The organism is Streptomyces sp. NBC_01471, from assembly GCF_041438865.1.
GTDB lineage: Bacteria > Actinomycetota > Actinomycetes > Streptomycetales > Streptomycetaceae > Streptomyces.
Genome location: NZ_CP109450.1, coordinates 4,793,082 through 4,957,500, shown reverse-complemented (window position 1 = coordinate 4,957,500; position 164,419 = coordinate 4,793,082). Strand labels below are relative to the sequence as shown.

General features: G+C 70.8%; 145 protein-coding genes, 2 tRNA genes, 1 pseudogene and 1 riboswitch (1 of these 149 running past the window's edge). Of the genes and pseudogenes, 69 read left to right on the top strand and 79 right to left on the bottom strand.

The annotated features are described in order from the left end of the window. Positions 1-8: 8 nt before the first annotated feature. The 8 genes from ahcY to OG285_RS22155 all read right to left on the bottom strand — a co-directional run bounded on the left by ahcY (position 9) and on the right by OG285_RS22155 (position 9,271). A complete protein-coding gene (ahcY, locus tag OG285_RS22190; protein WP_356834648.1) occupies positions 9-1,466 on the bottom strand; it encodes an adenosylhomocysteinase in 1,458 nt (485 codons plus the stop codon). A 291-nt stretch (positions 1,467-1,757) separates the two neighbouring features. After that, complete coding sequence (locus OG285_RS22185; protein ID WP_356834650.1) at positions 1,758-2,735, bottom strand: cation diffusion facilitator family transporter; 978 nt, start codon at positions 2,733-2,735, stop codon at positions 1,758-1,760. 66 nt (positions 2,736-2,801) lie between these two features. Continuing rightward, the gene (gene manA, locus OG285_RS22180) at positions 2,802-3,965 is read right to left on the bottom strand and encodes a mannose-6-phosphate isomerase, class I (RefSeq protein WP_371791991.1); all 1,164 of its coding nucleotides are present in this window, start codon (positions 3,963-3,965) and stop codon (positions 2,802-2,804) included. A gap of 107 nt (positions 3,966-4,072) precedes the next feature. After that, entirely contained in the window at positions 4,073-5,203 is a 1,131-nt protein-coding gene (locus tag OG285_RS22175) for an SIS domain-containing protein (RefSeq protein ID WP_356834654.1), read from the bottom strand. Between the two features lie 115 nt (positions 5,204-5,318). Beyond that, complete coding sequence (locus OG285_RS22170; RefSeq protein ID WP_164267341.1) at positions 5,319-5,504, bottom strand: Trm112 family protein; 186 nt, start codon at positions 5,502-5,504, stop codon at positions 5,319-5,321. Positions 5,505-5,664: 160 nt separating this feature from the next. Beyond that, positions 5,665-7,038, bottom strand: a complete 1,374-nt coding sequence (locus OG285_RS22165; protein WP_356834657.1) for a phosphomannomutase/phosphoglucomutase — start codon at positions 7,036-7,038, stop codon at positions 5,665-5,667. Positions 7,039-7,162: 124 nt separating this feature from the next. Beyond that, complete coding sequence (locus tag OG285_RS22160) at positions 7,163-8,779, bottom strand: L-lactate permease (RefSeq protein ID WP_371791990.1); 1,617 nt, start codon at positions 8,777-8,779, stop codon at positions 7,163-7,165. A 114-nt stretch (positions 8,780-8,893) separates the two neighbouring features. Further along, positions 8,894-9,271, bottom strand: a complete 378-nt coding sequence (locus OG285_RS22155) for a DUF3499 domain-containing protein (protein ID WP_356834661.1) — start codon at positions 9,269-9,271, stop codon at positions 8,894-8,896. Positions 9,272-9,591: 320 nt separating this feature from the next. On the opposite strand from OG285_RS22155, the gene OG285_RS22150 reads away from it, so the two are divergent. Beyond that, positions 9,592-10,050: a metallopeptidase family protein gene (locus tag OG285_RS22150; protein ID WP_356834663.1), complete on the top strand. Its 459-nt coding sequence runs from the start codon at positions 9,592-9,594 to the stop codon at positions 10,048-10,050. A gap of 111 nt (positions 10,051-10,161) precedes the next feature. Here OG285_RS22150 and OG285_RS22145 read toward each other — a convergent pair whose 3' ends face one another. From OG285_RS22145 to OG285_RS22135, 3 genes are all read right to left on the bottom strand, one after another. After that, positions 10,162-11,670, bottom strand: coding sequence for a DUF5719 family protein (locus tag OG285_RS22145; protein WP_371791989.1), 1,509 nt, complete (start codon positions 11,668-11,670; stop codon positions 10,162-10,164). Further along, positions 11,667-15,512 carry a glycosyltransferase gene (locus OG285_RS22140; protein WP_371791988.1) on the bottom strand — a complete coding sequence of 1,282 codons (3,846 nt, stop codon included), beginning with the start codon at positions 15,510-15,512 and terminating at the stop codon, positions 11,667-11,669. The genes OG285_RS22145 and OG285_RS22140 overlap by 4 nt, the downstream gene beginning before the upstream one ends. A 289-nt stretch (positions 15,513-15,801) precedes the next feature. Continuing rightward, entirely contained in the window at positions 15,802-16,065 is a 264-nt protein-coding gene (locus tag OG285_RS22135) for a WhiB family transcriptional regulator (protein ID WP_164266780.1), read from the bottom strand. 652 nt (positions 16,066-16,717) lie between these two features. Here OG285_RS22135 and OG285_RS22130 point away from each other — a divergent pair. The 3 genes from OG285_RS22130 to OG285_RS22120 all read left to right on the top strand — a co-directional run bounded on the left by OG285_RS22130 (position 16,718) and on the right by OG285_RS22120 (position 19,626). Next, positions 16,718-17,260: a cysteine dioxygenase family protein gene (locus OG285_RS22130; protein ID WP_356834669.1), complete on the top strand. Its 543-nt coding sequence runs from the start codon at positions 16,718-16,720 to the stop codon at positions 17,258-17,260. Between the two features lie 90 nt (positions 17,261-17,350). Continuing rightward, positions 17,351-18,307, top strand: a complete 957-nt coding sequence (cofD, locus tag OG285_RS22125; RefSeq protein ID WP_356834671.1) for a 2-phospho-L-lactate transferase — start codon at positions 17,351-17,353, stop codon at positions 18,305-18,307. After that, positions 18,304-19,626: a coenzyme F420-0:L-glutamate ligase gene (locus OG285_RS22120; protein WP_356834673.1), complete on the top strand. Its 1,323-nt coding sequence runs from the start codon at positions 18,304-18,306 to the stop codon at positions 19,624-19,626. Before cofD ends, OG285_RS22120 begins: the two co-directional genes overlap by 4 nt. 87 nt (positions 19,627-19,713) lie before the next feature. On the opposite strand, the gene OG285_RS22115 is transcribed toward OG285_RS22120, so the two are convergent. The 3 genes from OG285_RS22115 to OG285_RS22105 form a co-directional block, all read right to left on the bottom strand. Further along, a complete protein-coding gene (locus OG285_RS22115) occupies positions 19,714-20,619 on the bottom strand; it encodes a DNA-3-methyladenine glycosylase 2 family protein (RefSeq protein ID WP_356834675.1) in 906 nt (301 codons plus the stop codon). A gap of 10 nt (positions 20,620-20,629) precedes the next feature. Next, positions 20,630-21,712, bottom strand: a complete 1,083-nt coding sequence (locus OG285_RS22110; protein WP_356834677.1) for an NDP-sugar synthase — start codon at positions 21,710-21,712, stop codon at positions 20,630-20,632. A 102-nt stretch (positions 21,713-21,814) separates the two neighbouring features. After that, positions 21,815-23,188 (bottom strand): N-acetylmuramoyl-L-alanine amidase, encoded by a 1,374-nt coding sequence (locus tag OG285_RS22105; RefSeq protein ID WP_371791987.1) that lies wholly within the window; start codon positions 23,186-23,188, stop codon positions 21,815-21,817. Positions 23,189-23,337: 149 nt separating this feature from the next. Here OG285_RS22105 and OG285_RS22100 point away from each other — a divergent pair, with 149 nt between their 5' ends. From OG285_RS22100 to OG285_RS22085, 4 genes are all read left to right on the top strand, one after another. After that, a complete protein-coding gene (locus OG285_RS22100; protein WP_371791986.1) occupies positions 23,338-24,093 on the top strand; it encodes a TIGR03089 family protein in 756 nt (251 codons plus the stop codon). Between the two features lie 160 nt (positions 24,094-24,253). Then, the gene (locus OG285_RS22095; protein ID WP_371791985.1) at positions 24,254-25,480 is read left to right on the top strand and encodes an LCP family protein; all 1,227 of its coding nucleotides are present in this window, start codon (positions 24,254-24,256) and stop codon (positions 25,478-25,480) included. Between the two features lie 220 nt (positions 25,481-25,700). Then, the gene (locus OG285_RS22090; protein WP_371791984.1) at positions 25,701-27,479 is read left to right on the top strand and encodes an LCP family protein; all 1,779 of its coding nucleotides are present in this window, start codon (positions 25,701-25,703) and stop codon (positions 27,477-27,479) included. 48 nt (positions 27,480-27,527) lie between these two features. Then, the gene (locus OG285_RS22085; RefSeq protein ID WP_371791983.1) at positions 27,528-29,201 is read left to right on the top strand and encodes an LCP family protein; all 1,674 of its coding nucleotides are present in this window, start codon (positions 27,528-27,530) and stop codon (positions 29,199-29,201) included. A 69-nt stretch (positions 29,202-29,270) separates the two neighbouring features. On the opposite strand, the gene OG285_RS22080 is transcribed toward OG285_RS22085, so the two are convergent. Further along, a complete protein-coding gene (locus OG285_RS22080; RefSeq protein ID WP_356834689.1) occupies positions 29,271-30,293 on the bottom strand; it encodes a glycosyltransferase family 2 protein in 1,023 nt (340 codons plus the stop codon). Between the two features lie 193 nt (positions 30,294-30,486). Between OG285_RS22080 and OG285_RS22075 the strand changes: the two genes are divergently transcribed. Next, complete coding sequence (locus tag OG285_RS22075; RefSeq protein ID WP_371791982.1) at positions 30,487-31,857, top strand: LCP family protein; 1,371 nt, start codon at positions 30,487-30,489, stop codon at positions 31,855-31,857. Between the two features lie 36 nt (positions 31,858-31,893). On the opposite strand, the gene OG285_RS22070 is transcribed toward OG285_RS22075, so the two are convergent. Next, the gene (locus OG285_RS22070; RefSeq protein ID WP_356834693.1) at positions 31,894-32,418 is read right to left on the bottom strand and encodes an acyl-CoA thioesterase; all 525 of its coding nucleotides are present in this window, start codon (positions 32,416-32,418) and stop codon (positions 31,894-31,896) included. A 118-nt stretch (positions 32,419-32,536) separates the two neighbouring features. On the opposite strand from OG285_RS22070, the gene OG285_RS22065 reads away from it, so the two are divergent. Then, positions 32,537-33,793, top strand: coding sequence for an LCP family protein (locus OG285_RS22065; protein WP_356834695.1), 1,257 nt, complete (start codon positions 32,537-32,539; stop codon positions 33,791-33,793). A 156-nt stretch (positions 33,794-33,949) separates the two neighbouring features. Here OG285_RS22065 and OG285_RS22060 read toward each other — a convergent pair whose 3' ends face one another. Next, positions 33,950-34,972 (bottom strand): DUF5954 family protein, encoded by a 1,023-nt coding sequence (locus tag OG285_RS22060; protein ID WP_356834697.1) that lies wholly within the window; start codon positions 34,970-34,972, stop codon positions 33,950-33,952. A gap of 310 nt (positions 34,973-35,282) precedes the next feature. Between OG285_RS22060 and OG285_RS22055 the strand changes: the two genes are divergently transcribed. The 5 genes from OG285_RS22055 to OG285_RS22035 all read left to right on the top strand — a co-directional run bounded on the left by OG285_RS22055 (position 35,283) and on the right by OG285_RS22035 (position 38,428). Further along, positions 35,283-35,513, top strand: coding sequence for a hypothetical protein (locus OG285_RS22055; RefSeq protein WP_371791981.1), 231 nt, complete (start codon positions 35,283-35,285; stop codon positions 35,511-35,513). Beyond that, positions 35,494-36,021 carry a DUF6879 family protein gene (locus tag OG285_RS22050; RefSeq protein ID WP_356834699.1) on the top strand — a complete coding sequence of 176 codons (528 nt, stop codon included), beginning with the start codon at positions 35,494-35,496 and terminating at the stop codon, positions 36,019-36,021. Before OG285_RS22055 ends, OG285_RS22050 begins: the two co-directional genes overlap by 20 nt. A gap of 18 nt (positions 36,022-36,039) precedes the next feature. Continuing rightward, on the top strand, positions 36,040-36,879 hold the full coding sequence (locus tag OG285_RS22045) for a DUF5753 domain-containing protein (protein WP_356834701.1): 840 nt from the start codon (positions 36,040-36,042) through the stop codon (positions 36,877-36,879). 330 nt (positions 36,880-37,209) lie between these two features. Then, positions 37,210-37,692 carry a hypothetical protein gene (locus OG285_RS22040; protein ID WP_356834703.1) on the top strand — a complete coding sequence of 161 codons (483 nt, stop codon included), beginning with the start codon at positions 37,210-37,212 and terminating at the stop codon, positions 37,690-37,692. A gap of 73 nt (positions 37,693-37,765) precedes the next feature. Further along, the gene (locus OG285_RS22035; RefSeq protein WP_356834705.1) at positions 37,766-38,428 is read left to right on the top strand and encodes a class I SAM-dependent methyltransferase; all 663 of its coding nucleotides are present in this window, start codon (positions 37,766-37,768) and stop codon (positions 38,426-38,428) included. A 361-nt stretch (positions 38,429-38,789) separates the two neighbouring features. Here OG285_RS22035 and OG285_RS22030 read toward each other — a convergent pair whose 3' ends face one another. Further along, positions 38,790-38,957, bottom strand: a complete 168-nt coding sequence (locus tag OG285_RS22030; protein ID WP_356834707.1) for a hypothetical protein — start codon at positions 38,955-38,957, stop codon at positions 38,790-38,792. A 290-nt stretch (positions 38,958-39,247) separates the two neighbouring features. Further along, complete coding sequence (locus OG285_RS22025) at positions 39,248-40,405, bottom strand: acyl-CoA dehydrogenase family protein (protein ID WP_371791980.1); 1,158 nt, start codon at positions 40,403-40,405, stop codon at positions 39,248-39,250. A gap of 165 nt (positions 40,406-40,570) precedes the next feature. Here OG285_RS22025 and OG285_RS22020 point away from each other — a divergent pair, with 165 nt between their 5' ends. Then, positions 40,571-41,914 (top strand): UDP-glucose/GDP-mannose dehydrogenase family protein, encoded by a 1,344-nt coding sequence (locus tag OG285_RS22020; RefSeq protein ID WP_371791979.1) that lies wholly within the window; start codon positions 40,571-40,573, stop codon positions 41,912-41,914. Positions 41,915-41,993: 79 nt separating this feature from the next. On the opposite strand, the gene OG285_RS22015 is transcribed toward OG285_RS22020, so the two are convergent. The 3 genes from OG285_RS22015 to OG285_RS22005 are packed head-to-tail and all read right to left on the bottom strand — an operon-like array spanning position 41,994 to position 44,886. Next, on the bottom strand, positions 41,994-43,181 hold the full coding sequence (locus OG285_RS22015; protein ID WP_356834713.1) for a dipeptidase: 1,188 nt from the start codon (positions 43,179-43,181) through the stop codon (positions 41,994-41,996). 8 nt (positions 43,182-43,189) lie between these two features. Then, entirely contained in the window at positions 43,190-43,738 is a 549-nt protein-coding gene (gene purE, locus OG285_RS22010; RefSeq protein WP_356834715.1) for a 5-(carboxyamino)imidazole ribonucleotide mutase, read from the bottom strand. Beyond that, positions 43,735-44,886 (bottom strand): 5-(carboxyamino)imidazole ribonucleotide synthase, encoded by a 1,152-nt coding sequence (locus OG285_RS22005; RefSeq protein WP_356834717.1) that lies wholly within the window; start codon positions 44,884-44,886, stop codon positions 43,735-43,737. The genes purE and OG285_RS22005 overlap by 4 nt, the downstream gene beginning before the upstream one ends. A 128-nt stretch (positions 44,887-45,014) precedes the next feature. Between OG285_RS22005 and OG285_RS22000 the strand changes: the two genes are divergently transcribed. After that, positions 45,015-45,506 carry a GtrA family protein gene (locus OG285_RS22000; protein ID WP_356834719.1) on the top strand — a complete coding sequence of 164 codons (492 nt, stop codon included), beginning with the start codon at positions 45,015-45,017 and terminating at the stop codon, positions 45,504-45,506. A 23-nt stretch (positions 45,507-45,529) separates the two neighbouring features. Here the strand turns inward: OG285_RS22000 and OG285_RS21995 are convergent, their stop codons facing one another. Then, a complete protein-coding gene (locus tag OG285_RS21995) occupies positions 45,530-46,822 on the bottom strand; it encodes an ATP-binding protein (RefSeq protein WP_371791978.1) in 1,293 nt (430 codons plus the stop codon). Between the two features lie 133 nt (positions 46,823-46,955). After that, positions 46,956-47,633 carry a response regulator transcription factor gene (locus OG285_RS21990; RefSeq protein WP_328317821.1) on the bottom strand — a complete coding sequence of 226 codons (678 nt, stop codon included), beginning with the start codon at positions 47,631-47,633 and terminating at the stop codon, positions 46,956-46,958. A 463-nt stretch (positions 47,634-48,096) separates the two neighbouring features. Here OG285_RS21990 and OG285_RS21985 point away from each other — a divergent pair, with 463 nt between their 5' ends. Further along, positions 48,097-49,578, top strand: coding sequence for a peptide MFS transporter (locus OG285_RS21985; RefSeq protein ID WP_371791977.1), 1,482 nt, complete (start codon positions 48,097-48,099; stop codon positions 49,576-49,578). Positions 49,579-49,687: 109 nt separating this feature from the next. On the opposite strand, the gene OG285_RS21980 is transcribed toward OG285_RS21985, so the two are convergent. The 6 genes from OG285_RS21980 to OG285_RS21955 form a co-directional block, all read right to left on the bottom strand. After that, the gene (locus OG285_RS21980; RefSeq protein ID WP_371791976.1) at positions 49,688-51,076 is read right to left on the bottom strand and encodes a hypothetical protein; all 1,389 of its coding nucleotides are present in this window, start codon (positions 51,074-51,076) and stop codon (positions 49,688-49,690) included. A gap of 14 nt (positions 51,077-51,090) precedes the next feature. Continuing rightward, positions 51,091-52,245 carry a hypothetical protein gene (locus tag OG285_RS21975; RefSeq protein WP_371791975.1) on the bottom strand — a complete coding sequence of 385 codons (1,155 nt, stop codon included), beginning with the start codon at positions 52,243-52,245 and terminating at the stop codon, positions 51,091-51,093. Beyond that, entirely contained in the window at positions 52,242-53,315 is a 1,074-nt protein-coding gene (locus OG285_RS21970; protein ID WP_371791974.1) for a hypothetical protein, read from the bottom strand. Before OG285_RS21970 ends, OG285_RS21975 begins: the two co-directional genes overlap by 4 nt. Positions 53,316-53,361: 46 nt before the next feature. Further along, positions 53,362-54,096 carry a peptidase gene (locus tag OG285_RS21965; RefSeq protein WP_371791973.1) on the bottom strand — a complete coding sequence of 245 codons (735 nt, stop codon included), beginning with the start codon at positions 54,094-54,096 and terminating at the stop codon, positions 53,362-53,364. A 252-nt stretch (positions 54,097-54,348) separates the two neighbouring features. Further along, positions 54,349-54,840, bottom strand: a complete 492-nt coding sequence (locus OG285_RS21960) for an ATP-binding protein (protein ID WP_371791972.1) — start codon at positions 54,838-54,840, stop codon at positions 54,349-54,351. A gap of 116 nt (positions 54,841-54,956) precedes the next feature. Next, complete coding sequence (locus tag OG285_RS21955; protein WP_371791971.1) at positions 54,957-55,325, bottom strand: STAS domain-containing protein; 369 nt, start codon at positions 55,323-55,325, stop codon at positions 54,957-54,959. Between the two features lie 247 nt (positions 55,326-55,572). Here OG285_RS21955 and OG285_RS21950 point away from each other — a divergent pair, with 247 nt between their 5' ends. Further along, on the top strand, positions 55,573-56,454 hold the full coding sequence (locus OG285_RS21950; protein WP_371793584.1) for an RNA polymerase sigma factor SigF: 882 nt from the start codon (positions 55,573-55,575) through the stop codon (positions 56,452-56,454). A gap of 246 nt (positions 56,455-56,700) precedes the next feature. On the opposite strand, the gene hutI is transcribed toward OG285_RS21950, so the two are convergent. From hutI to hutU, 4 genes are read right to left on the bottom strand one after another with little or no spacing between them, the layout of a single operon-like run. Then, positions 56,701-57,879, bottom strand: a complete 1,179-nt coding sequence (gene hutI, locus OG285_RS21945; RefSeq protein WP_356834739.1) for an imidazolonepropionase — start codon at positions 57,877-57,879, stop codon at positions 56,701-56,703. Positions 57,880-57,911: 32 nt separating this feature from the next. After that, on the bottom strand, positions 57,912-59,261 hold the full coding sequence (locus tag OG285_RS21940; RefSeq protein WP_356834741.1) for a formimidoylglutamate deiminase: 1,350 nt from the start codon (positions 59,259-59,261) through the stop codon (positions 57,912-57,914). Continuing rightward, positions 59,252-60,451 (bottom strand): allantoate amidohydrolase, encoded by a 1,200-nt coding sequence (locus tag OG285_RS21935; RefSeq protein ID WP_356834844.1) that lies wholly within the window; start codon positions 60,449-60,451, stop codon positions 59,252-59,254. Before OG285_RS21935 ends, OG285_RS21940 begins: the two co-directional genes overlap by 10 nt. 17 nt (positions 60,452-60,468) lie before the next feature. Continuing rightward, the gene (hutU, locus tag OG285_RS21930; protein WP_356834744.1) at positions 60,469-62,133 is read right to left on the bottom strand and encodes a urocanate hydratase; all 1,665 of its coding nucleotides are present in this window, start codon (positions 62,131-62,133) and stop codon (positions 60,469-60,471) included. A gap of 120 nt (positions 62,134-62,253) precedes the next feature. On the opposite strand from hutU, the gene OG285_RS21925 reads away from it, so the two are divergent. From OG285_RS21925 to OG285_RS21905, 5 genes are all read left to right on the top strand, one after another. Continuing rightward, positions 62,254-63,645, top strand: coding sequence for a diaminopimelate decarboxylase (locus OG285_RS21925; protein WP_371791970.1), 1,392 nt, complete (start codon positions 62,254-62,256; stop codon positions 63,643-63,645). A 194-nt stretch (positions 63,646-63,839) separates the two neighbouring features. Further along, a complete protein-coding gene (locus tag OG285_RS21920) occupies positions 63,840-64,304 on the top strand; it encodes a hypothetical protein (RefSeq protein WP_356834748.1) in 465 nt (154 codons plus the stop codon). After that, a complete protein-coding gene (locus tag OG285_RS21915) occupies positions 64,304-65,092 on the top strand; it encodes a transcriptional regulator (protein ID WP_356834750.1) in 789 nt (262 codons plus the stop codon). The genes OG285_RS21920 and OG285_RS21915 overlap by 1 nt, the downstream gene beginning before the upstream one ends. 38 nt (positions 65,093-65,130) lie before the next feature. Then, positions 65,131-65,568 carry a roadblock/LC7 domain-containing protein gene (locus OG285_RS21910; RefSeq protein ID WP_371791969.1) on the top strand — a complete coding sequence of 146 codons (438 nt, stop codon included), beginning with the start codon at positions 65,131-65,133 and terminating at the stop codon, positions 65,566-65,568. A 146-nt stretch (positions 65,569-65,714) separates the two neighbouring features. Then, entirely contained in the window at positions 65,715-66,089 is a 375-nt protein-coding gene (locus OG285_RS21905; protein ID WP_356834846.1) for a hypothetical protein, read from the top strand. A 20-nt stretch (positions 66,090-66,109) separates the two neighbouring features. On the opposite strand, the gene OG285_RS21900 is transcribed toward OG285_RS21905, so the two are convergent. The 3 genes from OG285_RS21900 to OG285_RS21890 form a co-directional block, all read right to left on the bottom strand. After that, on the bottom strand, positions 66,110-66,649 hold the full coding sequence (locus OG285_RS21900; RefSeq protein ID WP_371793583.1) for a hypothetical protein: 540 nt from the start codon (positions 66,647-66,649) through the stop codon (positions 66,110-66,112). A 237-nt stretch (positions 66,650-66,886) separates the two neighbouring features. Continuing rightward, positions 66,887-67,723, bottom strand: a complete 837-nt coding sequence (locus tag OG285_RS21895; protein ID WP_356834756.1) for a MurR/RpiR family transcriptional regulator — start codon at positions 67,721-67,723, stop codon at positions 66,887-66,889. A gap of 162 nt (positions 67,724-67,885) precedes the next feature. Further along, complete coding sequence (locus tag OG285_RS21890) at positions 67,886-69,400, bottom strand: aromatic amino acid ammonia-lyase (RefSeq protein ID WP_371793582.1); 1,515 nt, start codon at positions 69,398-69,400, stop codon at positions 67,886-67,888. 140 nt (positions 69,401-69,540) lie between these two features. Between OG285_RS21890 and OG285_RS21885 the strand changes: the two genes are divergently transcribed. From OG285_RS21885 to OG285_RS21870, 4 genes are read left to right on the top strand one after another with little or no spacing between them, the layout of a single operon-like run. Next, positions 69,541-70,671 (top strand): ABC transporter ATP-binding protein, encoded by a 1,131-nt coding sequence (locus OG285_RS21885; protein ID WP_356834761.1) that lies wholly within the window; start codon positions 69,541-69,543, stop codon positions 70,669-70,671. Beyond that, the gene (locus OG285_RS21880; RefSeq protein WP_356834763.1) at positions 70,668-71,327 is read left to right on the top strand and encodes an ABC transporter permease; all 660 of its coding nucleotides are present in this window, start codon (positions 70,668-70,670) and stop codon (positions 71,325-71,327) included. Before OG285_RS21885 ends, OG285_RS21880 begins: the two co-directional genes overlap by 4 nt. Before the next feature lie 3 nt (positions 71,328-71,330). Beyond that, the gene (locus OG285_RS21875) at positions 71,331-72,002 is read left to right on the top strand and encodes an ABC transporter permease (protein ID WP_356834765.1); all 672 of its coding nucleotides are present in this window, start codon (positions 71,331-71,333) and stop codon (positions 72,000-72,002) included. A 17-nt stretch (positions 72,003-72,019) separates the two neighbouring features. Continuing rightward, entirely contained in the window at positions 72,020-72,949 is a 930-nt protein-coding gene (locus OG285_RS21870; RefSeq protein ID WP_371791968.1) for an ABC transporter substrate-binding protein, read from the top strand. Between the two features lie 99 nt (positions 72,950-73,048). Here OG285_RS21870 and OG285_RS21865 read toward each other — a convergent pair whose 3' ends face one another. Continuing rightward, complete coding sequence (locus tag OG285_RS21865) at positions 73,049-74,086, bottom strand: LacI family DNA-binding transcriptional regulator (RefSeq protein ID WP_371791967.1); 1,038 nt, start codon at positions 74,084-74,086, stop codon at positions 73,049-73,051. A 237-nt stretch (positions 74,087-74,323) separates the two neighbouring features. On the opposite strand from OG285_RS21865, the gene OG285_RS21860 reads away from it, so the two are divergent. The 4 genes from OG285_RS21860 (at position 74,324) to OG285_RS21845 (ending at position 77,812) form a co-directional block, all read left to right on the top strand. Next, positions 74,324-75,220 carry an amidohydrolase gene (locus OG285_RS21860; RefSeq protein WP_371791966.1) on the top strand — a complete coding sequence of 299 codons (897 nt, stop codon included), beginning with the start codon at positions 74,324-74,326 and terminating at the stop codon, positions 75,218-75,220. Then, positions 75,217-75,720: a cysteine dioxygenase family protein gene (locus OG285_RS21855; RefSeq protein WP_356834773.1), complete on the top strand. Its 504-nt coding sequence runs from the start codon at positions 75,217-75,219 to the stop codon at positions 75,718-75,720. Before OG285_RS21860 ends, OG285_RS21855 begins: the two co-directional genes overlap by 4 nt. A 132-nt stretch (positions 75,721-75,852) precedes the next feature. Beyond that, the gene (locus OG285_RS21850; RefSeq protein WP_371791965.1) at positions 75,853-77,274 is read left to right on the top strand and encodes a cytosine permease; all 1,422 of its coding nucleotides are present in this window, start codon (positions 75,853-75,855) and stop codon (positions 77,272-77,274) included. 103 nt (positions 77,275-77,377) lie between these two features. Continuing rightward, the gene (locus tag OG285_RS21845) at positions 77,378-77,812 is read left to right on the top strand and encodes a hypothetical protein (protein WP_356834777.1); all 435 of its coding nucleotides are present in this window, start codon (positions 77,378-77,380) and stop codon (positions 77,810-77,812) included. A 371-nt stretch (positions 77,813-78,183) separates the two neighbouring features. Here OG285_RS21845 and OG285_RS21840 read toward each other — a convergent pair whose 3' ends face one another. After that, complete coding sequence (locus OG285_RS21840) at positions 78,184-79,080, bottom strand: SDR family oxidoreductase (RefSeq protein WP_356834779.1); 897 nt, start codon at positions 79,078-79,080, stop codon at positions 78,184-78,186. 122 nt (positions 79,081-79,202) lie between these two features. On the opposite strand from OG285_RS21840, the gene OG285_RS21835 reads away from it, so the two are divergent. After that, the gene (locus OG285_RS21835) at positions 79,203-79,769 is read left to right on the top strand and encodes a TetR/AcrR family transcriptional regulator (protein ID WP_371791964.1); all 567 of its coding nucleotides are present in this window, start codon (positions 79,203-79,205) and stop codon (positions 79,767-79,769) included. A gap of 161 nt (positions 79,770-79,930) precedes the next feature. Here the strand turns inward: OG285_RS21835 and OG285_RS21830 are convergent, their stop codons facing one another. Further along, on the bottom strand, positions 79,931-81,322 hold the full coding sequence (locus OG285_RS21830; RefSeq protein ID WP_371793581.1) for a cystathionine beta-synthase: 1,392 nt from the start codon (positions 81,320-81,322) through the stop codon (positions 79,931-79,933). Between the two features lie 166 nt (positions 81,323-81,488). On the opposite strand from OG285_RS21830, the pseudogene OG285_RS21825 reads away from it, so the two are divergent. The 3 genes and pseudogenes from OG285_RS21825 to OG285_RS21815 all read left to right on the top strand — a co-directional run. Further along, a pseudogene (locus OG285_RS21825) lies at positions 81,489-82,490 on the top strand (SGNH/GDSL hydrolase family protein); the annotation flags it as partial. A gap of 367 nt (positions 82,491-82,857) precedes the next feature. Continuing rightward, entirely contained in the window at positions 82,858-84,078 is a 1,221-nt protein-coding gene (locus OG285_RS21820; RefSeq protein ID WP_371791963.1) for an acetyl-CoA C-acetyltransferase, read from the top strand. 447 nt (positions 84,079-84,525) lie between these two features. Beyond that, complete coding sequence (locus OG285_RS21815) at positions 84,526-85,353, top strand: hypothetical protein (RefSeq protein ID WP_371793580.1); 828 nt, start codon at positions 84,526-84,528, stop codon at positions 85,351-85,353. A 70-nt stretch (positions 85,354-85,423) separates the two neighbouring features. On the opposite strand, the gene OG285_RS21810 is transcribed toward OG285_RS21815, so the two are convergent. Next, the gene (locus OG285_RS21810; RefSeq protein ID WP_371791962.1) at positions 85,424-85,741 is read right to left on the bottom strand and encodes a hypothetical protein; all 318 of its coding nucleotides are present in this window, start codon (positions 85,739-85,741) and stop codon (positions 85,424-85,426) included. Between the two features lie 111 nt (positions 85,742-85,852). Between OG285_RS21810 and OG285_RS21805 the strand changes: the two genes are divergently transcribed. Further along, complete coding sequence (locus OG285_RS21805; RefSeq protein ID WP_356834789.1) at positions 85,853-86,083, top strand: DUF4287 domain-containing protein; 231 nt, start codon at positions 85,853-85,855, stop codon at positions 86,081-86,083. 94 nt (positions 86,084-86,177) lie between these two features. On the opposite strand, the gene OG285_RS21800 is transcribed toward OG285_RS21805, so the two are convergent. Then, on the bottom strand, positions 86,178-87,077 hold the full coding sequence (locus OG285_RS21800) for a Bax inhibitor-1/YccA family protein (protein ID WP_356834791.1): 900 nt from the start codon (positions 87,075-87,077) through the stop codon (positions 86,178-86,180). A gap of 129 nt (positions 87,078-87,206) precedes the next feature. Further along, positions 87,207-87,289: transfer RNA gene (locus tag OG285_RS21795), tRNA-Leu, on the bottom strand. 399 nt (positions 87,290-87,688) lie between these two features. On the opposite strand from OG285_RS21795, the gene OG285_RS21790 reads away from it, so the two are divergent. Both OG285_RS21790 and OG285_RS21785 read left to right on the top strand, forming a co-directional pair. Further along, the gene (locus OG285_RS21790; RefSeq protein WP_371791961.1) at positions 87,689-88,459 is read left to right on the top strand and encodes an ABC transporter ATP-binding protein; all 771 of its coding nucleotides are present in this window, start codon (positions 87,689-87,691) and stop codon (positions 88,457-88,459) included. A gap of 79 nt (positions 88,460-88,538) precedes the next feature. Beyond that, positions 88,539-91,058, top strand: coding sequence for an ABC transporter permease (locus OG285_RS21785; protein WP_371791960.1), 2,520 nt, complete (start codon positions 88,539-88,541; stop codon positions 91,056-91,058). 86 nt (positions 91,059-91,144) lie between these two features. Here the strand turns inward: OG285_RS21785 and OG285_RS21780 are convergent, their stop codons facing one another. Together OG285_RS21780 and OG285_RS21775 are read right to left on the bottom strand one after the other, a co-directional pair. Further along, on the bottom strand, positions 91,145-92,440 hold the full coding sequence (locus tag OG285_RS21780; RefSeq protein WP_356834799.1) for a cyclopropane-fatty-acyl-phospholipid synthase family protein: 1,296 nt from the start codon (positions 92,438-92,440) through the stop codon (positions 91,145-91,147). A 202-nt stretch (positions 92,441-92,642) separates the two neighbouring features. Further along, on the bottom strand, positions 92,643-94,058 hold the full coding sequence (locus OG285_RS21775; RefSeq protein ID WP_356834802.1) for an NAD(P)/FAD-dependent oxidoreductase: 1,416 nt from the start codon (positions 94,056-94,058) through the stop codon (positions 92,643-92,645). Positions 94,059-94,611: 553 nt separating this feature from the next. On the opposite strand from OG285_RS21775, the gene OG285_RS21770 reads away from it, so the two are divergent. Together OG285_RS21770 and OG285_RS21765 are read left to right on the top strand one after the other, a co-directional pair. After that, on the top strand, positions 94,612-94,884 hold the full coding sequence (locus OG285_RS21770; RefSeq protein WP_371791959.1) for a type II toxin-antitoxin system Phd/YefM family antitoxin: 273 nt from the start codon (positions 94,612-94,614) through the stop codon (positions 94,882-94,884). After that, positions 94,881-95,150, top strand: coding sequence for a type II toxin-antitoxin system RelE/ParE family toxin (locus tag OG285_RS21765; RefSeq protein WP_371791958.1), 270 nt, complete (start codon positions 94,881-94,883; stop codon positions 95,148-95,150). Before OG285_RS21770 ends, OG285_RS21765 begins: the two co-directional genes overlap by 4 nt. A 50-nt stretch (positions 95,151-95,200) precedes the next feature. On the opposite strand, the gene OG285_RS21760 is transcribed toward OG285_RS21765, so the two are convergent. From OG285_RS21760 to OG285_RS21715, 10 genes are all read right to left on the bottom strand, one after another. Next, complete coding sequence (locus OG285_RS21760; RefSeq protein WP_356834806.1) at positions 95,201-96,130, bottom strand: Ppx/GppA phosphatase family protein; 930 nt, start codon at positions 96,128-96,130, stop codon at positions 95,201-95,203. Between the two features lie 55 nt (positions 96,131-96,185). Next, the gene (locus tag OG285_RS21755) at positions 96,186-96,734 is read right to left on the bottom strand and encodes a DUF501 domain-containing protein (RefSeq protein ID WP_371791957.1); all 549 of its coding nucleotides are present in this window, start codon (positions 96,732-96,734) and stop codon (positions 96,186-96,188) included. Between the two features lie 108 nt (positions 96,735-96,842). Further along, positions 96,843-97,319: a septum formation initiator family protein gene (locus OG285_RS21750; protein ID WP_356834810.1), complete on the bottom strand. Its 477-nt coding sequence runs from the start codon at positions 97,317-97,319 to the stop codon at positions 96,843-96,845. A gap of 191 nt (positions 97,320-97,510) precedes the next feature. After that, positions 97,511-98,800 carry a phosphopyruvate hydratase gene (gene eno, locus OG285_RS21745; protein ID WP_356834812.1) on the bottom strand — a complete coding sequence of 430 codons (1,290 nt, stop codon included), beginning with the start codon at positions 98,798-98,800 and terminating at the stop codon, positions 97,511-97,513. A 295-nt stretch (positions 98,801-99,095) separates the two neighbouring features. Further along, on the bottom strand, positions 99,096-99,794 hold the full coding sequence (locus OG285_RS21740) for a transglycosylase family protein (RefSeq protein WP_356834814.1): 699 nt from the start codon (positions 99,792-99,794) through the stop codon (positions 99,096-99,098). Positions 99,795-99,797: 3 nt separating this feature from the next. Further along, positions 99,798-99,986, bottom strand: a riboswitch (cyclic di-AMP (ydaO/yuaA leader). 257 nt (positions 99,987-100,243) lie between these two features. Next, complete coding sequence (locus OG285_RS21735; RefSeq protein ID WP_371791956.1) at positions 100,244-101,320, bottom strand: transglycosylase family protein; 1,077 nt, start codon at positions 101,318-101,320, stop codon at positions 100,244-100,246. Positions 101,321-101,456: 136 nt separating this feature from the next. Continuing rightward, positions 101,457-102,722, bottom strand: coding sequence for a cytochrome P450 (locus tag OG285_RS21730; protein ID WP_371791955.1), 1,266 nt, complete (start codon positions 102,720-102,722; stop codon positions 101,457-101,459). After that, on the bottom strand, positions 102,719-103,771 hold the full coding sequence (locus OG285_RS21725) for a nucleoside triphosphate pyrophosphohydrolase (RefSeq protein WP_356834820.1): 1,053 nt from the start codon (positions 103,769-103,771) through the stop codon (positions 102,719-102,721). Before OG285_RS21725 ends, OG285_RS21730 begins: the two co-directional genes overlap by 4 nt. 51 nt (positions 103,772-103,822) lie before the next feature. Then, positions 103,823-104,482, bottom strand: coding sequence for a SurA N-terminal domain-containing protein (locus tag OG285_RS21720; protein ID WP_356834822.1), 660 nt, complete (start codon positions 104,480-104,482; stop codon positions 103,823-103,825). Between the two features lie 58 nt (positions 104,483-104,540). Next, positions 104,541-104,993 (bottom strand): GtrA family protein, encoded by a 453-nt coding sequence (locus tag OG285_RS21715; RefSeq protein ID WP_356834824.1) that lies wholly within the window; start codon positions 104,991-104,993, stop codon positions 104,541-104,543. A 184-nt stretch (positions 104,994-105,177) separates the two neighbouring features. Between OG285_RS21715 and OG285_RS21710 the strand changes: the two genes are divergently transcribed. Together OG285_RS21710 and OG285_RS21705 are read left to right on the top strand one after the other, a co-directional pair. Then, entirely contained in the window at positions 105,178-107,739 is a 2,562-nt protein-coding gene (locus OG285_RS21710; protein ID WP_371791954.1) for a YfhO family protein, read from the top strand. 90 nt (positions 107,740-107,829) lie between these two features. Beyond that, on the top strand, positions 107,830-108,786 hold the full coding sequence (locus OG285_RS21705) for a class I SAM-dependent methyltransferase (protein ID WP_356834828.1): 957 nt from the start codon (positions 107,830-107,832) through the stop codon (positions 108,784-108,786). Positions 108,787-108,820: 34 nt separating this feature from the next. Here OG285_RS21705 and OG285_RS21700 read toward each other — a convergent pair whose 3' ends face one another. The 7 genes from OG285_RS21700 to OG285_RS21670 all read right to left on the bottom strand — a co-directional run bounded on the left by OG285_RS21700 (position 108,821) and on the right by OG285_RS21670 (position 114,507). Next, positions 108,821-109,291, bottom strand: a complete 471-nt coding sequence (locus tag OG285_RS21700; protein WP_356834830.1) for a response regulator transcription factor — start codon at positions 109,289-109,291, stop codon at positions 108,821-108,823. A 571-nt stretch (positions 109,292-109,862) separates the two neighbouring features. After that, a complete protein-coding gene (locus OG285_RS21695) occupies positions 109,863-110,372 on the bottom strand; it encodes an NADAR family protein (RefSeq protein ID WP_371791953.1) in 510 nt (169 codons plus the stop codon). A gap of 102 nt (positions 110,373-110,474) precedes the next feature. Continuing rightward, the gene (locus OG285_RS21690; RefSeq protein ID WP_356834835.1) at positions 110,475-111,635 is read right to left on the bottom strand and encodes a serine hydrolase domain-containing protein; all 1,161 of its coding nucleotides are present in this window, start codon (positions 111,633-111,635) and stop codon (positions 110,475-110,477) included. Continuing rightward, positions 111,632-112,603: a hypothetical protein gene (locus OG285_RS21685; RefSeq protein ID WP_356834837.1), complete on the bottom strand. Its 972-nt coding sequence runs from the start codon at positions 112,601-112,603 to the stop codon at positions 111,632-111,634. The genes OG285_RS21690 and OG285_RS21685 overlap by 4 nt, the downstream gene beginning before the upstream one ends. Next, positions 112,600-113,625 carry a hypothetical protein gene (locus OG285_RS21680; RefSeq protein ID WP_371791952.1) on the bottom strand — a complete coding sequence of 342 codons (1,026 nt, stop codon included), beginning with the start codon at positions 113,623-113,625 and terminating at the stop codon, positions 112,600-112,602. The genes OG285_RS21685 and OG285_RS21680 overlap by 4 nt, the downstream gene beginning before the upstream one ends. Beyond that, positions 113,622-114,308, bottom strand: coding sequence for a hypothetical protein (locus OG285_RS21675; protein ID WP_371791951.1), 687 nt, complete (start codon positions 114,306-114,308; stop codon positions 113,622-113,624). Before OG285_RS21675 ends, OG285_RS21680 begins: the two co-directional genes overlap by 4 nt. 10 nt (positions 114,309-114,318) lie before the next feature. Next, on the bottom strand, positions 114,319-114,507 hold the full coding sequence (locus OG285_RS21670; RefSeq protein ID WP_356834184.1) for a hypothetical protein: 189 nt from the start codon (positions 114,505-114,507) through the stop codon (positions 114,319-114,321). A 256-nt stretch (positions 114,508-114,763) separates the two neighbouring features. Between OG285_RS21670 and OG285_RS21665 the strand changes: the two genes are divergently transcribed. From OG285_RS21665 to OG285_RS21630, 8 genes are all read left to right on the top strand, one after another. Then, positions 114,764-116,347: an FMN-binding glutamate synthase family protein gene (locus OG285_RS21665; RefSeq protein WP_371791950.1), complete on the top strand. Its 1,584-nt coding sequence runs from the start codon at positions 114,764-114,766 to the stop codon at positions 116,345-116,347. A gap of 53 nt (positions 116,348-116,400) precedes the next feature. Beyond that, on the top strand, positions 116,401-118,137 hold the full coding sequence (locus tag OG285_RS21660) for a thiamine pyrophosphate-dependent enzyme (RefSeq protein WP_371791949.1): 1,737 nt from the start codon (positions 116,401-116,403) through the stop codon (positions 118,135-118,137). A 309-nt stretch (positions 118,138-118,446) separates the two neighbouring features. Then, complete coding sequence (locus OG285_RS21655) at positions 118,447-119,949, top strand: glycoside hydrolase family 3 protein (protein WP_371791948.1); 1,503 nt, start codon at positions 118,447-118,449, stop codon at positions 119,947-119,949. 338 nt (positions 119,950-120,287) lie between these two features. After that, complete coding sequence (locus OG285_RS21650; RefSeq protein WP_356834178.1) at positions 120,288-121,355, top strand: phytanoyl-CoA dioxygenase family protein; 1,068 nt, start codon at positions 120,288-120,290, stop codon at positions 121,353-121,355. Then, the gene (locus OG285_RS21645; protein ID WP_371791947.1) at positions 121,337-122,644 is read left to right on the top strand and encodes a DUF6271 family protein; all 1,308 of its coding nucleotides are present in this window, start codon (positions 121,337-121,339) and stop codon (positions 122,642-122,644) included. The genes OG285_RS21650 and OG285_RS21645 overlap by 19 nt, the downstream gene beginning before the upstream one ends. Next, positions 122,634-123,863: a type III PLP-dependent enzyme gene (locus tag OG285_RS21640; RefSeq protein ID WP_371791946.1), complete on the top strand. Its 1,230-nt coding sequence runs from the start codon at positions 122,634-122,636 to the stop codon at positions 123,861-123,863. Before OG285_RS21645 ends, OG285_RS21640 begins: the two co-directional genes overlap by 11 nt. Then, positions 123,863-124,357: a GNAT family N-acetyltransferase gene (locus tag OG285_RS21635; RefSeq protein ID WP_356834171.1), complete on the top strand. Its 495-nt coding sequence runs from the start codon at positions 123,863-123,865 to the stop codon at positions 124,355-124,357. The genes OG285_RS21640 and OG285_RS21635 overlap by 1 nt, the downstream gene beginning before the upstream one ends. Before the next feature lies 1 nt (position 124,358). Continuing rightward, complete coding sequence (locus OG285_RS21630; RefSeq protein WP_371791945.1) at positions 124,359-125,558, top strand: MFS transporter; 1,200 nt, start codon at positions 124,359-124,361, stop codon at positions 125,556-125,558. Between the two features lie 121 nt (positions 125,559-125,679). Here OG285_RS21630 and OG285_RS21625 read toward each other — a convergent pair whose 3' ends face one another. Together OG285_RS21625 and mfd are read right to left on the bottom strand one after the other, a co-directional pair. Next, complete coding sequence (locus OG285_RS21625; RefSeq protein WP_371791944.1) at positions 125,680-126,381, bottom strand: HNH endonuclease family protein; 702 nt, start codon at positions 126,379-126,381, stop codon at positions 125,680-125,682. 187 nt (positions 126,382-126,568) lie between these two features. Next, complete coding sequence (gene mfd / locus OG285_RS21620) at positions 126,569-130,108, bottom strand: transcription-repair coupling factor (protein ID WP_356834166.1); 3,540 nt, start codon at positions 130,106-130,108, stop codon at positions 126,569-126,571. Positions 130,109-130,362: 254 nt separating this feature from the next. Between mfd and OG285_RS21615 the strand changes: the two genes are divergently transcribed. Continuing rightward, positions 130,363-130,854 (top strand): SigE family RNA polymerase sigma factor, encoded by a 492-nt coding sequence (locus OG285_RS21615; protein WP_356834164.1) that lies wholly within the window; start codon positions 130,363-130,365, stop codon positions 130,852-130,854. Then, a complete protein-coding gene (locus tag OG285_RS21610) occupies positions 130,847-131,296 on the top strand; it encodes a hypothetical protein (RefSeq protein WP_356834162.1) in 450 nt (149 codons plus the stop codon). The genes OG285_RS21615 and OG285_RS21610 overlap by 8 nt, the downstream gene beginning before the upstream one ends. Before the next feature lie 174 nt (positions 131,297-131,470). On the opposite strand, the gene OG285_RS21605 is transcribed toward OG285_RS21610, so the two are convergent. Beyond that, positions 131,471-134,044: an FtsX-like permease family protein gene (locus tag OG285_RS21605; RefSeq protein WP_356834160.1), complete on the bottom strand. Its 2,574-nt coding sequence runs from the start codon at positions 134,042-134,044 to the stop codon at positions 131,471-131,473. Beyond that, entirely contained in the window at positions 134,041-134,829 is a 789-nt protein-coding gene (locus tag OG285_RS21600) for an ABC transporter ATP-binding protein (RefSeq protein ID WP_356834158.1), read from the bottom strand. The genes OG285_RS21605 and OG285_RS21600 overlap by 4 nt, the downstream gene beginning before the upstream one ends. A gap of 539 nt (positions 134,830-135,368) precedes the next feature. Here OG285_RS21600 and OG285_RS21595 point away from each other — a divergent pair. Beyond that, a complete protein-coding gene (locus OG285_RS21595) occupies positions 135,369-135,695 on the top strand; it encodes a hypothetical protein (protein WP_371791943.1) in 327 nt (108 codons plus the stop codon). Between the two features lie 89 nt (positions 135,696-135,784). Here the strand turns inward: OG285_RS21595 and OG285_RS21590 are convergent, their stop codons facing one another. The 3 genes from OG285_RS21590 to OG285_RS21580 form a co-directional block, all read right to left on the bottom strand. Then, a complete protein-coding gene (locus tag OG285_RS21590; protein ID WP_371791942.1) occupies positions 135,785-136,681 on the bottom strand; it encodes a cellulose-binding protein in 897 nt (298 codons plus the stop codon). A gap of 303 nt (positions 136,682-136,984) precedes the next feature. Continuing rightward, positions 136,985-139,609, bottom strand: a complete 2,625-nt coding sequence (locus OG285_RS21585) for an SUKH-4 family immunity protein (RefSeq protein WP_371791941.1) — start codon at positions 139,607-139,609, stop codon at positions 136,985-136,987. A 7-nt stretch (positions 139,610-139,616) separates the two neighbouring features. Further along, on the bottom strand, positions 139,617-140,600 hold the full coding sequence (locus OG285_RS21580) for an SMI1/KNR4 family protein (protein ID WP_356834150.1): 984 nt from the start codon (positions 140,598-140,600) through the stop codon (positions 139,617-139,619). A 261-nt stretch (positions 140,601-140,861) separates the two neighbouring features. Between OG285_RS21580 and OG285_RS21575 the strand changes: the two genes are divergently transcribed. Beyond that, positions 140,862-141,455, top strand: a complete 594-nt coding sequence (locus tag OG285_RS21575; protein WP_371791940.1) for a YwqJ-related putative deaminase — start codon at positions 140,862-140,864, stop codon at positions 141,453-141,455. A 10-nt stretch (positions 141,456-141,465) separates the two neighbouring features. Then, on the top strand, positions 141,466-141,984 hold the full coding sequence (locus tag OG285_RS21570) for an SUKH-3 domain-containing protein (RefSeq protein ID WP_371791939.1): 519 nt from the start codon (positions 141,466-141,468) through the stop codon (positions 141,982-141,984). Between the two features lie 24 nt (positions 141,985-142,008). Here OG285_RS21570 and OG285_RS21565 read toward each other — a convergent pair whose 3' ends face one another. Beyond that, a complete protein-coding gene (locus OG285_RS21565) occupies positions 142,009-143,328 on the bottom strand; it encodes a histidine kinase (protein ID WP_356834145.1) in 1,320 nt (439 codons plus the stop codon). Between the two features lie 142 nt (positions 143,329-143,470). On the opposite strand from OG285_RS21565, the gene OG285_RS21560 reads away from it, so the two are divergent. From OG285_RS21560 to OG285_RS21530, 7 genes are all read left to right on the top strand, one after another. After that, the gene (locus tag OG285_RS21560; RefSeq protein ID WP_371791938.1) at positions 143,471-144,361 is read left to right on the top strand and encodes a hypothetical protein; all 891 of its coding nucleotides are present in this window, start codon (positions 143,471-143,473) and stop codon (positions 144,359-144,361) included. A 7-nt stretch (positions 144,362-144,368) separates the two neighbouring features. After that, positions 144,369-144,441: transfer RNA gene (locus tag OG285_RS21555), tRNA-Gln, on the top strand. Positions 144,442-144,609: 168 nt separating this feature from the next. Continuing rightward, on the top strand, positions 144,610-146,046 hold the full coding sequence (gene glmU / locus OG285_RS21550; protein WP_356834141.1) for a bifunctional UDP-N-acetylglucosamine diphosphorylase/glucosamine-1-phosphate N-acetyltransferase GlmU: 1,437 nt from the start codon (positions 144,610-144,612) through the stop codon (positions 146,044-146,046). Between the two features lie 139 nt (positions 146,047-146,185). Continuing rightward, positions 146,186-147,163, top strand: coding sequence for a ribose-phosphate diphosphokinase (locus OG285_RS21545; protein ID WP_356834139.1), 978 nt, complete (start codon positions 146,186-146,188; stop codon positions 147,161-147,163). A 179-nt stretch (positions 147,164-147,342) separates the two neighbouring features. Beyond that, positions 147,343-147,933, top strand: coding sequence for a 50S ribosomal protein L25/general stress protein Ctc (locus OG285_RS21540; protein ID WP_356834137.1), 591 nt, complete (start codon positions 147,343-147,345; stop codon positions 147,931-147,933). A gap of 171 nt (positions 147,934-148,104) precedes the next feature. Beyond that, positions 148,105-148,701 (top strand): aminoacyl-tRNA hydrolase, encoded by a 597-nt coding sequence (gene pth / locus OG285_RS21535; protein WP_356834135.1) that lies wholly within the window; start codon positions 148,105-148,107, stop codon positions 148,699-148,701. 66 nt (positions 148,702-148,767) lie between these two features. Further along, the gene (locus tag OG285_RS21530) at positions 148,768-149,232 is read left to right on the top strand and encodes a hypothetical protein (protein WP_356834133.1); all 465 of its coding nucleotides are present in this window, start codon (positions 148,768-148,770) and stop codon (positions 149,230-149,232) included. Positions 149,233-149,341: 109 nt separating this feature from the next. Here OG285_RS21530 and ppc read toward each other — a convergent pair whose 3' ends face one another. Continuing rightward, positions 149,342-152,080, bottom strand: a complete 2,739-nt coding sequence (gene ppc / locus OG285_RS21525; protein WP_371791937.1) for a phosphoenolpyruvate carboxylase — start codon at positions 152,078-152,080, stop codon at positions 149,342-149,344. A gap of 237 nt (positions 152,081-152,317) precedes the next feature. Between ppc and OG285_RS21520 the strand changes: the two genes are divergently transcribed. The 3 genes from OG285_RS21520 (at position 152,318) to OG285_RS21510 (ending at position 154,774) form a co-directional block, all read left to right on the top strand. Then, positions 152,318-153,301, top strand: coding sequence for a fatty acid desaturase (locus tag OG285_RS21520; RefSeq protein ID WP_356834128.1), 984 nt, complete (start codon positions 152,318-152,320; stop codon positions 153,299-153,301). Further along, on the top strand, positions 153,301-153,987 hold the full coding sequence (locus OG285_RS21515; RefSeq protein ID WP_371793579.1) for a TetR family transcriptional regulator: 687 nt from the start codon (positions 153,301-153,303) through the stop codon (positions 153,985-153,987). The genes OG285_RS21520 and OG285_RS21515 overlap by 1 nt, the downstream gene beginning before the upstream one ends. Before the next feature lie 184 nt (positions 153,988-154,171). Then, positions 154,172-154,774 carry a Uma2 family endonuclease gene (locus tag OG285_RS21510; protein WP_356834124.1) on the top strand — a complete coding sequence of 201 codons (603 nt, stop codon included), beginning with the start codon at positions 154,172-154,174 and terminating at the stop codon, positions 154,772-154,774. On the opposite strand, the gene OG285_RS21505 is transcribed toward OG285_RS21510, so the two are convergent. Both OG285_RS21505 and OG285_RS21500 read right to left on the bottom strand, forming a co-directional pair. Beyond that, positions 154,761-155,129 carry a VOC family protein gene (locus OG285_RS21505; protein ID WP_356834122.1) on the bottom strand — a complete coding sequence of 123 codons (369 nt, stop codon included), beginning with the start codon at positions 155,127-155,129 and terminating at the stop codon, positions 154,761-154,763. The two genes, OG285_RS21510 and OG285_RS21505, sit on opposite strands and share 14 nt — an antisense overlap. Continuing rightward, the gene (locus OG285_RS21500) at positions 155,129-155,914 is read right to left on the bottom strand and encodes a trans-aconitate 2-methyltransferase (protein WP_371791936.1); all 786 of its coding nucleotides are present in this window, start codon (positions 155,912-155,914) and stop codon (positions 155,129-155,131) included. The genes OG285_RS21505 and OG285_RS21500 overlap by 1 nt, the downstream gene beginning before the upstream one ends. A gap of 103 nt (positions 155,915-156,017) precedes the next feature. Between OG285_RS21500 and OG285_RS21495 the strand changes: the two genes are divergently transcribed. Next, the gene (locus tag OG285_RS21495; protein WP_371791935.1) at positions 156,018-156,512 is read left to right on the top strand and encodes a MarR family winged helix-turn-helix transcriptional regulator; all 495 of its coding nucleotides are present in this window, start codon (positions 156,018-156,020) and stop codon (positions 156,510-156,512) included. Here OG285_RS21495 and OG285_RS21490 read toward each other — a convergent pair. The 4 genes from OG285_RS21490 to galT form a co-directional block, all read right to left on the bottom strand. Beyond that, the gene (locus OG285_RS21490) at positions 156,474-157,247 is read right to left on the bottom strand and encodes a response regulator transcription factor (RefSeq protein ID WP_356834118.1); all 774 of its coding nucleotides are present in this window, start codon (positions 157,245-157,247) and stop codon (positions 156,474-156,476) included. The genes OG285_RS21495 and OG285_RS21490 overlap by 39 nt on opposite strands. A 148-nt stretch (positions 157,248-157,395) precedes the next feature. Further along, entirely contained in the window at positions 157,396-158,526 is a 1,131-nt protein-coding gene (gene galK / locus OG285_RS21485; protein ID WP_356834116.1) for a galactokinase, read from the bottom strand. A 3-nt stretch (positions 158,527-158,529) separates the two neighbouring features. After that, positions 158,530-159,519, bottom strand: coding sequence for a UDP-glucose 4-epimerase GalE (gene galE / locus OG285_RS21480; RefSeq protein ID WP_356834114.1), 990 nt, complete (start codon positions 159,517-159,519; stop codon positions 158,530-158,532). Then, positions 159,516-160,601, bottom strand: coding sequence for a galactose-1-phosphate uridylyltransferase (gene galT / locus OG285_RS21475; RefSeq protein ID WP_371791934.1), 1,086 nt, complete (start codon positions 160,599-160,601; stop codon positions 159,516-159,518). The genes galE and galT overlap by 4 nt, the downstream gene beginning before the upstream one ends. Positions 160,602-160,830: 229 nt before the next feature. On the opposite strand from galT, the gene OG285_RS21470 reads away from it, so the two are divergent. Then, positions 160,831-162,501, top strand: coding sequence for a sodium:solute symporter family protein (locus tag OG285_RS21470; protein WP_356834110.1), 1,671 nt, complete (start codon positions 160,831-160,833; stop codon positions 162,499-162,501). 15 nt (positions 162,502-162,516) lie between these two features. Beyond that, the gene (locus OG285_RS21465; RefSeq protein WP_356834108.1) at positions 162,517-162,813 is read left to right on the top strand and encodes a hypothetical protein; all 297 of its coding nucleotides are present in this window, start codon (positions 162,517-162,519) and stop codon (positions 162,811-162,813) included. Between the two features lie 37 nt (positions 162,814-162,850). Here OG285_RS21465 and OG285_RS21460 read toward each other — a convergent pair whose 3' ends face one another. After that, entirely contained in the window at positions 162,851-163,567 is a 717-nt protein-coding gene (locus OG285_RS21460; RefSeq protein ID WP_356834106.1) for a response regulator transcription factor, read from the bottom strand. Between the two features lie 209 nt (positions 163,568-163,776). After that, positions 163,777-164,419, bottom strand: partial view of a PQQ-binding-like beta-propeller repeat protein gene (locus OG285_RS21455; protein WP_356834104.1) — the end only. The gene runs 1,301 nt beyond the window's last position; 643 of the gene's 1,944 nt are visible here — the last part of the coding sequence; the start codon falls outside the window, past its right edge; the stop codon is at positions 163,777-163,779.

The window sequence follows — 164,419 nt, the reverse complement described above, 5'->3', positions numbered from 1 at the left end:
TGGGTGCATCAGTAGCGGTAGTGGTCCGCCTTGTACGGGCCTTCGACCTCGACGCCGATGTAGGCGGCCTGCTCGGGACGGAGCGTCGTGAGCTTGACGCCGAGGGCGTCGAGGTGGAGGCGGGCGACCTTCTCGTCCAGGTGCTTGGGCAGCACGTACACGTCGGTCGGGTACTCGGCGGGCTTGGTGAAGAGCTCGATCTGGGCCAGGGTCTGGTCCGCGAACGAGTTGGACATCACGAACGACGGGTGCCCGGTGGCGTTGCCCAGGTTCAGCAGGCGGCCCTCGGAGAGGACGATGAGGACCTTGCCGTCGGCGAACGTCCAGGTGTGGACCTGCGGCTTGACCTCGTCCCGCACGATGCCGGGGATCTGGGCCAGGCCGGCCATGTCGATCTCGTTGTCGAAGTGGCCGATGTTCCCGACGATGGCCTGGTGCTTCATCTTGGCCATGTCGGCGGCCATGATGATGTCCTTGTTGCCCGTCGTGGTCACGAAGATGTCCGCGATCGAGACGACGTCGTCCAGGGTCGAGACCTGGAAGCCGTCCATCGCCGCCTGCAGCGCGCAGATCGGGTCGATCTCGGTGATGATCACGCGGGCGCCCTGGCCGCGCAGCGACTCCGCGCAGCCCTTGCCGACATCGCCGTAACCGCAGACGACCGCGACCTTTCCGCCGATCAGGACGTCGGTGGCGCGGTTGATGCCGTCGATCAGCGAGTGGCGGCATCCGTACTTGTTGTCGAACTTCGACTTCGTCACCGCGTCGTTGACGTTGATCGCCGGGAAGAGGAGCTGCCCGTCACGCTGCATCTCGTACAACCGGTGCACACCGGTCGTGGTCTCCTCCGTGACACCGCGGATCTCGGACGACAGCTGCGTCCACTTCTGCGGGTTCTCGCCCAGGGTGCGGTTGAGGAGCTTGAGGATGTAGCTGTACTCCTCGCTGTCGGCGGTCGCCGGGTCCGGGGCCGCGCCGGCCTTCTCGAACTCGACACCCTTGTGCACCAGGAGAGTGGCGTCGCCACCGTCGTCGAGGATCATGTTCGGGCCGCCGGTCGGGGTGTTCGGCCAGGTCAGCGCCTGCTCCGTGCACCACCAGTACTCCTCCAGGCTCTCGCCCTTCCACGCGAACACCGGCACGCCCGCAGGCGCTTCCGGGGTGCCGTTCGGGCCGACCGCGATGGCCGCGGCCGCGTGGTCCTGGGTGGAGAAGATGTTGCACGAGGCCCAGCGCACCTCGGCGCCGAGCGCGACCAGGGTCTCAATCAGCACGGCCGTCTGCACCGTCATGTGCAGGGAGCCGGTGACGCGCGCGCCGGCCAGCGGCTGCGTCGCGGCGTACTCCTCGCGGATCGACATCAGACCCGGCATCTCGTGCTCGGCGAGAGTGATCTCTTTGCGCCCGAAGGCGGCCAGCGAAAGATCCGCGACCTTGAAGTCCTGGGTGATGGCGTCGGTCGTCATACGAGCTGCTCCTCGGAAGGTTGGTCGAGGGTGTATGGGCTGGATGCTGCGGCGACGGGCGGAAAGGCACACGAATGCCCGAGCGCTCGCGGCGCAGTCCGTCGGAGGCCCTCTCTCCCTCGGCCGACCCGCAGAACGGACCGCCCGACCGCCATCAGCAGCGACGTCTGGCTCCGGTCGAATCTACACCGATCGGCCCAGCGACCCCCAGCCCACCGGGTGTACCGGCCGAAATCCGTACCGTGGAGCGTTCCCGTGGCCGGGCGGCAGGGGTGCGGCTCGCGGTCCTCGTCAGTGCTGCGGTACGGGTGACGGGCCGCCGGGAGTCGCCTTCGGGTCCGCGCCCGCAGCGGCCTCGGCCTCGCTGTAGATGTCCGGTTCGAGGTAGATGACCCGGGCGATGGGGACGGCTTCGCGGATACGGGTCTCCGCGGCGTTGATCGCGCGGGCCACTTCCGCCGCCGTGTCGTCGTGCTGGACCGCGATCTTGGCGGCCACCAGGAGTTCCTCGGGGCCGAGGTGCAGCGTCCGCATGTGGATCACGGCGGTGACGGTGTCGTGGTCGACGATGGCTTCCTTGATCTTGTCGACCTCCTCGGTGCCCGCCGACTCACCGAGCAGCAGGGACTTCGTCTCCGCTGCCAGGACGATCGCGATCAGGATGAGCAGGGTGCCGATGCAGAGGGTGCCGATGCCGTCCCAGACGCCGTTGTCCGTCGCCACGGCCAGTCCGACGCCGGCCAGCGCGAGGACCAGACCGATCAGTGCGCCGAAGTCCTCCAGCAATACCACCGGAAGCTCGGGGGCCTTGGCCCGGCGGATGAACTGCGCCCAGGAGAGGGTGCCGCGCGTGTGGTTGGACTCCTTGATCGCCGTACGGAAGGAGTAGCCCTCCGCGATGAGCGCGAAGACGAGGACGCCGACCGGCCAGTACCAGTTGTCCAGGGAGTGGGGGTGCTTGACCTTCTCGTAGCCCTCGTAGACCGCGAACATCCCGCCGACCGAGAACAGCACGATCGAGACGAGGAAGGCGTAGATGTAGCGCTCGCGGCCGTAGCCGAAGGGGTGCTGCGGGGTCGCCTCGCGCTGGGCCTTCTTGCCGCCGAGGAGCAGCAGGCCCTGGTTGCCCGAGTCGGCGAGTGAGTGGACGCTCTCTGCGAGCATCGACGACGAGCCACTGAAGAGGAACGCCACGAACTTCGCTACCGCGATCGAGAGGTTGGCGCCGAGCGCCGCCACGATCGCCTTGGTTCCACCTGACGCACTCATGGGTGGACGTGTTCCCTTCGTCGGTGCCGCGGCATGGGTGCCGCTATTCGGCCGCACATTGTTGCATCAGGCCACGACGGTGGCGCGGAAGACCGTCCCCGTACCGGTCAGCGTGACGGTCTCGCCCGCCGGGACGAAGACCGACTGGCCCGGTACCAGGGCGAGTTCACCCACGCGCGGAGTGCCCGCCGTGCACAGCAGGATCTGCGCGGTGGCCGCGGGCAGCGCGAGGGGCGGGGCGTCCTCGGGGCGTACGTAGCGCGAGAGCCGGAACTCGTCGATGGGGGTCTCGTACAGCTCCTCGCCGTCCGGGGCCGCTTCCGGGCGCAGGATGCCGGGGTCGGCCGCCTCGAAGCGGACCACACGGAGCAGCTCGGGGACGTCGACGTGTTTCGGGGTGAGACCGCAGCGGAGCACATTGTCCGAGTTCGCCATGATTTCGACGCCGAGGCCGCTGAGGTACGCGTGCGGGATGCCCGCACCGAGGAAGAGCGCTTCGCCGGGCTGGAGTTGGACGTGGTTGAGCAGCATCGCGGCGAGGACGCCCGGGTCGCCCGGGTAGTGGTGGGCGAGTGACGCGTACGCGGCGTAGGCGCCGCCGAGGCGTTCGGCCGCGGCGGCTGCCTCGGTGACCGTGGTCTTCATCCCGGCCGGGTCCGCGGAGAGGACGGCCGTCAGGACCTCGCGCAGCGCCGCCTCCTCGGGGTGCGCGCGCAGGATGTCCACGTACGGCTTGAGCGAGTCCACGTCGAGGGCGGCGAGCAGATCGGCCGACTCGGCCGGTGCGCGGAAGCCGCAGAGGCCGTCGAAGGGCGTGAGCGCGCAGATGAGTTCGGGCTTGTGGTTGGCGTCCTTGTAGTTGCGGTGCGGGGCATCGACCGGGACGCCGCGGCGCTCCTCGTCCTCATACCCCTCCTTCGCCTGGGCGAGGTCGGGGTGGACCTGGAGGGAGAGCGGGGCTCCGGCCGCGAGGATCTTGAGCAGGAAGGGCAGGCGCGGGCCGAACTTCGCCACCGCCCGCGCGCCCAGCTCGGCCTCCGGGGCCGCTTCGATGACGGCCGAGAGCGCCTGGTCACCGGTACCGCGGTCGATGTGGGACGGGGCTCCGGGGTGGGCGCCCAGCCACATCTCGGCCTGCGGCTCCCCGGTGGGCTCGGTGCCGGTGAGGGCCGGGAGGGCAGTGGTCGAGCCCCAGGCGTAGGGGCGCACGGTGTTGGTGAGGCGGTCCATGAGGCTACTTTCCGGGCTGCTCGGGCGGCGGTGCGGGCGGAGTGGTGTGCGGGACGGCTCTCGTACCGGGGCGCGCGCGGGTGCGGGAGCCCGGGCGCCGTTCGCGTTCAGGCCGTGGCAAGGGCGGTGTAGGCGGCGGCGAAGTCGGTGACCGCGAGGAGCTCGGCGAGGCATTCCAGCTCGCTGCCCGCCTCCGGTTCGAGCTCGCTGATCGGGGTGTCCTGGGCGAGAGCGATCTCGCGGGCGGCCGGGGCCGCGGTGAGGCCGCCCGCCGGGCGGTCGCGCAGGAGCACCACCCGGGCGTGCAGCGCCTGCGGGTCGTCCACCCGGTCACGGAAGAAGTCGTCCGGGTCGGCGTCGCCCGCGAAGGGGCCGACGAGCAGCGCGCCGTGCGCGGGCAGGGCCTCGGGCAGTTCGGCGGCGAGGGCGGGGCGGCCCGCCAGCTCGGTCAGTACGGCGGCGAAGCGGCGGCCGACGGGAGCCGCCGCGACGCCTTCGGTCCAGATGAGCGGGAGGGAGTCGGCGAGCTCCGACGCCAGGGTCTTGGCCGGGTTCGTGTACGTGGCGATGGCCGGGCCGCAGCGTTCCGCCGTGCTGTCCAGACGGTCGGCCACGCGCTGAAGGGTCTCGGGCGGCGCGGTGACCAGGCCGACCCGGTCGAGCAGGACCAGCAGCGGAGTGAGCAGGGCCCACAGCGCTCCGGGGCCGACCCCGGTGAACGGCACCTCGGTGTCCTCCTCGTACGGCGCCTCGGCCATCGGCACGACGAGACCGTGCGCACCGTCGACCGCCTCGGTCAGCGGGGAGCGGCGCGGGGCGACACCGACGACCGTGCAGCCGCGCCGGTATGCCTGTTCCGCGAGGAGTGCGAGGCCCGGCTCCGTGCCGTCGGCGGTGGCGATGAGCAGCAGGTCCACGGACCCGGCCCAGCCGGGCAGCGCCCAGCGCAGTGCGCCCGCGGCAGGGGCGACCCCCGTCGGGTGCAGCCTGGTGACCGGGGCCGCCGCGCCCGCCAGGGCGGTGAGCAGGTCGGCCACGCCGGTCGCGGCGGCGCCGGAACCGGCGACGAGTACGGCGCGGGGCCGCCCTTCCGGTTTCAGCTCGGCGAGGCCGGCCTCGGCCGCGTTCCGGGCGGCGGTACGGACACGGGCTCCGGCCTCGGCTGCGCCGCGGAGGAGTCCGCGGCGGTCGGCTCGGGCCAGGGCCTCCGGGGCGTCGAGCAACGACTCGTCGAGCATCGGGGGCTGCCTCCGATTTGCCTTGCGTGTACGGGTGCGTGCAGGGGGGCGCGGGGTGTGACGGTGAGCTGCGGCTGACGCGCGGGGCTGCACGGGGCACCGCGCGCCACTGCCGTTATGCGGGTCGGCGGGCCTCGTCGACGAGCAGGACCGGGATGCCGTCGCGGACGGGGTAGGCGAGGCCGCACTCCTTACCGGTACAGATCAGCTCCGGGTTCTCCTCGGCTGCCGACTGGTCGTCGAGCGGGGAGTGGCAGACCGGGCAGGCGAGGATCTCCAGGAGACCGGCTTCGAGCGGCATGGGGTGGTCCCTTCGAACATACGGTTTGGGCCAGGTCAGCGTACCGCCGGGGCGGGACGGGTGCGGGGGTTCGGGGCGGTTCGGGTGGGACGGGTGCGGCCCGTGGGGGCGCGGGCGACAGGTCTGCGGCGGGTGGCGCCGCTCCCGCCGGCCCGTGCCGTCAGCCGGTCCCGCGCACCAGGCGGAGGACCTCGTCGCGGACCCCGGCCATCGTCGGCTCGTCCCGTGCCTCCACGTTCAGCCTCAGCAGCGGCTCGGTGTTGGACGGGCGGAGGTTGAACCACCAGTCGGTGGACGTCACCGTCAGACCGTCCAGGCCGTCCGTCGTGATGCCGTCACGGTGTTCGTACGCCTCCCGTACCAGCGCCGTGCTGGCCGCCTGGTCGGTGACCTCGGAGTTGATCTCGCCCGAGCCGGTGTAGCGGTCGTACGGGGCGACCAGTTGCGAGAGCGTGCCGGGCTGGTTGCCCAGGGCGGCCAGGACGTGGAGGGCCGCGAGCATGCCGGTGTCGGCGTTCCAGAACTCGCGGAAGTAGTAGTGCGCCGAGTGCTCGCCGCCGAAGATCGCCCCGGTCGTGGCCATCTCCTGCTTGATGAAGGAGTGCCCCACCCGGGTGCGGACCGGGGTGCCGCCGTGCTCCCGTACGACCTCGGGGACCGACCAGGAGGTGATCAGGTTGTGGATGACGGTGCCGCCCGGGTGCGCCGCCAGTTCGCGGGCGGCCACCAGCGCGGTGATGGCGGACGGCGAGACGCCCTCGCCGCGCTCGTCGATGACGAAGCAGCGGTCCGCGTCGCCGTCGAAGGCCAGGCCCAGGTCCGCGCCGGTCTCGCGGACCTTCGCCTGGAGGTCGACGAGGTTCGCCGGGTCCAGCGGGTTGGCCTCGTGGTTGGGGAACGTCCCGTCCAGCTCGAAGTAGAGGGGCACCACGTCGAGCGGGAGCGGGGCCAGCACCGTGGGGACCGTGTGGCCGCCCATGCCGTTCCCCGCGTCCACGACGACCTTCAGCGGGCGGATCGCCGACAGGTCGACCAGGGAGAGGAGATGGGCCGCGTACTCCTTCAACGTGTCACGCTCGGTGACGGTTCCCGGAGTCGGCGCGGCCTCCGGGGCGCCGGTCGCCGACCAGGTCTCGACGAGCGTACGGATCTCCGCGAGGCCGGTGTCCTGGCCGACCGGCGAGGCCCCGGCCCGGCACATCTTGATGCCGTTGTAGCGGGCCGGGTTGTGCGAGGCCGTGAACATCGCCCCCGGCAGGTCGAATTGCCCGGACGCGAAGTACAACTGGTCGGTCGAGCAGAGGCCGATGAGGGTGACGTCCGCGCCGCGCGCCGCCGCGCCGCGCGCGAAGGCTCCGGACAGACCGGGTGACGAGGGGCGCATGTCATGGCCGACGACGATCGCCGACGCGTCCGTCACGTGTACGAAGGCGGCCCCGAACAGCTCGGCGAGCGACTCGTCCCACTGGTCGGGTACGACACCTCGCACGTCGTACGCCTTCACGACCTGCGACAAATCGACAGCACCAGCCACGTCGGTCCTCCTGATATCCGCTCTGTCCGCTATGGGCCCAGCACCCATCAAACTACCTGGGAGAACCGTGACCCCCCGCACACCGGAGCGGGCAGCGGGGCGCGCGCCGTGCGGGGCCGCACCGTCACGGCAGCATCCAGTCCAGGAGCGCCGTGCTCTGCGCCATGACGATCAGGCACATCACAAGGAGCAGTCCCAGACTCCACGGCAGCACCCTGCGCAGCAGGTCCCCCTCCTGTCCCTTGAGACCCACTGCCGCGCAGGCGATCGTCAGGTTCTGCGGGGAGATCATCTTGCCCAGGACCCCGCCCGAGCTGTTGGCGGCCGCCAGCAGCTGCGGGGAGAGCCCCGACTCGTGGGCGGCGGAGACCTGGAGTGCGCCGAAGAGGGCGTTGGACGAGGTGTCGGATCCGGAGACGGCGACCCCGAACCAGCCGAGCACGGGTGAGAGGAAGGCGAGTCCGGCGCCCGCCGCAGCGACGAAGTGGCCGATGGTCGCGGCCTGTCCGGAGAGGTTCATGACGTAGGCGAGAGCCAGGACGGAGGTGACGGTGAGGATCGCGTACCGCAGTTCGCGCACCGTCGCCGCCCACTCCCTGAGCGCGGCCCCGGCCCCCACTCCGATGACCGCGGCTGTCAGCACCCCGGCGAACAGGACCAGTGTGCCGCCGGTCGAGATGAGCGGGAGCGAGAAGACGTTGGCCGATACGGGTGTGCCGCCGGGGCCCGCGACGTCGAGGAACGGCCAGTCGAAGACCCGCGTCGCACTGTCGAACAGCCGCTTCACGGGCGGGATCTGGCCGAGCGAGAAGATCACGACGATCAGTCCGTACGGGGCGTAGGCGCGCACCACTTCGCGCCGCGGGTCCGCCTCGTCCAGGTCCTCGCTGCGTTCACCGGTGAGCACGGCGGCCCGTACCGGTTCCGTGACCGGCCTGCGGGCGCCCGGCACCGCCATCAGGGCGGCGGCGCCGACCAGCGCGGCCAGGATGTCGGCGAGCTGGACGGAGACGAAGTTCGACGCGGTGAACTGGGCTGCCGCGAAGGCGACTCCGCAGACGAGCGCGGGCGCCCAGGTCTCGCGGAGCCCGCGCCTGCCGTCCACGATCACCACCAGCAGCAGCGGTACGACGAGGGCGAGCAACGGGGTCTGCCGGCCGACGACCGAGGCGACCGTGTCCAGCGGCAAGCCGCTGACCTGTGCGAGCGTCACCACGGGTGTGCCCATGGCGCCGAAGGCGACGGGTGCGGTGTTGGCGACGAGGGCAACGACCGCCGCACGCACGGGATCGAAGCCGAGCGCCACCAGCATCACCGCGCAGATCGCCACCGGGGCCCCGAATCCGGCGAGCGCCTCAAGCAGCGCACCGAAGCAGAAGCCGATGACGAGGGCCTGGATACGGGGGTCGTCGGAGAACCGGCCGAAGGAGCGCCGCAGGATGTCGAAGTGCCGGGTGCGGACCGTCATCCGGTACACCCAGAGGGCGTTGACGACGATCCACAGGATCGGGAAGAGACCGAAGAGCGCTCCCTGAGCGCCCGAGGACAGTGTCTGCCCCAGCGGCATGCCGTACGCGGACAGGGCGACCAGGACGGCGACGGCCAGCCCGATCAGGCCCGCCCAGTGGGCTTTCATCCGTACGGCGCCGAGCAGCACCAGGACGGTGAGCAGCGGCAGAGCGGCGGTGAGTGCGGACAGAGCGAGCGAATCGGCTACGGGTTCCAGCGGCTGCACAAACACAGGGCCTCGATCCTCACGGGTGGAGGAATGCTCATGTCCATGGCAACCGGAAGTCAATGATCCGGACGAGGCCGAAGGCGGGAGCCCGGCCTGATCCGGACGGAGGACCCTGGGTCAGGACTCCGGAGAGCGCAGTACGCGGAGGTGGCCCCGGCGCCCGCTCTCGGCCGGACCGGTCTGGCGTGTACCGCCACCACCGGGTTCGGGTGCGCGCTCGTGCGGTCTGGCGGCTTCCCGTACGGCGTTGGCGAGCGCTTCGAGATCGTCACCGCTGGGCCTGGCGGGGGCCGAGCCGTCGGTGAGACGGACGACCTCCCAGCCGCGCGGGGCGGTCAACCGCTCGCCGTGCTCGGCGCACAGGTCGTAGCAGTGGGGCTCAGCGTAAGTCGCGAGCGGACCGAGAACCGCGGTCGAGTCGGCGTAGACGTACGTCAGCGTCGCGACGGCGGGGCGGCCGCACGCAGTGCGAGAACAGCGACGTACAGGGCTCACGGTATGGGACGGTACCGCACTCTTGAGCGGGCCGCGACGACTCGCCCCGGCGTCACTCCACCGTGTCGTGGCACCAGCCCTGCCCCGTCCGGGCCGGTGGCAACTCGCTTGACCTGCACGGGTACAGACGCATACAGCGAGTGACGATTCGAATCCGGTCATTCCCCCGTCGATATCCAGTCAGACGACGCGGAATCACCGATCGAAAGCAGCCGGGCCGCCGATCGTGGACCTGCCCGGAATGCTCATTCCGCGACATGCCGGCTGCACTGCGGCCGTCGGCCTCGCCGCGTCGCACGGAGAGCTACCCTGCGTCAGTGATGGACAGCTCACTACCGCCCCAGCCCGCCGAGCCCAGGCCGCGCCGCCGCGACCGGCACGGCCGGGGGATGCGCGGGCCCGTGGCACCGCCGCAGGTTCCGCTCTCGACCAGCCGGGGGGACTCCTTCCGCGATCTTGTGGCGGACTCCGTGGAGCGCCTGGAACGGCGCTGGCCCCAACTCTCCGAAGTCGACTTCCTGGTGCTCGACGTCCCGCGCGTCGAGGGCGCGGAGAACACCGACGAGTGGCCGGGCGAGTCATCCGTGCCGCTCGGCAGCGCGATCGCCGCGGAGAAGGACCGGCCCGCGCAGATCGTCGTCTACCGGCGCCCGGTCGAGATCCGCACCAAGAACCGCGACGAGCGGGCGCTGCTGGTGCACGAGGTCGTCGTGGAGCAGGTCGCCGAACTGCTCGGCCTGGCACCGGAGTCGGTCGATCCGCGGTACGGGCAGGACTGAGCCCGGCCGGTCCGCGCCCGTTGCCGGGGCGGGCCGGCCGGTACCGCGGGACGAACGGCCCGCAGGCCGGGCCGACATCCCCAGCCGGTCGTCCCGGCCACCCGCTTCCGGTCAGTCGTCCAGCAGGGACAGATCCTGCCGGGCACGCGGTACCGAGACCGTCCCCCGGTCGTCGGGGAGCGTCTGCACCGTGAACATCGGGACCCCGTCCTGCGGGAGTTCGAGCATGCGCGACGCGTAGACCTGGCCGCCGCCCGCCTCCGGCTCGACCGTCAGCGCGTACGAGCCCTTGAGCCCGGGCGGCGGGGTCGGCTTGACCGCGAGCGTCGTACCGCCCTTGACCGTGTACTCCTTGACGGCCTGGGAACCCCCGCCGCTGCCCGGCGAGGAGGTCACCTTCACCTTGGCCGTGGCGCCCGGAGCGGCCAGCGACAGCACCGAGCCCTTGGAGCGGTTGTCGGCCACTGATGCCCGTTCGCCCACCGGTGCGGTCGCCGGGATGAAGGCGACCTCCTGCTTGCTGCCCTTGCCGCGCACCACGCGCAGGGCGGCCACCACCGGCGTCCTGCCGCCGCCCGATGGGGAGAGCACCAGCGACCCCGCCGCGCCCCTGGTCACGTCGCCCAGGTCGGCGGACGAGGTCATGCCCCCCTTGAGGTGCAGCGTCTCGTGGCCCGCCGGGGTGATCGTGCCGTCGGCGCCGGCCAGCTGGACCTTGAGGTCCACGTCGTCCGAGCCCGGGGCGAGGGCCACCAGCCGTACGGAGGTGGCGTCCGCCGGGATCCCGGGCAGGACCAGCTTGTCGGCCGGGGCGGTGGAGGCGGGCAGCCAGTCGCTGCCGAGCTTGTCGTCCATGGACTGCACCACGGCGCCGACCCGGCCGGTACGGGTGCTGACATGGACGGTGAGGTTCTCGGCGGGATCGGGTGTCAGCGTCGAGAGCAGGACCGGAACCGTCGACCTCGCGGGGACCGTGATCCCCTCCCCCACCTCGGACTTGACGGCGCCGTCCTTCCCGTACAGCTCGATGTCGGCGACCGCCGCGCTGTCGTCCGGGTTGGTGAGGTGCACGTAGTCCTGGCGGGACGCCGCCGTGCTGGCGCCGGGGAACCAGAAGTCGGTGTCCGGCGCCGTGCAGTTGGTGCCGAGCACCCCGCGTGAGCCACCTGCGTCGACCGTCGTGGTCTGCTGGACGGTCCAGCCGGGGGCCAGCGGGCCGTCGGCCGAACCGATCAGAGCCGGTGTGTCGCCGCCGGACTCCTTGTCGACGACGGGCTTTCCGGGCTGCTTGAGCGACACCACCGGCTTCCCCTGGTCCGTCGCACCGCCCTTGCCCTTGCCCTTCTTCGCGTCCGTCCCGGGACCGGTGACCGACGGCAGCAACTGGGCGCTGCCGGCCGGCCCGCCGCCCTTCCCGGCCGGGGTGAAGGCCGTGTACGACGTCTCGGCGAGGTCGGACGTGCTGGGCGCCGGGCAGACCAGGCTGGAGCGTTCGACGGGCAGCCGGGCCGCGGCCTGCGGCGTGGTGGCCGCGTCCGACGGTGCGGCGACCACGGCGAAACCGGTGACGGCCGCGAGGGCTGCGACGGCCGCCGCGAGGGCGATGGCGGTGCGGTTCACTGGTTGCTCCCGTCGGGGCGGTGCTCGTTCTCGTCGGGGTAGGGCCGCTGCTGCGGCCGGCCGTAGCCGTACGGGTCGTACTGGCCGTCGGGCTGCTGCTGGTACGGGTCGTACTGCTGCTGTCCCTCGGGGTACTGGCCCTGCTGGCCGCCTCCGCCCCGGCCGTCGTCGGCGTACTGCCCTTCGCCGCCGTACTGCCCCTCACTGCCGTACTGGGCGTCCTGGCCGTACTGGCCGGGGACGTAGGTGCCGTCGTTTCCGTAGTGCCCTTCGCTGCCGTACTGCCCGGCCGGGTACTGGCTGTAGTCGCCCGTCGCGTACGCGGACTGCTCCCACTCGCCGTAGGCGGGCTGCTGCGGGATCTCCGACCCGTACTGCGGGGCGAAGCCGTCGTCGGCGGCGGGGTGCGCGGGGGCGGCCTGGGGCGCTCCCGCGGGGTCTCCGGCAGGGGCGTACGGGTCCTGTTCGCCGGGTTCACCGGCGGGGCCGTCCTCCGTGGCTCCGGTGGTGTCCGGGCCGCCCGCCGGGTCCGGTCCGTCCGTGCTCCCGGCGGCCTCGGCCTGGGCGGCGGCGCGCAGTCTGCGGGCCCTGCGGCCCTCGCCCGCCACCGGCTCGGCGGGTACGGGGAGTTCCTCCTCGGGGAGGTCGTCGTCGATCCGCTTCCGGCGGCCGGGAAGGGCGAGCACCAGCAGCACGACCGCGAGCAGCACCTGTGCCCAGACCCAGAGGGTGTGGGTGAGGGGCTCGTCGTAGCTGACATCGAGCTTCCCGCCCTGCGCGGGGAGTTCGAACCCCTGGGCCCAGCCGTCGACGGTCGTCCTGGTCAGCGAGCGGCCGTCCAGGGTGGCCTGCCAGCCGGGGGCGGCGGCGTCCGCGAGCCGCAGCACGCGGCCGGACGCGCCGGCCGGGACGGTGGTGTGGATGTCCACCGGGCCCGCGGCGACGGACTGCGGTTCGGAGCTCGCGTCCTGCGACGTGCCGGAGACGATCGTGGCCCGCGCGACCTGCCGGTCGACGCGCCAGAGCTCGCTGCCGTCCAGCTGGCTGAGCCGGCTCAGCCCCGGGGTGGCGTCGAGCACCCGGCTCATCTCGCGCGGCGCGCCGTCCCTGACCAGCAGATAGCGGATGGCGTACCCGCTGAGCTGGCTGGACTGGTCGGCGCCGGAGCCCGCGACCAGATTGGAGACGACCTTGTCGAGCCGGGGGCTGCTGCCGCCCGCGCGGGCCAGCTCCGCGTCGCCGAGCCTGCCGCCCGATCCGCGCACCAGCGTGTACGAGACCTCCGCGGGCGATGTCCCGCCGAGGATCAGGGTGCGGGCCTGGTCGCGGGTGCCGCTCTCCTCGGCGACGAACGCCGGGACCTGCACCGGGTCGCGCCGCTCCAGCGGCCCGTCCGCGCCGCTGACCATCCAGCTGAAGGCGGCGATCACCGGCGCGAGCAGCGCGGCGACGGCGATCAGCCCGGCGACCGGCTGCCGCCAGCCGAAGCTCTGCGTGGCCACGCGCCCGCGGGCGCCCTCCGCGCCGAGCACGGCGGCGGCCAGCAGCGCGAGCCCGTAGACGAGCGTGGTGGGACCGGCCCAGCCCGACCTGTTGGCCGGCACCGAGAAGACCAGACCCAGCAGCGCCACCGCCCAGGCACCGCGGATGGCGAACTGCCGCTCCCCGCGCAGCAGGGCGGCCAGCGCGGCGAGCACCACTGCGATGAGCAGCACACCGCCCGCGGTCTTCGGACCGCCGGGGCTCATGCCCAGCAGGTCGAGCGCGGAGGCCGAGCCCGTGCCGAACTCCATGCCCGCCTCGCGGAAGGAGCCCGAAGGGCCGGCGAGCAGCGAGAGCGACCAGGGCGCCAGCAGCACGAGAGGTGTACCGGCGACCGCGAGGAGGCGCAGCCCGTACGCGGTGATCTCGTCGCGGTGCAGCACCAGGACGGCGATCCCGACGACCACGGCGAGCGGCCACACGACGGGCGTGAAGGCCATGGTGAGGGTGAGCAGGAACGCGTAGGCCCAGACGGCCCGCCAGCTTCCGCGCTCCCCGCGCACTCCGGCGGCGGATACGGCGCAGCGGGCGATCAGCGGCAGCAGGACGGCGAGTACGGCGGTGCCGAGCCGCCCGGAGGCCAGGGCGCCGGTCGCGGCGGGCAGGAAGGCGTACGCGATGCTTCCCCAGGCCCGCAGCAGCCGCGATCCGGTGAGCGGGCGGGAGGCGAAGTACGCGGTGAGACCGGCCAGCGGGACCGAGCAGACCAGCAGCAGGGTGAGCGCGAGTCCGGTGTGCCCCAGCAGGACGGTGGAGAACACGGCGACGATGCCGAGGTACGGCGGGGCGGTCTGGGTGCCGCCGGTGCTGAGGGGGTGCCACACGTCGGCGTAGCGGTTCCACAGCTCCGATACGTGATCGGGCGCGGGGAGCAGGGCGCCGCCCGCGAGGGCGCCTCCGCCCAGCAGCGCCCGGCAGGCGATGAGCGACACCAGCAGGAGTACGGCGAACAGCACGGGGGCCGGTTTGCGGGCTATCCGCTTCAGCCGGGCGAACTGCTCGATCTCCAGGAAGTCGGCGTCGTCACCGCCCGGACCGGATTCGACGGCGCCGTGCCGCGAACCGGCCTCTACGTCGGAGCTACCGCCGAAATGGCCGACCACCTGCTCGGCGGTGGCCTTGACGGTGGCTCCGGGCGGCGGGAAGAGCGGCCGCAGCTCGCCCGCGTCGACCGAGCCCGCCCCCCGGGTGCGCCGTGCGGCGAGGATCCGTTCGGGGCGCAGCAGGGTGCCGACGAGCCCGGCGACCTCGTCGAGCGCCTGTCCCGGCGCCTTGCCGACCAGATAGGCGATCACTCTCAGCAGCGTGCCGAAGACCAGCCGGAGCAGGACGTACGGCAGTCCGCGGCCACGGGTGTTGACGAGCAGGGTGTAGACGGCGCCCGCTTTGTCGACGCGGTGCGGGCTGGCCACGGAGCGGCCCACGCAGTCGATGGGCCTGCGCTCGCGGGCCGATGCCTCCGCGTGCCGCAGGACGGCGTCGGGTGCGACGACGACGCTGTGGCCGGCGGCGTGTGCCCGCCAGCACAGGTCGACGTCGTCCCGCATCAGCGGCAGTCTGCGGTCGAAGCCGCCCAGTTCCTCCCAGACGTCCCGTCTGATGAGCATTCCGGCGGTCGAGACGGACAGGACGGAGCGGACCTGGTCGTGCTGGCCCTGGTCCTGTTCACGGCGGTCGAGGCCGGTCCAGCGGCGACCGCTGTTGGCGATCGAGACGCCGACTTCGAGCAGTTGCTTGCGGTCGTACCAGCCGCGCAGTTTGGGTCCGACGATGACGGCGTGCGGGTCGTTGTCGACCACGCGCAGCAGCTCGGTGAGCGCGTCGGGGTCGGGGGCGCAGTCGTCGTGGAGGAGCCAGAGCCACTGCACCGGTTCGCCGTGCGGCAGTTCGGGCATGTCATAGGTCTCGTCGCGCCAGCTGCGGCTCACCGGGTCCCAGCCGCTGGGCCGCTTCAGGTACGGCAGTTCCTCGGGGGTGAGGACTCCGGCGGTGCGGGCCGCCTCGTCGACGGCGGCACCGAAGCCGGTACGGCGGGCGAGGTGCAACACCCGCTCGGCGCCGAGCGCTTCGGTGACCAGGCTCGCGGACGCGTCGGCGCTGCCGGTGTCGGCCGCGACGACGTTCTGGACGGGCCGCTCCTGGCCGAGCAGCCCGGCGAGCGCGTCGGGCAGCCAGCGGGCGCCGTCGTGGGTGACGAGCACCGCGGTGACGACGTGCTGCGGGAATTCGGGTGGGTGTGCGGGAGCGAACGCAGGCGTTGCGGCCTCGTAAGGGGCCGTCGATTGGCTGTGCACGGACATCGAGGTACGGGCCCCTCCGGCCGGAGTCCGGGTGGCGTGGCCCCCCGGAAGGCTGGTGTGCGGATGCGGTGGACGCACGCGCCCCGTGGGGGCGTTGGTGCATCGCGGACGGGGCCCCACACTAACGGCTGGCTCGGACAGCGGTCCGCCGCCCGCCCCAGGGGGCGGGCGGCGGACCGGATGCGGTGCGTGGGCTGGTGCCGGTAACCCGGCCGGGCGGCCGGAGAGCGCGGCCGGTGACGTGCCCGCACAGTGGCCGCACAGTGGCTGGACAGCGACCGGACGGGGCCTAGACAGCGGCCTTTTTCAGCCGTCGCCGCTCACGCTCGGAGAGACCGCCCCAGATGCCGAACCGCTCGTCGTTGGCGAGGGCGTACTCAAGACATTCGGAGCGCACCTCGCAGGCGAGGCAGACCTTCTTGGCCTCGCGGGTGGACCCGCCCTTCTCGGGGAAGAAGGACTCGGGGTCGGTCTGGGCGCACAGCGCGCGCTCCTGCCAGCCGAATTCCTCGTCCGCGTCCTCGACCAGCAGTTGCTGGAACAGCTCGGTCATGTGCGCCCCTTGTCCGTCTTTGCGTCCCCGTGTTGCTGTCGCTACCGATTTCGGCCGAACGACACGAGTGAAATTACAAGTGTGTGGATCCGGGCCAGTCAAGCCGAGATCTGCTATTGGGCCCCTTATTCACTCTGCGGAACCAAGGCTATGCGGAAAGTGTTCAAATCACTAAAAACCTGACACATGCCACTGGCCCATACCTGCGCCTTCCCCGTCCGGGAGGGGTGACGCCCTCCTGGACTGAGACTCCGCCGAAGCCGGTCCCGTTCGCGCTCCGCCCACCGAAGCGATCAAGATCACAGTCCGGTCACGAGATCCCTGCGACGTTTGCGGTGGGGCTTGCTGCGCCACATCTCCGCGGCGACACACGAACAAACCTCTCTCCGGACGGAGTAACCGGATGAGGTGAAAGATTACGCCCAAATCGGGCATTGAGTTGACAGGGGGAACGAGAGCCGTTCTTCTAGTTCTCATGCCAGCGACCGCAGCGTTCTCCGTGACCCACGCCCGTGGGTTCCGCAGCGCTGTCCAGGCGTGCTGTTGCTGTTCCAGCTGTTGATGCCACCGAGCTCCAGCGTCTTTCCGCAGCCCTGACTGCACCTCTTTCTGCGACACCCCAGCACTTTCACTGCCGAGGAACCCCCGCACCATGAACAGCGACAGCGACCTCCAGATCGCCGGCGACATCCTCGCCGTCCAGCACCTGCTCCAGCCCGCCCGCGAGCACCCGGCCACCGTGGCCGAGTTCGCCGGGCTCGCCCGCTCCATCGCCGCGGACCGCAGCCAGTGGGCCCACCTCGTCGAGTACGACGCGGTCACCCGCTGGTACCACCGGCTCCGCACCGTTCCCCAGGCTCTCGGGCGCGCTCACGCAGGGGAGACCCCACTCGGATACGAGATCTGGCTGCTCAGCTGGGTTCCGGGGCAGGGCAGCGGGCCGCACGACCACGGGCGTTCGTCCGGTGTGCTGACCGTCCTCGACGGCAGGCTGACCGAGCGGACCGAACGCGGCGGGCAGGTACTGGAGGCGGGCGCCCAGCGCGTCTTCGCGCCGGGGTACGCCCACGAGGTCGTCAACGACTCACTGGAACCGGCCGTCAGCCTGCACGTCTACTACCCGGGCCTGACCGAGATGCCGATGCACAGCCCGCAGTGCGCGGTCCCGGCCGCACAGGACGCCGTACCCGCCTGACAGTCCAGCCCTCCCCCGGCTACCGCTGGGTGGTGCCGTGCCCGGCCACCACCGCTCATGGGATCAGGCTTCGCCTGACAGACTGTCCGCATGCGCATTGTGGTTCTGGCCGGCGGTATCGGTGGTGCCCGATTCCTGCGTGGCCTCAAGCAGGCCGCGCCTGACGCGGACATCACCGTCATCGGCAACACCGGTGACGACATCCATCTGTTCGGGCTGAAGGTCTGCCCCGACCTCGACACGGTGATGTACACCCTCGGCGGTGGCATCAACGAGGAGCAGGGCTGGGGGCGTACCGACGAGTCCTTCACCGTGAAGGAGGAGCTCGCCGCGTACGGCGTGGGACCCGAGTGGTTCGGGCTCGGCGACCGTGACTTCGCGACGCACATCGTCCGTACCCAGATGCTCGGCGCGGGCTATCCGCTGAGCGCTGTCACCGAGGCCCTGTGCGAGCGGTGGCAGCCGGGTGTGCGGCTCATCCCGATGTCGGACGACCGCATCGAGACACATGTGGCCGTAGACATCGACGGCGAGCGCAAGGCCATTCACTTCCAGGAGTACTGGGTGCGGCTGCGCGCGTCCGTCGAGGCCGCGGCCGTCGTGCCGGTCGGCGCCGACCGGGCGAAGCCCGCGCCGGGCGTGCTCGACGCCATCGCGGCGGCCGACGTCGTCATCTTCCCGCCGTCCAACCCGGTGGTCTCGGTCGGCACCATCCTCGCCGTGCCCGGTATCCGGGAGGCCATCGCCGACGCGGGTGTGCCGGTCGTCGGGCTCTCGCCCATCGTCGGGGACGCCCCGGTGCGCGGGATGGCCGACAAGGTTCTCGCCGCCGTCGGCGTCGAGTCGACGGCGGCCGCGGTGGCCGAACACTACGGTTCCGGCCTGCTGGACGGCTGGCTGGTCGACACCGTCGACGCCGCGTCCGTGGCCCGGATCGAGGAGGCGGGCATCCGCTGCCGGGCCGTGCCGCTGATGATGACCGACCTGGACGCGACCGCGGTGATGGCCCGCGAGGCGCTCACCCTGGCCGAAGAGGTCAGGGCGTGACGTCCTTCCGGGTCTGGGCCGTGCCCGGACTGCCCGAGGTGGGCCAGGGCGACGACCTCGCCAAGCTGATCGCGACCGCGTCGCCCGACCTCGCGGACGGCGATGTCGTCCTCGTCACCTCCAAGATCGTCTCCAAGTCCGAGGGCCGGATCGTCCAGGCCGAGGACCGCGAGGCGGCCATCGACGCGGAGACGGTACGGGTGGTGGCGCGGCGCGGCACGCTCCGTATCGTCGAGAACCGGCAGGGCCTGGTGATGGCCGCCGCCGGGGTCGACGCCTCCAACACCCCTTCCGGGACAGTGCTGTTGCTCCCCGAGGACTCCGACAGGTCGGCGCGGGCCATTCGCGAGGGCCTGCGGGACGCGCTGGGCGTGACGGTGGGCGTGATCGTCACGGACACCTTCGGACGGCCGTGGCGCAGTGGCCTCACCGATGTGGCGATCGGGGCCTCCGGGGTGCGGGTCCTCGACGATCTGCGCGGCGGCACCGACGCGCACGGCAACCCGCTGAGCGCCACGGTCGTCGCCACCGCCGACGAACTGGCCGCCGCGGGCGACCTGGTGAAGGGCAAGGCGGCGGGGCTGCCGGTCGCGGTGGTCCGCGGTCTGCCGCACGTCGTCACGGCACCGGCTTCCGCGTCCGGCGCAGACGACGACGCTTCCGGGGGCGCCCGTGCCCTGGTGCGCGTCGCCGCCGACGACATGTTCCGGCTCGGTACGTCCGAGGCGGTACGGGAAGCGGTCACCCAGCGGCGTACGGTCCGCGACTTCGCCGACGATCCGGTGGACCCGGGCGCGGTGCGCCGCGCGGTCGCGGCGGCGGTCACCGCGCCGGCCCCGCACCACACGACGCCGTGGCGTTTCGTCCTGCTGGAGTCGGCGGCGGCGCGCACCCGGTTGCTGGACGCGATGCGGGACGCGTGGATCGCGGATCTGCGGCGCGACGGCAAGTCGGACGAGTCCATCGCCAAACGGGTGCGGCGCGGTGAAGTGCTGCGGCGGGCGCCGTACTTGGCGGTGCCCTGCATGGTGCTCGACGGCGCGCACACGTACGGCGATGCCCGGCGGGACGCGGCGGAGCGCGAGATGTTCAGCGTCGCGACCGGTGCGGGTGTGCAGAACTTCCTGGTGGCGCTCGCGGGCGAGCGGCTGGGGTCGGCCTGGGTCTCCTCGACGATGTTCTGCCGGGACGTGGTGCGGGAGGTGCTGGCGCTGCCCGCGGAGTGGGAGCCGATGGGGGCCGTGGCGATCGGCCGCCCGGCCGCGCCCGCGGCGCCACGTGCGGCGCGCGAGGTGGAGGCGTTCATCACGGTGCGGTGAGGGGGCCGGCGGGGTGCGGTGCGGCTGCGCCGCCTTTCGGGACTCCGCCCCGGACCCCGCTCCTCAATCGCCGGAGGGGCTGGGGTGTCACAGCCGGGCGATGTCCGTGCGGGGCATCTTCGGGACTCGGCGCTGCGGCACCCGACCCGTCAGCAGGATCAGCCGGACCGCGCGGTGGCGCTGGCCCGCGTACGGTTCCAGGAGTTCCAGCATCCCGTCGTCGTCGACGCCCCGGCGGCCCGTCAGCGCGTAACCGACGATGCCCGGCAGGTGCAGGTCGCCGACCGTGACCGCGTCCGGTGCTCCGACGGCACGCTGGAGCGTCTCCGCCGAGGTCCAGGGGCCGATGCCGGGAATCAGCTCCAGCCTGCGGGCCGCGTCGGCGGGCTCCATCCCCACCGCCTCCTCCAGCCGGCGGGCCACCCGTACCGCGCGCAGGATCGTGGACGCGCGCTTGTTGTCGACGCCCGCGCGGTGCCACTCCCAGGACGGGATGAGCGACCAGCCGCGCGGATCGGGCATGACGTACATGTGCTCGGGGGCGGGACCCGGCGCCGGTGTGCCGGACGCGCGGAGCAGCCTGCGCCAGCCGCGGTACGCCTCGTCCGCCGTGACCTTCTGCTCCAGGACCGAGGGGATCAGCGACTCCAGGACCAGACCGGTGCGGCAGAGCCTGAGGTGGGGGCGGCGGCGGTGCGCGTCGGCGACCACCCGGTGGCGCGGTACGAATTCCGACGGGTCGTCCAGCTCGCCCAGCAGCCCGGGAAGCCCGGCGAGCAGCCAGCCGGCGCCGGGGCCCCATGCCTCCGCCCCGTCCGGCGTGATCCGGAGTGTGCCCGGTCCCTCCGGTGTGCGGCTGGCCCGCCACACCGCCCCGTCGGGCGTCGCCCGGTACGTGGGATCCCAGGGGCCACGGCGCAGCACCCCGAGGACCAGACCGAGGTCGACGGGGCTGTACTGACCCGGGGCCCGGGCTGTGAAACGTCCTGCCACCCCGTAGAGGCTACTGGTCCGACGAGAAGCGCACGGAACCGTCCGGCAGCGCGGCCCCGCACCAGATCCGTATGCCGGCGCGCAGCTCGTTGTCCGCGCCCACCTGCGCGCCGTCTCCGATCACCGCGCCGGTCAGCACCGAGCGGGCCCCGATCCGGGCACCGGCCCCGATCAGCGAGTCGGTGACCACCGCGCCCGGCTCGATGACCGCGTGGTCGAGAACGGTGCTGCCCTCGATCCTGGCGCCCTGACCGACGACCGCGCCCGCGCCGATCACCGTGCCGCCGGTCACCTTGGCGTCGGCGGCCACGGTGGCGGTGTCGAGGATCAGCCGGTCGCCGCAGCGGCCCGGGACGGCCGGCGACGGGGCGTGCCCGAGCACGAGGTCGGCGGAGCCCCGTACGAAAGCCTGCGGGGTGCCCAGGTCGAGCCAGTAGGTGGAGTCGACCATGCCCTGGAGGTGGGCGCCCGAGCCGAGCAGGCCGGGGAAGGTCTCCCGTTCCACCGAGACCGGGCGCCCGGCCGGGATGGTGTCGATGACCGAGCGCGTGAAGACGTACGCGCCCGCGTTGATCTGGTCGGTGACGATCTCCTCGGGCGTCTGCGGCTTCTCCAGGAAGGCCGTCACCCGGCCGGTGGCGTCCGTGGGCACGAGCCCGAAGGCGCGCGGGTCGTCCACCCGCGTGAGGTGGAGGGAGACGTCCGCGCCGGAGGCCTCGTGGGTGGTCACGAGGGCCTCGATGTCCAGGCCCGTGAGGATGTCCCCGTTGAAGATGAGGACCGGCTCGTCCGGCCCCGAGCGCAGACGTTCCGCGACGTTGCGGATGGCGCCGCCCGTGCCCAGCGGCTCCTCCTCGGTGACGTACTCCAGGTGCAGACCCAGGGCTGACCCGTCGCCGAAGTACGGCTCGAAGACCTCCGCGAGGTACGACGTGGCGAGCACGATGTGGTCGACCCCGGCGGCCCGCGCGCGGACCAGCTGGTGGGTGAGGAACGGGACTCCCGCCGCCGGGACCATCGGTTTGGGTGTGTTGACCGTGAGCGGCCGCAGCCGCGTGCCCTTGCCGCCGACCAGGAGAATCGCTTCTGTCACCTTGACGTCTCTGCTTCCTGCTGGGGCGGTCCTTGAACGGCTGGCCAGTGTATGCAGACGGTGGGGTACGGGTGCGGGCAGGCCGTGAGGAGCTGCCGGGACTCAGCGGCCCTGGTCCCGGGCGGCTGCGCTGCGGATCGCGCCGAGCTTGGCGTAGAGGCGGGCTCCGGGGCACTCGGTGGAGAACCCGTCACGGTGTCCGGAGATCACGTTCAGCGTCACGTCGGTGCCCTCCTGGTAGCGGTTGCCGCCGCCCGACACCAGGGTGGTCTTCCCGGCCGGGTCGGCGCCGGTCAGCCCGAGCTTCCACGCCGAGAAGCGGGACAGCGCGGTGATGACGGCGGCGGGCGGGTTGGTCGAGGTGAAGGTGCCGAGTACGGCGACGCCGGTGCTGTCGGAGTTGAACCCGAGGGTGTGGGCGCCCTGGACGGGCTTGGTCACCCCGCCCGCGCGGCCCTCGTAGATGGTGCCGCACTTGTCGATGACGAAGTTGTAGCCGATGTCCCGCCAGCCGAGGCTCTTCACGTGGTACCGGTAGATGCCGCGCAGCAGCGAGGGGGCCTCCGCGCACGTGTAGTTGTTGCCCGTCGCGGTGTGGTGGACGAAGGCGGCCTTCACGGTGTCCGTGTAGAGGACGGCCGGCTCGCGGACGCTCTCGTCGGCGCCCCAGCCCTTGCGGGTGACGATGCGCGGCCGGGGCGCGACGTAAGGGCCGGCCTTGGTCCCCGTGGACTGCTCCAGCTCGGCCACGGTGGCGTCCTTGCTGAGGGCGGGCAGTTCGGTGGGCTCGGCCTGCCCGGCGGACTCGGAACCGCCGGTGTTCGGGTCGGCTGCCGTGGGATCGGCCGTTGTCGGGTCGGCTGCCGTGGGGTCAGCCGCGGTCGGGTCGGCAGCCGTCGGGTCAGCCGCGGTCGGGTCGGACGGTTGTGGGTCCGGGTCCGGGCCGGGGTCGACGAGGTCCAGCCGCAGCCCCTTCGGGAGCGAGGCGGCCGCGGCGCGGGTGGAACCGGTGGGGGCCTTCGCGCGTACGCGGACCTGGACGGCGTCCGAGTCGCCCACCCAGAGCGGGGCGGTGGATCCGCGCACGGCGGACGACTCGGCCTCCGCCGTGCCGGGGTCGGGCGCGTGGTCGTCGTTCCGGGTCTCGACCGACTGCCAGCCGGTCCACGCCGCGGAACCCACCGGCCGGGTCCGTACCTGGACGGTGCCGTCCAGGTGCGCCTTCTTGTCGTTCCAGACCACCCCGACCAGCGAGAACGGCTTGACCTTCCGCCTGGAGAGCCCGGCGGCGGCCGAGTGGTCCGTGGAGCGGTCGGCGGAGAGCTGGTTGAGCCGCAGCGACTGGGTGGAGCCGGGGAACGGCGTGGCCGGTGAGCCGGCGCGGGGCGTGGTCGCACCGGCCGGTGCGGCGAAGGGGAGGGTGAGCGCGGCGGCACACGCCACGGCGATCGAGGCGGAGAGCGCAGAGGCAGTCATAGGAGCACGCATAGCTACGATTTGGACATACCCCCCGGTCTCTGTCCATCGCAGAACTGACGCCGTATCGGCTGACCGGCGCGGCCGGCCGGCCGCCGAATCCGCGGCGGCAGCCGTCCCCGGCACACCCCCCGACGTACGCTTCGCGCATGACTGCCAGCGACCACACCCCCGCCGACCTGCTGCGATCCGCGCTCGCTCTGGAACCGGCACGTCCTCTTGTCACGTTCTACGACGATGCGACCGGCGAACGCGTCGAACTTTCCGTGGCGACCTTCGCCAATTGGGTGGCCAAGACCGCGAATCTGCTCCAGGGCGAGCTGTCGGCGGAGCCGGGCGACCGGCTCGCCCTGCTGCTCCCGGCGCACTGGCAGAGCGCCGTGTGGCTGCTCGCCTGCTCGTCCGTGGGCGTGGTCGCCGACGTCGGCGGCGATCCGGCCACGGCCGACCTGGTGGTCAGCGGCCCCGACACCCTCGAACAGGCGCGTTCCTGCGGCGGGGAGCGCGTGGCACTGGCGCTGCGCCCGCTCGGCGGTCGCTTCCCCCAGCCGCCGGCCGGCTTCGCCGACTACGCGGTCGAGGTCCCCAGCCAGGGCGACCGCTTCGTGCCGTACGCCCCGGTCGACCCGGACGCGCCCGCGCTCGTGGTCGGCGGGACCGAGCTGTCCGGCGCGCAGGTGGTGGACCGGGCGATGCACGACGCGGCGGGCGTCGGACTCGCCCCGGGCGCACGGCTGCTGTCGGGGCGGCCGTACGACAGCTGGGACGGTCTCTCGACCGGGCTGTACGCCCCGCTCGCGGCGGGCGCCTCGGTGGTGCTCTGCCGCAACCTCGGCCGGCTGGCCGACGGCGCTCTCGAAAAGCGCGTCGAGAGCGAGCGGGTCACGCACTCCGTCGCGCACTGACGGGCCACTCGTCTGGCCCACCCCAGGACGAGCCCCCGGGAACACGCGCGGTCCGCGGTACATGATCAGGAGAGAGCACAACCAAGCGCGCGGTTCAGTCGTCTATCCGTTCGATCGGCGGCCCAGCGCGTCGCCGACTCCGTGAAGGATGGACGCAGACGTGACGGACAGTGCTGGCACGCCCGACGACGAGCCGCAGACGGACGCCCAGGACACGGAGTCGCCACACGCCGCCCCGGAGCCGCCGCCCCGGCACAAGCGGCACTGGCTGCGCTGGACCGCTCTCGGGGTCTCGTTCGTCGTGCTCGTCGCCGCGGGTGTCGGCTGGTGGTTCTACAACAAGCTCGACCACAACATCAAGACGGACAACACCGCGACCGCCGAGCTGCGCGCGTACGAGAAGGAGCGCCCCGCGGCCGGCGCGGCCGGTGCCGAGAACATCCTGCTCATCGGGTCCGACTCGCGCGCCGGCGACAACAGGAAGTACGGGCGGGACGAGGGGTCGCAGCGTTCCGACACCACGATCCTGCTGCATCTGGCCGCGGACAGGAAGAGCGCGACGGCGGTGTCGCTGCCGCGCGACCTGATGTCGCACGTGCCGAGCTGCATCAAGGCGGACAAGACCCATACGAAGAAGCAGTTCGTGCAGTTCAACTGGGCGTTCGAGTTCGGCGGCACCGCCTGCACCGTCCGTACCGTGGAGAACATGACCGGGGTCCGGGTCGACCACTACATGGTGGTCGACTTCAACGGCTTCAAGGGCATGGTGAACGCGGTCGACGGCGTCGAGGTCTGCCTCAAGAAGCCGGTGGACGACAAGGACGCCCACCTCAAGCTGCCCGCGGGCCGCCAGACGCTCAACGGCGAGCAGGCGCTGGGATACGTACGCGTCCGGCACTCCATCGGCAACGGCAGCGACACCGAACGCATGCAGCGCCAGCAGGAGTTCCTCGGTTCGCTGGTGAAGAAGGTGCAGAGCAACGGCGTTCTGCTGAACCCGACGCGGCTCTACCCGGTGCTGGACGCGGCGACCAAGTCGGTGACCACGGACCCCGGTCTGGACACCCTCAGGGATCTGTACGACCTGACGCGGCGGATGCGCGACATCCCCACCGACAAGATCCAGTTCCTGACGGTGCCGCGCGAGCCGTACGTCAACAACCGCAACCGCGACCAGCTCGTACAGCCGGACGCCGACCGGCTCTTCAAACGGCTCCGTGACGACGCCCCGGTGACCGTGACCAAGGGCAGCACCGGAACCCCCGCGGGGACGCCGGGAGCGGCGAGCGCCGGAGGCGCGTCGGACACCGGCGGGAAGGGCAAGTCGTCGCCTTCTCCGCAGGACACTTTCCCGGGGACAAACGCGGCTGCCGCGGCCTGCGGGTAAAACAATTCTCAAACCCGCATCCGCAGGGCATGTGGATTGGGTGGTATGCCCAGTTGTAAGCGCCAAGGAATGTGTCCCGCACGTCGCTGGACATTGATCCGGGCAGATAGTGTGACGCGATCCGGTGCATCCGGCCATGTGGTCGCGCACTGCAGGACGAAAGACCGAGCGCCCGGGGGGAGGGCGCCTCGCGTGGCACCGACGGAGGACACAGGCAACCGTGGACGCGCATAGCCGTGGGCGGGACGATATCGACCCCGCAGACCAGTGGGTGCTCAACCCGGAAACCGGCAATTACGAACTGCGACTGAACCCCTCCGGACCGCAGTCGGGGGACAGATCGCGGCCGGACACCGACTCTGCCTCCGGCCGCACACGGCGCAGGGATTCGCTGCCGGAGCAGTCCTCCCGCAGGCGCTCGCAGCAGCAGTCCCCGCCCCAGTCGCCGCGCCGCGACGTGCCCGGTCAGCGCAGCCGCAGGGCGTCGGGCGGCGGGCAGGACGGCGGTCCCGGGAGCGGGCCGCAGACGGCGGCGGGCCGCCGCAAGCGCAAACAGCAGAAGTCGCGCAGGAAGAAGGCGCTGATGTGGACCGGTGGCGTGACCGCCATCGTCCTCGTCGCCGGCTCCACCGGCGCGTACCTGCTGTACGAGCACTTCAACAACAACATCAACAAGATCGACGTGGTCGGCGGCACCTCGGGCTCCGCCAAGGACCGGGCCGTCAACATCCTGCTGATCGGTACGGACAAGCGCACCGGCAAGGGCAACGAGGGCTACGGTGACAAGGGGAGTGTCGGCCACGCCGACACCAACATCCTCTTCCACGTCTCCAAGGACCGGACGAACGCGACCGCGCTCTCCATCCCCCGCGACCTGATCACCGACATCCCGGACTGCCAGATCAAGCAGCCCGACGGATCGACCAAGACGATTCCCGGCACGTCGCAGGTCCGCTTCAACACCAGCCTGGGGCAGGACGACCGCGACCCCGGCTGCACCATGAAGACGGTCAAGGCGATCACCGGTCTGACGGTCGATCACTTCATGATGGCCGACTTCAACGCCATCAAGACGCTCAGTACCGCGGTGGGCGGTGTCGACGTCTGTGTGGCGCACCCCGTGGACGACGCGGAGTCGCATCTCAAGCTCCCGGCGGGGAAGTCCAAGGTCGAGGGCGAGCAGGCGCTGGCCTTCGTCAGGACCCGGCACAGCTTCGGCAACCACGGCGACCTGGACCGGATCCAGGTGCAGCAGCAGTTCCTGGCCTCGCTGATACGCAAGATGACGTCGGGTGACACGCTCACCAGCCCCACCAAGCTCTACAGCCTGGCGAACGCGGCGACCAAGGCGCTCACCGTCGACAGCGGCATCGGGAGCATCGACCACCTCAAGAGCCTGGCGCTGGACCTGAAGTCGGTGAACCCGAAGAACGTCACCTTCACCACGCTGCCGGTCGTCGACAACCCGGCGGAGACGAAGGTGCACCTCACCGTCGTCGTGAACCACGCCCAGGCGGACCCGCTGTTCTCGATGATGCGCGGCGACGTCTCGCTCACCGAGGTCAAGAAGGAGAAGAAGGCCGCCGCGAGCAAGCAGGAGGCGCTCCTCAAGGGGTCGCAGGCCAACGCGTCCGACGTCCGGGTCAAGGTACTCAACGGCGGGGCCCAGCCCGGATCGGCGCAGACCACGCTGACCTGGCTGCAGAACACCGAGGGCGTACTGAAGTCGGAGAACGGCGGCAACTACAAGCCCGATCTGGCCAAGACGACTCTCACGTACGCGCCGAACCAGGCGGACCAGGCCCGCAAGCTCGCCGACATCATGGGCCTGCCCGCGTCGGCACTCAAGCCGGGCACGAAGGACTCCGTCGGGCTCACCCCGATGACCCTCGTGCTCGGGGCGGACTTCAAGGGCGCCGGCACGCCGATAACGGCGCCGGCAAAGGCACCGGCCGACATCCAGAAGGTCGAAGCCGACAAGACCGTGTGCTCCAAGTGACACCAGGTCACCGGGGAATACGCATACCTGAGTAGCAGGGGGGACCTGGTGGGACAGAGCAGCACGCGAGGGGAGGGGACTCGGCCGCGCGTTCCGGGGCCGGGCAGGCCCGGCAGGGACGACGGCCTGTCCGCCGGGTCGCCGGGGACCGACCGGCCCGGCCCCGGCGGCCCGGCAGGCGGCCGCAGGAGCCACAAGCAGCAGACGCCGCGACGGCGCGCGCGGCGCGGGAAACGCCGAATACTCCGCTGGGTGGCGGGGGCCGCGGCGCTGCTGATCATCGGCACCGCGGGCGCGGGGTATCTCTACTACCGCCACCTGAACGGCAATCTGCAGAAGAGCGCCCTCAACCTCGGCGCCCACCAGGTCCCGAAGCCGACGGCCAACGCGGCGGGCCAGACCCCGCTGAACATCCTGCTGATCGGCTCGGACGCGCGGGACTCCAAGGAGAACCAGAAGCTCGGCGGCGCCAAGAGCACCTTCGGCGGCCTTCCCCTGGCGGATGTGCAGATGCTGCTGCACGTCTCGGCCGACCGCAGCAACATGTCGGTCATCAGCCTGCCGCGCGACACCGTGCTGAAGATCCCCAAGTGCACGGACGAGAACGGCAAGACCTATGCGGCGACGGGCTGGACCCTGGCCAACGAGTCGCTCGGCCGCGGCGGCCCCGGCTGCACCGTCGCCACCTGGGAATCCCTCACCGGCATCCACATCGACCACTTCATGAAGATCGATTTCTCCGGCGTGGTCTCCATGGCCGACGCGATCGGCGGGGTGCCGGTCTGCGTGGACGCCAACGTGTACTCGCACACCCGCGACGGCCACGGCTCGGGGCTCAAGCTGAAGAAGGGCACCACGTCGGTCAAGGGGCAGCAGGCGCTCCAGTGGCTGCGGACGCGGTACGGGTTCTGGCCGGACACCGACGTCGTACGGACCAAGGCCCAGCACGAGTACATGAATTCCATGGTCCGCCAGCTGCGCAAGGGCACCAAGCTCACCGACCCCGGCAAGCTCATGGACCTCGCGGAATCGGCCACCAGGGCGCTCAAGGTCGACAACGGAATCGGCACGGTCAAGAAGCTGTACGACCTCGCCGGGGAGCTTCAGAAGGTCCCGACATCGCGGATCACCATGACGACCATGCCGAACGTGAACTCCGTACGGCCCGGGTTCGAGGAGAAGGTCGACCCGAAGGCGGGTGACGCGGACAAGCTGTTCGCCATGGTCAGGGACGACACCCCGCTGGACGGCAAGGGCGCGAAGAAGAAGAAGCCCGCCGAGAAGGTCTCCGACGATCCGGCGGCGCCCAAGGGCGACATCGGTATCACCGTGCGGAACGGCACGGCGGGCGACGGCGGGCTCCCGTCGAAGGGCCGGGCCGGCGAGATCGCAACACTGCTGACCGGGCAGGGCTTCGCACGCGCCGCAGCCGATCAGACGCTCGACCCGCAGAAGAACACCGAGGTGCTCTTCCCCAGCGCCGATCTGGAGGGCGACGCGCAGGCGGTGGCGAAGGCCATGGGCGTGCCGCTGAAGTCCGTGAAGAAGTCCACCCAGGTCACCGGGGTCACGGTGGTCGTGGGAAGCGACTGGCGTACGGGCACGGTGTTCCCCAAGTCCACGGCGGACGACGGAAAGACGCCGGACTCGGCCAACGCGCTGCACGGGGACGACGAGTCGGCGTGCATGAACGTCGACAAGGCATACACCTGGACCGCGTAGCTCCGGCGCTGCCCGGCGTACGAAAGGGCCGGACCCGGCAACCGGGTCCGGCCCTTTCGTGAGTGAACCTCAGGCCGCGGTGCGGACCGCCGGGCGGCGACTGGCGATGACCTTGCGGGCCAGCGCGCGCGGACTGGTCAGGAAGCCGAAGCCCCAGCACATGTGCATGGTGGCCAGGGCCACCGGAATCCGCACCCGCGCCTTCGCCGACAGCCCCTTGCCGGCCGGCAGCGAGCCCGCCGCGATGGCCGCGACGTAGCCGGCGGGCACCAGGAAGGCCCACGGGGTGACGGCCGCACCGACCACGATGCCCGCCGCGATGGCGCAGACCGCGGTCGGCGGGGCGAGGTAGCGGAGGTTGATCGAGCCCTCGTGGTAGCGGGCGACGACATGGCGCCAGCGGCCGTAGTCCTTGTACTGCTTGGCGAGCGCGCGGACCGAGGGGCGCGGGCGGTACTGGACGCGCAGCTCGGGCGAGAACCAGATCAGGCCGCCCGCCTCACGGATCCGGAAGTTCAGCTCCCAGTCCTGGGCGCGGATGAACTCCTCGTTGTACCCGCCCTGCTGCTCCAGCGCCTCACGCCGGAAGACGCCCAGGTAGACGGTCTCGGCGGGGGCCGCCTTGCCGCCGGTGTGGAACGCCGCGTTGCCGACGCCGATCTTGGAGGTCATCGCGGCTGCGACCGCGTCCTCCCAGGCGTTCTCGCCCTCGGCGTGCATGATCCCGCCGACGTTCATCGCGCCGGTCTCCTCCAGGAGGCGGACCGCGGTGGCGATGTAGTCCGGCGAGAGCATGCCGTGGCCGTCGACCCGCACCACGACGGGGTGGCTGGACGCCTTGATGGCGGCGTTGAGCGCGGCGGGCGTACGGCCGGTGGGGTTGGCGACGGTGTGGACCCGGGGGTCCTCCCGTACCAGCTCGGCGGCGATCTCCTCGGTGCGGTCGGACGACGGGCCGATGGCGATCACCACCTCCATCTCGCCGTCGTACTCCTGCTCCAGGATGTGGCGGACCGAGTTGCGCAGATGCCGCTCCTCATTGAGGACCGGCATGATCACTGAAACAGCGGGCGTGGCGTGCGTGGCGTCCATAGGACGGTCACGTTACCGCGAACGAGGGACACCGGGCGCGGCGGCCGGGTGGCCTACCCGGGATGTTGATCACAGCGGCTTACGGTGGGCGCTTCTCCTGCCCGTCCCCCGCGGAGGTGTCCCAGTTTCCCCCGTGCCCCCGCCCCGCCGCAGAAGGCCGCCGCCGCGCCGCCCGCCCCGCCCCCGCTGGGGCATGCGCATCACCACCACCCTGTCCGTCCTGGTGCTGGGCGCCGGTGGGATCGGCCACGCGCTCATCGGCGAGCTGGACGGCATCGGCCGCGTCGACCCGTTCAAGGACATGAAGAACCGTCCCGCGCCTGGCCGCGGCATGAACGTGCTGCTCGTCGGCACCGACGGCCGCGACAAGATCACACCGGCGGAGAAGAAGAAGTACCACCTGGGCGGTGCGCCCTGTCACTGCACCGACACCGTCATGCTCGTCCACGTCTCGGCGGACCGCTCCCGGGTGAGCGTCGTGAGCCTGCCCCGGGACAGCTACGCGGTGGTGCCCGAGCACACCGACCCGGCCACCGGGAAGCGCGTCACCGCCCACCCGGTCCGGCTCAACGCGGCGTACGCCCAGGGCGGCCCCCAGCTCACGGTGCAGACCGTGGAGAAGATGACCGGCGTCCAGATCAACCACTATCTGGAGGTCGACTTCACGAGCTTCATGAAGACGGTGGACGTGCTCGGCGGCGTCGACATCTGCACCGTCCGCCCGCTGAAGGACTCGTACACCGGGCTCAATCTGCCGGTGGGGACGAGCAAGCTCAACGGCGGGCAGGCCCTCCAGTACGTACGCTCCCGGCACCTCGACGCGGCGTCCGACCTGGGCCGGATGCAGCGCCAGCAGCGCTTCATGGCCTCTCTCATCGCCAAGACGACCAGCAGCGGTGTTCTGCTGAACCCGGTCAAGTTCCGCGATGTCGCGTCCACGGTCTTCGGCTCGGTCCGGGCCGACAAGGGCTTCGGCCCGGACGAGATGCTCTCCCTCGGGCAGGCGATGCGGGGCTTCAGGCCGTCGTCGTCGGAGTTCACCTCCGTACCGATCGGGCAGATGAACTACCGGGTCAAGGGCATCGGCTCGACGGTGAAATGGGACCCGGTGAAGGCCGGGAAGCTCTTCGGGGAGATCCGAGAGGACGTGCCGATCGCGGTGCACCGGTCGGCGGCGCCCAAGGGGCAGAAGGTCGACGTGCCTCCCAACCAGGTCAGGGTGCAGGTGGCCAACGGCACATCGACCACCGGCCTGGCCGCCCGCGCGGACAAGGCCCTGCGCTCCACCGGCTTCCTCTCCTCGCTCGCGGTCGCGGTCCCCGGCCGGCCGGTGGCGTCGGACACCAAGCGCACGGTCATCGAGTACGACCCGCGCTGGGACCGGTCGGTGCGTTCGCTGGCGGCGGCGCTGCCGCACGCCGAGCTGCGGCCGGTGGCGGGGATCGGCTCCACGCTGCGGGTGACACTCGGCTCGGACTTCAGGACGGTGACGCCGGTCCGGGCGGACGAGCCGGATCCGGGCAGGTTCGCGGCGGTCACGGGCGACCAGGTGGTCTGCAAGTAGCGCCGCCCGGCCGGCCCGTGCGGCCGGCCCTGGCCGTCAGTCGTCGATGCCGTCGGCGATGCGCTGCTCCCTGAGCTCCTTGATCGCACGGCGCCGGGCCAGCCGGTGGGTGCGGCGGATCTGCGCCTCCTGGTAGCGCCGCTTGTCACGCTCGCTGCCGGGGAGCACCGGCGGTACGGCCCGGGGCTTGCCGTCCGCGTCCACCGCGGCGAAGACGAGGTAGGCACTGCCGACCTGCTGGGCCGGTGACGACTCGTTCCACCGCTCGGCCAGGACCCGTACGCCGACCTCCATCGAGGACCGGCCGGTCCAGTTGACCTGGGCCTTCACATGCACCAGGTCGCCGACCCTGACCGGCTCCAGGAAGACCATCTCGTCCATCGACGCGGTGACCGCGGGCCCGCCGGAGTGCCGGCCGGCCACGGCGCCCGCCGCGTCGTCCACCAGTTTCATGATCACGCCACCGTGCACGGTACCGAGGAGGTTGGTGTCGTTGCCCGTCATGATGTGACTCAGGGTGGTTCGTGAGGCCGAGGTGGGCTTGCCCGGAAGATCTGTCATACGTGCCACCTTAGGCCGGGCGCGCGCCGCGGGACTTTGCATCAGCTCTGCAACAGCACGGCCCCGATTCCACACCCGCCCTGTAATACACACGCACCGTGACGGCACACTGGTCCACATGGACGACAGGGACCGCTACGGACGCGGCAGCGAGAGCGCGCAGCCCGAGAACGCACGGGTCATGCGGCACGTGCAGCGTTCGACGCCACCTGCCCAGCGGCAGTACGGCGGACAGCAGCAGGACCAGGGTTACGACGACGGGTACGACTCCGCGTACGACAGTGGCTACAACACGGGCCAGGTCTACGGGCAGGGCGGTCCCAGCGGGCCCGGCAGCCGCAGAGGCCAGGGCGGTCAGGGCACCGGCGGCCCTCACACCCCCCGCACGGGCACCCCTCCGAACTGGCGCCGCCGCATCAAGATCGGCGCGCTGGTCCTGGTCGTCGCGATCCTCGGCGTCTCCATCGGTACGTACTTCTGGGCCGACGGGAAGCTGCGCCGCGAGGTCGACCTGTCCAAGGTCATCGACCGCCCCGCCACGGGCAAGGGAACGAACTACCTGATCGTCGGCTCGGACAGCCGCGACGGCATGTCGGCGGCCGACAAGAAGAAGCTGCACACCGGCTCCGCCGAGGGCAAGCGCACCGACTCCATGATCATCCTGCACGTCGGTGACCACGGGAACACGATGGTCTCGCTGCCCCGCGACTCGAACGTCACGATCCCGTCGTACAAGGGCTCCGACTCCGGCAAGCTGTACCCGAACACCGGCCGGCAGACGAAGCTGAACGCGGCGTACGCGGAGGACGGCCCGGAGCTGCTGGTGCGCACCGTCGAGTACAACACCGGTCTGCACATCGACCACTACGCGGAGATCGGCTTCGACGGCTTCGCGAGCATCGTGGACGCGGTCGGCGGGGTCCAGCTGGACATTCCGCAGGCGTTCAAGGACAAGGACTCCGGCGCCGACTTCCCGGCGGGCAAGCAGACGCTCAACGGCAGCCAGGCCCTGGCCTTCGTCCGCACCCGGCACGCGTTCGCGGCCAGCGACCTCCAGCGCACGAAGAACCAGCAGAAGTTCCTGTCGGCCCTGGCCTCCCAGACGGCGACCCCGTCCACGATCCTGAACCCCTTCAAGCTCTACCCGGTGATGGGCGCCGGCCTGGACACGGTGATCGTGGACAAGGACATGAGCCTGTGGAACCTGGCGTCGATGTTCTGGGCCATGAAGGGTGTGTCGGGCGGCGACGGCAAGCAGATGAACATGCCGATCTCGGGCTCCACCGGCGGCAACCTGGTCTGGGACAAGACCAAGACCAAGCAGCTGATGCAGGAGCTGAAGGACGACGACACGGTGACGGTCTCGGGCAACTGAGACCTCACCTCCCGGACACGGTCACGGGCACCTGAGACCTGCCGTCCTGGATCGAGAACAGGCCCCCCGGAGCTGAACTTGAGCTCGGGGGGCCTGTTCCGTGTATGTCCGGGGGCCTGTGCTGTGTACGCACGTCCCGCGCTCCGCCCGGCCGGGCTACTCCGCGTGCGTGATCGTGCCCCACTCGTCCATGGTGGGGCGGATCTTCATGGGCTCCTGGATGTCCGTGTCCGACCGCCGCGGAGGCTCGGGGCCGTCCGGACCGATGCGCATCATGCGCTCCACCCGGACGATCTGGAAGCACCGCCCCCGCACGCGCAGTTCATTGGGCCTGCGCTGCTGGGTGAACCGCTCGGCCGCCCGCGCGTACACCGCGGCGTCCCGTTGCTCACTGGTCTTCCCGAACATCGGCAGCGACTCGGTCAGATAGCGGACCAGCGACCGCCGCGCCTCCTGCGGGGTGGCGCACTGCATGCCCACCATCGACCAGGAGTCCTCCTTGTGCTCCATGATCCGAAAGGTGACGGGCAGCAGCACCAGGCCGGGGTGGGTCGTCACCGCCCGCTGGGAGTCCGCCAGCACGTCGGGCGGGAAGCGCCGCGAGGTGTACGCGAGCGACAGCAGGCCGACCCGGTCCAGACCCTCGGTCAGTCCGACCGCCGCGCTGTGGTCGATCACGAAGCCCTCGGTGCGCGACACCGGGGGGACCCGCGGCTCGTCCCAGCCGTCCGTATCGACGTCGGTGGGCCTGGGCGGCTCCAGCCGGCCCCCGCCGATCCTGGCGAACTCGTCGGCGCGCACGATGCGGTACCGGGTGCCCCAGGCGGACACGGTGTTCAGCGGCTCGGTCTCCAACCGGGCCACCGCCGCCAGCAGTTCGCGCCGTTCCAGGTGGTCGTCGGTCTCGTCCTTCGCCTTGAGCCAGAGGTACGAGTTGAGCTCGTCCCGGGCGTCCTGCGGATACCCGGTGTCCATCCCGCCGAGCAGCCGCCACCGCGGCCGCTCACCACGCCGCTGCTCGGCGAAGCCGAAGAGCGGCCCCCGGACCACGATCTCCCCGTACGTGCGCGCCGAGGCCATCGCGTCCAGCTCGGTGACTTCGGAGACGGGGTCGTCCCGGCGCTGCACATTGATGAAGAACCGCCCCGGCGACTGCGTCTGCTGCTCCTGATCCTCCATGCCGACAGTGTGCAGAGGGCCGGCGGCACCGGGCAGGGGAAATGCAGAAATACAGTCCGCTTCGGTCGTTGCTGCCGTATACCTGTACGTTTCGCGACAGGGCGTGCAGGGGCAGAACCGAGGGAGCCCCGGCGGCGGACCAGGTCCAGCGGATCGTGATGGCCCGCAACCTGCCGTAGCCGCGCTGGAACGCGCGCCTCGTTGGCGTTCGCGGACCCAACAACCGCCCTCTTGACCTCGTCAACCCAAAGGGTGAGGCTCACGTAACAGACTGCAACGCAGTGCGACGCTCGCAGCAGGAGGGCGCACCATGGGTTACACCTTCATCGGCAAAGACCCCGAGTCCGACGTGAACGGGTGCCCGGCGGTTTGGGTGGATGACGACCGACGGCTACTCGTACAGGGGCGGCGAGCCGGGGAAGACGTGCAGGCTCGGACGGTGGCTGACTCGCCGCGAGCCGAGGATGAGACGCTGATCGTTCTGGAACCGAGGATGATCCCGCTCCTCAAGGAGGCTATCCGTGTCGCAGAGTCTGGCTGAGTTCGCCGATCTGCTCAGGCAGTGCGAGCGCTCAGCAGTGCACCTTGAGACCCGCGACGCATACGCCGTCCCCGGGGAACACCCTGCCTTCGACGCCTGGCTAGCAGGGGAACGGAAGGACTGGGATGACCGCTCGTCGTGGTGGCGTGAGGACTGGCACGGCCTCATCCAGGACATGACCGCAAAAGGTGTGGCGGTGCACCGCGCGCGGGTGGTGGGTGAGCCCGTCTCGGACTACATCAAGTGGGAGCATTACGTCACGTATGGCAACGTCGCTTGCGGGGAGGAAGTCCGGTGGCTGCCGCGTCGGCAGGCGTCCGACCTGCTGTTGCCCGGAAACGATTTCTGGCTCTTTGACGGCAAGCTAGTCCAGTTCAACGTCTTTGATGGTGACGGTCGTTGGATGCACACGGACTTCACAGATGACGCGGGCGTGGCGGCACGGTGTGCCGACATGTTCGAGGCTGTCTGGGAGCGAGCTGTCCCGCACAACAAGTACAACGTCTGACAGAACAGCGGCCAGTCCATGACCTCACCTCTGTCAACGGCTGAAGAGGCCCATAAGGCAGTTGCCGACCGGCTTACTCGCATGATGGAAGACGCGGATCTATCGGGGGCCCGGCTGGCCGCTCTGTGCGGGTGGGACCGTTCCAAGTCTCACCGGATCACGCACCGGAAGACGATCCCGAAGCCCGCCGACATCCGCGCATGGTGCACGGCATGCGGAAGGCCCGAAGAAGCTGAAGCGCTGATAGAGACCACGCGCACGGCCAAGACCCTGTACGTCCAGTGGACCCAGTACCTGAAGGGTGGCCTCAGCAAGGCCCAACGCAGCGGCATCTACCAGGAGACACGTTCCTTCCGTGTGTATAGCTGCGGGGTCCTCCCCGGGATGCTCCAGACGGAAGCGTACGCGCGGGGCATTCTCCGTAAGATCCGTCGCTTCAGGAGTCTTCCTGACGACGTCGAGGATGCCGTACAGGCGCGTCTGGAGCGCTCGGCCGCCACTCTCCGGGGAAATCAAGTGTCCGTCCTCATCGAGGAGTCGGCCCTGTACATGCCGATGACCGACCCTCCGCAGCATGCGCAACAACTGGAACACTTCGTGTCCGTCATCGGGCACCCCAACCTGGCTTTCGGGATCATCCCCCACATGTCACGCCGCCCGGTATGGCCCATCGAATCCTTCTACGCATTCGATGATCGCGAAGTTCAGGTGGAAACCCTGACCGCCATGGTTCGGGTGACGAATCGAGCCGAGATCGACGTGTACCTGAGCGCGTTCGCTCAGATGGCACGAACCGCTGTGTACGGCTCGAATGCCAAAGCCTTGATCAGGAAGGCCCTCGACGCTACCGAGGAATGAAGACGTACAACACCATGCAACATCCGCCCTGCCTGGCTGCCCCTCTTTCTACCGTTCTTGGCACAGCCAGTTGGCAGTCGGAGGCAAGCATGGTGATGACCATCGCGGTCTATCGAGTGACGAGGGACGGCATCACGGAGCGGGTTCCGAAACATGAGGTGGCACCTGCTTCAGAGCCTTCCGCGTCGAATCGCTTCCCGTTGTGTCGCTGCCCCGTTCACGCGGATAGCCCATGTGCTCCCGAGAGCGAGCGCCGCATCCGGGACGGCGTCTGAACACAACTGGCCAACCGCACGCTCCACGCAACCCTTCCCCCTGGAGGCACGCACAATGAGCACAGCCGTTCAGACCCGTACCCGTGAGCCGCAGATCATCCTCAACGCACTGGCCCATCGAGTGCCCCACCTGATCACCGACACCGAGCCGACGCTGTGGGATCGAGAAATCGCTCTCCTGCTGCGCGACAACAGCGTCATGACCCGTAACACTGCCGAACGACTGCTGGGCCAGGCCATCGCGTACACGATCACCGCTATGGAGCGGAAGGGCGTGGACATGGGTGTCGGCTACACGGTGGACGTGGCCGTTCACGCCCTGATCCTGGACACTCCGCTGTACTTCGCTCTGTGCGACGAACACAACAGCGGCCAGTACAAGCACCACGCTCCCCTGATCCAGCGGCGCTGCGACGGCACCGTGACGCGGACGGCCGGCATCCTGCGGGACAACGGGTTCGCCGTAGACGATGAGCTGTGGGACACGGACGCGGCGGAGTGCTCGCCGTGCGACAACAAGGTGCCCGACAGCCACTAGCGCCGCCCTGTACGGGGTGCCCCGCCTTCCCCCAGGGCGGGGCACCGAACCAATGTGGAACTGAGGACGACAGTTGCCCGCTCAGCACAACATCGACTCTGAACGCGAACTCTGGGACGCCTTCGCCGAGAGCACGAAGGACAAGGCCCTGGAGGCTGAACCGGTGGTCGGCTGGACGCAGTACGCCGGACACGGTCCAGGGCCTGAACTCCTGGGTTCGCCGAGAACGGCACTGGAAATCGGCTGCGGTACTGGGCGAGCGTCGGCGTTCCTTCTGAACCAGGGAGTCAAGGTCACGGGCCTGGACCTGTCTCCGGTCGCCGTCAAACACCTGACCGAACGCTGGGGACCTATGGGGGCGGAGTTCATTTGTGCGGAAGTGCTTGAGCACCTCGCGGCGAGCACCAAGACGTACGACGCCATCTACTCAATCTTCGGAGCGGTTTGGTTCACCGACCCGGTGAAGCTCTTCCCGCTGATCGCCAAGCGGCTCAACCCTGGTGGCAGGTTGGTCTTCTCCCAACCTCCGGCCATCCCAGGGGCCTACGGCCCCCAGGGTATGTACAAAGGCGGCTTCGCGGGCAAGGCCATGTTCACCTACCGGTACAGCTACACACCCCGTAAGTGGGCCGCGCTTCTCGCCAAGAATGGTTTCGAGGACATCGACGCAACCGTCCTGGGCGCCCCCACCGAGGGACACATCGGAACCCTGATCGTACGCGGCGTAAAGCGCTGACCTCCTGGACATACGAACACCCCCGCTGGAACTCAAGCTGGCGGGGGCCACTTCTCAAGGTCACCGGGACGGCATCGAAGGGACTGCCCCACCTTCCGGAACGGAATCTCCCGCGTTCGCCAGTTGTCGTACACCCACGATTTCGGCACTTCCAGGTACAAAGCCCCCGAGCGGCCATCGGGGGCTGTAGAGATATCAAGTTGAACTGTCCGGGCGCTAACTTCCTCCGCGCGCCATAGAGCCCAAATCTTCTCGGTCTTGTCGGTCAACTCCCCACCGGCCTTGCCGGCGAGCGTGCTTGGGTATCCCTCCCGGCGTGCCCTCTTCAAGTGGTCCTTGACCGTCTCCGGGCGGCGGCCAATCAGTCGAGCGAAGCGAGCCAGGGATCGGGGGCAGGGGCGCCGACGTCGGCCATGGCCTTGCAGGTAAACGCAAGCGTGGCCAAGTAGCGCTCGGACACGCCCTCTTCGGCCAAGAGCTGGCCGGCCGTTTCTCCCGTCTTGTCGAGCTGCTGCGATACGTCGTCCAACGTGCGCTGCATCTCGCGGGCGGGCGGCCATCGCAAGCATGCTGCCTCCGGCGCGGACGACCCCACCGGAGGCAGGCGGAAGTCGCCTGAGAGGGCCCATGCGAACGACCCCCGGCAGAGTGCCGGGGGTCGCTGTGTTTGTGCAGGTGAGAGGCAGTTTCCCGTCCGGTGTCAGCCCAGGGTATCCCCAGCATGACGCCCATGATCGGCCCGAAAAGGACTCGAACAGACCGGAAGCCGGTCACAGTCCGCGAGCCATCGAAAATGGCTGCTGACCTAGGAAAACCCAGTTACGGCAGGTTCCGCGCCATGACGATCCGCTGGACCTGGTTCGTGCCTTCATAAATCTGGGTGATCTTCGCGTCGCGCATCATGCGCTCCACCGGGTAGTCGCGCGTGTAGCCGTACCCGCCCAGGAGCTGGACCGCGTCCGTCGTGACCTCCATCGCGACGTCCGAGGCGAAGCACTTGGCGGCGGCGCCGAAGAACGTCAGGTCGCCGTCGAGGCGCTCCGACTTCGCGGCGGCCGAGTAGGTGAGCTGGCGGGCCGCTTCGAGCTTCATCGCCATGTCCGCGAGCATGAACTGGATGCCCTGGAAGTCGCCGATCGGCTTGCCGAACTGCTTGCGCTCCTGGACGTAGCCCTTGGCGTAGTCGAGTGCGCCCTGCGCGATGCCGATGGCCTGGGCGGCGATCGTGATGCGGGTGTGGTCCAGGGTCTTCATCGCCGTGGCGAAGCCGGTGCCCTCCTCGCCGATCATGCGGTCGGCGGGGATCCGGACGTTGTCCAGATAGACCTCGCGGGTCGGGGAGCCCTTGATGCCGAGCTTCTTCTCCGGGGCCCCGAAGGAGACGCCCTCGTCGGACTTCTCGACCACGAAGGCGCTGATGCCCTTGGAGCGCTTGGTGGGGTCGGTGACGGCCATGACCGTGTAGTACTCGGAGACGCCCGCGTTGGTGATCCAGCGCTTGACGCCATTGAGCACCCAGAAGTCGCCGTCGCGCACGGCCCTGGTCTTCATGCCCGCCGCGTCCGAACCCGCGTCGGGCTCGCTCAGGCAGTACGAGAACATGCCCTCGCCCTTGGCCAGGCGGCTCATGTACTTCCTCTTGAGGTCCTCGGAGCCCGAGAGGATCACCGGGAGCGAGCCCAGCTTGTTCACGGCCGGGATCAGGGAGGAGGACGCGCAGACGCGGGCCACCTCCTCGATGACGATGACCGTGGCGAGCGCGTCGGCCCCGGCACCGCCGTACTCCTCGGGTACGTGGACGGCGTGCAGATCAGCGGCGGTCAGCGCGTCCAGTGCCTCCTGCGGGAAGCGGGCCTCCTCGTCGACCGCGGCGGCGAAAGGTGCGATCTTCGCCTCGGCCAGGGCACGGACCGAGTCGCGGAGCATGTCGTGCTCTTCGGCCGGGCGGTACAGGTCGAAATCGGGCGAACCTGCCAAGGTCACTCACTCCCCAGAATGCTAACTACCGTTAAGTAACCCAATTTTAGGGGCTGCGTGCCCGCAGGGATACGTGAGGTTGGCGACAGGGGTGGGGCAGGGCGTCGAACAGCCCGACTATGCTCGGGCGCGCACCCGATCCCGTACGCCTCCTGGAGCTTCCTGATGGCCCTGAAAATCACCGTGATCGGTACCGGCTATCTCGGTGCCACCCACGCCGCGGCCATGGCTGAGCTGGGATTCGACGTACTCGGTCTCGACATCGTCCCCGAGAAGATCGAGATGCTCTCGCAGGGGCGGGTCCCCATGTACGAGCCCGGCCTCGAAGAGCTTCTGCAGCGGCACGTCGCGGGGATCGAGGGAGCGACCGGACGCCTGCGCTTCACCACGTCGTGGGAGGAGGCCGGCGAGTTCGGCGACGTCCACTTCGTGTGCTGCAACACCCCGCAGAAGCACGGCGAGTACGCCTGCGACATGTCGTACGTCGACAACGCGTTCCGCTGGCTCGCACCGCATCTGAAGCGGGACGCGCTGGTCGTCGGCAAGTCGACCGTGCCGGTCGGCAGTGCCGCCAGGCTCGCCGGGGTGCTCCGGGAGCTGGCGCCCGCCGGTGAGGGGGTGGAGCTGGCGTGGAACCCGGAGTTCCTGCGGGAGGGCTTCGCCGTCAAGGACACCCTGCACCCCGACCGGATCGTCGTCGGCGTGGAGAGCGAGAGGGCCGAGAAGCTGCTGCGCGAGGTGTACGCGGGGCCGGTGGGCGAGGGGTCACCGTTCGTGGTGACCGACTTCCCCACCGCCGAGCTGGTCAAGACCGCGGCGAACTCCTTCCTCGCCACGAAGATCTCCTTCATCAACGCGATGGCCGAGGTCTGCGAGGCGGCCGACGGCGACGTCGCGAAGCTGGCGGAGGCGCTCGGGCACGACGAGCGCATCGGCAAGAAGTTCCTGCGGGCCGGGATCGGCTTCGGCGGTGGCTGCCTGCCCAAGGACATCAGGGCCTTCATGGCCCGCGCGGGCGAACTGGGCGCCGACCAGGCGCTGACCTTCCTCCGCGAGGTCGACTCGATCAACATGCGGCGCCGCGGCCACATGGTGGAGCTGGCACGGGAGGCCGTGGGCGGCGGCTCGTTCCTGGGCAAGCGGGTCGCGGTGCTCGGCGCGACCTTCAAGCCGGACTCGGACGACGTACGGGACTCCCCCGCGCTGAACGTCGCGGGGCAGATCCACCTCCAGGGCGGCCAGGTCACGGTGTACGACCCCAAGGGCATGGAGAACGCCCGCCGCCTCTTCCCGACGCTCGGCTACGCGGAGACCGCACTGGACGCCGTGCGCGGCGCCGACGTCGTCCTGCACCTCACGGAGTGGCGCGAGTTCCGCGAGCTGGACCCGGCGGCGCTGGGGGCGGTGGCCTCCGAGCGGATACTGCTGGACGGCCGCAACGCGCTGGACCCGGTGGCATGGCGGGAGGCCGGCTGGGTGTACCGGGCTATGGGACGCCCGCGGGCCTAGGCCCTGTCCGGTACGACGTCAGCCCCCGCCGGGCCCTGGCGGGGGCTCCGGCTGGGGGCTCCAGGCAGGGGCTGCGGCTTCAGCCGTCCAGCCCGGCCAGCGTCGCGTTGGACGGGCCCCGCTCGGCCTGGATACCGCGGGCGACATCCTCCGCCGTGCGCAGCACCCGTACCGCGTTCTGCCAGGTCAGCTTCGCCAGATCCGGCTTCGACCAGCCGCGTCCGATCAGCTCACCGATCAGGTTCGGGTAGCCCGCCACGTCCTCCAGGCCGGCCGGTGTGAAGGCCGTGCCGTCGTAGTCGCCGCCGATGCCGATGTGGTCGACGCCTGCGACCTCGCGCATGTGGTCCAGGTGGTCGGCGACCGTCGACGCGGTGGCCATCGGGCGGGGGTGCGCCTCCTCGAAGGCGCGCTGGACCTTCAGCCCCGCGGGGGTGGTGTTCAGGTGGTGCAGCCCGTGGGTGCGCATGTTCTCGTCCGCGCGGGCGGTCCAGGCGACCGCCTCGGGGAGGATGAACTTCGGGACGAACGTGGCCATCGCCACACCGCCGTTCGCCGGGAGCAGCGCGAGGACGTCGTCCGGGATGTTGCGCGGGTGGTCGCAGACCGTACGGGACGAGGAGTGCGAGAAGATCACCGGCGCCGTCGAGGTCGCCAGTGCGTCGCGCATCGTGGACGCCGCCACGTGCGAGAGGTCCACGAGCATGCCGGTGCGGTTCATCTCGCGGACGACCTCGTGGCCGAAGGCGGTCAGCCCGCGGGCCTTCACGACATCGGTCGCGGAGTCCGCCCAGGCGATGTTGTCGTTGTGCGTGAGCGTCATGTAGCGCACGCCCAGGGCGTGCAGGGCGCGCAGCGTGCCCAGCGAGTTGTTGATGGAGTGGCCGCCCTCGGCGCCCATCAGTGAGGCGATACGGCCCTGGCTCCTGGCCTTCTCCATGTCGTCGGCCGTCAGCGCGCGGACCAGATCGCCCGGGTAGCGGGTGAGCAGCTGGTCCACGGCGTCGATCTGCTCCAGCGTGGCGCTGACCGCGTCCTCGCCCGCCATGTCGCTGCGGACGTAGACCGACCAGAACTGCGCGCCGACGCCGCCCTTGCGCAGCCGGTGCAGGTCGGTGTGGAGATGGCCCGTCTGGTCGCGGGCGATGTCCAGCGCGTCGAGGTCGTACCGGACGTTCTCGCGCAGCGCCCAGGGCAGGTCGTTGTGGCCGTCCACGACCGGGTACTCGGCGAGCAGGTCCAGCGCTTCGGTGAGGTGATTGCTCATGGGGCCGCCTACTTTCCGAATCCGAAGGTTTCCGCGCCCGACGCCCTGGCCCGCAGCCGGGTGCCCTTCTCCGTCGCTTCGTCGTTCAGCTTCTGCTGGAACTCCCGCATCTTGTCCTGGAGCCCGGGGTCGGACGCGGCCAGGATGCGTACGGCGAGCAGCCCGGCGTTGCGCGCGCCGCCCACCGAGACCGTGGCGACCGGGACGCCGGCCGGCATCTGCACGATGGAGAGCAGCGAGTCCATGCCGTCCAGGTACTTCAGCGGCACCGGGACGCCGATGACCGGCAGCGGGCTGACCGAGGCCAGCATGCCCGGCAGATGGGCCGCTCCCCCGGCGCCCGCGATGATCGCCCGCAGGCCCCGTCCGGCGGCCTGCTCGCCGTACGCGATCATCTCGCGCGGCATCCGGTGGGCGGAGACGACGTCCACCTCGTACGCCACCCCGAACTCGTCCAGGGCCTTGGCCGCCGCCTCCATGACGGGCCAGTCGGAGTCCGAGCCCATCACGATGCCGATGACAGCCGCGGAGGCTGAAGGAGTTGCCGGAGAGGTCATTCGGTGATCGTCCCTCGCAGGTATCCGGCGGCGTGACGGGCGCGGTCCAGCACGTCGTCGAGGTCGTCGCCGTAGGTGTTGACGTGGCCGACCTTGCGCCCCGGCTTCACGTCCTTGCCGTACATGTGGATCTTGAGCTGGGGGTCGCGGGCCATGCAGTGCAGATAGGCCTGGTACATGTCCGGGTAGTCGCCGCCCAGGACGTTGCACATGACCGTCCAGCCGGCGCGCGGGCGGGGGTCGCCCAGCGGCAGGTCCAGGACCGCGCGCACGTGGTTGGCGAACTGCGAGGTGATCGCGCCGTCCTGGGTCCAGTGGCCGGAGTTGTGCGGGCGCATCGCCAGCTCGTTGACGAGGATGCCCGGCCTGCCGTCGGGTCCGCGGGTCTCGAAGAGTTCGACCGCGAGGTGGCCGGTCACGTCCAGCTCGTCGGCGATCCGCAGGGCGAGCTGCTGGGCCTCGCCCGCCAGCTCCTCGCTGATGCCGGGCGCGGGAGCGATCACGGTGTCGCAGACCCCGTCGACCTGCTGGGACTCCACCACCGGGTAGGCCACCGCCTGGCCGTGCGGGGAGCGTACGACGTTGGCCGCCAGCTCCCGTACGAAGTCGACCTTCTCCTCGGCCAGGACCGGGACGCCCGCCTTGAAGGGGGCCTCGGCGTCCGCGAGGGAGCGTACGAACCAGACACCCTTGCCGTCGTAGCCGCCGCGGACCGTCTTGAGGATGACCGGGAAACCGCCCACCTCGTCCGCGAAGGCGACCGCGTCGGCCGGGTCGGAGACGATGCGGTGGCGGGGGCAGGGGGCACCGATCGCGGTGAGTCTCTCGCGCATCACCCCCTTGTCCTGGGCGTGCACCAGCGCGTCCGGGCCGGGCCGGACGGGGATGCCGTCCGCCTCCAGCGCGCGCAGATGCGCGGTGGGCACGTGCTCGTGGTCGAAGGTGATCACGTCGCAGCCGCGCGCGAAGTCGCGCAGCGTGTCCAGGTCGCGGTAGTCGCCGATGACGACGTCGCTGACCACCTGGGCCGCCGAGTCCTGCGGGGTGTCACTGAGCAACTTGAATCTGAGGCCGAGGGGGATACCCGCCTCGTGGGTCATCCGGGCGAGCTGTCCGCCACCGACCATGCCGACTACGGGGAACGTCACGTACCCCAGGGTATCCGCAGGCCCGCGGCCCGCATGCCAGCCGTCACAGCCTTGACCGGGCACCCGAACGGAGCACTGGCTAGCATGGTCGCGTTGACTCAATCGACCGAACGGGGCTATCGACCACCATGAGCGATTCCGGCGGGATGCGGACGCGGGTGCAGCGGCTCTGGCGCGAGGTCGCCAAGTTCGGCGCGGTGGGCGCACTGGGCCTGCTGGTCAACATGGTGGCGTTCAACCTGCTCCGCCACACGACCTCCCTCCAGGTGGTGCGGGCCAGCGTGCTGGCGACCGTCATCGCGGTCGTCTTCAACTACGCCGGCCTGCGGTACTTCGCCTACCGGGACCGCGAGAAGAGCGGCCGGGCCCGCGAGATGGGGCTGTTCCTGCTCTTCAGCCTGGTCGGGGCGATCATCGAGAACGGGATCCTGTACGCGGCGACGTACGGCGCCGACTGGAACTCGCCCCTGCAGAGCAACTTCTTCAAGTTCCTCGGTATCGCCGTCGCGACGCTCTTCCGCTTCTGGTCCTACCGCACCTGGGTGTTCCGGACGCTGCCCGCGCCGGAGGCGGCCCCCGGGCCGGCCCCCGGGCCGCTGGTCGAGGCCCGCCAGGAGTAGCCCCCGGCCGGGTCGCGCTCCGGTCACCGGATCGTCGGCGGCGGGTCCTGCGGATCCGGGAGACTGTTCTGCTTCAACGGGTCCTTCGACACCCGGCTCAGGAAGAGCGCGAAGACCGGCGGGTGCTGCTGGAGCATTTCGAGCCGTCCGCCGTCCGCCTCCGCCAGATCCCGGGCCACGGCGAGGCCGATGCCGGTGGAGTTGCGGCCGCTGATGGTCCGCTCGAAGATCCGCGCGCCGAGGTCGGGCGGCACCCCCGGCCCCTCGTCCGTCACCTCGACGACCGTCTGGGTGCCGGTGACCCGGGTACGGACGGCGACGGTGCCACCGCCGTGCATCAGCGAGTTCTCGATCAGGGCGGCCATCACCTGGGCCACCGCGCCGGGGGTGCCGATGGCCTGCAGCCCGCGCTTCCCCGACCGTACGATCGCGCGCCCCGCGCTGCGGTAGGCCGGGCGCCACTCCTGGAGCTGCTGGGTGACGACCTCGTCCAGGTCGAAGGTGACGGCGGATCCGGTGCGCGGGTCGCGGGAGTTGGTCAGCAGCCGCTCCACGACGTCGGTCAGCCGCTCGACCTGGGTCAGCGCGATGGTCGCCTCCTCCTTCACCGTGTCCAGGTCCTCGGTGAGGGTGATCTCCTCCAGCCGCATGGAGAGCGCGGTCAGCGGCGTACGGAGCTGGTGCGAGGCGTCGGCGGCCAGCCGTCGCTCGGCGGTCAGCATCCGGGTGATCCGCTCGGCCGACGAGTCCAGCACATCGGCGACCCGGTCCAGTTCGGGCACCGCGTACCGCTTGTGCCGGGGGCGCGGGTCACCGGAGCCGAGACGTTCCGCGGTCTCGGCGAGGTCGGTGAGCGGCGAGGTGAGCTTGTTGGCCTGGCGTACGGCGAGGAGCACCGCCGAGACGATCGCGAGGAGGGCCACCGCGCCGATGATGAGCAGGGTGCGGCCGACCTCGCGGGTCACCGTGGAACCCGCTTCCTCGACCGTGACCTCCTCGCCGTCGGCGCCGCTCGCCCTGCCGCGGATGACGCTGCCCTCCGGCTGGGTGCCGAGCCTGATGGTGTCCCGGCCGGGGATCTTGATCACCGCGTAACGGTGGGCGTCGACCTGGTCGTGCAGGATCGACTCGGTGACCCGTTCGTCGCCGACGATCCGGCTCTCGATGATGCTCGCGAGGCGCAACGCCTCGGAGTCCACACTCTCCTGGGCACTGCTGCTGATGGTGCGCGTCTCGACGATGACGAGCGAGACGCCGAAGACGGCGATCACGACGAGCACGACGGCGAGCGTGGAGTTGATGAGTCGGCGGCGCATGCGGCAAGTGTCGCAGTCGGCGCCCGCGGGACCGGCACTGTCCGGCCGCTGCGGTACCGCCGGGGCGGGTACGGCCGCGGGCCGTCCCGGCAGTACCGGTACGGCCCGCGGCCTCAGCTTCCGGCCCGGGGCCTCAGCTCTTCTCGAAGCGGAAGCCGACGCCCCGCACGGTGGCGATGTAGCGCGGGTTCGCCGCGTCGTCGCCGAGCTTCTTGCGCAGCCAGGAGATGTGCATGTCGAGCGTCTTGGTGGACGACCACCAGGTGGTGTCCCAGACCTCGCGCATCAGCTGGTCCCGGGTGACGACCCGGCCGGCGTCCCGGACCAGGACCCGCAGCAGGTCGAACTCCTTTGCCGTGAGCTGGAGTTCCTCGTCGCCCATCCAGGCGCGGTGCGACTCGACGTCGATCCGTACGCCGTGCGTGGCGGGCTGCGGGGCGGTGTCGGCGGCGCCACGGCGCAGCAGGGCCCGTACCCGCGCCAGCAGTTCGGCGAGCCGGAACGGCTTGGTGACGTAGTCGTCGGCGCCGGCGTCCAGGCCGACCACGGTGTCGACCTCGTCGGCGCGGGCGGTGAGCACCAGGACGGGCACGGTGTGCCCGTCGGCGCGCAGCCGCCTGGCCACCTCAAGACCGTCCATGCCGGGCAGGCCCAGATCCAGGACGACCAGGTCGATCCCTCCTTGAAGGCCGGCGTCGAGCGCGGTCGGTCCGTCTTCCCGCACCTCGACCTCGTAACCCTCCCGACGCAGTGCGCGGGCCAGCGGCTCCGAGATGGATGCGTCGTCCTCGGCGAGCAGTACACGGGTCATGAAGGTGATGGTAGACCGCGACGGGTCGTGCTCGTGAGGTGATCGCGAAGGGCTGCGGCTCTGGGTGGCAATGCGGATTGTTACCTTCGAATACAGTGGCTGGTTCCGGCATTCACCTGTGATCCATGTCTCAACCCCTTTCAAATGCCGCAGCTGCCTCTTTATGGTGGCGATACGCCTGTAGCAGTACTTGGGGCTCTTTGGCCTGCCATGATGCGGCAAAGACCCTCTTACTCTGTGCGCGGTCCTCCCGGCCGCGTGGACAGTGAATGACCTAGCGGCCGGGCCCCGTGTGCGAGGTAGCGCGCGGAGCGTGGATCCCTGTGCGGTCTCCCCCTTCGGTACGGAACCCATCCGGCTGGCCCCCTCAGGCGTGGGGCGGGGACGGACCATGCCGGTGCCGGCCACCCCCCACCGGGCGCGTCACCGATCCCGGACGCGTCCCGAAAAGCAAGGAACGACCATGGCGTCAAGCCTGACGAAGGCTCCGGACACCCCGGAAAAGACCTTCTTCGGCCACCCCCGCGGCCTGGCCCCGCTCTTCATGACGGAGATGTGGGAGCGTTTCAGCTTCTACGGCATGAGGGCTCTGCTCCCGCTGTACCTGGTGTCCGGCGAGGGTCCGCACCTGAGCGCGGCCACCGCCACGGCGATCTACTCGATCTACCTGGCGATGGTCTATCTGCTCACCATGCCGGGCGGCTGGTTCGGCGACCGTGTCTGGGGGGCCCGCAAGACGGTCACCATCGCGGCCTCGGTCATCATGGTCGGGCATCTCACACTCGCACTGCCCGGCACGGGCTCGTTCTTCGCGGGTCTGGCGCTCGTCGCCTTCGGTTCCGGACTGCTGAAGGCCAACATCTCGACGATGGTCGGGCACCTGTACAAGGGCCCGGACGACCCGCGCCGCGACGGTGGCTTCACCGTCTTCTACATGGGCATCAACATCGGGTCGTTCTTCGCGCCGCTGGTCATCGGCACCGTCGGCGAGAACGTCAACTGGCACCTCGGCTTCGCCCTCGCCGCGGTCGGCATGGCGCTCGGCCTGATCCAGTTCCTCATCGGCACCCGCCACCTGAGCGAGCGCAGCAGCATCGTCCCGAAGCCCCTGTCGGCTCAGGAGCGCAGCTCGGTCCTGACCAAGGGCCTGATCTGCCTGATCATCGCCGCGGTCTTCTACGGCATAGTCGTCTTCAGCGGCGCCTTCACCCAGAACTGGGCGCTCTACCCGATCACCGTGCTCGGTCTGCTCATCCCGATCGGTGTCCTGGTGCGCATGAAGCGCGACCGGGAGCTGTCCGGCCTCGAACAGAAGAAGATCTCCGGGTACATCTGGTTCTTCGTGGCCGCGGCCGTCTTCTGGATGATCTACGACCAGGGCGGCTCCACGATGTCGCTCTTCGGCGAGAACTCCACGACGAACAGCCTGCTCGGCTTCCACTTCCCGACGTCCTGGTACCAGTCGGTGAACCCGGTCTTCGTCATGGCGCTGGCCCCGGTCGTCGCCTGGATCTGGCTGGCTCTCAACAAGAGGGGCAAGGAGCCGACCACGGTCGTCAAGTTCGTGTCGGGTCTCTTCCTGATCGGCGTCTCCTTCTTCGTCTTCATGCTGCCGCTGATGTCGACGACGGACGGCTCGCGGGTCAGCCCGATGTGGCTGGTGGCGATCTACTTCGTCCAGACCGTCGGTGAGCTCTGCCTCTCCCCGGTCGGCCTCTCGGTGACCACGAAGATGGCTCCGGCGAAGTACGCGAGCCAGATGATGGGTGTGTGGTTCCTCGCCGTCACGGCCGGTGACTGCGTCACCAGCCTGATGTCGCTCTCGGGTGTGAACCTCAACAAGTCCGGCATGGTCGGCCTCGAAGCGGCGCTCGCGGTCGTCGCGGCCATAGCGGTCTGGATGTACCGCGGCAAGGTCAAGGAGCTCATGGGCGACGTCCGCTGACGCGGTCGGACCCTGCTGTACGGGACAGGCCCCGCCGCACCGGTCAGGTGCGGCGGGGCCTGTCCCGTACGCGCTGAACGACGGGGGCTCAGGGGCCCGGTCCCGTACGTCAGCGGGTGCCGCGCAGCCTCCTCCACGGGGTGAAGGTGAACACCGCGCCGCCCAGCAGGATCACCGTGCCGGCCACCAGGCCGAGCGCCCGCAGGCCGCCGTTGTCACTCGCACCGGTCTCGGCGAGGCCACCACCGCTGGTGCTGGTGCCGCCCGTGCCGCCCGTCGCCGTACCGCCGGTGGTACCGCCGGTCGACGTGCCGCCCGACGCGCCGCCCGGCTGGGCCGACGTGTCGAGTTCCAGCGAGACGGCGACGTTCGCCGGCGGGGTGCAGGTGGTGGTCGTACCGAGCGCCTTGACCGTCAGCACGCCGGGGCTGAGCGTCGTCCTGCCGTCGGCGCCCGGCTTGTAGGTGCCGGTGAGGTCGGGGATCTCGATGGGCGCACCCGACTTGATGGCCGACTTGTTGGCCGGACCCGCCACATGGACCGTGCCCTTGTCGGAGTCGCCGAGCTTGACCTCCATGGACGGGACGACCGAACCGGCGGGGATGTCGGCCGGGCTGTCCATCACGGACTTGCTGAACTTCACGGTGAGCCCGTAGTCCCCGCCGCTCTTCTTCGCGCTGATCTTCACCGGCGATGTGGCGTTCTTGTTGCCGATGGGCGTCTTGCAGGCGTAGGCGACGGAGACCTCCTTGCCGGGGAAGTCGGTCCCTCCCCCGGTGCCGCCCGTGGTGGCACCGCCCGTGGTGGTCCCACCGGTGCTCGTGCCCCCCGTGGTCGTACCGGCAGTCGTTCCGCCGGTGGTGGTGCCGCCGGTGGTGGTCCCGGCCGTCGTGCCACCGGTGGTCGTTCCCCCCGTGGTCGTACCGGCCGTCGTACCGCCGGTGGTGGTGCCGCCGGTGGTGGTGCCGCCGCCGTCCGTCACCTTGATGGTGGCCGACGACTTCACCGTCTCCTTGGGGGAGCACTTGGTGTCCGTGGAGATCGGCTTGCTGACGTTGATGTTGTACTTGTCGGCCGTCAGTGTGACGTCACCGGCCTTGGTCAGTTTCAGCTTGGCCGTCATGTCGGAGAGGATCATCGGGCTGCCCTTGGCGATGGGCGGGTTCGTGCGGGGTCCCTGCACGGCCAGATCCGCGGTCTGCGCCCCGGCCACCTTGACCGTGCCGGTCGGCTGCACGGTGTTGGCGTCCAGGTCGAGGATGTCGGGGTTCTTGGAGGCGGCCGAGACCGTCTTCCACACGACGTCGACCTCGTCGCCCACCTTCGCCGTGGCGGGCGCCGTGATCGCCACCTGGGTGGTGCCCTCGATGGGCGGCAGGCCGGAAATCGCGGGCGGTATGCACTCGGTCTTGTACGAGACGTCCGCGGCCTGGGCGGGGCCCGCGGCCAGCATGATCCCCGCACCGCCGAGCATCAGCGCGAATCCTGCCGCGCTCATCCTCCGTTGTCTGATCACGAGTTTCCCTTCGTCGTCGGGTGCTTCTCGGCCGGGTGGTTCTCAGACGGGTACTTCTCAGACGGGTACTTCTCAGACGGTGCGGTGTCCGGGGTGAACCACGGCAGAACCGTGGTCGTCGAGGGGTGCGGCCCGTCACCGGGCGGCGACGCCGCCCGCTCGGGCCTGCGGAACGCGGGCCTTCTCACGGTGGGTCCGGGCAGCAGCGCGTTCCGGCGGCGGCCGGCGCCACCGGCCGTACCGCGTGCGCTCCGCGGCCTGATCTTGTCGACGACCGCCATGCCGATACGGAACACGGCGGCCGGTACGACCACGCACAGCAGCAGCCAGAAGAACGTGACGCCCCACGGGCGCCCCACCCCCCAAGGCTGCTCGACCAGCACTTTGCCGGCGTACTTCACCGCGACCTGGTAGTCGCCGTGGGCGCCCGCCGACAGTTCGGCGTCCAGTCTGATCTGCGCCTTCTTGCCGGGTGCGACCGTGCCGTGCCACTGCCGGTCCTCCCACTGCGGGGCGAACACGCCGTGCGAGGTGCCGAGGGAGAAGAGCGGGTCCTTGACGGGCGTCGAGCCGAGATTGCCCACGGTGAAGACGATGGTCCGGCCGGGCGGCGCCCCGAACCAGGTGAGGACTCCGCTCGACCCTTCGAGGCGGGCGTCGGACAGGACCGCCAGCCGGCCGCCCGGCGGGGGCTTCGGCAGGGCGGCGACCGGGTGGCCCGCGACCTTGAACACGACGTCGGTGGCGGCCTGTTCACCGGTCACCGTCGCGATGTGCACCACGCACGGGCAGGGTTTGGGCGGCTCGGCGACCGGCAGCTTCTTGCTGAAGCCGCCCTTGGAGTCGGTGGTGACGGCGCGTCCTTCGGAGTTGGCGCAGGCGTTGGTGCCGCCGATCACCCCGCGGGCCGGGGTGGCCTGACCGCAGATCAGCAGCATGAGCAGCGCGTCGGGGCGCCAGCCCGCGCCCTTGACCGTGATGTCGCCGCCCTTGCCGGCCTGCTGCTGGGAGAGCGTGGCACCGGGCTTGCCCGCTGCCGCGGCGCCGGTGGCCGGGGCCAGGACGAGAGCGGGGAGGAGCGCCAGGAGGAAGGCCAGGGCCGCACCCCAGCTCCCGAAGGCCCGCAGCCACCGGGCGGGTTCGATCTTCACGTTGCCGCTCCCGCCGTCGCCGGTTCGCTGTCGGTGCTTTCGGTGCTGTCGGTGCTGTCGGTACTGCGCGTACTGCCGCTGTTCTCGGTGCTGTCACCGCTGCTGTTCCTGCTGTTGTCGCTCGGATACGGGCCCGGTCCGGCGCCCGTTCCCGTCCCTGCTCCCGTCCCTGCTCCCGTTCCCCGGGCACGTCTGCGCCGTACGGCGAACCAGCCGCCCGTACCGGCGAGCACCAGCCCCGCGAGCCCGGCCACGCGCCACCACGGCACGAACACCGCCGAAGCGGACCCCGTCCCGCGTGCTCCGCCCCCGGCCGTCACCGCCAGATGCACGGCCGCCGAATCGAGCACCGGCGGATGCGGCCACTTGACCGTGAGGCGTACGCGATGTCCGGGCAGCAGTTCCACCGGCAGCGTGCGCCCGGCGATGTGGTGATCGCCGCTGATGAGGCCGTCCGTGCGCACTTCGAGGTGCGGGGTGAGGGCGGTGTTGCCGCGGTTCACCAGCGTGTAGTGGATCAGCCCCGGGCCCTTGTCGACCCGGACGTCCTCGACGGTCAGCGCCGAGAGCGTCGGTCCGCTCACCCGCAGCTGCACCCGCACCCCGGTCTCGCGCCCGCCGGACGCCGCCACGATCGCGGCGGGGTGGTCGCCCGGTTCCGCGGTGGCCGGGACCGTGACGCTGAAGGGGACCCGGGCGCTGGTGCGCGCCGGGACCTTCACCGTGCGGGCGGCCGGGGTGATCCAGGTGGTGTCCGTGGTGCGGAGCGCGGACCCGCCGGACGCCGTGTTCTCCGCCTCGGCCCCCCGCAGCCGCACTGTCACGGACTTCTTCCCCGGATTGGTCAGCGCCAGGGTGTCCTCCAGGACGGTCCCCGGTGCGCCCTCCAGGTAGAAGTACGGACGGCCGTCGGCGCTGGGCCTGGAGCCCCCGCCGGACGCGGGCGCCGCCGTCCAGCCCGGTCCACCGGCCGCCGGCTCCGCCGCGGACGCGGGTACGAGCGCGGGCGCGGCGGAGCAGAGCAGTACGGCGGCCGTGAGCACGGCGGAACGGATGGTGCGCGTGAGCATGAGAGAACTCCCTGTTGCTTGGAACCGCCTCCCTGTTCCCGGGGTGTCAGGCGGACCGCTGGCCCCGCCGGGTCAGCCAGAGCACCCCCGCGGCCCCGCTGAGCAGCACGGTTCCGCCGAGCGTTCCGAGGGCCATGGTGGAGTCGAGCGGGCCGGTCTTCGGCAGACTGCCGCCCGAGGTGCTCTGCGACGTACCCGAGCCGCCGCTCGTACCGCCCCCGCCGGTGGAGCCGCCTCCCGTGGAGCCGCTGCCCCCGCTCGTGCCGCCGCCGCCCGATCCGGCGACCGTCAGTTCCAGCGACGGCTTGGGGTTGTTGGACGGGGTGCAGGTGGTCGTCGTGCCGAGCGCCTTGATGGTCAGCGTCGACGCGGTGAGGGTGACCTTGCCGCTCTTCTTGGGCGTGTAGGTGCCCGACAGGTCGCTGATCTTGATGGGCGAGTTGGCGGGTATGGCCGCCGAGTTGGTCGCTCCCGAGACCGGTACGGTCCCGCTCTCCGCGCCGCCCAGCTTGATGAGCGCGCTGGGCTTCATGGCGCCCTTGCCCAGTTCGACGGGGCTGGACGAGACACCCTTCTGGAAGGACATGGTCAGGGTGTAGCCACTGCCGCTCTTCACGCCCTTGATGTCGATGGGCGAGACGGCTCCCTTGTTACCGATCGGCGTTTTGCACTGGTAGTTGACGTCCACCACGTCGGCCTGGGCTGCCGGTGCGGTCATCAGCACCACCGAGCCCGCGACGGCCGCCGCCAGCGCAAACGCTGTCCGCTTCTGGTACGACACCTCGAAACCCCTTATGCCGGATGCCGCCGCTGAGTAACTGACGACACATCAGATTGGGCGCTCAAGGTACGCCGGAGCCCTTGCCGAGGGAAGACAAAGAGCGCACCGGATCGGTGCGCTCAGGGGGAAGAGGGGAAAGAGGGGAACAGGCCGACGGGCGGGGCCCCGTCGGCGCCCGCCGCATCCGTCGTCGCGCCGGGTTCCAGGAGCCTCGCGCGGATCAGGGCGGACCAGGCCGATGCGGCCGGCGGATCAGGCCGGCGCGGCCAGCTCGGCCCAGACCATCTTGCCGGGTGTGCCCGGCGTGCGGACCACGCCCCAGTCGAGGCAGAGCCGCTCCACGATGAACATGCCGTGGCCGCCGGGCCGGCCCGCGCGGTGCGGGCTGCGCGGTGCGGGCTGGCCCGCGCCGCGGTCGACGACCTCAAGACGGAGCACTTTCTGCCCGTACGAGACGCGGAGTTCCTCGGGGCCCTCGGCGTGCAGGCACGCGTTGGTGACCAGCTCGGACACGACCAGCAGGACGTCCTCCGCCGCGGCACGGCGGTCGGCGCTCTCGGCGGGCAGCCAGGCCCAGTCGTAGAGCGCCTGGCGCGTGAAATCACGCGCCAGCGGAACAATGCCGCTCGCGCTCAGCAGGGAGAGCGTGCGACTGCGGCCTTCGGCGGACACGGTAGAGGCTGGTCCGGCGCCGTCGCGCTCGGGACCGAGGTCCCCCGGCGGCTGCTGCCGGGTGGTGCTCATCAGCGCTTCACCTCACCGATTCACCAGTTCAGAAAGTCAGCGGTACAGAGATTGCGGAGGGACTCCTGCCCTGCCTAATGGTGACAACACTCATTTCTTTCAACAGAGTGTGCGGATCAGTCGCGCAGCGCGTCTTCGAGACAATCGTGCACGGTGAAGACCGCCTCGGCGCCTGTGATCTCGAACACCCTGGCCACCACGGGAAGCATCCCGGCCAGATGCACGCCACCCCCGGCGGCCTCCGCCTTGAGGCGGGCCCCGAGGAGCACATTGAGTCCGGTCGAGTCACAGAATTCCAGCTGGGAGCAGTCGATGACCAGTCGCGACCGGCCCTGCTCCAGCGCCTTGTCCAGCGGCTCACTCAGCAATTCGGCAGTGTGGTGATCAAGCTCACCCGCCGGAGTCACGACCTCACTCCGGCCCACGGACCTGACTTCGACCCGAAGCCGGCCCCGGTTCGTGCTGCCGACCGTCCCGCGGTCCATGTCCGTCCCTCTTCGCCGTGTTGGAGATGTCGCTGACGTGCGACGAAGACTACGCCTTTCACACGCCGACCGGTAGCCGAACAACCCCAACGAACCGCAATAATACGGACATTTAACACTTGCGCTTGTCCATCGCGAGCCGATAGGGGTAGTAGCGACACATTCGAACACGGCCGGCTTCGGAGGCGCCGCTACACCGCAGAACACAGGCATCGGCAGCCATATGCCGAGAACCATGGAGGACACCATGTCACCCCGGCTCGACGAATCCCGCAGCGATGCGTCGACTGCACGGCCTACCCCGCCCCACCGGATTGACTCCGGAATCGAGGATTTTCCTGAGATTCCGCCGTACGCCGAAGTGGGGCCGCTGGACGCCAGGGCCCTGTCGAAGACCCTCTTCGCGCGTCTGGAGTCCCTCGAAGAGGGCACCCACGAGTACGCGTATGTCCGCAACACGCTCGTCGAGCTCAACCTGGCCCTGGTCAAGTTCGCCGCCTCCCGGTTCCGCTCGCGCAGCGAACCGATGGAGGACATCATCCAGGTCGGCACGATCGGCCTGATCAAGGCGATAGACCGCTTCGAGCTCAGCAGGGGCGTGGAATTCCCCACGTTCGCGATGCCGACGATCATCGGCGAGATCAAGCGTTTCTTCCGTGACACGTCCTGGTCGGTGCGGGTGCCGCGCCGTCTCCAGGAGCTCCGTCTCGACCTCGCCAAGGCCGGCGACGAGCTCGCCCAGCAGCTCGACCGCTCCCCGACCGTGGCGGAGCTCGCCGCGCGCCTCGACCTGACCAAGGAAGAGGTCGTCGAGGGGATGGCGGCGAGCAACGCGTACACCGCGAGCTCGCTCGACGCCCAGCCCGAGGAGGACGACTCCGAGGGCGCGCTGGCCGACCGGATCGGCTACGAGGACCACGACCTCGAAGGCGTCGAGTACATCGAGTCGCTCAAGCCGCTCATAGCCGGGCTGCCCTCGCGCGACCGGCAGATCCTGTCGCTGCGCTTCGTCGCCAACATGACGCAGTCGGAGATCGGCGAAGAGCTGGGCATCTCGCAGATGCACGTGTCGCGGCTGCTGTCGCGCACCCTGGTGAAGCTGCGCAAGGGGCTGACCCTGGAGCAGTGACGCGCCCGCGAGGAGCGTCCGTCCGGCTCACACCGGCCGGGCAGCACCTCGGCGGAAGAGCCGGTCCCGCTCGCCGGGACCGGCTCTTCCGCGTGCGGCACCCGTGCACCGCTCAGTGAGGATCGTGCGGCGCTCGGTGACGGGCAGCCTGCGTACGCCGCCCGGTGAGGCCGTGCGGCGCCCGGTGACGGACCTGCGGACACCGCCCGGTGCGGCCCGTACAGCGCTCAGCGAGGTCCTTCCGGGTCAGACCACCCGCGCGCCGCGCTGCCACACCCCCGAGACCAGGGGGACACCGGGCCGGTAGGCGAGGTGGACGTGGGACGGGGCGTCGAGCAGGGTCAGGTCGGCCCTGGCCCCGGGCACGAGACGGCCGATGTCCGTACGGCGCAGCGCCTGTGCGCCGCCCGCGGTGGCCGCCCAGAGCGCCTCGTCCGGGCTCATCCCCATGTCCCGTACCGCCAGGGCGATGCAGAACGGCATCGAGGACGTGAACGACGAGCCCGGGTTGCAGTCGGTGGAGAGCGCCACCGTCACCCCGGCGTCGAGGAGACGGCGGGCGTCCGGCCAGGCGGCGCGGGTGGAGAACTCGGCGCCTGGCAGCAGCGTGGCGACCGTGTCGCCGTCGGCCAGGGCCGTGACGTCCTCGTCGGTGAGGTGCGTGCAGTGGTCGGCCGATGCGGCGTCCAGCTCGACGGCGAGCTGCACCCCCGGGCCGTGACCGAGCTGGTTGGCGTGGACGCGCGGGTGCAGGCCCCTGGCCCGCCCGGCGGTGAGGATCGCGCGGGCCTGGTCGCCGTCGAAGGCGCCCTTCTCGCAGAACACGTCGATCCAGCGGGCGTGCGGCGCGCAGGCGTCGAGCATGTCGCCCGTGACCAGGGCGACGTACCCGTCCGGGTCGTCGGCGTATTCGGGCGCGACGATGTGGGCGCCCAGGTAGGTGACCTCGTCGGTGTGGCGGGCCGCGATCCGCAGGGCCCGCTCCTCGTCCTGGACGGTCAGGCCGTAGCCGGACTTCGTCTCCAGCGTGGTGGTGCCCTGGCGGAGCGCCTCATGGAGGTACGCCGCGACGTTCGCCGAGAGCTGCTCGTCGGTGGCCGTGCGGGTGGCGGCGACCGTGGTGCGGATCCCGCCCGCCGAGTAACTGCGGCCCGACATGCGCGCGTTGAACTCGGCCGTCCGGTCGCCCGCGAAGACCAGGTGCGAGTGCGAGTCGACGAACCCCGGGATCACCGCCCGGCCGTCCGCGTCGACCGCGTTGTCAGTGGCGGGTGCTTTGCTGGATTCACCGACCCAGGCGATGCGGTCGCCGTCGATGACGAGCGCCGCGTCCTGGATCAGACCGAGCGGGGATCCGTCCCCGAGGGAGGGGTCGTTGGTGACCAGACTGCCGATGTGGGTGAGGGCGGTGGCGGGGTTCGTCATCGCGGTGTGCTCCTACGGATACGGGTTCGGGATCAGGGGCGCAGCGCCGCGATCGACTCGGCCAGCGCGCGGGGGACGTCCGGGACCAGTGCGTGGACCCCGTCGCGTACGACATGGCGTCCGCCCACGACCGTGTGGCGTACGTCGGCCGCGGAGCCGGCGAATACCGCGGTCTCCGCTCCGAGGCGCGGTACGGGTCCCGCTGTCCTGACCGTGTCGAGCGCGATCGTGGTGAGGTCGGCGAGGGCGCCGGTCTCGATGATGCCTCCTTCGGGCCAGCCGAGCGCGTGGTGCCCGCCCGCGGTGGCCGCGCGCAGCAGGGCCGCTGCCGTCCAGTGGCCGCGGGTGCGCGACCGCAGCCGTTCGTTGAGCTCCAGGGCGCGCGCCTCTTCGAGGATGTCGATCACGGCGTGGCTGTCGCTGCCCAGGGAGAGCGGGCTGCCCGCGTGCTGGAGCCGGACGGCGGGGCCGATGCCGTCGGCGAGGTCGCGTTCGGTGGTGGGGCACATACAGGTGCCGGTCGCCGAGGAGCCGAGGAGGGTGATGTCCTCGTCGGTGAGATGGGTGTTGTGGACTCCGGTGGTGCGGGGCCCGAGCACGCCGTGGTCGGCGAGCAGCCGGGTGGGCGTGCAGCCGTGCGCCGCACGGCAGGACTCGTTCTCGGCGGTCTGTTCGGAGAGGTGTACGTGCAGCGGGGCCTGCCGGCTCTCGGCCCATGCGGCCACGGTACCGAGCTGGTCCGCGGGGACCGCGCGCACGGAGTGGACGGCCGCGCCGATCCGGGCGTGGTCGCGGTCCTTGAGCAGGGAGGCCCGCTCGGCCCAGCTCTGCGCCGAGCCGTCGGAGAAGCGCAGCTGGTGCTTCTCGGGCGCCGCGCTGCGGTACTTGTCGATCATCCCGGACGCCAGGTAGGCGGTGTCGAGGAGAGTGATGCGGACTCCCGCGTCGGCGGCGGCGGCGATCAGCGCCTCGCCCATCGCGTTCGGGTCGTCGTAGGGGGTGCCGCCCGGTGTGTGGTGCAGATAGTGGAATTCACCGACCACGGTGATCCCGGCCATCGCCATCTCGGCGTACACGGCGCGGGCGAGCGCGTGGTAGGAGTCCGGGGTCAGCCGGGAGGCCACGCCGTACATCACGTCGCGCCAGGTCCAGAAGGTGCCGGAGCCGACCTGGGCGGTGGACCGCAGGGCGCGGTGGAAGGCGTGGCTGTGGGCGTTCGCCAGACCCGGGACGGTCAGGCCGCGCAGGGCCGTCGCGCCGGGCGGCGGCGCCGGTACCTCCTTGCGGACGGCCGTGATCCGGCCCCGGTCGGTCTCCAGGACGACGCCCGGCTCGACATGGGTGTCGAGCCAGGCGTGCTCCAGCCAGTACGTCACCTGCACGCCAGGCCCTCCAGTACATCGGCGAGTGCGGTCACCCCGGCCAGGCAGTCGTCCTCACCGGCGGTCTCCGCCGGTGAGTGCGAGACACCCGTGGGGTTGCGTACGAACAGCATGGCGGTCGGAACGGACGCGGAGAGGATCCCGGCGTCGTGTCCCGCGCCCGTTCCGAGAACGGGCACGTCGGTGCCGTCGCCGCCGAGGATCTTGCGGAGCTCGTCGCGCAGGGCGTGCTCGAACTCGACGACGGGGGTGAAGGACTCCCGGGTGACGCGGACGTCCACGCCGTCCCGCTCGCCGTGTTCCCTGGCCGCCTGCTCGATACCGGCGATGACCGTGTCCAGCGTCGACTGGTCGGCGGCGCGCGAGTCGAGCCAGCCGCGCACCAGGGAGGGGATCGCGTTGACTCCGTTCGGCTCGACGGCGACCTTGCCGAAGGTGGCCACCGCGCCCGCGAGTTCCGCCTGGCGGCGGGCGGCGATGACCGTCTCGGCATACGTCAGCATCGGGTCGCGGCGGTCCACCAGACGCGTCGTCCCCGCGTGGTTGGCCTCGCCGTGGAAGTCGTACCGCCAGCGGCCGTGCGGCCAGATCGCGGAGGCGATACCGACCGGGTCGCCGCTGAGGTCGAGGGCGCGCCCCTGCTCCACGTGGAGCTCGACGAACGCGCCGATCCGGGCGAGCCGCTGGGGGTCGGGGCCGATGGCCGCGGGGTCGTATCCGGCCTGCTCCATGGCGTCGGGCAGCGTGATGCCGTCGCCGTCGCGGAGCTTGTGTGCCTGGTCGACGGTGAGCTGTCCCGCGGTGAGCCGGGAGCCGACGCAGGCCAGGCCGAAACGGGCGCCCTCCTCGTCGCCGAAGTTGCTGATCGCCAGCGGCCGGGTGAACTCGGCTCCCCTGCGGCGGAGTTCGTCGAGCGCGGCGAAGGAGGAGACCACACCGAGGGGGCCGTCGAAGGCGCCCCCGTCCGGTACGGAGTCCAGATGCGAGCCGGTGACGACGGCGTCGGTGCCCTGCGGGTCGCCCAGCCAGGCCCACTGGTTGCCGTTGCGGTCGAGTTCGTACGTGAGACCGCGGGCCAGCGCCTGGTCCTTGAACCAGGCGCGGCAGTCGGCGTCGGCCGCGGTCCAGGCGTACCGGCGGTACCCGCCCGAGGCGGAGCTGCGGCCGACCGGCAGCAGCTCCGCCCACATCTCGTGGAACGAGGAGGTCACTGAGAACCGTCCTCGCGCATCGGCACCCGGACACCGCGCTCGTCGGCGACCCGCTCGGCGATGTCGTACCCGGCGTCGACGTGGCGGATGACGCCCATGCCCGGGTCGTTGGTGAGTACCCGGCGGATCTTCTCGCCCGCGAGCGGGGTGCCGTCGGCGACCGAGACCTGGCCGGCGTGGATGGAGCGGCCCATACCGACGCCGCCACCGTGGTGGATGGAGACCCAGGAGGCGCCGGAGGCGACATTGACCATGGCGTTGAGCAGCGGCCAGTCCGCGATGGCGTCGGAGCCGTCGAGCATGGCCTCGGTCTCGCGGTACGGAGAGGCGACCGAGCCGCAGTCGAGGTGGTCGCGGCCGATGACCAGCGGGGCGGCGAGGGTGCCGTCGGCGACCATGTCGTTGAACAGGGCACCGGCCTTGTCGCGCTCGCCCTGGCCGAGCCAGCAGATGCGGGCGGGCAGGCCCTGGAAGTGGACGCGCTCACCGGCCATCTTGATCCAGCGGTGCAGCGACTCGTTCTCCGGGAAGAGCTTCAGGAGCGCCTTGTCCGTCTTGTGGATGTCCGCGGCCTCCCCGGAGAGCGCGGCCCAGCGGAACGGGCCCTTGCCCTCACAGAAGAGCGGGCGGATATAGGCGGGAACGAAGCCGGGGAAGTCGAACGCCCTGCTGTAACCGGCGAGTTGGGCCTCACCGCGGATGGAGTTGCCGTAGTCGAAGACCTCGGCCCCGGCGTCCATGAAGCCGACCATCGCCTCGACGTGCTTGGCCATCGACTCGCGGGCGCGCACCGTGAAGTCGGCGGGCTTCTCCGCCGCGTACGCGGCCATGTCGTCGAAGTCGATGCCGAGCGGGAGGTACGCGAGCGGGTCGTGGGCGGAGGTCTGGTCCGTCACGATGTCGATCGGCGCGCCCTCGGCGAGCATCCGGGGCAGCAGCTCGGCGGCGTTGCCGAGGAGGCCGATGGAGAGCGGCTTGCGCGCGTCGCGCGCCTCGGTGGCGAGCTGGAGGGCGTGCTCCAGCGAGTTCGCCCGGACGTCCAGGTAGCGGTGCTCGATGCGGCGCTCGATGGCGCGCGGGTCGACGTCGATACAGATCGCGACGCCGTCGTTCATCGTCACGGCGAGCGGCTGGGCACCGCCCATGCCGCCGAGTCCGGCGGTGAGCGTGATCGTCCCGGCGAGCGTGCCGTTGAAGCGCTTGGCCGCGACGGCGGCGAAGGTCTCGTAGGTGCCCTGGAGGATGCCCTGGGTGCCGATGTAGATCCAGGAGCCGGCCGTCATCTGGCCGTACATGGTCAGCCCGAGCGATTCGAGCCGCCGGAACTCCTCCCAGTTGGCCCAGTCGCCCACCAGGTTGGAGTTGGCGATGAGCACGCGCGGCGCCCACTCGTGGGTCTGCATCACGCCGACCGGGCGGCCGGACTGGACGAGCATCGTCTCGTCCTGCTTGAGCGTGCGCAGCGTGCGCACCATGGCGTCGAAGGAGCGCCAGTCGCGGGCCGCCTTGCCGGTGCCGCCGTAGACGACGAGCTTGTCGGGGTGCTCGGCCACCTCCGGGTCCAGGTTGTTCTGGAGCATGCGCAGGGCGGCCTCCTGCTGCCATCCCAGGGCGCTCAGCTCCGTACCGCGCGGGGCCCGTACCGGCCGGGGTCCTGACATGGTCTGCCTCCTCGATCCCACACTGTTGCATGAACTATTCACATCCTGCCGAGCTGAATAGAGCTAGTCAATACGCGCGGGCATGCCCGCCTCGCCCCGGTCGGTGATTGGCTGGATCTCATGGCTTCTGAAACGGGTTCCGGAACGGCCGCCGACGCGGGTTCCGATACAGGCACCGCCACCCGGCGTGAGCAGGCAGTACGGGCCGCGGTGGCGACCGGTCTCGCCGGTCAGGACAGCCCCGTCGTCGGGCTGCTGGACATCCTGGGGATCCGCGCCGGCGCGGCCGCCCTGCGGGCCGCGTTCGAGGAGGTCACCCCGCCGGGTACGCCCGTTCTGCACGCTTTCGCCGTCAAGGCGGCCCCGCTCGTCCCCGTCCTGCGGCTGCTCGCCGAGGAGGGCATCGGGGCGGAGGTCGCGAGCCCGGGTGAGCTGGCGCTGGCCCGCGCCGCGGGGGTGCGCCCGGCGCACACCGTGCTCGACTCCCCCGCCAAGACCCCCGCCGAGTTGCGCGAGGCGCTCGCCCTCGGGATCGCGGTGAACGCCGACAATCCGCAGGAGCTGGCCCGGCTCGACGCCCTGGTGCGGTCGGCCCCGACCACCTCACCGCTGGGGCTGCGTGTCAATCCGCAGATCGGCGGCGGCTCCATCGGCGCGCTGTCGACGGCCACCGCGACCTCGAAGTTCGGAGTGGCCCTGCGCGACGAGGGCGCCCGCGCGTGGGTCGTCCGGGCCTTCGTGGACCGCCCCTGGCTGAACCGGCTGCACACCCACTCGGGCTCACAGGGCGTACCGCTGGCACTGATGGCCGAAGGCGTACGGGCCGTCCACGAACTGGCCGAGGAGATCAACGCGGCGGCCGGCCGGCAGCAGATCGACACCATCGACATCGGCGGCGGACTGCCGGTCAACTTCTCGTCGGACGGCGAGACACCCACGTACGCCGAGTACGCACGGCTCCTCAAGGCGACCGCGCCCGGCCTGCTCGACGGCCGCTACGGCCTGGTCACCGAATTCGGCCGCTCGCTGCTCGCCAAACACGGCACGATCCTGGCCCGCGTCGAGTACGCGAAGTCAGCCGGCGGACGGGCAATCGCGGTCACGCACGCCGGGGTCCAGGTGGCCACCCGCACGGTGTACGCACCCGCGTCGTGGCCGCTGCGGATCACCGCGTACGACCGGGACGGCCACCCCAGCACGGCCGCCGCCGTCGCCCAGGACGTCGCGGGCCCGGCCTGCTTCGCGGGCGACCTGCTGGCGGAGGACCGGGAGCTGCCGCTGCTCGGCCAGGGGGACTACGTGGCGGTGCTGGACACCGGGGCGTACTACTTCGCGCACCACTACGCGTACAACAGCCTGGCCAGGCCCGCGATTTACGGGTTCACGGCGGAGGCGGCGACCGGGACCGCGCCCGGCGCGGGAGGGGTCCGGTTCGCGACGGTGCGGGACGCGCAGAGCGTGGCGGAGATCGTCGCCGAGTCGGGCGGGGCACACGCGGACGCGCTGCTCTGACGGAGACCGGGCACCCGGGCGGGCGGCCGTGCGGCCGCCCGGACCGACAGAACGCAGACCCTAATCCCGTCGCGCATGTTCCGCTGGAAAATGCCAGAAGTCCCCTCGGGCGGCTGAACGTTGCGTAACTTGGCCGTCACTGCCGCACGGCCGCCCCCGCGGCCACGCGCACCACGCTGGGAGGGGAGTTCCGCGTGCCCGGAATCGACGAGTGTCTGCTGGAAGCCATGCGGCTGCCCGGCTCCCTCGGTGCCGCCGTGGTCGACTGGACCAGCGGGCTCGCGCTCGGCACCATCGGCGCGTCGCCCAACAACGACCACGAGACGACCGCGGCCGAGACCGCGGAGCTGGCCAGGATGGCCGCCGAACACCCCGCGTTCGCCCCGGCCCCGGATACCGGGACGGACGACACGGCCGGGGGCACGGAAGACACGGACGGCACGGACGAGCCGTCCGGCGCCTCAACACCCGCCCGCGGCAAGGGGCTTCCCGTCGAGGACGTCATCGTCACCAACCGCACCGGCTACCACGTCCTGCGGTTCGTGGAGACGACCTTCGACAGCAGTGTCTTCCTGCATCTCTGGCTCGACCGCGACGAGGGCAATCTGGCGCTCGCCCGATTACGGCTGCGGGACCTGGCAGAGCGACTGGTGCTGTGATGACCACCGCCACCAGACCCGCGGGCGTCTCGCCCATGCTCGTCCGCCTCGCGGGCGAACGCGCCACCGGCGCCCTGCTGCGTGACCGCGGCACGCTCTATCTGGTCGACGGCCAGGTGGTGCACGCCGAGAGCCCGGTCGCCCCCGGGATCGACGTCCTGCTGACCACCTCGGGACGGCTGCGCCCCGAAGGGTGGCGGCAGGCACTGGACCAGGCCGGAGCGCACGGCCGCGTCGGCCGGTTCCTGGTCGAGAGCGGCCAGGTCGCGGACGGTGAGCTGGAGATATGCCATCTCGGCGCCCTGCACGACGCGGCGTACTTCGCCCTCGCCCCCAGCAGCGGCCCCACCCGCTTCCGCTACGGCGTCGCCCACTGGATCGGCGCCGTGCACCCGGTGCCGGCCGAAGCGGTGGAGCGGGAGGCCGCCCGCCGCCGGGAACTGCTCGACCGGCTCTGGCCGTACCCGGACATCGACACCGCCCCGGTGGTACGGGCCCGGAGCCGCCCCGACACCCCGGTCACCCCGCGCCAGCGCGCCGTGCTCGACCTGGTGGACGGGGTCCGCACGCCGCCCGGCATCGCCCGGGCGCTGGGCCGCCCCGCCTTCCACACCCTCATCGACGTCCGCAGGCTGGCAGCCGCCGGTGCCGTCGAGACCCCGCGCGCACCCGTACCGCAGGCGTCCGCGGTCCCCGCCCGGTACGCGGACGCGGTCGCCGACGTGTCGCCCGACCCGGATGTCGCCCTGCTCCGCCGGCTGCGAGACGCATTGGAGGCCACGCTGTGATCCGCGCTCTGCGGCAGCGCGCCGAGAGGAGACAACTGATGTCCGCGGAGGCCGAAGTGCTGGACGAGCTGCGGCGGTTGAGAGCCCGGGTGCCCCTGATCAGCGGGGCGCTCGCGGCCAGCGCCGACGGTCTGGTGCTGGCACAGGACACCACGTCGGCCGAGGGCGAGTCCGTCGCCGCGCTCACCGCCGCGGCCCTCGGCGTCGCGCAGCGGCTGACCGAGACGACGGGCCAGGGCGCCTTCCGTGAGCTGCTGGTCCGCGGCGAGCACGGCTATGTGGCGACGTACGCGGCAGGCCCGTCCGCCGTGCTCACCCTGCTCGCCCATCCGCGTATCAACGTGGGCCGGCTCCACCTGGAGGCCCGCCGGTCGAGCACCCGGATCGGCGAGCTGGTCGACGGCGCCCTCGACCGGCCGGAGACCCCACGCCCGGAGAGGCCACGCCCGGAGAGCCCACGCGCGGAGAGCCCATGACCAACACCCCTTCGCGGGGCGCCCACTCCCGGACCGCGCGCGCCCGTACCCGTACCCGTACGACACCGGAACCGACCGGTTCCGACACCGGCAACTCCAGCACCACCAGCTCCGACACCCACCGGAAGAAAGGAAGTGCGCCTCCCATGGCGAACACCGAAACCGCACTCAAGGACGCGATGAGCACGATCGAGGGCACCATCGGCGTGGCCCTCGTCGACTACACCAGCGGCATGGCCCTCGGCACGCTCGGCGGCGGCAAGGACCTCGATCTGGCCGTGGCCGCGGCCGGGAACACGGATGTCGTGCGCGCCAAGGTGCGGACCATGGAGCACCTCGGTCTCACGGACGAGATCGAGGACATCCTGATCACCCTGGGCGAGCAGTACCACCTGATCCGGCTGCTCAAGGGGCGTGGGAACAACGGCCTGTTCCTCTATCTGGCGCTGGACAAGTCCCGCGCGAACCTCGCGATGGCCCGTCATCAGCTGAAGAAGATCGAGGCCGAGCTGGAGGTGTGAACCGGCCGTGCCCGGCCCCGTCAGCGACGCCGTGCCCCGCCGGGTGCGGCGTCGCCCGCGAGGACACCCGTCCAGCAGTAGCCCTTGACCGGTTTCCCTGCCGGGCCCCGCGCGATCCAGTCGGTACGGACCCAGAAGAGCAGGTCGTCCGCGTGCTCGCGGCGGCCGAGCCGTACCGACTTGAGCCACAGCCCGGCACCCGCCCCGGCGAGCATCAGCCCGCCCGCGGCCGGCAGGGCGAACGACGAGCCGAGCGCGGCGGCGAAGGCCGCGACCAGCCACCAGCGGTGGGCGCGCCGCCAGTTCCGTACCGTCACGGCCCGGTCCTGGAGGAAGTCGGACCGGCCCGCCCGCGAGGGCGACTTCGACAGGTGGACGAACCTGCGCCCGCGCACCAGGGTCACCAGCGCGCAGCTGATCAGAGCGAGCGCGGCCCCGGCCAGGAGACCGATCCTGCGCCCGGTCAGTCCGGGCAGAAACGCCCCGGCGTCCGCGGCCACCAGCCCGAGCCACCACAGCGGCGCGGCGCCCGCCCGCACCAGGACAGCGACCCGCGCCACGGTCCGCGGCCGCCCCTTCCCGGACGACCGCTCCGGCCCCGCCTGCTGCTTCTGCGCGTGCTTCCGCGTCCGCGCATCCGTCCTCGTGTCCGTATCCGTCTGCGTCCGCGCTCTGCCGCGCCCCACGTCCGTACTCCCTCCGCACCGCCTGCTTTGGATCGAGCGGAGATTAGCGACGGTTTCTGAGGACGCCGTGAGAAGCCACCGGGCGCCACGGTCCGCCCGGCCCGCCCGCGACTACTCCATGAACAGCCCCCGTGCCGCCGCCCGCGCGTCGAACTCCTCCAGGCGCGACTGCGCCTCAGGCAGTTCGTCGCACATCGCCTCCAGCAGCACCCGCCCCAGCAGCATCGGCCCGCACACCGTGTCGAAGGCCAGGCCGGTGCCGACAGCGGCGGGGATCAGGATGTCGCTGTGCCGGGCGACCGGGGCGAAGGCCGAGTCGGCGACCGTCACCACGGTCAGCCCGGCCGACTGCGCGTACGCGAGTGCCTCGACCACCTCACGCGGGTGGCGGGGCAGAGCGAAGCAGAGCAGCACCGTGGCCCCCGCCCGTACCGAGGCGTCGATGCGGTCGGCCAGCATCGTGCCGCCCTCGTCGAGCAGCCGGACATCCCGGTGGACCTTGGCGGCGAAGTACGCGAACCCCCTGGCCTGCGAGGAAGCGGCGCGCAGCCCCAGTACCGGCAGAGCCGGAGACTGTGCGAGCAGCCGGCCCGCGCGCTCCACCAGCGAGGGGTCGGCCAGCGCCTCGGCGAGCCGGCGCAGATTCTCCATCTCGGCCTGGACGGCCTGCTGGTACTCGTTGAGGCTGTCGTCGTCCACCTCGCGTCCGGCCGGGGCGACCTCCCGCAGGTGCCGGCGCAGCGCCGGGTAGCCGTCGAAGCCGAGCGCCACCGCGAACCGGGTGACGGACGGCTGGCTGACCCCGGCCAGTTCGGCCAGTTCGACGGAGGAGAGGAAGGGCGCCTCGGAGGCCTGCCGCACCATGCAGTGCGCGATGCGCCGCTGGGTCGGTGTCAGCCGGTGCCCTTCGAAGAGCTGTTGCAGCCGTGCGGCCGGGCTGTCGCTCATGCCGTCATCCCCCTCAAGTTCCACATCCACATCAGAGTTCATTGAACGCCGTCTCCGGGATCCGCCCGCCCCGGGGAGCCACCCGCCGCCTGGGAGAGCCACTCGTCCGGGGAGCCGCCCGCTTCGCAGAGCCGCTCGTCCCGGATCCCGCCGACCACGCCCTCAGAGGCCATTGAACCGGTCGAGCAGCGCGGCCGCCGTCTCCACGTCGTCCGTGAGCGGCCGGTCCGCGAGGTCCGGGTCGAGCGCCTCGTCCGCCAGGGCGAAGGCGCGGCCGACCGGCAGGCCGGGGTCTATCCGCAGCTCGCGCTGGCGCAACGCCCGTATGACGGCGACCAGTTCGCAGCCCACGACATAGCGGTACGCGCGTCCGGCCCGCAGTGCCTGCCGGGCCGCGAGCGACGCGAAGCTGGCCTGCTCCTCGACGCCGCGGGAGAGGACGGCGTGCCCGAGCGAGGCCGGCGCGGACAGCGCGCTCAGCTCACCGAAGGCCGCCCCGGCCGCGTACTCCAGGATCATCACGCCCGACGACGCCGCCTCACCGTCCGCGAGGAAGGGCCTGAGCCGGGTGAACCCGGGCTCGTTCAGCGCGGAGAGCCGGGAGGTGGAGAGCCGGGCGGTCTGGGTGAGGGCCAGCCGGAAGTGGTCGAGCGCCAGGACCAGCTGGGCCATGTAGAAGCCGCCGTGGTGGTAGGCGGCCATGTCCGAGGCGCGGATCAGCGGGTTCTCGGCCGCCGCGTTGATCTCGACGGCGATGGTGCGCTCCAGCAGGTCGGCCGCGTCCTGCACGGGCCCGTGGACCTGCGGGACACAGCGGAAGCCGTACGGGTCCTGGATGCGGCCCAGCGGTGGAGTGGGCCGCTCGGGGGCGCCGAGCAGCCGTCGGCTGCGGGCGGCCACGGCGTACGAGCCGGGGTGCGGGCGGGCCGCGTGCACCGGTTCCGCGTACGCCTCGAACGAGCCGTCCACGGCGAGCAGCGACAGCGCGGCCACCACCTGGGTCGCGTCGACCAGTGCGCGCAGCTCGTCGAGTGCGAGCGCCGCCTGGCCGAGGGTGAGGGCGTTGCTGCTGATCAGCGCGAGGGCGTCGTTGTTGTCGAGGCGCAGCGCGGCGGGCGGCGGGCCGCCCTGCCAGGGATGTTCACCGGCCAGCGCGAGGCCCATCTGGGCCAGGGCGGCGATGTCACCGGTACCGACGGAGCCGAACTCGTTGACGACGGGGTGGGCACCGGATTCCAGGGCCTCGCAGAGCGCGGTGACGACGGTGGGCCGCAGTCCGGCCCCGCCGGCGAGCAGCTGGTTGGCGCGTACTGCGAGCATGGCCCTGACCTCGTGGCCCGGCAGCGGGTCCCCGATGGCCCCGGCGTGCGAGCGGAGCAGCCGCAGTCCGTGGTCGGCGGCTGCGCCGGACGGCACGGACTCGTTACGGTTGGCGCCGACACCGGTGGAGCGGCCGTACACGCGACCCGATGCGGCGAGCTCACGCGCCGCGTCCCACGACTGTTCGGCACGCTTCATCGCCTCGGTTCCGGGTACGGGCCTGGCCGTACCACGCGCGAGCCGGACCACATCGGCGACCGGAAGGGACTCACCGTCGAGGACCACGATGCCGGTCTGGGTGCTGGTGCCGGCCCGGGTGCCGGTGCCGGTCCGGGTGTCCACCGTGCGGTACGGCATCATGCGCGAACGCCTCCTTTTCCGACATTCGGTCGTGCCTGATGGACCTACGTCACCAGTGTTTTACCGCAGTCCATTGACAAATTATTCAGACACCGAGAACTCTGCATGACCATATGCAGCCGGGCAAGGGATGACCGATGATCAAATTCGACGCCGTGCACAAACGCTTCCCGAACGGCACCACAGCGGTCCACGACCTCACCCTGGACATGCCGGAGGGGCAGATCACGGTCCTCGTCGGATCCTCCGGATGTGGCAAGACCACCACCCTGCGCATGATCAACCGCATGGTCGACCCGTCGTCGGGGACCATCCGCCTCGCGGGCAAGGACATCCTCGAAGCGGACGCCGCCGAGCTGCGGCGCGGCATCGGGTACGTCATCCAGCAGTCCGGGCTCTTCCCGCACCGGACGATCCTGGACAACGTGGCCACCGTCCCGCTGCTCCTCGGCTGGGGCCGCAAGAAGGCCCGCGCCCGCGCCGCCGAGCTGCTCGAAACGGTCGGGCTGACCGCCGACACCGGCAAGCGCTATCCGCACCAGCTCTCCGGCGGCCAGCAGCAGCGCGTCGGCGTGGCCCGCGCGCTCGCGGCCGACCCGCCGGTACTGCTGATGGACGAGCCGTTCGGCGCGGTGGACCCGGTGGTCCGCACCCAGCTCCAGGACGAGCTGCTGCGGCTGCAGAAGGACCTGAACAAGACCATCGTCTTCGTCACCCACGACATAGACGAGGCCGTCCGGCTCGGCGACCGCATCGCGGTCTTCCGTACCGGCGGCCATCTCGTCCAGTGCGCCGAGCCCGCCGAGCTGCTCGCCCGGCCCGCCGACGACTTCGTCGCGGACTTCCTGGGCGCCGAACGCGGGCTGAAGCTGCTGTCGCTCTCCACGCTCGCGGGGATACCCCGGACGCCCGCCCCGGTCGTCCGCGCCGGTGAAAAGATATCCGCGGTGAAGCGAACCGGCCGCTGGCGGCTGGTGGTGTCGGCCGACGACAAGCCGCTCGGCTGGCTCGACACGGACGCCGCCCCGTCGGCCGGTACGGCGGGCGACGCCCCGCTGCTGCCCGTCCGGGCGCTGCGCGACACCGACTCACTGCTCTCCGCGCTCAACGAGTCCGTCGCGTCCCCGGCCGGCCTGGTGGCCCGGGTGGACGCCGACGGCTCACTGACCGGCGTCACCTCCCGCGACGCCATCCACGACCGGGCGGGCGAGGCCCACACGAGCGCGGGAGCCGTCGGCTCCCCCGCGAAGTCCGGTACCGCCGCATGACCATCGACTGGGGCTGGTTCCCCGACCACACCGGTGAGATGGCTCACCTCACCGCGGACCATCTCTCCACCGCGGTGCCCGCCGTCCTCCTCGGCCTGCTGATCGCGCTCCCGCTGGCAGTCCTCGCCCACCGGGTACGGGCGCTGCGCGGCTTCGTACTCGGCCTCTCCAACATCCTCTACACGATCCCGTCGCTGGCCTTCTTCGTCCTGCTGCTGCCCATCACCGGACTCACCCGGACGACGGCGATCACCGGCCTGACCGCGTACACCCTGGTGGTGCTCGTACGGAACACCGTCGAGGGCCTGGACGCCGTGCCCGCCAAGGTGCGCGAGGCGTCCACCGCCATGGGCACCCGGCCGCTGCGCACCCTGCTCACCGTGGAACTGCCGCTCGCGCTGCCGGTGATCATGGCCGGTATCCGGGTCTCCACCGTGATGTCCATCTCGCTGGTGAGCGTCGCCAGCTACATCGGATACGGCGGCCTCGGCCAGCTCTTCACCGACGGCTTCCAGCGCAACTACCCCACCCCGGTCGTCGCCGGTGTGATCCTGACCCTGCTGCTCGCCCTGGTGGCCGACGCGCTGCTCGTCACCGTCCAGTGGCTGTGCACGCCCTGGACCAGGCAGCGCCATTCCATGAAGAGGGGCGCCTGACCCATGCTGGAACTCCTCAAGAACCTCGCGTCCTGGCTGACCAGCTCCGCCCAGTGGTCCGGCCGGGAAGGCATCGCGCACCGGCTGGTCGAGCACCTGCAGTACTCGCTGCTCGCCACCGTCATCGCGGCCGTCATCGCGCTCCCCATCGGCATGCTGATCGGCCACACCGGGCGCGGCGCGTTCATCGCGGTCAACCTGGCGTCCTTCGGCCGCGCGCTGCCCACCGTCGGCCTGGTGACCCTGGTCTTCCTCGCGGGCGGGCTCTCCATCTGGCCGGTGTACATCTCGCTGGTGGCCCTCGCCGTGCCGGTGATCATCACCAATACGTACGCGGGCATGGCCGCCGTCGACCCGGAGGTCAAGGACGCGGCGAAGGGCGTGGGGCTCCGCGGCCACCAGGTCCTCTGGCAGGTCGAACTCCCGCTCGCGCTGCCCCTGATCATGACCGGCATCCGGCTGGCGACCGTGCAGGTCGTGGCCACCGCCACCATCGCCGCCTATGTCAGCTTCGGCGGGCTGGGCCGGTACGTGTTCGACGGGCTCGCCCAGCGCGACCTGGTGCAGGTACTCGGCGGCGCGGTGCTCGTCGCCGTCCTGGCCGTCCTCGCCGACCTCGTCCTGGGCGGGGTGCAGCGGCTGCTGCTGCGCGGCCGACCCGACACCGCCCGCTGACTTCCTGGAGACCCGAGATGAACCGACGTACCGCACTCACCGCCCTGCTGGCCGGCGCTTCGGCGCCCGTGCTCGCCGCCTGCTCGTCCGGCATCACGTCCCTCGACGGGGACAGCTCCGGCGGCGACGCCGGAAGCAGCTCCGGCGGGCTGGTCATCGGCACCGCCAACTTCACCGAGAACCAGATACTCGGCTACCTCTACGCGGGGGCGCTCAAGGCCGCGGGCATCAAGTCCACGGTCAAGCCCAACCTGGGCTCCCGCGAGATCATCGTCCCCGCGCTGAAGGGGGGCGACATCGATCTGCTCCCGGAGTACCAGGGCAGTCTGCTGCTCTATCTGAACAAGAAGGCCACCGAGACGGAGGCGGGCGCGATGCAGAACGCGCTGGCCGCCGTGCTGCCCGCGAGCCTCGAAGTCCTGCCGTACGCGGCGGCCGAGGACCGCGACAGTTTCGCGGTGACCCGCGAGACGGCCGACAAATACGGCCTCAAGTCCCTCGCCGACCTGAAGAAGGTCAACGGCAAGCTCGTGTTCGGCGCGGCGGCCGAGATGCAGAAGCGGGTCGTGGGGGTCGTCGGGCTCAAGGACCAGTACGGCGTGGAGTTCAAGGAGTTCAAGGCGCTGGACTCGTCGGGCCCGCTGGTCAAGGGCGCGCTGAAGAAGGGCGATGTGGACGTCGCCAACGTCTTCACCACGGACGTGGATGTCGCGGCGAACCACTGGGTCGTCCTGGAGGACCCGAAGCACCTGGTGCCCGCGCAGCACATCGTCCCGCTGATCGCCGCCCGCAAGGCGGACGGCAAGGTCCGCAAGGCGCTGGCCCTGCTGGGCAACGCGCTGACGACGGAGGAGCTGACGAAGCTGAACCGCCTGGTCGACAAGGACAAGAAGGACCCGGACAGGGTCGCGGACGCGTGGCTGAAGCAGCACAAGGTGCTGGCGTAGCGAGGCTGTTGCCCCGGGGCGCCGGCCGGCGCCCCGGGGCGGATCAAGCCCGTCCGGTGCTTGAGGACACCTCGGCCCGGCCGGCGCCCGATGCCGACTTCAAGCCCGTCCGGTGCTTGCTGACCGGGGGCCCGGGGGTAGCGCCCCCGCGGCGGACCCGCGCTCCACCAGCCGCGGCGCACAGAGAATCCGCTTGCGCCGCACCCGCCGCCCCTCGATCGCCGCCACCGCCAGCCGCGCCGCCTCCGCCGCGATCTCCGCGAGGCCCCAGTCGAGGGTCGTCAGCGCGGGCGTCAGGACCCGGGAGACCGGGTGGTCGTCGAAGCCGACCACCGACAGGTCCCGGCCGATGGCCAGGTCCGCCTCGGCGGCCGCCGCGTACACGCCGTACGCGATCGAGTCCGAGAAGCAGAAGACCGCGGTGGAACGGCCGCCCACCACCCCGCGTGCGACCCCGGTCGCCTCACCCAACTCCTGTGCGCACGGCACCACTTCGACGTCGAGGCCGAGCCGGTCCGCGGCCTCGCGCACATAGACGTCGGCCGGGCGGTCGGGGGTGCTGGGCCCGGTCGGGGTCAGCACCGTCACCCGGCGGTGCCCGAGCCGCGCCAGATACGCGAGCACCGCGTCGATCCCGGCGCGATTGTCGAAGAGCACCTCCCCGGCGGTCCTGGCCTGCTGGAGCGAGTCACCGATGGAGACCACCGGCACCGCGTCGGCGATCTTCGCCCAGCCCTCGGCCGAGGGGTCGACGGGCGAGACGAGCAGACCGTCCACCCGCTGGTCGCGGAGCTGCTTGGCGAGGACCAGCTCCCGTGCGGGATCGCCGCCCGCGTCGAGGATCAGCGCATAGCGGTCCCCCGCCAGGAGTTCGCGACCTATGGCCGCCATCAACTGCTGCTGCCAGAGGTCCTGGAGGTCACCCGCGAGGACCCCGACCATGCTCGTACGGCCGCTGGCGAGGGCGCGGGCGATGGGGTCGGCCTCGTATCCCAGCTCGGCGGCGGCCTTGCGGACCCGCTCCTCGGTCTCCTTGGACACCTGCTTGCCGCGCAGGGCGTACGAGACGGCGGCAGTGGAGAGGCCGGTGGCCTCTGCCACCTCGCGGAGGGTGGTGCGCTTGCTCGGCCTGGCCATGAGGGAAAGCCTACCGGCCGCCACCGAAAGCCCGCCGTGCCGAACGGCGGACCCGCGACCGGCTCTCCCCCTTCCGGCCGGGCGCCCGGCCCGGCACCTCAGCCCGACTCCTCGCCTCGACACCTCGCCCTGACGCCTTCACCTCGGCACCTCGCCTTGACACCTCGCCTTGACACCTCGCTCGGTTAACCGCTTCACTTAAGCGCGTCAGTGAATCGCTTAACTCAAAGGTGAACCTTGCTCGTAGACGTCCACCAGCACCTCTGGCCACCGGCCTTCACCGAGTTGCTGCGCGCCCGCACCACCGCCCCGTATCTCGACGGCTGGACGCTCCACCTGCAAGGAGAGCCGCCGTACGCGGTCGACCCGGCCGACCACGACGTCGCGGCCCGCACCGAACTGGCCCACACCGACGGTCTCGGCCTGGCGCTCGTCTCGCTCTCCAGCCCGCTCGGCATCGAGTACCTGCCGCCCGCCGAAGCGGCCCCGCTGCTGGCGGCGTTCCACGACGGCGCACTGGACCTCCCCGCACCCTTCGGCGTCTGGGCGTCGGCGGGACTCGTCGCGCCGGACCCCGAAGCGCTCGCCCGCACCCTGGAGCAGGGGTGCGTGGGGCTCCAACTGCCCGCCACCGCACTGCTGGACGAGGCGGGGTGGGCGCACTGCGCCCCACTGCTCGACACACTCGCCCGCGCCGGCAAGCCGCTCTTCGTCCATCCGGGCGCGGCGCCGCCCAGTGGCGACGGCGCCCCGCCCTGGTGGCCCGCACTGGTGCCGTACGTCCAGCAGCTGCACGCCACCTGGTTCGCCTTCCGCGCGTTCGGCCGGCCGCGCCACCCCCGGCTGCGGGTCTGCTTCGCCGCCCTCGCGGGCCTCGCCCCGCTGCACGGCGAGCGGCTCGCGGCCCGGGGCGGCGGCCGGGGCACGGTCGACTTCGACGTCTTCTACGAGACCTCCTCGTACGGCACCCGGGCGGTGGACGCCCTGGTCCGGGCGGTCGGCATCGACGTCGTCGTGTCCGGCAGCGACCGCCCGTACGCCCTGCCCGCCATCCCCGACCTCGGCGCGGAAGCGGCCGCCCACGCGCTCCGCACCGCCAACCCCGCCCGCCTCCTGAAAGGAGCAACCCCGTGACGTACGACGCCACGCTGCCCGACCGCACTCTCGACAAGCGTGAACTCCGTTCACTGGTCGACGATCTGGCCACCCGTCCGGAGCTGTGGCGCTCCGAGGTCGCCTTCTCGGACACCGACCGGCACTACGCCTCGCTGCACCGTGACGAGTACGTCGACATCTGGCTGCTCTGCTGGACCCGGCAGAACGACACCGGCTGGCACGACCACGACATCTCGTCGGGCGCGGTCCGGGTGGTCCAGGGCGTACTGACCGAGTCGAACCCGCGCATCGGCGGCAAGCACCTCGCGACGGCCGTCGGCGCCGACACCTCCTTCTGCTTCGGTCCGGACCACATCCACCGCCTGACCGGGGCGACGGACGACGCGGTCTCGATCCACGCGTACTCGCCGCCGCTCTGGCGGCTCGGCCAGTACGACATCAGCGACGATGGCCTGATGCGCCGGATTTCCGTCTCATATGCGGACGAACTTCGCCCAATGGACAGCCCGGCGGCCTGAAGAAGCAGCAAATTGACCTGCACCTATTGACCTTCCATTCATCACGACACACTCTGCATAGATCGATACATTGCCGGACGGCGCACGCATCGGCCGGCGAGGGCAGCGCAGTGGTGAGAGGGAGGCAGTCCGGTGGCAGGCCTGGTGGAACAGCGGTCGATCGATGTCGTCCCCGACGAGGAGCGCCACGGCAGCGCCTTCTCGCAGTTCACCCTCTGGGTGGGCGCGAACCTCCACATCACCGCGGTCGTGACGGGCGCGCTCGCCGTGGTCTTCGGCGGCGGCGCGCTCTGGTCGATCGTCGGGCTGCTGCTCGGCAATCTGCTGGGCGGGGCGGTGATGGCCCTCCACTCGGCGCAGGGCCCGCGGCTCGGGCTGCCGCAGATGATCTCGTCCCGTGCGCAGTTCGGCGTCAAGGGCGCGGTGGTCCCGCTGGCCCTGGTGATCCTGATGTACGTCGGGTTCTTCGCCAGTGGCACCGTCCTGGCGGGCCAGGCGGTGGGCAAGCTGACCCACCTCGGCGACAGCACCGGGATCGTCATCTTCGCCGTGATCACCGCGGCGGTGGCCGTCATCGGCTACCGGGTGATCCACACGCTCGGCCGGGTGGCGAGCGTCATCTGCGCCATCGCCTTCATCTACCTCGGGATCCGGCTGCTCGACCGCATCGACCTGGGCACGGTCCTGCACGACCACAGCTTCTCCTTCCCGCTGTTCCTGCTCGCGGTCTCGCTCTCGGCCTCCTGGCAGCTGGCGTTCGGCCCGTACGTGGCGGACTACTCGCGCTATCTGCCCCGTACGACCAGCGGCCGCGCCACGTTCTGGTGGACGCTCGGCGGCACGGCGCTCGGCTCGCAGTGGTCGATGACCTTCGGCGTCCTGGTGGCGGCCACGGCGGGCGACGCCTTCCTGAACAGCCAGGTCGGCTACGTGGTCGGCCTCGGCGGCACGGGCCTGATGGCCTCGGTCCTCTACTTCGTCATCGCCCTGGGCAAGCTCACGATCAACGTGCTCAACACCTACGGCGGATTCATGTCGATGGTGACGAGCATCAGCGGTTTCCGCGGCCAGAAGACCCTCTCCCCGCGCGGCCGTACGCTCTACATCCTGGTCATCATGGTGGCCGGCACGGTGGTGGCCCTCGCGGGCAAGGACAGCTTCCTCGACTCCTTCAAGGACTTCCTGCTCTTCCTGCTGGCCTTCTTCACCCCGTGGTCGGCGATCAACCTGGTGGACTACTACCTGATCTCCCGCGAGCGCTACGACATCCCGGCCCTCTCCGACCCGAAGGGCCGTTACGGCGCCTGGCGCTGGGACGCCCTGCTGGTCTACGGGATCGGCCTGGTGGCCCAGTTCCCCTTCCTGGCCACGTCCTTCTACACCGGACCGCTGGTCGGCCACCTGGGCGGCGCGGACATCTCCTGGATCGTGGGGCTCGTGGTCCCGGCGGCGCTGTACTGGGTCCTGGCGCGGCGGAACACCTCGCACATCCCGGCGGCCACCATCCTGGCCCCGGCTCCCGAGCCCGTACCGGAGCAGGTGCCGTCCCCCTGAGGTGCCGGGGAGGCCGGCGAGGCCGGGGCGGGTGGAAGTACCCCACCGGATTGGGGGGATAGCCCCACTGCTCACCACGTCCCGGATTCGTACCGTGAGACCCATGGAAGCCAGCGACCCGGAGTTGAAGAAGGAACTCGACGCCGCCCTGCATGCCCGCAGGGACCTGGGCGAGGATTACGAATCGGCCCTGGTCGAATCGTTCCTGGAGAAGGTCGAGCAGCGGCTCGACGGCACAGTGGACCGGCGGATGCGCCGGCAGATGGCCGAACAGCAGATGGCCGTCGCCCGGAACAGCAGCCGCCCGCAGCAGCCCGAAGGCGGGTTCGGCGAACGGTTCGGGTTCGGGATCGTGACGATGATCCTCGCCGTTCCGCTGTCGGCGATCGGGGTGGTCAACGCGGGGCTGGCCGGCCTCATCGTGACGTGGGTGGGGATCGTGGGCGTCAACGTGGTCCACGCCGCGCGCGACGGCGGCCTCTTCCGGCACCTGCGCTCACGGTCGAAGTCCTCGTCCGAACCGGGCTGGGAGGACTGAGGCGGGGGCCCGCCACACACGGGTGATCGCGAGGACCGCCGCACCCCCGGCGGGCCGGGGGGCGGGACGACGGCGGTCCCCGCGAGGGACGCGGGTCCGGGTCAGGGCCGGGGTGCCGCGTCCATGGCGTCCTGGAGGCCGGGAGCCGCTCCGGAGGTCCGTGACGCCGTTCGTGGTGCCGGCGGGTCTCCCTTCCGGCATCCACCAATCTGCCGCAGCCGTGTTAAGCCGGTGCTGCGCGGGCGTGTCACCCGTGTACCACTTGGGCGAAGCCCGGGGGCGACCACAGGACCGGCCGCCCCAGGCCCGACTCCCCGACTCTTCCCGGCCGCCCGGCCGCAGGCCCCGCCGTCACGTCCCGGCACGGGGCGTCACTCGGACGGGACGCCGAAGTAGTGCCCCTCGTCCAGGTCGGCCACGAGCCCGGGGCCGACCGGCTGCCAGCCCAGCAGTTCGCGGGTCAGGGCGCTGGAGACCGGGACGTCGGCCGCCAGGGCGGTTCCCGGCCAGCCGAAGTGCCCGCCCGCGTCCCCGGGTGCGACGGAGGCCACCGGGAGACCGAGATGCCGGCCGATCTCCTCGGCGATGACGCGGACCGGCACACCCTCCTCGTCGGTCGCGTGCAGCACGGACCCGGCCGGAGCCTTCTCCAGCGCCAGGCGGAACAGCCGCGCGGCGTCGAGCCGGTGCACCGTCGGCCACTGGTTGGCCCCGTCGCCGACGTATCCGGAGACGCCCTTCTCCCGCGCGGTGGCGATCAGCACCGGTACGAAGCCGTGGTCCCCCTCCCCGTGCACCGTGGGGGCGAGCCGCACGACGGACGAACGGACACCGCGCGAGGCGAAGGAGAGCGCCGCTTCCGCGGCGGCGGCGCGGAGCGACCCCGATTCCGGCATGTCCTTCTCCGTCGCCAACCGCCCCGGAGCCAGCCCGAGCGTGCCGGAGGCGATGACGAACGGCCGCCCGGTCCCGTCGAGCGCGGAGCCGAGCGTCTCGACGGCGCGCAGGTCGACACGGGCCGCGTTCTCGAACCGCGAGAAGTCATGGATGAACGCGAGGTGGATGACCCCGTCCGAGGCGTCGGCCCCGGCGCGCAGGCTGTCGAGGTCCTCCAGGTCTCCGCGGTGCACCTCGGCCCCGGCGGCGGTCAGGGCGGCAGCCGAGGCGTCCGACCGGGCGAGCCCGACGACCTGATGCCCGGCGCCGATGAGTTCGGGGACGACGGCCGAGCCGATGAAGCCGGACGCGCCGGTGACGAAAACACGCATGGGAAAACCTCCGGATGATCGACGTCCCGGGTTCAGGGCCGCAACCGGGACTAGCGATGTCAGTGACTGTCATCGACCTTAACACCTGACGTCAGTCACTGCCATCACGTAGAATCCGCGGCATGAGTCGATGGGAGCCGAACGGGCGCGGCCGGCTGGCGCAGGCCGCACTGGAGCTCTACGTCGAGCGGGGATACGAACAGACCACGGTGGCGGAGATCGCCAAGCGGGCCGGGCTCACGGAGCGCACGTTCTTCCGGCACTTCGCCGACAAGCGCGAGGTGCTGTTCGGAGGCGCGGGCGAACTGCAGGACTTCCTCGTGGGCCATCTGACCGACGCCCCCGCTTCGGCCACACCGATCGACGCGATCGCCGCAGCACTCGAACCGCTGGGCGCCCATTTCCATGAGCGCCGTGAGTACGCCCGGCTGCGCCAGAGCGTCGTCGCCGCGAACGCGGAGCTTCGGGAGCGCGAGCTGATCAAGTTCGCCTCACTCGCCTCCGCGCTGGCCGAGGCGCTGCGGGAGCGCGGTGCCGGGGAGCCGGCCGCGAGCCTGGCCGCCGAGGCGGGGGTCGCCGTCTTCCGGATCGCTTTCGAGAGCTGGATCAACGGAAGCGGTGAGCGAGACCTGTCGCAGATCATCAGGGAGTCACTCGCCGAACTCAAGGCCTTGGTCGCGGGCGCCTGACCCCCGGATCATGCCCTCCCGTCGGCAGGCAGCCGCGAAGCCGTAGGGCCCGGCGGCTGTGCGGCGCCCCTCCCCCGCGTACGGAATACACGGAGGGAGGGCCACCGCACACCGCCCGGCCAGATCCTGGCCGGGCAGGACCTGGCCGGGCGGGATCCGTACTAGGCGGCGCGTGCCGCGCGGGCCAGATACGTCAGCAGGTCCTGGCGGCTGACCACACCCGTCGGCTTCCCCTCCACCAGCACGATCGCCGCGTCCGCCTTGCCCAGGACCGCCATCAGATCGGCCACCGGCTCGCCCGAACCGACCAGCGGGAGCGGCGCCGACATGTGCTTCTCCAGCGCGTCACCCAGCGAGGCCCGCTGGGCGAACAGCGCGTCGAGCAATTCGCGCTCCACCACCGAACCGATGACCTCGGCGGCCATCACGTCCGGGTGCCCGGCCCCCGGCTTCACGATGGGCATCTGGGACACGCCGTACTCGCGCAGCACGTCGATCGCGTCGCCGACGGTCTCCTCCGGGTGCATGTGCACCAGGTGGGGGATGCCGTCCTCCTTGCCCAGCAGCACGTCGGAGACGCGCGGCTCGGTGCCGGGCTGCTCCAGGAACCCGTAGTCGTTCATCCACTCGTCGTTGAAGATCTTCGAGAGGTAGCCGCGTCCGCTGTCCGGCAGCAGCACGACCACGATGTCGTCGGGCCCGAGGTCCTCGGCCACCCGCAGCGCCGCCACGACCGCCATCCCGCAGGAGCCCCCGACCAGCAGGCCCTCCTCCTTGGCGAGCCTGCGCGTCATCTGGAAGGAGTCCTTGTCGGACACCGCGACGATGCCGTCGGTGACCGTCCGGTCGTACGCGGACGGCCAGAAGTCCTCACCGACGCCCTCGACCAGGTAGGGCCGTCCCGAGCCTCCCGAGTACACGGAACCCTCCGGGTCGGCGCCGATGACCTTGACCCGGCCGTCGGACGCGTCCTTGAGGTACCGGCCGGTCCCGCTGATCGTGCCGCCCGTGCCGACGCCCGCGACGAAGTGCGTGATCCGTCCCTCCGTCTGCTCCCACAGCTCGGGCCCCGTGGTCTCGTAGTGCGAGCGCGGGTTGTTCGGGTTGCTGTACTGGTCGGGCTTCCACGCGCCCGGCGTCTCCCTGACCAGGCGGTCGGAGACGTTGTAGTACGAGTCGGGGTGGTCGGGGTCGACGGCGGTGGGGCAGACGACGACGTCGGCCCCGTACGCCCGCAGCACGTTGATCTTGTCAGTGGACACCTTGTCCGGGCAGACGAAGATGCACTTGTAACCCTTCTGCTGGGCAACGATCGCCAGCCCGACACCAGTGTTCCCACTGGTCGGCTCCACGATCGTGCCGCCGGGGAGCAGCTCGCCGCTCTCCGCGGCCGCCTCGATCATGCGCACGGCGATACGGTCCTTCACGGAGCCGCCCGGATTGAAGTATTCGACCTTGGCCAGGACGGTCGCCCTGATCCCTGCGGTCACGTTGTTGAGCCTCACCAGCGGGGTGTTGCCGACGAGGCTGATCATCGAGTCGTGGAAGTGCACCATGGCGGTCAGCGTATTGGACAAGATTGGGCTGCACCGGTCTCCGGGCAGTTAGGTGAGGTACGGCCCGATCGACCGGCCACCGCCCGGATGGTGTCCGGCCCGGTCGGCGGACAGCGGCCGGCACGTGTACGGCTATCAGGAGGTGGCAGTGTCGAGGGCGAGGGTGGCGCGACGGATCGCCGCGGGCGCGGCATACGGAGGCGGAAGCATCGGGCTGGTCGGAGCGGCCGCGGTGGGGGTGCTGCTCGCGGAGGTCCAGCTGGCGAAGCGTTCCGTGGGCGGCGGGCGGGCCCCTACGGCACCGAGCGCGGACGGGCGGTACGGGCTGGCGTTCGCGGGCCGCACGGGGCATCTGGAGCCGTTACGGCTGGCCATGCTCGGCGACTCGACGGCGGCGGGCCAGGGCGTGTGGCGGGCCGGTCAGACCCCGGCCGCGCTGCTGGCCTCCGGGCTCGCAGCGGTGGCCGAGCGGCCGGTGGACCTGCGGAACGTCGCCCTGCCCGGCGCGATGTCGGACGATCTGGACCGGCAGGTGGGGCTGGTGCTCGCCGATCCGGGGCGGCTGCCCGAGGTCTGCGTGATCATGATCGGCGCGAACGACGTGACCCACCGGATGCCGGCCACTCAGTCCGTACGGCATCTGGCGACCGCCGTCCGCAGACTGCGGACGGCGGGGGCCGAGGTCGTCGTCGGTACCTGCCCCGACCTGGGCACGGTCGAGCCCGTCTACCAGCCGCTGCGGTGGCTGGCGCGGCGGGTCTCCCGGCAGCTGGCGGCGGCCCAGACGATCGGGGTGGTCGAACAGGGCGGGCGGACGGTGTCGCTGGGCGAGATGCTCGGCCCGGAGTTCGCGGCGAACCCCCGTGAGCTGTTCGGCCCGGACAACTACCACCCGTCCGCCGAGGGGTATGCGACGGCCGCGATGGCGGTGCTGCCCACGCTCTGCGCGGTGCTGGGCCTGTGGCCGGAGACCGACCACCTGGACGCCACCCGCGACGAGGACATGCTGCCGGTGGCCAAGGCCGCGTCGGCCGCAGCGTCCGAGGCGGGCACCGAGGTCACAGGGGTCCGCGCGCCCTGGGCCCTGCTGAAGCACCGCAGGCGGCGGCGCCTGCCGGAGACACCGGAGGCGGCGCACGCCGCACCACCCGGGGAGCAGCGGCACGGGCAGCGGCGGCACGGCCGGCCGCCGACCGGGAGCCATCCGGACGGACAGCAGCCGCCCGGGGACCACGCGCACGGACAGCAGCCGGCCGGGAACCGCCCGCCCGAGGAGGAGCCGGCCGGGGACCTGCCGGGCGGCGAGCAGCCGCCCGTCGCTCCCGGCCCGGAGCAGGACCGGGGGCCGGGGGTCGCGCGGCCCCCGGCACCGCCATCCTGAGCGGTCGCTTAGAAAAGAGTCCCGCATCACACACCGCCCCCGGTGACCTCGGCGGTACGTACGGGTAACTTCCAATCAGCCCTGCCGCCAACCAGCACCGCCGCCCGACCAGCCCTGCCGCCCAGCCCCGTCTCAGCCCCATGGAGCCGTGATGCCCGAAGCCGTGATCGTCTCAACCGCCCGCTCCCCCATCGGCCGCGCCTTCAAGGGTTCGCTGAAGGACCTGCGGGCGGACGACCTCACCGCCACCATCATCCAGGCCGCCCTCGCCAAGGTGCCCGAGCTGGATCCCCGCGACATCGACGACCTGATGCTGGGCTGCGGGCTGCCGGGCGGCGAGCAGGGCAACAACCTGGGCCGCATCGTCAGCGTCGCCATGGGGATGGACCACCTCCCCGGCTGTACGGTCACCCGCTACTGCTCGTCGTCCCTCCAGACCTCGCGGATGGCGCTGCACGCCATCAAGGCGGGCGAGGGCGACGTCTTCATCTCGGCCGGTGTCGAGATGGTGTCGCGGTTCGTGAAGGGCAACTCCGACAGCCTGCCCGACACGCACAACCCGCTCTTCGCCGAGGCCGAGGCGCGCACCGAGGCCGTGGCCAAGAGCGAGGGCGCCTCCTGGCACGACCCCCGCGAGGACGGCCTCGTCCCGGACGCGTACATCGCGATGGGCCAGACCGCCGAGAACCTGGCCGGGATCAAGGGCATCACCCGGCAGGACATGGACGAGTTCGGCGTGCGGTCGCAGAACCTCGCCGAAGCAGCGATCAAGAACGGCTTCTGGGCCCGCGAGATCACCCCGGTCACGCTCCCCAACGGCACGGTCGTCTCCGCGGACGACGGCCCGCGGGCCGGTGTGACCCTCGAAGGCGTACAGGGCCTGAAGCCGGTCTTCCGCCCCGACGGCCGCATCACCGCGGGCAACTGCTGCCCGCTCAACGACGGCGCGGCGGCCCTGGTGATCATGAGTGACACCAAGGCGCGCGAGCTGGGCCTGACCCCGCTGGCCCGGATCGTCTCGACCGGCGTCACCGGCCTCTCCCCCGAGATCATGGGGTACGGCCCCGTCGAGGCGTCCAAGCAGGCACTGAAGCGGGCGGGCCTGACGATCGGCGACATCGACCTGGCCGAGCTGAACGAGGCGTTCGCCGCCCAGGTCATCCCGTCCTACCGGGACCTGGGCCTCGACCTGGACAAGGTGAACGTGAACGGCGGCGCCATCGCGGTCGGCCACCCCTTCGGCATGACGGGCGCGCGCATCACCGGCACGCTGATCAACAGCCTTCAGTTCCACGACAAGCAGTTCGGCCTGGAGACGATGTGCGTGGGCGGCGGCCAGGGCATGGCCATGGTCATCGAGCGCCTCAGCTGATCCCGCCGGCCCCCCCCCCGGCTCCACAGCTCCACAGCCCCACAGCCCCCAGCCACACAGCTCCAGCACAGATCCGCACGCAGAGCGTCCAACCGATGACACCGCGTCGAACACAGCGCCCCGATCCCTCCCACCGGAGGGTCGGGGCGCTCTCAACTCCGCTACCCAGAGGCATGTTTGATGACGCCACTGTCACAACTCCCCTCTGCTCAAGCCTCTCGCCACCCAGTCGTGACCGAATCTCCCCCAGGATGTGACCTATCTCCCGAGGCCACTTCATTCCCGCAGGTCACGGCGGCAGCAGAAGGAAAACCAGGGCCCAAAGACCTGTCCAATTCATGACGTAATGCACTGCCGACGGACGCACTCTCACGACAAGCTGATGTAGGAAGTCGGGGAACGATTGAATCCGGGAGTAAGTCAGTGAGCACTTTGTCGATTGCCCTGCTGCTGACGACGGCCACCGCCACGGCCGTCGGCGCTGCGTCCCTGCATGCCGCACACGGCCTGCGCCGCCAGATCGCCGCTCTGCGCGACGATCTCGCCGGCCCGCCCGGCGGCAGCGAGCGGGGCGCGACCGTACCGGCCGCGCGCGAGACCCCGGCGGCCGAGATACGGGCGGCCGTCGCGGAAGCACTGGCCGAGGAGCGCGAACGCGAGCTGGCCGAGGCGCGTGCCTTCTGGGCCGCGCAGGAGTCCCGTGACGCGGCGGACGCACCGTCCCTGCTGGGCGGCCTGGCCGGACTCGGCGAGGACGCCGCGTTCTTCCTGCCGCGCCAGACCGACTTCACCGGCGTCGACCCGGCCTTCGAGACCGGCTTCGGCGCGGAACTGGAACCGGCCGTGGAGCCGGGCCTCGACGCGGACGACGAGCCGGGCCCGGACGAGTACCCGGCTGACAGCGCCGAACTGGCCGCGGCCCGCCGCAGGCACCCCTCGCACCCCGACTTCGTCCCCGTGCAGACCCCCGTGGGGACCGAGCACGAGCGCATGGTGACCCGCCTCGAAGCGCTCGCCGAGACCCGCACCGCGCTCACCGACGTCCGCCCGGGTCCGCTCGGGACGCTCGATGTGTACGTCTTCACGGACGGCACCACGCTCTGTATGACGCCGGGTCACCGGGAGACCGCCGAGCGGCTCTCCGAAGCCCTGCGTGCGGGCGACAACCCGGTCCTGCTGGGCGGTTCCGGCATCTCCGGTGCGTACGCGCTGACCTTCACCTGCGGCGAGGAGAACGTCTACATCCTCGCGGACCGCGTCATAGCGTCGCTGTAGCGCCCCTCACGTCCCGCACACCGCCGGTCGGTGCCGTTCACAGCACCGATGGGCGCCGGTCAGCGGCCCCTCACAGCCCCGATCCGGCCTCGGCCGCCTCCACCGACTTCACGGCCTCGTCCAGATCCGCGGACGGGGCCGTTCGCAGTTCCTCGGCCAGATCGTGCGCCGCGACGGCGAGTTGGTCGGCGACGGCGAACATCCCGGCGTCCGGCATGATCCGCCCGGCGGCGTCCGGGGACTCCAGGCGCTGGGCCCACGACGACAGTTCCCTGGCCAGCGTCAGCCCGGCGGCGGCCGCGCCGCGCTGGAGCCGGCTCTGCGGGGCGGAGCGCAGCCGGTCGGCGAAGCGGTCCGCTGCGGCGGTGAGAGGCGTCGTATCGAGCACGCCGCGACCCTACGCGCCCGTCCCGGACTGTTGCCAACGGGCCGACGCTGAGGCACGGTGCAGTGAAGGCAACAGCAACACCGACTCAGCGCAATGCCTCCGGAGGCGCCGATGTCCCAAGTCTTCTCCGAAGAGACCCACCGCAACCTGCTCTCCCGCATCCCCGAGTGCACGGGCCGTGAAGTGTCCGACTGGCTCCGCGCCGTCGACGAAGGCCCCACCCTCGTCCGCTTCGACGAGAAGGTCAGCTGGCTCAGGACCGAACACCGGCTCGCCTACGGTCACGCCAAGGCGATCATCCACGAGTACGACCTGAGACGAGCCGCGCGGCGGCTGCTCTAGGCACCTCCCGGGAACGCGAAGGGGCCCGCCCGGAACACCTCCGGACGGGCCCCTCGCCGACTCGCTGACGGCCCCCGGGCCATCAGCCGCAGCACTAGTCGTTGCCGCTGAAGATCGCGACCAGCCGCAGCATCTCCAGGTAGATCCAGACGAGCGACGTGGTCAGGCCGAACGCCGCGAGCCACGACTCCTGGCGCGGGGCGCCGTAGGCGATGCCGTCCTCGATCTGCTTGAAGTCCAGCGTCAGGAAGAAGCAGCCGATCAGGATCGCCAGCACCCCGACGAGCGCGCCGAGCGGGCCGAAGTCGCGCAGCCCGCCGTCGCCGGCGATGCCGAAGACGACCAGCAGCAGATTGACCACCATCACCATGAGGAACGCCATGGCGATCGTCATGCCGATGCGGACGTACCGCGCGGTGACCCGGATCCAGCGCTGCTTGTACGCCAGCAGGCTCGCGGCCGACACCGCCATCGTGCCCAGCACCGCCTGGAAGGGCGCGCCCGACCACTGGCTGTTGTACATCTCGCTGAGGACGCCGAGGAAGATGCCCTCGAAGAACGCGTAACCGAGGATCAGCGCGGGTGCCGGTGTGCGCTTGAAGGACTGCACCATCGCCAGCACGAAGGCCACCAGCGCGGAGCCGACGGCCAGTCCGTAGCTGGTCGAGGAGATCGGCAGCAGCACCCAGGCCAGAGCGGCGCCGACGGCGGCCGTGCCGAGCGTGAGGGCCGTGCGCGAGACGACGTCGTCCATCGTCATGGCGCCGGCGCGGGCGGGCGCCTGCGGGCCGTAGGGGTCCGTCACGTACGGATTCGTCGCGTACGGGCCGGGCGCGTGGGGGCCGGCGGCGTAGGGGTTCTGGCCGGACGGGTCCTGCGCGTACGGGTTGGCCCCTGCCGCTGGGCCCCCGGCCTGCGGCGCCGCGTTGAATCCCGCGTAGCCGTTGTCGCGGCTGAAGCCCCGTCGCGAGAAGACCGGGTTGCTGCTCCTCATCTCACTCCTCAGTGGCCACGGTGCGTGGCCTCGTGACCAGAGTAATGGGACAGCAAAGAGAAGGGTGTACTGCCTGGGAAGGATCTTTCCGCGATCCCGGCACCGGCCGCGCCCGGCGCCTGGCGGAGGTGCCCGGAACCGGACTTGAACCGGTACGCCCCCGAGGGGCAGCGAGGTTTAAGCTCGCCGTGTCTGCATTCCACCATCCGGGCACGACGCGCGGCACCGCATTCGCGATTCAGAGACTATCCGGACGGGCCGCCCGGGCAGGGGACCCTTAACCCGATGTTGTCTTATTTTATTGATGCCTGAAGGTGCGTCAGCCAGTGGATGCGCCATCGGCACATGCCGCACGTGGTGGCGGCCCCGTACCGGGGGGTACGGGATTGACGGAAAGTCGCCTGTCGCGGCCCTCCGTCACGGCCCGCCGCCGGGCCGGGGCACCTGAGGGGGACGGGTCTCGGGGGCGGTGTCATACCGGAGGAGGAGGCGGCGCCCTCCCGGTCACTCTCAAGGCGGCCGGAGGAACGGGCATGCGGAGGGACGATCCGGCGCCGGGCGGCCGACAGGATGAAGAGGTCCCCGCATCCCGTTCCGAACAGGAGCCCCACGTGACCTCGACCACCACCGCCCGCCGCGCCACCGCGGTGGCTGCCCGCGCCACCGACCTCTCCAAGGTGTACGGCCAGGGGGAGACCCAGGTGGTCGCCCTGGACGGCGTCTCCGTGGCCTTCCGGCAGGGCGAGTTCACCGCGATCATGGGCCCGTCCGGTTCCGGGAAGTCGACGCTGATGCACTGCGTCGCGGGTCTCGACACCTTCACGTCGGGGTCCGCGCGCATCGGTGAGACCGAGCTGAGCACCCTCAAGGACAAGCAGCTCACGCAGTTGCGCCGGGACAAGATCGGCTTCATCTTCCAGGCCTTCAACCTGCTGCCCACGCTGACCGCGGCCGAGAACATCACGCTGCCGATGGACATCGCGGGCCGCAAGCCCGACCAGGCGTGGCTGGCGAACGTCATCGAGATGGTGGGGCTCAAGGACCGGCTCAGCCACCGGCCCACCCAGCTCTCCGGCGGCCAGCAGCAGCGCGTCGCCGTGGCCCGTGCGCTGGCCTCGCGGCCCGAGATCATCTTCGGCGACGAGCCGACCGGGAACCTGGACTCGCGCTCGGGCGCCGAGGTGCTCGGCTTCCTGCGCAACTCCGTACGGGAGCTGGGCCAGACCGTCGTCATGGTGACCCATGACGCGATGGCCGCCGCCTACGCGGACCGGGTCATCTTCCTCGCCGACGGCCGGATCGTCGACGAGATGCTGTCGCCCGGCGCCGACGCCGTACTGGACCGGATGAAGGAGTTCGACGCCCGGGGCCGGACCAGCTGACCCTCACCGGCCGGCCCCCGCCCCGTACCAGCGACTCCGCCCGTCCCGCCTGCTCCTCACCTCAGGACTGACACCCACCATGTTCCGTACCGCCCTGCGCAATGTGCTCTCGCACAAGGCCAGGCTGCTGATGACCGTCCTCGCCGTCCTGCTCGGCGTGGCCTTCGTCTCCGGCACCCTGGTCTTCACCGACACCCTCGGCCACGCCTTCCGCAACCAGTCCGCCAAGAACTACTCCGACGTGGCCGTCGCGGTCACCTCGTACTCCGACTCGGACCACCCCAAGGAAGCCCCCGGGGTCAGCGCGAAGACCCTGGACCGGATCAGGGGCCTGGACGGTGTCACCTCGGCCACCGGGCGCATCTCCGGGTTCGCCGGCGTCGCCGACCAGAAGGGCAAGCTGATCGGCAACGGCTGGTCCAACAAGGGCGGCAACTTCTCCCCCGGCGCCCACGGCAAGGACGACCAGTACGCCTTCACCGACGGCTCGGGCCCGGCCCGGAGCGGCCAGATCGCGCTGGACCGGGACACCGCGGACAAGGGCGGCTACCACGTCGGTGACACCGTGCGGGTCGCGACGAACGGGCCGGTGCGCACCTACACCCTCTCCGGGATCTTCACCACCGACGACGGCGCGGTCGGCGCGGGCGGCAGCCTGGTCCTCTTCGACACCGCGGCCGCGCAGAAGCTCTATCTGCAGCCCGGCTGGTACGAGGACGTCAACATCGCGGCCTCCCCCGGCACGCCGGAGGCCAAGCTCCTCGCCTCGGTCAAGCCGCTCCTCCCGGACAACGCCGAAGCGAAGACCGGCAAGCAGCTCGGCGACGAGCAGGCCAAGCAGATCACGCGGGAGATGTCGGGGCTGAGCCAGATGCTCCTGGGCTTCGCCGCGGTCGCGCTCTTCGTCGGGATCTTCCTGATCTCCAACACCTTCACCATGCTCGTCGCCCAGCGCACCAAGGAGCTGGCCCTGCTGCGCGCCGTCGGCGCGTCCCGCAAGCAGGTCACCCGCTCGGTGCTCGCCGAGGCGCTGGTGGTCGGCGCGGTCGCATCCGTGGTCGGCTTCGTGCTCGGCATCGGCCTGGCCGTGGGGCTGCGGTCCGCGATGGGCTCGTTCGGGGCGAAAGTGCCCGGCGGTCCGCTGATCGTGGCGCCGGGCACCGCACTGGCCGCGCTGCTCGTCGGCGTACTGATCACGATGCTCGCGGCCTGGCTGCCCGCCCGCCGGGCGGCGAAGATCCCGCCGGTCGCGGCCATGGGCAGCGCGCATCTGCCCGCCACGACGAAGTCCCTGGTGGTACGGAACTCGATCGGCGCCGTCATCACCCTGATCGGCGCCGCCGTGATCCTGGCCGGTGCGTCGGCGGGCTCCGGCGGCCGGATGATGATCGGGGCCGGTGCCTTCCTGGCCCTGATCGGTGTGATCGTGCTGATCCCGCTGCTCTCCCGGCCGGTCATCGCGCTCGTACGGCCGCTGCTGACCCGGGTGTTCGGGGTGTCGGGCAAGCTCGCGGGCCAGAACGCGGTCCGTAACCCGCGCCGCACCGGGGCCACCGCCTCCGCCCTCGCGATCGGTCTGACGCTGGTCACCGGGCTCACGGTGATCGGTGTCACGGTCGGCCAGTCGGTGGACCGGGTGACCACGGACAACTTCAAGGGCGACTACATGGTCGAGATGGCCAACGGCATGTCGCTCACCCCCTCCACGGTGACCGCGCTGGAGAAGGCGAAGGGCGTCGCCGCCGTCTCCCCGCAGGCCGGCAGCCAGATCGTCATCGACGGCAGCGACGAGGCGGTCTCCGGTGTGAAGCCCGGCGACATCCAGCAGGTGCTCAGCCTCCCCGTGGTCTCGGGCTCGCTGGACTCGCTCGCCGACGGCCGGATCGCCGTCGAGCAGAAGACGGCGGAGAAGAAGGGCTGGAAGCCGGGCAGCAAGGTGTCGGCGAAGTACCTCGACGACAAGAAGGGCTCGCTGACGGTCGGCGCGGTCTTCAAGGAGAACCAGTTCGTCTCCCCCGTCCTGGCCTCCATGTCGGTGCTCACCGCGCACGAGGAGAAGCCGGAGATCCAGCAGATCCTCGTGAAGACGCACGGCGGCACCGGTGATCAGGCCCTGGTGGACGCGATGGGCGGCAACCCGGCCATCTCCGTCCTGGGCAAGCAGGACATCCGCAACGCCATGGGCGGCATGATCAACACCACCCTCAACATCATGTACGGACTGCTGGCGATGGCCCTGATCATCGCGGTGCTCGGCGTCATCAACACCCTGGCGATGTCGGTCTTCGAGCGTCAGCAGGAGATCGGGATGCTGCGGGCGATCGGCCTGGACCGGGCCAAGGTGAAGCGGATGATCCGGCTGGAGGCCGTGGTGATCTCGCTGTTCGGCGCGGTGGTCGGGGTCGCGCTGGGGACCTTCCTGGCCTGGGCGGTCGGCCAGACCATCAAGTCGAGCATCCCGCACTACGTCCTGGTCATGCCGTGGGGCCGGATCGCCCTCTTCCTGGTGCTCGCGGCGTTCGTCGGAGTGGTGGCCTCCCTCTGGCCGGCCCGCAGCGCGGCGCGGCTGAACATGCTGACGGCGATCAAGACGGAGTAGCCCGCCGGCGGCAGGTCATACGCAGACGGGGAGGCCCGGGACATCGACAGTGTCCCGGGCCTCCGTACTGCGTACCGCGCGGCCCGTCAGCGCCAGTCGCGGGCCCGGCGCGGCAGCCCCGAGGCCCCGCCCTCCGGGGTCTTCACGGCCAGCACCTGGTTGACGCCGATCCTGTTGTTCTCGAAGGCGAGCGCGGACGCGGCCATGTAGAGCCGCCAGACGCGGGCCCGGCCCGGGCTCGTCAGCCGGACCGCCTCCGCCCAGCGCGCCTCCAGATTGGCCACCCACTCCCGCAGGGTCAGCGCGTAGTGCTCGCGGAGCGTCTCGACGTCACGGGCCTCGAAACCGGCCTCCTCCAGCAGCTCCACGGTCTTGCCGACCGGTGACAGCTCGCCGTCCGGGAAGACGTAGGCGTCGATGAACGCGTCGATCTCGTACGCCGATTCGTCCCGCTCGGGGCGGCGGGCGATCTGGTGGTTGAGCAGTCGGCCGCCCGGCTTGAGCAGGGCGTACAGGTCGTCCGCGTACTCCCGGTAGCGGACCGAACCGACGTGTTCGGCCATCCCGATCGACGAAATCGCGTCGTACGGCCCGTCCTTGACGTCCCGGTAGTCCTGGACGCGGATCTCGATCCGGTCGGTCAGCCCCTCCTCGGCGATGCGCTTGCGTGCGTACGCGGCCTGCTCCCGGGAGAGGGTGACACCGGTGACCCGCGCCCCGTACTCACGGGCCGCGTGGATGGCCATCGAGCCCCAGCCGCAGCCGACGTCGAGCAGCCGCATGCCCTCCTTGAGGGCGAGCTTCCGGCAGACCAGGTCGAGTTTGTCGCGCTGGGCGCTCTCCAGCGTGGAGTCCTCGGCCCAGTAGGCGCAGGAGTAGACCATCGAGGGCCCGAGCACCAGCTCGTAGAAGTCGTTGCCGACGTCGTAGTGGTGGCTGATGGCCTGCTGGTCGCGGCGCTTGGTGTGGATCGGGCCCCGGCGGCGTCTGATCTCCTCGGCGGGCGGGGGCGGCGGGGGCAGCAGCCCGCCGATGTCGAGGAGGCCGCGGGCGGCGGCCCGCAGCTTCGGGTCGAGCACCGGCAGCCGCGCCTTCTTGAGCTCCGCCGGGTCGTCACGCTCCCAGATCAGCCCGGCGAGCAGGTCGAGTGCCGCGTAGAGATCGCCGTCCACATCGATCTCACCGGCGACCCAGGCCCGGGCCAGCCCGAGCTCCCCCGGCTTCCACAACAGCCGCCGCAGGGCGCGACGGTGACGGATCACCAGGACGGGGGTCCCCGGCGGCCCCGACTCGCTGCCGTCCCAGGCCCGGATGCGGACCGGGAGCGGGGCTCCCAGCAGCTCCTCGGCGAGAGTGGTCAGCCGCAGCGCGGCGTCGGCCATGGCGCACACCTCCGTACAGATGGAAAAGGCTCAGCAGTAGGTAAACACCGAACGCCTGCCGCCACAGTCCCAATACCACGTAACGGGAGCGTAAAATCCATGGTGGATACATGTACATCTGTCCCGGTACGTCGGAGGGGCCGCCCGCACCACGGATGGCGGGCGGCCCCTCGGACCTGAACGAACCTGCTGTGCTACCGGGTCAGGCCTTGGCCTTCTCGGCGTCGGCCTTCGTGGCGGCTTCCGGCTTCCCGGCTTCGGACTTCGCCGCGGCGGGACGGGGCGCCGGCTTGGCCGCCTCGTAGAACTCCTCGCGCGGAGTCTCCATGGCGCCGAGCGATACGACCTCGCGCTTGAGGAACATCGCGAGCGTCCAGTCGGCGACGACGCGGATCTTGCGGTTCCAGGTCGGCACCGCGAGGCCGTGGTAGCCACGGTGCATGTACCAGGCGAGGCGCCCCTTGAGCTTGATCTTCATCTTGCCCATGACGATCATCGCGACGCCCTTGTGGAGGCCGAGGCCCGCCACCGCACCCTTGTTGGCGTGCTCGTAGTCGCCCTGCGGGAAACCGCGCATGCCCGAGATGACGTTGTCGCCGAGCACCTTGGCCTGGCGCAGCGCGTGCTGGGCGTTCGGCGGGCACCAGGCGTTCTCGACACCGGCCTTGCGGGCGGCCATGTCCGGGACCTGCGCGTTGTCGCCCGCGGCCCAGATGTAGTCAGTGCCCTGCACCTGGAGCTTCTCGGAGGTGTCCACGTGGCCGCGGGGGCCGAGCGGCAGACCGTAGCGCGCCAGGACCGGGTTGGGCTTGACGCCGGCGGTCCAGACGAGCGTGTCGGCGTCGACCTCAAGGCCGTTGTTCAGTACCACGTGGCCGTCGACGCAGGAGTCCATACCGGTCTTGAGGTAGACCTCGACCCCGCGGGACTCCAGGTGCTCCTTGCCGTACGCGCCGAGCTTCGGCCCGACCTCGGGAAGGATCTTGTCCGCCACGTCGACCAGCAGGAAGCGCATGTCCTCGCGCTTGACGTTGGTGTAGTACTTCGCGGCGTCCCTGGCCATGTCCTCGACCTCGCCGATGGTCTCCGCGCCTGCGAAGCCACCGCCGACGAAGACGAAGGTGAGCGCCTTGCGGCGGACGTCCTCGTCGGTCGTCGAGTCGGCCTTGTCGAGCTGCTCAAGGACGTGGTTGCGCAGGCCGATCGCTTCCTCGACGCCCTTCATGCCGATGCCCTGCTCGGCGAGGCCGGGGATCGGGAAGGTGCGGGAGACCGCGCCGAGCGCGATGACCAGGTAGTCGAAGGGCAGCTCGTAGGCCTCGCCGACGAGCGGCGCGACCGTGGCGACCTTGCGGTCCTGGTCGATCGTGGTGACTCGGCCGGTGAGGATCTCGGCCTTGGGCAGCACGCGTCGCAGCGGGACGACGACATGCCGAGGCGAGATGCTGCCGGCAGCAGCTTCGGGGAGGAAGGGCTGGTACGTCATGTACGAGCGCGGGTCCACGACCGTGACGGTCGCTTCGCCGTAGCGCATCTTCTTGAGAATGCGTCGAGCTGCGTACAGGCCTACGTACCCGCCTCCAACTACGAGGATCCTGGGACGCTCCGTGGTGCTCATGGCAACGAGTATCCACCTCCTGGGAGGGGGTACCTCGTGCGCCCCTTCACAAGGTCAACGGGCACCTCTGCTACACTGCGCGGCTCGCATGACGGAGGTCACTCCTCCGCAAGGGAACCAGTACCCCCCTGCGGACGTTGTCCACCCCTCTTGAGCTGCCCTTCACGGTGTCGCGCCGAGTGGACCACCGCCCGACGACATCCGCGCGCAACACGTATGACACAGCCCGCGATACGCGGAACAGGGACCTGTGGGCACCCTGCGGGGGCACATGTCCTCGGAACTTCGGCCGACAGGCCCCAATTCCTTGTGAAGAACTTCACGAACTTTCTCGCGACCGGCCGCCCGGGCGGCGCCGGAAGGCGCCCCGGAAGCCTGACAACGCTGTCATCGAGACTCCGGGACCGACCCCGCGAGGGCCGCCCGAGCGGCCCCGCCCGGCGCTACCCGACGTCGCGGGCGCGGCTCCACGCGATCCCGTCGGGCATCGCCTCCAAAGCGTCACTCACTCCCGAGGCGTGCACGTGTACACGATCGTGCGTACACTTCCTTTATGGCCGAGAGCACTGTGACTGTACGGGAAGCCCGCGCACACCTGGCGGACCACATCAATCGTGCCGAGGAGGGCACACCTACGGTGATCACCCGCAACGGCGAGCCCGTCGCGGCCGTGGTGCCGATCGCGGACTTCAACGCACTGGAGGAAGCAGCCGACGTGTTGCTGGCCCGGGAGGCGGAAGCGGTCCTGGCCCAGGGCGGCCCGACGGTGCCTATGGCTGAGCTGCTGGCAGACCTGTTCACCGAGCGCACCGACGACGCGGCGTGAAGTACGAGTTCCGGTTCACCACAGCCGCACAGCGGCAACTTCGGGCCATCGACCGGCCTGCCGCCATGCGCATCCTGGCGGCGCTGACCGCGCTCGGCGACGATCCGTACCGTGAGGACGCCGACATCAGGAAACTCACCGGCCCGTCGGGCCTCTATCGGCTCCGGGTCGACAGCTACCGGGTCGCCTATCAGGTCGAAGACGGCGAGCTCATCATCCTCGTCGTCAAGATCGGCGACCGGCGCGACGTCCACCGCAACATCTGAGATCAGGCGGCCCGGAGCCCTGAGACTCCGGGCCGCCTCACAGCAGAGGGTCACTCGTCGTCGAGTGCGGCATGCCAAGCAATGCCGTCGAGGATGTCGTGCTCGCTGACGACCACCTCACCGGCGCCCGTCCGCTTCATGATCGAGTGCAGGATCATCGCGCCCGCACCGATGACGTCGACCCGTCCCTGATGCATCACCGGGATCGCGGCTCGCTCGGCGTGGGACGAGATCAGCAGCGTCCCGGCGATCTCGCCGACCTGCGCCGCGGTGATCCGTGAGTGGTGGATCGCGGTCGAGTCGTAGGCGTCGAGTCCCAGCGCGATCGCGGCGACGGTGGTCACCGAGCCGGCGAGACCGACGAGCGTGTGGTTCCCGGACAGCGGGACCGTCTCCGCGGCCTCGTCCAGCGCGGCGTCGATGTCGGCGCGCATGGCCGTGATCTCGCCGAGCGTCGGCGGGTCGTGGCGGACGTGCCGCTCGGTGAGCCGTACGCAGCCGATGTTCACGGAGCGGGCCGCCCTGACGTTCTCGTCCCCGACGACGAACTCGGTGGAGCCGCCGCCGATGTCCACCACCAGGTACTCACCGCCCTGCCCGGCCAGTTCCTTCGTCGCGCCGGTGTAGGAGAACTCGGCCTCCTGGTCACCGGTGATCACCTCGGGTTCGACGCCGAGGATGTCGCGCACCCCGCTGACGAAGTCGTCGCGGTTCTCGGCGTCGCGGGACGCGGAGGTGGCGACGAAGCGGAGGTGTTCGGCCCCGTGGGCCTTGATGACCTCGGCGTACTCCGTACAGGCCGCGAAGGTCCGCTCCAGCGCCTCGGGGGCGAGCCGGCCCGTCCGGTCGACGTCCTGGCCGAGCCGGACGATGGTCATCCGCCGGTCCAGGTCGACGAGTTCACCGGTGGCGGGGTCGGCGTCCGCGACGAGCAGACGGATGGAGTTCGTGCCGCAGTCAATGGCAGCGACGCGGGTCATATGGGTTCCTCACGGTGTGTGAAAGGGGGTGGGGGTTCCGCCCCGGCCCGGATCTTCAGTCGCCGAGCGGGGCGGAGCCCTCGCCGTCCCGGGCGCGCGGCACGCACGGGCCCTTCGCCCACCACTCGGGCAGCATCGCGAGCGCCTCGTCCCCCAGCGGGTTGACGCCCGGCCCTGCGGCCAGCGAGTGCCCCACCAGGACGTGCAGGCACTTGACCCGGTCGGGCATGCCTCCCGCGCTCGGGAAGCCCTCCAGGACCTCGATCGCATCGCGGCGCGCGAGGTAGTCCTCGTGCGCGGCCCGGTAGGCGGCGGCCAGTTCGGGGTCGGTCCGCAGGCGCTCGGTCATCCCCTTCATGACGCCGTTCGCCTCCAGCGTGCCGATCGCGGAGGCCGCACGCGGGCAGGTCAGGTAGTACGTCGTCGGGAACGGCGTGCCGTCCTCCAGACGCGGGGCCGTCTCGACGACGTCCGGGTTGCCGCACGGGCAGCGGTGCGCGATGGCGCGCAGCCCGCGGGGCGGTCGGCCGAGCTGCTCCTTGAACGCGCTGATGTCCGCGTCGGTGGGCTCGGTGCGGTCGGTCTGCGGAGGGGGCGTTTCCATGCCTGCCTTGGATCTGAGTGCGTGTGAAGTGAGTGCGTGTGAAGTGAGTGACTGTGACGCGGGTGGCGGTGGGGCGGGTGGCGGTGGGGGCGGGTGGCGCTGTCCGGGCTAGGGGGCCTTGGTGCGGTCCGCGCTGTCCACGCCGTCCCACAGGTTCGAGTACCACGGCCGGTCCGCCGCGCCGTTGCCGCCGGAGCGCTGGGTGCGGGCGTCGGGGTCGATCATGGTGTAGCTGGTCTCCCCCGGCCGCACGTAGTGCAGTTGTTCTCGGGCCAGCCGCTCCACGTACGCGTTGTCCTGGAGGCGTGCCTTCTCGTCCCGCAGCTCCTCGACGCGCGCCTTCGCTTCGCTGACCTGGCGCCGCTGGTCGGCGATGTCGCCACGCTGCGAGACGTACTGCCGCATCGGATACGCGAGTGCCACCACCAGGGTGCAGAGCACCATCAGCAGTATCGCCGCCCGGCCGGTGAGCCGGGGCCTGCGCGCCTGGCGCCTGGACTGGGAGCGGTAGACACGGGCCGCGGTCTGCTCACCGAGCACCTTGAGTCTGGTCGCGGTGGAGAACCGGTCCCGGTTCCCTGCCATGCCGCCTCCCCGTTACACACGCACGTCCGTCCCCGGACACGGTACGGGACCGGGTACGGGGACGGCTGCGCGTGGCTGCGCCTTTGCTGCTGATTCAGCTGATTCAGCTCTTTATTCAGTTCTTCGGCCGTGTCGGCCGCTTTCGGCCGTTTCGTTCGCTCTTCGGCCGTTTCGCCTGTTCTTCGGCTGTGTCAGCTGGCGCGGAAGCGCGGGAACGCCGAACGGCCCGCGTACACCGCGGCGTCGTCGAGGATCTCCTCGATGCGCAGCAGCTGGTTGTACTTGGCGACGCGGTCCGAGCGGGCCGGGGCGCCGGTCTTGATCTGGCCGCAGTTCACGGCGACCGCGAGGTCCGCGATGGTGACGTCCTCGGTCTCGCCGGAGCGGTGCGACATCATGCACTTGAAGCCGTTGCGCTGAGCGAGCTCGACGGCGTCCAGGGTCTCGGTCAGCGAACCGATCTGGTTGACCTTGACGAGCAGGGCGTTGGCGGAGCCCTCCTCGATGCCGCGGGCCAGACGCTCCGGGTTGGTGACGAAGAGGTCGTCGCCGACGATCTGGACCTTGGCGCCCAGCTTCTCGGTGATGACCTGCCAGCCGGCCCAGTCGTCCTCGTACAGCGGGTCCTCGATGGAGACGAGCGGGTACGAGGCGACGAGGTCCTCGTAGTACTCGGTCATCTCGGCGGCCGAGCGGGACGCGCCCTCGAACTCGTACTTGCCGTCCTTGTAGAACTCCGAGGCGGCGACGTCGAGCGCGAGCGCGATGTCCTTGCCCGGCGCGTAACCGGCCTCCTTGATGGCCTCAAGGATCAGGTCGAGGGCGGCGCGGTTCGACTCCAGGTTCGGCGCGAAGCCGCCCTCGTCGCCGAGGCCGGTCGACAGACCCTTGGTCTTCAGGACCTTCTTGAGGGTGTGGTAGACCTCGGCGCCCCAGCGCAGCGCCTCCGAGAAGGACTCCGCACCGATCGGCGCGATCATGAACTCCTGGATGTCGACGTTGGAGTCGGCGTGCGACCCGCCGTTCAGGATGTTCATCATCGGAACGGGCAGCAGGTGCGCGTTCGGGCCGCCCAGGTAGCGGAAGAGCGGGAGGTCGGACGCCTCGGAGGCGGCGTGTGCCACGGCGAGCGAGACGCCGAGGATGGCGTTGGCGCCGAGCGAGCCCTTGTTCTCGGTCGCGTCCAGGTCGAACATCGCCTGGTCGATCAGGCGCTGCTCGGTGGCGTCGTAGCCGACGAGCTCCGGGCCGATCTGCTCGATGACGGCGAGGACCGCCTTCTCGACGCCCTTGCCGTGGTAGCGGTTGGGGTCACCGTCGCGGAGCTCGATGGCCTCGAACGCACCGGTGGAGGCGCCGGACGGAACGGCGGCACGGCCCGTGCTGCCGTCGTCGAGGCCGACCTCGACCTCGACCGTGGGGTTGCCTCGGGAGTCCAGGATTTCCCGGGCTACGACGACGTCGATGGACGGCACTAGCATCTCCTTCTGGGATGTGACGCTATGGGCGCAGGGTCTCTTGGCCTTGCGCCAAGAGCCTAACCGGCTCGGGGGCATCAGCCGGCAGGGCGCCCGGACCCTGGGACGAAAAAGGGCCCAAAAGATCGTATGACGGAATGAAAGACAGCAAAACTACTAGACGGTAACCAGATCACTGCCCCCGTCGCCCCGGCCGGACCGGCTCCCGAACGGGGACGCGGCTCCCGGCGGAGAGACCCCCGGCCCGGCGCGTACGGGGGAGTCGCGCCGGGCCGGGGGTGCTGAGGGAGAGCTGATATCAGCTCAGGTGGAGCTGCTGACCGGGGAAGATCAGGTCGGCGTCCTTCACGATGCCCTTGTTCAGGTCGAAGACCTTCTTCCAGCCACCCTTGACGTGCTCGGCCTTGGCGATCGTGGCCAGGGTGTCGCCGGACTTGACCTTGTACTCGCCGTCGCCCTTCTGGATCGTGGTGGGCGCGGCGTGCCGGGGAGCGGCGTGCTTCGGAGCGGCCGGCGCACTGGTGCGGGCCTCGCTGCGCGAAGCGGCCTGCTGGTCGCTGTGGCTGCTCTGCTGGCCGGCGCTCGACGAGGAGGAGCCGGTGGAGACGTCCGGGCTGGGGCCACCGCTGGTCAGGTTGCCGGCACCGGCACAGGACCAGGCGCCCGGACCCTGCATGGCGAGAAGCTTCTCGGCGGTGGCGATCTGCTGGCCCTTGGTGGCGAGGTCGGCGCGCGGGGCGTACTGCGTACCGCCGGCGGCGGCCCAGCTGGAGTTGTTGAACTGGAGGCCACCGTAGTAACCGTTGCCGGTGTTGGTGGACCAGTTGCCACCGGACTCGCACTGCGCGACGGCGTCCCAGGTGGAGACCGAGGCGGCGGAGGCGGAGGTGGCACCGATCAGCGGCACGGCCACGGCCGCACCAGCGACACCGGCGAGCGTGGCGACACGGACGGCCTTCGAGGGGCGGCGGTGCTTGGACTTGCTGGAAAACAGCATGAAGAATCTCCTCACCGACGCCTACGAGGTGAGCTGTCGGGTTCGGGCCAATGAGTTGCCCGGCTGCGCGGCCTAGCGCGCAGCTTCACCCCAAGCCGGTCCCGGTTCGTGCCGTTCTCCGAAACTCAGAACGGACGGCCGGCCCCGGCGCTTACCTGGGTCCCCCGCTCCTGCCTGCGGCGCTTCTTAGCGTCAACTGCTTCCCTTCGACCGATGGCAGGATTCGGCGTGGCGATCGAAGAGGCCCGCGGTGCGAGCGGTCTGACCGTAATCACAGGACCCCCCGATATTCAAAGATGAACATCGGCGGGTAAATCCCTGGTTTACGACCACGCCTGACCCGTTTTCGCAGGTGAGGGACGGCGTACGCCGGGCGGACAGTCTGGACATTCAGCCGCTCCGACGAGAGCCATGTCTCACTCGAACAGAAGCGGACATACGGTCTCGAACTACCCCTGTTTCTGGTCGAGATCAAGGCTCTGGCCAGGAACGATGAAGTCCGGATCGCCTCCGACGGTCCGATGGTTCGCCGCATAGAGCGCGGGCCATCCGCCGGGCAGATCGTGCGCCTCCGCGATGGCCCAGAGGTTGTCACCCGCGCGGACCGTGTAGCTGCCGTCCGTACGGGCGTCATTGCGGGACGCCGCGCCGCCGCGCGAGGCGTGCCGACCGGTCTCGTCGCGGCTCGTACCGGTGCCGTCGGCAGCCTTGCCGCCCCGGTGTCTGCCGGGCCCGTCACTCCCCGGGGAGGACGGCGAGCCGGAAGGGGAGTCCGCGGATGCCGCCGGGTCCGAGGGTCTGGATGACGCGGAGTCGGACGGCCCGGGCGTGTCGGATGACCGGGAGCCCGAAGTGCCCGAATCGCCGGAAGAGTCCGAAGTATCCGATGAGGGGTCAGATGTCGGAGATGAGTGCGCTGACGGCGTGGACGATCCGGCGGGGGAACCCGAGGGGGAACCGGAAGGGCCCGGACTCGTCCGCCCCGACGGCGCCTGCCCGGACGGCGCCCCCTCGGAGGGCACCCCCTTCCCGCCGTCCGCATCCGCGTCCGTGTCCGCGTCCGCCGGGTCCTTGGCGGAGCCGGTCGGCTTCGCGGAACCGGGGCTCGCGGTGTCCGGGGAGCCCGGATCCACGGACGCCGTGGCCGCGTCGCCCTTCGTCAGTCCGGCGATGGCCGCACAACTGGCCCAGGGGGTCGCACCCTCGGCCACGTACGCCTTCTGGGCCACGGCTATCTGCTGCGAGCGGCTGGCCAGGTCGGGGCGGGCCGCATACTCCCCGCCGCCGTACTTGTCCCAGGTGGCCTGCGAGAACTGGAGGCCGCCGTAGTGCCCGTTGCCCAGGTCGGCGCTCCAGATGCCGCCGCTCTCACACAGCGCCACCCGGTCCCAGGTCGTGGCGTCGGCCGCGTGGGCGCCGGTCGACGCCAGCAGCGGAAGGGCGATGGCCGAGCCCGTAACTCCTGCCGCTACGACAAGAGCTGGAGCCTGACGGGGGCGGCGGTGCCGACCGTTCCCGGTGCGCATGCGGTGGCCTTCCGTGTGACGGATGAGTCGAGGGGTGAACGTAGCCGCACTCGAACACCAGTCACAAGTCGATGCAGCGGAGATCACATGAAAGTCACATTCTTGACTGGCCGTCAGTCATGCACCGGTCAGGCCGTCAGTTCGGTGGTGCGCTGGACCGGGTACCGAACTCCACCGGAAGCGTGCGCAATCCCCGCATGATGAGCCCGCCGCGCCAGCGCAGATCGCCAGGTTCCGCCGCAAGCCGCAGCTCCGGCAGGCGGCGCAGCAGTGTGGCGAGGGCGGTCTGCGCCTCCAGCCGGGCGAGGGGCGCGCCGAGGCAGTAGTGAATGCCGTGCCCGTACCCGAGATGCTGGTTGTCGGTGCGTGAGAGGTCGAGCGTGCCGGGCTCGGTGAAGCGCGCGGGATCGCGGTCGGCGGCGGCCAGCACGACGAGTACGGGATCGCCCTCCGCGATGGACTCCCCGCCCAGGGTCAGCGCCTCGGTGGCGAACCGCCAGGTCGCCAGCTCCACCGGCCCGTCGTACCGCAGAAGTTCCTCGACCCCGGTGGCGAGGAGGCCGGTCTCCCCCGCGGCCAGTGAGGCCTCCAGGCGTTCGCGCTGGTCCGGGTTGCGGAGCAGCGCGTACATCCCGTTGCCGATGAGGTTGACCGTCGTCTCGAACCCGGCGAAGAGGAGGATGAACGCCATCGCCGCGGCTTCGTTCTCGGTCAGGTGCTCGCCGTCGTCGCTGGCCCTGATGAGCCCGGAGATGAGGTCGTCGCCGGGGGTCTCCCGCTTGCGGTGGATGAGTTCGGCGAGGTAGTTCCGCATCTTCTTGACCGACCGTGCGACCCCGCCGCGCGGCCCGCCGCCGTGACGGATCATCATGCCCGCCCAGTCGCGGAAGTCGTCCTGGTCCTCGCGCGGGACGCCGAGCAGGTCGCAGATGGCATAGATGGGGAGCGGAAAGGCGAAGTCGTGGATGAGGTCGGCCTGCCCGTTCGCCACGAAGGCGTCGATCAGCTGGTCCGTCAGCTCCTGCACGCGCGGTGCGAAGAGCGCGACGGTGCGCGGGGTGAACGCCTTGGAGACCAGACGCCGCAGCCGGGTGTGGTCCGGCGGGTCGATGTTCAGCAGATGCGTCATCAGCTCCGCCTTGCGCTCACCCGGAATGCCGGTCTTGCCCTTGGCGTGCGGGGACTCCGCGTGGTGCGCGGGGTTCTTCGACAGCCGGGGCTCCGCGAGCGCCGTCCGCGCATCCGCGTACCGCGTCACCAGCCAGGCCTCCACCCCGCTGGGGAGCGCGGTCCTGTGGACGGGCGCGTTCTCGCGGAGCCAGGCGTACGCGGGGTACGGGTCGGTCGCGAACTCCCAGGTGAAAAGGGCGGGGGCCGGGCCTGCGGTGCTGTTGTCGGTCACTCCTCGACGGTAGCCGCACCGGCTGTCGCGCTCTCCGCGGCCCGGATCGCGTCCCGGTAGGCCCGCGCCGCGGCGCGCAGCGCGGACTCCGGGTCGGTGCCGGCCTCCTCCGCGCTCGCGGCCAGGGCGAGCAGCCGGTAGCCGACGCCCTCCCCCGCCGGGAGCGGTACGTCGAGTTCCGAGCCCCGCACCCGGGAGGCCAGCTTCGCGGCGAGCGCGAGGGCCGGCTGGCCGACCGGGACGCCGTCCGTCACCGACGCGCGCTGCTTCTCGATCGCCTTGGTGCGGTTCCAGTGGGCGTGGACGTCCTCGGCGGTCTCCGCCGTCTCGTCCCCGAACACGTGCGGGTGGCGGTGGATCAGCTTCTCGACCAGGCCGCCCGCGACGTCGTCGATGGAGAACGGCTCGTCCCCTTCCTCCCCGGTGCCCTCCTGCGCGATCCGCGCGTGGAAGACGACCTGGAGCAGTACGTCCCCCAGCTCCTCGCGCAGTTCGTCGCGGTCGCCGTCCTCGATCGCCTCGACGAGTTCGTACGCCTCCTCGATCAGGTACTTGGCGAGCCCCTGGTGGGTCTGCTGGGAGGTCCACGGGCATGCGCGCCGCACCCGGTCCATCACCTGCACCAGGTCGAGCAGGCGGGCGCCCGGCAGATCGTACGAACCGGGCAGCAGCTCCAGGTCCGGCATCCGCACCCGGCCGCTGCCCGCGAGCCGTGCCAGTCCGTCGGTCAGCCGGCGGTCGCCCTCGCCCGAGGGGAGGACGACGACCGTGCGGCCGCCCGTGCACGCCTCGATCAGCTGGTGCGCGTCGGGCTCCGCGTGCTCGACCGTCACGCCCGCCTCGCGCAGATAGGGCAGCTGCGGGTGGTCACCGTCCGCGGAGAGCACCCGGTCCGCCGTGTGCAGCAGCTGCCAGGCCGGCCAGGACAGCAGCCCCGGCGCGACCCGGTGGCTGGTGGTGAGCAGCACGACCCGGCCGGGGGCGTCGAGGGCCTCGGGAACGGCGGCGGGCGCGGGGGCGGCGGCGTGAGGGGTGTTTTCAGCGGTCACCCGTCGAAAATACCCCGCCGCCGAAAGCGCCCCGCCCGATTGCCGGTCGGTCTAGGCTCCGGTCCCGGCGGCCGGCGCGGCCTGCTCCTTGGTGACCTGGGTGATCCACGGCGCCTTGTACGCACCGAGCTGGCTCTTCTTCGCGTCCCAGACCCCGTAGCGCGGATTGACGTCCACGCCCAGCGCCCTGGACGTCTTCATCATCGCCTGGAGCACGGCGCTCTGGCCCTGCGGAGTGCCGAGCGAGGCGCCCAGCTTCTCGGCCAGCTTCGTGGCGGTGACCTGCTCCTGGAGCGCCTGGTCGATCTGGCCGGGGGCGATGCCGTTCTGCTGGAGGTAGACCTGCTGGAGCCGCTGCTCGCTGCCCGCCTGCCGGACCAGCTGGGCGCGCGCGTCCTGGATGTCCTTGCGGGTGACCTTCGCCCCGGCGTCCGCCGCTGCCTTCGCCAGCACCCGGTCGAAGATCATGTTGCCGAGCTTCATCCCGCTGAGGTTGTTGCTGCTCCTGATCAGGTCGGCGGCCTGCGGGGACTTGTTCTGCGCCGCGCGTACGTCGTTCACCTGCGTCTGGAGGGCGGCGACCGTGATCCGGTCCTTGCCCACGACGGCCGCGGCGCCCGGATGGGGCTGGCTGCCGCAGGCGGCGAGAAGCGGGGCTGCGGCGACGAGCGCGGCGGATACGGAGAGCGCAGTGCGACGGCGGCGGTGCAAAGGAGCCTCCTGGCGGCGAGTTTGTGCTTCGGTGCACAAGGCCTTGCGTTGATCGATGTTAGGCACTTGGCGTGGCGGGGGCCACTGGTTCGACCAACGATTCGGGGGCTTCCCGGTTGTCGGGGCGCAGCATGATCGTCCGTGAGATGACGAAAGTGAGCGGAATGGCTGCCGCCGCCGCGGCCAGTGGCGCCCAGTGGGCGCTGAAGCGGGCCACGTCCACCAGCAGGTACACCCCGCCGGTGGTGATCACGAAGTTGGCCGCGTTGGTCAGCGGGAAGAGGAGGAACTTCCGCCAGGTCGGCCGGATCCGGTAGGTGAACCGGGCGTTCATGAAGAAGGAGCCGACCATACTGAGGCAGAAGGCGAGGGTGTGCGCGGCGAGATACGGGAGCCGCGTGAGCAGAAGCAGGTAACAGCCGTAGTACGTGGCGGTGTTCACCACGCCGACGAGAGCGAAGCGGACCAGCTGGCCCAGCTTCGCCGTTGGGGCCAACCGTGCGGTGTTCATCTGCGAGCGCGCTCCTGAAAGCGGGAGGGGTGGGCGGCGGGGACACGGGCCGACGGCCCCGCCGCTCGGATCCTGTCCGGATCCTGTCCGGGTCCTGTCCGGTCCTCGGTGAAGTTCCGGCGACGGCTGAGTGAACTCACCATATTCCAGGCCAATTCCGCTGATTCACTGCCATATTCGGGGCATGAAACCCCGCCGTCCGGCCGTGACGACCCGTCTCCGTGCCACCGTACTGGCCGCGCTGCTCACCGTACTGGCCGTGTGCACCGGGGACGCCGCCGCCCGCATCTACCCCTACGGGCCGCGGCACCGCAGCATCAGCGACCTGGGCAACCAGTACATCCCCTTCCACGCCCACCTCCAGGACCTGCTGCACGGCAGGGCGCACGGCGGGCTGCTGCTCAACTGGCAGTCGGGGTACGGCACATCCTTCCTGCCGGATCTGGGGACGTATCTGAGCAGCCCCTTCGCGCTGCTGGTGGCGGCCTTCCCGAAGGACCGGATCGACCTCGCGGTGTATCTGGTCACGCTGCTCAAGATGGCGGCGGCCGCGGCGGCGATGGCCTCGCTGCTCCTCGCGCTGCGGCCCGGCCGCTGGTGGGCCGCCGGGCTGCTCGGCGCCTCGTACGCGCTCTGCGGCTGGTCGGTCCTGGAGGCGTCCTACAACCTGATGTGGCTGGACGGGCTGATCGCCTTCCCGCTGCTGTGCCTGGTCGGCGAGTGGGTGCGGGGCGGACGCAGGCCACTGCTCGGGCCGGTGGTGGTCGCACTCGCCTGGACCGCGAACTTCTACACGGCGTACATGGCGACCATCGGGGCGGCGCTGGTGCTCCTCGTCCGGCTGCTGACGACCGGAGGGCCGACGAGGGCGGGCCACCGGATCCGGGTGCTGCTCCGGGCGGCCGCAACCGTCCTGCTCGGCGTCGGTCTCGCCGCGCCCCTCCTCTTCACGGTCTTTCTCGGCACCCGGCACGCGTACCCCGGCTGGTCCCGGAACTTCGCACCCGCCCCCTGGACGGATGTGTTCGCCCGGACGCTCCCCGCCACGTACAGCTTCTCCACGCCCGCGCTCTTCCTCGGCACGGGCACCCTGCTGCTCGCCTGCGCGCTGGCCTTCCACCGGGCGGTGCCGCGCCGCGAACGGTTCGGCTGGGCGGGGCTCGTGGTGCTGGTCGCGCTGTCGATCCAGTGGAAGCCCACGCATCTGTTCTGGCATGTGTTCGCGACGCCGAACGGCAGCCCGTACCGGCAGACGTTCGTCCTGAGCGGCCTGCTGGTGATCGCGGCCTGGACGGCGCTCTCGTACGGGGTGCCGGGCGGCCGGGCACTGGCCGGCGGGGCGGGGGTGCTCGCGGCGGGGGCGGTCTGCGCCGCCTTCTCGCGGACGGTGACCGTATATACGTATCCGCTCTTCGGTCTCGGCCTGGCCGCGGTGGCGGGCGGACTGGTGCTGCTGGGGAGAGCGGGGCGGACACCGGCGGAGAGCGGGGAGCGGGCCGGGGGTGTCCGGGGGGCGGAGCGCACCGGGCCTGCGGACAGTGCCCGGTCGCCGGCCCGGGTGCGGGTGCGCCGCTGGCAGCCGGTTGCCGCCGCGCTGCTGCTGGTGGGGGCGCAGGCGGGCCAGGCGGCCGCGACGACGGCGTACGCGGACCGGGTCAAGATCCACCGGCTCGACGACTACGCGCCGTGGGGCCGCCACCTGGACGAGGAGGCGGCAGCGGTCGCCGGAGCCGACGCGTGGCCGCGCTACCGCACCGATCCGGGGCGTGGGCAGACCACCGGGAACGACCCGTTGCTGGTCGGCGGGGAGGGCGGCTCGTACTACAGCAGCATGACGCCGGACCCGTACACCCGGACGATGGCCGCGCTCGGGGACGGCTGGACCTCGCGCGGCCGGAGCATGCAGTCGCTGGACAACCCGGTGACGGACGCGATCTTCTCGGTGGGCGCACGGGTCCGGTCGGCGCCGGACGGAAAGGGCGCCGTGACGGTGACGCGGACGGCCGCTCCCCCGCTGGTGACCGTACGGCCGCCCGGCCCGGTGCCGCACTTCGGGCGCTCCCCGTTCCGGAACCAGGAACTGCTGCTGGGCGCGCACGTATATACGTACGCGGACACGTGCCCGGCCGGCACCGACGTCTTCTACTCGGCACCGGACTTCACGGGCGTCGCCCGGCTGGGCGGCGGCGCGCCGGTGGAGCTGCGCGGCGGACAGCGGGGCCGGCGCGCGGCGATGCAGCCGATGGGCAGGGCACCGGGCGGCGCGGCGGTCACCCCGCACCCGCACGGCAGGACGGGCTGCCTGTCCCGCACGGGACTGGCCACGGCGGTGGCCCACCTGACGAGGACGGGCGCGCGGTCGGTCCAGGTCACGGACGACGCGGTACGGGCCCAACTCCCGCCGGGCTCCAGGGGAACGGCGGTGTTCGCGATGCCCCGCATCTCCGGCTGGCAGTGCCGCGCAGGCCGGGGCGCCGACCGGCCGGCCCGCTCGTATCTGGGCCTGGTGGCGGTGCCGCTGACCGGCAGCACGACAAGCGTGAGCTGCACCTTCCGCCCACCGGGCCTCCGGCTCGGGTCGGCGGTGGGCGGCCTGGCCCTCGCGGTGCTGGTGGGGGCGGCGATCGTACGGAGGGTGCGGCGCGGGGCAGACGGGCGGCGTGGCCCGGCCTCGCACCGCCCGTTCACGGAGCCGACGGGTGGATCTCACCGCGTCGACACCGGGGCCCACCAGGCTCTCCGGTAACCGGCGCGGCCCGCCGAACCCACAGCGCGGCGTGTCCAGCGCCCGGCGCACACGTACTGGCGGGTTCAGCGATCTCCGAACGGATCCCTCATGACCAGCAGCACACCCGGCGCGACACCTTCCGGCGGCGCGCCCGCGAACAGCCTCTCCCCGGCCGGCACCGAGCAGCTTCCGGCCCCCGCCGCGCTGGACGACGTGAAGGGGTGGTTCTTCGCGGCGGACCAGTTGCTCTTCGACTGGCTCCTGACCCGGCAGAAGGGCCTCGCCGAGTCCGGCGATCTGCTGGAAGTGGGCACGTACCTGGGGAAGAGCGCGATCTTCACCGGCTCCTATCTCCGCCCCGGTGAGCGCTTCACCGTCTGCGATCTGTTCGACGCGCCCGCCGACGACTCCGCGAACGGCGCCGAGATGGCCAAGTCGTACTCCACGCTCACCCGGCGGGCGTTCGAGGCGAACTACCTGTCCTTCCACGACGCGCTGCCGACGGTCCTGCAGGGCCTGTCATCGATGGTCTCCGGCCAGGTGGCCGAGGGCAGTTGCCGCTTCGTCCACGTCGACGCCTCACATCTGTACGCACACGTCCACGCGGACATCGCGACGGCCCGTGCGGCACTGAAGCCGTACGGCGTCGTCGTCCTGGACGACTTCCGCGCCGAACACTGCCCCGGCGTCGCCGCAGCTGCCTGGCAGGCGGTGACCAGCGGGGGCCTGCATGTCATCTGCATCACCGGCACCAAGCTGTACGGGACCTGGGGCGACCCCACCGCCCTGCGCACCGAACTGGCGGCCTGGCTCGCGACCCGTACGGACCTGTGGCACGGCGAGGAGTCCGTCGCGGGCGAACCGCTCATCCGCATCAGCGGCAAGAAGGCCCGGCTTCCGCGACAACCCGTGTCCCGCCACCCCGCACCACCTCGGACCGCGGCCTCCCGCACACCCGGCCCGGCCGGGACACCCGGCGGCCACCCGGCGCTGCGCCGGTTCACGGAGAACGTCCTGCCGCCCTTCCTCACGAAGGCGGCGACATCCGCGAGGCGGCGCGGGTAGGGCCGCGGTCGGGGCGAGCCCGCCCGGTCCCCGACTACCCCGCGAGGGACGGAACGTACTTGTAGCCCACACCGACGACCGTCGCGATGGCCTTTCGGTACTGCGGGCCGAGACGCCGGCGCAGACGGGCGACATGGACGTCCACCGTGCGCTCGCTGCCGGATGTGTCCGGCCAGAGCGCCGCGATGAGCTGATGGCGCGCGTGGACGTACATCGGACGGGAAATGAAATAGGCAAGCAGGTCGAACTCCAGCTTGGGCAGTTCGAGTTGACGCCCCGCGACGTGCACCGTGCGGGCATCGTGGTCGACCTGGACGGGGTCCTGAAGGTGTTCGGTCGGCGCGGCCGTTTCGGCTCTTTCGGCCACGCGACCGGGAATGGCCTCCGGCTCCGGAGAGGGCGCAAACACGAGATGAACCTCGGAGGATGTCTGGCGCACCGAGACGGGGACATACCCCTGAGCCGCGAGCATCCATCGCCCGCGGGAAATCGGTTCGACGGTCACCGCCGGGTCAGTTGGAGGCCGACCCGACACCGTGTGCCATCCAGTCCTATCGGGACCGTGTGCTGTGAAAGTGCCTGTGGACATTGGCTACTCATTCCCATCGGGGCGTGCAGAGCAGACGTTCACGTAAGACGCCGCGTCGATAGCGGCGCGGCAAACACTACACGTGAGGCCGCGAGTTCGGAAAGTAACCTCCGCATGGTGGAGGTTGCGACCCCGGGAGCGCGAATACGTGATCAGGGAAGGGGCGGCTCTCCCGCACTCCCCGCCTGTCACCAGCGCCGTAGCCCCACTTGCACCGTCTCCACCGGCAGTTCTCATGTCTCACGCAGGTAATTCTTGGTGCAGACCAGCGATTCGTGAGTGTGCGGACCTGTTCACGGATGATCCGATAGCGAAGGGCGGGATTCTGGATCTCTTGGGGGATCAGAAATCACCCGCAGTTGATCTGCCATTCCCGCGCGGACCGCGCGTCTTCGCGCCTTGGCGTCTTCGCGGTCTTCGCGGTCTTCGCGGTCTTCGCGATCGGCCGAATACCGACGTTCTTCAACCCGCCCGCTTCCGGGATTCGTTACCGATCCCGTCCGCCGAATAGCCGGTCCCCTGCGTCTCGTTCACCGCCCGCTCCAGCAGCTGCGGCGAGCTCGGCGCGGAACCGGCCGCGGGTGCGCACCAGGATCCGGCCGAGCCTGTTTTTGCCGGTCCCGGTCCTGCCCCGGCCCCAGTAGTGATCGGTGCCGGTGTCCTCGACGATCTCCTCGTCCCCCGTGGACAGCAGAGTGGCGCGAATGTCGTCGTGTGCGGCGAACTTGGCCGCCACCGCGCGGCGCATCACCTCGTCCTTGACCCGCTCCCAGTCCCGCCGCAGCGGCTTGGACCGATCCCGGCCCAGCTCGGCGGCGCGCAGCGGTGTGCGGGCGCGGCGGATGAGATCGGCATGGCGGGTTCCGGCGAACTTCTGTGCCTGGAAGTAGTGCTCCGAGGTCGGCCACCAGTGCCCGTCGAGGTCCAGGCCGTGGTCGGAGAAGTTCGAGAAGCATCCGTAGGGGACGTCGTCGGAACCGTAGAAGTGGATCGCCATACAAACCTCGCGAAAGTGACCGAAACCAGCACCATGCCAGGCGCCCGGCCGGCCGCGCAACGCGTTTGCCCGCACCCCCTGCGCCCCGGCCATGGGCGTCCCTCAGCCGGGATCCTCGCTGAGCAGCGCGTAGGCCGTCGCGACGAAGGTGTCCCGGAGGCGGATACGGCGGGTGGCGACGGCCACCACCGCCGTGTGCGTGGCCGGGCGGAAGCCGAGGAAGGCCTGCTGGCCGGTGGTGGCGCCCGCGTGGAAGTACAACGGGCCCTGGGGCGAGGGGTGCTGGAACCAGGTGAGGGTGTGGGTGTGGCGGTGGCCCAGCCCCCGTCGCAGCACGGGGCTGAGGACCGATTGCAGGGCGGTCTCCAGCGGACTGCCGGACGGGTCCAGGTGCGCTTCCAGATAGGTGAGGAGATCGCCGGGGGTCGCGCGCACGGCGCCCGCGGGCTGGAAGCCGCCCATGACCAGACCCGGTACGGGAGTGATTCCGTTCGGGCGGTGCCCCGGGGCGTCGGATCCGGGCCCGTCGGTGCCCGGCCCCTCGGTGCCGGGGCCGATGGTGCCCGTTGCCGTGACGCCGGCTCCCGTGCCCTCCGGATGCAGCCGGGTGCCGGTCAGGCCGAGCGGGGACAGCACGTGGTGGGTGATCAGTTCCTCCCACGGGGTGGCCGTGGCGGCGGCGAGCGTGTGGCCCAGGACCGAGGCGCCGAAGTTGGAGTAGTGCCAGCGGGAGCCGGGGCGGTGGCGCGGCCGGGCACGGAGGAAGGCGGCCACGACGCGTTCGGCCGGGTAGCCCCCGTACGGGCAGGTCGACCAGTGCCGGAGTGCCTGCGGGTAGAAGTCGGCCGGCAGCGCGGGCAGCCCGGCGGTGTGCGTGATCAGGTGGCGCAGGGTCGCCGGGTTCCTCCGTGCGGCCTCCGGCGCCCGGCCGGGTGCCAGGTAACGGGCCGCCACCTCGTCGTAGGAGAGGCGGCCGGTACGGACGAGTTCCGCGAGGAGGAGGCCGGTGAACGTCTTCGACGCCGAGCCGATCTCGTACCGCTGCCGGTCGCGCGGGACGGCCGGCGGCGGCGCGCTTCCCCCGCAGTGGACCGTGCGCCGGCCCCGGTCGCTGACCGCGATGACGATGCCGGGGGCGTCGACGGCCTGCGCGGCGGCGGCCAGGCGGCTCGCCGGTCCTGTCCGGGCCCGGGTCCGGATGCGCGTCCCCCCCGCCGTCCCCGGCCCGGAGCCGGCACCCGCACCCGGCTCGGCCCCCGTCATGAGGAGGCCGGTGCGGTCAGGTCGGCCATGGCGCGGGAGACGGCCAGCGCGGAGGCGAAGGCGGCCACCAGGGTCGGGTGGTAGACGAGATCGAAGACGTACTCCGCGTCGCCCTCGGGCATCGGCCCCAGGACCGGCATCGCGCCGTCGGGCTGCTGGGCGGCGGCGAAGCCGCGCCAGGCCGCCGGATCCAGTGTCGGCTCCGGCAGGCAGGCGTCCACGACGAGCAGCTCGCCGAGCAGGTCCCACCGTCCGAGGTCCAGCCAGTCGTCCAGCCAGACCGGCAGCCAGGTGGCCAGGTAGTCGGCGACGGCGGGGGGCAGACCGGACGGGTTCTCACCCCAGTCGGTCAGGTGGAAGACCGTGTGCGTGATGTCGTAGCCGACGTGGCCCTCCACGGTCCACGGCTCCGGGCGCTGGGCGAGCCAGGTGCGCGCGGTGGCCTCGTCCTCGGGCACGGCGGGCGGGAGTCCGAAACGGCGCTCCATGGCGGAGAGCCCGAGCCGGCGGACCGGCAGCACCTCCAGGGCCTGCCGGCTGACGAGCCGGTGGTTGAGCCGGGCCGCGGCCTCGACCTGGGGATTGCTGTAGCCGAGCTCCTTGAACGGCACGTAGACCTCGAAGGGCACCGGCGACAGCGGTTCATGGGTCTGGCCCTCGGCGAGCCTGGCCCCGGACGCCAGCAGTTCGTGCCAGGCGTGGTCCAGCAGCTTGTGCGCGGTCGCGGCCTGCTGCGAGCCCGCGACGCCCTCGCGGAAGATGACCTTCCCGATGAGGGCCAGCTCGCCGAGCGGCTTGAAGCGGTCCAGCATCCCGGTCTCGGGGCCGGGGTCGTCCTCAAGCCGGAAGCCGTCCCGGTGGGTGTACAGCCACTCCAGGGCGCGCGACCCGACGTCGTGGATCTGCCGGATGCCCGCGCCGGTACCGGCAGCGGCAGTGCCGTTCTCCGTCTGCGGGTTGTCGTTCATACGGAGCCTCCTGCGCCGGAGTCCATTCCCGCCGTGCCGTTCCGGGCCAGGGTCAGGGCGGCCGCGAAGGCCGTCACCAGCGTCGAGTGGTAGCAGTTCAGGAACTCACGCGGGGCCTCACGGGCCCCGGTGGACTCGTCGGAGCCGCCGCCGTCCTGCGGCCCTCCCCCGCCCCGTACGAGGGGCGGGCCCGTCTCCGGGACGGCGCCCGTGCTGTCCTGTACGGCGGCGAGCACCGGCCAGCAGGTCTCCACCAGCGCCACCGGCGGCGGGTCGGGGAGACAGGCGGCGACGGCGAGCAGCTCGCCGCCCAGGTCCCACTGCCCGTTCTCGAAGCAGCCGTCGATCCACGCCGGGAGCCAGGTGCCGAGATACCCGGCGACGTCGTGCGGCATGCGGTGCGGGGCGGTACCCCAGTCGGTGACGTGGAACACCACATGCGTCAGGGCGTACCCGGAAGCGCGTTCGAAGGTCCACGGCTCGGGCAGCCCGCCGAGCCAGGTGCGGCGCAGGACCGGCTCCGCCTCCGAGTGCGGGGGGACGCCGATCCGCCGCTCGGAGTTGAGCAGCCCCAGCTCGCGGTTGGCGTGCTGCTCGGTGAGCGCCCAGCCGCGGGTGCCGGCGACGACGGAGGCGAGGCGTTCGAAGCCCTCGTGGCGCAGGCCCTCTCCGGCGAAGGCCGCGTAGATCTCGAAGGGGTACGTGGCGAACGGCTCGTTGCGGGCCAGGTCGAGGAGCAGTTCCCCCTCGCGGACCTGCTCCCAGGCGAACCGTACGAGCGCGGCAGCGGCCGCGTGGTGCGGGTCGCCGGGGCGGGTGCGGCGGCGGACCGTGGTGCACAGCTGCGCCAGCTCGCCGAGGGGCTTCATCGTGCGGTTGACGTCCGTGTGGGGCTCCAGGACGTCGTCGGGCAGCACGAACCCGGAGCGGTTGTCCCGCACCCAGTCCAGCGCGGCGCCCGCGACCCCGTGCACAAGTCCGGTGCCGGGAGGATGCGTTCGTGCTTCGGGGGCGGCCGTCACCGCGCCGCTCCGGACCTGATCAGTCCGGCCGCGCGCAGATGGAGGGCCACCCGGGGGTCCTGACCGCCCATGAGCTGGATGAAGTCCAGACCGGCTGCCAGGCCCAGGGTGTCGGGCACCCCGTCGAGCGTGGCCAGCCAGCGGCCGGCGCCGGCCGCCTGGAGCCAGTCGCGGCGCCGTACGGCTCGGACGAATCCGCGGGCCACGTCGACCGGCCGGTGGCTCGCGACCCGGTTGACCGCCGAGGCGGAAGCGGGCCGGGCGAGCGGCGCGAGCAGGGAGAGCTGGTGGGTGAACGCCTGCCAGGGCGCCTGGTCGAGCCACACGGCGTCGGGTTCCGCCACCGTGGCGCCGGGCCGGGGCGCACCGAGCGCCGACTCCATCGCCCAGTGGCTCCAGGCGGTCGCCGCCGGGGCGCCCGCACGCGGCGGGAAGTCGATGACGGCACGCTGCAGCACCGCCACGTCACCGGGGTGCGGATCACGTCCGTACAGCAGGCTCGGCAGCAGCAGATCGGCCCCGATCACCCTGACCGCGGCGATCCCCGCTCTGTCGTCCTCGCCGATTCCGGCGGCACCGCAGACCGTGGAGAGGTGGTCTTCGCTCTGCAGAGCGAAGACCACCTCGGACGCCAGGTCACGCACAGCTCCCGCGATGCGGGAGGACGCACTTGACTGGTCCATGTGCGACTGCTTACGCCTTCTTCGGGCGCGGAGTCGGCGGCGAGAGCAGCAACGCGCCCGTCCCGCCGATCAGCGCGAGGCTCGCGCATTCACGCGAGTCGCGGAAGACGCCTTCGGCCTCGCCCGGGTTGAGTGCGGCCTCGACATCCTCATCGAGGTCCGTCGCCAGGCGGTCGGTCAGCGGTTCAGTGGAGTTCATGACGCTTCCCATCCTTATGGGGGGATTCGTTCCTTGCTGTTCCAGTCAAACCCACTAATGGCCCGCACGCAAAGGGAGCCAGGAATCCGGGTCCTCAAGGCTTCAATTGAATGGTGAACAGCGATCAGATCCTGCCCTTCACAGGAGAAAAGCCGCGGTGGCCCGCAGGGCCGGTGAGGCGTAGCGCACCTGATCCTTGAGAGTCCTTTGGGGCGCCCCGAGGTGTGGAACACCCGAACGGGGCAAGCCGTCCTGAGTGATACGAATCGGTTGTGTTGGTTTGACGGTTTTCGCGGCTCTCGCCGCGTGGGGAGCCGCCGGGTGGGTGTCGTGGTGGTGGCTGTGCGCCGCTGTGCCGCTGACCCTGGTCGGGCTGCTCGGAGTGTGGGACCTGGCCCAGCGCAAGCACTCGGTGCTGCGCAACTACCCGGTCCTCGGGCACGCCCGCTTCCTTCTGGAGCGCATACGCCCCGAGTTGCAGCAGTACTTCGTGGAACGGAACTACGACGGGCGCCCCTTCGACCGTGACACCCGCAGCATCGTCTACGAACGTGCGAAGGGCACGGCCGCCGAGGAGCCGTTCGGGACCGAGCGCGACGTCTACGAGACGGGCTACGAGTTCCTGGTGCCCTCGATGGCGCCCCGCCCGGTGCCGCAGACCCCGCCCCGGATACGGATCGGCGGGCCCGACTGCACCCGCCCGTACGACATGGCGCTGCTGAACGTGTCGGCGATGAGCTTCGGTTCCCTGTCGGCCAACGCGGTCCTGGCGCTCAACGGCGGCGCCGCGGCCGGTGGTTTCGCCCATGACACGGGTGAGGGCGGCCTGTCGGAATACCATCTGCGGCCGGGCGGCGACCTCGTCTGGGAGATCGGCACCGGGTACTTCGGCTGCCGCACCGACGACGGCGCGTTCAATCCGGCGGAGTTCGCCGAGAAGGCGGCGCACGACCAGGTGAAGTGCGTCTCGCTGAAGCTGTCGCAGGGCGCCAAGCCGGGCATCGGCGGGGTGCTGCCGGGGGCCAAGGTGAACGCCGAGATCGCCCGGGTGCGCGAGGTGCCACAGGGCGAGACCGTCATCTCGCCCCCGTACCACCGGGAGTTCTCCACCCCACGCGAACTGGTCCGCTTCATCGCGCGGATGCGGGAGCTGTCCGGCGGCAAGCCCACCGGCTTCAAGCTCTGCCCCGGCTCGCGGCGCCAGTTCCTCTCCGTCTGCAAGGCCATGCTGGAGGAGGGCACCGCACCGGACTTCATCATCGTGGACGGCGCGGAGGGCGGCACCGGCGCGGCCCCGCTGGAATTCGCCGACCAGCTCGGCACCCCGCTCACCGACGGCCTGCTCACCGTCCACAACGCCCTCATCGGCACCGGCCTGCGCGACCGGATCAGGATCGGGGCCAGCGGCAAGATCGCCACCGGCGCCGATCTGGTCAAGCGGCTGCTGCAGGGCGCGGACTACGGCAACGCGGCGCGCGCGATGATGTTCGCCGTGGGCTGCATCCAGGCCCAGCGCTGCCACACCAACACCTGCCCCACCGGTGTCACCACCCAGGACCCCCGGCGCGCCCGCGCGCTGGACGTCGGGGACAAGACGATCCGGGTCCAGCGGCTCCAGCAGGCCACCGTGGCGAGTGCCCAGCAGATCATGGCCAGCATGGGCGTGACGGAACCGGCCGGCCTGCGCCCGCACATGCTGCGGCGCCGCGTCGACCCGTTCACCGTGCGCTCGTACGAGGAGATGTACGAGTGGCTGGCCCCCGGGCAGTTGCTCGCGGAGGCGCCCGAGTCCTGGGCCGCCGACTGGCAGGCCGCCGACCCCGACCGCTTCACCGTCTGAGACCGCCTCAGCCTTTCCGATCCCGTTTCCGCCCGCCCGAACTGGAGGCTTTTGTGACCCGCACCGTTGCCCGCGTCATCGTGGACGCCCTGAGCGAACTGAACGTCCACCAGGTGTTCGGCGTCGTCGGGGACGCGCTCAATCCCGTGACCGAGGCCATCCGTACCACCGAAGGCGTGGAATGGGTGGGGTGCCGCCACGAGGAGGCGGCGGCCTTCGCCGCGAGCGCCCAGTCCCAGCTCTCCGGCCGCCTCGGTGTCTGCATGGGCACGGTCGGCCCCGGCTCCGTGCATCTGCTGAACGGTCTGTACGACGCGGCCAAGAGCCGCACCCCGGTCCTGGTGATCGCGGGTCAGGTGCCGCTGGCCGACATCGGCAGCAACGCCTTCCAGGAGGTCGACAACGACGCCCTCTTCAGCGACGTGGCGGTCTTCCGGGCGACCGTCTCCTCACCGGACCAGCTGCCGCAGATGCTGGAGACGGCCGTCCGGAACGCCATCGGGCACAAGGGCGTCGCCGTGCTCACCGTGCCCGCCGACGTCGGGGACCGGAAGCTGAGCACCGACCGCACGGCACGCTTCTCGCTCAGCCCGGCGGTGACCCGGCCCGAGGAGTCGGCTACGCGCGACGCGGCGGGGCTGCTCGACCGCGCGGAACGGGTCACCCTGCTCGTCGGACAGGGTGCCCGCGCGTCCCGTACCGATGTGCTGGCCCTGGCGGACCGGCTCGCCGCGCCGATGGTGCTCACGCTCAAGGCGAAGGAGGGCTTCGAAGGCGCGGACAACCCGTTCCAGGTCGGGCAGACCGGGCTGATCGGCAACCCGGCGGCCGCTTCGGCGCTGCACGACGCCGACACGCTGCTGCTCCTGGGTACGGACTTCCCGTACCGCGAGTGGTATCCGGAGGGGAAGACCGTCATCCAGGTGGACACCGAGCCCACGCACATTGGTCGCCGTGTCCCGGTCGAGGCCGGCCTGGTCGGCGACGTGGGCGCCACCGTGCGGGACCTGCTCAAGCATCTCGGTGCCGGGGACGACCGCCACCGTGGCCATCTGGACCACGCGCGCAAGCACTTCGAGAGCTGGCGCGAGGGCCAGGCCCGGCTGGCCGACCCGGAACACGACAAGAAGGCGGCCGGGCGGGCCCGTTCGGCCCTGGACAATCCGGAGCACGGGATCCGGCCGGAGGCGCTGGCCGCCACGGTGGACCGGCTCGCCGCCGACGACGCGGTCTTCACCTCCGACACCGGGATGGCCACCGTGTGGCTGTCGCGCTTCGTCGAGATGCGCGGGGCTCGGCGGCTGCTCGGCTCGTACAACCTGGGCTCCATGGCCAACGCCATGCCCCATGCGCTCGGCGCGCAGTGCCTGGACCGGGGGCGGCAGGTGGTCGCGTTCTGCGGTGACGGCGGTCTGAGCATGCTGCTCGGCGATCTGATGACGCTCAAGAGCAACGAACTCCCGGTCAAGCTGGTGGTGTTCGACAACCGCCGCCTCGGCATGGTCAAGCTGGAGCAGGAGCAGGTGGGCCTGCCGGAGTTCGGCACGGTGCTCGACAACCCGGACTTCGCCGCCGTCGCCACCGCGATGGGCATCACCGGGATCCGGGTGACCGACCCCGCCGATCTGGAGGACGCCGTACAGCGCGCCTTCAGTACGCCGGGACCCGTCCTGCTGGACGTCCTGACGAACCCGGACGAGATCGCCGTCCCGGCCAAGCCGACCGTCGAGCAGGGTCTGGGCTTCGCGGTGGCCAAGGTGAAGGAGATCGTCCGGGGGCGCGGCGAGTAGCGGGCGACGCCTTCCCGGCTTCGTGAACACAGCATGAACTTCCCGCCGTACCAACCGAGTTCGGATCCGTTCCGGTTCCGCAGCGGGGGCCCGAGCTCCTCGCTCAGGCACTCACGGACCGGGCCGCGTGGTCCCATTTCGGTTGAGATGGGCGGGTACTGACGGGTAATCATTTCGGGCGAACAGGGGCGAGCGCGCCGCATCACGGCACTTGACGTGACGCTTGGTCCAGGCCAATATCCAATTGGTCTGGACCAAGCGCGTGGCGGCTCGGTCCCCTATCGGCACGCCAGGAAGGCCCGGCTGACCTTGCCCAGCACACCCAGCAGTGAACTGACGCACCTCGCCCTCAAGATCCTCCAGCCTGGCTTCAAGGGCACCGAGGCACCGGACTGGCTGCTCCGCCGGATCGGTGAGGGCCTGTCGAGCGTCGTTCTCTTCTCGCGCAACATCGCCAACCCGGGTCAGCTGATCCGGCTGACCCGGCAGCTGCGCGCGGAGAACCCGGACCTCATCATCGCCATCGACGAGGAGGCCGGAGACGTCACCAGGATCGAGTCGCTGACCGGCAGCACCCGCCCGGGAAACCTGGCGCTGGGCGCGATCGACGACACGGACCTGACGGCAGCGGTCGGCCGGGACATCGGCCACGAGCTGCGCTCCGCCGGCATCAGCCTGACCTACGCGCCCAGCGCGGACGTCAACTCGAACCCGAACAACCCTGTCATCGGGGTCAGATCGTTCGGCTCGACGCCGGACCTGGTGGCCCGCCACACCGGCGCCTGGATCCGCGGTCTCCAGTCCGCCGGAGTGGCGGCCTGCGCCAAGCACTTCCCCGGACACGGCGACACCGAGGTGGACTCCCATCTCGGGCTGCCCCGCTACGACGCGACCGCGGACGAGATCAGGGAGCAGGCGCTTCCGCCGTTCCGGGCGGCCATGGACAGCGGCGTACGGGCGGTCATGAGCGGCCATCTGCTCGTCCCGGCCTACGACGCCGGCCTCCCCGCCACGCTGAGTCCGCGCCTCCTCGTCGACCTGCTGCGCAAGGAGATGGGCTTCGACGGTCTGGTCATCACCGACGCCATCGAGATGGGGGCCGTCAGCGGCCTCTACGGAATCGACGGCGCCACGGTGCGGGCGGTGGCGGGCGGCGCCGACGCGGTGTGTGTCGGCGGTGAGAGCGCCGATCCGGAGGTGGTCGGCCTGCTGAGTGCGGCCCTGGTGTCCGCCGTCCGCAACGGTGAACTGCCCGAGGAGCGGCTCAGAGAAGCGGTGGCGCGGGTCGAGGAGTTCTCGGCCTGGTCGAACGGTATCTACCACGCCGCACCACCCCACCGGATCAAGTCGGACATCGGCTTCGTGGCCGCCCGGCGTGCCCTGTGCACGACCGTGGCGGACGGCGGCTCCCTGCCGCTCGGCTCGGCACCCCACGTCGTGGAGCTCATCCCGACGATGAACCTCGCCATCGCCAAGGAGACGCCCTGGGGCGTCGCCGCCCCGCTGCGCGAGCGGCTGGCCGGAACGACCTCGGTCGGAATCCACGAGGAGGACGTGGCGGCGGACCTGGCCGTACTCGACCAGTACGCGCTGGAACCCGCTGCCGACCGGCCCCTGGTCGTCGTGGTCCGCGACGCCTGCCGCCACACCTGGATGACGGATTCCCTCAAGCACCTGCTGAGCGCCCGGCCCGACTCCGTCGTGATCGAGATGGGCCTGCCGGCCGCCGAGACCCAGGGAGCGGTGCACATCGCGACCTACGGGGCCACCACCGCCTCGGGTGTGGCCGCGGCCGAGGCACTGGCCGGCTGACCGCACCCACCACCCCACAGACCCACAGACCCAAGTCCAGCAACGCCCCTGCTCACCATCTCCCACCCGCACCCACGCACACCCACATCCCGGCACCCACCGCACCGCGGGCTCCTCCCGCCGTGCGGTGCGGGCCCGGAGCGCGTACGCGGCAACGCCGCCGCATCCGCCGTCACACGGGTGAACTCCTCACCCCCGCAGCCGTCCCGCCGGGCCACGGTCCGCCGACGGCGCCCTTCCGCGGCCCGGCCGCCCACAGTCCGGCCGCGCGCGCCGCGCCCCCGGACGGCCGCGCCCGATCCGTTCAGATCCAGCACCTTCATACCTGGAGTGGTTGCATGCCGACGTCCGACCCCTATCTGTATCGAGCCGCATCGGACATCCCCTATTTCAGTACGGACGGAGAGATGTACCTGGCGCAGACACCGCTGCGGGACATCAAGAAGTCGCAGCCGCTGCGCGTGCTGTCGGAAGAGGACTTCGCCTTCTGGCAGACCTACGGCTACGTCGTCGTGAAGGAGGCGATACCCGCCGCCGCGGCGCAGCGCCTGCTGGACTTCACCTGGGACTTCCAGGGCCTGGACCCGGACCGGCCCGACACCTGGTACACGGACCGGGAGTTCCGGTCGGACCTGGACCGCGAACTGCACATCTACGGTTTCGTGGAGGCGTACCACCACCAGCTCATCTGGGACAGCCGCCAGGCGCAGCGCGTGCATGACGCGTTCGCCGACGTGTGGGACTGCGAGGAGCTGTGGGTGACCCTGGACCGGCTCAACCTGAACCCGCCGAACATCAAGAACCGTGACCGCGCGCTGATCGCGCCCACGGACAAGGGGTTCGACATCGAGCTGCACTGGGACGTCGACAGCACGCTCAGTGTGCTGCCCCAGCGCGTCCAGGGGATCATCGCGCTGAACGACACCGAGCCCGAGCGGGGCGGATTCCAGTGCTCACCGGAGCTGTTCCGCCAGTTCGACCGGTGGAAGCTCTCCCAGCCCGCCGGCCGGGACCCGATCAGGCCCGGCACCGACCGCGCCGAGTTCCCCGTCGTCCAGCCGGAACTCCAGGCCGGCGATCTGCTGATCTGGAACGGCCTGCTCGCCCACGGCGTCGCCCGCAACATCTCGGAGAGCGGCGTCCGCGCGGTCCAGTACCTCTCGATGATGCCCGCGCTGGAGTCCCACCAGGAGATGCGGAAGTCCCGGATCGAATCCTGGCGCACCCTCTCCACACCGGACTGGAACAAGACGCTGGTCGGCGACGCGGACCGGCACGAATCCCTCAGGTACGGCGCCGCAGAGCTGAGCGGCCTCGGCGCGAAGCTTCTTGGACTCGAATCCTGGAACGGCGACCGGAACACCGAGCGGTCAACCGGAGAACTGGCATGCAGCGAATCTGTCTGACCCTTCCCACCAACAGGGCCTGCGCGGCGACGATTTCGGCCCTGCGCGCCGAGGCACAGTACGCGGCCGAGCACTTCGGCGTCGAGGTGCGTCTGCTGATCCTGGACTCGTCCGGCGAGCAGGATTTCGCGGAGCACGCGAAAGTCGCCGGCGAGGCCACCGGAACACCACAGGTGATCGTCCACCACCTGGGCGAAGCCGAACAGCGCACCTTACTGCGGCAGTTCATCAGCGGCGCCGACGTTCCCAAGCCCGATCTGCTGCTCGACCTCATGCTGCCTTCCGGGGTCTCGTACGGCGCCTGCACGAACCGTGCCTTCCTGTTCGCCGCCGCGCTCGGCTGCGAATCCCTGCACCGCAGGGATTCGGACAGCACCTATCAGGTCCTGGACGGCGAGCCGGTGTTCCCCGTCCACCACGAACTGCTGTCGCTCGGGAAACACGCGATCGACGCGGTGGACGGCGTGTCCGAGACCCGTCTCGACCCGGCCCACGCACAGCGGACGGTGTCCCTGGTGGGCAGCTCCTTCGTGGGCGAACTGTCCGTGGACATCAGCGAGATCCAGCGGCTCGACCCTGCCGTCTACCACGACGTCGTCAGCCTGTGGGCCCCTCGCGAGTGGCCGGACGAGGCGAAGCGGCAGCTGGTCGCCGAGGCCTTCACGGGGGCGGGCACCGACCCCTTCACCGGCGACCGGTCGGCGGTCGGCCCGGTGGACCCCATGCGGGTGGACATGTGCAACGTCAGCTTCCACCGCGAGGTGTACGAGCGCGTGCCGCTGCCGCCCGCGACCGACACCATCGGCAGCGACTACTTCCTGCTGCACCTGGTCCACGACGCGGGGCTGCCCGGCGTCCTCCACAACCGCCACATCGTGAACTTCTACACCGGGGAGCGGCGCACCGACGCCGGATTCATGGCGTACCAGCTGCGGCTGGTGAAGTTCTTCCTGTCGATGCTCTATTTCAATTCCGTGTACGGGCGGATGGCGGCGGCCGGCGGTGCCCTGCTCGACGACCGGCTGCGCCTCCGGGCGGACCCGGTGGCCGCATTCGTCCGGGACAGCAGCTGGCTGGACCGGGAGGAGAACGAGGAGCGGCTGCGCGTCATCGACCGGTCCTACCGGAAACTCGGCGGCCGATACGCCGAGTTCGCCGACGTCCTGGCGGCCCGCGGCGACCGGCTGCTCAACGAGGCCCAGCGGGACATGGAGGATTTCGCGCTCCTGATCGAGGCGTGGGAACCACTGATGCGGGTGAGCAGAGAAGCGGGTATCCATGAGCACTAGGCAGCTGAACACCCCCCTGCACGAGGCCCTGGCGGCGGCTTCCGATGACCGGATCGTCTTCGATCTCGGCGGCATCCGGGACCAGTACGAGACGCTGACCTGGGAACTGCCGGGCGTCGCCGTCCGGTTCGCGATGAAGGCCTGCCCGGTGGACGAGGTGCTCGCCTGTCTGGCGGAGCGGGGGGCCGGGTTCGACGCGGCGGGCCCCCACGAGATCGAGCGGGCCCTCAGCACGGGCGTGCCGGTCGGCCGGATCCACTACGGCAACACCATCAAGTCCGACCGGAACATCAGCGACGCGTACCGGCTCGGCGTCCGGGACTTCGCCACCGACAGCGTGGAGGACGTGGCGGCCATCGCCGCCCATGCCCCCGGCGCACGGGTCTTCTGCCGGCTGGCCACCAGCGGCGAGGGCGCCCTCTGGGGTCTCAGCAAGAAGTTCGGCTGCTCGGGTACCGACGCCGTACGCGTGCTGGAGGCGGCCCGGGCGGCAGGGCTGACACCTGCCGGGCTGTCCGTGCACGTCGGCTCCCAGCAGATGACGGCGGAGGCCTGGGAGAGCGCGTTCGCGAGCCTCGCCGCCGTACTCGTGGACCTGCGGGACCGGGGCATCCACCTCGACCACGTCAATCTCGGCGGCGGACTGCCCGCACTCGGATATCTCGACAGCCGGGGCACACCGCTGGATCCCCCGCTGGACAAGATCTTCGCCGCGATCCGGGAGGGCATGCGGCAGCTGCGGGCGGTGTCCGGCACCCCGCTCGACTTCGTCGTGGAGCCGGGCCGCCACCTGGTCGCCGACCACGGCGCGATCCGGGCCCATGTGGCGCGGCTGTCCACGAGGGAGCAGCTGAACGGTGAACGCCAGCACTGGCTGTATCTGAGCTGCGGCAAGTTCAACGGCCTGTACGAGATGGACCAGCTCCAGTACCGGCTGGTCTTTCCCACCCACCCGGGGGCGCCCTCCGTACCGGCCGTGGTCGCGGGCCCCACCTGCGACAGCGACGACGCCTACGCCCATGAGCACCGCCTCGTCCAGGTTCCCGAAGGCGTCGCGTCGGGGGACCCGGTCTGGGTCCTCTCGTCCGGTGCCTACGCCACCAGTTACGCGACGCAGGGCTTCAACGGCTTCAGCCCGCTTCCGTACACCGTGATCCGCGGGCTGCCGTCCGGCGCCGGGACACCGACAGGCGGGACAGCCATGAAGGGTCTGCCGTAATGGGCCAGGACGTTCAGATACGGAACATCACCGCCGACGACTGGCACGGCATCGCGGAGCTGGAAGCCAGCGCGTACTCCGCCAGCGACCTCTCGGAGGGGCGGGCCGCGCTGGAGTCGAGGGCCCGCCCGTCGCCCGCCACCTGCTTCGTGCTGCGCCTCGACCGCCGGACGGCGGGCTATCTGCTGGCACTGCCCTACCCGCTGTGGCAGTACCCCGACCTGGGCCGGGCGGAGAAGACCGTCTTCCGCTCGACCAACCTACATCTGCACGACATCGTCATCGCCGAACGCCACCGCGGCAGAGGGCTGGCGAAGCGTCTGCTGCACCACCTCACGGCGACCGCCAGATCGACGACGCACGAACGCATCTCCCTCATATCCGTCGCGGGCAGCGAGACCTTCTGGTCGGCCAACGGATATGCGGCCCATCGTGACATCGCCCTCCCGGGAAGTTACGGAACGAACGCGGTGTACATGTCCAAGGCGGTATGAAGTGACCCACCAAGACACGACCCCACAGGACACGACCGCACAGGGCGCCCGGGTCCGGGATCCGTTCCGCCGGGCACAGCTGGCGATCGCCGCGCTGTTCTGCTTCCTCGGCTTCCAGTACGGCACCTGGGCCTCGCGGCTGCCCACCCTCAAGGCTCAACTGCACCTGTCCGAGGCGGAACTCGGCCTGCTGCTGATGGCCTGCGGCGCGGGTGCGGCGATCTCGTTCCCGCTCGTCACCGTGCTGATGCGGCGCCTGGGATCGCGCCACCTCGCCTCACTGTCCGCGCTCTGCCTCGGGCTGCTGCTGCTCGCGCTGTCCGTGGTGCCCAACTATCCGGTCGCGATGGTCATCGTGGGCTGCGACGGGATCGCCGTCGGCTGTCTGAACGTGGCCATGAACGCACAGGGAGCCGCGCTCGAAACCACGTACGGGCGTACGGCCATGGCCAGGCTGCACGCGACGTTCAGCGCCGGGTCGCTGGGCGCCGCGCTGCTGGCGTCCGGGGTGAACACGCTGACCCCGTCGCTGGCCGCCCACTTCGGTGTGGCGGCCGCGATCCTGCTCCTGCTGGTCGGGTTCGCCCAGACCGGGCTGCTGACGGAGGATCAGCGGCCCGCGGCGAAGAGCCGGACCCGCCGGCGGCTGTCCGTACCGTCGCGCATGACGCTGTGGATGGGGTGCGCGATGGCGTTCGGCACCGTGACCGAGGGCGCCATGAACGACTGGTCGGCGCTCTACATGAAGGACGTGCTCAAGGCGGCGGCGTCGGTGGCCCCGCTGGGTATCGCCGTCGTCTCGGTGATGATGGTGCTGGCCCGGGTGTTCGCCGACAGCTGGCGCACCCGCTGGGGCGACCGGCGGGTCGTGCTGACCGGCAGCGTGCTGGCCGGCGCGGGCCTCGCGCTCGCACTGCTGGCCGGTGGCGTGGTCCCGGCGCTCATCGGGTTCGCCTGCGTCGGCCTGGGGGTGGCGGCCGTGACGCCCTGTGTGTACGTCGCCGCCGCGCGGCAGGGACCGGAGGCGCTGGCGCTGGTCGCCGCGATGGGGACCGTCGGCCTGCTGGCCGGACCGGCGATGATCGGCTTCATCGCGAACGCCGGCGGTCTGGTGTGGGGCATGGGCGCCGTGGCGGCCGCGGCCCTCCTGGTCTCGGTGTGCGCCACCCGGATCCGCTGGGTGCCGGTGGCCGAGAACTGACGGAACGGGCCTGCCCGGCAGCCCGCCCCCGAACCACCCCCACGGCTGGCGGGTCCGCCTGGGCGGGACCCGTCAGCGGGACGGTCGTATCAGCCGGGAGTGCTCCGCCTGGGGGCTCGCGTCAGCCGGTGGGCAGCTTCTCGGCCGGGCAGCCGGAGAGGACCCGCTTCATCGCGTTCTTCTCCGCGGCCGTCACCCACAGCGCGTACTTCTTCTTCACCGCCACCTGCCGTGCGACATAGCCGCACCGCGCCGGCTTGTACGCGGGCAGCCAGGTCGCCGTGTCACCGTCGCCCTTGCTGCGGTTGGTGGAGGAGTCGACGGCCAGCAGGTTCAGCGGATCGTTCGCGAGGGCGGTCCGCTTCGCCCTGTCCCACTGCTGCGCGCCCTTCTGCCAGGCGTCGGAGAGCGCCACCACATGGTCTATGTCGACCTTGCTGTGGCCGCGTACGAACGCGATCGTCGTCCCGGTGTAGGGGTCCTTGACCAGCGTCCCCGACGCGATCTGGCAGTCGCCGCTCGTGTACCGGACGCTCCGCAGATCGCGCTTGAGCACGTCGTCCCGGGTCGGGCAGTGGTTGTGGTCGGTGTCCGACCACGCGCTGCCGAACTCCTTGCGCGCGTAACCCGTCTTCGGTGCGCGCCCCTTGACGGTCAGGGCGTCGGCGGCGGCGAGCGCGGAGCCGTGCGCCGCCTTCCCCGCCGGTCCGGCGGGAGCGTCGGACGAACCGGAAGCGCCCAGGTCGCCGCTCTTGCAGCCGCCGAGGGCGAGTGCGGCGGCGACGGCCATGGCTGCGGGGAGGGCGGAGCGCGTACGTATCAAGGAGAGCCGTCCTGGCGGATAGGGGTCGTGACCGCACAATCCTAGATACGGCTGCCCCGGGCCCCCGCCGTCACACCTGGCGAACACATCTCCGGACCGCCCCGGCATGACGTGGCGTCACGGACGGGTCGCGTCCCAGCACCGGGTCGGGCCGTCTCTCCGCGCGGGGAAACACCCGGCCCCGTACTCACGACCCCAGGATCGACGCCAGGAACTCCCCGGTCCACGACAGGAGTTCACGCCCCACCACCGGCTTCCCGCCGATCTTCCCGGCTGTCGGACGCGGCACCAGGATCTGGTGGGCCGCCGCCTTGATGACCGTACGGGGGTAGAGCCGCTTGAGCCGCAGCTCCTGGGACTCCCTCAGCTCCACCGGCGCGAACCGGATGTTGGGCCCCTGGAGGACGATCTCGCCGACCCCGCAGGCGCGCGCCAGCATCCGCAGGCCCGCCACGAGCAGCAGGTTCTCGACCTGCTCGGGCAGCTTGCCGTACCGGTCGGTGAGTTCCTCGCGCACCGCCCTGATGTCCTCGTCCGTGGTGGCGGACGCGATCGAGCGGTACGCCTGGAGGCGCAGCCGCTCACCGGGCGCGTACTCGTGCGGGACGTGCGCGTCGACCGGCAGCTCGATCTTGACCTCCAGCGGCTGCTCCTCCTCGACTCCCCCGTCGACCGCCGTGCGGTAGTCGGCCACCGCCTCGCCGACCATCCGGATGTACAGGTCGAAGCCGACACCCGCGATGTGGCCGGACTGCTCGCCGCCGAGCATGTTGCCCGCGCCGCGGATCTCCAGGTCCTTCATCGCGACGTACATGCCCGCGCCCATCTCGGTGTGCTGGGCGATCGTCGCGAGCCGCTCGTGCGCGGTCTCCGTCAGCGGCTTCTCCGGCGGGTACAGGAAGTACGCGTACCCGCGGTCGCGGCCACGGCCCACCCGGCCGCGCAGCTGGTGCAGCTGCGAGAGGCCGAAGTTGTCGCCGCGCTCCACGATCAGCGTGTTGGCGTTCGCGATGTCGATCCCGGACTCCACGATCGTCGTGGAGACCAGCACGTCGAACTTCTTCTCCCAGAAGTCGACCACGACCTGCTCCAGGGCGCTCTCGCCCATCTGCCCGTGCGCGGTCTGGATGCGCGCCTCCGGGACGATCTCCCGCAGCCGGGCGGCGGCCCGGTCGATCGAGTCGACCCGGTTGTGGATGTAGAAGACCTGCCCCTCACGGAGCAGTTCACGGCGGACGGCGGCGCCGATCTGCTTCTCCTCGTACGGGCCGACGAAGGTCAGCACCGGGTGCCGCTCCTCCGGGGGCGTGGTGATCGTCGACATCTCCCGGATGCCGGTCACCGCCATTTCGAGCGTACGGGGGATGGGCGTCGCGGACATCGTCAGGACGTCGACGTTGGCGCGCAGCTTCTTCAGCTGCTCCTTGTGCTCGACACCGAACCGCTGCTCCTCGTCGACGATGACGAGCCCGAGGTCCTTGAACTTCGTCTCCGACGAGAAGAGCCGGTGCGTGCCGATGACCATGTCGACCGAGCCGTCCCGCAGGCCCTCCAGGGTCGCCTTCGCCTCGGTGTCCGACTGGAAGCGGCTCAGCGCCCGCACGACCACCGGGAACTGCGCGTACCGCTCGGTGAACGTGCCGAAGTGCTGCTGCACGAGGAGCGTCGTCGGCACGAGGACCGCGACCTGCTTGCCGTCCTGGACGGCCTTGAAGGCGGCGCGCACCGCGATCTCGGTCTTGCCGTACCCGACGTCGCCGCAGATCAGCCGGTCCATCGGGACCGTCTTCTCCATGTCCTCCTTGACCTCGGCGATCGTGGAGAGCTGGTCGGGCGTCTCCACGTACGGGAAGGCGTCCTCCAGCTCGCGCTGCCAGGGGGTGTCCTGGGCGAAGGAGTGGCCGGGCGCCGCCATCCGCGCCGAGTAGAGCTTGATGAGGTCCCCGGCGATCTCCTTGACCGCCTTCTTGGCGCGCGCCTTGGTCTTCGTCCAGTCGGAACCGCCGAGCCGGTGCAGCGTCGGGGCCTCGCCGCCCACGTACTTGGTGACCTGCTCCAGCTGGTCGGTGGGGATGTACAGCCGGTCGCCGGGCTGGCCGCGCTTGGCCGGGGCGTACTCGACCAGGAGGTACTCACGGGTCGCGCCCTGCACTGTGCGCTGCACCATCTCGATGTAGCGGCCCACGCCGTGCTGCTCGTGGACGATGAAGTCGCCCGTCTCCAGGGTCAGCGGGTCGATGGTCTTCCTGCGCCGGACCGGCATCCGGCCCAGGTCCTTGGAGGCGGTCCGCTGTCCTGTGAGGTCGGTCTCGGAGAGCACCGCGAGCTTGATCGCCGGGTCGATGAACCCGTGGTCGACCGAACCGCACGAGACATGCACGACCGAGGGCGTCAGCTCGCCCAGATCGGCGTCGAGCCGGGCCGCGATGCCCTCGCCGCCGAGGACCTCGACCGTGCGGCTCGCCGGGCCGTGGCCCTCCGTGAGATACACCGTGCGCCAGCCGTCGGCGATCCAGCCCTTGGTGTCGGCGAGGGCCCGCGCGGTGTCGCCGCGGTACGTCTCCGGGGCGTGCATCCCCAGCTTGATCATGTCGTCGGCGATGTCCTCGTCCGCGGCGAACGGGCTCACCGCCCACCACATCATGCCCAGCTCACGCGCCCGGTCGCGGACCTCCGCGATGCCCCGGAGCGACGCGGCGCCCACATCGATGGGCGCGTCCCCGCCGCCCGCGGTGGCCGCCCACGACGCCTGGAGGAACTCCTGCGAGGTCGCCACCAGGTCGGCCGCCCGGCTGCGGACCCGCTCCGGGTCGCAGACCACGGCCATCGAACCGGCCGGCAGGACGTCGATCAGCAGCTCCATGTCGTCGACCAGGACCGGGGCCAGGGACTCCATGCCCTCGACGGCGATCCCCTCGGCGATCTTGTCGAGCAGCTCGCCCAGCTCCGGGTGGGCCAGCGCCAGCGCGGCGGCCCGCTCCCGTACGTCCTCGGTCAGCAGCAGCTCCCGGCAGGGCGGCGCCCACAGCCCGTGCTCGGCGATCTCCAGGGAGCGCTGGTCCGCGACCTTGAAGTAACGGATCTCCTCGACCTCGTCGCCCCAGAACTCCACCCGCAGGGGGTGCTCCTCGGTCGGCGGGAACACGTCGAGGATGCCACCCCTGACGGCGAACTCGCCGCGCTTCTCGACCAGTTCCACCCGCGCGTACGCGGCGGCCGCCAGCGCCTCGGTGATCTCCATCAGATCGGCGGACGAACCCTGCCGCAGCGACACGGGCTCCAGGTCTCCGAGCCCCTTGACCTGCGGCTGGAGTACGGACCTGATCGGCGCGACGACCACGCTGACGGGACCGGCGGACGGGTCGTCGGAGCGGGGGTGCGCCAGCCTGCGCAGCACCGCGATCCGCCGGCCCACCGTGTCGGACCGGGGCGAGAGCCGCTCGTGCGGCAGCGTCTCCCACGACGGGTACTCCACCACCGCGTCCTCCTGGTCCGCCGGGAAGAGCGAACGCAGCGCGGCGGCCAGATCCTCGGCCTCGCGGCCGGTGGCGGTCACCGCCAGCACCGTGCGGCGGGTCTCGCGGGCCAGCGCGGCGACGGCGAAGGGCCGGGCGGCGGGCGGGCCGACCAGATCGACATGCATCCGGTGCCCGTCGCCCGCGGCCTTCACCGCTTCGGCGAGCGCGGGGTCCGAGATGGCGGCATCGAGCAGACCGTGCAGGCTCATGAAGAACGCTTTCCGTCCGGGGTGGTGGTGCGGGTGGTGCGGTGTGCAACGCGAAGGGCCCGACACGTCTCACGGGCCGGGGGCTCTCCAGCGTACGACTTCACGAAGAAGTCGGCGTCCCATGTCAACCGGACCGGCCTCCCCGTCGTATTCACTCATGGGGCCTTTTCCAGGTCCCCTGACCTGCCCACACCCGGGATCCGTCCGTGCCCGGGTCCGTCCGCATCTGAGATCTGTCCACGCCGGGGAGCCGCATGACTGTCGAGGAGTTCGAGGAGTTCTACGCTCACTCCGCGAAACAGCTGGTGGGACAGGTCTATCTGATGACCGGCGATCTCCATGAGGCCCAGGACGTGGTGCAGGAGGCGTTCGTACGGGCCTGGGGCCGGCGCTCCGCGCTGTACCGGGACGCGGGCCCCGAGGCGTGGATACGGACTGTGGCCTGGCGGCTCGCCGTGAGCCGCTGGCGCAGGCGGGGCCGGAGCGCGGAAGCCTGGCGCCGCCACAGCGACGCCCGCCCGTCGACCGTGCCCGAGCCCGATCCGGACACCGTCGCGATGGTCTCGGCGCTGCGGCAGCTGACCGAGCGGCAGCGGCGGGTGGCGGTCCTGCACTACGTGTGCGACCTCACCGTCGAGCAGGTGGCCGCCGAGACGGGGATATCGGCGGGGACCGTCAAGACCCATCTCTCCCGCGCCCGGGCCTCGCTCGCGCCGCATCTCTCCGAGGAGGAGCACGGTGTCTGAGACCGAGTACGCATCCGGCTGCGGGTCCGATCACCCGTCCGGTCACGGACCCGACCGCGCCCTGGCCCGTGCGCTGAAGCAGGCCGCCGAATCGGCGGGCCGCACGGCCGCACCCGCACCGGCCGGGTGGGTCTCGGCGCGGGGCGCCACCCGCAGGCGCCGGGTCCTGGCGTCGGCCGCCGCGGGCACCGTGTGCGTCCTGGCGAGCGGTGTCGTGGCGGCCGTGCTGCAGCTCCAGCCCAGCACCCCCGCGCTCCCCGCCGCACCGCCGAGCCCCCGGCACTCCGCGGCCGGCGAGCGTACGAGCCCGGCCGCCCCGTCCATCGAGTCCGGCTCGCCCGCGTCGGGCAGCCCGCCCGGCGCCACGCGCACCAGCAGGGTGCGGGGGAAGCCCACCGCCCCGGCCACCTCGCCCCCGTGGTCGCCCCCGCCCACCTGGTGACGGCACGCCCGCTCGTGGCGGTGGACACGGCCCAGCCCCGGCCGACGCACCTGGCGTCGACCGGGGCTGAGTCTCCCCCGTTGTCCCCCGCTCCCCCGCTCCCCCGGTCAGCGGGCCCGGTCATCCCGGACAGTCATGCGTACCGAGCCGTGAAGTGAACAGAAACGCACCGCGTCAGTCCGTCGCGATCGCGTTCAGTACGTTCATCCGGCCCGCCCGGAACGCCGGGATCAGGGCGGCGAACAGGCCCACGAACGCCGAGGCGACGAAGACCGTGATGATCGTCGGCCACGGGATCTCCAGGACCCCCATGCCCTCCAGGGCGAGGATCTTCTGGGCCGACGTTCCCCAGCCCATCCCGAGCCCCAGGCCGAGCAGCGCACCGAAGAGCGCGATGACCACCGACTCCAGCCGGATCATCCGGCGCAGCTGCCGCCGCGAGAGGCCGATCGCCCGCATCAGGCCGATCTCCCTGGTCCGCTCGACGACCGACAGGGCCAGCGTGTTCACCACGCCGAGCACCGCGACGATGATCGCGAGGGCCAGCAGCCCGTAGACGATGTTGAGCAGCTGCCCGATCTGGTCCTTGAGGTCCTGCTTGAAGTCGGTCTGGTCCTGCACCTTGTACTGCGGGTACTTGGCCAGCGACTTCTTCAGCCCGGCGTAGGCGGCCTTCTCCTGGCCGTCCCTGGCCTTGGCGAACATGATGATGTTCGGGGGCATCTTGGCAGCGGGCACGTACCGGGCGGCCGTCGTGATGTTCAGATACATCGCGCCCTTGTCGACGCTCGTGTCGTCGGAGGTGACGGCCGCGATCCTCAGCTTCGCCGTCCGCCCTCCCTTGAACGCCACGGACAGGGTGTCGCCGACCTTGACGTGGTGCTTCCTGGCGTAGGCGTCACCGACGGACATGGCGTCCTTGCCGTACGCCGCCGAGAGGTCGCCCGAGACGGTCTCGCGCCGCAGGTCCTGTGCGTACGTCGGATCGGCCGCGATGACCGACTCGTCCTCGCGCGTCCCGTCGGGCGCGGTCAGCCGGGAGTCGACCGCCTTGTAGTTGGTGACGTGCTCGATGCCCGGCACGGCCTCCAGGGCCTTCTGGGCCTGCGGCACGATCAGCTGGCCGCTGCCGCTCTGGACGATGAAGTCCGCGCCGACCGACTTGTCGAGCTCATCGGTGGCCGAGGCCACCATCGAGGAGCCGACGACCGACAGACAGGCCACCAGCGCGAGCCCGATCATCAGGGCGGCGCCGGTCGCTCCCGTACGCCGCGGGTTGCGCAGCGCGTTGCGCTCGGCCATCCGTCCGACCGGGCCGAAGATCCGCAGCACGACCGAGCTGATCCCCCGGACCAGCACCCCTGCGAGCAGCGGGCCGATGACCACGAAGCCGATGAGCGTGAGCACCACGCCCACCCCGAGCCAGAGCGAACCCTGACCCGACTTGTCCGCCGCGGCGGCGGCGAGCAGAGAGGCCCCACCGGCACCGGTGAGCACCAGGCCGATCGCCGCCCTGAGCCATCCCGCCCTGCCGTCGGCCGGCATGCCGGAGTCCCGCAGCGCGGCCATCGGGGAGATCTTCCCGGCCCGGCGGGCCGGGACGTACGCGGCGACGATCGTCACGATGACGCCGAGCAGCATGCCGACGGCCGGGGTCGTCCACCTGACCGTCAGATCCTCCGTGGACAGATCCATGCCCACGGAACCCATCACCTTCATCAGCCCGACCGCGAGGCCGACACCGGCGCCGACGCCGAGGACGGAGCCGAAGATCCCGAGCAGCAGCGCCTCGACCAGCACCGAGCGGTTGACCTGCTTGCGGCTGGAGCCGAGGGCCCGCATCAGGCCGATCTCACGGGTCCGCTGGGCGACCAGCATCGAGAAGGTGTTGATGATGAGGAAGATGCCGACGAGGAAGGCGATTCCGGCGAAGCCGAGCATCGCGTACTTCATGACGTCGAGGAACGAGCCGACGTCCGAACGGTTGGCGTCCGCGTTCTCCTTCTGCGTCTCGAATGTGTACGGGCCGTGGAGCACCGCTTCCACGTTCTGCTTCAACCGGGCATCGCTCACACCCGGCTCGGCGTTGACGGAGATGCTCGTGAAGAGGCCGGGGCCGCCCAGCAGTTCGTGCTGCGCGGTGGCGGTGTCGAAGTACACGACGGCCGCACCGGGGTTGGTCACCTTGAACGTGGCGATACCGGCTATCCGGGCCCTGATGTCACCGCTGACGGTGATCGTGCGCAGCTCGTCGCCCAGCGTGAGGTGGTGCTTCTTCGCGGTGTCCGCGTCGACCATCACCTCGGAGGGGCCGCGCGGCGCGTGGCCGGAGGTGATCTCCATCGACTTGGTCTCGCCGGGCGTCCAGTTGCCGGCGATCGTCGGGGCGCCGCTGCTGGAACCCACGTCCTTGTTGTGGCCGTCGACGACCGTCACGCTCATGCTGCTGACGCCGCCCCGCGCCGACCGCACCCCGTCGGCCTTCTCGACCTGCCGCACCGCGGAGGCGGGCAGCGACTCCGGCTTGCCGTTCTGGGTGCTGTTGTCGGTGCCCTTGGCGGACTTGGGGCTGACCGTGACGTCCGCGGCGGTGGCCGCGAAGAGCTTGTCGAAGGTGGTGTTCATGGTGTCGGTGAAGACCAGCGTGCCGCACACGAAGCCGACCGACAGCAGGACCGCGACGGCGGAGAGCGCCATCCGCCCCTTGTGCGCGAAGAAGTTGCGCATCGAGGTCTTCCAGACGGTCATGACGTCCGCCCGCGCGCGTCGAAGTCCTTCATCCGGTCGAGGACCTGGTCGGCCGTCGGGCCGTACATCTCGTCCACGATCCTGCCGTCCGCGAGGTAGAGCACCCGGTCCGCGTACGAGGCGGCCACCGGGTCGTGCGTGACCATCACGATGGTCTGGCCCAGCTCGGAGACCGATTTGCGCAGGAAGCCCAGCACCTCCGCTCCCGCCCGGGAGTCGAGGTTCCCGGTCGGCTCGTCACCGAAGATGATCTCCGGCCGCGCGGCCAGGGCGCGCGCCACGGCGACCCGCTGCTGCTGACCGCCGGAAAGCTGTGTCGGCCGGTGCTTGAGCCGGTCCGCGAGCCCCACGGTCTCCACCACCTGCCGCAGCCACTGCGCGTCCGGCCTGCGCCCCGCGATGTCCATCGGGAGCGTGATGTTCTCGATGGCGTTGAGCGTGGGCAGCAGGTTGAAGGCCTGGAAGATGAAGCCGATACGGTCCCGGCGCAGCTGGGTGAGCTTCTTGTCCTTGAGCCCGGTGATCTCCGTCTCGTCCAGATGGATCTGGCCGCCGCTCACCGTGTCGAGTCCGGCGAGGCAGTGCATCAGCGTGGACTTGCCGGAGCCCGAGGGGCCCATGATCGCGGTGAACCGGCCACGGGCGATGTCCACATCGACGTGGTCGAGGGCGACGACCCGCGTCTCCCCCGATCCGTACGCCTTGACGACCTGCCGCGCTCGCGCCGCAACGGCCGTACGCCCTCCAGTACCCCCGTGCCTGGGAATGGTCACAGCCGTTGTCACGGTAAATCTCCTATGTCGGTCCTGCCCCGCTTGTCAGCGGGCATGGTTGAAGTCTGTCGATCCGGGGTGCGCGGCACACTGGTGCACGTAGCCGCATACGCCCTGGGGTTTTCCCCACCCCCGCCGCTGCGGGCGGCCATAAACAAACGCTAAGGAACGGCCCGCCCCGTCACGTCCTCCGGCGGGACGAACGCTCCCGGGCCATCTGTAGGGGTCGGTCCCTAGGGGCTTTCCACCCCGGAGAGGACCGCCTCTCAGGGACGGCTGAACCCTGACGCCACCGAAGACGCAAGGGGCGACCACCGGAACGGACACGGTGTACGGGGAAAGCTTCCGCGGGGCCGGCCTGCGTCAACTCGGCTTGTGGTGCGACCCGTTGGGGTGAAGGGGAGCCAGGAAAGAGGCATTGGCACATGCCTGCGTCATAGCGTCCGGCGCATGGTCAGTTCCTCACATGAAGCACTGCACAGGGTCTTCCAGGAGGACACAGGGCTCTTCATCAGAGCGTTCCAACGCCTGCTGGACGTCCCCTTCCCGGAATGATCTTCGCCGAGTTCACCGAGGTCGGCCTGGGGAACACCCGGGCACGACAGATCTGGAGGGAATTGATGACCACCCTGAGTTACTTCTTCCAGTCCGAGGCCGCCCAGCAGGTCCGCGAGGAAGGGCGCGAGGAAGGGCTACAGGAAGGCCGCGCGGAAGCTCAGGCCGGGGCGGTGCTGATGGTGCTGGAACGGCGTGGTCTCGCCGTGTCCCCCGCGACACGGGCCCGCATCACCGCGTGCACGGATCTCGCCACGCTCACCGACTGGCTGGACCGGGCCTGGAGCGTCGGCGCGGCCGCCGAACTCTTCCTGCACCCCTGAACCCGCACGCCTGAACTGCCCCCCCCTGGCCCTGGCCACTGCCCTCCGCCCGCACCGCTCGGGAGCGGGCGGAGAGGCAGGACCGCCGGTCAGCTGCCTTCCGTGGCCGGGGTCCTTCCCGTCAGCCCGGCCAGGCTGCTCCGTACGTGCGACATGTGCGCCCGCAGCTCCTCCTGCGCCTCGCCGTTCTCCGCCAGCACCCGCTCCGTCTCCCGTTCCGTACGCTCCGCACGGACCCAGGCCTGCGCCACCAGCTCCGCCGCCTGCGCCTCCGCGTCCTCCTGGCCGTGCCGCACCGACTCCTCCGTCGCCGACAGCGCCCGCTGCGCCTCCGCCAGGCGGGCCTCGGCCCGGGCGATCAGCTCCGTGTGCCGGGCGTCGAAGTCGGCCTCCCTTGCGGCCAGTTCCCGCTCAGCCGCATCGGCGCGCTCGCCGTGCTCCTTCTCCAGCTCCGCCAGCGCCGCCGCCGTACGCTCCCGCATCTCCCGCAGCACACCCAGCGCCTCACCGCGCCACCGCTTCGCGTCCTGGCGCGAACCGATCCGCAGCTCGTCGCACGCAGCCTGCGCAGCGCCCAGCACCTGCTGGGCGTGCGCCTCGGCCGCGGCCAGCACCGCGTCCGCGTCCGCCCGCGCCGCGTCCCGCAGCCCCCGCTCCGCCACGCCCGCCTCGTCGTGGAGCCGCTGAGCCACCGCGAGCGCCTCGCTGTGCAGCCCGGCAGCCTCCTCCGTGACCAGCGCGATCAGCGTCCGGGCCCGCTCGCCCAGCGTCTCGTACGTCTGCGGGGCCAGCCCGGCCACCTGCTCGGCCAGCGCGGCGGACGTGGCCGCCATCTCCTTCGTCAGGACCGTCAGCCGCGCCGCACGCTCCCAGGCCCCGTCGCGTTCGTCCGAGAGATCCGCGACAAACCGGTCGACCTGCTCGGGCCGGTACCCACGGCCCCGCACGCCCGTGAAGCCATGAGGTGACACAGCTGCTGAACTCATCCGTCAAGCCCCTCTTCGAACACGATGCGCGACGGGCCGCCCCACGCGTCCCGGCGCACATCTTGGTAGATCATCGCGAAGTGCCCATACCGCGACACTCCACCCATCCCATCCACCCAGGATGCGTCACCCGGCGGACGAAGTCGGCACCGCCGTCCGAGACGGCTGATTCCGGACCCCGCACACGGACAGAACCCGACGACGTGACGGACCCCACGGATGGGCCCACACAGCAGAGGCGCCCGGCCGCGGATCGCGGTCGGGCGCCTCGTACGGCGTGCAAGGGGTCGTGCCGGGGCTACGTCAGAGCAGCCCGTCCCACATCTGCTCCAGCAGCACCGACCACCAGCTCTCCGGCGAACCGAGCGCCGCCGGATCCAGCATCATCAGCTGCGCCTGGAAGTCGACCGTCCACCGGCCGGCCTGCTCCGGAGTGAGACCGAAGCGGAGCCGCCACATCCGGCCCAGCAGCGCCAATGACCGTACGAACTCGGGCAGCCCCGAGTTCACGAACTGCGGCGCCACCGGCTGACCGCCTGGCCCCGCCTCCACCGGCACGGCCACGATGTTCGCCGTGCCGTACTGCACACAGATCGCCCGCCCGAAGTCGGAACCCATCACCAGATACGACGCCGCGTCGGACGCGGGCTGCACCTGGCGCTGCGCGGCCAGCTCGGCCAGCGTCGGAACGGGCTGGCCCGGCACCGCCTGCGCCCAGAAGAACGGGCCGAAATCGACCGGCAGCCCCGCCCACACCAGCGTCTGCGCCACGATGTCCGGCACACCCTGCCGGGACACCGCCCGCTGGTCGAAACGGAAAACGCCCTGCGGCCCGAAGGCCTGCGCCAGTTCGTGCGCGACACCCTGCGGCGGGATCGGCGGCACCGGCTGCACCGCCGGCAGCGGGGCCCGCACCGGAGCCGGCCGCGCCGGGCCGTCCGCGACCTGGTGCAGCTCACCCTGGTGGGTCAGCAGATGCTGCATCCCCTGCTGGCGGCTGGCGTGATCCCTGCCGTACGGAGCGACGCTGGTGATCCGGACCTGCGGCCAGGTCTCCCGGATCATCCGCGCACAGTACCCACCGGGCAGCTCGCACGACTCCAGCTCCGTGTGCAGCTCGATGACCTGCTGCGGCGGCACGTTCATGGCCCGCAGCTCGTGCAGCATCTGCCACTCGGGGTGCGGGGTGCCGGGCGCGGAACGGCGGATGAGCTGCTGCTCGGAGCCGTCCTGCGCGCGGTAACGCAGCACGGCCTGGTAGCCGGGACCCACCGTCGGCAGCCCGCTGGGGGGCTGCTGCGGATACCCGTACGCGGCGCCCTGCGGCGGCGGTACGGGACCGGGCGGCTGCACCGGACCGGGAGGCGGCATCCGGCCGGGCGGCGGCGTACCGACGCCGGGACCGGCCAGCATCGTGGCCGCGTGGTGCACATCGCCGCCCATGCTCCCACCGGGCGGCGGAGGCGGCGGAGGACCACCCTGGCCGGGGCGGCCGGGCGGACCGGGAGGCTGCGGCGCACCCGCACCGGGAACACCGGGCGGACCCGGCGGCTGCGGCGCACCGGGCGGGCCGGCCGGCCTGGGACCGCCGAGACTGCCCTGACCGCCCAGGCTCGGACCGGCCAGCATCGTCGCCGCGTGGTGCACACCGCCACCCATGCTCCCGCCGGAGCTTCCACCGGGCGGCGGAGGCGCCGGCGGACCGGGCGGCTGCTGACCGGGCGGCTGCTGACCGGGAACCCGCTGACCTGAAGGCTGCGGCGCACCCGGGACACCGGGCGGGCCGGGCGGCTGCGAGCCGTCAGGGCCTAGGGGCGAGACCATCTGCGTCCGTACGTAACCACCGGCCGGAACACCCGGCGGCAGCGGCGGGGCGGCATCGGGCCGCGCTCCCGGGGTGCCCGGCGCTCCGGGCGGGGGCGGCGTGGTCGCACCACTGCCGCGCGCCGACCGCGGGGGCACCGTGGCCTTGCTGGTCGCGGCATCGGCGATGTCAGCGGCGCCCGGGACCTGTCCGGCGACGGGCGGCAGGGGTGCACCGGGACCCGGCAGCGGCGGAGGCGTCTGGGACGGGGGCTGCGGCAATGACTGCGGGGGCTGCTGACCCACCGGCTGCTGCTGGGACGGCTGTGACGGCTGCTGGAACTGCTGCGGCTGCGGCTGCGGCTGCGGCTGCGGCTGCTGGGAACCGTCCAGGGCGGGCGCGACGGTCGTCCGGGGCAGCCCGCTGCCGGCGGACATCAGCGCCGTCTTGGCCTCGGGCGCCGCACCGGGCGGCGGGGCCCCCTCGTCGTCCGAACCGGCCAGTGGCGGCGCGAACACGGTCACGGGCAGCGGAACCGAACCGTCCTGGCCGTCCGACAACGCATTGGTGTCGGTCCCGGCCCACGGGGTCCCGTCCGCGGGAACGCCCTCATTCGCCGTGGGCTCGTGGTCCCCGCTGTCGGCCGACGGGGTCCCACCCGACGTACCCCAACTACCGCCCGCGACAGGCGCACCGGCACCCGATCCAGATCCAGATCCAGCGTCCGCACCGGCCCCCGACCGCCGGTCAGGGATCCCCAGCTTGTCCGCCGCGTCCTGCAGCCACTCCGGCGGAGTCAGCAGGAACGACGTCTGATTCAGATCGATCCGCTGCGGCGGCTCCGGCGCCGCAGGCGCATCACCCACCGCCCCGTACTCCTCCTCGTACCGCCGCACCACCTCACCGACCGGCAACCCGGGCCACAGCGTCGCCTCGCCGCCGTCCCGCGCGATCACCAGCCGCTGACGGCCGCCACCACCCGAAGGACCCGCCGCGCGGTCCTCCGCCCACACCACGAAACCGAGCTCGAACTCCCGTACCCGCACCTCGCGGTGCTGATACGGGGGAACGTCCCCGTTGACCCACTCTTCCGCGCGCTCCTGCGCCTGCGCAAAGGTCACCATCGGCTCTTCACCCCTCGGCCGAGACCGGGACGGCCTGCGCGAAGCCGCCGTCCACCATCAGGTTCGCCACTGTCTCCAGCTCCGGCGGATTCCCCGCCAGCCGCTCCAGGAACGCATCGAAATCATCACCGCACGGCAGCAGCAGCCGCTCCACCCGCTCCGGCGGCGGCCACGCGTCCCGGTCCCGGGCATCGTCGTACGCACAGAACCAGACCGTGCCGACACCACCGCCCTTGACCTTCACGGCGACGATCCCGCCCTGGACGAAACCGACGCCCAGATAGTCCTTCGTCAGATGGTCCCGCAGGCACTTGTTCACGTACACCAGGTCATTGACAGCGGCCTCGTCGCGCACCGTGAAGAACGGCTGGTCCACCAGCAGGCCCAACTCCGCGTCCAGCGCCGTACCGACCGGTGCACAGCCACCCGCCGCCTTCAGGAACGACCGGTACGCGGCAGGCAGCCGGTACCCCAGGTCCTCCTCGGCACCCAGGACAAGCTGCTCACCCACCGCCACCGCACCCCTCGGCAGCCCGAAATGGGCCGGCCGGGTGTCCTGCAGCGGACGCGTACCCCGCTTGTCCTGGTCGACGGCCGCCATCGCGAGCCCGCCGTGATGCCGCAGCAGCGCCTTGACCTCGACCGGCACGAGCTCCAGCCGGCGCGTACCGGGCACGTGGTGCCAGGTCCAGCCGTGCGGCGTGGCAACAGCCGGGATCGTGTCCCACAGCTCGTGCCCCGACGCCGCCAGCGCGGCATTCGCCGACACGTAGTCCGTGAGCCGCAACTCATCGACGCCGAACCCCTCCGGGGGATCCGCGATCTCCGCGGCCGCGCGCGCGTACGGCGAGAAATCCGGGAATCCGTTCCCGTCCACCCGCACACCGCGGGGATGGCGCGCGGCCCGGACCGGGTCCGGGAAGCTCACGAGCTGCCCGGCGTAGGCCGCGTTCGGTGGCGCGGCTTGCTGCCCGAGCCGACCTGTCGTCATGGCGGTTGCCCCCTGCTGCGAATGGCTTGGAACGACAGCCTATGCGGTGGTGCAAGAGGCGGTCCCGCCCCATCACCGCACAGTCCTGGCCCCCCTGCGCCGAGTAACGGACGGTCACGTTCGAGTGACCCGCAGCCGATGCAACACCCCGATCACAGGCCCCAGCTTCCCCACCCGGTGCCCCATTTGGCAGGCTGACCCCGCAACACGGGGGCGCGACACCGGCGGCAGCCGCCGCGGGGTGGGAGGGGTAGCACGACCATGCACACCGCACAGACACCACACACACCACACGCAACACCGTCACCACAGGCGGCGCCGTCACCACAGACTGCACCGACACAACAGGCAGCACCGTCACCGCAGACCGCGCCGACGGGCGACCCACGCCTGCGCTGGAGCAGCACCGAATCCCGCCCGCCCGCACTCCGCCACCGCAGGGACGGCATCCTCCCCACAGTCGCCGCGGCACTCTCCGTCCGCGGAGCGGACACCCTCACCTCCACCGCGGGCAAGGCCGACCAGCCACCCACGCTCCACCCGCTGGTCCACGACTTCCTCACCACCCTCACCAGCGGCCAGCGTGAACGGTTCACCGGACGCTGCCCCGAAGCGATCCTGCTCTCCCGCCACCTCACCGCCGTGGAAAGCACCCGCTCCAAACGGGCCTCCCGCAAACCCCTCACCAACGGCGAAGCCCGCCGCACCCTCAGACACGCCAAAATCACCGCCCGCCACATCCGCGAGGACGGCGACCCCCTCCACGGCACCTACGCACCCCCCTGCCGCTCCTGTACGGCGATGCTCGCCCACTTCGGCGTACGCGCAGTCGACCCGACCACCGAGAAGGGCTGAACCACCCCCGATGCCGCCGCACCCGCAGGACGCACCGGACGCACCCACCGCCCCCAGCACCCGCTTCCCCGAAACCGTGGACGCCGCGCTGCGCGAAGCGGGCTGGCTCCCCGGCCGCTGGGACATCCGGGGCGCCGAACAATGGGCCGACACCCTGCGCGCCCACATCTCCCCCGCCGGCCACCAGCACGCGGTCTTCCCCGCCGCCGTCGAAGCCTGGGCCGAATTCGGCGGACTGCGCATCACCGGCCCCGCACCCGGCCGCCAGACAGCCCCCGCCCCGGTCACCATCGACCCGCTCAGCGGCCTGCACCTCGCCCGCACCCTCGCCGACCTGGGCCGCGCACTCGACACCGAGATCGCCCCGCTCGGCGACGAAGGAGACGGCCGGGCCCTGCTCGCGATCGACACCGAAGGCCGCATCTACAGCATCGACCACACCGGCGACTGGTACCTCGGCCACGACATCGACCAAGGCCTCACGACCCTCATCACCGGACTCCAGCCGGCCAGACTGGGCTCGGGGTAACGAAGCAACCCCCGTCGGGGGGGCTCACACCTGTCCGGCGGGCCTTTGCTCCGGCAACACCGCCGACACCCGGAACCCACCGGCCTCCGTCGGCCCCGAGACGAACACCCCGCCCAAAGCCGTCACCCGCTCCCGCATCCCCAGCAGCCCGTTCCCCCCGCTCGGCAGCCCCGCGTCCGCCGCACCCGCATCCGACGGACCGTTCTCGATCTGCAGCGCCACCTCGCTCCCCCGGTGCGCGAGCCGCACCCGCGCCTTCGCCCCCGCAGCATGCTTGTGCACATTGGTCAGCGCCTCCTGGACCACCCGGTACGCCGTCCGCTCGACCAGCGCGTCGTACGGCGCGGCCACACCCTCCACCAGCAGCTCCACCACCATCCCCGCCGCCCGTGACTGCCCCACCAGCACATCCAGCTCATCCAGACACGGCCCGTCCTCCACCGCCGCAGCGGCAGCAGCCGCAGCCGCCACCCCCACGGCCGCCAACGGCACCGCCGCCGGAGCCCGCACCGACTCCCCCGAGCGCAACACCCCGAGCATCTCCCGCAACTCGGTCAGCGCCTGCCGCCCCATGTCCCCCACCAACGCCGCGTTCCTGGACGCCTTCGCGGGATCCTTCAACGCCACCGCCTGCAGAGCCGCCGCATGCACCACCATCAGACTCACCCGGTGCGCCACCACATCGTGCATCTCCCGCGCGATCCGCGTCCGCTCCTCCGTCCGCGCCCACTCGGCCCGCTCCTCCGCCCGGTCCGCCAGCAGCGACAGCTCCCGCTCCAGACTGTCGGCCCGCTCCCGCAGGCTCTCCATGAGCCGACGGCGCGCCCCTATGTACAGCCCGAACAGCACGGGCGGGGCCGTCAGCCCCAGCGACATGAAGACGGACCCGAGCACGACGAACACCGGCCCCGGGCTCCCGTCCTCGGCGCCCACACCGTGCCGCAGCCGTACGAACGTCACGATGAGCGTGCCGAGCGTCGCCATCACGGTCAGCGCACCGGTCAGCCGGCGCGGCACATCGGACGCGGCGAGCGTGTAGAGCCCGACGATCCCCATCAGGAAACCCATATGAGCGGGCGTGGTGGCGATCGACACCAGCACCACCGCTATCGGCCACCGCCGCCTCAGCACCAGTACGAAACCGGCCAACAGCCCGAACACCACCCCGAACGGCACGGGAAGCCCGGCCTGCCCGGAGAAGTCGACACCCTCCCCTGCACACTCAAGAGCCGAGACGACGCCCAGCCCCACATCCAGCACGGCACTTCGCCGCCGATCCCACCACCACCAGCCACGGGTGGTCAGCCCCGTGGCCGTGGCGTCGTGCGCCCCCGTTGCGGTCATGGCAACCAGCGTACGGGCGGGCGCACCCCTGCCCCACGAATTTCGATGTGGGAGGTTACGCGCAATACGCCCTGATCACTCGATCCAGTGAATCGATCAGACTTTCGAACCGGACGTCCGCATTCCGGACGAACCTGTTCCCATGACCGATATCCGCAGCAGAAACAGCCGGGACAGCAAGTACGCCGACTTCGAAGACCTGCGCGAACAAGCCATCACCCTGCGCCGGGAGGGACTCAGCCGCCGCCAGATCCGCGACCGGCTCCTCGTCGACAACAACGACATCCTCAACCGCCTGCTGGACGGCGAGCCCGCGCCGGACTGGACCCGGCGCCCGAACGCGAAGGACGACCTCCGCGCGAAGGCCCGCGAACTCCGGCTGCAGGGCATGACGTACGACCGGATACAGGTGGAGCTGGGGTGCTCGAAGAGTTCGATCTCCCTGTGGGTGCGGGACCTGCCGAAGCCTCCCCGGCGCACCCGGGAGGAAGCCTCGGCCATCGCGAAGCGCGGCTGGGAGGCGACACTCCAGCGGCGGGAGGAGGAACGCCGGCAGACCAAGCAGGCGGCCAAGGACGAGATCGGGACGCTGTCCGAGCGGGAACTCATGATCGTGGGGGCCGCGCTCTACTGGGCCGAAGGGACCAAGGACAAGCCTCACGCCCGACGCGAGAGCGTGGCATTCGTCAACAGTGACCCCAGCATGATTCAGGTGTTCCTGGCCTGGCTGGATCTCCTCGGAGTGGACCGCGAGCTACTCCGGTTCCACGTGTCCATTCACGAGTCGGCCGACGTGCTCGCTGCCGAGGAGTACTGGGCAGGGCTCGTGGGGAGCGACACCTCGTCGTTCGGCAGGACCACTCTCAAGAAACACAACGCGAAGACAGTGCGCAAGAACGTCGGCGCCGACTATCACGGCTGCCTCATCGTCCAGGTTCAGAGAAGCGCTGATCTTTACCGTCGCATCGAGGGCTGGTGGTACGGCATAGTGGATGCCAGCGTTTTGGTCAGCGGGCGTTCCTTGCCCGGCTGACGCGCGTTCCGCCGTAGTGTAATCGGCAGCACGGCATCCTTTGGAGATGTTCGGTCTAGGTTCGAGTCCTAGCGGCGGAGCACTGAGTCGTTCGGGTCCTGACCTCCGCGGTCGGGACCCGCCCCCATTTCCACCCCCCGGCCCCCCGGTATTCTGCGGACGTCCACCACCCGCACCCGAAGGGCACCACCGTGAGCGCCAATCCCCCCCAAGGTCTCGGATCCGCGCGTACAGGGGGAGAGGCTCCCTTGGCCGCCGCCGTCGTCGTTCTCGCCGCGGGTGCGGGCACCCGGATGAAGTCGGCCACTCCGAAGGTCCTGCACGAGGTCAGCGGGCGTTCGCTCGTCGGACATGTCATCGCCGCCTCCCGTGAGCTGGAGCCCGAGCAGCTCGTCGTGGTCGTCGGGCACGAGCGCGAGAAGGTCCAGGCCCATCTCGCGGAGACCGACGCGGGCGTACGCACCGCCGTGCAGCTCGAACAGAACGGCACCGGGCACGCCGTCCGTACCGCCCTCGAAGAGCTGGGCGCGGCCCCCGAAGGGACCGTTCTCGTCGTGTGCGGCGACACCCCGCTGCTCACCGGGGCGACCCTCGCCGCGCTCGCCGCCACCCACACCACCGACGGCAACGCCGTCACCGTGCTGACCGCCGAGGTCCCCGACGCCACGGGGTACGGACGGATCGTGCGCGACCACGCCACCGGTGCGGTGATCTCGATCGTCGAGCACAAGGACGCGTCCGAGGCGGAGTTGGCCATCCGGGAGATCAACTCGGGGGTGTTCGCCTTCGACGGGCGACTGCTGGCGGATGCCCTGGGCAAGGTGCGCACCGACAACAGCCAGGGCGAGGAGTACCTGACCGATGTGCTCGGCATTCTGCGGGCGGCCGGTCACCGGGTCGGGGCGGCCGTCGCCGGTGATCACCGGGAGATCGTCGGGATCAACAACCGGGTGCAGCTGGCGCAGGCGCGCGCGCTGCTGAACGCCCGGCTGCTGGAGCGGGCGATGCTCGCCGGGGTGAGCGTGATCGACCCGGCGTCGGTCTTCATCGACGTGACGGTGACGTTCGAGCCGGACTCGGTGGTCCATCCCGGTACACAGCTGCTGGGTACGACGCATCTGGCCGAGGGTGCGGAGGTCGGCCCCAACTCCCGGCTGAAGGACACCGTGGTGGGTCCGTTCGCCCGGGTGGACAACACCGTGGCGGACGGCGCGGAGGTCGGCGAGCACGCCACCGTGGGTCCGTACGCCTATCTGCGGCCCGGTACCCGGCTCGGTACGCGGGGCAAGATCGGGACGTACGTGGAGACGAAGAACGCGACCATCGGTGAGGGTTCGAAGGTGCCGCATCTGTCGTACGTCGGTGACGCGACGATCGGTGAGTTCAGCAACATCGGTGCTGCGAGCGTCTTCGTGAACTATGACGGACAGGACAAACACCACACGACGATCGGGTCGCACTGCCGCACCGGTTCGGACAACATGTTTGTGGCTCCCATCACGGTCGGGGACGGTGTCTACACCGCCGCCGGGTCGGTGATCACGAAGAGCGTGCCGGCCGGTGCGCTGGCCGTCGCCCGGGGCCAGCAAAGGAATATCGAGGGTTGGGTGGCCAGGAAGCGGCCGGAAAGCGCGGCTGCGCGGGCCGCTCAGGCCGCGTCCGAGAAGCCCGGTGGCGAAAGCTGACCGGAAACACGTGCGTTCATCTGCGCGTACCGTGATAGACGCATGCTCGGCTTACGGGCCGGGACTCCGGGGTACGCCCCGGTCCATACCTCCGGCTGGCTCGCCCAGCAGCAATCAACACGTCTGAGGAGACTGTGCTGTGACCGGGATCAAGACGACCGGCGAGAAGAAGCTGATGCTCTTCTCCGGCCGCGCCCACCCCGAGCTGGCCGAGGAGGTCGCGTCCCAGCTGGGGGTCGACCTGGTGCCGACTAAGGCTTTCGACTTCGCGAACGGCGAGATCTACGTCCGCTTCCAGGAGTCGGCCCGCGGTGCGGACTGCTTCCTGATGCAGAGCCACACGGCTCCCATCAACCAGTGGATCATGGAACAGCTGATCATGATCGACGCTCTGAAGCGGGCCTCGGCCAGGAGCATCACCGTGATCGTGCCGTTCTACGGTTACGCGCGGCAGGACAAGAAGCACCGCGGCCGTGAGCCGATCTCGGCCCGTCTGATCGCGGACCTGATGAAGACGGCGGGTGCGGACCGCATCCTCACGGTCGATCTGCACACCGACCAGATCCAGGGCTTCTTCGACGGCCCGGTGGACCACCTCTTCGCGCTTCCGATACTCGCGGACTACGTGGGTGCCAAGGTGGACCGCTCGAAGCTGACCATCGTGTCGCCGGACGCGGGCCGGGTGCGGGTCGCGGACCGCTGGTGCGACCGGCTCGGTGCGCCGCTGGCGATCGTGCACAAGCGCCGTGACAAGGACGTCGCCAACCAGGTCACCGTCCACGAGGTCGTGGGTGAGGTGGAGGGCCGTGTCTGCGTCCTGGTCGACGACATGATCGACACGGGTGGCACGATCGTCGCCGCCGCGGACGCGCTGTTCGCGAACGGCGCCGAGGACGTCATCGTGACGGCGACGCACGGTGTGCTCTCGGGTCCGGCCGCGGACCGTCTGAAGAACTCCAAGGTGAGTGAGTTCGTCTTCACGAACACGCTGCCGGACCCGGACAACCTGGAGCTCGACAAGATCACGGTGCTGTCGATGGCACCGACGATCGCCCGCGCGGTGCGCGAGGTCTTCGAGGACGGCTCGGTCACCAGCCTCTTCGAGGAGCAGGCGTAGCAGCGGTCTGAAAGATCGATTTCTGGGACGGCCTCCCCGCCGGGTAGACTCACGGAGTTGCTCGGCGAGGGAGGCCGTACTCATGGGTACGGGACTCCGTTATCGACGCGCTCTTCGTAGCAGGCCGCGATACGTGGCCGGGTGACCCATCCGTTTTCGTCACCTCCGAGGAGTGCCACATGGCTGAGGTCAAGCTCACCGCTGAAGTCCGTACCGAGTTCGGCAAGGGCGCTGCCCGCCAGATCCGTCGCGAGAACAAGGTTCCGGCGGTCATTTACGGTCACGGCGCCGACACGGTGCACATCACCCTTCCGGGCCACGAGCTCATGATGGCGCTCAAGACCGCCAACGCGCTGCTCCGCCTGGACATCGAGGGCCGTACCGAGCTCGTCATCCCCAAGGCGATCCAGCGTGACGCCATCAAGCGCAACCTGACCCACGTCGACCTGCTCGCGGTCAAGCTGGGCGAGAAGGTCACGGTCGAGGTCTCGGTGCACGCCGAGGGCGACCTGGCGCCGGGCGCCAACCTGCTGGAGTACGTGCTGAACACCCTGACCGTCGAGGCCGAGGCCACGCACATCCCCGAGTCGGTGACGGTCTCCGTCGCGGGTATGGACGCTGGCGACTCGATCCTGGCGAAGGATGTTCCGCTGCCGTCCGGTACGACGCTCGCCATCGACGAGGAGGCCGTGGTCATCCAGGTCGTGGCCGCGCAGGCCGAGGAGCCGGCCGCGGACGCCGACGAGGCGACCGAGGGTGCCGAGGCCTGAGCCTCGCGCTGATTTCCGCCGGCTGGTCCGGCGGTCCGGGTCCTGTTGTCCCGGAGTGTGCCTGAATCCGCCGTCCGTGCCGCAAGGCGCGGGCGGCGGCTGGCTGTTCACCGGCTTTACCGGCTGCTCTCATGACGACGTGCGGCCGGACACGTAGAGGGAGACGTGCAGATGACGACGCCCGACCCGACCGCTCCCTGGCTCGTCGTGGGCCTCGGAAATCCCGGCCCGGACTATGCGGCCAACCGTCACAATGTGGGCTTCATGGTGGCCGATCTGCTCGCTGAGCGCATCGGGGGCCGGTTCAAGGCGCACAAGGCGCGTGCTCAGGTGGTGGAGGGCAGGCTGGGTCCGCCGGGGCCGGCGAACCGGCGGGTGGTGCTGGCCAAGCCGATGTCGTACATGAATCTCTCCGGCGGCCCGGTCACGGCGCTGCGTGATTTCTACAAGGTGGGGACGGCGAACATCGTCGCTGTCCATGACGAGCTGGACATCGATTACGGGACGCTGCGGCTGAAGCTGGGCGGCGGGGACAACGGTCACAACGGTCTGAAGTCGATGACCAGGTCGCTGGGTCCCGACTACCACAGGGTCCGGTTCGGTATCGGCCGTCCGCCGGGCCGGATGCAGGTCGCCGATTTCGTCCTGAAGGACTTCTCGTCGGCCGAGCGCAAGGAGCTCGGGTACTTGGTGGACCGGGCGGCGGATGCGGTGGAGGCACTGATCATCGAGGGTCTTGACCGGGCGCAGACCACGTACAACTCCTGATGCGGCTACCGGGCCGGCTCCTGGTGGGTTGACCCGGCGTGGTCCGATGGCCAAGGATCGCGCCCCATGAAGCGGAGTGGCGGCGTCCTGCTGTTCGTGTGCCGGGCAGCCATGGGCTGTGTGGCGGTGCTGATCGTGGTGGCCGGTTTCTGGTCGTCGTGGGGCACGGCGCAGCATGTGATTCTCGCGAAGGGCCGTGATCACGGGACTCTGACGGTGGCTTCGTGTGCGGGTGATACGTGTTCGGGGCCGTTCGTGCCGTCGGCTGGTTCGGCTGCGCACGGCGGGCTGGTCATCGACAGGTCGACGGCGGCGGAGAAGGGTGAGCGGCTGCCGGTGGTGGTCCGCCCGGGCAGTGACGAGGCGATCAGGACGGGCTGGGCGGGGGCGCTGCATGCCTGGGTGCCGCTGGGCGGTGCGCTGGTGCTGGCGGCGCTGGTGATCGGCGGCGGCCTGCGGCTGACGCGTACGGCGTGGGCGGTGGGGGTTGCGGGGGCGGGGCTGCTGGTGGCGGCGTTCGTCGCGCTGTGAGCACTCCCCGGGCCCGTCCGGCGGTTGCTGACCGGTTCCTCCGGGGCCGGTCCCCGGGGACCGGGGGGGCCCGGCACGACACGCGCGCCCGGGCCCCCCGACCGGAGGGTCACCCGGTGTTGCGCAGTCCTGCGGCGACTCCGTTGACGGTGAGCAGCAGGGCCCGTGCGAGTGTCGGGTCTGGTTCCTCGCCGCGTTCGGCCGCTGCGCGCTGGCGGGCGAGCAGGGAGACCTGGAGGTACGAGATGGGGTCCAGGTAGGCGTCGCGGATGCCGAAGGTCTGCTGGAGCGCCGGGTGCGAGTCGAGCAGCTTCTGGCCGCCGGTGATGCGCAGTACTTCCCGGACGGTGAGTTCGTGTTCGGCTTCGATGTCGGCGTAGACGTGCTTGAGTTCGTCGGGCACGAGGGTGTCGACGTAGTGCCTGGCGATCCGCAGGTCGGTCTTGGCGAGGGTCATCTCGACGTTGGAGATGAAGTTCTGGAAGAAGTGCCACTTTTCGTGCATTTCGTCCAGGACGGTGTCGAGTCCGGTTTCGCGCAGGGCCTTGAGGCCGGAGCCGACGCCGTACCAGCCGGGGACGATCTGCCGGGACTGGGTCCAGCCGAAGACCCAGGGGATGGCGCGGAGGCCGTCGAGCGAGACGCCCGAGCCGGGGCGGCGGGAGGGCCGGGAGCCGAGGTGCATGTCGGCGAGCTGGTCGACCGGCGTGGAGGCGAGGAAGTACGTCGGCAGGTCCGGGTCCTCGACCAGCTTGCGGTACGCGGCGTGCGCGGCGTCGGAGACGACGTCCATGGCCGCGTCCCAGCGGGCGAGTGCTTCGTCGGACTGGCGGGGTGCGGTGTGCAGGGCGGATGCCTGGAGGGTGGCGGCGACGGTCAGTTCGAGGTTCTCGCGGGCCAGGGACGGCACGAGGTACTTGTCGGAGATGACCTCGCCCTGTTCGGTGACCTTGATCTCGCCTTCGAGGGTGCCCCAGGGCTGGGCGAGGATCGCGTCGTGGGAGGGGCCGCCGCCGCGGCCTACGGTGCCGCCGCGGCCGTGGAAGAGGCGGAGCCGCACGCCGTAGCGGTGGGCGACGTCGCGCAGCCGGCGCTGGGCGCGGTGGATCTCCCACTGGCTGGTGGTGATGCCGCCGAACTTGGAGGAGTCGGAGTAGCCGAGCATGACTTCCTGGACGTCGCCGCGCAGGGAGACGAGGCGCCGGTAGGAGGGGTCGGCGAGCATCTCGTCGAGGATGACGTCGGCGGCGCGCAGTTCGTCGGTGGTTTCCAGGAGCGGCACGATGCCGATCTTGGCCCAGCCGCCGTGCAGGTCGAGGAGTCCGGCTTCGCGGGCGAGTACGGCGGCGGCGAAGACGTCGTCGGCGCCCTGGCACATCGAGATGATGTAGGACTCGATGACTTCGGGGCCGAAGCGTTCGAAGGCCTGCTTGATGGTGTGGAAGACGTCGAGGGTCTTCTCGCCTGCCGCGTCGAGCGGGGCGGGGCTGGGGGCCAGCGGGCGCCGCGACCTGAGCTCCTTGGCGAGGAGCTTCTGCCGGTATTCGCGGGGCATGTCGGCGTAGCGCCAGGACTCCTCACCGAGCCGGTCGAAGAGCTGGCCGAGGGCGTGGTGGTGGGCGTCGGCGTGTTCGCGTACGTCCATGGTGGCGAGCTGGAGGCCGAACGCGGCGAGGGTGCGGATGGTGCGGTCCATCCGGCCGTCGGCGAAGAGTCCGCCGCGGTGGTCGCGGAGCGATGCCTGGATGAGCGTGAGGTCGCTGAGCAGTTCGGAGGTGCCGAGGTAGTCGCGGCCGACGCGGTGCGGGGTGCCCTTGGCGAGGCGTTCGCGGGTGTTGACGAGCTTCTGCCGGATGCAGGTGGCCTTGAGCCGGTAGGGCTCTTCGGAGTTGAGGCGCTTGTAGCGGGGGCTGATCTCGGGGAGGCGTTCCAGGTCGAGCTGGAGGGAGTCCAGGAGTTCCTGGGTGGCGCCGGTGTAGCGGATGGAGTTGGAGAGCAGGCCGCGCAGGTAGTCGATGAGGTCGATGGCGTCGGTGATGCCGTGTTCGTGCTGGAGGATCAGCACGTCCCAGGTGACGGCGGGGGTGACGTTGGGGTTGCCGTCGCGGTCGCCGCCGATCCAGGTGCCGAAGCTCAGGGGGCGGGTGCCGGCGGGCAGTTCGACGCCGACGCGGTCCAGTTCGGCCGCGAGATCTTCGAGGACGTCGCCGACGGCTCCGGCGTGGAGTTCGTCGAGGTAGTAGATGGCGTTGCGCGCTTCGTCCGCGGGTTCGGGCCGTACGACGCGCAGTTCGTCCGTCTGCCAGATGAGGTCGATGCTCTCGGCGAGCCGCAGGTCGTGCCTGCGGCGGTCGGCCTCGATGACGGGGGTCTCCAGGAGCTCGGCGATGCGCCGGAGCTTGTTGAGTACGGAGCGCCGTGCGGCTTCGGTGGGGTGCGCGGTGAAGACGGGCCGTACGTTGAGGTTGCGTACGGTCTCGCGCAGGTGGTCCGGGTCGGCGTCCTTGAGCCGGTCGGCGGTGCGGGCGAGGAGCCCGCCCTCGGCGGCCCGTACGGCGCGCATCTCGCGGCCGCGGTGCACCTGCTCGGTGACGTTCGCGAGGTGGAAGTAGGTGGAGAAGGCGCGCACCAGCTTGGCTGCGGTCTCCAGGCCGGTGTCTCCGAGCAGCTCGGCGGCTGCTTCGCCGTCCTCGCGGGTGAGGGCGCGGACACGCTCGACGAGTTCGAGGAGTTCGGGGCCCTCCTGGCGTACGAGGGTCTCGCCCAGCAGATCACCGAGACGGCGGATATCGGCGCGCAGCTCGGGGCTGGCGGTCGGGGTGGTGGGGGTCAGGTCGGCACTGCTCACAGGTGCGGCTCCTTGCAGTGTTGGCACGACTGGCGAAGGGGTCTGGGTGTCAGTCCCAGAAGTCACAGAACGGACCGCGCTGTCCGACGACACGGACCAAGGATAGGTGTCCGCCTCGCCGGGGCGTCCACAGCCCTCTTGCCGCGAGGCTGCTCGCTGACATACTTACGAGGCCGTAGGTTACGGAACCGTAGCCGGGCATCAGCCGCATTCCTCACCCCACGGGGGACGTCCCTTATGACCATTGGTCCCGATCTGATCGATGACGCCCAGACCCCGACAGGACCTGCCATCCCCTCCGCGACGCTGGGCGGGGACAGCAAAGGCTCCGTCGAGCAGTTCGGTCTGCTGCTCTTCATCATCGTGCCGTTTCTCGCTCTGGTCGCGGCGGTGCCGCTGGCCTGGAGCTGGGGCGGTGTGAGCTGGCTCGATCTGGGTCTGCTCGTGGTGATGTATTACGTCGGGTGCCACGGCATCACGATCGGTTTCCACCGGTATTTCACGCATGGCGCTTTCAAGGCGAAGCGTCCGCTGCGCATCGTGCTGGCCATGATGGGCTCGCTGGCGGTCGAGGGGCCGCTGGTGCGCTGGGTGGCCGATCACCGCAGGCACCACAAGTTCTCCGACGCGGAGGGCGACCCGCACTCGCCCTGGCGGTACGGCGAGACCTTCCCGGCCCTGCTCAAGGGGTTGTGGTGGGCGCACATGGCCTGGATGTTCGACGAGGAGCAGACTCCGCAGCACAAGTACGCCCCGGATCTGATCAAGGACCCGGCGCTCCGCTGGATCTCGCGGAACTTCATCTACTGGACAGCTGTGTCGCTGGCGATTCCGCCGCTGGTGGGCGGTCTGGCCACGATGTCGTGGTGGGGCGCTTTCACGGCGTTCTTCTGGGGCTCGCTGGTCCGGGTGGCGCTGCTCCACCACGTCACCTGGTCGATCAACTCGATCTGCCACGCGGTGGGCAGGCGGCCGTTCAAGTCGCGTGACCGCTCGGGCAATGTGTGGTGGCTCGCGATCCTGTCCTGCGGGGAGTCCTGGCACAACCTGCACCACGCGGACCCGACGTCGGCCCGGCACGGTGTCCTGCGGGGCCAGCTGGACTCCAGCGCGCGTCTGATCCGCTGGTTCGAGCAGCTGGGCTGGGCACACGACGTGCGCTGGCCGTCCGCTTCCCGGATCGATGACCGGCGCAAGAGCGAGCTCACAGAAACGGCATGATGACAAACGTGGCGATCGAAGGCAGCAGTACCAGCGGTGGCAAGAACCGCCCGCCCGCGGCCCGGCGTGCGCGCCGGGTCCGTATGACCGGGAAGGAACGCCGCGAGCAGCTGCTGGACATCGGCCGCACCCTCTTCGCCGAGAAGGGGTTCGAGGGCACGTCGGTGGAGGAGATCGCGGCGAAGGCCGGGGTCTCCAAGCCGGTGGTGTACGAGCACTTCGGCGGCAAGGAGGGCCTGTACGCGGTGGTGGTCGACCGGGAGATGCGTCAGCTGCTGGACCTGGTGACGGGTTCTCTGACGGCCGGCCACCCGCGTGAGCTGTGTGAGCAGGCGGCTTTCGCGCTGCTGGATTACATCGAGGAGTACACGGACGGTTTCCGCATCCTGGTGCGGGACTCACCGGTGGCCCAGTCGACGGGTACGTTCGCGTCGCTGATCAGCGATATCGCCACCCAGGTGGAAGACATCCTGGGGATGGAGTTCAAGGCGCGCGGCTTCGACCAGAAGCTGGCGCCGCTGTACGCGCAGGCGCTGGTCGGCATGGTGGCGCTGACGGGCCAGTGGTGGCTGGACGTCCGCAAGCCCCCGAAGGCGGAGGTGGCGGCGCATCTGGTGAACCTGGCGTGGCACGGCCTGGACGGCCTGGAGCCGAAGCCACGACTCATAGGGCACCGGAAGGGCTGACGCCCGCACGCTCCCGGACACCTGTGCAAGCGGCGTTGCCGGCCGGTCGACGGCCGGCTCCGCGTTCATGCCCGGTTCGGCCGGTCATCGCCGGCTGGCCTGGTGTCACTCGTTGTGATGACGCTTCGGTATTCCGGCCGCTACCGTGAGGGGGCAGGCCGAGAATCCCCGTATGGGAGGAATCATGACCGCCGAGCCGATCGCCGGATCAAGCTGCCGCTGGCCGGTGCCGCCGCAGGACGGCTACACCGTGGATGACCTGTTCACGCTGCCTGATCTCCCGCCGCACACAGAGCTGATCGACGGGAGCCTGGTTTTCGTGAGTCCCCAGCGGGATTTCCACAGCACGATGATCGACCTGCTGATGACTGGGCTGCGCCGCACCGCACCGCCGGAGCTGAAAGCCCGGCGCGAGATGACCGTGGTGCTGGACCCGCGCAACGGTCCCGAGCCCGACATCTCCATCGTCCGCGCCGAAGCGGTGACGGGCCTTGACCAGACCCGGTTCCAGGCGGCCGATGTGCTGCTCGCCGTCGAGGTCGTCTCTCCGGACTCCGAGTCGCGCGACCGTGACACCAAGCCGCACAAGTACGCGGCCGCCGGTATCCCGTACTTCTGGCTCGTCGAGATGGCCGGCGCCAACCAGCACCCCGTCGTGCGGGTCTACGAACTCGACCCGCTGTCCAAGACGTACGGCCTGTCCGGCATCCACCACGACCAGCTCAAGGTGAGCGTCCCGTACGACATCGACATCGACATCACGCTGGACGCGCTCACGTTTCTCTGACCGGCTCCAGGAACTCGATCCGGTTTCCGGCCGGGTCCCAGGAGTAGAAGCGGCGGTGGCCGGGCAGGTCGGCGTCCCAGGTCACCTTCGCGCCGTGGGACTCCAGCCGCCGCGCGTACGCCTCGATGCCGGTGACGCGCAGGGCCGGGTGGGCCTTCGCCGAGGGGCGGTGGCCCTCTTCCATGCCGAGGTGCAGCTGGACCGGGCCCGACTGGAACCAGCAGCCTCCCCGGGCGGCGAGCGCCGGGGGCTTGGGGATCTCCGTCATACCGAGCACTCCCGTGTAGTACGCGCGCAGCTCGTCCTCGGTGCCGGGCGGGGCGGCGAGCTGGACGTGGTCGAAAGCGGCGAGCATCACTTCTCCCTGCGGGCCACGGCGAAGATGCGGCGGAACGGGAAGACCGTGCCGTGCGGGCCCGGCGGGTACGCCTCGCGGAGCAGGTCGCGGTATTCGGCGAGGAAGGCGGCTGTGGCCTCCTCGTCGTCGGCGAGCGCGGTGAGGACCGGGCGCAGGGCGGTGCCCTTGACCCAGTCGAGGACGGGGTCCTCGCCGGTGAGGAGCTGGAGGTAGGTGGTCTCCCAGACATGCGTGGTGCAGCCGAGGTCCGTGAGGCGGGAGAGGTATGCGGCGGGTTCCAGGACGGCTCCGGTGCGGTCGCCGGTGCCGGAGAGCCGGGACTTCCAGCGCGGGGATTCGCGGAGTGCGGCGAGAAGGGTGTGGCTGGGCGCGGTGAAGTTGCCGGGCACCTGGAAGGCGAAGGTACCGCCGGGGGCGAGGGCGTCCAGCCAGGCGGGGAAGCGGTCCGCGTGGCCGGGGACCCACTGGAGCAGGGCGTTGGAGACGAGCAGGTCGTACGGCTCGGCGGGGGTCCAGGTGGCGGCGTCGGCGTGGGCGAAGTCCAGCCGGGGGCCCGCGTACCGCCGGGCCTGCTCCAGCATCTGCGGGGAGTTGTCGAAGCCGGTGATGCGGGCGTGCGGCCAGCGTCCGGCGAGCAGGGCCGTGACGTTCCCGGCGCCGCAGCCGAGGTCGGCGATGGTGGCCGGGGTGCCGGAGATACGGCTGATGAGGTCGCGGAAGGGGCGGGTGCGGTGGTCCGCGTGGCGCAGGTACTGCTGCGGATCCCAGGTGGGTGCGGTCATGGAGTCAGCATTCCCCGGAAAATCTCTCGATGTCAAGATAGTCGTCACCAAGATAGTTGATGCCAAGAGACTTCATGTCGACAGACCCTCTACACTGATCCACATGGAGGATGAGGTCGACCGGCTGGTCGCTGCATGGCGCCGAGAGCGCCCCGACCTCGACGTGGAACCACTTGAGGTCCTGAGCCGGGTGTCCAGGCTGGCGCGCCATCTCGACCGCGCCCGCCGGATCGCGTTCTCCGAGCACAGTCTGGAGCCGTGGGAGTTCGACGTCCTGACGTCGCTGCGCCGCGCGGGCGACCCGTACCAGCTCTCCCCCGGGCAGTTGCTCACCCAGACCCTGGTCACGTCGGGCACCATGACCAACCGCATCGACCGGCTCGCCACCAAGGGGCTCGTCGAGCGGCTGCCCGACCCCAGCGACCGGCGCGGGGTGCTGGTCCGGCTGACCGACGAGGGGCGCGACCGGGCCGACCAGGCGCTGGCCGGGCTGCTCGCCCAGGAGCGCGCCCTGCTGGCCGAGCTCTCCCGTACGCAGCGGGGTGAACTGGCCAGCCTGCTACGCCAGTTGACCGCCCCGTTCGACAACATCCCCTAAGGGCCTCAGCTCCGCCGGACCGACACCCGCGCGTCTCGCCAGGGCGACCGCGGCCAGCGTGGAGTGGACGCCGAGCTTGCCCAGCACGTTCTGCATGTGCGTACGGACGGTGTGCGGGGAGAGGAAGAGGCGCTCCGCCACCGCCTTGCGCCCCAGGCCCGCGACCATGCACCGCAGCACCTCGCGCTCCCTGGGTGTCAGGGCCTCGACCAGCAGCTCGCCCTCGGAGCGGTTCCGGTGGGCCGTGGTCAGCTCCCGCAGGACGCCGGTGAGCAGGGCGGGCGGCAGATGCGTCTCGTCCCGCAGGACGCCCCGGACCACCGCGAGCAGGCGTTGCAGCGAACAGTCCTTGGCGACCCACCCCGACGCCCCGGTCCGCAGGGCCAGCGCGGCCCGGCGCGGGTCGTCCCGCGCCGCGAGGACGACGGTCCGGAGCCCGGGCCGGGCCGCGCGCACCGCGGCCGCCAGCGAGATGCCGTCCACCGGGGCGCTCTCCTCGTCGCCGGGGGCGGCGGCCGGGCGGGCGCCCCACCCCGCGGCGACACCGAGGTCGGCGTCGACGAGGAGCACGCCGAACGCGCGCCCCTCCGCGGCGGCCCGGTCCAGGCAGCGCAGCGCGGCCGGTGCGCTGCCCGCGGCCTTGACCTCCACGTCGGGTTCGGCGGCGAGGGCCGCGGCGAGCGACTCGGCGAAGATGCGGTGGTCGTCGACGACAAGAACACGGATATGACCCACAGGAACCCCCCACGCCCGCGCACCGGCCCCCACCGGTGGCTCTGATTCAGCGTACGGGCGTACAAGGGGCTCGTCCGGTGATTGCGGAACACCGCTCAGCCGGTGCCGGGCGTCCCGGAGGGCTCCCCCGGGACTCCCCGCACGGCTCTCAGGCCAGGCGGCGTGCCCCCGCCGAGGCCGTGGCCGTGAAGATCCGCGGCGCCGTGTGCCCGGCCACGGCGAAGGCCTCCGTCACGGCCTTGGACACCGCCTCCGCGTGCACCTCCTCGACCAGCACGATCGCCGATCCGCCGAACCCGCCGCCGGTCATCCGCGCACCCAGCGCGCCACCCGCGTTCGCCGAGGCCACCACGAGGTCCAGCTCGTCGCAGGAGACCAGCAGGTCGTCACGGAGCGAGGCGTGGCCGTCGGTGAGGATCGGCCCGACACCGCGTACGTCGCCCGCGTCGAGCAGCGCGACCGTCCGTGCCACCCGGTCGTTGTCGGAGACGACGTGGCGGACGTAGCCGCGCACCGTCGGGTCGGTGAGCTGCGCCAGCGCGTCGGGCAGTTGCCCGTACGGCACGTCGCGCAGCGCGCGGACGCCGAGGATCCGGGCGCCCTCCTCGCAGCCCGCGCGCCGCTCGGCGTACGCGCCGTCGCCCAGGGCGTGCTTGACCCTGGTGTCCACGACGAGCAGCCGCAGCCCCTGGGCGGCCAGGTCGAAGGGGACCTGCCGTATCGAGTGGTCCCGGCAGTCGAGGTGCAGCGCGTGGCCTTCGGCGCAGCAGGCCGACGCCGTCTGGTCCATGACGCCGCAGGGCACCCCGACGAACGCGTTCTCGGCGCGCTGCGCGATCAGCGCCAACTGGTTGCAGTCCAGGCCCAGTTCGAACAGGTCGTTGAGGGCGAGCGCGGTGACGACCTCCAGGGCGGCGGACGAGGAGAGTCCGGCACCCGTGGGGACCGTGGAGCTGAGGTGGATGTCGGCGCCGGTCACCGGATGGCCCGCCTCGCGCAGCGCCCAGACGACGCCCGCCGGGTAGGCCGCCCAGCTGGTGTTGGCGAGCGGTTCGAGCTCGTCGGTGCGGAGCTGGACGACGCCGCCCTCGATGTCCGCCGAGTACAGCCGCAGGACGCCGTCGGTGCGCCGGGAGACCTGGGCGACGGCGGTGTGCGGCAGGGCGAGCGGCATGACGAAGCCGTCGTTGAAGTCGGTGTACTCACCGATGAGATTGACCCGGCCCGGTGCGGCCCAGGTGCCCTCGGGGGCCCGGCCGTACAGCTCCTCGAAGCTCATTCCTCAGCAACTCCCCTGTGTGGGTCCGGCAGCGTCCTGGATGTTCTGCGCGAAGGCCCAGGCGTCGGAGACGATCCCGGCCAGATCGGAGCGCGAGGGGGTCCAGCCGAGCCGCTCGCGTGCGGTGTCGGCGGAGGCGACGAGCACGGCCGGGTCGCCCGCGCGGCGCCCCGCGGCCTGCTCGGGGACCGGGTGGCCGGTTACCTTGCGTACGGTCTCGATGACCTCGCGGACCGAGAACCCGCTGCCGTTGCCGAGGTTGCAGATCAGGTGCTCGCCGGACGCGGCGGCGTCCAGGGCGAGCAGGTGCGCGTCGGCGAGGTCCGCGACATGGATGTAGTCGCGGACGCAGGTGCCGTCCGGGGTGGGGTAGTCGTCGCCGTACACCGAGATGGCGTCCCGGCGGCCCTGCGCGACCTGGAGGACCAGCGGGATGAGGTGCGACTCGGGGTCGTGGCGCTCGCCGTACGTCTTGTAGGCACCCGCGACGTTGAAGTAACGGAGGCTGGCCGCGGCCAGTCCGTGCGCCGCGCACTCGCCGCTGATCATGTGGTCGACGGCCAGCTTGGTGGCGCCGTACGGGTTGGTCGGCGCGGTGGGGGCGCTCTCCCTGATCGGTACGGTCTCCGGCTCGCCGTAGGTCGCGGCCGTGGAGGAGAACACCAGCGTGCGGACGCCGGCGGAGCGCATCGCGGCGAGCAGCGCGGTGGTGCCGCCGACGTTGTTCAGCCAGTACTTCTCGGGGTTGACGACCGACTCGCCGACCTGGGAGGACGCGGCGAAGTGCAGTACCCCGTCGTACGAGGGATCGAGCCACCGGGCGGCGTCCTGGATGCGGCCCTCGATGAACGCGGCGCCCTCGGGGACGGACGCCCGGAAGCCGGTCGAGAGGTCGTCGAGCACGGTCACCTCGTGACCGGCCTCCAGGAGGTGGGCGGCGACGACACTGCCGACGTATCCCGCGCCACCGGTGACCAGATACTTCTTGCTCACTTGCTCGCTACCTCTCGCAGTCGCTCGGCCGCGGTCTCCGGCGGCACGTCGTTCACGAAGACGTTCATGCCCGACTCGGAACCCGCGAGGAACTTCAGCTTGCCCGAAGTGCGGCGAATGGTGAAAAGCTCAAGATGCAGGGCGAACTCGTCCCGGTTGATGCCGTATCCCTCCAGCTCGCCGAAGGGTGCCTGGTGGATGGCGGAGATGTACGGGGTCGGGGGCTCGCCCGCCCCTTCCTTCCCGCCGTCCGGCCCGTCGAAGATCCGGTCGAAGCGCCTCAACAGTTCCAGATACATCTGTGGGAACTGTGTGCGCGCCTCGTCGCCGAGGAAACGCAGGTCGGGCACGCGCTGCTTCGGGTAGAGGTGCACTTCGTACGGCCAGTGCGCGGCGTACGGGACGAACGCGACCCAGTGCGCGCCCTCCAGCACCACCCGGGAGCCGTCGGCCACTTCGCGTGCGACCGTCTCGTCGAAGAGGTTCCGGCCGCCGCTGCTCTCCTGGAACGCGTCGGCGGAGCGCAGCATCAGCGCGGTGCGCGGGGTGATGAAGGGGTAGCCGTAGATCTGGCCGTGCGGGTGGCCGAGGGTCACGCCGATCTCGGCGCCGCGGTTCTCGAAGCAGAACACCTGCTTGACCGAAGGGAGTTCGGCCAGCTCCGCGGTCCTGTCGGTCCATGCCTCCAGGACCAGGGCGGCCTGGTCGGGGGTGAGGTCGGCGAACGAGGCGTCGTGGTCGGAGGTGAAGCAGACGACCTCGCAGCGGCCGGAGTCACCGGCGAGGGAGGGGAAGCGGTTCTCGAAGACGGCGACGTCGTAGCCCGAGTCCGGGATTTCGCTGAGCCGTCCGTCCCGTGAGGGGCAGAGCGGGCACTCGTCGGCCGGCGGGTGGTACGTGCGCTCCTGGCGGTGCGAGGAGATGGCGACCGCGTCGCCGAGCAGTGGGTCGGTGCGGATCTCGGACGCGGTGGCGACGGGGCCGAGAGGGCGCCGGTCCACGGCGTCGCGGACCATGTCGTCCCGGCCGTCGTAGTAGAGCAGCTCACGACCGTCGGCGAGACGGGTCGATGTCTTCTTCACGCTGGCGCTCCTCGCCCACTGCTACCGGTCACATACCCATCAAACAGAACCGCACACAACAAACCACAAGTCAACAGAACAGTCAATGGAGAAGCAGCAAGCGCTTTCATCAGGACATACCAACCAGCCCGATCACAATCAAACAAAGAACACCAGGCATGTGTTCAATTTTTGAACACCTGAGCGTAGGTTCCACAGCGGAAAAGTTCTGGCAACGAAGCGAGTACTCATGCAATACCTGGCTGCCGGACTCCGGCTCCCCACGAACGGGCTCGACTACACCATTCTGGCGATCTACTTCATCGTGGTTCTGGGCATCGGGTTCGCTGCCAGAGCGAGCGTGAAGACGAGCCTCGACTTCTTTCTCTCCGGCCGTTCACTGCCGGCCTGGGTCACCGGCCTGGCGTTCGTCGCCGCCAACCTCGGCGCCACCGAGATCCTGGGCATGGCGGCGACCGGCGCGCAGTACGGTGTGGCCGTCGTCCACTGGTACTGGGTCGGCGCCATCCCCGCCATGGTCTTCCTCGGCCTGGTGATGATGCCCTTCTACTACAAGTCGAAGGTGCGCTCCGTACCGGAGTTCCTGCTGCACCGCTTCGACAAGTCGGCGCACCTGCTGAGCTCCATACTCTTCGCCTTCTCGGCGGTCCTGATCGCGGGCGTGAACCTCTACGCCCTGTCGATCGTCGTGGAGGCGCTCCTCGGCTGGCCGCAGTGGGTCGCGATCGTCGTCGCGGGCCTCTTCGTCCTCGTATACATCACCATCGGCGGCCTCTCGTCGGCGATCTACAACGAAGTGCTGCAGTTCTTCGTCATCCTGGCCGCGCTGATCCCGCTCACCATCCTCGGCCTCAAGCGGGTCGGCGGCTGGGACGGCCTGTCCAACACCCTGACCAAGAGCCACGGCCATGACTTCATGACCGCCTGGGGCGGTACCTCGATCGGCCACGCGAACCCGCTCGGCGCGAACTGGCTGACGATCATCCTGGGCCTGGGCTTCGTGCTCTCCTTCGGCTACTGGACGACGAACTTCGCCGAGGTGCAGCGCGCGCTCTCCGCGAAGAACCTCTCGGCCGCCCAGCGCACCCCGCTGATCGCCGCCTTCCCGAAGATGTTCATCGTCTTCCTCGTGATGATCCCCGGCCTGGTCGCCGCCGTCATCGCCCCGAAGATCGGCACGCCCGGCTCGGACCTCACGTACAACGACGCGATCCCGCTGCTGATGCAGGAGCTGCTGCCCAACGGTGTGCTCGGCATCGCGGTGACCGGCCTGCTGGCCGCCTTCATGGCCGGTATGGCCGCCAACGTCTCCTCGTTCAACACCGTCTTCACGACGGACATCTGGGCGCGGTACGTGAAGAAGGACAAGCCCGACGCGTACTACCTGCGCTTCGGCCGGCTGATCACGGCGATCGGCGTGCTGGCCTCCATCGGCACCGCCTTCATCGCCGCCAGCTTCTCCAACATCATGAGCTACCTCCAGACGCTCTTCTCCTTCTTCAACGTCCCGCTGTTCGTGGTCTTCATCATCGGTATGTTCTGGAAGCGCGCCTCGATGAAGTCCGGTGTGTGGGGTCTGCTCGCCGGAACCAGCGCCGCGATGATCAACTACTTCTGGATCTACAAGCAGGGCATCATCGACATCCCGACCGACCAGGGCGCCAACTTCGTCTCGGCGATCGTCGGCTTCGTCGCGGGCGCGGTCGTCATGGTCCTCGTCACGCTCTTCACCGCGCCCAAGCCGGAGACCGAACTGGCCGGTCTCGTCTACGGAACGGAGTCGCCGGACGCCCCGGAGGCACCGGCCGAGGGCGACGACGCGTGGTACCGCAGGCCGGCCCTGCTCGGCTGGGGCGCGATCGTCCTCGCGGCCCTGTGCTACCTGCCCTACTCGCTCTGATCGGAGGCACCCACCATGTCTGAACTGCAGAACGAAGTCTCCGAACTGGAGCAGAAGTCCGCGACGGCGGCCCGCCTCTTCGACATCCGGCGCATCATCGGCGGACTGTTCGTGGTCTACGGGATCATCGTGACGATCGCCGGGATCACCGCGTCCGACGCGGATCTGAAGAAGGCCCAGGGGGTCAACATCAACCTCTGGACCGGGCTCGCGATGCTCGTCCTCGGCCTGTTCTTCCTGGTGTGGCTGTGGCTGCGCCCGGTGGCACCGCCCACGCCGGAGGACACCCCGGCCGAAGGGAAGACGCCGTAACGGACAGCTCAGCGACGGCCGTCCGAGGGGCCGGACTTCACACCGTGGAGGCCGGCCCCTCCGGCGTGCCGGGGCCGGCCGGCCGCGCCCGTACCGCCGCGTGGTCGAGCAGCCCGGTGCGCGCCGCCAGCGCCGCCGCCTCCAGCCGGGAGCCGACCTCCAGCTTCACCAGGACCCGCTGCACATGCGTACGCGCGGTGCTCGGCGCGATCCGCATCCCGGCCGCGATCAGCCGGGTGTCCTCGCCCTCCGCGACCCGGACCAGCACCTCGACCTCGCGCGGGGTGAGCAGGCCCAGCAGCCGCTGCCCCTCGTCGTCCGGCTGCGCCACCGGGTTGAGCAGCTCGGTGAAGACGGCCCGCAGCAGCTGCGGCGCGACCGCGGTCTCCCCCGCGCACGCCTGTGCCATGGCCCGCTCGACCCCCTCGATGCGTTCGTCGTGGCGTACGTAACCGGAGGCGCCCGCAGCGAACGCGGCTGCTATACCGGGCGAGTTGGGCACCGGCCCGAGCACCACCACGGACACCTGCGGCCGTTCCTTCTTGATGCGCGCGACCGGGTCGAAGACCCCGGGCTCGGCGGGCGCGGCCGTCCCGAACAGGCAGACGTCGGGCGCCCGGCTCACCACGAGGTCGGCCGCGCCCCCGGTGGGCGCGGCCGCGGCGAGTACCCGGTGCCCGCGGAGTCTCAGCGCCGAGGCGAGCGCCTCGGCGAGCAGTCGGTGGTCGTCGACCACCATGAGCCGCACGCCCATGGAGCAGTCCCCCTGTTCCCCACGCCGGGAGCGCTCCCGGGACCGGCTTTCCTGCCCCGGCAAGTTACACGCTTGTCCGGCGCCGCGCGCCCCGGACGGCCATAGTAGGAGGCCCCGTTGGGGCCGGCGGGTGCCCGGCGCACGCCGATGGGGGCGCCGCCATCGGGTGGCGCCCCCATCGGGTGTCCGGGAAGAGCCCGGATCCGCGGTCAGCCCGTGCCGAACGCCATGGCCAGGTAGTGCTTCTCCGAGTCGGAGGTGTACTGGCTGAGTGTGTCGTCGGCCAGATACAGCCGGCCGCCGGTGAACCGGATCTCGGCGCTGTCGGGCAGGAAGCTGGACTCGGCCCCGCGGACCGACTCGTCGCCCGGGTTGTTCATCAGCAGTGTCTGCTTGAGGGTGGAGCCGTTGACCGAGACGACCTGGCCGCCCTTGTTGTACGGGCCCGTCTTGTACGCGATGACGTTGGAGCCGTCCATCCGTACGGGATAGGCCGTGTAGCCCGGACCCGCGTCGGCACGGCCCGGGACCGGCTTGCCGGTGCCCAGGTCGAACGCGACGATCTCGTTGGTCTGGCCGGCCGCGTCACCGACACCGTCGTGCTGCTCCGTCGGGACGTACAGCCGGCCGTCGCCGGCGACCACGTTGGTGCACTGCTCGACCTCGGTGCTGGCGCACTTGCCGCCGTACTTGTCCGCTTCGGCCGGGATCCGGGCGCGCAGCTTGCCGGACTTCGCGTCGACGGAGAAGTAGTCCGAGATGCCGCCGCCCGCGGTGTCGCCGACGTCGGCGGCCACGACCAGCGGGTCGGCGGAGACGATGTGGGCGTAATCGACACCCGACGGCATCTTG

Coding starts and splice junctions, on each gene's coding strand:
- ahcY (WP_356834648.1), bottom strand. CDS start 1,466: ATGACGACCGACGCCATCACCCAGGACTTCAAGGTCGCGGATCTTTCG.
- OG285_RS22185 (WP_356834650.1), bottom strand. CDS start 2,735: ATGAGTGCGTCAGGTGGAACCAAGGCGATCGTGGCGGCGCTCGGCGCC.
- manA (WP_371791991.1), bottom strand. CDS start 3,965: ATGGACCGCCTCACCAACACCGTGCGCCCCTACGCCTGGGGCTCGACC.
- OG285_RS22175 (WP_356834654.1), bottom strand. CDS start 5,203: ATGCTCGACGAGTCGTTGCTCGACGCCCCGGAGGCCCTGGCCCGAGCC.
- OG285_RS22170 (WP_164267341.1), bottom strand. CDS start 5,504: ATGCCGCTCGAAGCCGGTCTCCTGGAGATCCTCGCCTGCCCGGTCTGC.
- OG285_RS22150 (WP_356834663.1), top strand. CDS start 9,592: ATGGACAGCTCACTACCGCCCCAGCCCGCCGAGCCCAGGCCGCGCCGC.
- OG285_RS22140 (WP_371791988.1), bottom strand. CDS start 15,512: ATGTCCGTGCACAGCCAATCGACGGCCCCTTACGAGGCCGCAACGCCT.
- OG285_RS22135 (WP_164266780.1), bottom strand. CDS start 16,065: ATGACCGAGCTGTTCCAGCAACTGCTGGTCGAGGACGCGGACGAGGAA.
- OG285_RS22130 (WP_356834669.1), top strand. CDS start 16,718: ATGAACAGCGACAGCGACCTCCAGATCGCCGGCGACATCCTCGCCGTC.
- cofD (WP_356834671.1), top strand. CDS start 17,351: ATGCGCATTGTGGTTCTGGCCGGCGGTATCGGTGGTGCCCGATTCCTG.
- OG285_RS22105 (WP_371791987.1), bottom strand. CDS start 23,188: ATGACTGCCTCTGCGCTCTCCGCCTCGATCGCCGTGGCGTGTGCCGCC.
- OG285_RS22100 (WP_371791986.1), top strand. CDS start 23,338: ATGACTGCCAGCGACCACACCCCCGCCGACCTGCTGCGATCCGCGCTC.
- OG285_RS22080 (WP_356834689.1), bottom strand. CDS start 30,293: ATGGACGCCACGCACGCCACGCCCGCTGTTTCAGTGATCATGCCGGTC.
- OG285_RS22075 (WP_371791982.1), top strand. CDS start 30,487: ATGCGCATCACCACCACCCTGTCCGTCCTGGTGCTGGGCGCCGGTGGG.
- OG285_RS22070 (WP_356834693.1), bottom strand. CDS start 32,418: ATGACAGATCTTCCGGGCAAGCCCACCTCGGCCTCACGAACCACCCTG.
- OG285_RS22065 (WP_356834695.1), top strand. CDS start 32,537: ATGGACGACAGGGACCGCTACGGACGCGGCAGCGAGAGCGCGCAGCCC.
- OG285_RS22060 (WP_356834697.1), bottom strand. CDS start 34,972: ATGGAGGATCAGGAGCAGCAGACGCAGTCGCCGGGGCGGTTCTTCATC.
- OG285_RS22055 (WP_371791981.1), top strand. CDS start 35,283: ATGGGTTACACCTTCATCGGCAAAGACCCCGAGTCCGACGTGAACGGG.
- OG285_RS22045 (WP_356834701.1), top strand. CDS start 36,040: ATGACCTCACCTCTGTCAACGGCTGAAGAGGCCCATAAGGCAGTTGCC.
- OG285_RS22040 (WP_356834703.1), top strand. CDS start 37,210: ATGAGCACAGCCGTTCAGACCCGTACCCGTGAGCCGCAGATCATCCTC.
- OG285_RS22020 (WP_371791979.1), top strand. CDS start 40,571: ATGGCCCTGAAAATCACCGTGATCGGTACCGGCTATCTCGGTGCCACC.
- OG285_RS22015 (WP_356834713.1), bottom strand. CDS start 43,181: ATGAGCAATCACCTCACCGAAGCGCTGGACCTGCTCGCCGAGTACCCG.
- purE (WP_356834715.1), bottom strand. CDS start 43,738: ATGACCTCTCCGGCAACTCCTTCAGCCTCCGCGGCTGTCATCGGCATC.
- OG285_RS22000 (WP_356834719.1), top strand. CDS start 45,015: ATGAGCGATTCCGGCGGGATGCGGACGCGGGTGCAGCGGCTCTGGCGC.
- OG285_RS21995 (WP_371791978.1), bottom strand. CDS start 46,822: ATGCGCCGCCGACTCATCAACTCCACGCTCGCCGTCGTGCTCGTCGTG.
- OG285_RS21990 (WP_328317821.1), bottom strand. CDS start 47,633: ATGACCCGTGTACTGCTCGCCGAGGACGACGCATCCATCTCGGAGCCG.
- OG285_RS21985 (WP_371791977.1), top strand. CDS start 48,097: ATGGCGTCAAGCCTGACGAAGGCTCCGGACACCCCGGAAAAGACCTTC.
- OG285_RS21980 (WP_371791976.1), bottom strand. CDS start 51,076: ATGAGCGCGGCAGGATTCGCGCTGATGCTCGGCGGTGCGGGGATCATG.
- OG285_RS21970 (WP_371791974.1), bottom strand. CDS start 53,315: ATGCTCACGCGCACCATCCGTTCCGCCGTGCTCACGGCCGCCGTACTG.
- OG285_RS21960 (WP_371791972.1), bottom strand. CDS start 54,840: ATGAGCACCACCCGGCAGCAGCCGCCGGGGGACCTCGGTCCCGAGCGC.
- OG285_RS21955 (WP_371791971.1), bottom strand. CDS start 55,325: ATGGACCGCGGGACGGTCGGCAGCACGAACCGGGGCCGGCTTCGGGTC.
- OG285_RS21950 (WP_371793584.1), top strand. CDS start 55,573: ATGTCACCCCGGCTCGACGAATCCCGCAGCGATGCGTCGACTGCACGG.
- hutI (WP_356834739.1), bottom strand. CDS start 57,879: ATGACGAACCCCGCCACCGCCCTCACCCACATCGGCAGTCTGGTCACC.
- OG285_RS21935 (WP_356834844.1), bottom strand. CDS start 60,451: ATGTGGGCGGAGCTGCTGCCGGTCGGCCGCAGCTCCGCCTCGGGCGGG.
- hutU (WP_356834744.1), bottom strand. CDS start 62,133: ATGTCAGGACCCCGGCCGGTACGGGCCCCGCGCGGTACGGAGCTGAGC.
- OG285_RS21925 (WP_371791970.1), top strand. CDS start 62,254: ATGGCTTCTGAAACGGGTTCCGGAACGGCCGCCGACGCGGGTTCCGAT.
- OG285_RS21915 (WP_356834750.1), top strand. CDS start 64,304: ATGACCACCGCCACCAGACCCGCGGGCGTCTCGCCCATGCTCGTCCGC.
- OG285_RS21910 (WP_371791969.1), top strand. CDS start 65,131: ATGTCCGCGGAGGCCGAAGTGCTGGACGAGCTGCGGCGGTTGAGAGCC.
- OG285_RS21905 (WP_356834846.1), top strand. CDS start 65,715: ATGGCGAACACCGAAACCGCACTCAAGGACGCGATGAGCACGATCGAG.
- OG285_RS21895 (WP_356834756.1), bottom strand. CDS start 67,723: ATGAGCGACAGCCCGGCCGCACGGCTGCAACAGCTCTTCGAAGGGCAC.
- OG285_RS21890 (WP_371793582.1), bottom strand. CDS start 69,400: ATGCCGTACCGCACGGTGGACACCCGGACCGGCACCGGCACCCGGGCC.
- OG285_RS21885 (WP_356834761.1), top strand. CDS start 69,541: ATGATCAAATTCGACGCCGTGCACAAACGCTTCCCGAACGGCACCACA.
- OG285_RS21880 (WP_356834763.1), top strand. CDS start 70,668: ATGACCATCGACTGGGGCTGGTTCCCCGACCACACCGGTGAGATGGCT.
- OG285_RS21875 (WP_356834765.1), top strand. CDS start 71,331: ATGCTGGAACTCCTCAAGAACCTCGCGTCCTGGCTGACCAGCTCCGCC.
- OG285_RS21870 (WP_371791968.1), top strand. CDS start 72,020: ATGAACCGACGTACCGCACTCACCGCCCTGCTGGCCGGCGCTTCGGCG.
- OG285_RS21865 (WP_371791967.1), bottom strand. CDS start 74,086: ATGGCCAGGCCGAGCAAGCGCACCACCCTCCGCGAGGTGGCAGAGGCC.
- OG285_RS21845 (WP_356834777.1), top strand. CDS start 77,378: ATGGAAGCCAGCGACCCGGAGTTGAAGAAGGAACTCGACGCCGCCCTG.
- OG285_RS21840 (WP_356834779.1), bottom strand. CDS start 79,080: ATGCGTGTTTTCGTCACCGGCGCGTCCGGCTTCATCGGCTCGGCCGTC.
- OG285_RS21835 (WP_371791964.1), top strand. CDS start 79,203: ATGAGTCGATGGGAGCCGAACGGGCGCGGCCGGCTGGCGCAGGCCGCA.
- OG285_RS21820 (WP_371791963.1), top strand. CDS start 82,858: ATGCCCGAAGCCGTGATCGTCTCAACCGCCCGCTCCCCCATCGGCCGC.
- OG285_RS21805 (WP_356834789.1), top strand. CDS start 85,853: ATGTCCCAAGTCTTCTCCGAAGAGACCCACCGCAACCTGCTCTCCCGC.
- OG285_RS21800 (WP_356834791.1), bottom strand. CDS start 87,077: ATGAGGAGCAGCAACCCGGTCTTCTCGCGACGGGGCTTCAGCCGCGAC.
- OG285_RS21785 (WP_371791960.1), top strand. CDS start 88,539: ATGTTCCGTACCGCCCTGCGCAATGTGCTCTCGCACAAGGCCAGGCTG.
- OG285_RS21780 (WP_356834799.1), bottom strand. CDS start 92,440: ATGGCCGACGCCGCGCTGCGGCTGACCACTCTCGCCGAGGAGCTGCTG.
- OG285_RS21775 (WP_356834802.1), bottom strand. CDS start 94,058: ATGAGCACCACGGAGCGTCCCAGGATCCTCGTAGTTGGAGGCGGGTAC.
- OG285_RS21770 (WP_371791959.1), top strand. CDS start 94,612: ATGGCCGAGAGCACTGTGACTGTACGGGAAGCCCGCGCACACCTGGCG.
- OG285_RS21760 (WP_356834806.1), bottom strand. CDS start 96,130: ATGACCCGCGTCGCTGCCATTGACTGCGGCACGAACTCCATCCGTCTG.
- OG285_RS21755 (WP_371791957.1), bottom strand. CDS start 96,734: ATGGAAACGCCCCCTCCGCAGACCGACCGCACCGAGCCCACCGACGCG.
- OG285_RS21750 (WP_356834810.1), bottom strand. CDS start 97,319: ATGGCAGGGAACCGGGACCGGTTCTCCACCGCGACCAGACTCAAGGTG.
- eno (WP_356834812.1), bottom strand. CDS start 98,800: ATGCTAGTGCCGTCCATCGACGTCGTCGTAGCCCGGGAAATCCTGGAC.
- OG285_RS21740 (WP_356834814.1), bottom strand. CDS start 99,794: ATGCTGTTTTCCAGCAAGTCCAAGCACCGCCGCCCCTCGAAGGCCGTC.
- OG285_RS21735 (WP_371791956.1), bottom strand. CDS start 101,320: ATGCGCACCGGGAACGGTCGGCACCGCCGCCCCCGTCAGGCTCCAGCT.
- OG285_RS21715 (WP_356834824.1), bottom strand. CDS start 104,993: ATGAACACCGCACGGTTGGCCCCAACGGCGAAGCTGGGCCAGCTGGTC.
- OG285_RS21710 (WP_371791954.1), top strand. CDS start 105,178: ATGAAACCCCGCCGTCCGGCCGTGACGACCCGTCTCCGTGCCACCGTA.
- OG285_RS21705 (WP_356834828.1), top strand. CDS start 107,830: ATGACCAGCAGCACACCCGGCGCGACACCTTCCGGCGGCGCGCCCGCG.
- OG285_RS21695 (WP_371791953.1), bottom strand. CDS start 110,372: ATGGCGATCCACTTCTACGGTTCCGACGACGTCCCCTACGGATGCTTC.
- OG285_RS21690 (WP_356834835.1), bottom strand. CDS start 111,635: ATGACGGGGGCCGAGCCGGGTGCGGGTGCCGGCTCCGGGCCGGGGACG.
- OG285_RS21685 (WP_356834837.1), bottom strand. CDS start 112,603: ATGAACGACAACCCGCAGACGGAGAACGGCACTGCCGCTGCCGGTACC.
- OG285_RS21675 (WP_371791951.1), bottom strand. CDS start 114,308: ATGGACCAGTCAAGTGCGTCCTCCCGCATCGCGGGAGCTGTGCGTGAC.
- OG285_RS21670 (WP_356834184.1), bottom strand. CDS start 114,507: ATGAACTCCACTGAACCGCTGACCGACCGCCTGGCGACGGACCTCGAT.
- OG285_RS21650 (WP_356834178.1), top strand. CDS start 120,288: ATGCCGACGTCCGACCCCTATCTGTATCGAGCCGCATCGGACATCCCC.
- OG285_RS21645 (WP_371791947.1), top strand. CDS start 121,337: ATGCAGCGAATCTGTCTGACCCTTCCCACCAACAGGGCCTGCGCGGCG.
- OG285_RS21640 (WP_371791946.1), top strand. CDS start 122,634: ATGAGCACTAGGCAGCTGAACACCCCCCTGCACGAGGCCCTGGCGGCG.
- OG285_RS21635 (WP_356834171.1), top strand. CDS start 123,863: ATGGGCCAGGACGTTCAGATACGGAACATCACCGCCGACGACTGGCAC.
- mfd (WP_356834166.1), bottom strand. CDS start 130,108: ATGAGCCTGCACGGTCTGCTCGATGCCGCCATCTCGGACCCCGCGCTC.
- OG285_RS21615 (WP_356834164.1), top strand. CDS start 130,363: ATGACTGTCGAGGAGTTCGAGGAGTTCTACGCTCACTCCGCGAAACAG.
- OG285_RS21605 (WP_356834160.1), bottom strand. CDS start 134,044: ATGACCGTCTGGAAGACCTCGATGCGCAACTTCTTCGCGCACAAGGGG.
- OG285_RS21595 (WP_371791943.1), top strand. CDS start 135,369: ATGATCTTCGCCGAGTTCACCGAGGTCGGCCTGGGGAACACCCGGGCA.
- OG285_RS21590 (WP_371791942.1), bottom strand. CDS start 136,681: ATGAGTTCAGCAGCTGTGTCACCTCATGGCTTCACGGGCGTGCGGGGC.
- OG285_RS21585 (WP_371791941.1), bottom strand. CDS start 139,609: ATGGTGACCTTTGCGCAGGCGCAGGAGCGCGCGGAAGAGTGGGTCAAC.
- OG285_RS21580 (WP_356834150.1), bottom strand. CDS start 140,600: ATGACGACAGGTCGGCTCGGGCAGCAAGCCGCGCCACCGAACGCGGCC.
- OG285_RS21575 (WP_371791940.1), top strand. CDS start 140,862: ATGCACACCGCACAGACACCACACACACCACACGCAACACCGTCACCA.
- OG285_RS21570 (WP_371791939.1), top strand. CDS start 141,466: ATGCCGCCGCACCCGCAGGACGCACCGGACGCACCCACCGCCCCCAGC.
- OG285_RS21565 (WP_356834145.1), bottom strand. CDS start 143,328: ATGACCGCAACGGGGGCGCACGACGCCACGGCCACGGGGCTGACCACC.
- OG285_RS21560 (WP_371791938.1), top strand. CDS start 143,471: ATGACCGATATCCGCAGCAGAAACAGCCGGGACAGCAAGTACGCCGAC.
- OG285_RS21540 (WP_356834137.1), top strand. CDS start 147,343: ATGGCTGAGGTCAAGCTCACCGCTGAAGTCCGTACCGAGTTCGGCAAG.
- pth (WP_356834135.1), top strand. CDS start 148,105: ATGACGACGCCCGACCCGACCGCTCCCTGGCTCGTCGTGGGCCTCGGA.
- OG285_RS21530 (WP_356834133.1), top strand. CDS start 148,768: ATGAAGCGGAGTGGCGGCGTCCTGCTGTTCGTGTGCCGGGCAGCCATG.
- OG285_RS21520 (WP_356834128.1), top strand. CDS start 152,318: ATGACCATTGGTCCCGATCTGATCGATGACGCCCAGACCCCGACAGGA.
- OG285_RS21515 (WP_371793579.1), top strand. CDS start 153,301: ATGACAAACGTGGCGATCGAAGGCAGCAGTACCAGCGGTGGCAAGAAC.
- OG285_RS21510 (WP_356834124.1), top strand. CDS start 154,172: ATGACCGCCGAGCCGATCGCCGGATCAAGCTGCCGCTGGCCGGTGCCG.
- OG285_RS21505 (WP_356834122.1), bottom strand. CDS start 155,129: ATGCTCGCCGCTTTCGACCACGTCCAGCTCGCCGCCCCGCCCGGCACC.
- OG285_RS21500 (WP_371791936.1), bottom strand. CDS start 155,914: ATGACCGCACCCACCTGGGATCCGCAGCAGTACCTGCGCCACGCGGAC.
- OG285_RS21495 (WP_371791935.1), top strand. CDS start 156,018: ATGGAGGATGAGGTCGACCGGCTGGTCGCTGCATGGCGCCGAGAGCGC.
- galK (WP_356834116.1), bottom strand. CDS start 158,526: ATGAGCTTCGAGGAGCTGTACGGCCGGGCCCCCGAGGGCACCTGGGCC.
- OG285_RS21470 (WP_356834110.1), top strand. CDS start 160,831: ATGCAATACCTGGCTGCCGGACTCCGGCTCCCCACGAACGGGCTCGAC.
- OG285_RS21465 (WP_356834108.1), top strand. CDS start 162,517: ATGTCTGAACTGCAGAACGAAGTCTCCGAACTGGAGCAGAAGTCCGCG.
- OG285_RS21460 (WP_356834106.1), bottom strand. CDS start 163,567: ATGGGCGTGCGGCTCATGGTGGTCGACGACCACCGACTGCTCGCCGAG.